The sequence below is a fragment of the Sphingomonas sp. HITSZ_GF genome, from assembly GCF_029543155.1.
GTDB lineage: Bacteria > Pseudomonadota > Alphaproteobacteria > Sphingomonadales > Sphingomonadaceae > Sphingomonas.
Genome location: NZ_JARQXA010000001.1, coordinates 788,916 through 1,013,850 on the forward strand (window position 1 = coordinate 788,916; position 224,935 = coordinate 1,013,850).

The following is a 224,935-nucleotide window of genomic DNA, read 5'->3' on the forward strand; positions in this document are numbered from 1 at the left end:
GCTCGTGATGGTCTGCATCGGGCTGGGCGCGGTGATGATGACCATCTCCACGGTATCCTTCTGGCCGGCGCATGTCGCTTTCCATGGTCCGTTGCTGCTGGGCGCGGCATTCGGCTTCGCGACGAGCGGGCGGCCTGGTCATCTGTATCTCGGTGCCTCGGCGGTATTGCTGTTCGGTGCGATGGTGATCACGGGCCGCAGGCTTGGCCGCCAGGTGGTGCGGGCCATGCGGCTTTCCGCCGAGAACGCGGTGCTGGCGGAGCGGCTCGAGGAGCAGGCTTCCGCGCTGCAGCAGGCCAACCACGCACTGGAGCAGCTCAGCCGCACCGACGCCCTGACCGGCCTGGCCAATCGCCGCTGGTTCATGGAGCGACTCGACGCGCATTGGGCCCGCGGCCTGGTGGCAGCTGAACCGATCGCGCTCATCGCGATCGATGTCGACCGGTTCAAGCACTATAACGACACCTATGGTCACGCCGCTGGCGATGGTTGCTTGAAGGTTGTGGCGGCGGCGCTGGCTAGCGGCGCGCGCGACGCCACCGATCTCGCGGCGCGGCCGGGCGGCGAGGAGTTCGCGCTGCTGCTGCCTGGCGCCGACCTCGATGCGGCGATGCAGGTGGCGGAGCGGGTGCGGTTGCTGGTCGAAGAGTCGACCCGCTCGGAAGCGGCGATGCTGCCTGCACCTGCGACGATCAGCCTGGGGGTCGCCAGTTTCCGGCCGATCGCGAGCATTGCGCCGCGCGATCTGCTGGAAGCGGCCGACCGCGCACTCTATCGCGCCAAGCAGGCCGGGCGGAACCGCGTGGCTGTCGATGATACCGCATCCATCGTGGCGCCGATCCAGCGGAGCGTTGCGCGGCGATAATGCGGCACAAGTTGCGCCGCCGAAATCCGGCAAATTATTGCGAGTGATTCTCAAGGGTTTCCGCCCTTGTCGCAGCGTTATCACCGTCCTAAAGCCACCCTCAGATTCCGCATCCGCGAGAAGAGAAGTCGCTTGGTCGATCTGTCACAATATCTGCCGATCCTGTTGTTCCTCGGGGTCGCCCTCGCGCTCTCCAGCGCGTTCGTCTTTTTGCCCATGGCGGTGAGCCGGCTTACCGGCTCGCACAAGCCAACCGAGGCAAAGCTCAGCGAATATGAGTGCGGTTTCCCCGCATTCGAAGATTCGCGCAGCCAGTTCGACGTGCGTTTCTACCTCGTCGCCATCCTGTTCATCGTCTTCGATCTCGAAGCGGCGTTCCTCTACCCCTGGGCCGTCTCGGTCTTCTCGCTGGGTTGGACCGCCTGGATCTCGATGATGATCTTCATCGCCGAGCTGGCGCTTGGCCTTGTCTATGCCTGGAAGAAGGGAGCCCTCGAATGGGAGTAGAACTCACCCAGTCGTCGCCCTTGCCGGGCAGCGGCCTGATCGGCGCGCCGCCGCCGGGAACGCTCCCGGACGTCGGCTTCCTCAACGACATCAATGCCGAACTCGGCGACAAGGGCTTCCTGGTCACCTCGACCGAGGAGCTGTTCCAGTGGGCCCGCACCGGCTCGCTGTGGTGGATGACCTTCGGCCTCGCCTGCTGCGCGGTCGAGATGATCCACGTCAACATGCCGCGCTATGACATGGAGCGCTTCGGTGCCGCGCCGCGCGCCTCGCCGCGCCAGTCGGACGTTATGATCGTCGCCGGGACGCTGTGCAACAAGATGGCTCCCGCGCTCCGCAAGGTCTATGACCAGATGTCGGAGCCCAAGTACGTCATCTCGATGGGCAGCTGCGCCAATGGCGGCGGCTATTACCACTATAGCTACAGCGTCGTGCGCGGCTGCGACCGGATCGTGCCGGTGGACATCTATGTCCCGGGCTGCCCGCCGACCGCGGAGGCGCTGCTCTACGGCATCATGCAGCTCCAACGTAAGATCCGCCGCGTCGGGACGATCGAACGATGAGCGCAGTGAAGACTTCTGCTCCCCGGTTCGCGTCGAACGAGGGCGTTATCGAGGCGGCCAAGGCCGCGCTTGGCGATATCCTGGTCTTCTCGGAAGACAGCGTTGGCGAAGTGAACCTGGTGCTCGATCGCGCGCGCACCGTCGAGGGTATGACGCTGCTCCGCGACACGCCGGGCCTCGAATATCAGCAGCTGATGGAAATCGCCGGCGTCGACTATCTCGATCGCGAGGAGCGGTTCGAGGTGGTCTATTGCCTGCTCAGCCTGACGCGGAACCACCGTATCAAGGTGAAGGTGACCACCGACGAGGAAAAGCCGGTGCCATCCGTCACGGGCATCTGGCCGGTCGCCGGCTGGCTCGAGCGCGAAGTGTACGACATGTACGGCGTGCTGTTCGAGGGCAATACCGACCTGCGCCGCATCCTGACCGACTATGGCTTTGTCGGCCATCCGCAGCGCAAGGACTTCCCGCTCACCGGGTTCGTCGAGCTGCGCTACTCGGAAGAGGCGAAGCGCGTGGTCTATGAGCCGGTCACGCTGGCCCAGGACTTCCGCAACTTCGACTTCATGAGCCCGTGGGAGGGTGCCGAGTACATCCTGCCGGGCGACGAGAAGTACGTCGCACCGACACCGCCGGCCCCGCCGCCCGCTCCGGCGGCCAAGCCCGCGCCGGCTCCGGCTCCTGCGGCCGTACCGCAGCCCCAGGCCAAGGGCGCACCGACTCCGCTGACCGCGGACGAGATCGCCAAGCCGGTCCCGGCTGCCAAGCCGACCAAGGCGAAGGTGACCAAGCCCAAGACCAGCGGCAGCACCGCCGAGACCGGCGCCGGCAAGCCCGGCCCCGAGGCCGGCCCGGCGCCTGCCGAGAAGAAACCCCGCAAGCCGCGCGTCAAGAAGACGCCGGAGGGTGAAGCGTAATGGCTGAATATCTCGACGAGATCGAAGGCGTCATCGACGGCGGCAAGCCGGAGAAGGGCGACACGGAGATCGCGAACTACACGATCAACTTCGGCCCGCAGCACCCGGCGGCCCACGGCGTGCTGCGCCTGGTGACCGAGCTGGACGGCGAGATCATCGAGCGTGTCGATCCGCATGTGGGCCTGCTCCACCGCGGCACCGAGAAGCTGATCGAGTACAAGACGTACACCCAGGCGCTGCCCTATTTCGACCGGCTCGACTATTGCTCGCCGCTGGGCATGGAATACAGCTTCGTGCTGGCGGTGGAGAAGCTGCTCGACCTCGAGGTTCCGCTGCGCGGCCAGTATCTGCGCGTGTTCTTCGCCGAGCTGACTCGCATCTGCAACCACATGCTGAACCTCGGTTCGCACGTGATGGACGTCGGCGCGATGACGCCGAACCTGTGGATGTTCGAGCTGCGCGAAGACTGCCTGAACTTCTTCGAGCGTGCCTCGGGCGCGCGTATGCACTCGAACTACTACCGTGTCGGCGGCGTCCGCCAGGACGTGCCGCTCAAGCTGCTGACCGACATCGCGGAATGGCTCGACACGCGCCTGCCGCGCCTGTTCGGCGACGCGATCAGCCTGGTCGCGGAGAATCGCATCTTCCTGCAGCGCAACGTCGACATCGCGGTGGTGAGCCGCGAGGACGCCGTCGCCTGGGGCTTCTCGGGCCCGATGATCCGCGGCGCCGGCATCCCCTGGGACATCCGCCGCTCGCAGCCCTATGACGTGTACGACCGCATGGAGTTCGACATCCCCGTCGGCACCCGCGGCGACTGCTATGACCGGTTCATGGTCCGCGTTCAGGAAGTCTATCAGTCCGCGCGCATCATGAAGCAGTGCCTCCAGCAGATGCCGGAAGGCCCCGTGCTGACGCTCGACCGCAAGGTGGCTCCGCCCCGCCGCGGCGAGATGAAGCAGTCGATGGAAGCGCTGATCCACCACTTCAAGCTCTTTACAGAAGGCTATCACGTGCCCGCGGGCGACGTGTATGTCGCGACCGAGAGCCCGAAGGGCGAGTTCGGCGTCTATCTGGTCTCTGACGGCACCAACAAGCCGTATCGCTGCAAGATTCGCCCGACCGCGTTCAGCCACCTCCAGGCGATGGACTTCATGTCGAGGGGGCACATGCTCGCCGACATCACCGCCATCCTGGGCGCGCTCGACATCGTGTTCGGGGAGTGCGACCGGTGAGCGCCGACCGCATCGCCATCACGCATCAGATGATCGCGCACTACAATGCGCAGGACGCCGACGCCTATGTCGAGCTGATGACCGACGGTGCCTGCGAAGCAGGCTATCGCGGTGCGGTGCTGCGCGAGGGCAAGGAAGGCGTACGTTCGGGGCTGAAGGCGATGTTCGCCGAGTTCCCGCAGAACCGTGCCGACATCCTGACCAGCTATGCGCTGGGCGATACCGTGGTCCTGCATGAAAAGGTGGCCCGTTCGCCCGAGAGCGAGCCCTTCGAAGTTATGTCGATCTATTCCTTCGCCGACGGCAAGGTCGATCGCGTGGAGTTCATCCGTTAATGGCCGACGCACCCGAACTTCCCAATGATGCGGAGACCCGCGCGCGTTGGGGCAATTTCGCCTGGACGGCGGAGAACGCCGTCAAGGCACAGGAGATCATGGGCCGCTATCCGGCGGGCCGGCAGCTCTCCTGCAGCATCCCCTATCTCGACCTGGCCCAGCGCCAGGTGGGTGCGGAGACCAACACGCAGGGCTGGCTGCCGATTCCGGTGATCGAGTTCGTCGCACGCGAGCTCGGCGTGCCGTACATCCGCATCTTCGAGGTCGCGACCTTCTACACCATGTTCAACCTGGTGCCGGTCGGCCGCTATCACGTGCAGGTCTGCGGCACGACGCCGTGCATGCTGCGCGGTTCGGACGACGTGATGGCCGCGTGCAAGGCGCGCGGCCTGAAGAAGGGCCACACCACCGAGGACGGCCTGTTCACGCTGACCGAAGTCGAGTGCATGGGCAATTGCTCGTCGGCGCCGATGGTGCAGATCAACGACGACAATTTCGAGGACCTGGACTTCGACCGGACCCTCGCGATCCTCGACGCGCTGGCCAAGGGCGAGAGCCCCAAGACCGGTACGCAGGAGCCGGGCCGCCACACGGTGGAGCCGGTGGGCGAGCCGACCAACCTGGCCGCGATGGAAACCGAGAACCACGATTATCGGGGGGAATGGTGATGAAGCCGGAGACCAAGAACCTCGTCTTCGTAATCCTCGCGATCATCGGCGGCATCGTCGTGCTCGGCTGGGCGCTCAAGATCGCCTTCAAGCTGATCGGCATCGCGATCGTGCTCGGGGTCTGCGTGCTCGCGTACATTATCATTCAGAACATGGTGGGGAAGGGTCGATAGATGCTCGCGGATAAGGACCGCATCTTCACCAATGTCTATGGCTTCCAGCCGTGGAACCTGCCGGCTGCCCAGAAGCGCGGCGATTGGGACAAGACCAAGGATCTGATGTCGATCGGCCAGGACGCCATCATCGACAAGATCAAGGCATCGGGTCTGCGCGGCCGCGGCGGCGCAGGCTTCCCGACCGGCATGAAGTGGAGCTTCATGCCCAAGGAACCGCGCCCGGATCGCCCGAACTTCCTGGTGATCAACGCCGACGAGTCCGAGCCGGGCTCGTGCAAGGATCGCGAGATCATCCGCCACGATCCGCACAAGCTGATCGAAGGCGCGCTGATCGCCGGCTTCGCGATGCGCGCCCGCGCGGCGTATATCTACATCCGCGGCGAATATATCCGCGAGGCGGAGACGCTCTTTGCCGCCGTGAAGGAGGCGTATGACGCCGGCCTGCTCGGCAAGAACGCCTGCAAGTCGGGTTATGACTTCGACGTGTTCGTCCATCGCGGCGCCGGCGCGTACATCTGCGGCGAAGAGACCGCGATGCTCGAGAGCCTCGAGGGCAAGAAGGGCCAGCCCCGCCTGAAGCCGCCGTTCCCGGCGGGCGCAGGCCTCTATGGCTGCCCGACCACGGTGAACAACGTCGAGTCGATCGCAGTCGTCCCGACGATCCTGCGGCGCGGGCCGGAATGGTTCTCGAGCTTCGGCAACGAGAACAACAAGGGCACCAAGCTCTTCCAGATCTCGGGCCATGTGAACAAGCCGTGCGTGGTCGAAGAGGCCATGTCGATCCCGTTCCGCGAGCTGATCGAGAAGCATTGCGGCGGCATTCGCGGCGGCTGGGACAACCTGCTTGCGGTGATCCCGGGCGGCTCCTCGGTGCCGCTGGTGCCGGCGGCGCAGATCATGGACTGCCCGATGGATTTCGACGGGTTGCGCGCGCTGGGCTCGGGCCTGGGCACCGCGGCCGTGATCGTGATGGACAAGTCGACCGACGTCGTCCGGGCGATCTCGCGTCTCAGTTACTTCTACAAGCATGAGAGCTGCGGCCAGTGCACGCCGTGCCGCGAAGGCACCGGCTGGATGTGGCGCGTGATGGAGCGGCTGCGCACCGGCGACGCCGATATCAGCGAGATCGACACGCTGCAGCAGGTCACCAAGCAGGTGGAAGGCCACACGATCTGCGCGCTCGGCGATGCCGCCGCGTGGCCGATCCAGGGCCTGATCCGCCACTTCCGCCCCGAGCTGGAGCGCCGCATCAACGAGCGCCAGGCGGGCGCAGGCATGCAGGAGGCCGCGGAATGAAGGCTGCACTGGCACTCCTGATCGCTACCGGCACCAGCTTCGGCATCGCCGCGCCCGCGTTCGCCCAGAACAGCGGTGAGGCAGCCGGCATCCGCGTCGCGGAGAAGAACGCAATCGAGCTGATGAGCTGCTTCACCCGCAGCGAGCAACGCAAGGCCGCGGCGGTGATCGCGCTCGAGCCGGGCAGCGAGCCCGAGGCCAAGGCGTTCATGGGCCTGTTCGACAGCGCCCGCCTGTGCGTGCCGCGCGGCAAGAAGGTGCAGACCCAGGGAGTATCGCTGCGCGGCGTGCTCGCCGAGCAGCTCTATCTGAAGGCCTATCGTGCGGCAGGGCCGGCGACGGGGGGCAAGGATCCGGCCTGGCTCAGTCAGCCGGTGCACAAGCCCTACGCCGTCGTCCAGTGCGCCGCAGCGCGCGATCCGGCCGCGGCCGACGCGCTGGTTCGCACCAAGTGGCATTCGCCGGAGGAAGCCGCTGCGGTGAGCGCGGTGCTGCCGGCGATCACGGCGTGCGCCGATGGCCGCACGGTCAATTTCGATAGCACCATCCTGCGCGGACTGCTCGCGGAAGGATTGTTCAGGGCGCGCGGCGGCATGTCCGCGTCCGAGGGAAGTAACTGAGATGCCCAAGCTGACCGTCGACGGAATCGAAGTGGAGGTGCCGGCAGGCGCCACCGTGCTCCAGGCCTGCGAGGCCGCGGGCAAGGAGATTCCGCGCTTCTGCTATCACGAGCGCCTGTCGATCGCGGGCAATTGCCGCATGTGCCTCGTCGAGGTGAAGCCCGGGCCGCCCAAGCCCCAGGCTTCGTGCGCGCTGCCTGCCGCCGACAACCAGGAAATCCGTACCGATAGCGCGATGGTGAAGGCCGCGCGCGAAGGCGTGATGGAATTCCTGCTGATCAACCACCCGCTCGATTGCCCGATCTGCGATCAGGGCGGCGAGTGCGACCTGCAGGACCAGTCGGTTGCCTATGGTCGCGGCCATTCGCGCTACACCGAGAACAAGCGTGCGGTGACCGAGAAGTACATGGGTCCGATCATCAAGACGATCATGACCCGCTGCATCCAGTGCACCCGCTGCGTTCGTTTCGGCGAAGAGGTTGCGGGCGTGGAGGATATCGGCGCGATCTATCGCGGCGAGAACATGCAGATCACGACCTATCTGGAAAAGGCGTTCAAGAGCGAGCTTTCGGGCAACGCCGTCGACCTTTGCCCGGTGGGCGCGCTGACCCACAAGCCGGTCGCCTTCGAGTATCGCTCGTGGGAGCTGAAGAAGAACCTGTCGATCGACGTGATGGACGCCGTCGGCACCAATATCCGTCTCGACAGCCGCGGCCGCCAGGTGATGCGCGTGCTTCCGCGGATCAACGAGGACGTCAACGAGGAGTGGGCGCACGACAAGACGCGCTATCACGTTGATGCGCTGGTCCGCCGTCGTCTCGACAAGCCTTATGTCCGCAAGGGCGGCAAGCTGGTCGAAGCGAGCTGGGACGAAGCGTTCGACGCGATCGCGGCGGCTGCCAAGAAGGCAGGCTCGAGTGTCGCGGCGATCGCCGGCGACCTGGTCGATTGCGAGACGATGTACGCGGCCAAGGCGCTGGTGAAGGCGCTCGGCTCGGACCTGCTCGAGGGCCGCCAGACCGGCCTGGCCTATGACGTGTCGAACCTCGGCTCGGTGGCGTTCAACACCACGATCGCCGGCGTCGAGGATGCCGATGCGATCCTGCTGGTCGGCTCGAACCTCCGCTTCGAGGCGCCACTGATCAACACCCGCGTCCGCAAGGCGATCAAGAAGGGCGCCAAGGTCTTCGCGATCGGGCCCGAGACCGACCTGACCTACAAGGTCGAGTGGCTTGGCAACGACCTGTCGATCCTCGGCAAGCTGCCGGATCGTGCGGCAGAGGCGATCGACGCGGCGAAGAAGCCGGTGCTGATCGTCGGCCCGGGCGCACTCAAGGAAGGGCAGGGCGCCACGCTCGCCATGGCCTCCGCCTTCCAGCGCGACGGGTGGAACGGCTTCAACGTCGTCCACACCGCCGCTGCGCGCATGGGCGGGCTGATGCTCGGCTATGCCCAGAAGGGCGGCATTGCCGACATCGTCGCGGCCGCGCCGAAGCTGACCTTCTTCCTGGGCGCCGATGAAGTCGACTTCGACAGCTTCAAGGGCAGCTTCAAGGTCTATATCGGCCATCACGGCGACAATGGCGCGCATCATGCCGACGTCATCCTGCCGGGTGCGACCTATGCCGAGAAGCCGGGCACCTATGTGAACCTCGAAGGCCGCGTGCAGCGTGCCGACCGCGCGGTGTTCGCTCCCGGCGACGCCCGCGAGGACTGGACGATCCTGCGCGCGCTCTCCGATCGCCTCGGCCACACGCTGCCGTTCGACAGCTTCGAGCAGCTGCGTGCCGAGATGGCGAACGCCGTGCCGGCGCTGGGCCGCGAGGGCCTGGCCGGCTACGAGTTCGCGCCGCCCAAGCTGGCCGCCAAGGCCAAGGGCGAACTGGGTTATCCGATCGCCGACTTCTATCTCACCAACGCCATCTGCCGTGCGTCGCCCACCATGCAGCGCTGCTCGGCCGAACTGATCCACGGCGAAGACTTCGCAGAGGCCGCAGAATGACCGCGTTTTTCCAATGGCTCGGCCTGCCTTTCGAAGCGGCCTGGCTGATCTCGACGATCGTCGGCATCCTGCTGATCGCGCTGCCGCTGATGCTCGCCGTGGCGATGATCATCTATGTCGATCGCAAGATCTGGGCGGCGATGGCGCTGCGCCGCGGCCCGAACGTGGTCGGCCCGCTCGGCCTGCTCCAGTCGTTCGCGGACGGCCTGAAGGTGTTCCTGCAGGAAACCATCATCCCGTCTGCCGCCAACAAGGTGCTGTTCCTGCTCGCGCCGATCATCACCTTCACGGTGGCGCTGATCGTGTGGGCGGTGGTGCCGTTCGGCACGCTGGGCGACATGCATGTCGTGCTGTCCGACATCAATGTCGGCCTGCTCTACGTGCTCGCGGCTTCGTCGCTAGGCGTGTACGGCGTGATCCTCGCCGGCTGGGCTTCGAACTCGAAATATCCGTTCTACTCGGCAATCCGCGCCGCGGCGCAGATGGTGAGCTATGAAGTCTCGATCGGCTTCGTGCTGATCTCGGTGGTGCTGTGGGCGCAGAGCTTCAACCTGGGCGTGATCGTCGAGGCGCAGAAGGGCCTGTACGGCTTCATCAACGGCTTCGCGTTCAACCCGCTGCTCTTCCCGATGGCGGTCGTGTTCTTCATCTCGTCGCTCGCCGAGACGCAGCGCGCGCCGTTCGACCTTGCCGAGGCCGAGAGCGAACTCGTCGCGGGCTATCAGACCGAATATTCGTCGATGGCCTTCGCGCTCTACTGGCTGGGCGAATATGCCAATGTCATCCTGATGTGTGCGCTGAACGCGACTTTGTTCTGGGGTGGCTATCTCCCGCCGTTCGACTGGGCGCCGCTCTACATGGTGCCGGGCATCGTCTGGCTGCTCGCCAAGATGGCGTTCTTCTTCTTCTGCTTCAGCTGGGTGAAGGCCACGGTGCCCAGGTACCGCTACGACCAGCTGATGCGCCTGGGCTGGAAGATCTTCCTGCCGCTGTCGCTTCTCTTCGTCTTCCTCGTTTCCGGGTTCCTCATGCTGACCCGGGTTGGAGTGCCCGCATGAGCACCGTCGCCCATTTCATCAAAACCTGGACCCTCTGGGAGTTCGTCAAGGCGCATGCCCTGACCTTGAAGTATTTCTTCAAGCCCAAGGCGACGATCAACTATCCATACGAGAAGAACCCGCTCTCGCCCCGCTTCCGCGGCGAGCATGCGCTGCGCCGCTATCCCAATGGCGAAGAGCGCTGCATCGCATGCAAGCTGTGCGAGGCGGTGTGCCCGGCGCTGGCGATCACGATCGAGGCCGAACCGCGCGAGGACGGCAGCCGCCGCACCACGCGCTACGACATCGACATGACCAAGTGCATCTATTGCGGCCTGTGCCAGGAAGCCTGCCCGGTCGACGCGATCGTGGAAGGCCCGAACTTCGAGTTCGCGACCGAGAGCCGCGAGGAGCTGATCTACCAGAAGGACAAGCTGCTCGCGAACGGTGACCGCTGGGAACGCGCCATCGCCGCGAACCTTGCCGCCGATGCACCGTACCGTTAAGCGCACGCCAACCTACAGGGGCCATCCGATTCCGTGATCCAGCTTCTCGCCTTTTACCTGTTTGCGGCAGTGGTGTGCGTCTCCGGCGCCTTCACCATCCTGTCCCGCAACCCGGTCCATTCCGTCCTGTGGCTCATCCTGGCGTTCTTCAACGCTGCGGGTCTGATGGTGCTCGCCAATGCCGAGTTCATCGCGATGCTGCTCGTCATCGTCTATGTCGGCGCCGTCGCCGTGCTGTTCCTGTTCGTGGTCATGATGCTCAACATCGACTTCGCGGAGCTGCGCGCCGGCGTGATGAAATATGCGGCGGTTGGCTTCGCGCTTGCCGTCGCGCTGGTCGCCGAGATCCTGATCGCGGTGGGCGCCTATAGCGCCGGCACGTTGCAGCTGGGCCGTCGCATCGCCCCGATCGACGCCAAGGTGAACAACATCGAGGCGGTCGGCCAGCTTCTCTATTCCCGCTACCTGTTCGTGTTCGAAGGTGCCGGCCTGGTGCTGCTCGTCGCGATGATCGGCGCGATCGTGCTGACGCTGCGTCCACGCACCGACGTCAAGCCGCAGAAGATCAGCCGTCAGGTCCAACGCCGCGCCAAGGACGCGACCCGCAACGTGAACCATCCCGTGGGGCAGGGGGTCGAGCTGTGATCACCCTTACGCACTATCTCGTCGTCTCGGCGATCCTGTTCACGCTCGGCGTGCTCGGCATCTTCATGAACCGCAAGAACCTCATCGTCATCCTGATGGCGATCGAGCTGATCCTGCTGGGCGTGAACCTGAACCTCGTCGCGTTCTCGAACGCGCTGGGCGATCTGGTCGGCCAGGTGTTCGCGATGTTCGTGCTCACCGTCGCTGCCGGTGAGGCTGCGATCGGCCTCGCCATTCTCGTTATCTACTTCCGCGGCCGCGGCACGATCTCGGTCGAAGACGTCAATCGGATGAAGGGGTGATGCGCGTGCCCAATTCCGTCATCCCGGCGAAAGCCGGGATCTCGTGCGGCTCCTGTCCCGCGCATTCGCCTGAGACCCCGGCTCGCGCCGGGGTGACGAGGTTCATCTGATGTCGCCGATCTATTTCATCGTATTCCTGCCGCTGCTCGCGGCAGCCGTTGCCGGGCTTTCCAACAAGGCCTTCGGCAAGACCTTCCCGAAGGTCGTCACCACGGGTTCGCTGTTCATCGCCTGCGCGCTGAGCTGGCCGATCTTCATCAGCTATCTCGGCGGCCATGCCGAGCCGACGATCTCGCCGGTGTTCACCTGGATGCTGAGCGGGTCGATGCAGGTCGACTGGGCGCTGCGCGTCGACAGCCTGACCGCGGTGATGCTCGTGGTGGTGACCAGCGTCTCGGCGCTCGTCCACCTCTATAGCTGGGGCTATATGAGCGACGAGCCCGATCAGCCGCGCTTCTTCGCCTATCTGTCGCTCTTCACCTTCGCGATGCTGATGCTCGTGACCGCGAACAACTTGGTCCAGATGTTCTTCGGCTGGGAAGGTGTGGGTCTCGCATCCTATCTGCTGATCGGCTTCTGGTTCCGCAAGCCGAGCGCCAATGCCGCTGCGATCAAGGCCTTTGTGGTCAACCGCGTGGGCGACCTTGGCTTCATGCTCGGTATCTTCGGCACCTTCCTGGTGTTCGGCACGATCGACATCCCGACCATCCTCGCCGCCGCGCCGAACATGCACGGCTCGACCATCGGCTTCCTCGGCTACCGCTTCGACACGATGACGGTGCTCTGCCTGCTGCTGTTCGTCGGCGCGATGGGCAAGTCGGCGCAGCTCGGCCTGCACACCTGGCTTCCGGACGCGATGGAAGGCCCGACCCCGGTGTCGGCGCTGATCCACGCCGCGACCATGGTGACCGCCGGCGTGTTCATGGTCTGCCGCATGTCGCCGATGTTCGAGCAGAGCGCCGTCGCGCTCGGCGTGGTGACTTTCGTCGGCGCCGCGACCTGCTTCTTCGCCGCCACCGTCGGCACGACGCAGACCGACATCAAGCGCGTGATCGCCTATTCGACCTGCTCGCAGCTCGGCTACATGTTCTTCGCCGCCGGCGTCGGCGCCTATGGCGCGGCAATGTTCCACCTGTTCACGCACGCCTTCTTCAAGGCGCTGCTGTTCCTGGGTGCCGGCTCGGTGATCCATGCGATGCACCATGAGCAGGACATGCGCTATTATGGCGGCCTGCGTAAGCACATCCCGATCACCTTCTGGACGATGATGTTCGGCACCCTCGCCATCACCGGCGTCGGTATCCCGGCACTGTTCGGCAACCCGTTGGCGTTCGGCTTCGCCGGCTTCCATTCGAAGGACGCGATCATCGAGGCGAGCTATGCCGCGGGCCAGACCAGCGCCTTCTGGGTTGGTGTGTTCGTTGCGCTGCTCACCAGCTTCTACAGCTGGCGCCTGGTGTTCCTTACCTTCTACGGCAAGCCGCGCTGGGCCGCTTCGGAGCATATCCAGCACGCAGTGCATGATGCGCACGGCCATGGCCATGACGATCATGGGCATGACGCGCACGCCGCGCACGGCCATGACGATCATCACCACGATCACGCCCATGAGGGCGACGGCACGGCGGGCTATCATCCGCACGAAAGCCCGATCGTGATGCTGATCCCGCTGGTGGTGCTCACCATGGGCGCGATCTTTGCCGGCTTCGTCTTCCACGGCTTCTTCATCGAGCCGAGCGCGGGCGAGACCTATTGGCACGGCGCCGTCGCCTTCAACGAGCATCTGATGCATGCAATGCACGAGGTGCCGGTGTGGGTGAAGCTCAGCGCGACGATTGCGATGCTGAGCGGCCTGGCCATCGCCTGGGGTGCCTATATCAAGGCGCCGGACTTCCCCGCGAAGTTCGCCGATGCGTTCCGCCCGCTTTACCTCTTCTCGCTCAACAAGTGGTATTTCGACGAACTCTACAACTTCCTGTTCGTGCGCCCGGCCTTCTGGATCGGTCGTCAGTTCTGGAAGAAGGGTGACGAAGCCACGATCGACCGTTTCGGCCCGAACGGTGCCGCTAAGGTCGTCCAGCTCGGCGGTGGTGTCACTGCCAAGCTGCAATCCGGATATGTTTACGCCTATGCCTTCATCATGCTGATCGGCCTCACTGCCGCGCTGACCTGGGTGATCGCGCGATGAGCGGCTTCCCGATCCTCACCGTCATGCTGGCGGTGCCCGCTATTGCCGCGGTCGCCTGCCTGTTCCTCAACGCGCAGGGTGCGCGCTGGCTGGCGCTTGCCGCCACCTTCGTGGACCTGGCGCTGGGCATGCTGCTCTGGGCGCAGTTCCAGACCGGCGACGGCGCTGCCCAGTGGCAGTTCGTCGAGCATGTCCGCCTGTTCGGCATCGGCCAGGCCGAGTTCGCCTGGGCGCTGGGCATCGACGGCTTTGCGCTGCTGCTGATCGTGCTGTCGGTCTTCCTGATGCCGATCTGCATCGGGGCGAGCTGGCTTTCGATCACCAAGCGCGTGCCCGAATATATGGCGGCGTTCCTCGCCACCGAAGTGCTGATGATCGGCACCTTCGCGGCGCAGGACCTGATGCTGTTCTACGTCTTCTTCGAAGGCGGCCTGATCCCGATGTTCCTGATCATCGGCATCTGGGGCGGGGCCAACCGCATCTACGCGTCGTACAAGTTCTTCCTGTACACGCTGCTCGGCTCGCTGCTGATGCTGATCGCGATCATCTACATGATCCTGACCACCGGCACGACCTCGATCCCGGCGCTGATGCAGCATGACTTCCCGGCGCATGTGCAGACATGGCTATGGTTGGCCTTCTTCGCCTCGTTCGCAGTGAAGATGCCGATGTGGCCGGTCCACACCTGGCTTCCCGACGCGCACGTGCAGGCGCCGACCGCCGGTTCGGTCATCCTGGCAGGCGTGCTGCTGAAGCTCGGCGGTTACGGCTTCCTGCGCTTCTCGCTGCCGATGTTCCCGGAGGCCTCGGCCCAGTTCCTGTGGCTGGTGTTCGCGCTTTCGGCGATCGCGGTGGTCTATACCTCGCTCGTCGCGCTCGTTCAGAACGACATGAAGAAGCTGATCGCCTATTCGTCGGTCGCGCACATGGCGATCGTCACCTTCGGCCTGTTTGCGCTCAACGCGCAGGGCATCGAGGGCGCGATGATGGTGATGCTTGGCCACGGTGTGGTCTCGGGCGCGCTCTTCCTCTGCGTCGGCGTGATCTATGATCGCCTGCACACCCGCGAGATCGATCGCTACGGCGGCCTCGCGATCAACATGCCGCGCTATGCCGTGCTGTTCCTGCTGTTCACCATGGCCTCGGTCGGCCTGCCGGGCACCAGCAACTTCATCGGCGAGTTCCTGAGCCTTGCCGGCCTGTACCAGGTCTCGACGCTCTACGCGCTGCTCGGCACCACGGGCATCATCCTGGGTGCGGCATACATGCTGTACCTGTACCGCCGGGTGGCCTTTGGCGACCTGACCAAGGACGATGTGAAGGCGATGCCCGATCTCGACGTTCGCGAGTTCGTCATGCTCGGCGCACTGGCAGCGGTCACGCTGTGGATGGGCGTCTATCCGGAGAGCTTCATGAAGCCGATGCGCGGCGACGTGGAGAAGCTGGTCGCTCGCCTGGAGCGCGCTGCGCCTGCCGGTGACTCGCTGCCGACGCCCGGCAAGGCGGCGCCTGCTGCCCATCACGAAGCTGCCCCTGCTGCGCACGGGGAGGCGCACTGATGAACTATTCGCTGCAATTGATGATGGCCCTGCCTGAGCTGGTGCTCAGCCTGGGTGCCATCGCCCTGATGCTCGTCGCCGCATGGGGCGGCGCCCAGTCGACCAAGCTGGTCAGCTGGACCGCGATCGCCGTGCTGATTGGCGCGGGCATCGCGCTCGCCGGCCCGGCTTCGGCCGGGGGCGAGGCGTTTGGCGGGCTCTATCGCCCGGACATGTTCGCCGCTTTTTCCAAGGGGCTGATCTTCCTTGCCGCCGCGGTCTCGATCCTGATCGCGCCGCGCTTCTTCGGCGAGACCTCGGGCGACGACCTGCGCCCGGAATATCCCGTGCTGATCCTGCTCTCGGCAGCCGGCATGGGCATGATGGTCTCGGCGGGCGACCTGATGAGCCTCTATGTCGGCCTCGAGCTGCAGAGCCTCTCGGCCTATATCCTCGCCAGCTTCATGCGCCGTGACACGCGCTCGGCCGAAGCGGGCCTGAAGTATTTTGTCCTCGGTGCGCTGGCCTCGGGCATCCTGCTCTACGGCATCAGCCTGGTGTACGGCTTCTCGGGCACGACGCTGTTCTCGGGTATCGCCGACGCCTATGCCTCGGGCGACCAGAAGACCGGGCTGTTGTTCGGCCTGGTGTTCGTCTTCTCGGGCCTCGCCTTCAAGATGTCGGCCGTGCCGTTCCACATGTGGACGCCGGACGTGTACGAAGGCGCGCCGACCCCGGTCACGGCCTTCTTCGCCTCGGCTCCCAAGGTCGCTGCGATTGCGCTCGCCACGCGCGTCGCGATCGACGCGATGGGCCCGGCGATCGCCGACTGGCGCCAGATCGTGATCTTCGCCTCGCTGGCATCGATCATCTTCGGCTCGGTCGCCGCGATCCGTCAGGACAACATCAAGCGCCTGCTCGCCTATTCGTCGATCGCCAATGTCGGCTTCGCGCTGGTCGGCCTCGCCGCCGGTGGCGAGGCGGGCGTGTCGAGCGTGCTCTACTATGTCGCCATCTACGTCGTGATGACGCTGGGCAGCTTCCTCGTCGTCCTGCAGATGCGCGACCATGAGGGTCGCCCGGTCGAGACGATCGCGAGCCTGGCTGGCATGTCGCGCACGCGCCCGGGCCTCGCAGTGGCGATGGCGATTTTCATGTTCAGCCTCGCCGGCATTCCGCCGCTGCTCGGCTTCTTCTCGAAGCTGCAGGTGTTCCTGGCGGCGGTGCATGCGGGCCTGTACGTCTTCGCCGCGGTGGCCGCAGCGGCCTCGACGATCGGTGCCTATTACTATCTCAAGATCGTCAAGGTCATGTACTTCGACGAGCCGGCGCCGGCGTTCGGCGGCCGTACCGACCGGGTCGAGGGCGTGCTGCTGGTGATCGCCGCAGTCGTGATCTCGCCGCTGGGCTGGCCGCTGCTGGGCTATCTCGAGATCTGGACCGGCGCCGCCGCGAAGGCGCTGTTCTGACCGTCACCGTCCGAACCGTCGCCGAGACGGGATCGACCAATGCCGACATGGCCGAGCTCGCCCGAAACGGGGCGAGCGAAGGCCTGTGGCTGAGAGCCGAGCGGCAGACCGCGGGCAAGGGCCGACAAGGCCGCGCCTGGCAGTCGCCGCTCGGCAATCTCTATGTCTCCACGCTGGTGCGGACGCGGGCAGGCGAGCCGTCCCCCGCCACGCTGGCGCTGGTCGCCGCGGTCGCGCTCGACGAGACGGCGCGGGTGTTCGGGCTGGAGCCGATGCTCAAATGGCCCAACGACCTGCTGGTGGACGGCGCCAAGCTTTCCGGCATCCTGCTCGAACGGGTGGGGGACGCCGTCATCCTCGGCTTTGGCGTCAACCTGGCGCATCATCCGGAAGACCTGGACCGCAAGGCGACCAGCTTCGCCGCGCACGGCCCGGCGCCCGATCCCCAGCTCTTCGCCGAGACGCTGGCCGAAAGCTTCGCCCGCTGGGTCAGCCGCTGGCGTGACGGCATCGCGCCGGTTCGCGAGCGCTGGCTCGCCCGGGCCCACCCGATCGGCACCGCGCTGACGGCCCGGCTTGCCGACGGATCGAGCATCGACGGGCTGTTCGGCGGGCTCGACAGCGAAGGCGCGCTCATCCTGCGCTTGGCCGACGGCACCAGCCATGTCATTCACGCCGCAGACGTGTTCCTGCTCTGAGAGGCCCGGAAATGCTGCTCGCCATCGATGCCGGCAACACCAATGTCGTCTTCGCCCTGCTCGAAGGGCAGGAAGTCCGCGCGCGCTGGCGCATCGCCACCGATCCGCGGCGCACGGCGGACGAATATGCGGTGTGGCTGAGTCAGCTGCTCAGCCTCGAGGGCTATGACCGTTCGGACGTCACCGGCGTGATCATCGGCACCGTCGTCCCGCGCGCGCTGCACAACCTCCAGGTGCTGAGCAGCAAGTATTTCAAGACCGACGCGGTGATCGCCGGGCAGGGCAAGGCCGAATGGGGCTTCCCGCTCGACGTCGAGGAGCCGCAAGGGCTGGGCGCCGACCGGGCGCTCAACATGATCGCCGGCCACGCCCGCCATCCGGGCGACCTGATCATCATCGATTTCGGTACCGCTACCACCTTCGAGGTGGTCGACTATCGCGGCGCCTATAAGGGCGGGATCATCGCCCCGGGCATCAACCTCTCCCTCGACGCGCTCGTCACCGCTGCCGCCAAGCTGCCGCGCATCGCGATCACCGCGCCGGCGAGCACCAGCGTGATTGGCCGCAACACCGTCGATCAGATGCATATCGGCATCTATTGGGGCTATGTCGCAATGATCGAGGGCCTGGTCGCACGGTTGAAGGCCGAGATCGGCCGCCCGATCAAAGTGATCGCGACCGGCGGCCTGGCCGTGCTTTTCGAGAAGCACACCCCCATATTCGACGTGATCGAACCCGATTTGACCATTCAAGGGTTGGCGATGCTGTGGGAGCGCAGCCGTTGACCAAGGAAACCAAGTGACCCCTGAAAAAGAACTCCTGTTCCTCGCGCTCGGCGGCTCGGGCGAGATCGGCATGAACGTCAATCTCTATGGCTGCCAGGGCAAGTGGCTGATGGTCGATTGCGGCATCACCTTCGGCAGCCCCGAATATCCGGGGATCGACGTGATCCTGCCCGACCTGCAGTTCATCGAGGAGCGGATCGACGATCTGCTCGGCATCGTCCTCACGCACGGCCATGAAGACCATATCGGCGCGCTGCCCTATCTGGCGGGCGACCTTGGCGTGCCGCTCTATGCCACCCCGTTCACCGCCGGCCTGATCCGCGGCAAGCTCGAGGAAGAGGGCATCGAGGAGAAGGTCGAGCTCAACGTCGTCGACGAGGAAGGGCCGTTCAACCTCGGGCCGTTCCGCATCACCTACACGCCGCTGGCCCACTCGATCCCCGAGGGCAATGCCGTGCTGATCGACACGCCCTATGGCAGCGTGTTCCACACCGGCGACTGGAAGCTCGACGACTCCCCCTCGCTGGGCGGCGCCTCCACCGCCGAGGAACTGACCGCGATCGGCGACAAGGGCGTGCTGGCGCTCGTCTGCGACAGCACCAACGTCTTCAATCCCCAGGCCTCGGGTTCCGAAGGCGATGTTCGCAAGGGGCTGGACGAAGTGATCGGCGGCGCCAAGGGGCGCGTGCTGGTCACCACCTTCGCCTCGAACGCCGCACGGCTCCAGACGCTGGGCGAAGTGGCGCAAGACACGGGCAGGGCGCTCTGCGTCGCCGGGCGGTCGCTCGATCGCATCCTGCGCGTCGCCAAGCAGACCGGCTATCTGCGCGACTTCCCCGAGACGGTCGATTTCGACACGGCGATGACGATGCCGCGCGACAAGGTGCTGATCGTCGCCACGGGTGGGCAGGGCGAGCCGCGCGCCGCGCTCAACCGCATTGCCGAGGGCACGCACCCGCTCAAGCTCACCAGCGGCGACCTGGTTGTCTTTTCCTCGCGCCAGATCCCGGGCAACGAGATCGCGATCGGCCGCATCATGAACACGCTGGCCGCTGCGAATGTCGACATCATCACCGATCGCCAGGCCTTCATCCACGTCTCGGGCCATCCGGGCCGCCCCGAGCTGGCCGAGATGTACAAGTGGATCCGCCCGGAGATCATCCTGCCGGTGCACGGCGAGGTTCGCCACATGCACGAGCAGTCACGCTTCGCGCTGTCACTGGGCGTGCCCAAGGCGATCAACCAGGTGAACGGCGAGATCTGGCGCCTGGCGCCCGGCGATCCCGAGCAGCTCGGCCACGCGCCGGCGGGGCGCCTGGTGCTCGACGGCGACATCATCCTGCCGGCGGACGGCACGACGATCAACGAACGCCGCCGCATCTCCTTCCACGGCCAGATCAGCGTGGCAGTGGCGATCCGCAACGGCAAGCTCGCCGGCGAGCCGCAGATCCGGCTCCAGGGCGTGCCGGTGGAAGAGGATCGCGAGGATTTCATCGCCGAGGCTGTCGATGCCGCGCGCGAAGCGGTGCGGAAGGACGGCAAGGGTGATGTCGAGAAGCTGCGCGAAAGCCTTCGCCTGGCGGTTCGCCGCGCCGCGGTGCGCTACACCGGCAAGAAGCCGATCGTCGATGTGCTGATCATCGAGCAATAGCCGCTGCGCTACTTTCGTCATCCCGGCGAAGGTCGGGATTGCGTGCGGTAGACTTGATCCGTTCCCCGGCGAAAGCCGGGGCCCAGTCTCAGCGCATCTGGTTGGCGCAGCCTAACCTCTCGAAAGACGTTGCAACTGGGCCCCGGCCTTCGCCGGGGAACAAGAAGCTTTCGTTCCCGGGCAACCATCCCTACGAGATACGCATGCCCTGGAAGTCCGCGCTCGCAATCTATTTCCTGTTCTGGGCCTTCTCTGTCTTCCTCGTCCTGCCGTTCGGCGTGAAGACCAGCGAGGAGGCGGGCGTGGAGCTCGTTCCCGGCCAGGCGCCGAGCGCGCCGCACGAGTTCGACGCGAAGAAGATCGCCAAGCGCACCACGATCGTCGCGACGATCCTGTTCGCGATCTTCTACCTGAACTACGTCAATGGCTGGGTGACCACCGAGATGCTCGACTGGTGGGCGCATCTGAACCCGGCGAACAGATCGTAGGCGCGTCCAACCGCGCGGGGCGGGGCGACTCGCCAAAGGACACGAAGGACACGCCAAAACCCCGTTTTCGCGGCGCTCAAGTTGACACGGTTCCCGCAAGCGCGCCGCATCTCGCAACATCCTTGCGCGCGGGGAATCCTATATTTCCTACAGGGCAAAGAGCGGCCGGGCAGTTGCCGGACCGCGAAAGCCAAGCAGGCGAAATCCTACATTGCAACCCAGCCGTCAGGTCCGTAGCCGCTCGATCGCCTGGGCCAGCGCCACGTACAGCTTGCCCATGTCCGACGAGAGCAAAGTCACGCCCAGCGGCGAGCCGTCGCGCAGCGCCAGGATCTGGCGGAGCATCGCCTCGAAATCATGGATGTAGCGGTTGACGTTGTCGCGGAAGGTCTCGTCGTCTTCGTAGAGCCGGTGGATCTCGCGGGTGTCCGAGGGATCGAGCAGGCGCACGGCGCGGCGCGTGAACACGCCGCGATCGCCCTTCAGATAGGCCGACCAGGCGCTGTCGGTGACATCGGCCGAGAAGGCCTTGGTGATGTCGATCGAGGCCGAGTTGAGCGCTTCGATCAGCAGCGAGACGCGGCGAGCGAAATTGTCGCTGTCGGACTCCTCGCGCTCCTTGCGCCCTTCCGCAATCCGGCTTTCGACCTGGGCGGTGGTGTCGGCGAGCGTCACCATCTGCTGGGTGAGGCGCTCGGAGGCGCGGGTGGCGGCGTTGACCGCGGCTTCGGTGGTTTCCGCGAGCTCGGAGAGCTGGCGGCGGATCGAGGCGTCGACGGCGCGGCGCAGCGCGTCGCCCGCGGCTTCCTCGATCGCCCGCTCGGCATGCGGCACGATGGCCGAAAGCGTCTCGCGGGCATGGTTGGCAGCGGCACTCGACGTTTCGCGCACGCTGAGCAGCGCATCGACGAGCTGCGGCGCCGCGCTCTCGGCGAAGCGGCGGGTGGTGGCGATGGTCTCGTCGACGATCGTGCTGAGCTGCGTCGCCTGGTCGCCGCCGGTCGCCAGCGTCTCGAGCAGCGAGGCCTGGGTCTTGGCGAGCGTGTCGCGCTGCTGGCTGACCACGTCGGCGATCGCCTCGATCGCGTCATGCGTGCTCTCGGCGGCGGTGACCAGGGCGAGCAGCTCGGGCTTGGCGCCGGCAACCACCTGGCGGCTCTGGACGATGCGCGCGTCGAGCCGCTCCAGCGCCTCGGGCAGCGTCTCGTCGATCTCGCGGGCCGAGGCGTCGAGCGCGGTCAGCAGCTCCTCCGAGGTGCCGATTACCTTGCGCGCGGTCTCGTCGCCGGTGTTCAGTGCAACGGTCATAGCATCGACCGAGCCGTGCAGCGCGCTCACCGAAGCGGCGAGGGTCTGGGTGCGTTCCAGGCCATGGTCGTGAACCGCGTTGAGCTGCCGGTCGAACCGGCCGACCCCATCGGTCAGTCCGGTGAACAGCGCGTCGCCGCGCCCCTGTTCCTCGGTAATGCGGGTGCCGATGCGATCGATCGCTTCCTCGATCGTCGACATCCGCTCGCCCAGCGCCTCGGCGCTGTCGCGACCGGCGCGATCGAGTGCGGCCTGGTTGGCCGAGAGCATGGCGAGGATCGCCTCGCCCTGGGTGGCGATGCCCTTGCGCGCCTCGTCCACTGCGTTGGCGGCGCGATCGAGCACGGCGTCGACCTGGGTCGACATCTCGCCGGTGACTCGCTCCAGCCGGGCGCTGGCGGTCTCGCTGGTCGCTTCCATGCGCGCGATGTGCGCGGCGAGCCGGTCGGCGGCGCCGCCGGCGATCTGGTCGGCCTCGCGCCCGCGCTCCGAAAGCGCCGAGAGCTGGGTATCGAGCGCGGCGGCGCGCTCGCTGGCGAGCAGCCCGGCGGCATCGACCCGGTCGGACAGCCCGCGCATCTCCTCATGCGCCTTGGGCAGCGAGGCGAGGATCACTTCGACGCGGCGCTCGGCATCGGCGGCGCTCTCGCCGAGATGACGGGTGCTGGCGTCGATCGAGCGCGCCTGGGCGGCGGCGCTGGTCGAAGCGCTCTCGAGCTTCTCGCTGGCGCGCTCGCCCATCGCGATGAGGATGTTGGTCTGCTCGGCCAGCGCCGCGCGGTTCTCCTCGATCTTGCGCGAGAGCGTCGCGACGACGCGCTCGAGGCTTGCCGCCTCGGCGCGCATCGCCCGGGCGCTGGCGCCGAAGCGCTGCGCCTCGGCCCGGCTCGTGCGGAGCAGCAGCAGATAGAGGATGCCGACCAGGGCAGGGGGCACGCAGAGCGCTGCGATCAGCTGGACGAGGCGGGCAGGGTCCACCGGCGGGGCGAAGCTGGCACGCACTAGCCAGCCCATCGCGCCGAACCAGCCCAGCACGAGCAGGATGGCGAGGGTGGGGAGCATCCAGCCCAGCCCGCGGCGGGGCGCGTCGTCTTCATCCTCGTCCGCGTCATAGGTGGCAGGCATGTCCGCGACCGCTTCCGCGGCCTCGGCGTCGGACAGGACCAGCTCTTCCGCGTCTTCGTTCGCGGCCAGCGGCTCGGCAGGTTTTCCCCCAATCATGACGCGCATTTACCACATTTCGCCCCTGTACCAACACTCCCCGGATCGGGGCCTTGGAAACGCGGCGTTAACGGTGTCCGCGCTAGGATCGGTGCATGGCGTATGATCCGGGTGCAATCGATGCGACGCTGGCGGCGGCGGTGGGTGACGAGCCCGCGCTGATCGCGGAGCTGCGCGAGGCGTTTCTCGACGGGGTGCAGCGGTGCCTCGAGACGATGAAGTCCGCCGACAGCCCCGATGCCTGGGCCTCGGCCGCGCTGCGGCTGAAGGGCCTGGCTGCCAGCTTCGGCGCGGTTCGCCTGATGGCGCTGGCCACCGAGGCGGCCAATGGACAGGCGCATGACGGTGCGATACTCCGTCGTTTACATCGGGCTGTCGACCGACTCTGAAGAAGCCGGCGCATGCGGAGATCCCGACGAACGAGAGGATCGAACGTTATGCGCAATGCCCGTTGCCTGGTTTCGTTGTGCCTGCTCTCCTTTGCCGCGGTGCCGCTCGCGCATGCGCAGGAGGCCCCCAAGCCGCAGCCCCAGCCTGACAACAACATCGTCGTCACCGGGCAGGGCCCCAAGCCGATCAAGCGCGCCCAGCGCTATATCCGCCAGGTGCTCGATGTGGACGACGGCCAGCTTGCCCGCTTCGTCGATCCGGTCTGCCCGCTCGTCATCGGCCTGCCGCCGCGCTTCAACAGCTCGATCCAGGACCGCATCCGCATCGTCGGCACCGCCGCCACCGTTCGCATGGCGAAGGAGAAGTGCGAGCCGAACCTGATGATCGTGTTCGCCGACAATTCGGACGCGCTGATCCAGATGATGCGCAAGCGGCGCAACGCCGCCTTCACCAACCTCGACGACGGCGCGCTGCGGGATGCGTTCCAGTCCGGCCCGATCCACGCCTGGCGACTGGTGGTGACGCGGGACGAGGTGGGCAACATCTCCACCGGCAACGACGATCCCGACTATCCGCCGATGATGGAAGGCGACACCCAGGCGGTCACGATCAACGCAGTGGTGGTGATGGACCGCAAGACCGCGCTCGGCAAATCGGTGCGCCAGCTTGGCGACTATGTGGTGATGCGCACGCTGGTAGGCGCCAAGCCGCCCGCCAAGGGCTCGATCGCCTCGGCCTCGATCCTGTCGCTGTTCGATCCCAATGTCGCGCCGCCGCCCACCGAGATCACCGATATGGACCTGGGCCTGCTCGCCAATCTCTACCGGCTGCGCAATCCGAACGAACAGGCTTCGGACCAGGCCTGGCGAATCTCCAAGGCCATGGTCTCCGGAAAGCAGCCCTGATGCGCATCGCCCTTGCTCCCGCCATTCTCGCGCTGGCGCTGGTCGCCGCGCCGGCCTTCGCCCAGCAGGCAAAGCCGCAGGACAAGCAGGAGCAGGACGAGAACAACATCGTCGTCGTCGGCGCGCGCGAAGTGCCGCCCAAGGAGGCCCGGCGCTTCGTCCGCCAGATCGGCTACAGCGTCGACGGGCAGCTCGCGCGCTTCGCCGAGCCGGTCTGCCCGCTGGTCGCCGGGCTTGGCCCCGATGCCGCCAAGGCGATCGAGTCCCGGTTCCGCGCGGTGGCGCTCGATGCCGGCGCCAAGGTCGGCGAGGCCGGCTGCCGGCCCAATGTCGCGCTGATGGTCGCGCATGACGCCGATGATTTCGTGGTGGCGCTGCAGAAGCGCTTTCCCGGCTTTTTCGGCAGCCTCTCCATGATCAATCTGCGCAAAGCGCTGCGCGAGGGCCCGGTGCATGCCTGGAGCACGATCGAAGTGCGCGACGAGCTGGGCAACGCTGCCGACAGCGACGAAGACGGCGTCAAATATGTCACGATGAGCCAGGCCTCGCGCATCACCCTGCCGACGCGGCAGGTGACGGTGAAGTCGATCGTGGTGATCGATGACCAGGCGGTGGTCGGCAAGTCTGTGGTCCAGATCGCCGACTATCTCGCGATGCGCACGCTTGCCGGCGCCCGCCCGCCCAGGGACGGCGGCAATGTCGATTCGATCATCACGCTGTTCGACAAGGATACGAGCTTCACCGATCCCGAGCTGACCGCGCTCGACCAGGGCTTTCTGCGCGGGCTCTACGCCACGCGCGACGACGTCAGCTCGATCAAGCAATCGGGCGAGATCGTAAGGCGGATCGTCAAGACGGCGAAGGACGAAGTGAAGGCCGAGAAGCCCTAGCGCTTGCGGCTGAGCTCGCGCATCGCCTCGTCGAGCCCGGCCAGGCTGAGCGGGTACATCCGCTCGTTCATCAGCTCGCGCAGGATTCGCACCGACTGGGTATAGCCCCATTGCTCGCGCGGGATCGGGTTGAGCCACACCGCGGCGGGATAGGTGTTCAGCGTGCGCTGCATCCACACCGCGCCCGGCTCCTCGTTGAAATGCTCGACCGAGCCGCCGGGATGGGTGATCTCGTACGCGCTCATCGAGGCATCGCCGACGAACACCAGCTTATAGTCGTGCCCGTATTTGTGGAGGATGTCCCAGGTGGGCGTGCGCTCCTGGAAACGGCGGCGATTGTCCTTCCACACGCCTTCGTAGAGGCAGTTGTGGAAATAGAAGAACTCGAGGTTCTTGAACTCGCTGGTCGCGGCCGAGAACAGTTCCTCGCAGACCTTGATGAACGGGTCCATCGATCCGCCGACGTCGAGGAAGAGCAGCAGTTTCACGGCGTTGTGCCGCTCGGGGCGCATATGGACGTCGAGCCAGCCCTGGCGCGCGGTGCCGTCGATCGTCGCGTCGATGTCGAGCTCGTCGGCAGCGCCCTCGCGGGCGAAGCGGCGCAGGCGGCGCAGCGCCACCTTGATGTTGCGGGTGCCGAGCTCCTTGGTGCTGTCGAGGTTGCGGAACTCGCGCCCCTCCCACACCTTCAGCGCGCGCTTGTGCTTGCTCTCGCCGCCGATGCGGACGCCTTCGGGATTATAGCCCGAGTTGCCATAGGGAGAGGTGCCGCCGGTGCCGACCCACTTGTTGCCGCCCTGGTGGCGCGCGTGCTGCTCCTCGAGCCGCTTCTTCAGCGTCTCCATGATCTCGTCCCACGACCCGAGCGACTGGACCTTGGCCATTTCCTCGGCGGACAGATATTTCTCGGCGATCGCGCGCAGCCAGTCCTCAGGGATCTCGGCGGGGGCGACGCCATAGCTGGTGGCGATGCCCTTGAAGACCTTGGCGAAGACCTGGTCGAACCGGTCGAGCAGCCCCTCATCCTTCACGAAGGTGGCGCGGGCGAGATAGTAGAAGGCCTCGGGCGTATGTTCGATCACGTCGCGGTCGAGCGCCTCGAGCAGGAGCAGATGCTCCTTCAGGCTGGCGGGGATGCCCGCAGCGCGCAGCTCGTCGAGGAAGGAAAGGAACATGGCGCCTGTCTTAGGATCAGGGCCGGCGCTCGTACAGGTTCCAGTTGGTGCCTGACAGGCTGCGCATCCGGTGCTGCGCGATCAGCGCGAAATGCATGCCGCAGCGATCGACCTTCTGCGGGAAGGGCTCGCCCAGGAAGCGATCGACCAGCAGGAAGCGCGCCTGCGGATCGCAGCGGCCCAGGATGATGTCGAGCTTGTAGCGGCGGCGCGCGGCGGCGACGTCGGTGGCGGCTTCTCCGGTATCGCGGTCGAGCAGCATCCGGGTGCCTTCGGGCGCACGCGCCATCATCTCGCGCACCGGGCCGCCCGGATCGCCGCGCTGGTCGGTGGCGAGCACATCGTCGCACCACAGGCTGCCGGCGAGCATCACCGCCAGGCCGATGCCGGCGACGATCCGCCGCCAGTCGGCCTTTTCCAGCCCGAAGCCGATCATCTCGCCGAGCATCAGCAGCAGCGGCAGCAGCGCGGGCATATAGTAGCGGGCATGGCCGACATTGCCGGCGTGCAGCACCGCGAGCATGAAGGGGAAGCCGAAGATGGCGAGCCGGTAGAGCGCCATGCGCGACGCGCCGGCGCGCGGGGCGAGGACGAGCAGCACCAGCACCAGCACGATCGGCCAGATGTCCTTCCACGGCACCCCGATCGTGTAGCCGATCGCAGTGGTGGTGCCGTTCAGATACATCATCAGGTCGAACGGATCGTAGCGGCCGAAGCGGAAGCCGGTGCCGGCGAGCTGGCCGGCCAGCAGCACGAAGCCGAGCACGCCGGCGATCACCAGCACCGGCACGATGAAGGTCCGGAAGGTCTCGATCACCGCCGCCTGGAAACCGTTCCGCTTCCACAGCACGAAGAAGGGCCAGCCGACCAGCGCGACGGCGGCGAAGATCATGGTGAGCTGCGAGAAGGCGCCGAGGAAGAAGCACAGCGCGAAGGTGGTCGGGCGGCGCCAGGCGAGGTCACCGGCGAGCCAGCGGTCGATGAACAGGATCGCCACCAGCATCGCCAGCGACATGCCGGCATAGCCGCGCGCTTCCGATCCCATCGTCACCAGCATTGGCGAGAAGGCGAAGAGCAGGGCGGTGACCACCATCGTGATCCGCCCGCGCGGCTCGGCGATCTTCGCGGCGACCAGGATCGCCGCGGTGCTGCACAAGATCGAGAGCAGGCGGACCAGCGGCGGCCAGGCGCCATAGCCGACCAGCTGCATCCACAGCGAATTGATATGGTGGTTGTTGTCGTGGTTGATCCCGGTGAACACGCCGATCGGCGTCAGCGCGTCGCGTGCCTGCGCCGCGGACCAGGCCTCGTCGAACCAGAGATCGCCCAGCGAACAGACGAAGCGCAGCGCCAGCCCTGCCAGGGCGATCGCATAGACCGCCCACCACCAGCGCCGATTCGCGCCCAGATCCTCCCCAGACATGCGATGCTTGATGCCTTGCCGTCACTGCGGCGGCAAGCTCAACTCACCGCGTTACATAGGCATCGATCAGCGAGCCGACATAATCGGGCTGGCGCGCGGTCAGCTCGGCGGAAGGACGGGCCTTGCGGACGGTGGCCGGGGCATCGCGATCGGGCGTGCCGTAGATGAAGCCGTGCGCCGGGTAGATCGAGCTGCCCAGGCCCTTGCGGTCGCGGTACCAGACCTTGACCAGGCTCCAGTCGCCGCGCTCGGAGACGTCGAACAGCGTCACGTCCTGCTCGGCATGGCCACGTTCGCCGTTGAAGCGCGACCAGTTGGCATGGGTGATCATCAGCACGCGCTTCTCGACGATCCGGCTGACCACCGCGACATGGCCGAGGCGCAACTGCGAGCTCTTGGAGAAGGCGAGGACGGCGCCGACCCTGGGCACCTGACCGCGCTGGTAGCGGCCCTTGGCCTGGTCCCACCAGGTCCAGGCGTCGCCATAGATCTGGATGCCCGAGGCCTGGCGCGCGAAAGGAACGCACTGGCCGACATATTCGAGGAGCGATTGTGCGCCGGCAGGCGCTGCGGCGAAGAGCGCAGCGGCAAGCAGCACAGGGAACGCAACACGGGAACGCATACTCGGAGACCCTTACAAGGTCCCCCCCGAGCGAAGAGTATCCCGGACTGGTTTAAGAGTGGTTAACCCTGTTCCGAGCGATCAGGTCTTGGGCGCAGGTGCCGGAGGCTGGCGCGGGTGCGTCTCCATCGCCGGATCGAACTGCGCCCAGGCCGGTGCTTCGTCGGTCCAGATCGCCACCGTTGGCCTCAGGCCGCCGGCATTGTCGAGGAAACCGATGCGCAGCGTGCGGAACTGCGGGCGGGCCGAGCTTTCGCCCATGACCGGGGTGCCGCAGGCCGCGCAGAAGCTCTGGGTGAGCGTGTTGCCGCTCGCTGCGACATAGCTGTTGCGCGCGAGCGTGCCGGCCAAGCTCACGTCGCTGGTCGCGAACATCGCATTGGTGGTCGGCGAGCCTGCTGCGAGGCGCTGGCACTGGCGGCACCAGCATTGGCGCACCGCGACCGGCTCTCCGCTGACTTGGGCGGTGACTGCCCCGCAGGCGCAGCTGCCGGTGTATGGCATCAGCCCTTGCCCTGCCGCCGCCGGGCCATGAAGGCGAGCCGCTCGAACAGCATCACGTCCTGCTCGTTCTTGAGCAGCGCGCCGTGGAGCGGCGGGATCGCCTTGGTCGGGTCCTTGTTCTGCAGCACTTCGAGCGGCATGTCCTCGTGGAGCAGCAGCTTGAGCCAGTCGAGCAGCTCGGAGGTGCTGGGCTTCTTCTTCAGGCCGGGGACCTCGCGGATCTCGTAGAAGATATCCATCGCCTTCGAAACCAGCAGCTTCTGGATGCCGGGGAAGTGGACATCGACGATCGCCTGCATCGTCTCGCGATCCGGGAACTTGATATAGTGGAAGAAGCAGCGGCGCAGGAATGCGTCGGGAAGATCCTTCTCGTTGTTCGACGTGATCACCACGATCGGGCGCTCGGCGGCACGGACGGTTTCCTGCGTCTCATAGACATGGAATTCCATCCGATCGAGCTCCTGGAGCAGATCGTTGGGGAACTCGATATCGGCCTTGTCGATCTCGTCGATCAGCAGCACCGGCAGCCTGGGCGCAGTGAACGCCTCCCACAGCTTGCCCTTGCGGATATAGTTGGCGATGTCGTGGACGCGCTCGTCGCCGAGCTGGCCGTCGCGGAGACGGGCGACAGCGTCATATTCGTACAGGCCCTGATGCGCCTTGGTGGTCGACTTGACGTTCCACTCGATCAGCGGCGCGTCGACTGCCTTGGCGATCTCATAGGCGAGCACGGTCTTGCCCGTGCCCGGTTCGCCCTTGACGAGCAGGGGGCGCCGCAGCGTGACGGCGGCGTTGACCGCGACCTTCAGGTCGTCGGTGGCGACATAGCTTTGGGTGCCTTCGAAGCGCATGGCCACGGCTTAGAGGGCTGCGGCGGTGCGATGCAAGCCTAGTGCTTGTCGCGGGCCGAGGCGCGGGCCTCGAGCAGGTCCCACAGGCCGCGATGCTGGGCGAAGAGCTGCTGCGCGCCGAACAGCATCGCGCGCTCGAGCATGCCCTCGCGAACCAGCGTGTCGACCACGGTCACCGTCTCCTCGGCCAGCGGCAGCTGCGAGGAGGGGGCGGCGAGGTTCAGGCGCTCGGCGGCGGCGTCTAGCGCGCCGCGGATCACTACCCAGTCCATCGCCAGCGCTATCGCGGCGCCGGTCGCGCAGCCGGCGCGATCGGATTGGGCGAGCATGTCGATGGCATGGCGCTGCGCCGCGGTGGCGGCCTCGGTCTCGGCATGGCCCGGCGTGCTCGGCAGCGGGCCGGCAGCGGCGACGATGCGGACCAGGAAGGCGCGCTCGATCACGAAGGCGTCGGCGGCGGCCTCAAGCCAGTCGCGCTCGATGCCGAGCCGGGCATGGCCCAGCGCGAAGTCGATCACGCCGGGATGGCGGCCGTGGAGCAGGCAGAGATGGTGGGCCGCGTCGGATAGATCGCGCAGCGGCTCGTCGTTGCGGGCGAGCCGCTGGAGATAGGGATGGTTGGCGCTGCCATCGGACGCGATGAGCGCCCCCATCGAGCCCCAGGCACCGCCCAATCGCGCAACTTGTACGGAATCAAACGGCATAAGCCCCCACATCTCCTGCTGACCCCGTGTCAGCGGGCAGAGTTTGCAACCCCGGGATATACCGAAGCACGTAAAGACTAGGTAAATCGCGAATTTACTGTGGATAAACCCTGCGTTCCGGTGCCGTTCCGACCAAAATATGAAAATGCACCCGAAGCAAGTCCGCTGGCCTTGCAGCAGTATCCGTAACTATCCGGATAGTCCCTGACGAACGCCGGAACGGGTTTCGTTTGGCGGAAATGCCGTTTCGAAGCGGCGATTCCCCTGCATTCTGGCGCCGCTTGTCGCGTGGTCAGGCGATCGACTGACACCGCGAGACAAGACTGGTTGGTTGCCATTGTTACTATTTGGCACCGACCGCCAAATGAAAAGGCGGCGGAGCAGGGCCGCGAACGCCTCCTTCTTTGCGACCAGTGCCGCGCTCGCCTTTCTTCGCGCTGTTGAAGATACAGTGGGGCTCGATGCGCGCCGCGCCCGTCGACGGGGTACTTGGCATCGAGGTGGGGTTTCGGGCACTAACCAGGTCATGACCGTCGAGATCAGAGAAGCGAAATATTTGCGGTTAAAGCTGGGCCGGGAAGATAATTCACGACAACCGGTGAGTTTTCTTCTGGGCGCGCCGTTTTCATTGGATCGAGGTGCTGGCGTTCCGGGAATCGACGGTTTCGTAGGTATCGCGCGTGCGCGCGTTGAGGAAAGCGGAACCGCGCTTCTGCGAGAATTCGACGAGCAGGTGACGTCCATTGCCGGCCCCGATCAATACCAGGCCGCGATGAGCTTTCTCTACGACCTGCTCGACGCTCGGGCAGCGACGGACGTCGTTCAGGAGGCTGTTCTTCGTGCACGCAAGCCATCCGCGCCGCCCTTCGACGAATGCAACCTGATCCCCGATGAGTGGGAGATCACGCGCGCGCAGCATGGTCTGGCCCGGGTGATGCAGCTCGCTCCGCACCGTTTTCCGGGCCCGATATTCACCACCAATTTCGACCCGATGATTTCGCTCGCGCTCGAAAATCGCGGATTCAAGGTCAATACCGTGGGGATCCCCCTGGAAGGATCGATCTCGATTCCCGTCAAGATGCGCACCAGCGAGATCGATGTATTCCATCTGCATGGCTATTGGCGCGATTCGGCGACATTGCACCGGCCACAGCAATTGCTGGCGAAGCGTCCACAGCTTCAACAATCGCTGCAGCGGCATCTGGACAACGTCCATTTGGTCGTGATGGCGTATAGCGGCTGGGACGATATTTTCACGACCGCGATCGCGAATTGCTTGAGCGACCCGGCTTTCAACGGCACCGTTTCCTGGTGCTTCTACGAACAGGATGAGGCGCGGGCCGTCGCGCAAAATCAACGCCTGTTCGAGAAGTTCGCAGCGGGGATCGCCCAGGGCAAGATTGCGTTTTTCCGAGGCGTCGATTGCCACAGCTTCTTCGACGAACTGGGAGGCGACGCACTTGAGGACGTGGCGGCGGGCGTTGTCGAATCGCCGATGCCCGGATGGCAAATCGTAACGCGGAAGACACTCGAAACCGAGACGCCCTTGCGCACGGCGGAAGCATTGCGGTTTTTCGACGGAGCGCTGCCGACGCTGCGGCATGCGGCGAGCCCGCTTATCCCTCGGCTCAGCAAGGCAGAAACGCTCTTGTCGCGCCTGAAGGGCAGCCTGAACGGGGGGTGCGCGCTGCAGCTTGTTCGTGCTGCGAGTGGCGAAGGAAAATCGACGACGTTGTTGCAGGCCGCCGTGGCTGCGGTATCGGCCGGCGATTGGTCGGCGCTATATTGCCCGGCATCGGATGCCGGATTGAACGCCGAAATCCTTGTGCAACTCGACCCAGCCAAAAACTGGCTGATCGTCCTCGATGATGCGGAGGAATATCTTGACGACCTATGGCAGGCCGTCGGCAAGCTCCATGCACAGGGGCGGAGCAACATCTTCTTCCTGCTTGCTGCGCGCGACACCGATTGGCGCCTGAAGGGCGGCGAGAGCAAGCCTTGGTCGACCCGGGTCAATCGGCTGGACGATCTGACATTATCTTCGCTTGGCGAGAAGGATATCGGCCTGATCGTCGACGCTTGGGCGGCGCAAGGCGAGGATGGATTGCGCGCGCTGAGCGGCATCGGAACGCGCGATGCCCGCATCCGCAGGTTCATGGACGCGATTGGCGCGCAAAGCGGGCAGGCGGAGCAGGGGTCATTCTTCGGCGGGCTTCTGGACACGCGCTTTGGCGCGACGGGACTTGTCGATCACCTCATGCCGCTGCTCGAGTTTCTCAAGGGGAGGTCGATCGAAGGCGGCACAGGCACGCTGCTCGATGCGTTGCTGTATATCGCTTGCTGCCACGCAACGGGGATGATCGGGCTGAACGTTCGCGTGCTGGCCTTGTTGTGCGGCGTACCGCCCTATCGCGTCTCCGGAGCGGTCATGGCGCCGCTGGGCCGAGAGTTGGGAGCCGCTGAGATACGGGGCCATGCGCGGACCCGGCACAAACATGTCGCCGATGCGATCATGGTCGCGGCGAACCGTCTCGGCGCGGATTTGCGGGCGATATGGCCGCAACTGATCGATGCGACGGTCAGGTCTGCGGAGGACGAGAAGATCGGAGACACCTTCTCGCAGATCATTCTCGCCGGCTCGCGCCTGAAGCGGGATTTGCCGCAGGGGCTCTCCGCCGACCTGCGCGACGAGATCGCGATTGCCGCTGCCGAGGCGGCCGTCGTCGCAATGCCGAAATGGACGGGAGTCATCAGTGCCCTGGCCCATGCCTTGCGCTCTGCCGGGTACTCGCAAGAGGCGTTCGACCTCCTCAAGAAAAAGCTGCCGACCCTGAAGAACACCGTCGACAAGGAGATGGTCGTCCGCGGCTATTTCTACGAATGGAGCGCGTGCGCAGGCAATCTGGGGGGTAGGCAGGGATCGGTGATGGATGCCTGGCTTGCCGCGATCTCGCTCTCGGACCTGTTGCCGGTCGAGCTGACGTTCGAACAGGCGAAGATGTCATGTGCCGGCCTGGGGAGTGTGTTCAAGCGCCTGGCCGGCGACGCGAGCGGAACCTATGCGAAAGGGCGTCGCGCAGTCATCGACCTAGGTTGGCGGGCGAAGCCCGATCAGCGCGCCACGGGCATTTTGTCCGGACATCAGCGCGAACTCGATGCTGCGGACATTCCCAAGCCGGCGGATATCGATCAAGCCATAAGCTGGCTGACGGAGGCGGCCTTCGCCGCGCAGGAAGAGCTGCAGGACCCCCTCCTTCGCGGATTGAAGGAGGGGCGCCTGGCTTTCACGCGACTAAGGACGCTCTTACTGGTCCAAAAATGACCGCATCTTGCGGCTGCGGCTCGGGTGCTTGAGCTTGCGCAGCGCCTTGGCCTCGATCTGACGGATGCGCTCGCGGGTGACCGAGAACTGCTGGCCGACTTCCTCGAGCGTGTGATCGGTGTTCATGCCGATACCGAAGCGCATGCGCAGCACGCGCTCCTCGCGCGGGGTGAGCGAGGCGAGGACGCGGGTGACCGTTTCCTTCAGGTTCGCCTGGATCGCGGCGTCGACCGGGATCACGGCGTTCTTGTCCTCGATGAAGTCGCCCAGGTGGCTGTCTTCCTCGTCGCCGATCGGCGTTTCGAGCGAGATCGGCTCCTTGGCGATCTTCATCACCTTGCGCACCTTCTCGAGCGGCATGCTCAGGCGCTCGGCCATTTCCTCGGGCGTGGGCTCGCGACCCTGCTCGTGGAGGAACTGGCGGCTGGTGCGCACCAGCTTGTTGATCGTCTCGATCATGTGGACCGGGATGCGGATCGTGCGCGCCTGATCGGCGATCGAGCGCGTGATCGCCTGGCGGATCCACCAGGTGGCGTAGGTCGAGAACTTGTAGCCACGGCGATATTCGAACTTATCGACCGCCTTCATCAGGCCGATATTGCCTTCTTGGATGAGGTCCAGGAACTGCAGGCCGCGATTGGTGTATTTCTTGGCGATCGAGATCACGAGGCGGAGATTGGCCTCGACCATCTCCTTCTTCGCGATACGCGCCTCGCGCTCGCCCTTCTGCACCATGTTGACGATGCGGCGGAACTCGCCGAGCGCCATGCCGGTCGACTGGGCGATCTCGGCGATCTCGACGCGGATGCGATCCACCGCCGAAGCTTCGTTGGCCGCGAACGCCGCCCACTTCTTGTCGAGGCCCTGCACCGACTGCAGCCACTGCTCGTCGAGCTCGTGATCGACATAGCGATCGAGGAAGTCTTTGCGGCTGACCTTGTGGCGCTCTGCAAGGCGCAGCATCTGGCCGCCCAGCGCGGTGAGGCGCCGGTTGAAGCTGTAGAGCTGGTCGACGAGATATTCGATCTTCTGCTGGTGGAACTGGACCGACTCGACTTCGGCGGTCAGCTCCTCGCGCAGCTTCTGGTACTTCTTCTCTTCCGAAGCGGCGAGCTCGCCGCCGGCAGCCATCGCATCGAGGCGCTGGAGCTGCATCTTCGAGAATTTCTTGTAGATCGAAGTGATGTTGGCGAACTTCTCGAGCGCCTGCGGCTTGAGCGTCTCCTCCATCTGGGCGAGGCTGAGGGTATTGTCCTCTTCCTCATCGTCCGACTGCCGCGGCGTGCGGCGCTCGGTCATCGAGTCCTCGTCCTCTTCCTCCTGGACTTCCTCGACTTCCTCTTCCTCCTTGTAGGAGGGGCCGGCGGCAGCCTCGCTGATCTCGCCATTATCGTCCTCGGCGCCTTCGACTTGCTCGGCCGACGGACCCTTGGAAAGCATGGCATCGAGATCGAGGATCTCGCGCAGCTGCATCGTGCCTTCGTTGAGCGCGTTCGACCAGCCGATGATCGCGTTGAAGGTGATCGGCGATTCGCACAGGCCGAGGATCATCGTGTCGCGGCCAGCCTCTATGCGCTTCGCGATCGCGATCTCGCCTTCGCGCGACAGGAGCTCGACGGCGCCCATCTCGCGCAGGTACATGCGCACCGGATCGTCGGTCCGGTCGACGGTTTCCTTCTTCTTGGTCTCGAAGGCCGGCGCCGAATCGTCGCCGCTCTCGTTCGAATCAGCCTCGTCCTGGCTGTCGTCCTCGGGCTCGGCGTCCTCGCCGGCTTCCTCGTTCTCGACGACGTTGACGCCCATGTCGTTGAGCGCCGCCATCACGTCCTCGATCTGCTCCGAGGACATCTGGTCCTGCGGCAGCATCTCGTTGAGCTGATCGACGGTGATGTAGCCGCGCTTCTTCGCCCGCGCGACGAGCTTCTTGATCGAACCTTCGTTCAGATCGATCAGCGGCGCGTCACCCGCCTCATTGCCCTCGGTGACGTCCGCCATGTTCGCCTTGGCCATTCAAATCCTCGAAACTTGGATGGCGGCAATTATACGCCGCCCTAATCTTCTAAATTCTCGTCGTCTGCAAGCATCAGATTCGCGAGACGTGTTTCCAGCTCTTGTCTCTGCCGGAGCAGAGCCGTTTGCCGGGCGAACGCCGCATCGTCGAAACGCTCGAGCATCGCAGCCGTTGCCTCTGCCAATGCCGCGTCCACCGCGGGCCGCGCCACCATCACTGCGATCGCCTCGTTCAGGTCTTCGCGTGCCTTCTTTTCCTCGGCCTGAGGCCGGGTGAAGGAGAAGGGCAGGGTATCGGCCCGGAGCAGCTCGCTCGCCATCTGATCGAAACCGGACCGCGCCAATATGGTGAGGACTTTGCCCTGATCAAGCTGGCGATCCTCCAGCGCGACATCGACCACTGCTTCGAACAGCTTGCCGAGCGCACCCGAGGCGCCGCGCAGGCTGCCGAGCACCTCCATATGGCGGGCGATCTCCGCCGGATGGCGGATCAGGCCGGCCAGCACCGCCTTGGCGAGGATCGGATCGAGCCCGCCGGCCTGGAGCGAACGGGTCTGCTGGGTGAGCGGCGGCTCGGGCGGGAGCCAGTTGCCACGCTTGTCGCGCTTGCCGCGGGCGATCGGCGCGGCGCCACCGCGCTGGGGGGGGCTCTCGAAATTGCGCTGGCCGCGGCCGAAATGCGTGTCGGTGCGCGCGCGGAACTCGGCGAGATATTCGTGCTTCACATTGGCATCGCCGATCGCGCCGGCGAGCTCGCCCAGGCGGCGCTTGAGGCCAGCACGTTGCTCCGGCGTGTCGAGCGGTTCTGCGGCGACTTCACTGTCCCAGAGCAGATCGACCAGTGGCCGCGCCTTGCCGAGCAGCGCCTCGAACGCCTGGGGTCCCTGCGCGCGGACGAGATCGTCGGGATCGAGCCCGTCGGGCAGGGTGACGAAGGCGAGGCTGCGACCCGGTTCGAGCATCGGCATGGCACGGTGCGCGGCACGCAGCGCGGCCTTCTGACCCGCCGAATCGCCGTCGAAGCAGAGCAAGGGGATGTCGGCGATCCGCCACAGCCGCTCGAGCTGATGCTCGGTCATCGCAGTGCCGAGCGGCGCTACCGCCTCGCTAAAGCCGGCCTGGGCGAGCGCGATCACGTCCATATAGCCTTCGACCGCGATGATCCGCCCGGTCTTGCGCGCGGCGGCCTGGGCGCGATCTAGATTGTAGAGCGTGCGGCCCTTGTCGAAGAGCGGCGTCTCGGGGGAGTTGAGATATTTGGGCTCGCCCTCGCCGATGATGCGCCCGCCGAACGCGATCGTGCGGCCGCGGACGTCGCGGATCGGGATCATCAGGCGGCCGCGGAAGCGGTCGTACGGGTCCTTCTTCTCGACCGAGATCAGCAGCCCGGCCTCGACCAGCATCGGATCGCCGTAGCTCTTGAGCGCTTCCTTGAGCTTGCCGCGCGAATCGGGGGAGAAGCCCATTCCGAAGGCCCGGGCGGTCTCGTCGCTGATCCCGCGCTTCTTGAGCACCGCGCGCGCTTCTGCGCCTTCGATGCCGTTCAGCTTGTCGATGAAGAACTTTGCGGCATCCTCCATCGCCTCGTGCAGGCCCTTGGCGCGCTCGGCCTTCTCGGCGCTGCGCCTGTCCTGCTCGGGCATCTCCATGCCGGCGGCCTGGACCAGCTCCTTCACCGCATCGATGAAGGGCAGGCCGCGCTGGTCGGTCATCCAGCGGATCGCATCGCCATGCGCGCCGCAGCCGAAGCAGTGATAGAAGCCCTTGTCGTCGTTGACGTAGAAGCTCGGGGTCTTCTCGTTATGGAAGGGGCAGCAGGCGCGGAATTCCCGCCCGGCCTTTTGCAGCTTGGTCGTCTTGGCGATCAGCCCGGACAGCAGCGTGCGCGCGCGGAGTTCGTCGAGAAAGGCGGGGGTGAGGGACACCTACTCCCCCTCCCTTCCAAGGGAGGGGGTTGGGGGGAGGGTGAGCCCTCGATTCCACTGTCGCATCGACAGTCCTCGCGCCCGAGAAGCTATCGTCTCCAGCACGCCGTCGATGTTGGTCGCGACCTCATGATTGGTGAAGCGGAGCACTGTGTAGCCGAGTTGTCCCAAGCCGATATCGCGATCCCGATCGGCATCCGGGTTGTGGGTATCGCCGTCGATCTCGACCACCAAACCGATGGTCGCGCAGCAGAAATCTACGATGCACGGTTCGATCACATGCTGGAAGCGGAACTTGATGCCTTCCAGCTGAGAGGCTCTGAGCCGTTGCCAGAGCTTTTCTTCCATGGGCGTGGGGTTCTGGCGAAGTTCCTTCGCTCGTGCCTGCATCCACAGCTTGCTTTGCGTGAACACTCACCCACCCCCCAACCCCCTCCCTTGGAAGGGAGGGGGAGTTTAGCGCAGCCCCTTACGACAGCGCCGCCTTCACCAGCCCGCTTGCCTTGCTCATGTCGAGCGTCGTCGCGTGGCGTGCCTTCAGCTCCGCCATCACGCGACCCATGTCCTTCATGCCGCTCGCGCCGAGCTCCGCCTTGATCGCCTCGATCGCGGCGCTGGTCTCGGCGTCGCTCATCTGGGCGGGGAGGAAGCGTTCGATCACCGCGACTTCGGCCTTCTCGGCGTCGGCCAGCTCCTGGCGTCCGCCCTTTTCGAACATCTCGATCGATTCGCGGCGCTGCTTGACCATCTTCTGGAGCACTTCGATCACCAGCGCGTCGTCGTCCATCTGGACCGACCTGGTGCGCTCCTCGATGTCGCGGTTCTTGATCGCGCTCTGGATCAGGCTGATCGCGCCGCGCGCTTCCTTGTCGCCGGCCTTCATGGCGGTGATCTGGGCGGCCTTGATATCGTCTCGGATCATTTCATCTCTCGTGAATCGGAATTTGACCCCGCATAGACCCGCGAACCGGTTGACGCGAGGGGGGTAGGGGTCTAGCGGGCGGCACTTAGCGACATTGCTGCACCTCAAATGGAGAGCCACCCCTCAATGGCCGACGCCACGCCTACGCCCATGCCTGCCGGAGCTACCGGTGTTCTGGTTTTGGCGTCGGGGGACGTGATCTGGGGCCGTGGCTTTGGCGCCGAGGGCCAGGCGGTCGGCGAAGTGTGCTTCCACACCGCGATGACCGGCTATCAGGAGATCATGACCGACCCGAGCTTTGCCGGTCAGATCATCAACTTCACCTTCCCGCATATCGGCAATGTGGGTGCGAACCCCGACGATATCGAGGCGGACGATCCCCATGCGCTGGGCATGATCGTGCGCGAGGACGTCACCGAGCCGAGCAACTTCCGCTCTACCGAGCATCTCGATGCCTGGATGAAGAAGCATGCCCGCATCGGCCTGTCGGGCATCGACACCCGCGCGCTGACTCGCCGCATCCGCCTGGCCGGCGCGCCCAACGGCGTGATCGCGCATTCGGCCGAGGGCAAGTTCGACATTCCCCTGCTGCTCGAGATGGCGCGCGCCTGGCCGGGCCTGGAGGGCATGGACCTGGCGATCAATGTCACGGTCGAGACGCATTATGGCTGGGAAGGCGGCGTCTGGCGGCTGGGCTTCGGCTATGATCCTTCGACAAGCTCAGGACAGGCTGGGGAGTCCCCCGTGCATGCTGAGCCTGTCGAAGCACCGCATGTCGTCGCGATCGATTACGGCTCGAAGCGCAACATCTTCCGCAACCTGGTCGCCGCCGGCGCCAAGGTGACGGTGCTGCCGGCTGCGGCGACCTATGAACAGATCATGGCGTTCAACCCGGACGGCTTCTTCCTGTCGAACGGCCCGGGCGATCCCGCCGCAACCGGCGAATATGCCGTGCCGGTGATCCGCCAGCTGCTCGAGACGGGCAAGCCGCTGTTCGGCATCTGCCTTGGCCACCAGCTGCTGGGCCTCGCCGTGGGTGCCGAGACCACCAAGATGTTCCAGGGCCATCGCGGCGCCAACCACCCGGTCAAGCGGCTGGAAGACGGCGCGGTGGAGATCACCAGCATGAACCACGGCTTCGCGGTCGAGCGCGAGACGCTCCCGGAGAATGCCCGCGAGACGCATGTGTCGCTGTTCGACGGCTCGAACGCGGGCATCGAGTTGACCGATCGCCCGGCGTTCAGCGTGCAATATCACCCCGAGGCCAGCCCGGGGCCGCAGGACAGCCTGTATCTGTTCGAGCGGTTCGTGGGGATGATGGTATGAGAATCGATCGTTCGACAGGCGATTATCCGCGGAAAAATATCCTTACACCACTGCTCTGGCTCAATGCCATTACCTTTCCGAGCGCTGCGGCGTCATTCATGTACAACTGGCCGTTAGGGACAGTGTTGCTGATCATAGCACTTGTGCCGCTAGGAATGACGTTGCGCTACTATGCCCACTGGACCGAGCGCGACCCGGATCGTCTCCAGACGGAAGATTATCGGATTCAGCGAGCTTATCTAGCGCAGCTACCCCAAAATCAAGGATACACGCCAGATCAAATCCCGGCGGCGGGATCTAAGTTAATCGAGGCCTCCATTGGGGGTAATAGAGAAAATGAGTAAGCAATTCTTAGTCTGCTACCAAGCGTTTGAAAATCAAAACGAAGAAGATAGATTCACAGCGTTTGTCAACAATGCTCGAGGTATCGAATCTTGGACGCACCCGTTTGTTGGGCTTTTTATAATTTACTCCGATTTGGGGGTGAGTGAACTTGGTGCTTTATTCAAGGAATTCTTGCTTGGTAGGCACCGGTTTCTGATCACGGAAACGACCAGCCGCCATTTTCATGCCACTCTCCCGCAGCCAACTTGGGATTTTCTAGTCGAGAACGGGTCGGTGCTTAAATCTCAGACGGATCAGAATTAATGCCCAAGCGCACCGACATCTCCTCCATCCTCGTCATCGGCGCTGGTCCGATCGTGATCGGCCAGGCTTGCGAGTTCGATTATTCGGGCACGCAGGCGATCAAGGCGCTCAAGGAAGAGGGCTATCGCATCGTCCTGGTCAATTCGAACCCGGCGACGATCATGACCGATCCCGAGCTGGCCGACGCGACCTATGTCGAGCCGATCACGCCGGCGATCGTCGCCAAGATCATCGAGAAGGAGCGCCCCGATGCGGTGCTGCCGACGATGGGCGGCCAGACCGCGCTCAACACCGCGCTGGCGCTCGCCAATGACGGCACGCTGGAGAAGTTCGGCTGCATCATGATCGGTGCCGATGCCGAGGCGATCGACAAGGCCGAGGACCGGCTGAAGTTCAAGGACGCGATGACCAAGATCGGGCTCGAAAGCGCCCGCTCGGCGATCGCGCATAGCGAGGCCGAGGCGCTGGCCGGGCTCGAGCATGTCGGCCTGCCGGCGATCATCCGCCCCAGCTTCACCATGGGCGGCTCGGGCGGCGGCATCGCCTATAATCGCGAGGAATTCCTCGCGATCGTGCGGACGGGCCTCGACCTGTCGCCGACGACCGAGGTGCTGATCGAGGAGTCGCTCCTTGGTTGGAAGGAATATGAGATGGAGGTTGTCCGCGATCGCAAGGACAACGCCATCATCGTGTGCAGCATCGAGAATGTCGATGCGATGGGCACGCACACCGGTGACTCGATCACCGTCGCGCCGGCGCTGACGCTGACCGACAAGGAATACCAGATCATGCGCAATGCATCGATCGCGGTGCTCCGGGAAATCGGCGTGGAAACCGGCGGTTCTAACGTGCAGTTCGCAGTGAATCCGAAGGACGGCCGCCTGATCGTCATCGAGATGAACCCGCGCGTGTCGCGTTCGTCGGCGCTGGCTTCCAAGGCCACCGGCTTCCCGATCGCCAAGGTCGCGGCCAAGCTTGCGGTGGGCTATACGCTTGACGAGATCGACAACGACATCACCGGCGCGACGCCGGCGAGCTTTGAGCCGACGATCGACTACGTCGTCACCAAGATCCCGCGCTTCGCCTTCGAGAAGTTCAAGGGCGCCGAGGCGACGCTCGGCACCGCGATGAAGTCGGTCGGCGAAGTGATGGCGATCGGCCGCAACATCCACGAATCGATGCAGAAGGCACTGCGCGGGCTCGAAACCGGGCTGAGCGGCTTCAACAATGTCGACAAGCTGGCCGGCGCGCCGCGCGACGAGATCGAAGCGGCGCTGGCCGTGCGCTCGCCCGACCGGCTGCTGATCGCAGCGCAGGCGCTGCGTGAGGGCTTCACCGTGCGCGAGGTCTGCGCGATCGGCCAGTACGACCCGTGGTTCGTGGAGCGCCTGGCCGAGATCATCGCGGCGGAGGCCGAAGTGATGGAAAAGGGCCTGCCGCAGGACGCGCAGGGCATGCGTCGCCTGAAGGCGATGGGCTTCAGCGACAAGCGCCTGGCCTTCCTCGCGCTCAAGTCGGCGAACCTGCGCGAAGGCAGCGATGCCATGGCGAAGAGCTCGGGTCTGATCGGCGAAGTCGTCAAGGCGATGACCGGCGGCGTGACCGAGAATGACGTGCGCGCGCACCGCCACAAGCTGGGCGTGCGCCCGGTGTTCAAGCGGATCGACACCTGCGCGGCCGAGTTCGAGGCGAAGACGCCGTACATGTACTCGACCTATGAGGCACCGAGCTTCGGCGAGCCCGAGAACGAGGCAGCGCCGAGCGACCGCAGGAAGGTCGTGATCCTCGGCGGCGGCCCGAACCGCATCGGCCAGGGCATCGAGTTCGACTATTGCTGCTGCCATGCCTGCTTCGCGCTGGCGGACGCGGGCTATGAGACGATCATGGTCAACTGCAACCCGGAGACGGTGAGCACCGACTATGATACGTCCGACCGCCTCTATTTCGAGCCGCTGACCGCCGAGGACGTGCTGGAGATCCTGCACATCGAGCAGTCGAAGGGCGAGCTGATGGGCGTGATTGTCCAGTTCGGCGGCCAGACCCCGCTCAACCTTGCCAAGGCGCTGGAAGATGCCGGCATCCCGATCCTCGGCACCTCGCCCGACGCGATCGACCTGGCCGAGGACCGCGAGCGCTTCGCCGACCTGGTCGAGAAGCTGGGCCTCAAGCAGCCGGCCAATGGCCTGGCCCGCACCCGCGACGAAGCGGTGAAGATCGCCGAGCGGATCGGCTATCCGGTGCTGATGCGCCCCAGCTATGTGCTCGGCGGCCGCGCGATGGAGATCGTCGACTCCACCCAGCAGCTCGATGATTACATCCAGACCGCGGTGCAGGTGTCTGGCGACAGCCCGGTGCTGATCGACCAGTATCTGCGCGACGCGGTCGAGGTGGACGTGGACGCGATCGCCGACGGCACCGATGTCGTCGTCGCGGGTGTGCTCCAGCATATCGAGGAAGCCGGTGTCCATTCGGGCGACAGCGCCTGCTCGATCCCGCCGTACAGCCTGCCGGCCGAGATCATCGCCGAGATCGAGCGCCAGACCGAGGCGCTGGCGCGCGCGCTCAAGGTCAAGGGCCTGATGAACATCCAGTTCGCGGTGAAGGACGGCCAGGTCTATCTGATCGAGGTGAACCCGCGTGCCTCGCGCACCGTGCCATTCGTCGCCAAGGCGATCGGCATTCCGGTCGCCAAGATCGCCAGCCGCGTGATGGCGGGCGAGAAGCTGGCCGATCTGCCGAAGATCGATCGCGACATCGATTATATCGCGGTCAAGGAAGCGGTGTTCCCGTTCAACAAGTTCCCGGGCGTCGATCCGGTGCTGAGCCCGGAAATGAAGTCGACCGGCGAAGTGATGGGCATCGACCAGGATTTCGCGACCGGCTTCGCCAAGGCGCAGCTGGGGGCGGGGACGGTGCTACCCAGCTCGGGCCGGCTGTTCGTCAGCGTCAAGGATACCGACAAGCCGGTGATCCTGCCGGGCGTGCAGCTGATGGCATCGCTGGGCTTCACGATCGTCGCGACGGGCGGCACCGCCGATTATCTGGAATCCCACGGCATCGCGGTGGAGCGAGTAAACAAGGTGGCGCAGGGCCGCCCGCATATCGTCGATCGCATCCTCGACGGCGATATCGCGATCATCTTCAACACCACCGAAGGTTGGCAGTCGCTCAAGGACTCGTCGGACATCCGCCGTTCGGCGCTCAACCTCAAGATCCCGAACTTCACCACCGCCCAGGCTGGCGTGGCGGCGGCGCGGGCGATCGAGGCGCTGTCGAAGCACAGCCTCACGGTGAAGCCGCTGCAGGACTTCTACGCCTCGCGCGGATAGCCAAATCCGTCGCGCCCGCGAAAGCGGGCCCCACCTCCAGAGCGTGCACCGCATCGCACCTATGCGTTTTGTGGATCTCGCAGGAGATGGGTCCCCGCTTTCGCGAGGATGACGATAAGAGCTGATTTACCGGCCGCGTAACTTTCCTAGCCTTGCAGTGCGGCATTGGCAGGCTTATTATTCGCGTTCGCACAATTGATCTCCCCCAATCAGTATCCATGTGCGGGCGTCTCCATCCTGGGGCGCTTGTGGAACGGGGCGTTTTGAAGGACTTGGTGGATGGCGACGGTCGATAAGATGCCGATGCTTCAGGAAGGCTATGAGAAGCTGACCGCGGAGCTGAAGCGCCTGAAAATCGAGCGCCCGCTGATCGTGGATGCGATCGAGGAGGCGCGCGCACATGGCGATCTCTCGGAAAACGCCGAATATCATGCCGCCAAGGAGCAGCAGGGCCAGAACGAGGCCACCATTGCCGATATCGAAGGCAAGCTGAGCCGCGCCCAGATCATCGATCCGAAGGAGCTTTCGGGCGACAAGGTGGTGTTCGGCGCGACGGTGACGCTGCTCGACGAGGACGACAAGCCGCTCAAGTACCAGATCGTGGGCGAGACCGAGGCGGATGCCAGCCGTGGCCGCATCTCGTACAACTCGCCGATCGGCCGCGCGCTGATCGGGCGCAAGGTGGACGAGGAAGTCGAGGTCTCGGTGCCCGCCGGCGACCGCTATTATCTGGTGTCCAAAATCGAATTCATCTGAGCGTGACGTTTCGCGAATCCCCCGCGACCATCACGATCGCCGCGGTCACGGCGCTTGTCAGCGCCTTGATCCTGATCAGCGGCTATCTGCCTGAAGCAGCTGTGCTCGGCGGGTTCATACCTGCACGCCTGCAGACCGAGTTGTTCGCACCGGGCGTCTGGGCAGTGCCGGCATTGCTGACTCCGTTCTCGACGCTGTTCGTGCACGGCAGCGCGTTGCAGATTTTTTTCAACGCCCTGATGCTGGTCATCACTGGACAAAAGACCGAGCAGGCAATCGGCTGGCCGCAATTCCTGCTGCTCTATGTGATCGGCGCGACGGCGTCGGCGGCGACCTATTTCCTGGTCGCGCCCGGCGCGATCATGCCGCTGCTGGGGATGAGTGGCGCGCTCTCGGCGGTGATCGGAGCCTACTCGCTGCTTTACGGGAAACCGCGCAACCCGCCGATTGGACCGTTCTCCGCCCGAACCGTTCACGTCGCATGGCTCGCTGTCGCCTGGGCGGCGATCAGCGTGATCGGCGCATTGCTGGTGCCGACATCGGCGCAGCGAACGATCTGGGATGTACTGGCATGGGGCGCTGCGGCGCCGATCGGCGGGTTTCTGGCTGGGCTGGCGGCAGCCAGGCCGCTTTTGATGTGGCACTGGCGCAAGGCCTGAGCCCTGCGCCAGTGACGATCAGTTCGGCTTGTTGAGGAAAGTTGCCGGCAGGCTGCCACCCTTTTCGGCGCCACCATATTCCTGGAACTTGTAGCGCACCGGCGTGACATTGGCCGATTGCGGGATCCAAAGCCGGATATACTGGGTCTTGCCGGGCGCGAGGCGCAACGTATCCGGAATGCCGCGGCGCGGCGTGTTGCGTGCCTGGAAGAAGCTGCGGGCGGCATAGCGCGTGCTGTTGTCGCCGGCGAAGATCGTGAAGTTCATGTCTCCCGCCGACAGGGTGATCTCCTTGCCGCTGGTATTGGTGAAGCTGACCTCGGCTTCCCAATTGCCATAGGCGTCGCGCATGAGCTGGTGGAGCGTAGCGTCGTAATGTTCGAGCTTCACGGCAGTGCCGGGCAGGGTGCCGCTCAAGTCTCCGGTCGGCGCAGCATTCGGATCAGGTCGTTCAACCGGCAGCCCGGCGAGGTTGAACTCGCCCAGCAGATCGCCGCTCATCATGTCGCGAACCCGCATTTTCTGCGGCATCACGCCCTTGGGTACAGCGGGGAAGGCGAAGGTGACGGCCGCCTGCTCGCCATTCTCCATCCAGACAGTATGCTCGAGCTTGTCGTCGCCCGACTGGCCATAGAAGTTCTTGACCCACTTATATTCTATGCCGGTCGATCCGACGGCGTAATATTCGATGTCGAAGTGCTGCAGCGCCAGGCGGGCGCCCTTGTTGCGTGCGGTCATGGCGATTTCGTACTGGCCGGTGGGACTGCGCCGGCCGGCGGCGTCCATGCGCAACTCGAAGGGGCCGGCCTTTTTGAAGACGCCTGATGCGCCGCCCACGCCTGCAACGGGCTGCGCCCCTCCGCCCGAAGGCTGCTGCGGCTGCGGATCGGGCACGCGCTTGCCGGTGTAGGAGACCTGTCCGTCAGTCGCGAGCTTGTTGCGCAGGAACGCGGAGAAGGTGTCTCCGGCAGCAAGGGAAAAGGTCATCGAGACCTCCTTCCATTCGACCTTGCCGGCCTTTTCCTCGCGCCAGTTGCCAGTGGTGTCCACATAATGGCTGTGGCGGCCGATATAGGTCAGTTCGAGCTGTTCCCGCGCCTGTCGGCCGGCATCGTTGCTGACCGCCTTGCCGGTGATCTTCGCGCCGTCGATGCTGACCGTCAGCAGCGTGCCGCTGTTGGTGAGATAGGTGCCAGCGATCTTCCTGGCATATTCCAGATCGGCCGGATTGGTGACCGCCTTGACGACGGGCTCGCTCCGCCCCCTTGGCGGCACGGCAAGTTCCTGTTTCGGCGCGTCGATCTTGGTCTTGGAAAGCGGGACGGGGACTCGTTCGATGAGCGCGATCGACTTGACTTGTCCTTGCGCGCCCAGGCCGACCTGGAACTTGAAGGTCATTTGCTGGCTGTTGCCGGGCGCAACATAGCCGCCCTGGGAACCGCTCACGCCCGGAGTATCGAATTTCTGGCCAGCGCTTGTTAGCAACTCCGCCTTGAAATCGAGCGGGATGATAATCGGTGCCTTGGTGACGTTGCGAAAGGATATGGTGACGGACACATATCCGCTGTCGGTATAGGCTGCGCTCTCTACGCGTGCGGCCCAGTTGCGAAGCGTGACATAGCCGATCGTGGACGGGCTGACATATTTCTCCGTGCCGGCGACGTCCGGCTGATCCTTGCCCTGGGTCTTTGCCGTCTGTGCCGCTACAGGCACCGCAAAGGTGCAAGCCACCGCGATCGCTGCGAGCGAAACCCTGGCGCCGCGCGCCACGTTCTTCCTGAAGGCCATCCCGAAAACCCCTTGCTCGATTGAAACGGAATCGAGGCGAGCAGGTACGCGCGCGGAAGGGAGGGCGAGATTTTTGAGATGAAGCCGGTCTTGCCGGCGACCTGGGCGGACGGAGGCGGGGCAGGATGCCCGTCGCCTCCGTCACCATTTGCTGTCAGCCTTCCAGATCGGGCTCGAGCAGGCGGTGCAGGTGCACCACCACGTAGCGCATCTCGGCATCGTCAACGGTGCGCTGCGCGGCGCTGCGCCAGGCATTCTCCGCCGCGGCATAGTCGGGGAAGATGCCGACGACGTCGAGCTTGGACGGATCGACGAAATCGAGCGTCATCGGATCGGTCACGCGACCGCCGAAGACGAGATGCAATTTGCTCATTGGGCCTCCGAAAACACGTTCTGGTTTTATAGAGGCCCTAGACGGGGCAGGCGGCTCGCCTCAAGCCTTTTGCGACGCACCCTTGGCTGCATCGACGAGATTGCCGAACAAAGCACTCACCCGTTCCTTGGCATCGTCGCGGCTGGGCAGCAGCGCATCGATCTCCGCCTTGCCGGCGTCCTTCACTGCCTGGACGGTGCCGGTCACCTTGTCGGCGAGCTGGCGGCCCGTGCCCTGGAGCAGCTCGCGCTCCTTGCTGCTGCGCGGAACCAGCATGCCGATCAGCACCCCCAGCGCCACGCCGCCGGCGACCAGCACATAGGGGTTCTCGGTCAGGCTCTCGCTCTGCTCTTTTGCGGGGTTGGTGCTCATCACGAGGATCCTTTCTTGCCTTTACGCTTCAAACCCGTGGCCGGGTCGCGAGTTTCATGCCGCCTGGCGATGATGTCGCCGATCCAGCCCCGCGCCATGACGAGGCCGATGGTGGCGACCACCCCGGCGGCGGCGAGGGGACGGCTGCGCACCGCTTCGGCGCCCTTGCGCGCAACGGTGGCAACGCCCTGCGCCGCGCTTTCCACCGCGTCCTGCGCCAGGTTGGACGGGCTCAGCCGCTCCTGGACCTGGCCGAGCGTGCCGAACAGCTGCGCCCGGGCCGCCGCGATCCGCGCTTTCGCGGCCTCGACGTCGTGCGGGTTCTCGCTCACGGCTTTTCCTTGAAGATGCGCTTCACGTGCGTCCAGGCGAGCCAGCCCAGCAAGCCGGCGATCGCGAGGAACACGCTGACGACGATCAGCGTGGCGAAACCGGGGCCGACAATCGGCGCGAGAGTGAGCACCAGGCCGACGACCAGCGCCACCGCCGCCGCGAGCGCCAGGGCCATCGCCACCGCGCCCATCCACAGCATCGCCCGCGCATCGCGCAGCTTGGAGCGGAACAGTGTGCGGTAATAGCCGATCTCGGCATCCGCATAGGCGCGGCCATTCTCGACGAGCTGCTGGAGCAGCTCGCCGATGCTCTTCTCGTCCGGCTGATCGGGCTGCTGCGGTTCGTCCACCCCCCGTTTCGCTCCTTACGCCTTGTCGGTGTCCGCCGCGTCGGCCGCGGCATCCACGCCCGACTTGATCAGCCGCGCCAGCACGAAGCCCAGGCCCGCCGCCACGCCGACGGCGACCGCCGGGCTCTTGCGGACGAACTTGGTGACGTCGTCAATCAGATCGTCGACATCCTTGCCGCGCAGGCTCTCGGCGAAGTTCGAGATGCCGTCCGCCGCGGTGCGTGCGTACTTGCCGTACTGCTCGCCCAGCCGCGCATCGACGTCGAGCGCCGCCGACTGCATCATCTTGGCGACCTCGTCGAGCGCGCCGGTGGCCTTTTCCTTGCCGTCGGCGGCGAAGGCGCGCGCGCGATCCGCTGCCTCGGTGCCGATTTCGCCTGCCTTTTCGCGGATCGTATCGGCCGCCGAGCGCTTGGCGCTCTCAGCCGTGGTCTCCGCAACCCCTTCGATCGTTTCGTCAGCCATGCTCAAAACCCTCCATGCCTTTTGCGAAACAACCACGGCCACGTTTGCGAGTTCCATCGGTTGCCGTTAGAGGCCGCGTCGCGCCCTCCATACCCCATAATTAGGGAGACCGTTTCGTGACCGCAATCATCGACGTCCATGCTCGCCAAATTCTCGACAGCCGGGGTAACCCCACTGTTGAGGTTGATGTGATGCTCGAGGACGGCAGCTTCGGCCGCGCCGCGGTGCCCTCGGGCGCTTCGACGGGCGCGCACGAGGCGGTCGAGAAGCGCGACGGCGACAAGTCGCGCTGGCTCGGCAAGGGCGTCGACGGCGCGGTCGAAGCCGTGAACGGCGAGATCTTCGAGGAAGTCGTCGGCATGGAGGCCGAGGACCAGGCCGATCTCGACGCCGCGATGATCGAGCTGGACGGCACCGAGAACAAGGGCCGCCTGGGTGCCAATGCCATCCTCGGCGTGAGCCTTGCCGCCGCCAAGGCCGCCGCGGACGCGCGCGGCCTGCCGCTGTATCGCTATGTCGGCGGCGTCAACGCGCATGTGCTGCCGGTGCCGATGATGAACATCATCAATGGCGGCGAGCATGCCGACAACCCGATCGACTTCCAGGAATTCATGATCGTGCCGGTGGGCGCCGAGAACATCGTCGAGGCGGTGCGCTGCGGTTCGGAGATCTTCCACACGCTCAAGAAGAAGCTGCACGAGAAGGGCCTGGCCACCGGCGTGGGCGACGAGGGCGGCTTCGCGCCGAACATCGCCAGCACCACCGAGGCGCTGGACTTCATCATGCGCTCGATCGAAGCCGCCGGCTACAAGCCGGGCGACGACGTGATGCTCGCGCTCGACTGCGCCGCCACCGAATATTTCAAGGACGGCGCCTACAAGATGGTGGGCGAGGGCAAGACCTTCTCGAGCCAGGAGAATGCCGACTTCCTTGCCGGGCTGGTGGCGAAGTACCCGATCTTCTCGATCGAGGACGGCATGGCCGAGGACGATTGGGAAGGCTGGAAGGCGCTGACCGAGAAGCTGGGTGGCAAGGTCCAGCTGGTGGGCGACGACCTGTTCGTGACCAATCCGAAGCGCCTCGCGCGCGGCATCGAGGGCGGCTATGCCAACTCGCTGCTGGTGAAGGTCAACCAGATCGGCACGCTGACCGAGACGCTGGAAGCCGTGAGCCTGGCGCAGCGCTCGTCCTACACCGCGGTGATGTCGCACCGCTCGGGCGAGACCGAGGACGCCACGATCGCGGATCTCGCGGTCGCCACCAACTGCGGCCAGATCAAGACCGGCTCGCTGGCCCGCTCGGACCGGCTCGCCAAGTACAACCAGCTGATCCGCATCGAGGAAGAGCTGGGCGACGCCGCGGTCTATGCCGGGCGCTCGGTGCTCAAGAAGTAAGGCGTTGCTCCCCTCCCGTCAGCGGGAGGGGAGCTTACGCACCAATACGGGCCTTGCGCGATGCGCATGGTTAAGCGAGAATCACCGCCATGCGATCGCGTACCGCCTCTCCGTTCCAGATGCTGCTTCGCCGTGCGGGGCTGCCGGCGCTGACGCTGATCGCGGTCGGCTTCTTCGTCTATAACGCCGTGCTGGGGCCTACCGGGGTGATGGCGACCAAGCAGATCAAGGCGGATTACGAGCAGAAGAGCACCGAATATACCGCGCTCGACAAGAAGCGGGCCGCGCTCAAGAATCGCGTCGAGCTGCTTGATCAGAAGCGCGGCGTCGATCCCGATCTGGCCGATGAGCTGGCGCGCAAGCAGCTCAATGTCGTTCGCCCCGACGAAGTGGTGATCCCGCTCGACAAGCACGCACCGGCTCCCACCGGGCGCTGATTGCGTTTGCTGCAACGCAGCGTGTAAAAACTACATTTCTGATTGCATAGACTGCAATTGCCGTAGCGGCACGCGAACGGCACGCGCTATCCGCGCGTTAGTTGCGCGGCGGGCAAAAACGCGCTTATAGGCACCCGCCTTTCTCCCTCCCCGGACGAGGATTTCCTGTGGCCAAAGCACCGGCACGCAAAACGACTGAACCCGCAAAGACCAACCGCGAGCGGCCCGACGAGCCGAAGCGCTATGACGCTTCGAAGGAAGAGCTGCTTGAATTCTACAAGCAGATGCTGCTGATCCGCCGCTTCGAGGAGAAGGCCGGCCAGCTCTATGGCCTCGGCTTCATCGGCGGCTTCTGCCATCTCTATATCGGCCAGGAAGCGGTCGCCGTGGGCCTGCAGTCTGCGCTCGACGGCGGCAAGGATTCGGTGATCACCGGCTACCGCGACCATGGCCACATGCTCGCGTACGGCATCGATCCCAAGGTGATCATGGCCGAGCTGACCGGTCGCGCGGCGGGCATCAGCCGCGGCAAGGGCGGCTCGATGCACATGTTCTCGACCGAGAAGAAGTTCTACGGCGGCCACGGCATCGTCGGCGCGCAGGTCGCGCTCGGCACCGGCCTGGCGTTCGCGCACAAGTATAACGAGGATGGCGGCGTCGCCATGGCCTATTTCGGCGACGGCGCCGCGAACCAGGGCCAGGTGTACGAGTCGTTCAACATGGCCGAGCTGTGGAAGCTCCCGATCATCTATGTGATCGAGAACAACCAGTATGCCATGGGCACCTCGGTCAACCGCTCCTCGGCCGAAGACCAGCTCTACAAGCGCGGCGAGAGCTTCCGCATCCCGGGCATCCAGGTGGACGGCATGGACGTGCTCGCCTGCCGCGGTGCCGCCGAGGAAGCGCTGGCCTGGGTCCGTGCGGGCAAGGGCCCGATCATCCTCGAGATGAAGACCTATCGCTATCGCGGCCACTCGATGTCCGATCCCGCCAAGTATCGCAGCCGCGAGGAGGTCCAGTCGGTCCGCGACAAGTCGGACCCGATCGAGCAGGTGAAGCGCGAGCTCGAGGACATGAAGGTCAAGGAAGACGAGCTGAAGGCGATCGAGCAGGAGATCCGCAAGATCGTCAACGAGTCGGCCGATTTCGCCGAGCAGACCCCCGAACCCGATCCTTCCGAACTTTATACCGATGTGCTGGTGGAGTCCTACTGAGATGGCGATCGAACTTAAGATGCCGGCGCTGTCGCCCACCATGGAAGAGGGCACGCTCGCCAAGTGGCTCGTCAAGGAAGGCGACACGGTGAAGTCGGGCGACATTCTCGCCGAGATCGAGACCGACAAGGCCACGATGGAGTTCGAAGCGGTCGACGAAGGCACGATCGCGAAGATCCTGGTCGCCGAGGGCACCGATAACGTGAAGGTCGGCACCGTGATCGCCACGATCGCGGGCGAGGGTGAGGACGCTTCGGCGCCGGCACCCGCCGCCGCACCGGCTCCGACCCCCGCGCCTGCTGCAGCCGAGCCGGCTGCCGGCGAGGATGGCGGCCCGAAAAAGGCCGACAGCGGCACCAAGCAGCTCGCCAGCGAAAAGGCCGCCACCGTCAAGGATCCGGCGATCCCCGAGGGTACCGAGATGGTCAAGACGACCGTCCGCGAAGCGCTGCGCGACGCGATGGCCGAGGAAATGCGCGCCGATCCGCGCGTCTTCGTGATGGGCGAGGAAGTCGCCGAGTATCAGGGCGCCTACAAGGTGACCCAGGGCCTTCTCGAGGAGTTCGGCCCGAAGCGCGTGATCGACACGCCGATCACCGAATACGGCTTTGCCGGTCTCGGCTCGGGCGCGGCGATGGGCGGCCTCAAGCCGATCGTCGAGTTCATGACCTTCAACTTCGCGATGCAGGCGATCGACCACATCGTGAACTCGGCGGCCAAGACCAATTACATGTCCGGCGGCCAGATGCGCTGCCCGATCGTGTTCCGCGGGCCGAACGGCGCGGCTTCGCGCGTCGGCGCGCAGCACTCGCAGAACTATGGTCCCTGGTACGCCAGCGTCCCCGGCCTGATCGTGATCGCGCCCTATGATGCGCAGGACGCCAAGGGCCTGCTCAAGGCCGCGATCCGCTCGGAAGACCCGGTCGTGTTCCTCGAGAACGAGCTGATGTACGGCCGCAGCTTCGAAGTGCCGAAGCTCGACGATTATGTGCTGCCGATCGGCAAGGCGCGCATCGTCCGCGAGGGCAAGGACGTGACGATCGTGAGCTATTCGATCGGCGTCGGCGTCGCACTCGAAGCAGCCGAGAAGCTGGCGGCCGAGGGCATCGATGCCGAGATCGTCGATCTTCGCACGCTGCGCCCGCTCGACACCGCGACGGTGCTCGAGAGCCTGAAGAAGACCAATCGCATGGTCGTGGTCGAGGAAGGCTGGCCGGCCTGCTCGATCGCGTCGGAAATCGCCGCCGTGGTGATGGAGCAGGGCTTCGACGACCTCGATGCCCCGGTGCTGCGCGTCGCCAACGAGGACGTGCCGCTGCCTTACGCCGCCAACCTCGAGAAGCTGGCGCTGATCACTGCCGACAAGGTGGTCGCGGCGGTGAAGAAGGTCACCTACAAGGGCTGATATTCCTGCTCGACGCTGAAAACGGAAAAGGCCGGGGGCGACCCCGGCCTTTTCTTTTCCCGGCCGATCGAGGGAGAACGATCAGCAGGTCGAAGCGGTGACGCCGGTGACCTTATAGACGCCGAGCGGGTGCTGGGCGTTGGTGTTGGTCGTGCCGTTGGCGTTCTTGCTGTCGTCGCTGGTGTCGCGACGGTCGCGAACCATCATCGAGGCGATCTCGTCGAACTCGGTGGTCGGCGAGAGCGAGGTCTTGATCAGCGGCTTATAGACGTAGCGTACCTCGACGAACATGGTCACGCCGTCAGTTGCCGCGGCAACCTGGCGGCCCGTCGGCCCGACGCCGACGAGGTTGGTCGCGCCGGCCACACCATATTTTGAGGTGAGGCTGGTCTGGTTGCCCTTGCAGCGCTGCCAGCGGATCTGCGACTTGCCGGTGTTCGTGGTGTCCGGCTCGATGCTGGAGATGATCACGCGGCCATTGGTGAACAGGCCGAGCTCGCCCGACTGCATGTCGGCGCCGATCAGCAGGTCGTTGATATCCGCCTCACTGATCGTCTTGGCCTGGAGCTGGGTGCCCGAGCCGATACGCGCGGCATTGTCCGCCAAGTGCAGCGCGATCTGGCTGACCCGCATCTTGGTGATGATGTAGTTGGTCAGCTCGGCGCCGCCCAGGCAGAGCGTCGCGAAGATCGGCAGGGTGAAGGCGAATTCGAGCATCGCCAGGCCGCTCTGGTCGCCGCGCAGGCGGCGCAGCAGGCGGGGAAGGGGAAGCGCGCGCATCACGGGCAATTCCTCACGGTTGCGGAGCCCTGGTCGCCATAGGGCTGGTTGCGCAGCACGGTGGAGGCCGTCACCGTCTTGGTGGTGGGGCCGCCGATGAACCGGTAGAGCGGGAACATGCTCGGATAGGTGACCGACACGGTATAGACCATCGCGTCCTTCGCGCCGCCCGAACCGGTATTCCCGCCGGTCGAATCCCAGCGGCCGTTGCCGTTATTGTCCTCATACGGCTCGCCCGGAGTCGATCCCTGGGGACCGTCGCAGGTGCCGTTGCCGTTGGTATCGGTAAACGGCTCGAACTGCGCTGCTGCGGCGTTGGTGAAGGTGCGATACCATTTGCGGGTGATCGTCACCGTCGCGTTGTTCGACAGCGCCTTGGCCTGGCCGCTCACCTTGGCGTCGAGCGTCGCCTGGGTTGCGGCGTCGAGGCCGGTCTCCAGCGACGAGTCGCGGCCGACCTTCTGGACGATGCCCTGCAGCACCGCGCGCAGATAGAGCGTATGGGCTATGTCGAACGCGCCGAGCAGCAGCACGCCCATCACCGGCGCGATCATCGCGAACTCGACGATCGTCGTGCCGCGCTCGTCCTCGCGGAGCCTCCGAAGGCGCAGGCGCCCGATCACTTGGTGAGCCTCAGCTGCGAGATCTGGTCCGCGATCTTCTTGAAGGTGGTCTGCAGCTCGGTCGAGTTGCGTGCGGTGAAGTAGCGATCGGTGGTGGCGCAGGTCTTCAGCCGGTTCTCCGTCGTGGTGTTCGAGCCGGTGCCGAACGAGATCACCCACAAGGTGATGTTCTTGTTCTTCACCACCGTGCACAGCGCGGCGAAGCGAGCGTTGACCTCGTCGTTCATGTCGGTGGCGCCGGGACTGTTGCCGACATCGCCCGAGGCGACGTTGCGCAGATCGTACCAGGGCAGGCCATAGGCCGCGTAGTTCGAGGTGCTGGTCTGCGTGTCGCCATCGGTCATGAAGATCAGGTGGCGCTCGATGTCGCCGCCCTGGGGGGTGTACTGGTTCTCCGACTTGAAGATGCCGGTCGGCGACATCAGGCGGGCGCCCCAGAGCAGGCCGATGTCGTGATAGGTGTTGCCCACCGGAGTGAGGCTGTCGACATAGGTGTCGAACGCGTTCGCATCGGGCCAGGCCTGGAGCTTGCGGCTCTCGGTCGGGCAATAGTCGTCGGGCTGCGAGTAGTTCGACGTCGTGTTGGTGACTTCGTCGCGCGTGTAGCTGTTGCCCGATTTGCGCATATATTCGATGTCGCCCAACGCCGGCTTCCACTGCGTCTTCGTGTCATAGGGCACCGTGTCGACGTCGAGGTCGTACGCGCCCGAGGGGATCGGGCTGAAGCTGGTGCCGCTGACTGTCTCGCGCTCCTCGATGCAGCCGTTCCAGTTGACGGTCACGTTCGAGCCGTTGCTGCCGATCGGCCACTGGAACGAAGTGTTCCAGTCCGTGCCGTTCTTCAGCAGGCTGATGTTAACGTCATACTTGCCGTACTTCCACTTCACCACGGCCGTGTCCGTGCGGGTGTAGTTGGTGGTCGTCGTGCCGGTGGTGTCGCGATAGTCGAAGTAGCAGGTCTTCCCCGAATAGCTGTTGTACTGATATTCGCGCTTCGTCACCTGGGTCTCGGTCTTGTAGGTGACGGTGCGGCCACCTGGATAGGTGGTGTTGCTCAGCTCGGTGCTGGTCGAGTTGCCATTGGTCGTGCTGGTGGACGGCGCATTGTTCTTGCACCAGTTCTCGCTGGCGTTGTTGCTGCCGCTGCGCGAGAAGGTGTAGCCCTTGACGACCCAGTTGCCCGTGCTGTTCCAGTTCGTGTCGCTCGAGGTCTGGCTCGGCGAGCCATTGCTGTAGGTGAGCGAGTCGACCGCGCGGGTCTGATATTGCCAGGTGCTCGGGAAATAGGTCGTCGGCAGCAGGCGGCCGACATTGACGTTCACCGAATAGGGCACGAACCCGAAGCGGATCTGCACCTGGTCGCCGGTGCCGCCGCTGGGTGTGCCGGTGGTGCAGTTCGCATCGGTGTCGAGGCGCGCCACGATCTCGTAGAAGCACTTCACCGCGGTCTTGAGCGAATCGATCTTGGTATCGGTGTCGCTGCTCACTGCCTTGCTCGCCATCGAGCCGGTGGTGTCGAGCACGAACATCACGTCGGTGTTCGGCAGCCGCATTTCGGCGTCGCAGGTGACGCTGAGCGTCTCGGTGGTTTTGCCGAAGATGCGCATCAGCGTCATCGGCAGCACCGCCGATGCGGTGCCGCTGACCTTGCCGGCATTCTCGGTGAAGGTCTTGGAGACGTTGCTCGCGCCATAGGCAGCGCTGTTGTAGTTCGCGTCGAAGAACTGGCCGGCGGTTACCTGGGGATAATTGGCCACGCTGCCGACGGTCTGGTTCCAGGTGCCGCCGCCCATCGACTTGCGTCCGGCGAGCGCGCCGGCGTCGCAGGCATGTTGCAGCCGCGTCTTGACGATGTACATGCGGCTGATGTCGATCCCGCCGCCGACCATGCCCGCAAGCGGAACCAGCGCCGCAGCCATGATGGCCAGCGTGTTCGCACGCGTATCCCGCGAGAGCTTGCCCATAAAGGCGCGCATATTCGCCACGTTCAGCCGTCCTTCTTGCATGGAAGGGCTCCCCATCCCCGACAGACAGGGCACCTTGGATCAATTGTCGCTAAATACGTATAAATCCGGGTGGTTAACGGCTTCCTTATGCTCGGGGAGGAGCAAGTGACCGGGGTCGTGGAGGATCCGGAACGAAATCTGATACTTGCCTATGCGCCGGCACAGGGGCGGGCGGGGCTGGCGGCACTGCTCGCGCTCGACGATGCGCTGGCCAAGCTGCTGCGCACCACGCGCGAGCCGGCGCTCGGCCAGATGCGGCTCGCCTGGTGGCGCGAGGCGCTGGAGAAGCTCGACCACGCGCCAGCCCCGGCCGAGCCGGTGCTGAAGGGGCTGGAGGCGGAAGTGCTGCGTCATGGCGTCACCGGCGCATCGCTGGTGCAGATCGTCCATGGCTGGGAAGTAATGGTCGAGGAGGAAGAGCTGAACCCGGAGGCGATGCGCCGCTTTGGCGAGGGGCGCGGGCAGCTGTTCGCCGCTGCCGGCGTGCTGCTGGGCAGCACGGGCGATCCGCTGGCGGCAGCGGGGCAGGGCTGGGCACTCGCCGACCTGGCCGGGAATCTGGAGGCGGATGCCGAGCGCGCGATGGCCCGCGATCTCGCGAGCCCCTTGCTCGGAGTGGCCCTCGCCGCACGCTGGAGCCGCGGCGGGCGGGCGCTTGGCGCGCTGGCGCACCTGGCCCGATTGGACCTGTCGGACGATGCCAAGAGCGCCGGTGCGCCGTCACGCGTAGGCCGGTTGCTGTGGCACCGCCTCACTGGACGCTGACCGGCAGCTCGGGTTAGCCTTCCCCGGCTCAGAGGGGAGAGAGGCGATGTGGCGCTATTTGGTGGGCGCGGGCGGTGCGATGCTGCTGGTGGTGGCCGGGCTGTTCCTGTTTCGCGGGAGCGCGAGCACCGAAAAGCGCCTCCTGCCTGCCCCTTCGGCGGCAGTTGCGTCCGAAACGGAGCAGGATCTTCCCGCCGAGCCGCCCAGCGCCGCCGCGAAGACGCGCGAGCAGAAGCGCTTCGACAGGATCGACAAGGACAAGAACGACACGATCACCAAGGACGAATTCTTCGCCTTGCGCCGCAAGCTGTTCGCCCGGCTCGACACCGATCATGACGGCAGGCTGAGCTTCGAGGAATGGTCGGTGAAGGCCGTGGAGCGCTTCGCCGGGGCGGACAAGGACAAGTCCGGCACGCTCAGCCGGCCCGAATTCGCCACTACCGCGGTCAAGCGCACCGCCAAGCCGCGCTGCGCCTGCGCCCCGGCCAAGGCCGCCGCCAAGCCCGCCGATCAGGAACCGGCGGAAGACAGCGACGGCTGAGCCATCCAGCCCCGCATCGCCTCGCGGGCACGGCCGGTGTACATCTGCTTGCGGTCGGCCTTCTTGGTCTTGCCGGGGATCGGCGGGAACAGCCCGAAATTGACGTTCATCGGCTGATAGGTCTCGGCCTCCGCCTCGCCGGTGATGTGCGAGAGCAGGGCGCCCAGCGCCATTTCGCGGGGCGGGGACTCCAGCGTTTCGCCGGCCAGTTCGGCCGCGGCGAAGCGACCTGCCAAAAGGCCGATCGCCGAGCTTTCGACATAGCCTTCGCAGCCGGTGATCTGGCCGGCGAAGCGGATATGCGGCGCGTTCCGCAAGCGGAGCTGCGCATCGAGCAGTTCGGGCGATTTGATGAAGGTGTTGCGGTGCAGGCCGCCGAGTCGGGCGAACTCGGCATTCTCCAGCCCGGGAATCGTCCGGAAAAGAGCGACTTGCTCAGCATATTTGAGCTTGGTCTGGAAGCCGACCATGTTCCACAGCGTCGCCGAGGCATTGTCCTGGCGAAGCTGGACCACGGCATAGGGCCAGCGCCCGGTCTTCGGATCGTCCAGGCCGACGCCCTTCATCGGCCCGAAGCGCAGCGTGTCGACGCCGCGCTCCGCCATCACTTCGATCGGCATGCAGCCTTCGAAATAGGGGACGTTCTCCCATTCGCGGAACTCGGTCTTCTCGCCGGCTAGCAACGCAGCGTGGAAGGCGAGATACTGATCCTTGGTCATCGGGCAGTTGATGTAATCCTTGCCCGTGCCGCCCGGCCCCACCTTGTTCCAGCGCGACTGGAACCAGGCCACCTCCATGTCGATGCTGTCGCGGTGCACGATCGGGGCGATAGCGTCGAAAAAGGCGAGCTGGTCCTCGCCCGTGGCAGTGCCGATGCTCTCGGCGAGGCCGGGCGCGGTCAGCGGGCCGGTGGCGACGATCGTCATGCCGCTTTCGGGTAGCGCGTCGATCCGCTCGCGCACGATCTCGATATTCGGATGCGCCGCCAGCGCCGCGGTGACGCCTTCGGAAAAGCGGTCGCGGTCGACCGCTAGCGCCGAGCCGGCGGGCACCTTGTGGATGTCGCCCTGCGCCATGATCAGCGAGCCCAGGTCGCGCATTTCCTGGTGGAGCAGGCCGACGGCATTGTTCTGCGCGTCGTCCGAGCGGAAGCTGTTCGAGCAGACCAGCTCGGCCAGGCCTTCGCCCTGGTGCGCCGGCGTCATCGTGCCGCTGCCGCGCATTTCCGAGAGGCGGACCTTGAAACCCTTGTTGGCGAGCTGCCACGCGGCTTCCGAGCCGGCCAGGCCGCCGCCGATGATATGAATGTCGTGCATGCGCCCCGATAGACCCAAGCTTGGCAGAGCGCCAGCCACGCGGCATCAAGGGCAAATGAACCGCACCCGTATCGAACCGTCCTTCGTCGCCGCGCTGCTCGTTGGCGCCAGCTACTACGCCAATGTCTGGCTCGACATTCAGGGCACGCCGGCGGTGGTGTGGAAGGGGGCAGGGGTGGCGCTGCTCGCGCTATGGGCGCGCGGCAAGGCAGTGAACTCCGACGGGCGGATGGTCGGCGCGGTGTTGGCGCTGGGCGCGCTCGGTGACGTGCTGCTCGAGCTCCAGGGCATGGCCGCCGGCGCGGTTGCCTTCCTCGCCGGCCATTTCCTCGCCAGCTATCTCTATCTGCGCAACCGGCGGGTGCCCGCGGCGCATTGGATCGCACCGGCAGTCGCCGCCGGCATGGCGCTGCTCGGCTGGTGGATGTTCAAGGGCGACGCGCAGGTTGGCATGCTCGCCTTCTACCTGTTCGGCCTGTCGCTGATGACCGCGTCTGCGATGCTCAGCCGCCTGGGCACGCTTGTGGCGCTCGGGGCGCTGCTGTTCTTCGTCTCCGACTGGCTGATCTTCCTTAACGAGGGCCGGATGATCGCGCCGCTGATCGCGAAGCTGCTGGTGTGGCCGACCTATTTCATCGGCCAGGCGCTGATCGCCTGGGGCGCGGTCCATATGCTGCGCGGAGACAAGGCGGCGGCATGAAGACCCTGCTGCTCCCCGCGGAAGCGGTGGTCGCTGACCTGCGTCCGTGACCCCAGGGTAAGGAAAGGCCGGGGCGGCCGGAATAGTAGGGGAATTCGGCCGCCCCGTAGTTCAGGGGTGCCGGCGTACAGAGGGGCAGACGCCGACCCGGATCGCTCTGGAGCCCGGGCCTTGCGGCGGTATTTCAGTTTGTTGCGCTCTGGGTCAGACCGTCTCGGCGGTTGCCGCCAGGGTGGGCAGCGTGAAGCTGAACACCGCCCCTCCATCGGCGCCATTCTCTGCCCAGAGCCGCCCGCCATGCGCCTCGACAATCGTGCGGCAGATCGGCAGGCCCAGCCCGGTGCCGCTCTCCTTGGTGGTGCGGAACGGCTCGAACAGGTTGGCGAGCATCGTCTCGTCCAGTCCGGGGCCGGTATCCGCCACGTCGATGCGCACTTCCTCCGCATCGACATGGCTGCGCACGACAACCTCGCGGCGCGCGCGCCCCGCAGTCGCTTCGACGCCGTTGCGGATCAGGTTGCCGATCACCTGCTCGATCTGGAGCGAATCGCCGATCAGATCGGCGGGAAGCGGATCGAAGTCGCAATCGATCTGCGTGCCCGAGGCGATCTTGAGCTGGCGTACCGATGCGCAGGCCGCGCGGACCACGGCGTTCAGGTCCAGCCGCGCCTTGGCCACGTCGCCGGTCACGGTGAAGGAACGGATCTTGCGGATGATGTCGCCGGCGCGGAGCGCCTGCACCCGGGCGCGGTCGAGCGCGTCCAGGATCGCGTGGTCGGGCTCGCCGCGCGAACGGGTGAGGTAGCGGCAGGCCTCGAGATAGTTGGTGATCGCGGCGAGCGGCTGGTTGAGTTCGTGCGCCAGCGTCGACGCCATCGCGCCCATCGCGTTGAGCCGGGCGAGGCGCAGCAGCTTCTCGTGCACTTCGCGCAACTGGGCGTCCGCCTCCATGTCGCGCGTGTTGTCGATCGCCAGCCCGATCAGCCGGGGATGACCGTCATCGGGATCATAATGCCCCTGCAAGGTCACCCAGCGCGCCTCGCCGCCAGGCAGGGTGAGCTCCAGCGTCATATCGAGCGGGCCCTCGGCCAGGCGCGCCCTGCCGATCGCCTTGCGCATTTCCAGCACCTGCGCATCGCCCATCTGCGTGGCGACTGCGGCCATGCGATATTCGCCCTCCCACCATTCCAGGCCGAACATCCGCGCCGTTACCGGCGAGAGGTGCGCGCCACCGTCGATCAGGTCGATCTCCCACACGCCGACGCCTGCCGCCTCCTGGGCGAGGCGCAGCATCTTCTCGCTCCCTTCCAAGGCGCGCTGGGCTTCGATCCGCGGGGTAATGTCCTGCAGAACGATCGCGATATAGTCGCCAGCCTCGTCGCCGGTACGGACGATGTTGGCGGTGCAATTGACCGCACGCAGCTCGCCATCGCGCCGGCGCAGCATCCGGTCGGCCGAATGGAAGGGCGTGGTGCCCTCCGCCAGCGCAGCGACCGCCACCATCGTCGCAGGCGTTTCGCCCGGCGGGCTGAAGTCTTGCAGGCTCCGCCCGATCAGTTCCTCACGCGGATAGCCGCTGAGCTCGCAGATTCGGTCGTTCACCTCGAGAATCTCGCCCTGGAGCGAAAGTCGGCCGACGCCGACGCCGGCCTGCTCGAACACCGCGCGGTAGCGCCGCTCGGCCTCCTCGAGCTTGCGGCGCGCTTCCAGCTCGGCGGTGACGATCTCGCTCGACAGCACGATGCCGGCAATGCGATCGTCCTCGTCATACCAGGGGCGATGGTTCCATCGGATATAGTCCACCTCGCCATCGGCATGGCGAACCACCTGGCCGTTGCCGGAGAGCTGCTCGCCGTCGAGGACGCGCCGATAGACTTCGTGCCGCTCGGGCAGGATGGTCGGGAACAGCTCGAAATGGCTGCAGCCCTCGATCTGGAATCCCTCCGGCAGACGGAAGTCGGCGAGGTAGCGCTTGGAGGCGGCGATGTAGCGCATGTCGCGGTCGAGAATGGCGATGGCGGTCGATGAATCACGGGCCATGTTGGTGAGGTGGCGGCGCGATATCTCCAGCCGCTTGGCGGCGAGGTGCAGCTTGTCCTCGGCGTGGCGCTCATCGGCATAGGAGGCAAGCAGGATGATCGTCGCACAGGCAACCGCGACAAAGGCCTGCGCCGCCAGCACAGGATAGTCGCCCGGATGCAGCGCGAAGGGACCCGCACCAATCTCGACGCCCCAGAGCGCGATCACCGCACAGATCGCCGACGCGGTGGTGGCGCCACGCAGGTGCCAGCCCAGCGCTGCGAGCACCATCGGCGGGAACACCGCCCAGCCGAACGGCATCACGCTTTTGGTCAGGAATACCATCGCCGCGACCGCCGCGCAGAGCACCATCACCGCGACGAAGCCCGCCCAGCGCAGCGCAGTCCAGCGCAGGCGCGGCGGCGTTGCCCAGACGAGCACCAGCGGCGCCGCGAGCATCATGCCGAGCCATTGCTGCGCAAACTTGTCGAGAAGCGAGAAGGATCGCCCGATCAGCATCACGGTGACCGCAACCATGCCCGCCGACACCAGCGATCCGGCGACCGCCGCGGCGAACACCCAGAGCAGCGAACCGGGGCTGAGCATTTCGTCCGGGCGGATGCCACGGCGACCGATCATCGAAGCGGTGAGCAAAGCCCCCAGCGACAGCCCCGCGGCGCTCGCCACTTGCCCGATCAGCGGATAATTGGCGTTGAACAGCCAGAAGGTGACGAGAGGGGCGAGGGCGACCAGCGGCCATAGTCGGTTGCCGAACAGGATCAGGCAGCCGACCGAGAGACCGATCGCGACGCCGATCGGTGGATTGACCCCGGTAGCCCGGAACCAGACCGCCGAGATCAGGCAGCCGACAAAGGCGCCGAGAAAGACGAACAACGCCGGACGCGCCGACGCAAATCGCCCCACTGGCCAGCGCTCCTCCACTGTCGCCACCTTAACTCCGCGTAAAGCGAAGGCCTTGGTAAAAGATGGCGACGATGTAAATCCGCAAATTTACGCAATTTGAGCGCAAGATTGCATCAAGCGGCGGCCTTGCGACGCTCCGCCATTTCCTCGTTGAGCATCTCCGCCAGCAGGAAGGCGAGTTCGAGGCTCTGCCCCGCATTGAGGCGCGGGTCGCAATGCGTGTGATAGCGATCGGCCAGGCCCTGCTCGGTGATGTCGATCGCGCCGCCGGTGCATTCGGTGACGTTCTGGCCGGTCATCTCGGCATGGATGCCGCCCGCGAAGGTGCCCTCGGCACGATGCACCGCGAAGAAGCCGCGCACTTCGGCCAGGATCCGGTCGAACGGGCGGGTCTTGTAGCCATTGGCCGCCTTGATGACGTTGCCGTGCATCGGATCGCAGCTCCACACCACCGGATGTCCCTCGCGCTTCACTGCGCGGACAAGCTTGGGCAGGCCGGCCTCGATCTTGTCATGGCCATAGCGGGTGATCAGCGTCATCCGGCCCGGCGTGCGGCTGGGGTTGAGCGTGTCGAGCAGGCGCAGCAGCGCGTCCGGCTCGAGGCTGGGGCCGCACTTCATCCCGATCGGATTGCCGATGCCGCGCAGGAACTCGACATGTGCCGAGCCGTCGAAGCGCGTACGGTCGCCGATCCACAGGAAGTGCGCCGAAGTGTCGTACCAGTCGCCGGTCAGCGAATCCTGGCGCGTCATCGCCTCCTCATAGGGGAGCAGCAGCGCTTCGTGGCTGGTGTAGAAGCTGGTCGCCTTGAGCTGCGGCACGCTGTCCGCATCGATGCCGCAGGCGGCCATGAAGTCGAGCGCCTCGCCGATCCGGTCGGCAACGTCGGCATATTTCTTCGCCCAGGGGCTGCGGCCCATGAAGTCGTGCGTCCATTTGTGGACCTGGTGCAGATTGGCATAGCCGCCCTGCGCGAAGGCTCGGAGCAGATTGAGCGTCGCCGCCGATTGCGAATAGCCCTGGAGCATGCGCTGCGGATCGGGGATGCGCGCCTCGGGCGTGAAGGCGATGTCGTTGACATTGTCGCCCCGGTACGACGGCAGCTCGACGCCATCGATCGTCTCGGTGTCGGCCGAGCGCGGCTTGGCGAACTGGCCAGCCATGCGGCCAAGCTTCACCGTCGGCAGCTTGGAGGCGAAGGTGAGCACCACCGCCATCTGGAGCAGCACGCGGAAGGTGTCGCGGATATTGTTCGGGTGGAATTCGGCGAAGCTTTCGGCGCAGTCGCCGCCCTGGAGCAGGAAGGCCTCGCCCCGCGCCACCTTGGCCAGCTCGCTGGTCAGCTCGCGCGCCTCGCCGGCGAAGACGAGGGGCGGGAAGGAGGTCAGCTGGCTGGTCGCTGCATCGAGCGCACCCTGATCGGGATATTGCGGCAGCTGGCGCGCCTCGGCCGCCTTCCAGCTCGACGGGCTCCAGCTCGCATGCATGTCGTTCTCCGCATCGCGCACGGTGACGTTCCAGTCGGCGGCGCCGGCAATGCCATGCGCGGCGATCAGGTTCATGACCTTCGCGTTCGCGCGCTTTCCGTCCTTCTCCCAGCCCTGGACGGTCGAGCCCGGAATATCGAACCAGGCGCCGAATGCGGCGCGGGTGAGGGAGCGCTCCTCGCGGAAGCGGCGGATCTTGGTGCCTGCCAGAGTCGTCATAGTGGCGGCGACTTACCCTTGCGGGGTAAAATCATGCAAGCAAAAAATTTCCCCGCTTGGGTAATTCCTCTTATCCCCGGCGGAACGTCCAGTTGACGCCCCCCGGGCCGCTCAGCCGCAGGGCGCCGCCCGACAGGCTGTAGCTATAGGTTTCGCTGCGTGCCGAGATCGCGCCGGCACCGGTCTTGCCGCAACTGCTCCAGCCTTCGCGGCCGCTCTTGATCGCAAAGGTCATCTTCCCGCCCGAGGTGAGCACCTGGCCGCGCTTCTCCTGGGTGACTGCCTTGGTGCACTTGCCCTCGGTGTGCTGCTTGCTGATCTTCCACAGGAAGCTGCCGTCGCGCTGGATCGCCAGGCTCATCTGGCGCTGCACGCTCACCGGCGTCGATTCGGTCACGATCGTCGTGTTGGTCGCCGATCCGGGACCGAAGGTGCCGCCCAGATTGGTGCCATAGCCCGTGGCCATGCTCGGCTGGAGCTTGATCTTAGAAGCAAGCACCAGTTCCTTGCTCGTCGAGGATTGCGACCAGGTGCCGGCTAGCGCCGGCACGTCGCCATTCGATGCGCTGGCCGCGCTCTGGTCGCCCTCGACCTTCTTGACCGAGATCCGCACCGCATTGGCGGGCGCCTCGATCTCGCCACCGTCACGCGCGACGCCGAGATAGTCGCCCGCGGAGGCGTCGTCATTGCCATCGGCGTCCTTCCAGGCGACGATCTGCCACGGCCCCTTGTTCGGCAATTTCAGCTCGAAAGCCCAGCTCGGTCCACCGACATGGCGCAGCGGCGCCTCGATCTTGGTCTTGCACGCCTGATAGGGCGAGGAGCAGGCAATCACCTTTGCATCCTCCAGCGGCGCTCCCGCGGGCGCGAGGACCATGCCGGTGATCGTCATGCTCTGCGCCGCTGGTTCGGTCCCGCCTTCCGAACCATTGGCCACGGCCTTGTCCGGCGCGCCGGCGAAACAGGCAGTGGCCGCAAGCAGCAATGCTGGCGCGAGTTGGGTCGGGCGGGCAATCGAGCGCATCTTGGTCCTCCTGGCCCCTTGGGCAGGGACAAGAAGGTCTGGCTGACGCGCGCGCGACGCCGGACACAGTATTTTGCGACGAGAACCTCCGCTCGCGCAACGAAAGCGGTCAGCCGGGCAGCGTCTCGTCCAGCTTGTCATATTGCAGGCTGATGCCGTGGAAGCGGGAGCCCTTGTCCTCATAGCCGTCGAGATAGATGCCGTGCTCGGTATGGAGCAGGCGCGTGCCCTCGCCATCGGCCAGCAGCTCGATCGAGCAGAGGCTCACCGAGATCGGCTTGCCGTTCAGCTGCATCCGATAGGCATAGACGATGCGGCTGTCGGCTACGATGTCGTGATAGGAAGCATCGAAGCGCGTCACCGTGCCGCTCTTCCATTGGCCTTCGAGATGCTCGGTGCCGCCGACGCGGAAGTCGAAACGCCGGTCGACCAGATCCCACAGCTCGTTCGGGCCGGAAAACCAGCGCGCCTTGCCCTCCTCCGTCGCGAAGGCGGCGAAGACTTTGGCCGGACTCTGCCGGAAGCGGCGCTCGATGACGAACTTGTCGTGGACGGCTTCGGCCATGTTCAATTGTCCTGCTCCTGAGCGTCGAGGAACCTGGCGAGGCGGTCGTAGCGCGCATCGGTCGCACGGCGGCGCTCGATGATCCATTGCTCGACCGCGGCGAGCGCAAGCGGCTCGAGCGTGCAGGTGCGCACCCGGCCCTGCTTCTCGGTGCGCACCAGACCGGCGCCCTCGAGCACGCGGACATGCTGGAGGAAGCTCGGCATCGCCATGGTGAAGCCGGTGGCGAGGTCGCTGACGCTGGCGGGCCCGTCGCCGAGCCGCTCGACCACCGCCCGACGCGTGGGATCGGCGAGCGCGGCGAAGGCGGCGTCGATTTTGTTAGGCATGAAGCTAAGTAATGGAAGAGGGCATTCGCGGGCAAGCGACAATTGGACCTGCCCATACTCCCTCAGTTCCCCGGCGAAAGCCGGGGCCCAGTCTCGGCGCGGTTGGTGAGGTGCGCCAGCCTCTCGAACGACATTGCAACTGGGCCCCGGCTTTCGCCGGGGAACGGGGATAGAGCCGCTTAATAGCCGGCAGCGAGATCGACTTCGTTGCGGAGCGGCCGCCCCTCCACGAAGGCGTTGACGTTCTCGACGAACAGCGCCGCCGCGCGCAGGAACATCCGCGTCTGGCTGCGCCCCGACAGGTGCATCGAATGGATCACATTGGGCGTGGTCCACAGCGGATGCTCGGGCGGCAGCGGTTCGGGGGTGACGGTGTCGAGGAACGCGCCGGCGATGCGGCGTTTGGTGCAGGCCTCGATCAGCGCGTCCTGGTCGATCAGCTCGCCGCGGCCGACGTTCACGATCCAGGCACTCGGCTTCATCGCCGCCAGTTCCTCGGCACCGATCATCGCCCGGCTCTGATCGGTGGCAGGTGCGGCGAGGAATACCCAGTCGGTCTCGGGCAGCAGCGCGCGCCAGGCGTCGGGGCCGACTGTGCCTTCGGCGCCCGAACGGGTGACGCCGGTCACCTCGACACCGAAACCCTTCAGCCGCTCGCCGATCAGCCTGCCGATCGTGCCATAGCCGATCACCAGCGCCCTGCTTTCGAATAGCTCGAGCTTGCCCGGGGCATCGACCGGCCATTCGTGGCGATCGGCGGCGCGGACGACCTGGTCGAAGCGCTTGGCGGCGACGAGCGCACCCATCACTGCGTATTCGGCGACGGTGTGCGCATTGACGCCGCTGCCATTGGTCACTCGCGTGCCGCGCGTCCGCAGCAGGCCGGTGTCAAGCGCATCGAGCCCGGCATAGATGGTCGAGAGCCATTGCAACTTGCCCGCCGCCGCCACGGCGCGCGCCCATTCACGCGGATTGTTGTTGTCGAGCCAGGCGATGTCGGCATCGGCAGCCAGCGCGACCGCTTCGTCGGTGCTGGTGAACCAGTGGACGTCGAGCCCGGCGGGAAGTTGCGGCTCCACCAGCGGGCGAGCGAGGGCAGGGAGAACGGCCTTCATGGCCCGAGGCTAGCGTTGCGCTGGCTTGGTTTCAAATCGCAACTTGGTGGAGGTGCCGGAACGTCATCGCCATTCCTGTTCCCCGGCGAAAGCCGGGGCCCAGAGTTACAGGCGAGACGGAAGAGAAATCCTGTCCCCCGGTTTTCGCCGGGGAACAGGGATTATTCGCCAGGCTCTCTCAATGGCGGTCGTGATCTCCGCCACGGTCGCGGCCGTGTTCGTCGGGTGTAGGCGATGGCGTAGGCGAGGGCTTCCCGCCCGGGCCACGCTCGCCACGTGGATTGTCACGTGCCTTTTCCGCCTCTTCGCGACGGTCATGCGCCTTCTCGGCCGCCTCGTTCGCCTCGCGGGCGCGACCGACGTCGGGCGCCTTGGCCTTGCCGTCATCGTCGAACTGGCGCACCGGCTTGCCGCCCTGGAAGGCATAGCTGCGCTCACCGCGTTGGACGAAGAAGGGCTTGCTTTCGCCGGCGCGGAAATACGCGACTTCCTTGCCGTCGCGGTCCGCGGTGCGGACGATCTTGCCGCCGCGTGTCCAGGCCCAGCCATCACCGTAGCGGATGCGCTGGACGTTGCGACCGTCGCGGATTTCGTCCTCGATCGTCCCGGCATCGTGGAGCGGTGCGGCATCCTCGGCGCTGATCCCTGCGGCAGCCTTGGGCACCGCCGCTACCGTCACCGCAGTCGCGTCATCGGCATCCTCGACCACCGGCGTGTCGTTGAGCGTCGAATCGTCGGGCGCCACGGCGTTCTCGACGGTGACTGCCTCGTTGTCGGTGGTCTTGTCCGCCTGGTTGCACGCGCCGAGCGCCAGCGCAGCGACCAGTGCGGTGAAGGGAAGGGACTTCAGCATACGCATCTTACTCCGTTGCCGCCCATCTTCCCGACGGGCGCAGCACGGGGTGCAACGCGCATGGCGTTCGGATTTATCCGCCCAGCGCCGGCTTCCAGTCCCAGCCCAGCGGATCGCCGTCCATTACCTCGACGCCCGCCGCAGCGAGTTCATCGCGGATCGTGTCCGAGCGCTGGAAGTCCTTCACCAGCCGGGCTTCCTTGCGCTCGACCAGCCGGTCCTCGATCGCCTCGGCGGTGATCGTCGCACCTGCCGGGCGCATGCGCAGTTCCTCGCGGGTCAGTTCGAGCAGCCGCAGCCCAAGCACCGCGTCGAACGCGGCGAGCCCGGCGAGCCGGTCGGCAGGCGACAGTTTCTTCTCGGCGAGCATCTCGTCGAGCGCGGGCAACGCCCTGGGGGTGTTGAGATCGTCGGACACCGCCTCGTCGAGCCGCACCAGCCAGGCCGCCGGCGCAGTGCCTTCGCTCTCGGCGCGTGCCTTGAGCGCGGTCACCGTCATCACCAGCCGCTTGAGCCGGGTGAGCGCCGCCGCCAAGTTCTCGGCCGAGAATTCCAGCTCGCTGCGATACTGCGCCTGGAGGCAGAGCAGCCGATAGGCGAGGGGGTGCACGCCCGCGTCGATCAGCGACTGGAGCGTGGTGAAGCCGCCCTTCGACTTGCTCATCTTGCCCTGGCGATCGACCAGGAAGTTGTTGTGCATCCAGAAATGCGAGCCGGTGTCGGCGCAGCCGCAGAACGCCTGGTTCTGCGCGATCTCGTTGGGGTGGTGGATCTCGCGGTGGTCGATGCCGCCGGTATGGATGTCGAACGGCGCGCCAAGATATTTGATGCTCATCACCGAGCATTCGAGGTGCCAGCCCGGCGCGCCCTTGCCCCAGGGGCTGTCCCATTCCATCTGGCGCTGCTCGCCCTCGGGCGACTTGCGCCAGATCGCGAAGTCCTGCGGATGGCGCTTGCCCGCCACCGGATCGATCCGCCCCTCGGCCGCATCGTCCTGGCTGCCCGCCAGGCGGCCATAGTCAGGCACGCTGGTCGTGTCGAAATACAGGCCCGAATCGAGTTCGTAGCAATGCTCGGGCGCGATCTTCTCGGCGAAGTCGATCATCTCGGCGATGTGATCGGTCGCGACCGACCAGCGCGTGGGCTGGCGGATGTTGAGATCGGCGATGTTCGCCTTGAACGCCGCAGTGTAATGCGCGGCGATGTCCCAGATGCTCTTCGCCTGGGCCCTGGCGGCCGCCTCCATCTTGTCGTCGCCGGCATCGGCGTCGCTGGTCAGATGGCCGACATCGGTGATGTTGATGACATGGGTGAGCGCATAGCCTTTCCAGCTCAACACCCGGCTCAGCGTGTCGGTGAAGACATAGGCGCGCAGATTGCCGAGATGGGCGTAGTTATAGACCGTCGGCCCGCACGAATAGACACGCACGCCCTTTTCGGGGTCGAGCGGCTGGAAGGCTTCCAGGCTGCGGGTGAGCGAATTGTAGAGCGTGAGTTGGGCGCCGGTCATCCCAGCGGCATTAGCGGCTGATGGGCCGGCTGCAACCCTCAGGCGGGCTCGACCTCGCGCGCGACCGACTGCTCCAGCGCCGCGCGGACCATCGCGTTCCAGATCAGCGCAGGATCGTCGCCTGCCTGGCGCCCGGCCTCGACCATCTCGCGAGTCGGCTCGCGCAGCGTGTGCAGGATCGCGACCGCGCGCTCCACCTCGGCGCGCCAGATGCGCTCGACGACGACGCTTACCGGCTCGTCGGGACCCTCTGCAGCCTCGCCATTGGGACTGACCATCTCGGCGGCAATCACGCGTGCAATCCGCTCGATCGGCGAGGTCACGGAAACATCGGTCATAAGCGCTCCTGGGATTCCCCCCGCGAAACGCATGCCCCGTGCGAAAAGGTTCAGGCGGCGAGCGCCACCCCGGTCTGGCGGATCAGTCCGTTGCCGGTCGCACCCGCAGCGACGAGCGGCAGCGCCGTCGCGCAAAAGGCGCATTCCGCGGTCAGCCGGCCAACAACCCAATGGGTCCCGCCGCAACCAGGGCAATAATTCTGCTGCTCCGGACGGTACGCAACGCGATAACCGGTAAGAGCGTGTCGGATGCCGAAATCGTACATGCCTCGTCTCCCGTAATCGGGGACTCAACGGCGATGAATCGCGATTTGTTCCGCTGACGGCTCGATACCGACCCGACGATCCGTGCCAATTCGTAGATAAGTGGCTAGAAAGACACACAAGATCGCAGAAAATGGCCGGGACGGCGGGCCGTCCTGGCACGCGCGAAGGTCAATCGCAGCCGAAATAGAGTTCTTCGGTGTAGAGCGTGGGGGTGCCCGTGCGGATGAAGGTGCCGTCGCAAAAGCGCACCTCGGCACCAACCTGGGTGGTATGCTCTTCGTCGCTGTAGAACAGCGTCGCGCTCTCCTGCTGCTTCGGCATGTAGCTCGACGACGCAGTGGTCGCCGTGCCGGCGAGAAGCGCGGCCAGGCCCGCGAGCTTCAGCAACTTCCTCATCTCTTCGTCTCCCTCTTTGTGGAGCGCGGATGAGGCGTTGGGACGCGGTTCGCAGTCAATCGCAACCGCCACCGATCCGGTGCGAGTGGCGATTTCACGAAGTAGGGAAGGAAGTGGAGGCCCGAGCCGGAATCGAACCGGCGTGCAAGGATTTGCAGTCCTCTGCGTCACCACTCCGCCATCGGGCCTCGGAGCGAGGGGCGCCAATGCGCAGGTGCTTGCAGTCCTGTCAACATTGCAGTGCAAAAATAGCTGCCCGCATTGCTTGGCGGGGGGTTGCGGAAGGGATACAAGCCGCCCTACATAATCAGTGTATTGCGCAACTAATACGGTTGTGACAGATAGCCGGAGTGATGATGGCTCTTACGGTCGATTTTGAAGCGATGCGCCATTCGATGGTCGCCAGCCAGCTGCGCACCAACGCAGTCAACGACGTGCGCGTGGTGGAAGCCATGGCAGTACTGCCGCGCGAGGACTTCCTTCCGGAGGCGCATCGCGCGATCGCCTATCGCGACACGCTGCTGCCGCTCGCGGGCGGCCGTCGGCACAATTCGCCGCTGGCGACCGGCCGGCTGCTCACCGTCGCCGATCTGCGCCCCACCGACAAGGTGCTGCTGATCGGCACCGCCGGCGGCTATACCGCGGCGCTGGTCGCCGGCCTGGTCACCTCGGTGGTAGCGGTGGAAGAGGAGCCGGCGCTTGCCGCGCTCGCCCGCACCGCGCTCGCCGCCTATGCCAATGTCGAGCCGATCGAAGGTCCGCTCGCTGCCGGCCATGCTGCCGAAGGTCCCTATGACGTGCTGATCGTCGATGGCGCGGTGGAGAAGCTTCCCGACGCGCTGCTCGCCCAGCTCGCGCCCGGCGCCCGCGTGGTGACCGGCATGGTCGATCGCGGCGTCACGCGTCTCGCGACGGGCCGCGTCACCGACGGCGGCTTCGGCCTTACCGACTTTGCCGATATCGAGTGTGCAGTTCTTCCTGGTTTCGAGCGCCTACGAACCTTTCAATTCTGATTCTGAAAGAGGCTCATGCGAATTTCCTCTCTGTTCCTGGGTGCCAGCCTTGCTGCGATCGCCATGCCGGCGGCCGCGCAGACCACCACGACTCGCGACGGCACCCAGGCGCCGGTACGCGTCGAAGTGGGCAGTGCCGCGCCGGCCCAGACCGCGCAGCCGACCACCACGCTGCGCGATGCGCTGGTGCTCGCCTACAACACCAATCCCGGCCTCCAGTCGGATCGCGCCGATCAGCGCGCGAACGACGAGAACGTGCCGATTGCAAAGGCGGCGGGCCGCCCGGGCCTGAGCGGTACCGGTTCGGCCAGCACCAGCCCCTATGACAGCGACGCCACGATCGGCCCGACCCGGACCGGCACCGTCGGCCTCAACCTGTCGGTGCCGATCTACACCGGCGGCGCGGTGCGCAATTCGGTGCGCGGCGCCGAGACGCGTGTCGAGGCCGGCCTTGCCAGCCTGCGCGGCGCCGAGGCGCAGCTCTTCACCGACGCGGTGACTGCCTATGTCGACGTGCTGCGCTTCGAGGCGATCGTTCGCCTCAACCAGCAGAATGTCCATGTGCTCGAGGTCAACCTCCAGGCGACGCGCGATCGGTTCGAAGTGGGCGACCTGACCCGCACCGACGTCGCCCAGTCGGAAGCGCGCCTCGCGCTCGCCCAGAGCCAGCTGCGCACTGCCGAAGCGGCGCTGATCGGCGCCCGCGAGAATTATATCCGCGTGATCGGCGCGCCTCCGGGCGTGCTCGCCCAGCCGCCGGCGCTGCCGGGCATCCCCACCGACGTGCAGGATGCCGAGCAGGCCGCGCTCGCCAACAATCCGAACCTGGAAGCCGCGCAGAAGCAGCGCGACGCCACCCGCTTCGACGTGAGCGCTGCCAAGGCCTCGCGCATGCCGACGGTCAGCGTCGGCGTCGGCACCAACTATTACAACTATCTCGGCTCGCTCTCGAGCCAGGCGCGCTCGGTCACCGGCCTCAGCCCGGACGGCGTGTCGACCACGGTCGGCGCGCAGGTGAACCTGCCGCTGTTCCAGGGCGGCCGCCCGGCGGCGCAGATCCGCCAGGCCCAGGCGCGCGAGGCTTCGGCGATGGAGACCGTCACGCTCACAGAGCGCGGCGTGATCGCCCAGGTCCGCTCGGCCTATGCCAACTACTCGTCGGCGCTACGCGTGATCGAATCGACGCGCGTCGCGGTGGAAGCCAACCGCCTGTCGCTGGAAGGCGTCCGCGCCGAGAACAGCGTCGGCACGCGCACCATCCTCGACATCCTGAACGCCGAGCAGGAATTGCTGAACAGCCAGGTCAACTATGTCACCGCCGAGCGCGATGCCTATGTGGCCGGCTTCCAGCTGCTCGCCGCGATGGGCCGGGCCGAGGCCAATGATCTTAACCTTGATGGCGGCCCGCTCTACGATCCGGGCGTCAACTACAAGCGGGTGAAGAATCGCTGGTCCGACTGGAGCAACGATCCCGCTCCCGAGGCGGTGGGCACCAGCACCAAGGCAACCCCGGCGCAGAACCCGGACGTGACGAACACCGCGCTCGATCCGGTGCTTCAGCGCGGTGATGCCACGGCGCCTGTTGACATTAACCGTAAAAAGCCCTGATTACCCGCTCCCGGGGCTTATTGGAGTAGCCGGTTGATGGGGGACATCAGTAGCGAGCCGTCGATGGAGGAGATCCTTTCCTCCATCAAGCGCATCATCGCCGAGGAAGGCGATGCTGCCATCGCGACGCGTACGCGCCGCGGCGGACGCGCGACGACGACGGCAGCGGAGAAATCCGCTGCAGTCGACGAAGTGCTCGAACTGAGCCAGCCGGTCGAGGAAGACAGACTGGAGACGCCGACCCCGATGTCGATGGGTTCCCCCACGCCGCCCAAGCCCGCCGCCGAGAAGCCGGCGCGCACCATGCCCGTCGAAGCCGAGGCTGCACCTGCCGAGCCGATCGTCTCGGACAGCGCCGCCCAGGCGACCCGCGGGCCGCTCGAGGCGCTGTCGCGGATGGTGGTGAAGCCCGAAGTCACCGGCTCGGACACGCTCGAAGGCATGGTCCGCTCGATGCTCAAGCCGATGCTCAGCGAATGGCTCGACGCCAATCTGCCGCGCCTTGTCGAAGACATGGTCGCGAAGGAAATCTCGCGGATCACCGGGCGGCAGTAATTTCACGTCATCCCGGCGAAAGCCGGGATCTCAGGCCGCATTCAAGCATGAGCCGTGCGAGACCCCGACTTTCGTCGGGGTGACGGTTTGGTCACCGTTGTAACGACCCCGCGCTTCTGCTGTATTCCGCCCCATGAAGCACATCCTGCTCGCGAGCGTTGCACTCGCCGCCACCACTGCGCCCGCGCTGGCGCGTGATCTCACCATTCAGGACGTCGCCACCCTGTCGCGCGTCGGTTCGCCCGCCGTGTCGCCCGACGGCCATTGGCTCGTCTGGCAGCAGCGCGAGACCGATCTCGCTGCCAACAAGGGCCGCTACGATCTGTGGCGCCTCGACCTGACGGTAAAGGGCGCCAAGCCCGAGAAGCTGGTCGCCGAAGCCGAGGTCAACGAAACCAGCCCGGTGTTCGCTCCGGACAGCAAGACCGTGTTCTTCCAGTCCGACAAGGGCGGAGACGACAGCATCCAGTCGGTGGACATCGCCGGCGGCGCGACGCGGGTATGGTTCACGCCGAAAGGTGGATTCAGCGGCTTCAAGCTCTCGCCCGACGGCAGCAAGGCTCTGGTCTGGGCCGATCGCAAGCCGGGCGCGCCTGGCCTCGATCCGGCGATGGTTAAGAAGGATTCGAACGCGGGATCGGGGCGCACCTATGACCAGCTCTTCGTCCGCCACTGGGATAGCTGGAGCAATGGCGATCGCTCGCAGCTGTTCGTCGTGCCGCTGCGCCAGGAAGCGGTGACCGCGGTGCCGATCGTCGGCACGCTCGTCGGCGACACACCCTCCAAGCCGTTCGGCGGGGGCGAGGAACTGGCCTGGAGCGCCGATGGCAAGACCGTCTATTTCGCGCTGCGCGAAGCGGGCCGGATCGAGTCCAAGTCGACCAATCTCGACATCTTCGCTGCGCCTGCGGACGGTTCCTCGGCGCCGGTCAACCTCACCAAGGCGAACGAGGGGATGGACAATCTCCCGACCGTCTCGCCCGACGGCAAGTGGCTCGCCTATTTCTCGATGGCGCGCGCCACCTATGAGGCGGATCGCCAGGTCCTCCAGCTGCGCAACCTCGCCACCGGCGAAGTGAAGGCGCTCACCCAGGCCTGGGACCGTTCGGTCGGCTCGATCGCCTGGTCGCCCGATTCGAAGACGATCTACGTGACTGCCGAGGATACCCAGGAGAACCCGATCTGGTCAGTCGATCCGAAGAGCGGCAAGGTCACCCGGCTCACCCAGCTCGACAACGTCTCGGCGATCGTGCCGGTGAAGGGTGGGGTGGTCTATTCGATGAACAGCCTGACCGCGCCGGACGATTTCTATGCGCTGAAGGGCAAGACCAGCACCCGGCTGACCGCAGTCAACGCCGAGAAGCTCGCCGGCATTCCGATGCCCAAGGTCGAGCGGTTCAGCTTCACCGGGGCCAACAACGACACCGTCTGGGGCTATGCGGTGCAGCCCGCGGGCCTGGCCGACGGCAAGAAGGCGCCGATCGCCTTCATCGTCCATGGCGGACCGCAGGGTTCGAGCAACAACAGCTGGTCCTATCGCTGGAACCCGGCGGTGTTCGCCGGCGCCGGCTATGCGGTGGTCTCGGTCGATTTCCACGGCTCGACCGGCTATGGCCAGGCCTTCACCGATGCGATCCGCAACAATTGGGGCGGCTGGCCGCTCGAGGACCTGCAAAAGGGCCTGGCAGCAGCGACGGGCAAGTTCGCCTGGCTCGATGCAGACAATGCCTGTGCGCTCGGCGCCTCCTATGGCGGCTACATGATGAACTGGATCGAAGGGCAGTGGCCCGATCGGTTCAAGTGCATCGTCCAGCATGACGGCGTGTTCGACGCCCGCGCCATGGCCTATGAGACCGAGGAGCTGTGGTTCGACGAGTGGGAGCATGGCGGCAAGGCCTATTACGAGGACCCCGCCGCGTTCGAGAAGTGGAACCCGGTCAATCACGTCGACAAATGGAAGACTCCGCAGCTGGTGATCACCAGCGAGAAGGACTTCCGCATTCCCTACACGCAGGGGCTGGCCGCCTTCACTGCGCTCCAGCGCAAGGAGATCCCGTCCAAGCTCCTGGTCTTCCCGGACGAGAACCACTGGGTGCTCAAGCCGAAGAACTCGATGCAATGGTATGGCACGGTTCTGGGCTGGCTCGACAAATATACCGGCAAGCCGGCACAATAACTTCGCTCGGAAATGGGGTTAAGCCCAATGGCTAGCGGGCTGCGTCTCGGCTAGTCTTCGCCCTTGTCTTTGGGGGAGGACGCCCGATGCGCAGCCTGTTCGCCGCACTATTCCTGCTTTCCGCCAGCGTTGCGCCGGCGGTGCCCGCGCTGGCGCAGGACAATACGACCATTGTCAACGAAGCGGATACGCCGGCCCTCACGCCGACGCCACAGCCCGCCGCGACGCCGCAGGCGCAGACCGGAACCATCGCGGACGATCCGGCAGCGTCGCAGGTAATCGCCGAATCGGGTAAGGCGCTGATCGTCCTGTTCGTGCTCGCGGCGATCCTCGAATCCGCGCTGGCCTGGTTCTTTAACCTTCCGGTCGTCGCCGGCCTGTTCAACGGGCGGAACTTCAAGCCGATCATATCCTGCGGCCTGGCGCTTGCGGTGACCTATGGCTTCCAGTCGGTGCTGCTGATCGGCCTGTTCGCCAATTACGGGTATGACACTGCCGGCGCGGACGCGCAGTTCCTCTGCCGCCTGATCGAATCGCTGGTGCTGGCCGGGGGCAGCGCGGGGGTGAACCGACTGCTGCGCAACCTGGGCATCCGCCCGATCGATCCGATTGCCGAGAGCAACCCGACGCCGCAGCCGCTCGATGCCTGGATTTCGGTCACGCATCGCCGCAGCGGGACGAAGGGGCCGGTCGATGTCGAGATCGGCACCACCGCCGCCGACGGCACCGTCGTCTGGGCGATCGCCGGCCAGGTCCGCGGCGGCTCGCCGCTCTCGGGCTTTGCAAGCTGGCTACTACGCGATCGCAGCCGCTTTCCCGGCAGCGGTGGCTATGTCGTCACGCCCGGCGTACCGATCCAGGTGCGCCTGGCCTGGACCAAGTCGGACGGCACCGTCCTGCTCTCGCCGGCCTGGGGCCCCTATGCGCTGGCAGACCGCGCGATCGTGGATATCGACCTGACGCTCTAGTTTCTGGTTCCCCGGCAACCTTCCGCTCCCCGGCGAAGGCCGGGGCCCAGGGTTTCTCTGCCGAGTCGCTTCGTGACCCTGGGCCCCGGCTTTCGCCGGGGATCCAAGAAGAAGCGGATCGAAAGTCGTACGGCCTTACGCCCCGGCTTGGATTTTCCGGTGGTGCGGCTAAGGGCAGGGCATGAGCGAACTGCCCAAGACCTTCGACCCCGCCGAACTGGAAGCCCGCTGGTACCAGCATTGGGAAAATAACGGCCTGTTCCGCCCCGCGCGTGACGGCGCCGATCCCTGGACGCTGGTCAACCCGCCGCCCAACGTGACGGGCAGCCTGCATATCGGCCATGCGCTCGACAACACGCTGCAGGACATCCTCGTCCGCCACGCCCGACTGAAGGGCAAGGACGCGCGCTGGGTGGTCGGCACCGATCATGCGGGCATCGCCACGCAGATGGTCGTCGAGCGCCAGCTCAACGCGAAGCAGCAGAAGCGCACCGACTTCACGCGCGAGGAGTTCGTGGCGAAGGTCTGGGAGTGGAAGGAAGAGAGCGGCGGCGAGATCACGCAGCAGCTCCGCCGCCTCGGCTGCTCGATGGACTGGTCGGACGAGCGCTTCACCATGGACCCGGGCTTCTCCAAGGCCGTGCTCAAGGTGTTCGTCGAGCTGCACAAGCAGAAGCTGCTCTATCGCGACAAGCGGCTGGTGAACTGGGATCCGGGCCTCGGCACCGCGATCAGCGACCTCGAGGTCGAGACCAAGGACGTCAAGGGCAGCTTCTGGCACCTGAAATACCCGCTCGCCGACGGATCGGGCTTCATCGAGGTCGCGACCACGCGTCCCGAGACGATGCTGGCCGACATGGCAGTGGCGGTGCACCCGACCGACGAGCGCTACACTGCTTTGGTCGGCAAGCAGGTCAAGCTGCCGATCACCGGCCGCCTGATCCCGATCGTCACCGACGAGCATGCCGATCCCGAGCTCGGTTCGGGCGCGGTGAAGATCACCCCGGGGCATGACTTCAACGACTTCGAAGTCGGCCGCCGCGCCGGGATCGAAGCGCGCGACATGCTCAACATGCTCGACGCCAAGGCCCGCATCACCCAGACCAGCGACGGGCTGATCCCCGAGGAACTGCTCGGCATCGACCGGTTCGAGGCGCGCAAGCTGGTGGTCGCGCGGCTGAAGGAAGAAGGCTTCCTGATCCCGCATGTCGACAAGGACGGCGAGGAACATGACGCCGAGCCGCGCACGATCGCGACGCCGTTCGGCGATCGCTCGGGCGAGGTGATCGAGCCCTGGCTGACCGATCAATGGTATGTCGATGCCGCGACGCTCGCCAAGCCGGCGATCGAGGCAGTGCGCTCTGGCGCGACCAAGATCGTGCCGAAGAGCTGGGAAAAGACCTATTTCAACTGGATGGAGAACATCCAGCCCTGGTGCGTCTCGCGCCAGCTCTGGTGGGGCCACCGGATTCCGGCATGGTTTGGCGTCCCGAAGGAAACCTATCTCCAGAATGAGGTGCGGGGTATCGAAACCAGTCCCGCAGCAGCGTTCACAAATGGTCACATCGTAGTTGCTGATAACGACGACGATATTCGCAAACAGTTTGCTGCATATTACGGCGTCAGCACGGAAAAGATCACGCTCGTTCGGGAACGGCCTTCGGGTGACTATGCTTGGACGCTTAAGGAGGGTCAGCATCCGGTTTTCCAAGATTTGGACGTCCTCGACACCTGGTTCTCCTCGGCGCTCTGGCCCTTCGCGACGATGGGCTGGCCGGAGAACCCCGATCCCACGCTCGGCGGGCGCTATCCCAACGACGTGCTGATCTCGGGCTTCGACATCCTGTTCTTCTGGGACGCCCGCATGATGATGCAGGGCCTGCAGTTCATGAAGGCGGTGCCCTTCAAGACGCTGTATCTTCATGGTCTCGTCCGCGCGGCGGACGGGCAGAAAATGTCCAAGTCCAAGGGCAATGTCGTCAATCCGCTCGGGCTGATCGACAATTACGGCGCCGATGCGCTGCGCTTCTTCATGGCGGCGATGGAAAGCCAGGGCCGCGACATCAAGATGGATGAGCGCCGGATCGAGGGCTATCGCAACTTCGGCACCAAGCTGTGGAACGCCGCGCGCTTCGCCCAGTCGAACGGCATTGCGGCCTCGACCAGCATCGAGGCGCCCGAGGCGCAGCTGGCAGTCAATCGCTGGATCATCGCCGAGACCATCGCCACCGTGCAGGCGCTCGACCTGGCGCTGGCCGATCTGCGCTTCGACGAGGCGGCGAACACGATCTACCAGTTCACCTGGAGCCGCTTCTGCGACTGGTATCTCGAGCTGATCAAGCCGGTCCTCCAGAGCGAAGGTGGCGAGGGCGCCGAAGAGACCCGCGCGGTTGCCGGCTGGGTGCTCGATCAGATCCTGGTCATGCTCCACCCGTTCATGCCCTTCATCACCGAAGAGCTGTGGTCGAAGATGGGTCCGCGCGATCATGAGCTGATCGTCGCCAAATGGCCGATGGCCGATGCCCGCGCGCTCGATCCCACCGCGCAAGGCGACGTGGATTGGGTAATCGCACTAGTTCAGCAAATTCGTACTTCGCGAACCGAACTGAACATCCCACCTTCAGTGAAGCTGGAACTAATCATCACTCGGATGGATGATTTGTCGGCTCGCCGACTTCAACAGAATGTTGAGGCGATTAAACGCCTCGCTCGAATCGATCGAGTTATTTGGCGACGTATTGGCGCGGCTCGGGTCGAGCAGGACCCGACGGGAGCCGCAATCGACCATCATTGGATGGAACAAGAACTTGCCGAGAAAAATTCGATGCAGGTGACGCTCGATGGCCTTCTCGGTTTCGCGAAGCTTGAAGGGATCGTCGACCTCGAAGCCGAGAAGACCCGTCTCGCCAAGGCGATCGCCGCGGCCGAGAAGGAGCGCGACGGGCTCGCGGGCCGGCTGAACAACGCCAGCTTCGTCGAGAAAGCAAAGCCCGAGGCGGTCGAGAAGGCGCGTGCCGATCATGCCGAGAAGGCCGCCGAGGCCGAGCGGCTGTCGGCGGCGCTGTCGCGGCTCGGCTAAAACCACATCGTTCCCCGGCGGAAGCCGGGGCCCAGGGTCGAGAGCGCTGAACTGCTTGGCTCTGGGCCCCGGCTTTCGCCGGGGAACAGCCTAATTTGAGGGGAGTAGGGCAGGGATGGCACCACCGGCAAAGCGCCACGACCTGACCCAGGGCCCGATCGGCAGAACCCTCCTCCTGTTCGCGCTGCCCACGCTCGGCTCGAACATCCTCCAGTCGCTCAACGGCTCGATCAACTCGATCTGGGTCGGCCGCTTCCTGGGCGAACAGGCGCTGGCCGCCACCAGCAACGCCAACATCATCATGTTCCTGATGTTCTCGGCGGTGTTCGGCTTCGGCATGGCCGCGACCATCCTGATCGGCCAGTCGATGGGTCGCCACGATGTCGAGGCGGCGCGGCGCGCCTTCGGTTCCGCCATCGGACTGGTGATGACCGGCGCGGTGCTGATCGCGATCCTCGGCTGGGCCTTCGCCCCGCAGATCCTCCACCTGCTGGCCACGCCGGGCGAGGCGCAGGCGATGGCGCTCGCCTATCTGCGCGTGATCTTCTTCGGGCTGCCCTTCTCGATGCTCGGCGTGCTCATCCAGATGAGCCTGCGCGGCACCGGCGATTCGATCACGCCCCTATGGTTCATGCTGCTCAGCGTGATCATCGATGCCGGGCTCAATCCGCTGCTGATCGAAGGGATCGGCCCGTTTCCGCGCATGGGCATCGCCGGATCGGCCACCGCGACGCTGATCGCCGGCCTGGTCTCGAGCTTCGGCCTGCTGATCTATGTCTATGCGCGCGACCTGCCGGTCCGCCTGCGCGGCCAGGAGCTGCGCTACCTGATCCCCGAAGGCGCGCTGATCCGCACGATCGTCGCCAAGGGCCTGCCGATGGGCGCGCAGATGCTGGTGATGTCCACCGCCGGCCTGTCGATGGTCGGCCTGGTCAACCGGCTGGGAGTCGATACCGCCGCGGCCTATGCCGTGTCGCAGCAGCTCTGGACCTATATCCAGATGCCGGCGATGGCGATCGGCGTCGCCGTCTCCAGCATGGCAGCCCAGAATATCGGCGCGGGCAAATGGGAGCGGGTCAACGCGATTACGCGCTCGGGCCTGATCTACAACACCGCGATCACGCTGGTGGTGATCGGCGCGATCATCCTGTTCGATCGCCCGGTGATGGCACTGTTCGTCGGCAGCGACAGCCCCGCCATTCCGATCGCCCGCCATATCCAGCTGCTCGCGAGCTGGACCTTCCTGATGTTCGGCGCGACGATGGTGCTGTTCTCCACCGTCCGCGCCAATGGCGCAACCGTGCCGCCGCTGATCATCCTGGCGATCACGCTCTTCCCGATCCGCTTCGGCTTCGCGCTGCTCGGCCAGCGCTGGATTGGGCATGACGCGCTGTGGCTGGCCTTCCCGATCGGCTCCGCCTGCTCGCTGACGCTGGCCGCGCTCTACTATCGCTATGGCCGCTGGCGCAGCGAGGTGCTGGTCGTCCCGCCCTTGCCGGAGGAGGCCGAGGAGCATGCCCATGCCACCAGCGAACCCGCGGGGCGCTTGCAACCCAATGGCTGAGGGCGCACAGGCACGCCCATGAGTCACTATCCCGCGCTCCGCCTCCGCCGCACCCGTGCTTCCGAGTGGAGCCGCCGGATGCACGCCGAGACCGTCCTCACCCCGGCGAACCTGATCTGGCCGCTGTTCGTGACCGAGGGCGATACGGAGGAGCCGATCGCCTCGCTTCCGGGCGTGTCGCGCTGGGGGCTGAACGGCATCGTCGAGCGTGCCCGCGAGGCCCGCGACCTGGGCATCCCCTGCCTGGCACTGTTCCCCAACACCCCGCGCGAGCTGCGCACCGATGACGGGCGCGAGGCGCTCAATCCCGACAATCTGATGTGTCGCGCGATCCGTGCGATCAAGGACGCGGTGCCCGATATCGGCATCCTGACCGACGTCGCGCTCGATCCCTACACCGCGCACGGCCATGACGGCATCGTCGACGCCCAGGGCTATGTCCTCAACGACGAGACCAGCGCGGTGCTGGTCGATCAGGCGCTCGTCCAGGCCGAGGCGGGGGCGGATATCGTCGCGCCGTCGGACATGATGGACGGCCGCGTCGGCGCGATCCGCGCGGCGCTGGAGGCGAACGGGCATGTCAACGTCCAGATCATGGCCTATGCCGCCAAATATGCCTCCGCCTTCTATGGCCCGTTCCGCGACGCGGTCGGCTCGCGCGGGCTGCTCAAGGGCGACAAGAAGACCTATCAGATGGACCCGGCCAATGCCGAGGAAGCGCTCCGCGAAGTCGCGCTCGACATCGCCGAGGGCGCGGACAGCGTGATGGTCAAGCCGGGGCTGCCCTATCTCGACATCATCCTGCGGGTGAAGAGCGAGTTCCAGGTGCCGGTGTTCGCCTATCAGGTCAGTGGCGAGTATGCGATGATCGAGGCCGCCGCAGCCGCCGGGGCGGGAGAGCGCGAGGCGCTGGTGCTCGAGACGCTGATGGCCTTCCGCCGTGCAGGCTGCTCGGGCGTGCTCACCTATCACGCGCCGCTGGCGGCACGCCTTCTAGGCAAATGAGCCCCCGCTTCTTCCTCGTCATCCCCGCGAAGGCGGGGATCCAGAGTCATGTAGGGCGTCGCTATGTTACCCTGGATCCCCGCCTTCGCGGGGATGACGGAGTAGTGGGATGATCACTACGCCGCGCCTGCTGCTCCGCCCCTGGCGCGAGGCGGACAAGCCCGTTTTCCATGGGCTGGCCAACACGCCGGCGATGATGGAGCATTTCGGCGGCCCGGTGCCCCAGGCGAAGCACGACATGATCATCGACCGGATGATCGATCAGCAGGCGCGCTTCGGCCATTGCATGTGGGCCGTCGAGTTGCGCGAGACCGGCGAGATGGCCGGCGTCTGCGGCGTCCGCATCGGCGGCCATGCCGGCACGCCGGTGCCCGAGGAGCTGGAGATCGGCTGGCGTATCGGCGAGAAATTCTGGGGGCAGGGCATCGCCCGCGAGGCGGCGGAGGCGAGCCTGGCCTGGGGCTGGGCCAATACCGACAGGCCCCGCATCGCCGCCTGGACGGTGATCGGTAACACCCGCAGCTGGGGCCTGATGGAGCGGCTCGGCATGCGCCGCCGCACCGATCTCGATTTCCGGCATCCCGACTTTGCCGCCAGCGACCCTTTCGGGGCGATGATCGTTTACGCGATCGATCGCCCGGCATGATCCAGACCGCGCGCCTCCGCCTCCGCCCATGGACGGCGGCGGATCGCCCGGTCTTCGACACGCTGGTCAATACCGAACCGATGATGCGGCACTTGGGCGGCATCCGTTCGCCTGGGAAGATGGACGCCATGTTCGAGCGGCGCCTCACCGATCAGGCGCGCTTCGGCCATTGCTACTGGGCGGCGGAGCTGCGCGGGACCGGCGAGCTGGTCGGCAGCATCGGCATCCGCATCGCATCCGACTATGGCCCGGAAGCGCCGGTGGCCGGCATGCCCGAGATCGGTTGGCGCATCGCCGAGCCGCATTGGGGCAGGGGCTATGCCCGCGAGGGCGCGGCGGCGAGCATCGCCTGGGGCTGGGCGAACCTCGACGCGCCGGCGATCGGCGCCTGGACGACCCAGCCCAACGCGCAGAGCTGGGGCCTGATGGAACGGCTCGGCATGACCCGGCGCCGCGACCTCGATTTCCATCACCATGGCTATCCTGCGGACGACCCGGTAGGCGCGATGATCGTCTATCTGCTGGAGCGCCCACGATGATCGAGACCGAACGCCTGATCCTGCGCCGCTGGCAGGATGGTGACCGCCCGGCCTGGCATGCGATGGGCCGCGATCCGGCGGTGATGGAGTTCCTCGGCGTCCCGCTCACGCCCGAGGCCGCCGATGCCGCGATGGCGCGCCAGAATGCGATCCTCGACGCCCATGGACACTGCTTCTGGGCGGTGGAGCGCAAGGAAGACGGCGCCTTTCTCGGCTTTTGCGGACTCAAGCCGGGGCCCGAGGGCACGCCGCTGTTCGGCGAGCTCGAGATCGGCTGGCGGCTCGCACCCGCCTATTGGGGCAAGGGCTATGCCCGCGAGGCGGCGCAGGCGAGCCTCGACTGGGCCTGGGCGAACCTCGACGTGCCCGGCGTCGCTGCGATGACCGTGCTCGGCAACACGCGCAGCTGGGGGCTGATGGAGCGCCTGGGCATGCTGCGCGTTCCCGCCGACGACTTCATCCATCCCCAGGCGCCCGAATGGCTCAACCCGCACATCACCTACCGGATCGCACGGCCTGCCGTTCATCCCGGCGAAAGCACCGCCGGCTAAGCCGATCCTGGGGAGGCCTTTGATGGACGAAGCTACCGACGACGAACTGGCTGCTGCGCGCGCGCCGCGCTGGCTGTTCGTCGCGGCGATCCTTGCTGGCTCCTTCCTGCTATTCCTCGTCCAGCCGATGGTCGCGCGCATGGCGCTACCCCAACTCGGCGGCGCGCCGGCGGTGTGGAACAGCGCGATGCTGGTCTATCAGGCGCTGCTGCTCGGCGGCTATGCCTATGCCCATTGGCTCGGCCGGGTGCCGCCGCGGATGCAGGCGACGATCCACCTTGCCGTGCTGCTCGGCGCGGCGCTGTGGCTGCCGATCGGCGTGATCGCGATGGAGCTGCCCGCCGAAGCCGAGCCGGCCTTGTGGGTGCCCTGGCTGCTCGTCGCCTCGATCGGCCCGCTGTTCTTCGCCATCTCGGCGCAGGCGCCGTTGCTCCAGCGCTGGTACAGCATCGCCAGCCACGGCCGCGATCCCTATGCGCTCTACGCCGCCTCGAACATCGGCAGCTTCGGCGGGCTGCTCGCCTATCCGCTGATCGTGGAGCCCAATCTGGCACTCAAGGGGCAGAGCTGGCTGTGGACCGCCGGCTATGTCCTCGTGCTGCTGCTCGTCGCCGGCTGCGCCTCGCGCCTGCCGCGCAAGGCCGATGACGAGCCGCATATCGCGCACCACAGCCCGGCACCGTCCTTGCCCCGCGTGCTCCACTGGATCGTGCTGGCGCTGGTGCCCTCGGGGCTGATGCTGGCGACCACCACCTTCCTCACCACCGATATCGTCGCCGTGCCGATGCTCTGGGTGCTGCCGCTCGGCCTCTATCTGCTCAGCTTCTCGGTCGCCTTTCGCGACGGCGCAGTGCTCCCGGAAATCCTGACCAGGTTCGCGCCGGTGATCATCCTGCTGTTCGGCGCCACGCTGATCGCCGGGCACCAGAAGCTCGCCTATCTCAACGCCATCATCGGGCTGCTGCTGCTCTTCGCCATCGCCGTGACGCTGCATACCCGCATGTACGCGCTGCGCCCGGCGCCCGACCGGCTGACCGGCTTCTATCTCGCCATGTCGGTGGGCGGCGCGCTGGGCGGGGTGTTCGCCGGCCTCCTCGCGCCGCTGATGTTCGACTGGACCTATGAATATCCCTTGCTCGTCTTTGCCGCCGGCGCGCTCTGTCCGCAGATCTTCCTGGTGCCCGCGAGCGGGGCGCTATGGCGTCATAGTGCCGGCCTGAAGACGCTGGGCCTGGCGCTGGCGGTCGCCGGGCTGGTCTGGCTCGGTATCGCCAATCCCGGCGGACTGCTCGGCGAGATGCACGAGCAGATCGCCTTCGTGCTGGTGGCGGCGCTCGGGCTGGTCGCGATCGGCCGGCGCCCGGCATTCCTCGCGGCGCTGGCAGGCGGGCTGATCCTGTTCGGCGGCTATCACGCGATCCAACTCTCGCTCACCGATGCGCGGACCCGCAGCTATTTCGGCGTCTATACGGTCACCGACTATGCCGAGGAGCGCCAGCTCGCCCATGGCACCACGCTGCACGGCGTCCAGCTCAAGGGTGCGCTCTCGCGCGAGCCGACGACCTATTACGTCCCCGGATCCGGGGTGGGGCAGGCGATGCAGGCACTGCCCGATCTCTATGGCCCGGTGGCACGCGTCGGCGTGGTCGGGCTCGGTACCGGCACGCTCGCCTGCTACGCCCGACCCGGCCAGAGCTGGCGCTTCTTCGAGATCGATCCGGCGATCGTCCAGCTCGCCCGCGATTCTGGCAAGTTCAGCTTCCTCAGCCAATGCGCCCCGCAGACCCGCATCTCGATCGGCGACGCGCGCGTGCGCCTCACCGAATCGCCAAGCGCCAGCCTCGATCTGCTCGCGCTCGATGCCTTTTCTTCGGACACGGTGCCGATGCACCTGCTCACGCGCCAGGCCTTCGCCACCTATGGACGGGTGCTGGCGCCGAACGGCCTGCTGCTGGTCCATATCTCCAACCGCTTCATGGCGCTGGCCCCGGTGGTTTCGGCAGCGGCGCATGACGGCGGCTGGCAGGCGGTGCGACTGTCCTATGAGCCCGGCCCCAATTTCGTCGCCACGCCGGGCACCGGCGGCGGCACGCGCGTCGAGCAGATCGAGCGCGATGCCGAATCGGCTTCGGAATGGATCGCGCTCAGCCATGATCCCGCGGTGCTGAACCGGCTGGTGGCGCGCGGCGGCGGCTGGCGGCCGCTCGGCGCATGGCCGGGCTTCGCGCCCTGGACCGACGACTATGCCTCGGTGATCCCGGTCCTCCGCCTGCTCCACCCGGAGCTGGCCGACGACTAAGGCCTAGCCGCCGGTGCCGCCCAGCGCGGCCTCGAGCGAATCGATGCGGGCCTGCTGCGAATCGGCGGCGGTGCCGGCATCGGCCACCGCGGCATCGAGCGCGGGGTAGGGCGGAAGCCCGTCCACACCGCGCTGCGTCGCGATTTCCTCCAGATCGGCGAGCGCAGCCACCGCCGGGCGCCGCAGCTCGGCGAGCCCGCCCATCGCCACCTGCGCCTGCAGCCAGGGCTCGGAGCCCGGGGCAGTGCCGCGCGCGACGGCGATCTTGGCCTCGGCATCCTGCGCGCCGGCGGTGAACGTCTTGATGCCGTCGTCCAGCCCAGCGCGAATCTCGGCGATTCGCTTGTCGAGCGCCGCGTCGGGCGTCGCCACCGGCGCGGGGCGATCGGGCTCGGCGAGGCTGGTCTTCTCGATCTCGCGGGGGAGCAGCGAGGGGTAACGCGCCGTCGACTGGGTGCATCCGGTGAGGGCGACAAGGCTGAGCAGCAGGATAAAACGCATGAAAGCGCCTTATGCTTGTGGAAAACTGCACGCAACGGCTTGCGCGATCTGAAAACCGCTTCTAAAGGCACCCCTCCACAGCGCGCCCGTAGCTCAGCTGGATAGAGCATCAGACTACGAATCTGAGGGTCGGACGTTCGAATCGTTCCGGGCGCGCCATTAAAAACCCCGCTAGGCCAACGGCTTAGCGGGGTTTTTATGTTCTGGAGCTCAAGACATCGGCCCAGCCGATCCGCCTTGAAGGACCGGCGCACGAAAAACCCCGCCCGGCGCGGTCGCCAGGCGGGGCTTCGATCTCCCAGGTCTAGAGGCGCCCTCAGGCCGTCGGCGGGTTGCCCGGCAGGATCACCGTCACGCGCAGGCCGCCGATCGGCGAGCGGCTCGCCTCGATCCGCCCGTGATGCGCCTCGACGATCGCCCGCGCCGTCGCCAGGCCCAGGCCCGAGGCGGCGGATTCGTCCGAACGATCCGAGCTGCGATAAAAGGGCTCGAACAGCCGCTGGGCGAGCATCACGTCCACGCCGGGGGCATTGTCGTCGATGATCAGGCGCCAGGCATCCCGCGAGCTCTCTAGGCCCAGCACGATCCGCCCATTGCGCGGGGTGTAGCGCAGCGAATTGTCGATCAGCGCGCTGAACAGCTGCTCGATCCGTGCGCCGTCCCATTTCACGATCACCGTGTATTCGGGCAGCGTGCTGGTCTCGAGCCGGACGCCCTGCGCCTCGGCGCGCTTCTTGTCGGCATAGATCGCGTTGTGGATCAGCGCGCGCGGGTCGACCGAGGCGAAGGTCACCGGCAGGCGGCCGAGATCGGCCAGCGCGACGGCGTTGAGGTCTTCGGCCATATGGATCAGCCGGCGGGTATCCTCCTCGATCGCGCCGATCAGCGCGGGCTCGAGCGGGGGCTGCACTTCGCAGAGCTTGATGAAATGCTCGCCCATATTCTCTGTCGGGCCCTTGAGCTCGCCCGAGATCGAGACCAGCCAGGTCCGCCGCGCCGTCTCGAGCCGGCTGAACTGGCTGGCGATGCGGCGCAGGTTGCGCATCGTCGCCACCACCTCGGCGGGGCCGTCCTCGTCGAAATAGAGGTCGAGATCGCCGTTCACCACGTCGCGGCTGAGCCCGTAGAGCTGGAGCTGCGGCTTCGCCCAGCGCCGGGCGAAGACATAGGCCATCACCAGCAGCAGCACGAACAGCACGACGACGATCGCCGCCACGCCGATATACTGGGTGGCGAGCACGCGCCGGTCCTGGTCCGAAAGCTCGGGCGGGCGGACGATCTTGGCGGTCGCCACGGTGCGGCCGTCGACTTGGACCGGGCGCTCGACGCGCGGAGTCACGCTGGTGGTCGGTCCCGCGATCGCCTGGCCCTGGGCATCGACGAGCAGCACGCGACCGGCAAGCGGCCCCGATTGCTGCATCGCCTGATCGAGCGGCCGCCCCGCGCGCGCCATTTCGGCCGCCGTCTGGACGAATGCATCGAGCCGTTCGCCCTCGCGCTGCGCCAGTTCGGCCTGTTGCCCTTCGTGCATGACGAAGACCATCAGCCCGCCGGGCACGACCGCCGCGAGCAATGCCTGCGCCGCTAGACTTGAAAAGATACCTGGAAACAAACGCACGCGCTTTATGACCTCCCCAAAGGTCGCTCCGTTTCGGAGTTAGCCGCCGACCGTCACAGACGCAATTCCCCGCTCAGTCCGGAACATCGAAGCTGTCCAATATCTTGGCGCCCGCCATGAACACGGCGATCGGGCATGCACCGAACAGCAGCCAGCCTCCCCAGCCGGGGAAGGTACCAAGATAATGAACCCCGCGCTCGGTCGCGCCGCAGGCAAGGCCATAGATCACGAGGAACGCCTCGAACTTGGTCTTGATCACGAACAGGCGGCCGAGGCGATGGAACATGCCGGATGTTAAGCAAGCGCCGGGCCAACCGCAAAAATACGTAGTTTCGCGTTAAATTTGCTGGTTACCTGTAAGTAAATCCGACAGGTCGAGCGCCTCCAGCAGCGTCCGCCGCGCACCCTCCACCTGCTCGATCAGCGCCGGGTCTCCGATCGAATCGAACGGTATCGCCTCGGGCCAATGCGCCTCGATGACGCCGGCGATACGGCTCAGCTTCGCCGCATCGACCAGGAAGCGCGGATCGACGGTTTTCGGATCGCAAACCACGCGCAGCCGCAGACAGGCCGGGCCGCCGCCATTGGCCATGGACTGGCGGACATCGACCACCTCGAGACGCCGGATCGGGCCATTGCCGGCGACATGCGCCTGCAGCCAGTTCCACACGCCCGGCGTCTCGCGCGCCTCGCCGGGGAGCACCAGCGCCATCTCGCCCGACGGCAGCGTCACCAGCTGGGCGTTGAACAGATAGGATTTGATCGCATCGGCCAGGCTGACCTGGTCGGCAGGCACCTCGACGATCTCGACCTCGGGCAGCATCGCACGCAGATCGGCGTAGAAGCGGTCCTTGTCGGCAAAAGCCTGCTCATGCGCGAACAGCACCCGGCCATTGGCCACCGCCACCACGTCGTTGTGGAACGCCCCCGCTGCGATCGCTTCCTCGGATTGCTGGACGAACAGCACGCGCTCGAGCCGGTGCCTGCGCGCCACTGCGGCGCTGGCGTCCGGGTGCTGGCGGGCGGGGAAGGGGCCGCCGGAGATGCCATAGACGAACACCTCGACACCCGGCGCGTCATGCCCGGGCGCGAGGCGCATATGGTTGGCCGCCCCCTCGTCGCCGAACGGCGCCGGCACCGGCCCGTGCACCGTGAAGGCAGGATCGGCAAAGGCGAGGCGGAGCTGCGCCAGTGTCTCGGGCCATTCATGGCTACGATGCGGCATCGTCACCAGGTTGGCGACGCTCAGATGGCATTTGCCGTCGCCGGTATCGGGCGCGGGCGAGACCGTCGCGGCATTGGCCGCCCACATCGGCGAGGCGGAGAGCGCCTGCGCCCGGGTGTGCGGCGGCGCATCCTCGAAGCGGGTGCCCAGGCTCGCCAGCCAGCGATGATCGGGCCGGGCATGGGGCAGGAGGATGCCCTGGGGCAGCCCGAGCGCCAGGTTCGCCCGCATCTTGGCGATGCCCTGCAGCGCCGCGGCGCGGGGATGGGAAGTCTCGCCCCGGTTGCGGGTCGCGGCGAGATTGCCATTGCTTAGCCCGGCATAATTGTGGCTCGGGCCGATGATCCCGTCGAAGTTGATCTCGGTAAGCATGGCTTAGCCCCTCCCCTTCAGGGGAGGGGTTGGGGTGGGGCATATCAGCGGGCGATGGGCTCGGTGAGACGGACAGGCCCCACCCCAAACCCCTCCCCTGAAGGGGAGGGGCTCTTGATCAACGCCCCACATGCAGCACCTCATCCCCGATCCCGATGCCGAGCAGTTCGGCCGTGCGCTCGTCGATCGCCACGCCGCCGTCGCGCACCGCCACGCGCCCCTGGGTCACGCGGAATTCCTTGAGCGTGCCGGTCGCGACCAGCGCCGCCTCGCCGCCGGCTTCCACCGCCACCACCTGCGCGGTACGGGCATCGCGCACCGTATTCACCTGATCGGTGCGCGCGGTCATGGTCGGGCCGCCGTCGAAGATGTCGACATAGCGTTCCCAGGCAAAGCCCTCGCCCTCGAGCATCCGCATCGCCGCCCGGCCCGAGGGGTGGGGCAGGCCGATCACCCCGCGCGCGCTGTCGGAGAGCATCGCGGTGTAGATCGGGTGCTTGGGCATCAGATCGGCGATGAACTGGTTGCCGTTCACCGCATTGAAGCTGTCCGCCTCCTGGAAGTTCATCCCGAAGAAGCGCCCGGCGATGCCGTCCCAGAAGGGCGATCCGCCCGCCTCGTCGATCACCCCGCGCAGCTCGGCGAGGATCCGCTCGGCAAAACGGTGGCGGTGGCGGGCGATGAACAGGTAGCGGCTGCGCGCGAGCAGCATGCCCAGCCCGCCGGCGCGCTCGCCCGGATGCAGGAACAACCCGCCTACTTCGGAGCAGCCCTCCAGGTCGTTGACCAGGCTCAGCGTCTCGGCGCGGAAGGTGCGGCCCAGCTCCTCGCTGTGCTTGGTCTCGGTGGCGAGGCGATAGGAATAGAAGGGCCAGCGCTGCCCCACCGCAGTGAAGATCTGGCAGGTGCCGCGCACCTCGCCGGTATCTGCATTCTCGAGCACCAGCACGAACACATCGTCGCCGGCCTCGCCTTCGCCGCGCTCGAACGCGGTATGGCTGCGGGCGAGCTTGGCGCGCAGCACGTCCTTTTCGGGCTGCAAATTGGTGAAGCCGCCGCCGGTGAGCTTCGCCATCTCGTAGAGCGCCTGCAGATCCTCGTCGCGGGCGGCCCTGATCACGAAACTCATAACTTCCCCTTCTCGGCGATACGCAACATGGTGACGGCGGAGAGCGCAGCGCGTTCAGCGAGGCTCTCCGGGATAAGGAATTCATCGGCGCTGTGGATCAGGCCGCCGCGCGCGCCCATCGTATCGACTACCGGCACGCCGCAGGCCGCGATGTTGTTGCCGTCGCACACGCCGCCCGAGAATTTCCACGCAACCGGGATGCCCAGATCGGCGCCCGAGCGCTTCACGAGTTCGAACAATTTCTCAGCACCGGCGTCCAGCGGCTTGGGCGGGCGATTGAAGCTGCCATGCACGTGCACGTGCACATCGTGCTTGACCGTGACGATCGCCACGGCCTGGTCGATCGCGATGCGGGCGCGGGTGATCGCCTCGGCGTCCTTCGGCCGGAAATTGACGCGCAGGATCGCGAGATCGGGCACGACGTTGTTCGGCCCGCCGCCGTCGATCTTCGCCGGGTTCACCGCGAGCCCGGGGGTCTTGGCGTCATTGAGCCGCATCGCCAGGTCCGCGGCGGCGACCAGCGCATTGCGCCCTTCTTCGGGATTGCGCCCGGCATGCGCGGACTTGCCGTGCACGACGATCGAGAAATTGCCCGTGCCCCCGCGCGCGCCCGCCAGCGTGCCGTCGGGCAGGGCAGGCTCATAGGTGAGCGCCGCCACCTTGCCCCTGGCAACGCCCGCGATCAGGCCGGCGGAGGAGAAGGAACCGGTCTCTTCGTCCGAATTGATCAGCACCTCATAGCCGAGATGCGCGGCGAGCGGGCTCTCCTCCACCGCTTCCAGCGCGGCGAGCATCAGCGCGAGCCCGCCCTTCATGTCGGCCGCGCCCGGCGCATTCAGGTTGCCGTCGGGTAGCCAGCGATTGACCTGGAAGGGATGATCGGCACCGAAGACGGTGTCCATGTGCCCGGTGAGCAGGATCTGCACCGGCGCCTCGGGGCGGACGGCCAGGTGCAGGTGCCGGCCATGCGCCAGCGGCAACACCTGCCCGTCTGCGGTCACGCTATCGGCTGCCTCGGGCTCGACCAGCGCGAGAGGGCCGGGCAGGGCAGCGAAGGCGTCGGCCAGGGCATCGGCCATGCGGGCAAGTCCCGCCAGATTGCGGGTGCCGCTGTTGATCGCCGTCCAGGCCTCGGTCCGCGCCAGCATCGGCGAGGCCGCAGCTCTCTCCACAGCCGCGCATTCGATCTTGGAAAGCTCGGTCATCCCGCGGGACTAGCGCGAAATATTATTGCGGTCACCCCAGCGAACGCCGGGAAGCGCATGCGTTTTGATTATGGCCGGTCAGAAATCGACGACGAGGGCCGCGCGGCTGGTCGAGTCCGTGCTCTTGCGGCCCACCGCTGGCGTGCTTTCATATTGCAGCGAATAGCTGAACTGCGCCGAGAGCGGGCCGAACAGCCGAGTGAGCAGCGCCGACTTGGAAGAGATGGTGCTGTTCGCGTCCTGCACATAGGCAGAGGCGTTCTGCGTCACCGAGATGCCCTTGGTGATCTTCCAGCCGAAATCCAGGCTGCCGCGCGCCGCCGCGTTGCTCTCTTCGGGCTGGGCGATGAAGCGGGTGTAGCGAAAGGCCGGGCCCACTTCGAGATCGAGCTTCACCGAAGGCGACTTGATCGCGCTGTAGCCGATCCCGCTCGACACCGAGACGCGGTCGCTGAAGCCCGAGAAGCGATCGCTCTCATATTGCGCCGCGCCGTAGAGATAGGCGCGGTCGTCGAACTTCCAGTTGGGCTCGTATGCGGCGAGATAGCGTTCGCGCGTCGTGATCCCCAGGCTCTCCTGGTAATCGCCCTGGATGCGCAGCTTGTGGCGCCATTCCAGGCCTTCGCGCTTCAATTCCATCGACGCGGCGATGCCGACATTCTCGGTATTGCCCTCGGTAACATAGCCGCCCAGCTCGGCATGGCCCTTCACCAGCGCGAAGAAGTCGGCGCTGCGGATCTTGGCCTGCGCCTTTTTCAGCCGGGAATCTCGCCAGTCGGCGGCGATCTTCACCAGCTGGTCGGCGCTGTCGGGGGCGGCCGAGCGCGCATATTTCACAATGACGGCGACGTCGTTCTCGTTGCCCGATTCCATCGCCGCCTCGAGCATCAGCTTGAGCGCGGGCGGCACGTTCGCGGTCGCCAGCGCGGCGGCGACGGTGTCGTCCTCGTCGTCCATCGGCACGGCAAATGCCGGTGCGGCGGCGAGCAGCAACGGCAGGGCAAGGAGCGAGGCGCGCATGTGCAGGTCCGTATCGCCGTTATGGGAGCGAAACTAGGGCAGGATCAGACGAGATGTTGTCCAAAGACGGTCAACAGTTCCTTATAGAGCGCTCTTTTGAACGGCACGATGATCTCAGGGAGATCTTTCGGCTCCGCCCAGCGCCAGGCGCGGAATTCGGGCTCGGCGGTCTCGATGTTGACGTCGCTGTCCTCGCCGAGGAAGCGGAACAGGAACCAGCGCTGGCGCTGCCCGCGCCACTTGCCCTTCCAGATGCGGCCGACCAGGTCCTCGGGCAGGTCGTAGAACAGCTCGTCGGGCGCGACCGCGACCAGCTCGGCCAGCTCGCGCTGCACGCCGGTCTCCTCCCACAGCTCGCGCCATGCCGCCTCGATCGGGTCCTCGCCCGGATCGATCCCGCCCTGCGGCATCTGCCAGGCCTCGACGACCGAATCGAGCCGCTGGCCGACGAACACCTGGCCGTGGCGATTGAGCAGCATCACGCCCGCGCAGGGGCGATAGGGAAGGGAGGCGATGTCGGTCATGGCGCGCGCATTACCTCTAACGTCATCCCGGCGAAAGCCGGGATCTCAGGCGATGGCGCGGGAAGGAGCGCACGAGATCCCGGCTTTCGCCAGGATGACGGGATACCTACGTTCGGGAAGTGATCCATCTCGTCCACCACCCCGATTACGTCGCGCCGGCTCCGGCGCGCAGCCAGTATCAGTGGAACAAGAACGGCCTGGTCCGCGACCTGCTGCGCGCGGAAGGCGACATCTTCACCTGGCACCAGCCCGAGCCGATGCCGCGCATCTGGCTCGAGGCGGTGCACGATCCCGATTATGTCGAGCAGGTGCTCAGCACCGCGGTGCCGCCCGAGAAGGAGCGGCGCATCGGCTTTCCGGTCACCCCCGAAGTCGCCCGCCGCGCCCAGGCCGTGCCCGGCGGCACCTATCTGGCCGCCCGGCTCGCGCTCGAGCATGGCTTCGCGGCCAACACCGCCGGCGGCAGCCACCATGCGCTCTTCGATACCGGCGCCGGCTTCTGCGTGTTCAACGATCTCGCCCTCGCCGCCGTCCGGCTGGCGGAGGAGGGGCACCGCGTGCTGATCATCGATTGCGACGTGCACCAGGGCGACGGCACCGCCGCGCTCACCGCGGGCCGGCCCGAGATCGCCACCTATTCGATCCATGCCGAGAAGAACTTCCCGGTCCGCAAGGCGCGCTCGACGCTCGACGTCCCGCTGGCCGACGGCGTGGGCGACGCGGAATATCTCGAAACGCTCGAGCGCACCCTGGTCCCGCTGCTCGAGGGCTTCGCGCCCGATCTCGTCCTCTACCAGGCCGGCGTCGATCCGCTTGCCGGCGACCGACTCGGCCGCCTCGCGCTCAGCTATGACGGGTTGATCGCGCGCGATCGCTGGGTTTCCGGCGTCATGACGTCGCACGGCATCCCCTTCGCCAGCGCGCTGGGCGGCGGCTATGGCGAGGACGCGCTCGAAGTCTCGCGCCGGCACGTCGCCTCGATCCTCGCGCTGGGACAGGCAGTTGCGGGCCGGGCTTTGCAGCGTTGAATTTGGGGCGTACACACCTGCACAACGATATAAAATTGCAGGAGAGAGGCTGTGGCGACTGCCGCGCATACGCTCACGCCCGAAGAGGCGTCGGCGCATCCCGCACCTGAAGCGATCGTCGTTCGTTTCGCCGGCGACTCCGGCGACGGAATGCAGCTCACCGGCGGCCAGTTCACGCTTTCCACCGCGCTGGCCGGCAACGACCTTGCCACCTTCCCCGATTTCCCCGCCGAGATCCGCGCGCCGCAGGGCACGCTGTTCGGCGTCTCCGCCTTCCAGATCAACTTCGGCTCGGCCCGGATCGACACCGCCGGCGACCAGCCCGACGTGCTTGTCGCGATGAACCCGGCGGCACTCAAGACCAATGTCGAGGCCCTGAAGCCCGGCGGATTGATCATCGCCGACGAGGGCGAGTTCGGCCAGCGCAACCTCGACAAGGCCAGATACGCCGCCAATCCGCTCGACGACGGCAGCCTTGCCCGGTGGCAGCTGCTCCGCCTCGACATCTCGCAGCTCACCCTCGACGCAGTGAAGCCCTTCGGCCTCGGCAACAAGGAGGCGCTGCGCTGCAAGAACATGTGGACGCTGGGGCTCGCGCTCTGGATGTTCGATCGCGATCGCCAGCCCCTCGTCGACTGGCTCAAGGCCAAGTTCGCCAAGGCGCCCGAGCTGGCCGAAGCGAACATCGCCGCGCTCAACGCCGGCCACGCCTATGGCGAGACCGCAGAGCTGGGCGCGATGGGGATCAGCCAGCGCCAGGTTGCCGCCGCGCCCGCCGAGCCGGGGCTCTACCGCACCGTCACCGGGGCGGAATCGATCTCGCTCGGGCTCGTCGCCGGGGCCCAGCTCGCCAATCTGCCTATGTTCTTCGGCGGCTATCCGATCACTCCGGCCAGCGCGATCCTGCACACGCTGTCGCGCTACAAGGAGTACAACGTCACCACCTTCCAGGCCGAGGACGAGATCGCCGCGGTGGCTTCCGCCCTGGGCAGCGCCTATGCTGGAAGCCTTGGCGTCACCTGCTCGTCGGGCCCGGGCATCGCGCTCAAGACCGAGGCGATTGGCCTGGCGATCATGACCGAGCTGCCGCTGGTGATCGTCAACGCCCAGCGCGGCGGCCCCTCGACCGGACTTCCCACGAAAACTGAGCAGTCCGACCTTTACCAGGCGGTCTATGGCCGCAACGGCGATGCGCCCGTGCCGGTGCTTGCCGCGCGCTCGGCCGCGGATTGCTTCGATGTCGCGATCGAGGCGGTGCGGATCGCCACCCAATACATGACCCCGGTGATGCTGCTCACCGACGGCTATCTCCAGAATGCCGCCGAGCCCTGGAAGGTGCCGGACATGTCGGCCTATGAACCCTTCCCGGTGCAGTTCCACACCGAGGCCCCGCCCGAAGGCGAGAAATTCCAGCCCTATGCCCGCAACGACCGGCGCGCGCGGCCCTGGGTAAAACCGGGCACACCGGGCCTGCTCCACCGCATCGGCGGCATCGAGAAGGCGCAGGGGACCGGCAATATCGACTATTCCCCCGCCAACCATCAGGCGATGACCGACACCCGCCGCGACAAGGTCGCCGGGATCGAAGTGCCCGATCAGGCGGTCGAGCAGGGCGGGCAGGGCGGCAAGCTGGTCGTGGTCGGCTGGGGCTCCACCTATGGCCCGATCGCCCAGGCGGTGCGCCGGGCGCGGTCAAAGGGGCATGACGTCGCCCATGTCCATATCCGCCACATCTGGCCGCTTCCCAGAAATCTTGGCGTTCTGCTACAGAGTTACGAGCATATCCTCGTACCGGAAATGAACACAGGCCAGCTCAAGACGCTGCTGCGCGACCAGTATCTCGTCGATGCCCGGTCGCTTACCAAGGTCTCGGGCCAGCCCTTCCGGATCGCCGAGATCGAGGCTGCGATCGCCCAGCATCTCGGCGCCGACTTCGATCAGGAACTGCCGCCCGATAACAGCCAGCTTCCCAGCCCGGAGGCAGTGAATCCCTAGCAATCGTCACCCCGGCGAAAGCCGGGGTCTCAGGCCGCAAGCCCACGCCTGAGGCACGAGATCCCGGCTCTCGCCGGGATGACGAAGGAGAAACAGATGAACGAGATCACCACGATCCGCCCGAGCACCCCCAAGGACTGGGAGACCGATCAGGAGGTCCGCTGGTGCCCCGGCTGCGGCGACTATGCGATCCTCAAGGCGGTGCAGCGGACGATGCCCGAGCTGGGCGTCGCGCCGGAGAACACCGTGTTCGTCAGCGGCATCGGCTGCTCGTCGCGCTTCCCCTATTACATGGAGACATACGGCTTCCACACCATCCATGGCCGTGCGCCGGCGGTGGCGACGGGGGTCAAGCTCGCCAATCCCGATCTCGATGTGTGGATCATCACCGGCGACGGCGATGCGCTGTCGATCGGCGGCAACCACACGATGCACCTCCTCAGGCGCAACCTGAATTGCCAGTTCCTGCTGTTCAACAACGAGATATACGGCCTCACCAAGGGCCAATATTCGCCGACGAGCCGCGAAGGCACGCGCAGCCCGTCCACGCCGTTCGGCTCGGTCGACCATCCCGCCAAGCCCTGCGCCTTCGCGCTGGGGGCGGGGGCGCGCTTCGTCGCGCGCGGGATCGACGTCCACAAGAACCTGCCCGGCGTCCTCAAGGCCGCACACGCGCACCAGGGCGCGGCGTTCGTCGAGATCTTCCAGAACTGCATCGTCTATAACGACGAGGTCTTCGAGCCCTTCACCGCCAAGCCGAATGCTGCCGCCAACCAGCTCTGGGCCGAGCATGGCCAGCCGCTGCTCTTCGCGGGCGGCACCCGCGGCCTGGCGCTCGATCCCGAGCGGCTGGTGCTCAAGGTTGTCGATGTGATCGAGGGCGACTGGCAGGGGGCGGGGGTGATCGTCCACAACGTCACCAACCGCGCCGTCGCGCACATGCTCGTCGAAATGCCCTTCGGCGCCTTCCCGATGGCACTGGGCGTGCTCTACGACGATCCCGCGCCCACCTTCGAGAGCGCCGTGGCCGCGCAGAACCGGGCGGCGAGCGAAGGCAAGGCCGCCGATCTCCAGAAGCTGGTGTCGAAGGGGCAGACCTGGATGGTCGACAAGGAGCCGCACAAACTCTGATACACTTGTCAGCTTGCATTGGCGGGGGACTAGCCTATCGCCTCGTTCATGTTGACCCGCGCGCCCGCTGGCCTCTCTTCGCGTGAACTTGCGCCGGCCCGAAGCGTCTATCCCCGATGAACCCTGCCGACGGCACTTTCCGTACCCCCGCCGAGCGCGCCCGGCGGCATGATCTCGATGCGCTTCGGGCGGTGTTCCTGCTGTTCGGCATCCCGTACCACGCCTCGCTGACGGCGCGGCCGGGCCCGTGGATCGCCAATTTCCACGATCGCTCGCGGGACTTCATCCAGCTCGCCGACTATCTTCACCTGTTCCGCATGCCAGGCTTCTACATGATCGCCGGCTATTTCGCCGCGATGCTGCTCCAGAAGCGCCCGGTGGCGAGCTATCTGCCGTCCCGCCTCCACCGGCTCGTCCCGCCCTTCCTGGCGGGCACCTTCCTGCTGGTGCCGGCGATGCACATCCTGCTGTTGCTCGAGACCGGCCATCCCGATCCGATCGCCCGCTGGTGGGAAATCATGACGATGGCGGATCGCAACCCGTTCGAGCATCTCTGGTTCGTCCAGGTGCTGCTCTACTACACGGCCGCGCTCGCCGGCCTGGCCTGGCTGTTCCCCCGGCTCGCCCATGCCGAGCTCAGGGGCGAGCAGCGCGCGCTGGTCCGCTGGTTCATTCCGCTTACTCTCGCCACCGGGCTGGTCCTCGGCCTGTGCGGCCTCGGCTCGCTCCAGCTCGAGCGCTATCGCTATCTCGACAATTTCGCGGTCAATTTCCTCTCGGCCCGCTACGCGCTCGATTACCTGCCCTGGTTCCTGCTCGGCGCGCTCCTCCAGCGCATTCCCGCGCTCGACCGGCGCTTTGCCCGCTTCTCCTGGATCCTCTTCCTGACAGGGCTCGCGGCGAGCATCGCGGTGGTCTTCTATCCGCGCGCGATCCCGTTTCTCTGGCGGCCGGTGATCACCGGCGTCGCCGCGATCTGCCTGACGCAAGCCTCGCTCGGCGCGCTGGCGCATTTCATCCATGGCGAGCGCCGCTGGGTGAAGGCGCTCGTCTCGGCTTCCTTCGTCATCTACCTGTTCCACGAGCCGCTGATCGTTCTGGCCACGCCGTTGCTCGATCTGCTGCCGATTCCGCTCTGGCCGCGCTTCATCCTGCTCTGCCTGATCGCCTTTTTCTGTTCCTACGGCATCTGGAAGCTGATCAAGCTGAGCCCGGCGCTGCGGTATGTCTTCAACGGCGAGCGGCCAAAGAAGCGCGCCAAGACTTAGGCTTGCCCGACTCACCGGCGCGTGCATTGTGCGCCCCGAAATGCATGCGCCGTTGAGCCAGTCCGATCCCAATCTGCCGCGCCGCCCGGGCTGGTTCGCCCGCGCGCTGGCACCTTTCTTCCGCCGCCAGCTCGACAGGATCGATGCCGGCATCGCCCAGGGCAGCCTGTCGCTCAGCCTGCCCGACGGCAGCGCGCGGCTGCTCGGCGGCCGCGCGGAAGGGCCCGCGGCGATCGTCGACCTGCGCAGCTGGCGCGCGCTGCTCCGCCTGGCCATCGGCGGCTCGATCGGCTGGTACCAGGCCTGGGCGCTTGGCGAATGGTCTAGCCCCGATCCGGTCGCGCTGTTTGCGCTGTTCGGGCTCAACCGCGCCGAGCTGGCGCGCCAGGCCCGCGCCACCGGCCTGTCCCGGGGCTTCAAGCGGCTGCTCCACTGGCGCAATCGCAACCATCGCGGCGGCTCACGGCGGAACATCCAGTTCCACTATGATCTGGGCAACGACTTCTACCGGCTGTGGCTCGACCCGGGCATGACCTATTCGAGCGCGCTGTTCACCGCCTCAGGGCAGACCCTCGAACAGGCCCAACACGAGAAGCTCGCCGCGATCCTGGCCCGCACCGATACCCGTCCAGGCGACGAGATCCTCGAGATCGGCTGCGGCTGGGGCAGCTTCGCCGAGCTGGCGGTGGCGGAGGGGCGCAAGGTTCACGGCATCACTCTCTCGACCGAGCAGAAGGCCTGGGCCGAGGCGCGCGTGCCCGAGCATGCCCGCTTCACCCTCACCGACTATCGCGACGTGCAGGGCCGCTATGACGCCGTCGCCAGCATCGAAATGGCCGAGGCGGTAGGCGAGCCCTATTGGCCCGCCTATCTCGATGCCATTGCCGGCGCGCTCAAGCCCGGTGGCCGCGCTGCGCTGCAGGTGATCACCTTCGACGACGCCTTCTTCGCCGACTATGCCGCGAACGTCGATTTCATCCAGGCCTATGTCTTCCCCGGCGGACTGTTGCTCTCCGAAGCGCGCTTCCGGGCGCTGGCCGAGGCGCGAGGCCTGCGCTGGCAGGATCGCACCGGCTTCGGCCTCGACTATGCCGAGACGCTGCGCATCTGGCGCGAGCGCTTCGACGCGGCGGTGGCGGCGGGCACGCTTCCGGAACAATTCGATAGCAAGTTCATAGACTTGTGGCGCTATTATCTGATGTATTGCGAGGGCGGGTTCAGAGGGGGCGGTATCGACGTCATCCAGCTCACCCTGGTGAAGGAGGAGGGATGATGCGGAAATTGCTGCTGGCGAGCATGCTCGCGCTCGGAAGTGTCTCGGGGCAGGCCGCACAGGCCCAGGCGGTCCAGTCGTCGGATGTGAAGCTGCAGTCCGGCGACAATAGCGGCCTGCGCAAGGTCGGCGCCGAAGTGCTGTTCTGGAGCCAGGCCCAGCGCGACGCCAATTTCCCGCATATGGAGCGTCTCTTCCCCGGCCATATCGTCAAGGCCGGCGGCAAGGTCCGTCCGCTTCCCGCCGGCACGCCGCTCGCCTTCCCGGATGCCGATCTCGACGCCTTCATCGCGGCGCAGAACATCGCCGGGCTGATCGTCCTCAAGGACGGCAAGATCGTGCTCGAGCGCTATGCCCGCGGCTATTCGCGGGAAGGGCGCTGGACCAGCTTCTCGGTCGCCAAGTCCTTCACCTCCTCGCTGGTCGGCGCCGCGATCCAGGACGGATATATCAAGTCGGTCGACGAGCCGGTGACCAGGTACATCCCGGAACTGGCCGGCAGCGGCTATGACGGGGTGACGATCGCCCAGCTGCTCACCATGACCTCGGGCGTGAAGTGGAACGAGGATTATACCGATCCCAAGTCCGACGTCGCCCGCATGTTCCTGGAAGCGGTGCCGGCGGCGGAGGACCCCACCGTCTTCTACATGAAGAAGCTCCCGCGCGAGTTCGCACCGGGGGCGAAGTGGGTTTACAAGACCGGCGAGACCAATCTGATCGGCGTGCTGGTGATGCGCGCGACCGGGAAGCCGCTCGCCACCTATCTCAGCGAGAAGATCTGGCAGCCCTATGGCATGGAGCAGGACGCCTTCTGGATGGTCGATCCGTCCGGGCACGAGGTGAGCGGCTGCTGCCTGTCGGTGTCGTTGCGCGACTATGCCCGGCTGGGCCAGTTCGCGCTCGAAGGCGGCAAGGGCGTCGTCCCCGCCGACTGGTATCGCCAGTCGACCACCGCGCATGCCGACATCGGCGTGCCGGGCTATGGCTATGGCTATCAGTGGTGGACCTATCCCGAGGGCCGCTTCGGCGCGCAGGGCATCTTCGGCCAGGCGATCCGCGTCGATCCCAAGTCGAAAGTGGTGATTGCCGTCTCCGCCGCCGCGCCCAAGGCAAGCGACGGCGACTATGGCAAGGCGCGAACCGCGTTCCTCAACCGGTTGTTCGAAGCCGCGGCGAAGTAGCCCATCAATCCCCCTCCCGCTTGCGGGAGGGGTTAGGGGAGGGTGCGACGGAGAGGTTAACGCGGCGTACGCGCCACAAGCCTCCCACAAGCGGGAGGGGAGAGGGTTTACTCCACCCGCTCGAAATGCCCGGTCTCGAACCCCGACACTGCCAGTGCCGCGATCCGCTCGGCGACAACCTCGGGCGCCTTCACCGTCTCGGGATCCTCGCCTGGGAAAGCGCGCGCGCGCATCTTGGTGCGGGTCGCGCCCGGATCGACGATCGCCACGCGCACCTGGCTGATATGCGCGACTTCCTCGCCATAGGTGAGAAGCAGGTTGTCGAAGGCAGCCTTGGACGAGCCATAGACGCCCCAATAGGCCCGGGCATTGCGGCCCACGCCCGAGGTCACGCCGATCACCCGCGCGCCGCTCGAAGCCTTGAGCATCGGGTCGAACGCCGCCAGGATCGCCGCCTGCGCAGTGACGTTGAGCGTCAGGACCTTCGCATATTCCTTGAAGTCGATCGCCGGCACCGCGCTCAGCGTGCCGAGCTGCGCGGCGTTGAGCACCAGCACGTCGAGCGCCGCCCAGCGCCCGGAGATCGCTTCGGCGAGGCGCGCGATGCTGTCATTCTCGGTCAGGTCGAGCGGCGCGATCGTCGCCGAACCGCCCGCGGCGAAGATCGCTTCCTCGACTTCCTCGAGCCCGCCCGCAGTGCGCGCGGTCAGGATCACATGCGCGCCCTGCCTGGCCAGTTCCAGCGCTGTCGCCGCGCCGATCCCGCGGCTCGCGCCGGTGACGAGCGCGGTCTTACCTTCCAGTGCCTTGTCGGTCATTCCCATCCCCGTTCGCCCTGAGCTTGTCGAAGGGCAGTGCTTCTCGCCCGCGTCCTCAGAAAGAACGGTGCTTCGACAAGCTCAGCACGAACGGGAAGTGAATGTCAGCCCACGCGCTCGTGGAGCAGCGCGAACTGGTCGGTCGGCGGGCCGTTCTCGTCCTGGTCGGTCAGCGTCGTCGGATATTCGCCGGTGAAGCAGGCATCGCAATATTTCGGATGGATATCCGCGCGGTGCGCCTCGCCGAGCGCCTTGTACAGGCCGTCGATCGTCACGAAGGCCAGGCTGTCGGCATGAATGAAGTCGGTCATCCCGCCCACATCCATCTTGGCGGCGAGCAGCTTGGCGCGCTCGGGCGTGTCGACGCCGTAGAAGCAGCTGTGCCGCGTCGGCGGCGAGGCAATGCGCATGTGCACCTCGGCGGCGCCGGCCTCGCGCATCATCTGCACGATCTTGAGGCTGGTGGTGCCGCGCACGATCGAATCGTCGATCAGCACCACGCGCTTGCCCTTGATCAGCTCGCGATTGGCATTGTGCTTCAGCTTCACGCCCAGGTGGCGAATCTGGTCGCCCGGCTGGATGAAGGTGCGGCCAACATAGTGCGAGCGGATGATGCCCAGCTCGAACGGAATCCCGCTCTGCTGGGCATAGCCGATCGCCGCCGGCACGCCCGAATCGGGCACGGGCACGACGAGATCGGCCTCGACCGGCGCCTCGATCGCCAGCTGCGCGCCGATCGCCTTGCGCACCGAATAGACCGAGCGGCCTTCGCTGATCGAATCGGGGCGCGAGAAATAGACATGCTCGAAGATGCAGGGCCGCGGCCCCACGGGCGCGAACGGCTTGTGCGAGCTGATCTCGCCGCCCTTGACGATCACCAGTTCGCCCGGCTCGACATCGCGGACATAGTCGGCGCCGACCACGTCGAGCGCCACCGTCTCGGAAGCGAAGACGATCGTGTCGTCGAGCTTGCCCATCACCAGCGGGCGGATGCCCAGCGGATCGCGGCAGGCGATCATGCCCTCGGGCGTCATCACGATCAGCGAATAGGCGCCCTCGACCTGCTTGAGCGCGTCGATGAAGCGATCGATCAGCGTGCGGAACTGCGAAGTGGCGACGAGGTGGATGATCACCTCGGTGTCGCTGGTCGACTGGAAGATCGCGCCGCGGCGGATCAGGTCGCGGCGCAGGCGCATCGCGTTCGAGATGTTGCCGTTATGCGCCACCGCAAAGCCGCCGCTCGCCAGCTCGGCATAGAGCGGCTGGACGTTGCGCAGCGAGGTCTCGCCGGTGGTCGAATAGCGGACATGCCCGCAGGCAGTGTCGCCGTGCAGCGCACGGATCACCTCGTCGCGGTCGAAATTGCCCGCCACATGGCCCATCGCCCGGTGGATGTGGAACTGGTGGCCGTCGAAGCTGGTGATACCCGCCGCCTCCTGTCCACGATGCTGGAGTGCATGCAGGCCAAGCGCAACGGCGGCGGCGGCGCCGTCCATGCCGGATACGCCGAAAATGCCACACTCTTCGCGCAGCTTGTCGTCGTCGAACGGGTTCGTGGTAAGCATCAGCCCTCGATGGGGTTGGGAACTGTCGGGCGGGCATATAGGCGCTTCGGCGCGGTTTGTCGCCGGTCTGTCACAAAGAAATGAACTGACAGGGTTTTTCGGTGGTTTTTCAGGGGCGAAAGGAGCTTTTCCCATGCCCGGCCACAACCACGGACCCCAGATCAGGAACGGCGAACTCTACGAGAAACTCCGTGCCGAGGGGAATTCGAAGGAGAAATCCGCCCGAATCGCCAATGCCGAGGCGGCAGGCACGCTCGACCATCCCGGCGGCACGCTCGAAAGCCGCTCGAAGGAGCAGCTGTACGACGAGGCGAAGGAGATCGGCATCGAGGGGCGCTCGAAGATGGACAAGGACGCGCTGATCGACGCGATCCGCGAGCATTGAACCATCGTCATCCCGGCGAAAGCCGGGATCTCAGGCCGCATGCGCCCTTGCATGAGACCCCGGCTTTCGCCGGGGTGACGGCTGGGGTAGAGCCGGTTCGTGGATACCGATCGCGAAACGGGCAGCACGCTCGACCCGAAATATGACGCCGCCGGCCTGATCACGGCGGTCTGCACCGATCCCCAGGGCACGGTGCTGATGCTGGCGCACATGAACGCCGAGGCGCTCCAGGCAACGCTCGACACCGGCGAGGCGACCTTCTGGTCGCGCAGCCGCGGCCGCTTGTGGAAGAAGGGCGAGACGTCGGGCCATGTCCTCAAGGTGATCGAGGCGCGGATCGATTGCGATCAGGACGCGGTCTGGCTCAAGGTCGAGCCGCACGGCCCCGCCTGCCACACCGGTGCGCCGAGCTGCTTCTACCGGGTGATCGAAGGCGGAAAGCTGGTCCGGAAGTGAAGCGCGCGCGCTATAATCCTGAGCCGTTCCCCGGCGAAAGCCGGGGCCCAGGGTTTCTCTGCCGCGTCGCTTATGACCCTGGGCCCCGGCTTTCGCTGGGGAACAAATCAGTCCTTGGAGCCATGCTCCTTCTCGCCGCCTGCTCCTCCGGCAGCGCCCCTACCGACAAACCCCAGCCGCCCCAGGACCTCGAAAAGGCCGCGATCGAACGCGGCCTCGTCCGCAATCCGGCGGACACCGACATTGCCGGCCTCTATGCCCGCGATACCGATCGCGTCTGCATCGTGCCCGACGAGGAGCTCGGCTACCGGGTCGGCGCATTCGTCGACTATGGCGACCGCATCACCTGCAGCGGCACTGGCCGGGCGAGTCGGGTGGGGGAGGCGCTGCATATCGAGTTCGGCGAGGACGGCAGTTGCTCGTTCGACGCCAGATATGACGGCGACAAGATCGCCTTCCCGGGCGCGCTGCCCGATGGTTGCACCAAGTTCTGCGCGAAGCGTGCCTCCTATGCCGGCCTCGAAGTCTCCCGCCTCAGCGAGTCGGCCGCCGAAGCCGCCGCAATGCGCGACGCCAACGGCAAGCGGCTCTGCGGCGCTGACAAATAGCCGTCGCCCGCCAGAATCGTCATCCCGGCGAAAGCCGGGATCTCAGGCGGAGGTGCAGGGAAGGAGCCGCACGAGATCCCGGCTTTCGCCGGGATGACGGAATGGATCAAAGACGGACATAACGAGTTGACGTTCACGTAAGGGGAAAGTATTTTCCATGGCCATGAACGCACCCGCCTTTCCGCTCGAAGCCCTGGCGCCGATCGAGCCGCGCCCGGATCGCGACGCCTTCACCATCTCGGACTTGTGCGCCGAATTCTCGGTCACGCCGCGCGCGCTGCGCTTCTACGAGGACGAAGGGCTGATCGCCCCCGAGCGCCGCGGCACGTCGCGTGTCTATTCGCACCGCGATCGTGCGCGGCTTGCCTGGATCCTGCGCGGCAAGCGCGTCGGCTTCAGCCTCGCCGAGATCCGCGAGATGATCGATCTCTACGATGTCGGCGACGATCGCAGCACCCAGAAGCAGGTCACGCTCGAGCGCTGTCTCGAACGGATCGAACTGCTCGAAAACCAGAAGCGCGACATCGACGCGCACATCGCCGAGCTCCAGCAATTCGTCGACCTGCTCAAAAGCAGCGACTAACCTCCGAGGACCCTGAAATGCCCCAATATACCCCGCCGGTGCGCGACACGCGCTTCATCCTCGAGCAGGTGATCGGCCTTGATCGCTACACCAACCTGCCCGGTTTCGAGAACGCGACCCCCGACACGGTCGACGCGGTGCTCGAGCAGGGCGGCCAGTTCGTCGCCGAAGTGCTGTTCCCGCTCAACCATTCGGGCGACCAGGAAGGCTGCAAGCGGCATGACGACGGCAGCGTCACCACTCCGGCGGGCTACAAGGAAGCCTACACCCAGTTCGTCGAGAGCGGCTGGGGCACGCTGAGCTTCCCCGAGACCTTTGGCGGCCAGGGCATGCCGCACGTCATCTCCACCGCCTTCCAGGAGTTCATGATCTCCTCGAACATGGCCTTCGCCATGTATCCGGGCCTCACGCACGGCGCGATCGCCGCGCTCCTCGCCAAGGGGTCGCCCGAGCAGCAGGAGAAGTATGTCCCCAAGATGGTCGCGGGCATCTGGGGCGGTACGATGAACCTCACCGAACCGCAGTGCGGCACCGATCTCGGCCTGATCAAGACCAAGGCCGAGCCCAATGCCGACGGCTCGTACAGCATCACCGGCACCAAGATCTTCATCTCGTCGGGCGAGCACGACCTGACCGAGAACATCATCCATCTCGTCCTCGCCAAGACCCCGGGCGCGCCGGACAGCACCAAGGGCATCTCGCTGTTCGTGGTGCCCAAGTTCCTGGTCAACGACGACGACAGCCTGGGCGCGCGCAACGCGGTCAGCTGCGGCTCGATCGAGCACAAGATGGGCATCCACGCCAACTCGACCTGCGTGATGAACTATGACGGCGCCACCGGCTGGCTCGTCGGCGAGGAGATGAAGGGCCTCGCCGCGATGTTCATCATGATGAACGCCGCGCGTCTCGGCGTCGGCCTCCAGGGCCTCGGCGTCGGCGAAGTCGCGCTCCAGAACGCCGTCCAGTACGCGCATGACCGCCGCCAGGGCCGCGCGCTCACCGGCCCGCAGGAACCGGCGGAAAAGGCCGACACGCTGTTCGTCCACCCGGACGTCCGCCGCATGCTGATGGAAGCCAAGGCGCAGACCGAGGGCATGCGCGCGCTCTGCCTGTGGGGCGCGCTCCAGGTCGATCTCGAGCATGCCGCCGCCACCGAGGAGGAGCGGCAGCTCGCCGCCGATCTGGTCGGCCTGCTCACGCCCGTCATCAAGGGCGTCGGCACCGATATCGGCTACAAGGTCGCGACCGACAGCCAGCAGGTCTATGGCGGCCATGGCTACATCGCCGAATGGGGCATGGAGCAGTACGTCCGCGATGCCCGCATCTCGATGATCTATGAAGGCACCAACGGCGTCCAGGCGATGGACCTGGTCGGCCGCAAGCTCGCCATGAACGGCGGCCGTGCGGTTCAGGCCTTCTTCAAGCTGGTCGCCGAGGAAGCCGCCGCGGCCAAGGGCGACGAAAAGCTCGCCACGCTGGCCGAAGGGCTGGAGAAGACCCTCGGCCATCTCCAGGGCGCGACGATGTGGCTCGCCCAGAACGGCTTCAAGAACCCCAACGATGTCGGCGCCGGCGCCTATCCGTACATGCAGCTCACCGGCACGGTGGCGCTCGGCCTGATGTGGCTCCGCATGGCCAAGGCGGCGCTTGCCGCGCTGGCCACGGGCGAGGGCGATGCCAGGTTCTACGAAGCCAAGCTGGTCACCGCCCGCTTCTTCGCCGAGCGCTTCTTCCCCGACGCGAGCGGCCTGCGCCGCAAGATCGAGGCGGGCAGCGAGAGCGTGATGGCGCTCGATCCGGAGCTGTTCCGCGCGGCGTAAGGCTGCCGGGAGCCTCTAACCAGTTCCCCGGCGAAAGCCGGGGCCCAGGGCCGCGGAGTACGACCTATCGAGGGCGTCGCAGCTACCCAGCTGCGGCGCCCTTGCAATGTTGGAATGTTCTATATATGTTCCAACGCCTCCTCGTTGGAGGGCGGGCGATGGAGAAGCAGGGCTTCGTCTACATCATGGCCAGCGGTCGCAACGGCACGCTGTACATCGGCGTCACCAGCGATTTGCCGAAGCGCGCATGGGAACATCGGACAGGTGCGGTCGAGGGTTTCACGCGCGAACATGGTTGCAAGCTGCTCGTGTGGTACCAAGCGTCCGAGGATTTGGATGCAGCACGCCTGCGCGAGCTTCAGATGAAGAGGTGGAAGCGCGCCTGGAAGATCGAGCTGATCGAGACGATGAATCCTCGATGGAAGGATCTCGCCGCTGATCTAAGCCCTTCATAACCCTGGGCCCCGGCTTTCGCCGGGGAACAGATTGCCCTGTACGGCTCCCCGGCGAAAGCCGGGGCCCAGGGTACCGGAAGACCGCTCTTTGAGATTGCCGGATAGAACCCGCCTCTAGGCGTGTACTTCGTGTACTTTGACCGCCTCAGCGCGCCGGCTCGGTAGGCCGCGGCGTCGGCGAAGGCTTCGGCACAGGCAGGGTGAAGCTCACCGCGCCCTTGCCCTGCGCCGGCACATTGGTCGGCGCGGCGACCGGCGGGGCCACGACGTCCACCTTGCGGCGCACGCCGGTCAGCGGCGTCGGGCCGGGCAGGGGCGTTGCCCCGGGCACCGGCGTAGCGGCAGCCACCGGCTCCGTCACCTGCACGCGCATGCACTGCACCGGGCTCGGCCGGCGGAACTGGCCGCAATTCCACAGCGCCTTGGCGAAGCCCTGGGTCTCGTCGCGCAGATAGGAGAAGGACATGGTCGAAACCTGCGCACTCGACAGCGGCAGCTTGGCGGGCGTCTGCTTCGCATCGGCCCAGGCCATGAACTTGCAATAGGGCCGCTCGCCGCAGGTCCGGATCGCCAGCGCGGCAAAGGCATCGGGGTTCATGCCCTTGGGCAGGGTGAGCATGAAGTTGTTCTGGTCGCCACCCTCGCTCGCCATCGGCGCCGGCACCGCGCTCTGCGGGATCGAGGCGGGATCGATGAACGCGCCGTCGGTGCCCACCGCGCCCGGCAGCAGCGCGTCGAGCGTGGCGTCTCCGGTGAAGTTGGGCGAGAGCCGGGCCATCAGCGCGACGTTCGGCTCGACCCCGGTATAGGCGCGGTTGAACGCGGGCGGCGTGCCCCACCAGCCTGCCCAGCGGAAGAACAGGTGCGTATGCACCTCGGTGATCTTCTCCAGGCTGGCGCTCCAATAGGGCACCACCCAATCGGTATGGTAGTGCGTCGCATGGCCGACCGCGGCATAGACCGAGCCGGTCAGCGCGGTGCGAGCGATGTAGCGCGCGCGCTCCCAGGCCGCGGCGGTCGGCGTATAGCGCAGCATCGCACCGTCGCAGGTGAAGGTGAACTGGCAGCCGGTCGAGCGCTCCGATCCCTGGAAGACGACGCCGCAGATCGACTTGGGGAAGGCCGGGTGGCGGGCGCGGTTGATGATCACCTGCGCCACCGCGCGCTCGCCAACCGCATCGTCGCCCGCCTCGTAATAAACCGCGGCGGCCAGGCAATCGACGGCGCGGGCCCGGCTCAGCTCCTCGCCGAAGATGCGGAACGGGCGCGCGGCGGGATTGGGCAGGGTCGAGAAGGGGATGGTGGCGTTATAGGCACGCGCATCGTCCGGGTTGACGACCTGCAGCTCGACCGGCTCGACCGGCGGCAGCTCGGTCTTCGGCACCACGCGGTGCGACACCACCACAGGACCGCGCTTGTGCACCACTGTCCGCGGCGTGTGCGCGACCAGCCATAGCGGCAGGGCGATGGCGGCGAGCATGACGAGCGCAAGCACGGCCGCCAGCAGCGGCGAGACGCGCAGCGAAGGTGCTCCGGGCGTAGCAAGGGAAGGGAGGGTCGGCATGGGGTCGCGCCCCATAACGCAGAACTATGCAGGTTGGAACCATCACGGCATCGCAATGCCGCGAGGCCTGGCTCAACCTGGCACGCGGCTCATTCCGGCCAGAAGCCGGTCGCCTCGCACATGTCCCAATGGTCCGCAGCGCCCAGCTTGCAGGCTGCGCCGGTGGTCTCGCCGCTGCACTGCTTCACTTCGCGCTGGTAGCGCTTGTAGCAACTCTCCGGCCGGGCCGACGCAGGAGTCGACACCGCGGCCCGCGACGCCGGCTTGACAGCTTTGGTGGAAACTGGGGCGGCCGCCACGCTGCGCGCCTCGGCCGGTGTCTCCAGCCCGCGCTGCTTCCCCCCGAAAGCCAGCGGCCACCCCAGATAAATGGCGAGCATCACACTCACCAGGATCATCGCATTACGCACTGGATTCCCCCCGGAACACCGCGTTTCTTCCCCGACTCGGAAAAGCTAGCGTTAATCCGGCGTTAATTCCAGTGGACTCAGCTCTCCGGAAGGAAGTCCGGAACGCTCAAATAGCGCTCACCTGTATCATAATTGAACCCCAGGACGCGGACGCCCTCGGGAAGGTCGGGCAGCTTCTGCAGAATCGCCGCCAGAGTCGCGCCCGAAGAGATGCCCACCAGCATGCCTTCCTCGCGGGCGGCACGGCGCGCCATGTCCTTGGCGACGCCCGCATCGACCTTGATCACGCCATCGATCGCGTCGGTATGCAGGTTGCGCGGCACGAAGCCCGCGCCGATGCCCTGGATCGGGTGCGGGCCGGGCTGGCCGCCCGAAATCACCGGCGAGAGCTCGGGCTCGACGGCATAGACCTTCACATTGGGCCAGCTCTTCTTCAGCGTCTCCGCAACACCGGTGATGTGGCCGCCAGTGCCGACGCCGGTGACCACCACGTCGATCGGCGTATCGGCGAAGTCGTTCAGGATCTCCTGCGCCGTGGTGCGGTGATGCACGTCGATGTTCGCGGGGTTCTCGAACTGCTGCGGCATCCAGGCGCCGGGCGTGGTCTCGACGATCTCCATCGCCCGCTCGATCGCGCCCTTCATGCCCTTTTCGCGCGGCGTCAGGTCGAAGGTCGCGCCATAGGCGAGCATCAGGCGACGGCGCTCGACCGACATGCTCTCGGGCATGACCAGCACGAGCTTGTAGCCCTTCACCGCGGCGACCATCGCCAGGCCGACGCCGGTGTTGCCGCTGGTCGGCTCGACGATCGTGCCGCCGGGCTTCAGGCTGCCGTCCTTCTCGGCCGCCTCGATCATGGCGAGCGCGATTCGGTCCTTGATCGAGCCGCCGGGATTGGTCCGCTCCGACTTGATCCACACTTCCGCATCGGGGAACAGCTTGCTCACCCGGATATGCGGCGTGTTGCCGATCGTCTCGAGGATGGTGTTGGCCTTCATGTCGTCATCTCCTTGGGAGGAATCTCGAGATTGGCCGGAGGATCGAAGGTGCGAGCCTGCCTGAGCTCCGGAAATAGCTTGGCCCATGCCAGCGTGACAAGCACGGCGCCGATGCCGCCGCCCACCACTGCGGCGACCGGCCCGATCAGCGCGGCGAGGAAGCCCGATTCGGCCTCGCCCAGCTCGTTCGAGCCCGATACGAACAGCGTTGAGACCGCACCGACGCGGCCGCGCATCTCGTCAGGCGTATAGAGCTGGATCAGCGACTGGCGGACATAGACCGAGACCATGTCGGCCGCGCCGACCACGAACAGCGCGACAAGCGCGAGCAGCACGGCCGGGGAAAGGTCATGCCCCACCGCGGAGGGGCCGAGCACCGGCACCAGCAGCGGCGCCGACAGGCCGAAGGCGACCGTGGCCAGGCCGAACAATCCGACTGCGACCAGCATCTTCACCCCGACGTCGTATTTGAGCGGTCGCCAGGAGAACCAGAGCGCCGTCACCACAGCCCCGACCGCAGGCGCCGCGCGCAGGTGCCCCAGGCCCGCCGAACCGACCTGGAGGATGTCGCGGGCATAGACCGGCAGCATCGCCGTCGCGCCGCCGAGCAGCACGGCGAACAGGTCGAGCGAGATGGCGCCGAGCACGAGCCGGTTGCGCCGGACATAATGGAGCCCGTCGACCATCTGCGCCCAGGGGCTGCCGCTGAACTTGGCGGCGCTACGTGGCACCTGGCCGATCAGCATCAGCAGCACGAAGGCGAGCAGGAACAGGCCGCCGGCCACCGCATAGGGCAGCCAGTCGGCGCCGGCATAGAGATAGCCGCCCATCGCCGGTCCGATCACCGTGCCGGCCTGCCAGGAAAGCGAGCTGAGCGCGATCGCGGTGGGCAGGATCTCCTTGGGCACCAGATTGGGTGAGAGCGCGCTCAGCGCCGGGCTGGCAAAGGCGCGCGCCACGCCCAGCAGCGCGGCAATGCCGAACAGCGCGGGCAGGCTGATCCTGTCCGTATAGGTCAGCACGCCCAATGCGATCGCGCAGCCGGCTTCCAGCGCGACGGCGGCGCGGGCCAGCCAGCGCCGGTCGAGCCGGTCGGCCACCCAGCCTGCGAAGAGCGAGAGAAACAGCAGCGGCAGGAACTGGGCGACGCCGATCAGGCCGAGCTGGAACGCCGCTTCCTTCACCGACATCGTCCGGCGGGCGATGTCGTACACCTGCCAGCCGATCACGATCACCATCGCCATTTGCCCGAGCGTGGTCGAAAGCCGGGCGAGGAAATAATAGCGAAAATTGGGGAAGGCGAACGGGTGCTTGGTTTCAACCATGTCCAAGCCTCTAGGCGCTTGTGCGACGCTATCGCAACGAGCGATTGCTCCCGGCACCGACAAGCTGCGCCATCATCGGCACCTTCAGCTCCGATCGTCGGGAACCAGCGCGGCCGAGAACGGTTCTTTCGCTATCGAAACCAACCACTTGGAGAGGGAAAGATGGGTAAGGGAATCCTGTTGTGGCTGATCGGCGTTCCTATCCCGATCATCCTGCTTATTCTGCTCTTCTGGCACTGAGCCGCCGTTACGCCGCCTCGGGCTCGTCCCGGGCGGCGTTGTTCTGGGCGACGAACGCCGAACCCGCGAAGATCAATTCGCGGATCTCCCACGCATCGGCGACATAGCGATGGTCCGGCTTGCCCAGGCAGGCGCCGTCGTCGTTGGTGGGCAGGTGGGACAGCAGCGGCACGATTTCCGCCGCTTCGCCTTCGATTCGCTCGCGGATGCGAGCGAGCAGCCAGTGGATCGAGCGCGCATAGGTGCTCCACTGTGCTTCGCTCGGCAGGCCGTGCCAGCGCGTTACATGCTCCCGGAAATCGGCGACCAGCGCGGCGGTCTCGGCACTTGCCCGGCTGGCGATCCCTGCAGCATCGCCGCCGATATCGTCCATCAGCGGGCCATAGACCTGACCCTCCATCCTGGCGAAGTGGAGCATCAGGTCGCGCGTGAACATCCAGCGCCGGAAGCCCAGTCCATCGATCCGCGCAGGCCAGGGACCCGAGACCATCGCCTCGAGCGCGTCGGCATTGGCAAGAATGTGGCCGTGCTGCTTCAGCACGCGCTCCACGGGCATTTCGCGACTCCTCATATGCCCCGATCTGGCGCCATTATGCCTGCATGGGGGTGAAGTCGCGGCTCCGGAGCTATCCCCATTGGGGAAGGTACGGAGGCCCCCGCTGCGCAAGCGGGCGGGGGCCTTTATTGCCTCAGCGGCAGCGAACCTGGTCGCGATCCACCGAGCTGCCGAGCGCACCGCCAGCGATCGCGCCGAGCAGCGTGCCGACGGTCTTGGAACGGCCCCCGGCGATGATGTTGCCGAACAGGCCGCCCGCCGCGGCACCGACGATCAGGCCGGTCGTGCCGTCCGAGCGCTTGCAGTAATATTTGCCGTCATTGCCGCGATAGATGCGGTCGTCCTGGGTGAGCACCCGGTCCTGATAGCCCGGCGGCGGGGCACGATAATCGCGGGCCGCATCATAATATTCGTCGTCGCGCGGGTCATAGCCGCCCGAATAGCCTCCACGCGGCGGGGGCGGGGGCGCGATCGGGCGAGACTTGTACGAACGGTAGCGATCCACCGCCTGCTGATAGGCCTGATATTCGCGGTCGAAGCGCTCCTGCGCGGCGTCGAAGCGGGCCTCCTCGTCGGACGAACTGCTATAGACCGGCGCGCGCTGCGCCGAGGCTGGCGCGGCCACTGCGATGGTCGCTGCCGCGGCTGCCGCCGCCAAGGTAACCAGATGCTTCATTATGCTCTCTCCTTCCCAGAAGCCCATACGGCCGGGAACCTCGAAACGTTCCGGAAATGTGGGTGAAGCCGGGCTGAACGAACGAACCGATCGCGACGAACCCGTAACGAGGTACGACGAAGCGACGCGGGTTGCGTGGAAGCCGCCCCGTTTTCACAAAACCTAAAGAGTCGCCCCCGTAGGAAGCCGGCTGGATTGATACGGGCGGGTTTGAATGGTCGGCAGAGCGGGAGCGGCGGCGAAGGCGGGCGGTGTTGGCGTGCCCTTCGTGCGCAAGAGCGGCTCCGATCCGCTCGCTGCCGAGCATCTCCGCCTGTTCCGAAACTATGAAGCGATGGACCTGGGCTGGTTCTGGGCGACCGACGCCGAGGGCCACATCACCTATATCAGCGAAGGCGCCGCACGTTCGCTGGGAACGACCGGCGACGCGCTGATCGGCCGCGACCTGATCTCGCTGTTCCGCAATCCCAATGACGAGGCCGATGCCGAACGCCGGCGGACCATGCCCTTCCAGATGGCGCGCCAGGCACGCTTCGATGCGATCCCGCTGATGGTCGAAATGGTCGGCGAGGAGCGCTGGTGGGCGCTCTCCGGCCAGCCGACACGCGACGCCCGCGGCGCCTTTGCCGGGTTCCTCGGCCACGGCGTCGACGTGACCAGGGAGCAGCGGGCCGCACATGAGAGCAACCGGCTCGCCATGTACGATCCGCTCACCGGCCTGCCCAACCGGCGGCGGATGAGCGCCATGCTCGACAGCACGATCGCCGCCTTCAAGGGCAAGGAGCGCGCCTGCGCGCTGATGCTGATCGACCTCGATCGCTTCAAGGCGATCAACGACAGCCTGGGCCATCCGGTGGGCGACGCGCTGCTCAAGCAGGTGGCCGAGCGACTGACCTCGATCGTCGGCAATGTCGAGCAGATCGCCCGGATGGGCGGCGACGAGTTCCAGGTGATCCTGCCCGACGCCCACAACCGCGTCGGCCTTTCCGATCTCGCCAACCGGATCATCGAATCGCTCTCGCATCCCTACAGCATCAACGGCAGCCGCTGCCTGATCGGCGCCTCGATCGGCATCGCCGTCAGCCCGTGGGACGGGGTGACCAGCGACGAGCTGGTTCGCAACGCCGACCTGGCGCTCTATGCCGCCAAGGGAGCGGGCAGGGGCCGGGCGCGCTTCTTCTCGGCCGATCTGCTCCAGGCCGCCGCCGACCGCCGCCTGCTCGAGCACGACCTGCTCGACGCGCTCGCCAAGGGCGAGATGGCGGTGCACTACCAGCCGATCGTCAGCGCCAGGACCGAGCAGGTCACCGGCTTCGAGGCGCTGCTGCGCTGGAACCACCCCAAGCGCGGCCGGATCTCGCCGTCGATCTTCATCCCGATCGCCGAGGACGCCAACCTGATCCCGCAGCTCGGCGAATGGACGCTGCGCCAGGCTTGTACCGATGCCGCCACCTGGCCCGGCGACCTGCGCGTCTCGGTCAACGTCTCGCCGATCCAGTTCGACAGCGACGCGCTGCCCGCCATCGTGATGAGCGCGCTCGCCAATTCCGGGCTCAAGCCCGAACGGCTCGAGCTCGAGATCACCGAAAGCGTCTTCCTCGGCGAAACCAGCGAGACCGATGCCCGCTTCGCCGCGCTCAAGCGGCTCGGGGTGCGGCTGGCGCTCGACGATTTCGGCACCGGCTATTCCTCGCTCGGCTATCTGCGCACCGCCCCGTTCGACAAGATCAAGATCGACCAGAGCTTCGTCCGCGGCACCACCGAGGAAGGCGCCCGCAACCAGGCGATCATCGCCGCGATCGTCGCCCTGGCCAACGCCCTTGGCATGGAGACCACCGCCGAGGGCATCGAGAGCTTCGACCAGCTCGAGACGATGCGCCGCCTCAATGTCAGCCACATCCAGGGCTTCCTCTACAGCCGCGCCGTGGCGGGCGGCGAACTTGCCGGCCACCTCAAGGACGGCAAGTGGGTGATCACCCCGCAAGGCCCCGAACGCCAGCGCCACATCCGCCACACCACCTTCCGCAAGGTCGGCGTGATCCACGACAATCATTACTACCAGGCCGTGCTCAAGAATGTCTCGGCCTCCGGCGCGCTGATCGACGGGATCGTCGACGTGCCCGAGGGCACGCAATTCGTGGTGGATCTCGGCGAGGGCCAGATGGCCGTCGCCACCGTCCGGCGCTCGATGCGCCAACAACAGGGCATCGAGTTCGAGCAGCCGCTGGTCGAGGATTCCAACGGCGTGCTCACCACCCGCCACCGCGTCTCGCCGCGCTTCCTCAGCGAGGCCGGTCTCCAGAACCAGGGCAGCAACCTGGTCGCCAAGACCGCCGACGGCAGCCTGTCGATGCCCGCCTTCCACACGATCACCGAGTGGAACGGGATCGAGGTCTAGCCCTCCTTTCCGGCGCCGGGTGCGCCGCGGAAGTTTACGAAACATACGCTACTGAGGACGCGTTTTCCGGGGCCTGTCGTGATATGCTGGCGGCAGAGTGGCTTGCTGCGATGCAGCATGGTCGCCATAGGGAGAGGATGAAGTTGAGTACCGAAGCCGACCCGACGCCCGCGCCCGCGGCGATGCTGCCCATGCTGTTCGAGGCGATCGTGCGCCACAAATGCGTGTCGATCACCTATAACCGCACGCGGATGATCCTGGCGCCGCACATCCTCTTCACCCGGCACGACGCGGTGTATGTCGACGGCGTGGTGATCTCCAAGGAAGGCTTCCTGCCGCGCGAGGAGAAGGTGGGCACCTTCAAGCTCGACGGGCTGAAGGACCTGACGCTGCTCGAGCGCGACTTCACCCCCAGCGCGCTGTTCGATCCGTCGCTGGAAAAGTATCAGGGCGTGACGCTGATCCAGATCGAGGCGGCTGCGGGGGCTTAATTTCCCTATTTTCCCGGAAACGCGCTTCATCTCGTAATATTCTTGCGCAGCTGGGGCGGGGCGGGCGGCGTGCCATTGAGCGCCGCCATCGCCAGGCGCCAGTCGAACCGGTGGCGCGTGCCGACCTGCTTGCCCTTGTAGTAGCGCGGCGTGACGATCCCGATCGTGAGGCGCTCCAGCGCGCGTTCATAGGCATCGGCATAGCCGATCGCGAGCGCGCTATCCCAGGCTTCGCAGAAGCTCTCCGCGCCGGGGCGGCTGCGGAGCTGATAGGCCGAACGCTTGGTCATCCCGACGGCGCGGGCGGCGTGAAGGACGGAGCCCAGCGTGGCGAGCGCCGCGATGAAGTCGCGCTGGCGCGGTGCGGTCCAGCCATCGGGGCGGACGCGCTCGAAGGGAACAGGGATGAAGTCGAGGGCGCCGGGCGCCTCGGCTTCGGGCGGATCGGGGAGGGATGAGTCGTCCATCTATCAGGGTAGATCAGACGATTTCCTACATTGGTAGCGGAATTAGATCCGTTCCACGGGTACGCCGAGCTGGAGCGCGGCGTCGGCCATGCGCTGGTCGAGCGTTACCAACGCGAAGCCTCCGTCCTTTGCCACAGCGAGATGCAAGGCATCGCCGGCGCGCAAACCCAACTCATGCTGCGCGGCGAAGTGGGCGGCGACCTCGAAATGCTCTTCTGCGACAGCCAGAGTCGGCAAGCTGCTCGTTGCCATGCCGGCAAAAGCCCCCAGGGCCTCAGCCCTGGTTTCGAGCGTAATTTCCCCGGTCCGCAGCTTGAGCGCCAGCGCGCTCGAGATTTCGGTGTGGGTCCAGTCGCTGATGAAGGCCGTCCCAGGCTCCACGCTTTCCAGCCAGCCTAGAAGTACAGGCGAATGCTGCTCTACAACGAGCGCTGCGACCACCGCCGAAGTGTCGAGATAATAGCTCAATAGCGTGCGTCGTCACGCATCCGGCGGATGAATTCCCCAGCGGATTCCTTTTGAACCGGCGTCCGCGCGTGCAGCTTGCGCAGCGCTTCGACGTCAACCGGCTTCCACTCGCGCTCGACCTCAGCGGGCACAAGCCGCGCAGCAGGCTTGCCGCGCCGGACGATCTCGATGCTCTCGCCCGCCTCGACCCGATCGACGATCTCGCTGAGGCGCGCCTTGGCGTCGGCTAGGTTGATGCGTTCCATGGTAACGGCGGGCTCCTGACTAGGTTGGTGACTATATCAGGGATGAGATTGGTCAGGAAGTCCAATGGCCGTTTTTAGGGATTGATTCCCGCTTGCATCGGCCGCCGGCATCGCTGCGAAGATATCGGATTCTGGAAATCCGGACTGAATATCGAGGTGCAACGTCACCAGAGAAAAGTCGTTCATCCGCTTTTGGACACGGACAGCCCTGAGCCATTGCCCATCGACCTCCCGCATTCGTAGCTCTTGGATCCAAGAACCATTCAATGCCGAAAAGAATATATTATAGTCAGCCTTCTCCGATATTTTTGGCGCGCGCCACTCGAAATTCATCGTCGCCATTTCCGGTGTCATTGTTCCAATTTCAATATGCTGATCTTGCGATAAAATTTCATACAGCGACATCGGAGTTTCGATTTTGTGAGATATGTCTGCGATCCTCGCAGTCACTTCGCGCAAGGGAAACTCATCGCCTTCTTGATGGAACACCCACAACGAGCCCGATGTGCCGGGCTCTGTCATTCCGGCGATAGCAAAAGATTCTCCGCCAGTGGCAGCCCCTATAAGGCGTTTCGTCTGTCGTTCGATTGAGGCAAGCAAATCTCTGAGCCGGCTCTCCACGCTATCAAAACTATCTTCCGTACGAGTTTGCTTGGAAACGCGATTGAAATTCCCAGAAAGCCAAGCAAAAAAGAAGAATGATGCACCATACGTGCTGACAATCTTTGTGGCACCGATCGGGTATGCCCAATAGGTGTATATGGATGCACAGATCAATGGGAATATCATTTCCCGCAATAAGCGACTACTAATTCTAGCTAATCGCCTTGCGCCCACCCGATTGATCTTGAGCATCCTTACCCCACCGTAACAAAACTATCCATCACCCGCTTCCGCCCCGCCTGCTCGAAGTCGATCTCGAGCTTGTTGCCTTCGATCTCGGCGATCACGCCGTAGCCGAACTTCTGGTGGAACACGCGCAGGCCCAGCGACAGGTCGCCGCGGGGCTTGGCGCCGAAGCTTACCGCGCTCGCGCGGCTTTCCACCACGCGTGTCGGTTCACGCGAAAACGTGCGCGAGGTGAAGCCGCCGCCGGGGTTCTTCATGTCGACGCCCGCGGCGCGCTGCCAGCCGGGTCCACGGCCCGTGCCGCGCGAGACGTCGGCGAAGGGGTCGCTGCGCTCGCTCCAGTTGGCCTGCCATAAAGAGGCACCCCCGGTCATCGTGCTTTCGCTCTCGATATGCGCCTCGGGCAGTTCGGCGACGAAGCGGCTGGGGATCGACGAGTTCCACTGGCCATAGATGCGGCGATTGGCGGCGTGGAGGATGAAGGCCTTTCGCCGGGCGCGGGTGATCGCGACGTATGCCAGCCGGCGTTCCTCCTCGAGCGAGGCGAGGCCGCCTTCGTCCAAAGCGCGCTGCGAGGGGAAGATGCCTTCTTCCCAGCCCGCCAGGAACACGGTGTCGAACTCGAGCCCCTTGGCGGCGTGGATCGTCATGATCGTCACCTTGGGCTCCTCGGCATTGGCCTCATTGTCCATGACGAGACTGACATGCTCGAGGAAGGCGCCGAGCGTCTCATACTCCTCCATCGCGCGGACGAGCTCGTTGAGGTTCTCGAGGCGGCCGGCGGCCTCGGCGGTGCGATCGGCCTGCCACATCGCGGTGTAGCCGCTCTCGTCGAGGATGATGCGGGCGAGGTCCGGGTGCTGGAGGTCGTTGCCCATGCTGCGCCAGCGCGCCATGTCGCCGACGAGGTTGCCGAGCGCACGGCGGGCCTGTGGCGTCAGCTCGTCGGTATCGAGGATGCGCGCGGCGGCGGTGGTAAGAGGGATGCCGGCGGCGCGGGCATATTGGTGGACCTTCGCCAGCGCCTTGTCGCCCAGGCCGCGCTTGGGGACGTTGACGATGCGCTCGAAGGCGAGGTCGTCCGCAGGCTGGGCGACGACGCGGAGATAGGCGAGCGCGTCGCGGATTTCCTGGCGCTCGTAGAAGCGGAAGCCGCCGATGATGCGATAGGGCAGGCCGATCGCGATGAAGCGGTCTTCGAACTCGCGGGTCTGGTGCTGGGCGCGGACGAGGATCGCCATGTCGTCGAGCGACTTGCCGCCACGCTGGAGGCTCTCCATCTCCTCGCCGACGCGGCGCGCCTCCTCTGGGCCGTCCCACACGCCGAGCACCTTGACCTTCTCGCCCTCGTCCTTGTCGGTCCACAGCGTCTTGCCGAGGCGGCCGCTATTGTTGGCGATCACGCCCGATGCGGCGGCGAGGATGTGCGGGGTCGAGCGGTAATTCTGCTCGAGCTTGATCACCTTGGCGCCGGGGAAGTCCTTCTCGAACTTCAGGATGTTCTCGACGAGGGCGCCGCGCCAGCTATAGATCGACTGGTCGTCGTCGCCGACGCAGCAGATGTTCTTGCGCTCCTGCGCGAGCAGGCGCAGCCAGAGATACTGGACGGCGTTGGTGTCCTGATATTCGTCAACCAGGATGTAGCGGAAGCGCTGCTGATACTGCTCGAGCACGTCGCGGTGGGTCTTGAGGATCACCAGCATGTGGAGGAGCAGGTCGCCGAAGTCGCAGGCGTTGAGTGCCTTCAGCCGCTCCTGGTAGAGATGGTAGAGCGCGGCGCCGCGGCCATTGCCGTAGCGCTCGGACTCGCCCGCGCCGATCTCGGATGGCGTCAGGCCCTTGTTCTTCCACTCGTCGATCAGCCCGGCGAGCTGGCGCGCGGGCCAGCGCTTCTCGTCGAGGTCGGCGGCGAGGATCAGCTGCTTGATCAGGCGGAGCTGGTCGTCGGTGTCGAGGATGGTGAAGTTCGACTGGAGGCCGACCAGCTCGGCATGGCGGCGCAGCATCTTGGCACCGATCGCGTGGAAGGTACCGAGCCAGGGCATGCCCTCCACCGCCGCGCCGACGAGGCGGCCGACGCGCTCCTTCATCTCGCGCGCCGCCTTGTTGGTGAAGGTGACCGCGAGGATCTCGGACGGATAGGCGCGGCGGGTCCAGAGGAGATGGGCGAGGCGGGCAGTGAGCGCCGCGGTCTTGCCCGTGCCGGCACCGGCGAGGACGAGCACCGGCCCCTCGGCCGTGAGCACCGCCTCGCGCTGGGGCGTGTTGAGGCCGCTCAGATAGGGGGCGTTGGCGTCGGTCTCTACGGGCAGGGTCATGGTGAACAACTAGGGAACGCGCCGCGCGCTCGCAAGCTCCGCGCGCATGCGCAGCCCGGCCGCGGCGGTGGAAATATTTTTGCAACAAAGCGCTAGCGTCGGACACAAACCCGCAATAATACCTAATTGCCGTCAACCATCAGTTGGCGGCCAAATCCTGCAGCTGGGGGGCCGGGATAATGACGAGTCGGGGAGCAGGTCTGGTAGCAGCGGCGGCAGGGGCGATCCTTGCCCAGGCACCTGCACAGGCACAGGCGATCGCAGCGGCGCAGACCGCCTATCTGGTGGTGCGGCCGGAAGTACGCGTGAAGAACGAAGAACATGTCGAGGGGCTGTGGCTGCGCACCACCGCCACGGTGCGCCAGCCGAGCGAGACGTGGCGCGCCGACGAGACCAGCGCGGGCTATGCCGTGTCGCTGCAGAAGGAAGTGCTCGGCCATACCTGGCTGGGGGTGAGCGCCTATGCCCAGGCGCCGCGCTTCGACATGGACCGCGGCATGATCCGCGATGCGCGCCATTATGCCGGCGCGCGGCTGAGCTTCGAGGCATCGGGCAACGTCGAGATGGGATTTGCCTGGCTGCGCCGGCTGCGCGGGCGCGGCTTCATGAGCACGCCGGGCAGCAATCGCGGCATCAAGCCCGGCCCCAAGGCCTATATGCAGGTGCGCTTCTGAGCTTCGGGGAAGACGCCCCGCGCTGAAGTTTACCCAGGTGCTGCACTGATCCCCATATCTCCACGGCAGCACCGAAGGCGCCCCATCCTCGACCCCCGAGGGTGGGGCGTTTCCTTTGCGCATCGAGTTGCGCCGACCCGACTGTCTGTCACGCCCTTGTCATATGGCTGTCACACCCTCCGGCCAGAGGCGCGCACATCATGGCATCACTCGCTCTGGACCAAGCCCCGCCGGTCGACCAACCGCAGCCGGGACCCCGATTCCACTACAAGACCCATCCCCTGGCCAAATTGCTGTTCGCGGCGATCCTGGTCGGCGGACTGGCCTTTGCCGGCTGGAGCGTGCTGACCGACACGCGCGGCGTGGGGGAGGAGCTGGCCACCGGCGTGTTCCTGTTCCTGGCGCTGGCGCTGCTGATCGCGCTCGGCTTCGAGTTCGTGAACGGCTTCCACGACACCGCCAACGCCGTCGCCACGGTGATCTACACCAACTCGATGCCCGCGCATTTCGCCGTGGTGTGGTCGGGCTTCTTCAACTTCCTCGGCGTGATGTTCTCGAGCGGCGCGGTCGCCTATTCGATCATCACGCTGTTGCCGGTGGAGCTGATCCTCAACGTCGGCTCGGCAGGCGGATTCGCGATGATCTTCGCGCTGCTGCTCGCCGCGGTGCTGTGGAACCTCGGCACCTGGTATATCGGCCTGCCCAACTCGTCGTCGCATACGCTGATCGGCTCGGTGCTGGGCGTCGGCTTCGCCAACCAGCTGATCAACGCCGGATCACGCGGCGGCACCGCCGGCGTCGACTGGAGCCAGGCGACCAAGGTGCTCACCGGGCTGTGGATGGCGCCGCTGATCGGCTTCATCGCGGCGCTCGCGCTGCTGCTGGTGATGCGCGTCTTCCTGCGCAACCAGAAGCTCTACACCTCGCCGATGCCGCACACCGCGCCGCCGATCGGCATCCGCAGCGCGCTGATCTTCACCTGCACCGCAGTCTCGTTCAGCCATGGCTCGAACGACGGCCAGAAGGGCATGGGCCTGATCATGCTGATCCTGATCGGCTGCGCGCCGACGGCCTATGCGCTCAACCGCACCCAGTCGGCGAGCGCGACGCCCGCCTATGTCCAGACCGCGAATGTCGCCGCGGCCGTGTTCGACGCGCGCAGCAACGCCCTGCCGGACATGGCGCCGGTCGACGCGCGCAAGGTGCTCACCACCGCGCTCCAGCAGCGCAAGGCGGACAGCCCGCAGGTGTTCGCCGCGCTCGAGGGTCTGTCGAAGGACCTGACCGCGCGCGTGCAGGGCTATGGCTCGCTGAGCAAGGTGCCCGCGGAGGCGACGGGCAATGTCCGCAACGACATGTATCTGGTGCTCGACACCACCAAGCTCGCCACCAAGAAGCCCGAGGGCTACAAGCCCGCGGAGCTGAAGGCGCTGGGCGACTATCAGAAGAACCTGGAGGCCGGCACCCGCTTCATCCCGCTCTGGGTGAAGATCGTGGTGGCGCTGGCGCTCGGCCTGGGCACGATGATCGGCTGGAAGCGGATCGTGGTCACCGTCGGCGAGAAGATCGGCAAGCAGCACATGACCTATGCGATGGGCGCCTCGGCCGAGCTGGTTGCTGCAGGCACGATCCTGGCGGCGGATCGCTTCGGCCTGCCGGTTTCGACCACGCACATCCTGTCCTCGGGCGTCGCCGGTGCCTCGGTTGCGAGCGGCGCCGGCCTGCAGGCGCGCACCGTGCGCAACCTGGCGCTGGCCTGGCTGCTCACCCTGCCGGCAGCGATGCTGCTTTCGGGCGCGCTCTACTGGGCGATGCTCAACGGCGTGAAGCTGCTGGGGCTCTGATCTGAACCGTCATCCCGGCGAAAGCCGGGATCTCAGGCGATGGCGGGTATGGAGCCGCACGAGATCCCGGCTTTCGCCGGGATGACGGCTGGGGCGAGCGCCTAGACTCGCTTCACGCCTTCCTTCAGCAGCTGTGTCGCCAGCTCGATGCTGAACTTGAAGCCTTGGCCGTCGGCGCGCAGGTCTGCCTTGAAATGGTCGACGGGGTTCCAGAAGGCCACGACGAGCCCGGCGAGCACTGCGAACAGCACGGCATAAGCCAGCCGCCTGCCTGCCGATTCGCGCATCGCTCGTCTCCCTGATTGCGGTCGCTGAGGGCTGCACCGGTACGCAGCCGAAACTGTCGCAGCGATGAACGGGCTTCCCCTTTGCGGCGGATCGATCCAAGGAGGGGGCGAAAAGGGGAGAGGGCATGACCAAAGCCGCCGCATCGCACCGCCGCATCCTGTTCGCGAGCCTCGTCGGCACGTCGGTCGAGTTCTACGATTTCTACATCTATGCCACCGCGGCGGCGCTGGTGTTTCCCGACCTGTTCTTCCCGGCGAGCGAGCCCGGCATCCGCCAGATCGCCAGCTATGCCAGCTTCTCGGTCGCCTTTTTCGCGCGGCCGCTGGGCGGGCTGGTGTTCGGACATTTCGGCGACCGGCTGGGGCGCAAGTCGACGCTCGTCGCCTCGCTGATGCTGATGGGCGTCTCCACCGTGCTGATCGGCTTCCTGCCCGGCTATGCGCTGATCGGCATCACCGCACCGATCCTGCTCTGCCTTCTACGCTTCGGCCAGGGCCTGGGCTTGGGCGGCGAATGGGGCGGGGCGAGCCTGCTCGCCGTGGAGAATGCCCCACCGGGCTGGGCGAACCGCTATGGCAGCTTCCCGCCGATGGGTGCCCCGGTGGGCTTCATCTTCGCCAACGGCTTCTTCCTGCTGCTCGGCGCGGTGATGGACGAGGCGACCTTCCGCGAATGGGGCTGGCGCCTGCCGTTCATCCTCAGCTCGGTGCTGGTGTTCCTGGGCCTGTGGGTGCGGCTGAAGATCAGCGAGACGCCCGAATTCGTCGCCGCCAGCCAGAAGGAAGCGCCACCCGCGGTGCCGATCGGCGAGCTGTTCCGCACCAGCGCGCTCGCCACCTTCGCCGGCACCGTCGGCACCGTCGCCTGCTTCGCGCTGTTCTACATCTCCACCGTGTTCATCATCGGCTACGGCACCAAGGCGCTGGGCTATGACCGCGAGACCTTCCTGGCGGTGGAGCTGATCGCGATCCTGTTCATGGCGGCGGGAATCGTCACCGCCGGCGTCACCGCCGACAAGCGCAGCGCCAATGGCGTGCTGATGTTCGGCTGCATCTTCACCATCCCGGTGGGCATGACGATGTCGCTGCTGCTCGGCCCGGATTCGCTGCCCAGCGTCGCGGCCTGGCTGGCCTTTGCGCTGTTCGTGATGGGCTTCGTCTATGGCCCGCTCGGCGCCTGGCTGCCCAGCCTGTTCCCGGCGCGGGTGCGCTATACCGGCGTGTCGGTGACCTTCAACCTGGGCGGCATCCTCGGCGGCGGCCTCACGCCGCTGATCGCCGAGGCCCTGGTCAAGCAGGGCGGGCTGACGCTGGTGGGCTACTATCTCGCCGGGGCCGGGCTGCTCAGCCTGGTGGGGCTGGTGCTGGTGCGCGGCAGGCAAGGCTGATCCCGGATACTTCTGTTCCCCGGCGGAAGCCGGGGCCCAGGATCACAAGCGATCCGGCAGAGAAACCCTGGGCCCCAGCTTTCGCCGGGGAACAGTCAGGTAGCGATCAGCCCGCCATCCGCAGCAGCGTAAGCCGCGCCTTGCCGTGGACGCGGGTGACGTCGACGGTGAAGCCGGCGACTTCGGGCGTCTCATCCTTCGCGGTCTCGATGCTGATCCAGGTCGCCGGCCCGGCCCAGCCGAGGCGGCCGAGCTTGTCGAGCGCGACGCTGCCGGCGCCGGTGCCATAGGGCGGATCCATCAGGATCAGGTCGAGCGGGGCGCGTGCCGGGCCCAGAGCCATCACCGAGCCGGGGCGGACCTCGGCGCCCTTTGCACCCAGCTTGGCGATGTTTGCGCGCAACGCGTCGAGCGCCGCCTTGTCCTGCTCGACGAACAGGCAGGAGGCGGCGCCGCGCGACAGCGCCTCGAGTCCGAGGGCGCCCGAGCCTGCGAAGAGATCGGCGACCGCCAGCTTCTCGAAGCTGCCGATGCGGCTGGCGAGCATCGAGAACAGCGCCTCTCGCGTGCGATCGGCGGTGGGGCGGGTGGTGTCGCCCTTGGGCGCGGCGAGCGGGCGGCCGCGCCATTCTCCGGCGATGATGCGCATTACTTGCGGGTCCTTGGCGGGCGGGCCGGCTTGCCGCGGCCGGCGGCGGGACCGCGATCGGGGCGGCGCGGGCCCTTGGGCCGATCGACGAAATCACCCGGCTGCGGCTCGCGCGCTTCGCGGTGGGCACGCGCACGGGCGGCACGCGCAGGGTTGGCCGGACCTTCCTCGCGCGGCTTGCGCGGCGCGAACTTGCCGGGGCTGCGGGGACGCTCTTCCTGGCGCTCGCCGCGGGCGGGACGCTCGCCCCGCGGCGCGAAGCCGGGCTTGCCGGGGCCGCGAGGCCGCTCCTCCGAACGCTCGTTCCGCACCGGACGTTCGCCGCGCGGCGCGAAGCCAGGCTTGGCGGAGGAACGCGGGCGCTCCTCTTCGTCGCGGGCGCGCGGCGTCTGGCGCGCAGTGAACACCGGTTTCTTGGGCGCGGGTGCCGGCTTGGCGAGCTTGCGGCGGCTGTCGGGCTCGCGCCCGTCGGTCGGCACCGGCTTGGGCCGGGGTGCCGGCTCGACCACGCGCGAGCGCACCGAGAATTGCAGGTTCGAGGCCGCCTTGCCGCCGCCCGGCTTGGACAGGACGGTGCGGAAGGTGACCAGATCGACCTTGCGGATCTCGTCGACGTCGCCCGCGGGCATGTCGCCGAGGTAGAAGGGGCCGTAGCGCGTGCGGATCAGGCGGTTCACCTCGAGCCCGAGATATTCGAGCACGCGGCGGACTTCGCGGTTCTTGCCCTCGGTAAGGGTCAGCTCGATCCAGACGTTCGCGCCGGTGCGCCGCTCGATATTGGCATTGATCGAGCCATAGCGCACGCCCTCGATCTCGACGCCGAGCATCAGCGCCTCGAGCTGCGCCTGGGTGACATTGCCATAGGCACGGGCGCGGTAGCTGCGCTCGACGCCCGTCGCGGGCAGCTCGAGCTCGCGCTTCAGCTCGCCATCGGTGGTGAGCAGCAGCAGCCCTTCGGTGCTCAGATCGAGCCGGCCCACCGGCATCACCCGCGGCAACCCCTCGGGAAGGCTGTCATAGATGGTCGGGCGCCCGGCAGGGTCGCGCTCGGTGGTGAGCAGGCCGGCGGGCTTGTGATAGCGGAACAGCCGGGCAGGCGCAGGCTCGGCGACGGGCTTGCCGTCGACGGTGACGCCGCGGAGCGAAGTGAGCAGGGTCGCGGGCGTATCGAGCACCTTGCCATCGAGCGCGATGCGCCCATCGGCGATCATGCGCTCGATATCACGACGTGACGCGATTCCAGCACGGGCTAGCAGCTTCGCAATGCGCTGCGATTCTTTGGGATTGGACGGAGACACAGGGGCGATATAGCGATTGTCGCGGTCGCTTCAAAAATTATTGCGCCCACGAAAGGGCTTTGCGCGTTAGCGCGTTGGATATCAGATGCTTGGCGGGCGTGAGGCGGCATGTTGTTCGGGCGAAAAAAGCGTAGGATCGAGCGGCTCCTGGTGGTCGAGGACGAGCCGCTGGTCGCGTTCGACACCGAGCATTTCCTGACGAGCGAAGGCTTCGCGATCGCCGCGACGGTGGATACGCTGGCCGATGCGCTGCGGGTGATCGGCGCCGATGGCGATCTCGACCTCGTGCTGGCGGACATCAACCTGGCGGACGGCAGCGGCGTCGATGTGGCGCGGGCGGCGCAGACGCGCGGGCTGCCGGTGCTGTTCGTGACGGGGAGCTTTCCCGAGGAAGCGCGAGCGCTGGCTGCCGGCTGCCTGGCCAAACCCTATCCGCAGCGCGACCTGCTGGCGGCGATCGACGCGATCGAAGCGGTGCTGGAGGGAGAGAAGGCGCCGAAGCGGCTGCCGGGGAGCTTCAGCCTGTTCCTGAGCGTGGCCCAGTAATCGAGCTGGTGGTATAAGCGACCTAGTAGCGCAGCAGGATCAGCGCGGCGGCGACGACGATCGCCCAGCTGACCAGCCCGATGCCGAAGGCGATCGCCATGCCCGCGCCGCGCGGCAGGCGCGTGTCGTCCTGGAGGTCGAGCAGTTCGCGGGGCGGCAGGGGCAGCGGCATGGTACGATCCTCTCAGATTGTACTTTTAGCTACGCCCGGCGCGCGCCCGGCGAAATTGCGATGAATTCCGTTCCGGGCTCTACCGGAGCCGGGCGTTAACCGCGTCGTGGAAATGGCGGATGCCGAGCTCGAGCGTACCCAGGGTCACGCGCTCGACCGCACCCGATGCGAGGCCTTGCTGGCCAAGCTCGCAGGCCCGGAAATCCTCGGCGGCGAACACCCCGCCGTCGAGCAGCTCCCAGCTCTTCTCCCAATGCGCCTGCGCCTTTTCGGTGGCGGGCGGCTCGGGGATCAGCATGAAATCCTCGACCAGCACCCGGCCTTCGCTCTGCGGCATCAGCACCATCAGGTTGATATAGTCGGGGCTGACCACCAGCACCGTGCCGGGAAACATCTGATAGGTGTAGGTGATCGCCGCACGCAGCGTCTCCCAGTCGGCGGAAGAGAGCGCGGCGAGCGCCGCCTCGCGCCCCACGGCCGAGCGCTGGTGCGGGCCGATCGCGTCGGCAGTGGAGACGCCGTCCTTGAAGAAGGGGGCGATCGTCGCGGCATGGAGGCGCTGGACGTGATAGGCCTCGAGAAAGGCGTCCATGATCAGCTTCCAGTTCGCCTGCACGTCGTGCGTGCGGCGCCGGAAAAGATATTGGCCGGCAAGGTCGAACGCCTCGAAGTCGCGCGCCAGCGTGTCGGCCTCGGTGAAATCGGCATTTTCGGCGAAGGAGAACCAGATCAGCCCGCCTGCCTCGCGCGTGGGCAGGCGCTTCAGGCCATAGTCGCCCTTGTCGAGGCCCGGGAAGGTCTCGGGGCGGGGCAGGCCGACCAGCCTGCCGTCGAGCGCATAGGTCCAGGCGTGATAGGGGCAGACCAGGCGGCCGCCCTTCACGGCGTCGCAGCCCTCGACCAGCCTGGTCCCGCGATGCCGGCAGACGTTGAGGAAGACATGCGCCACGCCCGCCTTGTCGCGCGCCACCAATAACGGCTTTCCGAACCCGTCATGCGGGATCGCCATGTTGGGCTCGGGCAGCAACGCGGAGGGCGCGATCACCAGCGGCACGCAGGCGAAGACGCTGTCGCGCTCCGCCGCGAAGCGCTCCGGGCTGGTATAGACCGAGGCCGCGACATGCGCGATCTCGCCTTCCCCGCGCGATCCGCCGCGCGCCAGGGCTCCGGCCAGCGCCAATTGCCCCTCGGTCGGTGCGTTCATGGCTATCCTTCCCAGTATTTTTGGCTAGTTTCTGCGCGAAAGTTGATGGGGGCAAGACGGAATGGAGCAGGTGACGCGGCCGCAATGGGCCTATCCGGCGGCGCAGCTGGCATTGGCGGCGGCGCTGGCGCTGCTCGCCTTGCCCTGGCTCACCGTGGCCGCCCCGGCGGGTGCACCTGTGGGCGTGCACGGCTATGACTTCATCACCGGCACCGGCGCCTTCAAGCCTTCGATGACCTTCCTGCTCGGCCAGCTAGTGATCGCCGCCAGCCTGGTGCTCAGCTTCGTCTGGCGGCAGCGCGGCGGGGCGAGCCTGATGGTGGGCGCCGCCGCGGTCGGCGGCGTGCTGCTGATCCTCGCTGTGCTGTTCGCCGCCTTCTCGCCGCCCAAGGACCTGGCGACGAGCACGATCCGCCCCGCGATCGGATACTGGCTGGGGCTGGCCGCGCTGGCCGGCGCCTTCTTCGCCGGTCGCAAGGCAGCGCCGGCGGACTGGCGCGCCGACCTGCCCGACGGCGTGCGCCCCTATTTCGAGAACGCCCCGCTCGCCGCCTTCGCGCTCGGCCTCTCCTCCGGCTTTCCCTTCGCGATGATCGGCGCGACGCTGACCAGCCGGCTGAAGCAGGACGGGATCGACAAGGCGACGATCACCGCCTTCACGCTCGCCATCCTGGTTTACAACTTCAAGTTCCTCTGGGCGTGGATCATCGACGGCGTGAAGCTGCCGATCATCGGGCGGCTGGGCCTGCGCGTCTCCTGGCTGATCATCGCCGGCATCCTGGTGATGGCCGCGGTGGCGAACATGGCGATGACCCCGGCAGACCCGAACAACATCTGGCCGATGGTCACCGCCGCGATCCTGGTCGGCCTGGCCGGCGCCACCTATGACATCGTCATCGATGGCTACCGGATCGAGATCCTCGAGCCGCGCCAGCTCGGCTATGGCTCGGGCATGTCGCAATATGGCTGGCGGATCGGATCCGCCGGCGCCGGCGCGGTGGCGCTGGTCGTTGCGGCACGCTTCGGCTGGGAGGCGGCCTATCTGATCTGCGCGCTGTTCGCGCTGCCCGCGATCGTCGCCGGCCTGGTGATCGGCGAACCCGAGCGGCACCGCGCACCCGCCGAGCGCCGCAGCATCGCCACCGTCGCCCGGTCGATCTGGGGGCCGTTCGTCGAGTTCTTCCAGCGCCAGGGCGCGCTGATCGTGCTGGTCTTCATCCTGGTCCACAAGATCGGCGACACGCTGGCGAACCTCACCTTCCGCCTGCTGTTCGACGATCTCGGCTTCACCAATGACGAGATCGCCTTCTACGACGTGGCGCTGGGCTTCCTGGCGTATATGATCGGCGTGTTCATCGGCGGCGTGCTCTATGCGCGGATGGGGATGAAGCGATCGGTGATGCTCAGCCTGATCCTGATGGCAGTCTCCAACCTCAGCTTCGCCGGGCTGGCCGCGGCGGGGCACAGCAATATCGGCATGGCCGCGGCGATCGGCTTCGAGAACATCGCCAGCGGCTTCGGCGGCGTCGTCGTCATCGCCTATTTCTCGGCGCTCACCGATCTGCGCTTCACCGCCGCGCAATATGCGCTGATCTCGGCAGGCGCGAGCATCCTCGGCCGTTTCCTGACTGGCACCACCGCCGGCACGCTGATCGAGAAGATGGGCTATGTGAACTTCTACCTGCTCACCACGCTGATCGCGCTGCCCGGCGTGCTCATCTACTGGTGGATGATGCGCACCGGCCTGGTCGACCGCTCGATCGGCACGGCAGGCACCGAAGGCGAGGGCGGCGAAGCGGCTGCGGCAGCAGGCAAGGGCGCCTGATGCCCTATCTGCTGATCATCGGGCTGCAGGTGGCGTGCATCGTCCATCTGATGCGGCGCGGCGGCAACCCGATGTGGGTCACGGCGTTGATCTTCCTGCCCGTGGTCAGCGCAATCGCCTATTTCTTCGTCGAGATCCTGCCCGGCCTGGGGCAGAACCGGCATGTCCGCACCGCCCGGGCCAAGGCGGTGGCGGCGATCGATCCCGAGCGTGAGCTGCGTGCCGCCCGCGAGGCGCTCGACCTAGCCGATACCGCCGCCAACCGGCTGCGCGTGGCCGATGCGATGGCCGATCTCGGCCGGCACAGCGAAGCGGTACCCTTCTACCGCGAGTCGATCCGGATGACCGCGGGCGATCCCGATGTCCGCACCCAGGGCAAGCTCGCCGCCGCGCTCTACGAGACCGGACAGGGCGTCGAGGCGCTGGCGCTGCTCGATGCGATTCCCGATCCGCTCGGCCAGAGCGAGAAGGACCGCCAGCAACTGCTCCGCGCCAAGATCCTCGAGCATCTCGGCCGCACCGACGAAGCGCTCGCGCTCTATGGCGACGTCGTTACCCGCATGCCCGGCGAGGAAGCCCGCTGCCGCTATGCCGCGCTGCTGATCGCCCAGGGCTGGGACCGCAAGGCGCTGATCGTGCTCGAAGAAGTCGAGAAGCGGATGAAGCGGATGGACCGCCAGCAGCGCGCGGCCGAGGCGGACATGTATCGCTGGGCCGGCGAGGCGCTGGCGGCGCTGCGGGCCAAGGGGATCGCCGCGTGAAGCGCTGGCTGATAGCGCTGCTGGTGATCGCCCTGCTCGCGGCGGGCGGCTGGGCCTGGGGCTCGCCCAAATACACGCTGTGGCAGATGAAACGGGCCGCCGAGGCGCGCGATGTCGACGCGCTCGCCAGCCATGTCGATTTCCCGGCGGTGCGCGCCAGCGTGAAGGACCAGCTTTCCTCCCGGATGCAGGGCAATGGCGAGGGCGGCGTATTGGGGGCGTTGGTCCGCTCCGGGATCGCCGATACCGTGGTGGATGCCGCCGTCTCACCCGAGGGCATGCGCTTCATCTTCGCCGCCGCGCCGCTGACCGAAAGCGAGGAGCGCCCCGGCACGATCCGCGTGAAGGCAAGCGAGATGCGCTATCGCCGTACGGCGTTCGACCGGTTCGAACTGGCGCGCGGCGACGGCGCCATCCTGGTGTTCCGCCTGCGGGGGCTGGAATGGAAGCTCACCGACATCCGGCTGCCGCCGGACGCGCTTCGCTGATCGCCGGCCTTACTGAGCGCCAATCCTACTGATCGAGCGCCAGCCCCATATCGGCGAAGGCATTGGCCAGCGCGTGCGCGGTGATCAGCACGCCGGTAGCGTCGCGCACCCCGAGCATATCCGCCAGCAGCACCGCCGAGGTTTGCGGCTGCGTGCGCACGCGGGCGAGTATCTGGAGCAGCGCCGCCTCCGCGCCGGTCATCCGCGCGCAACACCAGGGCGCGATCTGGATCGGCCCGGCGGAGAGCGCCGACATCTCCTGCATCATCGCGCGCAGCAGCACGAGCGGGCGCTGGAAGCCCTTGCCGAACGCCGTGACGAAGGCATGCGCGGTGCAGGCGTCATGGATGCCGTGCGCGCCCATCTGGCGTACCCCGAACAAGAGCAGACGCGCGCCGGGATCCTCGGGCTGGAGTTCGGGCAGGGCAGTAAGCGTGGCACTGACGGTCATGAGGACTCCGATCGCTGTGATCGGAAATCTTGCGCATCCGCTATTGATAGTCAATCGCAATAGCAAAGAATGCCGGATGCGATTGGTCGCGTTTGTGGAACCGTTCCCCGGCGAAAGCCGGGGCCCAGGGTCACAAGCGATACCTTAGCAAGCGATACCTTAGAGAAACCCTGGACCCCGGCTTTCGCCGGGGAACTGCAGGGGTTTAGACGGGAACTTCCTCGTTCGCCTCGAGCACCGTGCCCGCCAGATAGAGCGAGCCCAGCACCAGCACCACCGGCGCACCGCCCGGGCGGGCGATGGCGGTGAGCGCGCGGGGCACATCGGGCGCCACCGCGGCATGCGGGATGCCGAGCATCTGGGCGACTTCGGCGAGTCGCGACGGCGCATGATGCTCGTGCCCCGGCACCGGCACCGCGTGCAGCCCCGCGGCAAGCCTGGCGAACGGCGCGAGCAGGCCCTGCGCGTCCTTGTTCGACAGCATGCCGAGCACCAGCTGCACCGGGCGGCCCTGCGCCACCTGGGCGAGCGTGGTGCTCACCGCGGCGGCAGCGGCTTCGTTGTGCCCGCCGTCGAGCCACAATTCGCTGTCCGGGGGCAGGAGGTGGAGGAGGGGGCCGTCGCCAAGCTTCTGCATGCGCGCCGGCCAGCGCGTGTTCGCCGCCGCGCCGGCAAAGGCCGTATCGGGCACCGCGAGCGCCTGCTGATGCCGCAGCATCGCGATCGCGAGCGAGAGGTTCGCAGGCTGGTGCGGCCCGGCCATGGCAGGCAAAGGCGTCTCCACTTCGCCGCGCGCATCGCCATATTGGAGCCGGTCGCCTTGCACGGCAAAGTCCCAGGCAGTGCCTTGCGCGAACACCGGTGCACCGGCAGCGGCGACGATCTCGGCGATGTGCGGGGCGTAGCGCATCGTCACCAGCGGCACGCCGGGCTTGGCGATGCCGGCCTTCTCCGCCGCGATCTTCTCCAGCGTGTCGCCGAGAAAGCTCTGGTGGTCGATACCGAGTTGCGCGATGCCGGTCACCGCCGGCTGGGCGACAACATTGGTCGCATCAAGCCTGCCGCCCAGACCAACCTCAAGGATCAGTGCATCCGCCGGCACCCGCGCAAAGGCGAGGAAGGCGGCGGCGGTAGTGACTTCGAAGAAGCTCGCGCCGATATCGCCGCCGGCATCGAGCACTTCCTCGAGCAACGGCGCCAGGATCGCATCGGCGATCAGCTCGCCCGACAGGCGGATACGCTCGTTGAAGCGGACGAGATGCGGACTCGAATAGACATGAACGCGCATGTCCGAGGCCTCGATCGCGCTGCGCAGGAACGCGCAGGTCGATCCCTTGCCGTTGGTGCCGGCGACATGGAGCACCGGCGGCAGCGCAAGCTGCGGGCTGCCGACACGCTCGAGCAGGCGAGTGATCCGCTCGAGCCCGAGGATATCGGCGCCGGGCGAGAGCGCGGTCAGCCGGTCAAGCTGGCGCTGGACATGGGGATCGGAGGAGGTTGCGTGGTCGGCCATGGCTTCTCAATCCCCCTCCCTTCCAAGGGAGGGGTTAGGGGAGGGTGCGTGCCGCGAGCATGCAGGCCAGAGCCTCCACCCCCCGGCCCCCTCCTCTGGAGAGGAGGGGGAGAAGAAATTACGCCGCCCGCTTCCCCTCGCAGAGCAGCCCGATCAGCTGGCCCAGCGTCTCGCGCAGCTCCTTGCGGTGGGTGACCATGTCGATCAGCCCGTGCTCGCGATAATATTCCGAGGTCTGGAAATCGTCGGGCAGCTTCTCGCGGATCGTGTTCTCGATCACGCGGCGGCCGGTGAAGGCCAAAGTAGCGCGCGGCTCGGCGATCTGGACGTCGCCGAGCATCGCATAGGCCGCCATCACACCGCCCGAGGTCGGATCGGTCAGCACGACGATATAGGGCAGCCCCGCATCGTGGAGCATTTCGATCGCCACGGTGGTGCGCGGCATCTGCATCAGGCTGAGGATGCCTTCCTGCATGCGCGCGCCGCCCGAAGCGGTGAAGGCGATGAACGGCGCGCGGGCCGCGATCGCCGCTTCGACGCCCTGGATGAACGCCTCACCCACGGCCTGGCCCATCGATCCGCCCATGAAGGCGAAGTCCTGCACGCCGATCACAGCCTTGCGGCCGAGGATCGTGCCCGATGCGTTGATGAAGGCGTCCTGCTCGCCGGTGCTGGTCCGCGCGGCCTTGAGGCGCGCCGGATAGGGCTTCTGGTCGCGGAACTTGAGAGGATCCTCGGCGACCTTCGGCACGGCGAGCACGGTGTAGCTGCCTTCGTCGAACAGATACTGGAAGCGCTCGGCTGGGCCGATGCGATCGTGATGATCGCAATGCGGGCAGACATGCTGGTTCGCCTCCAGCTCCTTCATGAAGGTCATCTGCCCACAACCCTTGCACTTGTGCCAGAGATTGTCGGGGGTTTCCTTCTTGGGCGTGAAGGCGAGGACGTTGCGGACGCGATCGATCCAGCTCATGCGACTTCTTTCCTTGCGGCCTCCACGGCCGTCTTGAGGGAACGGATATAGGCGCGGACCTGCTCCGGCGCATCCTTCCCGTGTTTTCCGACGAGTTCAACGATTGCCGAGCCGACGACCACACCGTCCGCCACGCGGGCGATCGCCTCGGCCTGTTCCGGCGTGCGGACGCCGAAGCCGACGGCGACGGGCAGGTCGGTGGCCGCCTTGAGCCGCGCCACGGCATCCTCGATCGAGCCCTGGGCGGCCTGTTGCAGCCCGGTGATCCCGGCGACCGAGACATAATAGAGGAAGCCCGATGCGCCCTTGAGCACCGCCGGCAGGCGCGCGGCATCGGTGGTGGGGGTGGCGAGGCGGATGACGTCGATGCCGCTCGCGGTGAAGGGCGCGACTTCGGGCGCTTCCTCGGGCGGGATATCGACGATGATCACGCCGTCCGCGCCGGCCTCGGCAGCCTTGGCGGCAAAGGCCTCGGGCGTCGGCCGGGTCATCGTGTTGGCATAGCCCATCAGCACCAGCGGCACGTTCGGGTGGCGTGCGCGGAAGCCGCTGGCGATGGCAAGCACATCGACGGTGCGCGTGCCGGCACCGAGCGCGCGCAGGTTCGCCGCCTGGATCGCCGGGCCGTCGGCCATCGGATCCGTGAAGGGCATGCCCAGTTCGATCACATCGGCACCGCCCGCGACGAGCGCGTCGAGATTGGCGGCGGTATCGCCGTCGCCCGCGGTGATGAAGGTGACCAGCGCAGCGCGGTTGGCCGGGAAGGCGTCACTCAATCTGCTCATTCTTCGTCACCCCGGCCTTGTGCCGGGGTCCACCGGGCGGCACGCAATGCGATCAGAGCCTCTTGTCCAGCACGGACGGCACCGTGGACCCCGGCACAAGGCCGGGGTGACGGGGTGTGGTTGGGCGAGCTCACAGCTCTACCCCCAGATGCCCGGCCACCGTGAAGATATCCTTGTCGCCGCGGCCCGAGACGTTGACCACGATGATCTGGTCCGGCCCCATTTCCCGCGCCTTGGTCTCCAAAGCTGCAAGCGCATGCGAAGATTCAAGCGCCGGGATGATCCCTTCGAGCTTGCAGCAGAGCTGGAAGGCGTCGAGCGCCTGCTGGTCGGTGATCGGCAGATAGTCCACCCGGCCGCTCTCGTGCAGCCAGCTATGCTCGGGGCCGATGCCCGGATAGTCCAGGCCCGCCGAGATCGAGTGCGCCTCGGTGATCTGGCCGTCCTCGTCCTGAAGCAGATAGGTGCGGTTGCCGTGGAGGATGCCCGGGGAGCCGCCCTTGAGCGACGCAGCGTGCTGGCCGGTCTCGATGCCGTGGCCGGCGGCTTCCACGCCGATCATCGCGACGTCCTTGTCGTCAAGGAAGGGGTGGAACAGCCCGATCGCGTTCGATCCGCCGCCGACGGCGGCGATCAGCAGGTCGGGCAGGCGGCCCTCAGCCTTCTGGATCTGCTCGCGCGCCTCGATGCCGATCACGCTCTGGAAGTCGCGAACCAGCTCCGGATAAGGGTGCGGGCCCGCGGCGGTGCCGATGATGTAGAAAGTGTCGTGGACGTTCGCGACCCAATCGCGCAGCGCCTCGTTCATCGCGTCCTTGAGCGTTTCGGCGCCCGAGGTGACGGGATGTACTTCGGCACCGAGCAGCTTCATCCGGAAGACGTTGGGCTTCTGCCGCTCGACATCCTTGGCGCCCATGAAGATCACGCAGGGCAGGCCGAAGCGCGCCGCCACGGTGGCGGTGGCAACGCCGTGCTGGCCTGCACCGGTCTCGGCGATGATCCGGGTCTTGCCCATCCGCCTCGCGAGCAGGATCTGGCCGATGCAGTTGTTGATCTTGTGCGCGCCGGTGTGGTTCAGCTCCTCGCGCTTGAAATAGATCTTGGCGCCGCCGTAATGCTCGGTAAGCCGCTCGGCGAAGTAGAGCGGGCTAGGGCGACCGACATAATGCTCGAGCAGATCGTCGAACTCGGCCTTGAACGCCGGATCGGCCTTGGCCGCGCGATACTCGCGCTCCAGATCGAGGATCAGCGGCATCAGCGTCTCGGCGACGAAGCGGCCGCCGAACTGGCCGAAATGGCCGTTCTCGTCGGGCAGGTTGCGCAGGCTGTTCGGCAAAATGGCAGTATCGGTCATTGCGTCTCTCTGGTTTTCGGATGGCGGGCGCTGGCGTGGGAGCGAGCGATCAACGCCATCGAAATCCGATGCGGACGGGGGCGAACGGCCTCAACATTGCGCCACCGCTTTAAGGAATGCGGCGATCTTGGCAACATCCTTGACGCCCGGCGCGCTTTCCACGCCCGAGGAGACATCGACAAGCTTCGCGCCGGTCACGCCCGCCGCTTCGCGGACATTGCCGGCATCGAGCCCGCCCGACAGCGCCCAGGGCAGGGGCTGGGGCAGGTTCTCGAGCAGCTTCCAGTCGAAGCGCAGGCCCATGCCCCCCGGCAGCGCGGCGCCCTCGGGAGTCTTGGCGTCATAGAGGATACGATCGGCCGCGCCGCGATAGGCCGCCGCGTGATCGACATCGGCGCGCGTCTTCACCGCCACCGCCGCCCAGACAGGCACGCGCATGCGGATTGCCGCAGCGCGCTCCGGAGCGGTCTTGTGGAGCTGCACTGCCTTGATCCCCGTCGCCAGCGCCGCGCTGAGCAGCGCCTCGTCCGGATCGACGAACACCCCCACCGTGCCGACATGCGCCGGCACCCGCGCGATCAGCGCGCGCGCCGGCTCGAACGAGACGTTGCGCGGGGAGGGCGGGAAGAATACGAAGCCGACATGGCTCGCCCCGCCGGCGATCGCCGCATCGAGCGTATCGGGCGTGGACAGGCCGCAGATCTTGGCGGTGACGGGCATGCGAGCCTAGTCGGGCAATTCCGGGCGTTGTACAAGCCGCAGGAAATTTGGGGTGGGGGATATGTTGACGCTGCGCAGCCTTCTGTTCTTCGGCACTGCCGCGCTCGCGGTTCTCGCGCATCCCGCGGCCGCACAAAGCTTTGCCAGCAGCCCGGCCCAGTGGATCAGCACGCAGGACTATCCCGCAGAAGCACTCGCGAAACGCGAGGAGGGCGTGGTCAACCTCGCCTTCAAGATCGGGGCCGACGGCGCTGTGCAGGATTGCAAGGTGCTGTATTCCGACGCGTCGGCGCGCCTGCGTAACTTGAGCTGCGCGCTGATTGTCGCGCGCGGCGCATATCGCCCGGCGCATGACGAAACCGGCACGGCCGTCGCCGGCGAGGACCAGCTGCTCGTGCGTTGGCGCGCGCAGCCGGCGATGGTGATGGTCGAATCGCAGTTCGGCGGCGCGCTTCCGCGTTCATCGCCGCCGCAATGGATGACGGACAGGGATTATTCCCTGGTCACCCAGGGCCGCGGCGATGTCGAAGTCGATATGCGCTTCACGATCGGAACCGACGGGCGGATCGCCAGCTGTACGGCGTCGCAAGGCGCCACCGGCCAGCGCACCTGCGCGCTGCTCAAGGCGCGCGCACGCTTCGCACAACCCCGCGGAGAGCGCGGCGAACCGTTACCGACCGAGGGGCATCTCGTCATGCACTGGCGGCGGGGCTGAGCGGCTTCACCAGCACGTCCATGAACAGCGGCGGATCGAGCAGTATCGAATAGTCGCGCTTCTCGCCTGCACGACGATAGCCTCGCCGCTCATAGAAGGCGATCAGCTCCGTCCGCTGCTCGAACACCGTCATTTCCATCATCTGTGAGCCGAACAACTGGCGCGCGCAGGCCTCCGCTGCGGCGACGAGTTGCTTGCCCAGCCCCCCAGCCTGGAGCATCGGATCAACGCACAACAGCCCCAGATAGGCGCGCCCGCCGCCAATGTCGTTGACGTGCACGCAACCGATCGGACCGGCACCCCAGCATGCGACCAGCAGCCGCTGACTGGGATCGACGACAATCGCTTCGAGTGTCGCGAGATCGGTGCGGGCACCCTGCTTGATCAGGTCCGCCTCATGCGTCCAGCCCGCTCGGGCGCTCTCGCCGCGATAGGCGCGCTCGATCACCGGATGGAGCGCGGGAAGGTCTTCGCGGGTCGCGGGACGGATCGTTACGGGTTCCGGCATGGCGCGCTCTGTCGGACTGCGCGGCGGCTTTGGCAAGCGTCGCCGTCCCAAGCAAAGCTGTTCCCCTGCGAAAGCAGGGGCCCAGAGTAACGGAGCGACACGGCAGAGAAGCCCTGGGCCCCGGCTTTCGCCGGGGAACGGGTAGAGGGAAACTACTCCGTCCCCCGCGCATCAAACTCGGCCCGCGACGCCTCGATCCGCTCCAGGTTGCGCGCCGCCCATACCCACACCCCGCAGAACGCCTCAGCCAGGCTGCCGCCCAGCGGGGTGAGGCGATACTCGACGCGCGGCGGGATCACCGGGTGGACGGTGCGGATCAGCAGCCCGTCGCGTTCCATCGCGCGCACCGTCTGGGTGAGCATCTTCTGGCTGATCCCGGCGCATTCGGCGCGCAGCTTGGAGAAGCGCAGCTCGCCATGCTCGGTCAGCGCCTCGAGCACGATCATCGTCCATTTGTCGGCGACGCGACCGATGATCTCGGTGACCAGCGCCTCCACGCGCGGATCGAGATCGGGATAGTCGTGATGGGGATGGGTCGCCATGGTTTCCAAAAGGTATGTATAAATATTTTGGGTGCCTACTCCCCAATGGGTACCACAACACGATATCCGGCGTCCAGACAGTCGAAAGGACCCCGAACATGGACATGACCGGCAACACCATCCTCATCACCGGCGGCGGATCGGGCATCGGCCGCGCACTTGCCGAGGCGCTGCATGCGCGCGGCAACAAGGTGATCCTCTCCGGCCGCCGCGCTGGGGCGCTCGAAGCGGTCGCCGCCGCCAATCCGGGCATGGTCACCGCGACGCTCGACGTGAGCGACCCGGCCGACATCGCCCGCTTCGCCGCCGAGATCGTCGCCGCGCACCCGGACCTGAACGTGGTGATCCACAATGCCGGGATCATGCAGGCCGAGACGCTCGCCGCGCCGGGATCGGATCTCGCCATCGCCGAGGCGACGATCGCCACCAACCTGCTCGGGCCGCTCCGCCTCAACGCCGCGCTGCTGCCGCACCTGCTCGCCCGCCCCAGCGCGACGGTGATCACCGTCAGCTCGGGCCTGGCCTTCGTCCCGCTCACGCTCACGCCGACCTATGGCGCGACCAAGGCGGCGATCCACAGCTGGAGCCAGTCGCTGCGCTACCAGCTGCGCGATACCAACGTGGAGGTGATCGAGATCGTCCCGCCGGCCGTGGCGACCGACCTGATGCCCGGCCATGCCGAGGATCCCAACTCGATGCCGCTCGCCGACTATATCGCCGAGACCATGGCCCAGCTCGAAGCCGGCGCGCCCGAGAACCTGACCGAGCGGGTCAAGTTCCTTCGCTTCGCCGAGGCGCGCGGGGACTATGAGAAGGTGTTCGCAGTGCTGAACGGCGGCGCGCATTGACCGGACCGCTCCCCGGTGAAAGCCGGGGAGCATGCGCCGTTCAGGCCATGCCGTTGAAGGCGAGATGGTCGATCGCGTCGCTCTCGACATCATATTCGGCGCCGAAATTGGTCGGGCCGCCGTCGCAGATATCGATCGGCTGGGTGCGCCAATAGCTGCGGTGACCCGGCGTATCGGGCGCGTAGCTGCCGTAGATGTAGCGTTTCCCGCCCCGGATGATCCCGACATATTGGCGGAGCCAGCCCCGGGGCACTGCCTCCAATTCCTTCCGCAGGAACGGATCGGGGCGCATCAGCCGGAGCGCGGCAGGCAGCTTCGCCTCCATGCGCGCAATATCGCCCATGCCGGGCGTCCAGCCGCTCTCTCCCGCCTTCGGCGTGGCACGCGAGCATTGGACCAGCATCGCCGCGGTCTTGTCGGGCGCAAAGATCACGACGCCGTCGTCCTGCGACACCGCCGGCACGGCCAGCAGCGCCAGCAGCAGCGCGGCGACGGGCATCAGAGCGTCGCTTCGATCTCGCGCGCGGCGAGGTCGGGGTCCGCGGCCTGAGTGATCGGGCGGCCGACCACCAGGATCGAGGCGCCGGCATCGAGCGCGGCGCGCGGGGTGACCACGCGCTTCTGGTCGCCGATCACGCCGTTCGCCGGGCGCACGCCGGGGATGACGAAGAAGCCGTCATGCCAGAGCTTCTTGGCGGCTGCAACTTCGTTGCCCGAGCAGACGATGCCGTCGACGCCTGCCGACCTCGCCAGCTCGGTCAGCCGCATCACCTGCTCGTGCGGATCGGGCTTGAGGCCGATCGAGGTCAGGTCGCTGTCGTCGAGGCTGGTGAGCATCGTCACCGCGACAACCTTTGTGCCGGTCGGCGCCGCGGCCTTGGCATCCTCCAACATCGCGCGGCCGCCGGCGGCATGCACGGTCAGGATCGCCGGTTCGAGCGGGCGCAGCGCCTGGATTGCCTTGGCGACGGTGTTGGGGATGTCGTGGAACTTGAGATCGAGGAAGATCGGCAGGCCGATATCGTGCATCTCGTGCACGCCGTGGCGGCCGTTCGCCATGAAGAATTCCAGGCCGAGCTTGATCCCGCCGACATGCGCCTTCACGCGCGTGGCAATGGCCTTGGCCCGCTCCAGATCGGGCGTGTCGATCGCGACGTAGATCGGGCTCATTGCGCGTCTCCCAGCGGCAGGCCGGGCTGCGGGGTGGCAGGGGCCGGCGTGGCGGCTGTGGCAGGCGCGGGCGTCGGCTCGGACGCGGCGGCCACCGGCTCGGGCAGGGTGTTGATCGCGCGCAGATCGGCAAGCGCGCGCTCGAGCCCGGTGATCCGCTGGCGCATCCGCCAGCGCAGCGCATGATAGGCGAGCAGGGCAGGCAGCAGCCCGGCGAGGAAGACGAGGATCAGCAGCAGCGGCAGGCTGAAATCGGCGATCAGGCCGCTCCACAGGTGCACGTTCACGCGCTCGTCGCCATTGTAGATCACGAAGCCCGCGACGAGGCCGCCCAGCAACAGCCAGAACAGCACCTTCAGAAACCGCATCCGTCTCCCTTCCCGTTTGAGGCGAAGGTGGTTTTAGGGCGGGCAGGGCGGTTTGGCCAGACGCCCATTCTCCCTCTCCCCGCCGGGGAGAGGGAAGGAGCCGACGCAGTCGGCGGAAGGGAGAGGGGCAAGGCGATGAACATGCCCCTCTCCCGACCTCGCTACGCTCGGCCACCCTCTTCCCGGTGGGGAGGGGGATTGTCGATCTCCGCACGCAGCTCTGCGAACAGCCCCGGGATCGTGGTGAGCCGCTTCTCCTCTTCGTCGAGGATCGCATGGAAGGCGCGCCGCTTGATCGCCGTCACCCGCTCTTCCGGAAGGCGCGCCGCGAGGTCGAGTGTCGAGAGCACGATGTCGATCAGCCGGTCGGCGCCGTGCAGGCGGCCCCAGAGATAGTCGTTCTCGCGATAGGCGCGGCTGAAGAAGGCGCCGAAGCTGTTGAACTGGATGCCCTTGAGCGTCGCCTCCGCGCCGCCGGTACGGATCGCAGTGGCGTCGTCGGGCGCGATGCGGTCGACCCGGATGGGATCGAACTCGTCAACGCCTTCGCCCTGGAGCAGCGGCACCGTGGCGATGTCGTAGAAGGGGAAGCCGAGATGCGCGAGCAGGAGCGGGCGGCGCAGCTCCTTGGAGAGCGTGCTCAGCCCCGCCGCCAGCCGCGCATCGGTCTCTGCATCGAGCTTCTTGAGCTGCATCCGCTCGGCCAGCCGATCGAGGACCGGACCGGCATCGTCGGTCATCATCCGGATTTCATCGCGCAGGTCGGCATAGGTGTCGGCGCGCTTGAGCTCGAGATAGGCAGCGAGCGAATCATAGATCGCCTCGCGCATCGGCTTCAGCTCGCCATGGCTGGTCGGCAGGTCGATCTCGGTGAGGCGCCGCGCGAGCAGCCGCAGCCGCCGGATGCGGAAGCCCAGGTCGTGGGCGCGCAGGAATTCGAGCGTCTCGGGCGAGGCGCCGTTCGAGAGCGTCGCCCCGAACTGGTCCGCCCCGCGCGACTGGACCGTGGCGGCCAGCGCCTCGCGGATCTCGTGCAGCCGCTCGGGGCCGTGCCGTTCGCCCACGGTGTAGAGCAGCCGCGCGGTGCGCTCGATCGCACCTTCCACCTTGAGCAGGCCATAGGCGGTATGGCCGTATCCCGCCTTGGCCGCGGCAGCGACCTGGGCGCGGCGGCGCCAGGCGGCAAGGCGCTTGGGCGTCGGCCAGTCGAGCCACAGCGTGTAGCCGAACAGCGCCTCGACCTGCGTCTCCACTTCGGCGCGGATCTCGGCGACGATCGCCAGCATCCGCTCGATCCGGTGCGAACGCCGGGCGATTTCATCGAGGTTATCGCGGATCGGCTGCTCGCGCGGCAGCTCGGAAAGCGCGCCGATGATCGTCGCGAAGAAGCCCGGCTTCTCGTCATTCGATCCGTAGAAATCGAAGCGGAAATTGGGGAAGGGATCGACGAACACGAAGCGCCGGTCGACCTGGCGGCGGGCCGGGCGCTCCTTCAGCGCCTCCATCGCCGGGCGGAAGGGCGCGTTGGCGAGCACCGATCCGTCGATCAGCACTGCCTTTTCAGCACGATTGGCTTCCCATTGCCGCGGCAGCATCCGCTCGAGGAACGCGTCGCGCTCGGGCCAGGCCTGTTTCCGCTCGGCGAGCAGCTCGTCCATCTCGCCTACCGTCATCGGCGGGAAGGCGCCCGGGAAGCTCGAGGTGGCGCGCGCCGCGAAGGTCAGGCTCGCCGCATCGGCGAAATGCTCGCCGGGCCAGCCATGATCGGTGAAGGAAAAGACCAGCCGGTGCTCGTTCTCGATCACGCTCGCGGGCGAATTGAGCCGCAGCGCCTCGGGATGCCCCCGGAAATCGGTGACGGTGACGAACAGGTCGAGCGGCTGGCCGTCGGGCAGCAGGCGCTTGTCCTTCGGCCCCTTGGCCATCGCCTCGAAGGCATTGAGAATCGTGTTGGCCAGCCTCTTGCCCCCGAAGGGCGGCTCGAACCAGCGCGAGCGGACGAAATGCTCGAGCTTGGTGCGCACTTCGTCGCGCGCGCCGGCCTCCACCGTCTCGTCCACCGTCTTGGAGCGGTTGGCGACCAGCCAGGCGATCGGCACCGCCCAGAGCTTGGCGAAGCGGTGCGAGGGGCGCTGGCGCGGTTCGAGCAGCGCCTCGACATCGGCATTGTCCATCCACAGGTCGGTCAGCGGGTCGAGCGACTGGCCGGTGGCGATCGCCTGGGCGAGGAACACCGTGTTGATCCCGCCCGCGCTGGCGCCCGCGAGAATGTCGACTAACACGCGCAGGTTCACCCCCGAAGTCTCGCGAATCTCCTCGATCAGCTCGCGATAGACGTCGGGACTGGCATCGCTGCCGTCGCGCTCGGCGCAGCTCGCCCGGGCGAGGCGCCAGATCTCCTTGGTGATGCCGTGCATGTACACGGCAAGGCTGATCCCGCCATAGCAGACCAGTGCGAGCCGCAGTTCCTTGTCGCGCGTTTCGGCCATTAAAGCTTTATAGTCGCCCAGATCGGCAGGTGGTCGGACGCGGTGCGCGCCTGCAGGCTGTCGTGCACCCCGGCACCGGTGATCGTCAACTCGCGGCTCGCCATGATCCGGTCGAGCCGTGCCATCGGGCGGCGGGCGTGAAAGCTCTTGCCGGTGGGCGCGAAGGCGAAATGGCTGGAGAAATCGCGCAGGCAGCCCGAGCCGGCGCTCCATTCGTTGAGATCGCCCATCAGGATCGTCGGATGCTGGTGCGTGCTCGCCTGAAGATGGGTGATGATCGCATGCGCCTGGCGCCGGCGCCACAGCCCCGAAAGATCGAGATGCATGCCCACCACGCGCACCACCTTGCCGCTGGCGAGGCGGACATCGGCCATCACCGCGCCGCGCGGCTCCAGCGCGGGCAGGTGGATCGCTTCGCAATCGAGGATCGTCGCGTCCTTGCGCACCAGCAGCGCATTGCCGTGCCAGCCCATCGAACGCGCCTTGGTGCCGAAGGGGACCGGCTTGTAGTCGCTATGCTCGGCGAGCAGGTGCTGGGTGAGCACCGCCGCACGCTCGCCGAAGCGGCGATCGGCTTCCTGCAGCGCGACGATGTCGGCGCCGATCTCGCACAGCACTTTCAGCGTGCGCTCGGGCATGCGCCGCCGGTCGGTGCCGATCGACTTGCGCATGTTGTAGCTGGCGACCTTGATCATCGGCGCCCCTTATCGCGGGGCCAGGGGAGCTTGCGCAAGGCTCTCAGCTCGGATGCGCCTGCGCGCTGGTCTGGCTTGCCGCTTCCTGCGCCGCCGCGACGAGCCGGCGCCCGGTTTCCTCCGCGGCCTGCGGCGTCATCGCGATGGCCACGCCATTGGGCCCGTCGAGCAGCACCACGCCCTGCTCGGCAGTAGCGACACCCGGATATCCTTCGGGTTCGGAGATCTTCTGTCCCATGTTTTCGTCCCAATGCACTTGGCGCCCTTTGCGCGGCGCGCGTTGGGGAACCAACAAAGATGAACGGGAAAATATCCGAAGCACGCCGCGAAAAACCGCGAGATTTCAGCGCCCACCGGCTTCGAGCAGCCGGCGCGGGGCGGCAAGTTCCCAGCTCCGCGCGATCCGGTCGCCGATGAAATCCCAGTCGGTGTCGGGCCCGGCCAGCGACAGCCCGACCCAGCCGACGCCGAAATAAGCGACCTTCGAATAGGTCTCGGGCGCGATCGCGATCAGGTTCAGCCCTTCCTCGTCATCGGCAGTCTTCACCGCGACGATCGTGCGGCCGTCGCCATGATGATCGTGGCGGAACTGGGCAAACTGCTTGCCCGCGACGAAGAAGGTCGGCTGGCCATGGCTCGGTCGCTCCGCGCTTTCGGGAAGCTCGAGCGTGATCGCCCGGACCTGGGCGAGGGCGGAATCGGGATCAGGGCTCAGCGTGCCAGCCATTGCGCGACAACCCGGGGATAGAGGCGATGTTCCTCCGCCAGCACACGCTCCGCAAGGCTTTCCGGCGTATCGCGCGCCGCGATCCGCACCTCGGCCTGGCCGAGCACTTCGCCCGCGTCGAGCTCCTCGGTGACGACATGCACCGAGCAGCCCGCGACCATGTCGCCCGCCACCAGCGCGCGGCGGTGCGTGTCGAGCCCCTTGTACTTGGGCAGCAGCGAGGGGTGGATATTGACGATGCGGCCACGCCAGCGCGCGACGAAATCGTCGGAGAGCAACCGCATATAGCCGGCCAGTGCGATCGCCTCGACGCCCGCCGCGCGCAGCGCCGCGTCGATCATCGCCTCATAGTCGGCTTTGGGCATGCCCTTGGGGCTCTGCGCGAAGGTGGCCACGCCCTGCGCCGCCGCCCAGGCGAGCCCTTCGGCCTCGGGCTTGTCGCTCGCGACGAGCGCGACTTCATAGGGGCAGTCGGGCGCCTTGGCGGCCTCGACGAGCGCGGCCATGTTCGAACCGCGCCCGGAGATCAAAATGCCGAGCTTGCGACGGTTCATTGCGAACCTGCTCGCCAATCAACCGTCATCCCCGCGCAGGCGGGGATCCATTCGATACCGCCAGTGATGATGGATCCCCGCCTGCGCGGGGATGACCGGAAAGAGGCGATACGCCTCGCGTCAAGCATTGTGCGTTGCGCTCCAGTCGCCCCGCGCGCTCCAGGTTTCGCCCGAGCCGAACACGGTGCAACCACGCTCGCCCGCTTCGACGCTGCCGATCACGAACACTTCTTCGCCTGCATCGTAGAGGTCGGCCTTCACCGCTTCCGCAACGTCGGGCGAAACCACCGCGACCATGCCGACACCGCAGTTGAAGGTGCGCGCCATTTCCTCCGGCTCGATGTTCCCCTGCGCCTGCAGGAAGGCCATCAGCCGCGGCAGCGGCCAGGCGCCGGCATCGATCCTGGCATGGCAGCCCGCGGGCAGCACGCGCGGGACATTCTCGAGCAGGCCGCCGCCGGTGATGTGTGCCAGGCCGCGGATCGCGCCCTTGCGAAGTTGCGGAAGCAGGCTTTGCACATAGATGCGCGTCGGCGCCATCAGAGCGTCGAGCAGGATCACCTCCTGGTCGAACAGGGCAGGGCGGTCCATCTTCCAGCCCTTGTCCGCGGCAAGGCGGCGGACCAGCGAGAAGCCGTTCGAGTGGACGCCCGTAGAGCCCAGGCCGAGCAGCACGTCGCCCGGCTGGATCTTGCTGCCGTCGAGCAGCTGGTCGCGCTCGACCGCGCCCACGCAGAAGCCGGCGAGGTCATAGTCGCCCTCGGCATACATGCCCGGCATCTCGGCGGTCTCGCCGCCGATCAGCGCGCAGCCGGCCTGGCGGCAGCCTTCGGCGATGCTGGCGATCACGCGCTCGGCGGTCTCGGGCACCAGCTTGCCGCTGGCATAATAGTCGAGGAAGAACAGCGGCTCGGCGCCCTGAACGATCAGGTCGTTGGCGCACATCGCGACCAGGTCGACGCCGACGCCGTCGTGCGCGTTATGGTCGATCGCGAGCTTGAGCTTGGTGCCCACGCCGTCGTTCGCCGCGACCAGCAGCGGATCGGTGAACCCGGCCGCCTTCAGGTCGAACACCCCACCGAACCCGCCGAGATCGGCATCGGCACCGGTGCGCCGCGTGGACTTGGCGAGCGGGCCGATCGCCCGGACCAGCGCGTTGCCGGCCGCGATCGAGACGCCCGCCTGGGCATAGGTATAGTTCTGCTGGTCGCTCATGCGGCGCGCATAGCGCCGTCTTTCTCCGCCGTCACCCCGCAACGGCAACCTCGCCGAACCCTGGCATATGCCCGTACCGGACCGGAGTGTCGGTTGACTTGCTACAATTTCCTTGAAACTGTCGATCTATTGTCGCTGGGAGGGGGCCCATTGGATCCGGCAAATAATAGCGTCTTCGTTGTGTACTCGCACGAGAACAAAGCCGTACGTAATGCAATGACAAATTTCCTCCAGTCGCTCGATTTAAAGGTCGACGGCTGGGACGACGCCCGCGCGTCAACGGAAAGTGCCACGGAATCTACTCTCAGCATCGTTCAGGCTGGAATAGATAAATGTCACTGCGTCATCGTTCTTTGGACAGGCGACGATTTGGCACGGATACGACCGGAACTTGGCGACGAGGATTTCGGATACCAGCCCCGCGGCAACGTATTGTTCGAAACCGGCTATGCGATCGCCAGGAAGGGGCTGAAAGGCACGATCCTCGTGCGAGTGAAAGGTGAGGAGCTTCGCGGAATTTCGGATCTGCACGGCTACAACTACGTCGAAATCGACGATTCACCGGAATCGCGCAACCGGCTCGTCGACGCGCTCCGTGACGCAGGATGCAGCCCGGTAACCCGCGGCAGTGGCTATCTGAACAAGGGACCTGGGCATAGCTTCAGGGATCCGCTTGCTGACGACGCCTGCGTGGTGAACCCTGACGATCCCCTGTTCCGCCGACTCCTGAACCTTGTTGCAACGCAGAATCCCGCACCCGCGAAAATAAACGGAAAAGGGAAGAAGTTCTCCTCCCCGCGCGGGCACTTCACGGAGTTCCTGGTGGATTCGTCGATGACGCACGGGACAAACAGCCTCATGCTCTACAAGGAGGCGGAAGACCGGATGCTCGGCGGCGGCACGCCGGAGTTGAAATTCAACTATTTGGGCATGCACGGGGCGCAGAATTGGCTGAATATCAGCGGAGATTCCAACTTTGCGCACAACCGTCTCTTCGGATTCTATTCCGAGGTGGCGGAGGAAGTCGTCAAGCAGGCCAAGCTGGTCGGCGAGAATGTCGATTTTATCAGCCTGGGGCCCGGCGATGGCAGCATCGATGTTTCGTTGCTGCGCGCACTTATGGCGAACTGCAACCTGCTCCATTACTACCCCTTCGATTTATCGGTGGAACTGCTCCAGACGGCAACCGCTCGGGTTATCCGAGACAAGCAAATTGCAAATAACCTCAAGAATATCAAAGCGATACTTGGAGACTTCAGCGGCCTTTCTCGCTATAAGAGCGTCTTCGGACATGACCCTTCAAGAAATTTCTTCTCGCTGCTGGGGTTTACTCTGCAGAACTCGCCCGAGGACGAACTACTACGCGATATCCGCGACGCCATGAATGTGGGCGACCATCTGCTGATCGATATCCGCCTTCATCGCCTCGGCGGGGGCGCACGCGGCGATCAGGTCTCTGCCGAGAACTTTGCCAAGCTGACTGCCGAATATAACAAGGACGGGCATAATCGCTTCGCGTTCGGCATGATCGAAGCGCTCACCGACATGCCCTTCAGCAAGGCCGAGTTCGAGTTCGACCTGAAGACGACGACGACCAGCGTCCCTGCAGGAATCAACATCAACATCTATCTCAAGCGCCTTGAGGGCCATCTGCGGAGCAATGGCACGGAGGTGGAAGAGACGCGCGTGCCACTTGCGGTGACCACCGTGTACAACGCCCAGAAGTTCGAGGAATGGGTGGTCCAGAGAGGGTTCGATATCGACTGGAAGCGCGCCGACGACGACACCAACACAATGGCGTTCCTGCTCAGAAAGATCGCCTGAAGTTACCCTCAGAAAAGCATTGTACCGGGGGGTCTGATGCCAATGACGAATTCCATGGTCACCGCGCATTCAGCCGCGCAGGCGCCTGTTCAGGGAGAACAGGATGCAAGCTTGAGTCCCGAAGCCGCCCTCGCCTGGATCATCGCCGCGCCCGTGGCCGCGCTGCTGCTGACCCAGGCAATCCTCGCCCTGATTTCCCGCGTGCGGAACCACACCTATCGAAGCGCGGAACAGGCCAGCAAGCCGGCGCTCGAGCCGGAAGGCCCCGCACCCAAGCCAGCGGACCCGGCGCATGCCCTGTTCCTCGAAGATCACGCCAGTGCGATCGCGCTCCAGAATGACGTCGTCAACCACCTCTACGGCGCAGGGATCATGCTGTGCCTGTCCTTCGCGATTGCTGCCTGGGAGCTAGCCATCGGCCATGCCAGTCCCGGTTTCCGCCTTGGCGCACTGTCTCTGGATGTGGCGGCCATCGGCTTCGCCCTGATTTCGGTCGTCCGCTCGCATCGGCGCCGACGGAAATGGATGATCTATCGCGCACGCGCCGAATTGCTGCGTCAGTGGATCACCACCGATCGGGTATTTCTGCCGCCGGAAGATGAGGCCACCGCCTATCGCGCACGTCGCGCCGAAGTGGCGCAGGAGATTCCCGAAGGCGCCGGCGAGATCGAGGAGCAGGTGATGGCCGCCTGGAATGCGCGCCAGGCGCTGCTTGCATCCAGGATCGGAGCGCTGCCCTCGGTTCCCGAGGAAGCCCGCCAGCGCTATCTGCAGAAGCGTGTGCTGCGCCAGGTTCGCTGGTTCAACGATGCATCGTCACGGATCGGCGCCATCGGCAAGCGCCGCGGCGCCTGGCTGCTGTGGTTCTTCGTGCTGGCAGCGATCAGCGCTTTGATCCGTTTCGGCGGCAACCTTGGTCAATGGGCGCCGGCCGAGGCAGCAGAACATCCACTGACCTTCACCTGGCTGATCGCCATTGCTGTTTCTACATTAATTATCAGTACTTATGCGGCACAGAACACGCGTAGTCTCGGGCACCGCTATGGGACGCAGAAGCGGGCGATCGCAAGATGGCGCACCTTGCACGAACCTGCATTTGCGATCATTGCCAAGTCTCAGGCGACTCGTACGCCTCAAGAAATCGCAGCAGCTGTCGTAGAATTTGAAGAACTCATGGGGGAGGAGCTTCTCGACTGGCTACATATAACGGAGGCGGATGCTTTGGAGGTCTCCGTAGTGTAAACAGGAGAGCGCTCGTACAGCGCACTCCGACTGGCTCGGGTATGCGATGCATGGAATTCACGGTCTGCTCCAGGGACGATAGCTATGTGTCCACGCCTCCAGAGGCGTTCGGGGACCCGGCGGACGTCGTCTATGCCTGGGTCTCGCGCTATCTATGCGGCCGCCGCCACGGAGGGACGACCGAACGCGTGGTATGCCCGGCCAGTGCCAAGTCGCTGGACAGCGAGCAGATCTGGGTCTCCGTATTCCGCGATCGCCCGGGCGACGATGCCATGGATCGAAGCGTCACCACCGCCGAGGCCTTCTTCTTGGCAAAGGTCGATTTTTCCGATCCGCGCGATATCTACAAGTCGGTGATCGTCGCCTATCCCGCGCTCGACGATCCCGAGGGGCACGCCGAGCTTGAGCGCGCCCATAAGCGGCTCAAGCCATCGTTCGTGCGCAAGGGGCTGATGCTCGGACAGTTCTACAGCAGCTGCCAGGAAGCCAGCGTCATCGACACTCGCCTGAAACCGCTGCAATCCCCGATCCCGATGCTGGCCATCCGTCGGATGGTGAAGGAAGACCGCGCCTTCCTGACGCGCACCCCGGAACTGCTGCCCCATTATTTCGATCGTTTCCCGGACGAAGCGCACTAACTTCCCTGGCAAGCGGCCTCCGCTGACCTTGCTTTTGTTACATCTGCGCTTGGATTTCCCCGCGCCCTTCGCCAAAAGGGCCGCTGCATGACCCTTGCCCGCAAATCCCTCACCATCGGCATCGCCTCCGCGCTCGCGCTTGCGGGGCTGGGCGCCGTGTGGGCGGAAGGCGAGGGCAAGAGCGGCGGCAGCGCCGTGCCGATCGACGCTTCGGGCAGCTTCGAGGTCTCGGGTGTCGACGTCGATGTGAAGGGCAAGGATGCCGATGCCGCCCGCTATGGCGGCTGGCGCCTCGCCCAGCGCCGGGGCTGGGAGATGCTGTCGCGCAAGCTGACCGGCAAGGCGTCGAGCATGTCCGATTCGGCGCTCGATTCGATCGTTACCGGCATCGTCGTCGAGCAGGAGCAGATCGGCCCGACCCGCTACATCGCCAAGCTCAGCGTGCTGTTCGACCGCAACAAGGCCGGCGGCATCCTCGGCGTGTCGGTCGCGGTCAACCAGTCGCCGCCGATGCTGATCGTGCCGCTGATGTATTCGGGCGGCAGCGGGCTGGTGTTCGAGCGCGACACCGCCTGGGCGCGTGCCTGGAACCGCTTCAAGAGCGGCGGCAGCACGCTCGACTATGTCCGCGTCCAGGGCAACGGCCCCGATTCGATGCTGCTCAACGCCGGCCAGACGCTGCGCCGCGGCCGCAACTGGTGGCGCTCGGTGCTCGATCAATATGGCGCCGCCGACGTGCTGATCGCCGAGGTGCAGCTGCGCCGCGAATATCCCGGCGGGCCGATCATCGGCATCTTCTCCGCCAGCCACGGCCCCGATCGCCAGAAGATCGCCGATTTCGCCCTGCGGGTCGACAATGGCGATTCGCTCGACACGCTGATGGACGCCGGCGTCCAGCGGCTCGACAAGGCCTATCAGCAGGCGCTCGCGCTCGGCCTGCTTCATACCGACCGGCTGCTCGCCACCCGTCCGCCCGCGGCCAAGACCGAGGAGGAGAAGCCGGAGGACGCGTCGACCGACGCCGCCACGCCGACGCCGGAGGCCAGCGCGGCCGCCACCGGCAATTCGGTCAACATCCAGTTCGACACGCCCAATGTCGGCTCGGTCAATGCCGGAGAGGCCGCGCTGCGCGGCATTCCGGGCGTGCGCTCGGCGATCACTTCCAGCCTGGCACTGGGCGGCATCTCGGTGATGCGCGTCACTTATGACGGCGCGATTCCGGGGCTGCGCGCCCAGCTCGAGGCGCGCGGCTGGTCCGTGCAGGAGGGGGCAGGGGTGCTGCGCATCCGCCGGCCGTCCAGCACCGGCCCGGCGCAACCGATACCGGCGCCGACCGGCACCGCCACGGCGACCCCGAACGGCGGATGACGCAGCTTCGCCTGCCGCTGGGCCTTCCCGAAGCGCGCGAGACGGAATTCCTGGTCAGCGACTCCAACGCCCGCGCCGTCCACCAGCTCGAACATTGGGGTACCTGGCCGGTGATGTCTGCGCTGCTCACCGGGCCGCGCAAGTCCGGCCGCAGCCTGCTCGGCCGCATCTTCGCAGCGAAGACCGGCGCGCGCATCCTCGACGATGCCGATCTCGGCAAGGAGACCGAGGTGTTCCACGCCTGGAACCAGGCCCAGGCCGAGCACAAGCCGCTGCTGATCATCGCCCAGGCCGCGCCGCCGAGCTGGGCAGTGAAGCTGCCCGATCTGCGCTCGCGCCTGGCCGCCTCGCCCTTGCTCGAGATCGGCCCGCCCGACGATACGCTCATCCCCCAGCTGCTCGCCCGCGCCTTCGAGCGGCATCTGCTCCACGCCAAGCCCGAAGTGATCGCCTGGATCGCGAAGCGGATCGAGCGCAGCCATATCGCGATCCTGCGCGTTGCCGATGCACTGGAGCTCGAGGCGGGGAAACGCTTGTCGATCCCGGCGGTGCGCGCCACATTGGCTGCGGCTGGCCTCATAACTGAAACGGATGGCGACTAACGGCATGGTCAAGGCAGCGAAGAAGCGCGCCGATGAAGGGGCCATGATGACCGAATTGCCGGAAGATTCCGTACGTTACTTCAATCGTGAGCTGAGCTGGCTCGCCTTCAACCGCCGCGTGATGGAAGAGGCGACCAATCCCGCCCACCCGCTGCTCGAGCGGCTGCGCTTCCTCTCGATCTCCGGCTCGAACTTCGACGAGTTCTTCATGGTCCGCGTCGCCGGCCTTATGGGGCAGCAGCTCCAGAAGGTGGAGACGCGCTCGGTCGATGGGCTGACCCCCGGCCAGCAGCTCGCCGCGATCTCGGCCGAGGCGGAGGCGCTGGCCGACAACCAGCAGACGGTGTGGACGCAAATCCGCGCCGATCTGGTCGAGACCGATATCCATGTCCTCGACGCCAACGCGATCGCGGGCGAAACCGAGGCGTGGCTGCAAACCCATTTCCGCGACCAGATCTTCCCGATCCTCACGCCGCAGGCGCTCGATCCCGCGCACCCGTTCCCGTTCATCCCCAACCAGGGATCGAGTGTGATCTTCGATCTGGTCCGCCGCTCGGACCGCGAGCCGGTGCGCGAACTGGTGCTGCTGCCCACCGCGATCAAGCGCTTCGTGCGGCTGCCGGGCAACCTGGCGCGCTATGTCGCGGTCGAGGCGGTGCTCAAGCATTTCTCGCACCTGCTCTTCCCCGGCTATGACGTGCTCGGCGCCGCGGCTTTCCGCGTGCTGCGCGACAGCGACATCGAGATCGAGGAAGAGGCCGAAGACCTTGTCATGACCTTCCGCTCGGCGATCAAGCGCCGCCGCCGCGGCCGGGTGATCCGCCTTGAGATGGAGGAGAGCATCTCCCCCGAGCTGGAGGCGGTGCTCAAGGAAGAGCTGGGCGGCAGCGAGGCGCTGCTCACCGAGACCGGCGGTTTCCTCGGCATCGGCGATCTGGCGATGCTGGTCGACGAGGATCGGCCCGATCTCAAGTTCACCCCCTTCTCGGCGCGCTTCCCCGAGCGCATACGCGAATATGGCGGCGATTGCTTCGCGGCGATCAAGGCCAAGGACATCGTCGTCCACCACCCCTATGAGAGCTTCGACGTAGTGCTCTCCTTCCTCGGCCAGGCCGCGGCCGATCCCGACGTGGTGGCGATCAAGCAGACGCTCTACCGCGCCGGCAAGCAGCCCGCCGTGATCAACGCGCTGATCGCCGCGGCAGAGGCCGGCAAGTCGGTCACCGCGGTGGTCGAGCTCAAGGCCCGGTTCGACGAGGAGCAGAACCTCTATTGGGCGACCGCGCTGGAGCGGGCGGGCGTCCAGGTGGTCTATGGCTTCATCGACTGGAAGACCCATGCCAAGGTCTCGATGGTCGTCCGGCGCGAGGGCAATGGCTATCGCACCTATTGCCACTTCGGCACCGGCAACTACCACCCGGTCACCGCGCGCATCTACACCGACATCAGCTTCTTCACCGCCGATCCGCGCGTGGGCCGCGATGCTGCGCAGATCTTCAACTACGTCACCGGCTATGTCGAACCGCAGGAGCTGGAGCTGATCGGCATTAGCCCACGCGACCTGCGCAACCGGCTGGTCGGCATGATCGACGACGAGATCGCGCACGCCCGCGCCGGCCGCCCGGGCCAGCTCTGGGCCAAGATGAACTCGCTGGTCGATCCCGCGGTGATCGAGAAACTCTACGAGGCGAGCAATGCCGGGGTGGAGATCGAGCTGGTCATCCGCGGCATCTGCTGCCTGCGCCCCGGCGTGCCGGGCATGAGCGAGAACATCAAGGTCAAGTCGATCGTCGGCCGCTTCCTCGAGCACAGCCGCATCTGGGCGTTCGGCAACGGCAAGGCATTGCCCAATGACGGCGCCAGGGTGTTCATCTCCTCCGCAGACTGGATGCAGCGCAACTTCGATCGCCGCGTCGAGTTCATGCTGCCGATCCTCAACAAGACGGTGCACGATCAGGTTCTCGATCAGGTGATGGTGGCGAACCTGCTCGACAATGAGCAGAGCTGGGTGCTGCAGAGCGATGGCCATTACCTCCGCATCGCGCCGGGCGAGGATGGCGCGTTCAACCTGCACCGCTATTTCATGACCAACCCGTCGCTTTCGGGCCGCGGCGGCGCTGCGCTTGATGCGCGCAAGCCGGTGCCGAAGCTCCAGTTGAAGCGCAAGGCGAGGAGCCGGGCCAAGACATGAACACGCTGCCGTTCCGCAAGGAGCGCCCCAAGGCGCAGACGATCGCGGATCGCACCGCGATCATCGACATCGGCTCCAATTCGGTGCGCCTGGTGGTTTATCAGGGCTCGGCCCGGCTGCCCGCGACGCTGTTCAACGAGAAGGTGATGGCGGGTCTCGGCCGCGGCCTGGCCCAGACCGGCGCGATCGACGCGTCGAGCCTCGCCATGGCCCGCGCGGCGCTGGCCCGTTTCGCAACGCTGGCGCGCGAGATGCAGGTCGGCGAGCTGCGCACCGTCGCCACGGCAGCGGTGCGCGATGCCTCGAACGGTCGCGAGCTGATCGATGCGGCGCGCAGCCTCGGCCTCGAGGTCGAGACTCTGTCGGGCGAGGAGGAAGCCACCGCATCGGGCCTGGGCGTGCTTTCGGGCATCCCCGAAGCGGACGGGATCGTCGGCGATCTCGGTGGCGGCTCACTCGAGCTCGTCCGCGTCGTCGCCGGCACGGTCACCGATCGGGTATCCTTTCCGCTCGGCGTGCTCCGCCTCGCCGCGATCCGCGCGGGCGGCAAGGGGTCGCTCGAGCGCAAGGTGGCCAAGCTCCTCGACGAAGCCGGCTGGAAGGGGCGGGGCAAGGGGCTGCCCTTCTATCTGGTCGGCGGCTCGTGGCGCAGCCTGGCGCGGCTCGATATGCACCTGAAGCATTATCCGCTGCCGATCGCGCACCAATATCCGATGGCGGTGGCCCGCATCGCCGAGCTGGCCAGCTCGATCGCGGTGATGCCCAAGTCCGATCTCAAGGCGATCCCCAACCTGTCCAGCGCCCGCGCCGGCTCGCTGGAGGATGCCGCCGTGCTGCTCGGCCACGTCCTCAAGACGCTGGGCAGCAGCGGCACGATCGTCTCTGCCTATGGCCTGCGCGAAGGGCTGCTCTACCAGCGCCTGGCGCCCGAGGTGCGCCAGCAGGACCCGCTGATCGCCGCCACCCGCGACGAGGGCGAGCGCCTCGGCCGCTTCGCCGAGCATGGCGACCTGCTCGACCAGTGGATCGCGCCGCTCTTCGCCGGCGAGCCGCCCGAGCTGGCGCGCCTGCGCCACGCCGCCTGCCAGCTCGTCGATGTCGGCTGGCACGCCAATCCCGAATTCCGCGCCGAACGCGGCCTCGACGCCGCGCTGCACGGCAATTGGGTGGCGATCGATTCCAGCGGCCGCGCCGCGCTCGGCCAGGCGCTCTACACCGCGCTCGGGGGCGGGCTCGACACGCCGGCGCCGCTGCCCCAGCTCGCCGATGACGACACGCTGTGGCGCGCCAAGCTCTGGGGCCTCGCCATCCGCCTCGGCCAGCGCCTGTCGGGCGGCGTCGCCGCGCCGATCAGGCGCTCTGAGCTGCACATGGACGCGGAGGCGCTCGCCCTGGTTCTCGATCCGGCGGACGAGGCGCTGTACGGCGAAGCGGTCGAGAAGCGCCACCGGGCCCTGGCCGCGGCGTTGGGACGCGAGCCGGTGCTCGAAGTCTAGCAATCTGCGGTTCATGTCGCTCCCGCAATGAAGCCGCCTCCGTGTGGCGTAGGGAAGGGGGACCGGAATGATCGATCGACGCATGGTGCTGCAGGGCGGGCTCGCCACGGGCATCGCCGCGCTGGCGCCGCTGCCGGGCTGGGCCAAGGGCCATCCTGACGACGCCAAGATCGATGCGTTCGTGAAGGCCAATGGCTTTGCCGGCACGATCCTGCGGGCCAAGGCCGGAAAGCCGGTCTATGCGCGCAATTTCGGGCTGGCGAACATCGCGGCGAAGACGCCGGTGACCACCGATACGGTGTACGGTATCGCCTCGATCTCCAAGTTCCTCACCACGGTGACCGTGCTCAAGCTGGTCGAGGCCGGCAAGCTGGCGCTGGACGCCCCGATTGCTACGCTGCTGCCCGGCTACCGCGCCGATACCGGGGCGAAGGTGCAACTCGCGCACCTGCTGTCGAACACCAGCGGCATCCCCAACGACTTCATGCCCGCGCTCAAGCTCGAGCCCGATCTGGTCAGCCGCGATCTCGGCACTGCGGAATCGGTGCGCCGCTTCGCCTCGGGCGATCTCGCCTTCGAGCCGGGCAGCAAGTTCGATTACGTTCCGACCAACTGGTACATCGTCATCGCCATCGTCGAGGCGGCGACGGGCAAGCCCTTCCAGCAGGCGATGCGCACGATCACCCTCGATCCGCTCGGCCTGGCGCACACCAGCGCGGTGGAAGCGCCGGGCATCGCCGCCTCCTATCGCACGGTCGAGCCGCCGGTGCTCTGGTACAACCCGCGCGTGCCGGTGATGGCAGCCTCGGGCGGCTATTACAGCACGGCGCCGGACCTGCTCCGCGCCGGGCATGCGGTGTTCGACAAGGGTTTCGTCTCGCCCGCCTCGCTCAAGGCGCTGCGCACTGTGCGTGTGGTGGAGCAGGACTATTCGCTCGGTGGCCGGGTGCGGACGATGACGATCGCCGGCAAGCCGGTCGAGGCGGCATGGGAAACCGGCCGCACCGACGGCTTCCGCAGCCTGCTCGCGCATCGCTACGACACGCAGGAGAGCATCGTGCTGCTCAACAACACCGGCATCTCGCAAAAGGCGATCGACCTGTTCGCCGACAGCCTGTTCGGGGCGGAAGCGAGAGCGTAATTTCCGTCATCCCGGCGAAAGCCGGGATCTCAGGCAATGGCGCTTGCGGCACGAGATTCCGGCTTTCGCCGGGATGACGGCTAGCCGCAGCGCGCCGAGCCGATCTTGCCGTCGGTGCCCAGGTGCAGGTTCAGCCGGTCCGCGCGGAATTCCATCGTGACCATCATCCCCGGCGTCAGCCAGCGCACGACATTGGCTCCCGAAAGCCGCCGGGCTTCCGCCTCGACCTCGGGGCTGCGCGCCTTGCCGACCAGCTCGCCGAGCTTCTCGGCGCTGCATTCCACGCCGGGGATCGCCGCGGCGGGCGTCTTCGGCGCACAGGCACCCACGAGAAGCAGCGCGGCAACGGGCAGGGCGATGCGGATCATGCGGCGGGCTCCTCGGTTCGCGTCATCTTGAGCTTACCATTTTTCACGGTGAACCCCAGCTGACCCTCGACCAGGTTGAGCGCGTCGCGCCCGAACTGCTCGTAGCGCCAGCCCTCGAGGATCGGCAGCCCGTCGCGCACGCCGGCCGCCAGCGATTCGAGGTCGTCCGAGCGCGCGAGCAGCCGCGGCGCCACGTTGATCTCCTTGGCGCGGATCTTGAGCAGCAGCTTGAGCAGGTCGGCCACCAGCGCGCCGTCCTTGCCGAGCGAGGGCTTGCGGTCGTCGCGCGGCGGCAGCTCGGCGGTGGACATCGGCTCGGCATTGTCGAGCGCCGCCATCAGCCGCCCGCCGATATCGTTGCCCGCCCAGGCGGCCGAGAGCCCGCGCACCTTGCCCAGGTCGCTCTGCTTGCGCGGCGGGTTGCCGGCGAGGTCGGCGAGCGTCTCGTCCTTGACGATGCGGCCGCGCGGCAGGTCCTTGCCCTGCGCCTCGAGCTCGCGCCAGCGGGCCAGCGCCTTCAACCGCCCCAGCACCTCGGGCTTGCGGCTCGACACGCGGACGCGCTGCCAGGCCTCGTCCGGGTCGTTATGATAGTTCTCGGGATCGGCGAGCCGCTCCATTTCCTGGTCGAGCCAGGCACCGCGGCCGGTTTTCTTAAGCTTCTCCAGCATCTTGGGGAAGATCTTGGAGAGGTGCGTCACGTCCGCGATCGCATAGTCGATCTGGCGCTTGTCGAGCGGGCGGCGGCTCCAGTCGGTGAAGCGGGCGCCCTTGTCGATCGTGAAGCCCAGATAGGTATCGACCAGGTTCGAATAGCCGATCTGCTCGCCCAGCCCGAGCGCCATCGCGGCGACCTGGGTGTCGAACAGCGGGTGCGGCGTCTTGCCGGTGAGGTTATAGACGATCTCGATGTCCTGGCCGCCGGCATGGAAGACCTTCAGCACCTCCTCATTGTCGACCATCAGGTCGAGCAAGGGGGTGAGGTCGATCCCGGGCGCCATCGGATCGATCGCCGCCGCCTCTTCGTCGTCGGCGATCTGGATCAGGCAGAGCTCGGGCCAATAGCTGTTTTCGCGCATGAACTCGGTGTCCACGCAGACGTACGGCTTGTTGGCGAGGCGGGCGCAGAGATTGGCGAGAGTCGCGCTGTCTTCAATCAGACCATGGATATGCATCCGCAGCCCATAGACCGGTCTTCGGGTTGACAAAAGAGGGTGGGAGGGGAAAGCGCTCCACCACATAATTTCCATCGTCATTCCCGCGCAGGCGGGAATCCATTCTCACTGTCGGCGGCAATGGATCCCCGCCTTCGCGGGGATGACGAACTTAGAGAGCGAAGAAACGACCATGCACGCCTATCGCACGCACACCTGCGCCCAGCTTCGCGCCGCCGATGTCGGCCAGGAAGTCCGCCTGTCGGGCTGGGTCCACCGCAAGCGCGACCATGGCGATCTGGTCTTCATCGACCTGCGCGACCATTACGGCATCACCCAGATCGTCACCGAAGTCGACGGCCCGGCCTTCCAGGTGATCGAGTCGCTGCGCAGCGAATCGGTGGTGACGATGACCGGCAAGGTCGTCGCCCGCTCGGCCGAAGCCGTGAACCCGAACCTCCCCACCGGCGAAGTCGAGATCCGCGTTACTGAGGCGAAGATCCAGAGCCAGGCGCAGGAACTGCCGCTGCCGGTGTTCGGCGATGCCGAGTACCCCGAGGAAATCCGCCTCAGGAACCGCTTCCTCGATCTGCGCCGCGAGAAGGTCCACAAGAACATCATGCTGCGCTCGAGCGTCATCGCGTCGCTGCGCCGCCGGATGATCGACCAGGGCTTCACCGAGTTCCAGACGCCGATCCTCACCGCGTCGTCGCCGGAAGGCGCCCGCGACTATCTGGTCCCGTCGCGCGTCCACCCGGGCAAGTTCTACGCGCTCCCGCAGGCGCCGCAGATGTTCAAGCAGCTGCTGATGGTCGCCGGCTTCGACAAGTATTTCCAGATCGCCCCCTGCTTCCGCGACGAGGACGCGCGCGCCGATCGCTCGCCGGGCGAATTCTACCAGCTCGATTTCGAGATGAGCTACGTCACCCAGGACGACGTCTTCGCCGCGATCGAGCCGGTGCTGCACGGCGTGTTCGAGGAATTCGCCGACTGGGAAGGCATGGGCCGCAGCGTCTCGGCGCTCCCTTTCAAGCGCATCCCGTACCGCGAATCGATGCTCAAGTACGGCAACGACAAGCCCGACCTGCGCAACCCGCTGCTGATCACCGACGTCTCGGACTTCTTCAAGGGCTCGGGCTTCGGCCGCTTCGCCTCGATCGTCGAAGGCGGCGATGTCGTCCGCGCGATCCCGGCACCGAACACGCATGAGAAGAGCCGCAAGTTCTTCGACGACATGAACAGCTGGGCGCAGTCGGAAGGCTTTCCGGGCCTCGGCTATGCCACCCAGAAGGACGGCGTGTTCGGCGGCCCGATCGCCAACAATCATGGCCAGGAAGGCATGCAGGCCATTGCGAACGCGATGGGCCTCGGCCCGAACGACGGCATCTTCTTCGCCGCGGGCAAGGAAGCCCAGGCCGCCAAGCTCGCCGGCCTCGCGCGTACCCGCGCCGCCGAGCAGCTCGAGCTGATCGACAAGAAGCGCTTCGAATTCTGCTGGATCGTCGACTTCCCGATGTTCGAATATGACGAGGACGCCAAGAAGGTCGACTTCAGCCACAACCCGTTCTCGATGCCGCAGGGCGAGCTGGAAGCGCTGGAGACCAAGGACCCGCTCGACATCCTCGCCTACCAGTACGACATCGTCTGCAACGGCATCGAGCTGTCGTCGGGCGCGATCCGGAACCACCGTCCGGAGATCATGTACAAGGCGTTCGAGATCGCCGGCTATACCCAGGCGGACGTCGACACGAACTTCGCGGGCATGATCAACGCCTTCAAGTTCGGCGCCCCGCCGCACGGCGGCTCGGCCCCGGGCGTGGACCGCATCGTGATGCTGCTCGCCGACGAGCCGAACATCCGCGAAGTCATCGTCTTCCCGATGACGCAAAAGGCCGAGGACCTGATGATGCAGGCTCCGTCCTATGTCAGCGAGAAGCAGCTCAAGGAGCTCAACATCCGCCTCGCCCCGCAGGTCGCGGCGGACCTCGCCAAAAAGGGCACCGACGGCATCGTCGATCCTTCGGCGGGGTGAGCTAAATCCTCCCCCGGAGGGGGAGGGGAACCGCCGCGAAGCGGTGGTGGAGGGGGAATGCCGCGAGCGATCCGCCCGCGGCCAGCCCCCTCCGTCAGCCCTTCGGGCTGCCACCTCCCCCTCCGGGGGAGGATCGAAATGGGACGCAATCCGGCCACCAGAGCCGGAAGCAGGAGCGACGATGTTGGACGATACCAGCGCCCGGGCCCGCACCCAGGCCGAAGCGACGATCGGGCTCGCCGACCTGTTCACCATCGGCATCGGCCCGTCGAGCTCGCACACCGTCGGCCCGATGCGCGCCGCGGCATCCTTTGCCGAAGCCGCGCTCGATCGCGGTACGCCGGTTTCGGTCTCCTGCGAGCTGTTCGGATCGCTCGCGCTCACCGGCCGCGGCCACGCCACCGATATCGCCACGATCCTGGGCCTTGCCGGCTACCAGCCCGAAAGCGTCGATCCCGATGCAGTGAACATGATCGTCGCCACGATCCGCGCCGAGCAGCAGCTCGCGCTCGGCCGCCATGCACCGGTGCCATTCGTCGAGGGCCGCCATCTCGTCTTCCGCGACGACCGCTTCCTGCCCGCGCATCCCAACGGCATGCGCTTCGTCGCGCATTATGCCGAGGGCGAGCCCTGGGAGACCTTCTACTATTCGATCGGCGGCGGCGCGATCGTCGAGGGCGGCTGCGAGGCGCCGCAGACCAACGTCATCCTGCCCTTCGCCTTCACCTCGGGTGCCGAGCTGCTCGCCGTCGCCGAGGCGCAAGGGGCCAGCATCGCCGATATCGTCCGCGCCAACGAAGCCGCCTGGCGCGACGATGCCGAGACCGACGCGTTCGTCGACAGCCTGCGCGCCGCGATGTCCGCCTGCATCGACCGCGGCATGCGCGGGGAGGGGGAGCTGCCTGGCGGGCTCAAGGTCAAGCGCCGCGCCCGTGATCTCCACCAGCGCCTGCTCGCCCGCGGCCCGCGCAGCGATCCTTCGCTCGTCTTCGACTGGGTCAGCCTCTGGGCGCTCGCGGTGAACGAGGAAAATGCCGCGGGCGGCCGCGTCGTCACCGCGCCGACCAACGGGGCGGCGGGCGTGATCCCCGCCGTGCTGCGCTATTACGAGACCTTCTGCGCCAACCCGACGCCGGCAGGTTCGCGCACCTTCCTGCTCACCACCGCCGCGATCGGCTTCCTCTACAAGAAGCGCGCCTCGATCTCAGCCGCCGAGATGGGCTGCCAGGGCGAAGTCGGCGTCGCCTGCTCGATGGCGGCGGCGGGGCTCGCCGCGGCGCTGGGCGCCACCAACGCGCAGATCGAGAATGCCGCCGAGATCGGCATGGAGCACAATCTCGGCCTCACCTGCGACCCCATTGGCGGCCTCGTCCAGATCCCCTGCATCGAGCGCAACACGATGGGCGCGATCAAGGCGATCAACGCCGCCTATCTCGCAATGCACGGCGACGGCAGCCACATCGTCAGCCTCGACGCCGTGATCGAGACGATGCGCCAGACCGGCGAGGACATGCGCTCCAAGTACAAGGAGACGGCGCAGGGCGGGCTCGCGGTGAACGTGGTGGCGTGCTGAACGCACCGCCGTCCACCGTCACGCTTTCCGTAATCCCGGCGAAAGCCGGGATCTCTTGCGGCTCTATTCCCGCCATTGCCTAAGATCCCGGCTTTCGCCGGGATGACGATCGAGGCGCTTTTGTACGGGCTTATTTCCGCCCAACCCCCGGTACCACCGCACCCACCTTGCGCTGATACGCCGCATAGTCCTCCCCGAAGAAGTCGCCCAGGTCGCGCTCCTCGTAATGGACGCCGATCAGGATGTAGGCCGTCATCCCCAGCGTGAAGAGCAAATGCCCCACCGTCATCGCCGGTGTCGCCCAGAAGGCGAGCAGGAAGCCGCTGTAGAGCGGATGGCGCACCAGCTTGTAGAGGAGCGGGGTGCGCAGCTTGAGCGCCGCCGGCTGCTTGCCACGTAGGTGCAGCCAGGTCTGCTGCAGCCCGAACAGCTCGAAATGGTTGATCAAATAGGTGCTCGTCAGCACGATCCCCCAGCCGAGCAATGAAAGCCCGGTAAGCAGCCAGAAGCCGGCCGGCGCGGTCACGTTCCAGATCGGTGCGGGGATCGGCAGCCACAGCCAGAAGACCAGCGCCAGCACCGCGCTCGTCGCCACCAGATACATGCTGCGCTCGATCGGGGCGGGGACGATCCGCGTCCATTCCTGCTTGAAGCCCTGGCGCGCCATCACGCTGTGCTGGATGCCGAACAGCGCGATCAGCCCGATATCGACAAGCAGCGCGAACACCCAGGGATGGATCGGTCCCCGGTCGATCGTGTGCGGCAGCGGCGCGAAGTTGGCGACGAAGCCTACCAGGTAGAGAAAGATCGCCAGGAAGATCGCATAGGCGACCAGGCTGAACAGCACGAAGAAAACACGCGGCAACTGCCCCTCCACATCTGCCAATTAGTGAAGGTTATCATCCGTCGGCGGTGCAAGGCCATAACAAGGCGTTCGGGCTTGATGCGCCGACGGAATTGGTCTGTCCTGAAACGGGAGAAATGCATGCGCATCGCCGTGTTCAATACCAAGCCCTATGACCGCCGCTTCCTGGATCAGGCCAACGCGGCGTTCGGGCACGACCTGCATTTCCTCGAGCCGCGGCTGGAGCCGGGCACCGTGTCGCTGGCGGCGGGGCACGGCGCGGTGTGCGTCTTCGTCAACGACATCGTCGATGCCGCGGTGCTGGAGACGCTGGCGGCGGGCGGCACGCGGCTGGTGGCACTGCGCTGCGCGGGCTTCAACAATGTCGATCTCGCCGCCGCCCTGCGGCTCGGGATCGATGTCGTCCGCGTGCCTGCCTATTCGCCCCATGCCGTCGCCGAGTTCACGATCGGGCTGCTGCTCGCGGTCGATCGCCACATCCCGCGCGCCTGGGCGCGGGTACGCGACAATAATTTCGCGCTCGACGGGCTGATCGGCCGCAACCTGCACGGCCGCACCGTCGGCGTGGTCGGCACCGGCAAGATCGGCGCGCTGGTCGCCCGCAGCCTGCGCGCCGGCTTCGGCTGCGAGGTGCTGGCCAGCGATCTCTATCCCGATCCCGCGCTCGAGGCGCTCGGCGTGCGCTACGTGCCGCGCGACACGCTGCTGCGCGAGGCCGAGATCGTCACCCTCCATTGCCCGCTCACCCCCGATACCCGCCACCTGATCGACACAGCGGCAATCGCGGCCGCGCGCGACGGGCTGGTGGTCGTCAACACCAGCCGCGGCGCGCTGATCGACACCGCCGCGCTGATCGAGGGGCTCAAGTCGCGCAAGATCGGCGCGGTAGCGCTCGACGTCTATGAGCAGGAGGCGGACCTGTTCTTCGAGGACCTGTCGAACGAGATCGTCTCGGACGACCAGTTCCAGCGCCTGCTCACCTTCCCCAACGTGCTGGTGACCGGCCACCAGGCGTTCCTCACCGAGGAAGCGCTGGCCGCCATCGCCCAGACCACGCTGCGCAGCGTCGCCGATGCCGAGGCCGGGCGGATGCTCGCCAACCGGGTCGATTCCGGCTGGATCGCGCCTTCGAAGTGAAAAGGGCGGCCTTGGTCGCACATCGGTTCCGGCGGCAGGCCCGGCGCCGCTAGCCGCGCGAGGATGATCCGCCATTCGCTTGCCCTCTCGACCGCCGCGCTGCTGCTCCTCCACGCAGGCGCCGCCGCGCAGAACGTCCCCGCACCCGCCCAGGATGCGACCTGCACCGCGCTGCGCGCCGAAGTCGCGCAGATCGAGCGCGACATGCGCACCGAGAGCACGGCCATGACCAGATCGGCCGAGGACATGCGCAAGAAGATGATGGGCCGGGCGAAGAAGGCGCGCGGCATGGGCCTGCTCTCCAGCGTCGCCGGGATGATCCCCGGCGTCGGCATGGCCGCCTCGATGGGCACCTCGCTGCTGTCGAGCGCCGCCTCGGCAGGCGGCGGCGGCGGCATGGGCATGCCCAAGGAGATGGAGGAGGCGATGGCCCGCCAGAACGCGCTGAGCGACCGCATGGTCGCCGCCTCCGCCGCGCTCTCGGAGAAGTGCGGCGAGCACTACGCCACCCCGCCGATGTCGCCCGAGGAACTCAAGGCGCTGCAGGCCGCCACGCCCAACTGAGCCGGTTGGCGCATCTTCTGCGCGGTTCTATCGTTGCATCCAGGCACGAAAGGACCGGTATGGCGATCGATCTGGGCGACTATGAGAAGGGCGAGAAGCTCGACGACGACTATGACAAGGCGCTGGCCAAGCTGCAGAAGCGGCTGAGCCACATCCAATACGCCCATATCGTCCACCGCCGCCGCGCGATCGTGCTGTTCGAGGGATGGGACGCGGCGGGGAAGGGCGGCATCATCCAGCGCCTCACCGCCGAATGGGACCCGCGCTACTACGAGGTCTGGCCGATCTCGGCGCCCACGCCCGAGGAGCTGGCGCACCATTTCCTCTGGCGCTTCTGGCAGCGGCTGCCTGCCCAGCACAATATCGCGGTGTTCGATCGCAGCTGGTACGGCCGCGTGCTGGTCGAGCGCGTCGAGGGATTCGCAACCGAAGCCGAATGGCGCCGCGGCTATGACGAGATCAACGATTTCGAGGCGCAGCACACCCAGATCGGCACCACGCTGGTCAAGGTCTTCGTCCATGTCACCCAGAAGACCCAGGACAAGCGCCTCAAGGACCGGCTCGAGCATCCCTGGAAGCGCTGGAAGACCGGGCTCGAGGATTATCGCAACCGGGCCAAGCGCGACGAGTATCTCGACGCGATGCACGACATGTTCGCGCATACCGACACCAAGAACGCGCCCTGGATCGTCATCGACGGCAACGACAAGAAGCCCGCCCGCATCGCTGCGCTCACCGCGATCGCCGATGCGCTGGAAAAGCACGTGCCGATGGAGCCGCCCGAGCTCGATCCCGAGGTCGAGAAGGCCGCGAAGAAGGCGCTCGGGCTGTAACACCCCAAAACCGTCATCCCGGCGAAAGCCGGGATCTCAGGCGAAGGCGCGGGAAAGGAACCGCACGAGATCCCGACTTTCGTCGGGATGACGATTAATGATCCTCACGCCGCCGCGAACTCCCCATCGTCGCGCATCACGTGCAGCACGCCGTCGGCGATCGCAAAATAGGCGCCGTGGAGCTTGAGCCTGCCCTCGGCCAGCCGCTTGCTGACAAACGGGAAGGTGGTGAGGTTGGTGAGCGACACGCGCACCGTCTCCAGCTCGAGCGCACGCACTGCCTCGGCGCCTGTGCCGTGCTTGGCGACGATCTGCTCGCGCGCCGCATCGAGCATGTCGACCCAATGGGCAATGAACCCGCCTTCGCCGTTGGGGGCGCCCTTGAAGCGCTGCGACAGCGCCGCGCCGACGCCGCCGCACGCGCCGTGCCCCAGCACCAGGATCTCGGGCACTTCGAGCTGGTTCACTGCGAATTCCAGCGCGGCCGACACGCCGTGGCGGCTGGCATCGTCCTCGAACGGCGGCACGAGGTTGGCGACATTGCGCACCACGAAGATCTCGCCGGGCACGGTATCGAAGATCTGCGCCGGATCGACTCGGCTGTCCGAACAGGCGATCACCATCACCCGCGGGCTCTGGCCCTCGGTGAGCTCCGACCAACGGTCGCGGTGTCGCCGATATTCGCTGGTCCGGAAGCGCTGATAGCCGTCGAGCAGGTCTGAGAAATCGGTCATGACGCGTGCCGTAACGTCCGCTTTCCCGACTGCCAAGTTTGTATCGAAGTGTTTCCCACTGCCGTCATCCCGGCGAAAGCCGGGATCTCAGGCGATGGCGGGAACAGAGCCGCACGAGATCCCGGCTTTCGCCGGGATGACGGTGGTTGTTGAAACGCCCACGCCTCGCTATCTGCCGCTCCATGAACGATCTCTCCGCAGCACCGCGCCCCGAGCGTCAACGCAAGCCCGACTGGATCCGCGTCAAGGCGCCGACGTCCGAGGGCTTCGCGAAAACGCGCGCGCTGATGCGCTCGAAGAACCTCGTCACCGTCTGCGAGGAAGCCGCCTGCCCGAATATCGGCGAGTGCTGGACCAAGAAGCACGCCACGGTGATGATCCTGGGTGACGTCTGCACCCGCGCCTGCCGCTTCTGCAACGTCAAGACCGGCATGCCGCGCAAGGTCGATCCGCTCGAGCCGCAGCACGTCGCCGAGGCTGCCGCGCAGATGGGCCTCGAGCATATCGTCATCACCTCGGTCGATCGCGACGATCTTCCCGACGGCGGCGCCAGCCAGTTCGTCAAGGTGATCCACGCGATCCGCGAGGCCAATCCGACCACCACGATCGAGATCCTGACGCCGGACTTCCGCAACAAGCACGAAGCCGCCGTCGAGGCGATCGTCGCGGCGCGCCCGGACGTGTACAACCACAATCTCGAGACCGTCCCCAGGCTCTATCCGAACATCCGCCCGGGCGCGCGCTACTATGCGTCGCTGCGCCTGCTGGAGACGGTGAAGCGGCTCGATCCGACGATCTTCACCAAGTCGGGCATCATGCTCGGTCTTGGCGAGCAGCGCCTGGAGGTCCACCAGGTGATGGACGACATGCGCTCGGCCGACATCGATTTCCTGACGATGGGCCAGTATCTCCAGCCGACCCCGCGCCACGCCAAGGTCGAGGAGTTCGTCACGCCCCAGGCCTTCCAGGCCTATGGCGCGATCGGCCGCGCCAAGGGATTCCTCCAGGTCGCCTCGTCGCCGCTGACCCGCTCCAGCTACCACGCCGGCGAGGACTTCGCCGAGATGAAAGCCGCACGCGAGGCGAAGCTGGCCAAGGGGGCGAAGTGAAAATCCTCCCCGAAACGGGGAAGCTATTCCACCATCGTCATCCCCGCGAAGGCGGGGATCCATTCATCCTGAAATCGGGATAGAAGCGCGCCGGCACCGCCAATGGATTCCCGCCTTCGCGGGAATGACGGCCACAGGGAGCGTTTCGAACCAGAAGAGACAATGCCCAAGCATTCCGAAACCCGCCCGCTTCCCTACACCCCGGAGCAGATGTTCGACCTCGTCGCCGACGTCGCGCGTTATCCGGAGTTCCTGCCCTGGGTCAGCGCGATCCGCGTCCGCTCGAACAGCGATACGCAGATGGTCGCGGACATGATCGTCGGCTTCAAGGGCCTGCGCGAGACCTTCACCTCGAAGGTGGACAAGGCGCGCCCCGCCAGCCTGCACATCGAATATGTCGACGGCCCGCTCAAGCATCTCGCCAATGACTGGGGCTTCCGCAGCGACGGGCAGGGCGGTTGCCTCGTCGACTTCACCGTCGACTTCGCCTTCAAGAACCGGGTGTTCGAGATGCTCGCCGGCCAGATGTTCGACCGGGCGCTGCGCAAGATGATCAACGCGTTCGAGGAACGCGCCGCCCGGCTCTACGGCGATTCGACGTCGGCTTCGTCGGCCTCGGGTGCCGAAGCGCCCGGCATCAGCAGCTCGAGCGCGCACAACGCCGCCTGAAGGCGGATGCCGCCGCGGCCGTTATTCTCGAAATGGCGGGCGTCCGCCACGACATGCTCGGGATCGGCGTCGCGCACGGCCTGGGCGAACACCACGGTGCCCACCGGCTTCTTCTCGCTGCCGCCATCGGGGCCGGCGATCCCGGTGATCGCCACCGCGACATCGGCATGGGTCCGCGCCAGCGCGCCCTGCGCCATGCTCCAGGCCACGGCGATCGAGACCGATCCGAACGTCTCCAGCACATCGCTGCCGACCTTCAGCACGTCGTGCTTGGCCTCGTTCGAATAAGTGACGAAGCCGGCGTCGAAGACGTCGGACGAGCCGGGGACCTCGGTGAGCGCGGCAGAGACGAGGCCGCCGGTGCAGCTCTCGGAGACGGCGATGCGGCGGCCTGCAGCGCGATTGGCTTCAAGCACCTTGCGTGCTGCGGCGACCAGCTCCGGCGGGAGAATCGTGTCCATAGGGCGGGCCATGTGCCACCGGAATGTTGCCGATGCGAGTCAGTTCGTTCGCGGAGGAGTTGTGCGTTGGGCAATGTCCCTCCCAATTCCTCCCCCAGCTTGCTGGGGGAGGGGGACCGCCGCCGAAGGCGGTGGTGGAGGGGGGCGCCGGGCAGCGGCGCGTTGCGCCGACCGCAAAACCAATCGTCGCCCTGGCCTTGTGCCGGGGTCCACCGGGAGACAGGCATCGGACAGGAGGTTCGAACACTGGAGGCGCGGCATGGTGGATCCCGGCACAAGGCCGGGATGACGGAGGATATTTGCGGCGCCTTCGCCAAGGCATTGCAACTGGGCCCCGGCCTTCGCCGGGGAGCCGGAGTCGTTCTCAGGCGCCCACAGGCACCCGCACCGTCGCCACTGCCTGCGCGGCCATGCCCTCGCCACGCCCGGTGAAGCCCAGCCGCTCGGTGGTGGTCGCCTTCACGCTCACTTCGGAGAGCTTCAGCCCCAATATCCCCGCGATGCTCGCCCGGATCGCCTCGCGGTGCGGCCCCACCTTGGGCGCCTCGCAGATGATCGTCAGGTCGATGAAGTCGATCACCCCGCCCTCGGCCGCCACCAGCGAAGCGGCATGCTCGAGGAACTTCGCCGATCGCTGGCCCCGCCACTGCGGGTCGCTCGGCGGGAAGTGCATGCCGATGTCGCCGGCGCCGATCGTGCCGAGCAGCGCGTCGGTGATCGCATGCAGCGCCACATCGGCGTCGCTATGCCCCGAAAGCCCCTTGCTGTGCGGCACCAGCACGCCGCCCAGCCACAATTCCTCGCCCTCGGCGAAGCGGTGGACGTCGTACCCCGTCGCCGTCCGCACCCGCATCGACGCTCCGAAGCGCGCCTCGGCGGCGGCGAAATCGGCAGGATGGGTCACCTTTTCGAGCATCGCGCTCCCTTCCACGACTGCAACTGCCTTGCCGATCGCGCGCAGCATCTGCGCATCGTCGGTCGCTTCCCGGTCGGCCGGCCATGCCGCATGCGCCGCGGCGATGTCGGCCCCGCGGAACGCCTGGGGCGTCTGCACCCGCATCAGCCCGTCACGCGGAACGGATTCTCCGGACGCGGAAAGCAGCGTGTCCGCCACCGGCAGCCCCGGGATTGCGCCCGCATCATGCTCCAGCGCCGCCAGCAGCCGGTCGATCACCGCATGCGGCAGGAAGGGGCGGGCGGCATCATGGATCAGCACGCGGTCCGCGTCGCCGGCCAGCGCCAGGCCATTGGCCACGCTCTCGCGCCGGCTCGCCCCGCCGATCGCAAAGGGCACATCCCCCAGCGCCGCGCGCAGCGCGTCTTCCTGGCCGGCGCCAACCACCACGACCACGGCGTCCACTTGCGGGTGCGACGTCAAGGCGTCGAAACTGTGCTTCAGCATCGGCTTGCCGGCGAGCGGCGCGAACTGCTTGGGCACGCTCCCTCCGGCCCGGGTACCGCTTCCGGCAGCGACGAGGATGGCGACGGTCTTCATGGCCGCGGGCCTAGAGCAAGTGGGGGCGGGGTGCCACCCAATCCCTCGCCGCATCCCCGATCCCTCTCCCGCAGGCGGTAGAGGGATTACGCCCTTCCAATGTAGGAAATCCTCTGAAATCCTCGAAGCTCAGCCGGCCCCGCCGGCCGCTCTTTGAACCGTCCATACGCCAGGATGCGCACGCGATTTCGCGCGTCCGTTCAACGCCTTGCCGCATATCGGCGGATGCGCGGCGCCAACATTCGCGCCGGGATCGTCCGCGCCGCGACCTTCGACTCAGCGGAAACCCGCGCATTTCGGCCCTTTCCGCCGAAACGAAGCGCCCCGCCAACCCTGCGGTGCCCCGAACTTCGCCAACTTCCGCGTCCACAAGTGTCCGTTCGGGCCCGTACTTGCCAATCTCTGCTTGTACCTGTAGGCGCCACTGCCTATTTTTCAGGCACAATCATGAGCGAACTCGCACCCATCCAGATCGGCCCGGTTGTGGTCGAAGCGCCGGTGATCCTCGCGCCGATGACCGGCGTGACCGATCTGCCGTTCCGCCGTGCGGTTCGCCGCTACGGCTCGGGGCTCAACGTCACCGAGATGATCGCCAGCGCCGCTGCGATCCGCGACACGCGCCAGTCGATCCAGAAGGCCGCCTGGGATCCCATCGAGGAACCGGTGTCGATGCAACTCGTCGGCTGCTCGCCCGCCGAAATGGCCGAGGCCGCCAAGCTCAACGAGGATCGCGGCGCCGCGATCATCGACATCAACATGGGCTGCCCGGTTCGCAAGGTCACCAATGGCGATGCCGGCTCGGCGCTGATGCGTGACCTCAAGCACGCCGCCTCGCTGATCGATGCCTGCGTCAAGGCGGTCGCGGTGCCGGTCACGCTCAAGATGCGCATGGGCTGGTGCCACGACAGCCTCAATGCGCCCGAACTGGCGCGCATCGCCGAGGATCTCGGGGTGAAGCTGGTCACGGTGCATGGTCGCACCCGCAACCAGATGTATCGCGGCTCGGCCGACTGGGCGTTCGTCCGCACGGTCAAGGACGCGGTGTCGATCCCGGTGATCGTCAATGGCGACATCTGCTCGGTCGAGGATGCCCGCGAGGCGCTGCGCCAGTCGGGCGCGGACGGGGTGATGATCGGCCGCGGTGCCTATGGCAAGCCGTGGATCCTGCGCCAGGTGATGGATGCGCTGACCGGCAAGGGCGAGCGCGCCGAACCCGGCATCGAAGAACAATATCGTGTAATCATAGAGCATTACGTCGATAGTCTCGAACATTATGGTGAGATGACCGGCGTCAACATGATGCGCAAGCACCTCGGCTGGTACACCAAGGGCCTCACCGGCTCGGCGGAATTCCGCAACAAGGTCAACCAGATACCCGACGCCAAGACGGTGCTGGCGATGCTCGACGAATTCTACGCGCCGTGGCGTTCCCGCGCGGCGGCCTGAGGCGGCTGCGGCCTGCGCCGCCCGCCACCGGCCCTGGCTTCGCGGAGATGTTCGCCGCGCTGCCGGTCGCGGTCCTGGTCATCGACCCCGACGGGCGCATCGCCCATGCCAATGCTGCGTGCGAGGCGATGCTCAATCACGCCGAGACCACGATGATCGGCCAGCCCTATGACGCGGTGCTGAGCCCGCCCGACGGCTATGTCGATCGCCGCGACGGGCATGGCTTCGCTGCCTTCGATACCGAGATCGAGGCGATCCGCGGCCCGCGCATCCGGGTGGACTTCGTCGAGACGATGGTCGCCGATCATCCCGGCTGGCGCATCGTCACGCTCCACCACGCCCCCCAGTCGCGCCGGGTCGCCCAGGGCGCCGACCGCACCGCCGGCGCCCGCGCCGCGGTGGGCGCCGCCGCGATGCTGGCGCACGAGATCAAGAACCCGCTCTCGGGCATCCGCGGCGCCGCCCAGCTGCTCGCCAGCTCGGGCGAGGACCGCGAGCTCACCGGGCTGATCACCACGGAGGTCGACCGCATCGCCGCACTGATCGACCGGATGCAGGACTTCACCGACACGCGCCCGCTCAAGCTCGAGCCGACCAACGTCTATCCGCTGCTCGATCATGCCCGCCGCCTGGCGCTGGCCGGCTTCGCACGCGGCATGGTGATCGAGGAGCGCTTCGATCCCTCGCTGCCGCCGGTGCTGATCGATCCCGACGCGTTCCAGCAGGTGATGATGAACCTGGTCAAGAACGCCGCCGAGGCGCTGACCGGCCTCGCCCAGCCACGCATCGTGCTCACCACCGCCTATCGCCACGGCATGTCGGTCAGCACGGGCGCCGGCCGGCCGCGCCAGCCGCTGCCGATCGAGATCTGCGTGATGGACAACGGCCCCGGCGCGCCGGAGGACATTGCCGAGCATCTCTTCGAGCCCTTCGTCTCAGGCAAGCCGGAGGGGAAGGGGCTCGGCCTTCCGCTCGTCGAGAAGCTGGTCCGCGACATGGGCGGGATCATCCAATATGCCCGTGAGCGCGCGCCTGAAATGACCGTATTCCGCATCCTGCTGCCAAGGGCCAAGGCATGACCGGCTCCGTCCTGGTCGTCGACGACGACAGCGCCATCCGCACCGTGGTCGCGGCAGCCCTGCGCCGGGCGGGCCATGCCGTCACGACGGCAGCCAGCCTCGCCGAGCTGCGCCGCGCGATCGGCGCCGCGCTCCCCGACGTGCTGGTGACGGACGTGGTCCTGCCCGACGGCAACGGCCTCGACGAAGTCGCCCGGCTCACCGCCGAGCATCCCGCGCTGCCGGTGATCGTCTTCTCCGCGCAGAACACGCTGGCGACGGCGGTGCGCGCCACCGAAGTCGGCGCCTTCGACTATCTGCCCAAGCCCTTCGACCTCGACGTGCTGGGCCAGGCAGTGCGCAGCGCCATCGCCCGCGGCCGCCATCTCCCGGCCGAGCTGCCCGGCGACGAGCTGGGCGGCGGCTCCTCGCTGATCGGCCGCTCGCCGGCGATGCAGGAGGTTTACCGCGTCATCGCCCGCGTCGTCTCGAACGACCTCACTGTGCTGATCTCGGGCGAGTCGGGCACCGGAAAGGAGCTGGTCGCCAAGGCGATCCACGACCTCGGCCCGCGCCGCCGCGCGCCCTTCGTCGCGCTCAACATGGCCGCGATCCCGCGCGAGCTGATCGAGGCCGAGCTGTTCGGCCATGAGCGCGGCGCCTTCACCGGCGCCCAGGCACGCGTCGCCGGCAAGTTCGAGCAGGCGGCAGGCGGCACGCTGTTCCTCGACGAGATCGGCGACATGCCGATGGACGCGCAGACCCGCCTGCTCCGCGTGCTCCAGCAGGGCGAGTTCACCACCGTCGGCGGCGCCCGCGCGATCAAGGCCGATGTCCGCATCGTCGCCGCGACCAACAAGGATCTCGCCGCGCTCGTCCAGGCCGGGCAGTTCCGCGAGGACCTGTTCTACCGCCTAAACGTCGTCCCCATCGCGTTGCCCTCGCTCCGGGAGCGCCGCGACGACGTGCCTTTGCTCGCCCGCCATTTCCTCGACCGCGCCGCCGAGGATGGCCTGCCGCGCAAGAGCCTGGCCGTCGATGCGGTGGCGGTGCTCGAGGGCTATGACTGGCCCGGCAATGTCCGCCAGCTCGAGAATCTGATGCGCCGCATCGCCGCGCTCAGCCGCGACGAAGTGATCGACGGCGACGCGCTGCGCCGCGCGCTGGGCGAGGCAAGCGCGATGCCGGTCCAGGCGACTCGCGACGAAGGCATCGAGGCCGCGGTCCGCGCCCGGCTCGAGCGCATCGCGATCGAGGAGCCGCGCACGCTCGACGACGGCACGCTCTACGACCGGATCATCGGCGAAGTGGAGCGCCCGCTGATCGAGGCGATGCTCGGGCGTCATGGCGGCAACCAGCTTCGCGCCGCCCGCGCGCTGGGGATCAACCGCAACACCTTGCGCAAGCGCCTCGACACGCTGGGCATTGATGTCGGCCCCAATCGCCCGGATGGTGCCGAATAGCGACAGAACGAGCCATATTATGTGTTCTTTTTGCCACAATCCCGGTCTAGCTTGGCCGCGATGGATGCCGTCACCGCCGAGCCCCTGAATGTGGCCTCCGCCCAGAAGCGGGGGTTCTCGGCCATCCAGATCCTCGAGATCGTGGTCGTCGCGATGGCCGTGGCCACGCCGGTGGCGACCTTCCTGTTCGTCCGCAATTTCTCGCACCAGGTGTTCAATCCCGGTGTCGCGGCATCGCTGCTGCTCGCGAACCTGCTGCCCTATGTTGCGCTGATCGTGCTGATCGGCCGCCGCATCGCCATCCACCGCGCCGCCAAGTCGGCGCTGGCCGGCGGCGGGCGCCTCCATGTCCGCCTCGTCGCGGTGTTCACGCTGATGGCGAGCATCCCGATCGTGCTGACCGTGATCGCGGCATCGGTGATGTTCCAGTCCGGCGTACAGCTCTGGGGCTCGGAACGCGCTCGCGGCGCGTTTGAGGCCACCACCAACCTCGCCAAGGAAGGGCGGGGCCTTGTCGCCGATCGCTGGGCCGGTGAAGCCCGCACCATGGTCGGCGATCTGCTCGAATTCTTCCCGACGGTGCCGAAGGATTCGCCCGCCTTCCAGCGCAAGTTCCTCGAACAGGTCTATTACCGCTCGTTCGACGAGGCAGTGGTGTTCCGCGTCGTCGACGGCAAGCAGGTCGAATCGATGTACACTTGGGAGCCGCCGGCGGCGAACGTCTTCGCCGCACGGGTTTCCGGGCAGGTCCTCAACCTGTTGCGCGACGAGCAGAGCTACACGAATTTCGACGCCCAGAAGCAATGGGTCGTCACCCCGATCGACCGCTCGCGCAACATCTTCCTCTACGTCGCCAACTCGGTGAACGTCGGTTTCATGAACCGCCAGGTCTCGGGCACCGATCGGATCCTGTCCGAATTCAACGCCCTCCAGGCGCGATCGCGCGCACTCCAGCTTCAGTTCAACGCGGTGCTGTTCGGCGTCGCGCTGCTGATCGTCAGCATCGCCACCTGGATCGCGCTGGCCGTGGCCGATCGCCTGGTGAAGCCGGTCGAGGAACTGGTTACCGCAGCCCGTCGCGTCGCTGGCGGCGACCTCACCGCGCGGGTCGACATCCCGCAGACCGGCGACGAGATCAGCACCCTCAGCGGTGCCTTCAACGGCATGACTGAGCGGCTCGAGCAGCAGACCGGTGCACTACGTACCGCCAACGCCCAGCTCGAAAGTCGCCGCGTGCTGATCGAAGCGGTGATGTCAGGCGTCTCGGCCGGCGTCATCTCGATCGATTCGCAGCGCAACGTCCGCCTGATCAACGAGTCGGCGATCGCGCTGCTCCACCAGGGTGAGCAAGAGCTGGTCGGCCATCCGCTCGCCGAACTGGCGCCGGAGCTCAACGACCTGCTCGACACCGGCGATCGCGAGGCCGTGATCCAGCTCGGCACCGGCGGCGATGCACGCACGCTCGCCGTGAAGGTCACCAGCGACGAGGCGGGCCAGGTGCTCACCTTCGACGACATCACGCAGCAGCTCAACGACCAGCGCCGCGCCGCTTGGTCCGATGTCGCCCGCCGCATCGCCCACGAGATCAAGAATCCGCTAACGCCGATCCAGCTCGCCGCGGAGCGCCTCAAGCGCCGCTACGGCAAGAAGATCGAGCCCGAGGACGGCACCTTCGCCCAGCTGACCGACACGATTGTCCGCCAGGTCGGCGATCTACGCCGGATGGTCGACGAATTCTCGTCCTTCGCGCGCATGCCCAAGCCGATGTTCCGCCAGGAATCGCTGCTCGACATCGCGCGCCAGGCGATGTTCCTCCACGAAGTCGCACATCCCACGGTCCGCTTCGAGATGGACGCACCCGATCCCGCGCCGGGCCTGATCTGCGATCGCCGTCAGATCGGCCAGGCCTTCACAAATATTGTGAAGAACGCGGTTGAGGCGATTGAAGCACGCGGGGAGGGGGAGGCCCTTCCACGGGGCGAGATCGTCATGACGATCCATCCCGAAACCGAAGGCAGGATTACCCTGACACTGGCCGATAACGGCATCGGCCTGCCGGTCGAGCGCGACCGGATCGTCGAGCCCTATATGACGACGCGCAGCCGCGGCACCGGCCTTGGCCTCGCGATCGTGAAGAAGATCGTCGAGGAGCATTTCGGCACCATCAACTTCTCCGACCGCCCCGGCGGCGGGACGCTGGTGACGATCTGCTTCGACACCGATCAGCTCGCCGAAATGGTGAGCTCCCCCGAAGGCGAGAGCGGCGACGAGCCGCGCCCCGCCGTGCTTACCCGTACTGGAAGTTCCAAGTCATGAGCCTCGATATCCTGGTCGTCGACGATGAGCGCGACATCCGTGAACTGGTCGCCGGCGTCCTGGAGGACGAAGGCTATTCGACGCGCGGCGCCGCCAACAGCGACGAGGCGCTGGAGGCCATCGCGGAACGGCGCCCCAGCCTGGTGCTGCTCGACGTTTGGCTGCACGGCTCGAAGCTCGACGGGCTCGAGATCCTCGACGAGATCAAGCGCCGCGATCCCTCGATCCCGGTTCTGGTGATCTCGGGGCACGGCAATCTCGATACCGCGGTCGCCGCGATCCGCCGCGGCGCCTCGGACTTCATCGAGAAGCCGTTCGAGGCAGAACGCCTGTTGTTCCTCGTCGAGCGCGCGACCGAGACCGAGCGGCTGCGCCGCGAAGTCGCGTCGTTGCGGGCCTCGATCGGCCGCGAGGAAGACCTGACCGGCCAGTCCGGTGCGATCAACACGGTGCGCGCCACGCTCAAGCGGGTCGCCTCTACAGGCAGCCGCGTGCTGATCACCGGCAGCGCCGGCACCGGCAAGGAAGTCGCCGCCCGGCTGCTCCATGGCTGGAGCCAACGCGCCGCCGCGCCCTTCGTCATCGTCAGCGCCGCGCGGATGCAGCCCGAGCGCGTCGAGGAAGAGCTGTTCGGCGTCGAGGAGGGCGGGGACCTGGTCCGCACCGGCCTGCTCGAACAGGCGCATGGCGGCACGCTGTTCCTCGACGAGATCGCCGATATGCCGGTCGCCACCCAGGCGCGCATCCTGCGCGTGCTGACCGACCAGAGCTTCACCCGCGTCGGCGGCACCCGCGTGGTCAAGGTCGATGTCCGGGTGGTCTCGGCCACCGCGCGCGACCTGATGGGCGAGATCGCCGAGGGCCGCTTCCGCGAGGACCTCTATTACCGGCTCAACGTGGTGCCGGTAACAATCCCGCCGCTCACCGATCGCCGCGAGGACATTCCGGTGCTCGTCGAGCACTTCGTCGCCCACTACGCCAATGAGCGCCGCGTGCCGACGCCCGAGATCGCGCCCGACGCGATGGTGGCGCTGCAGAGCTATGAATGGCCGGGCAATGTCCGCCAGCTCCGCAACGTGGTCGAGCGCACCGTGATCCTGGCGCCGGGTGACCGGATCGGCCGGATCGACCTCGACCTGCTGCCCCCCGAGGTGCTCGGCCGGCCGACGGAGACCGGCGGCAATGTCGGTGCCAGCGCGATCATGGGCGCCCCGCTCAAGGAAGCGCGCGAGAGCTTCGAGCGCGAATATCTCCGCGTCCAGATCCGCCGTTTCTCGGGTAACATCTCGCGCACCGCGAGCTTCATCGGCATGGAGCGCTCGGCGCTGCACCGGAAGCTGAAGCTGCTCGGCATCACCGACAGCCGGGAGGAATAGAGAGGCCCGCCTTTGCGCCCTGATCGTCATCGCGGCGAAAGCCGGGATCTCAGGCGATGGCGGGAGGAGCCGCACGAGATCGCGGCTTTCGCCGCGATGACGGCGATACTGCAATTCCCGGCAATTGTTGGAAACAAACCCCCGCTGGACGATTCGGCGCTCAGAGCATAAAAGGGCGCGCTGCGTGCCGGACGGGCTCGCGCATCCGACGCCAGAGAACGGCGCCAAAGCGGGGAAACTCCCGCCAACAAAGAGAGTCACGAACGATGGCCGAAAAGCAGACCTCGCTTCAGGATCTGTTCCTCAACTCGCTGCGCCGGTCGAAGACCCCGGTCACGATGTTCCTCGTCAAGGGCGTCAAGCTCCAGGGCATCGTAACCTGGTTCGACAATTTTTCGGTGCTGCTCCGCCGCGACGGCCAGTCGCAGCTCATCTACAAGCACGCGATCTCCACGATCATGCCATCGGGCCCGGTAGATCTCGCTCCGCTCCTAGAAGCGGTGGGAGAATATCAGTCCAAGAACCCGGTATTGCAGGAGATTTTCCTCAACGCGGTTCGCCGCCAGCAGGAAAATGTCACGATGTTCCTGGTCAATGGTGTGATGCTCCAGGGCCAGATCGCGGCCTTCGACCTGTTCTGCATGCTGCTCCAGCGCGAGGGCATGGCCCAGCTGGTCTATAAGCATGCTGTCTCGACGATCCAGCCGGCGCACCCGCTGAACCTCGCCGAGGAACAGAATAGCGACGACTGAGTGACTGCATGAGCACCGGTTTCGAGCGCGATCCCGACGAGTTCACCCGGGGCGCGCGAGCGGTCGTGGTCTATCCGGACCTTGGCGGCAGCTCGCGCGATGCCGAGGCGCGTCTGGAGGAGACGGCGGGCCTTGCCGCCGCGATCGGCGTCGACGTGGTCGAGCGGGTACCGCTACGCATCCGCGCGCCCAAGCCCGGCACGCTGATCGGCTCGGGCCAGGTCGAAGCGCTCGCCGAGACCGTGCGCGACAAGGAACTGACGCTCGCCGTGTTCGATGCGAGCCTCACGCCGGTCCAGCAGCGCAACCTCGAGACCGGGCTCGGCTGCAAGGTGATCGATCGCACCGGCCTGATCCTCGAGATTTTCGGCGAGCGCGCCCGCACCGCCGAGGGCCGGCTTCAGGTCGAACTGGCGCATCTCGATTACCAGGCAGGCCGCCTGGTACGCAGCTGGACCCACCTCGAGCGCCAGCGCGGCGGCTTCGGCTTCCTAGGCGGCCCGGGCGAAACCCAGATCGAGGCCGACCGCCGGCTGATCCGCGACCGCATGGCACGCCTGCGCCGCGAACTCGATTCGGTCAGCCGCACGCGTACGCTCCACCGCGACCGCCGCCAGCGCGCGCCCTGGCCAATCATCGCGCTGGTCGGCTATACTAACGCCGGAAAGTCCACGCTTTTCAATCGGCTGACCGGAAGTGACGTCATGGCGGAGAATCTACTCTTCGCCACGCTCGATCCTACGCTGCGCCAGATTTCGCTCCCCGGCATCGACAAGGCGATCCTGTCCGACACGGTGGGCTTCGTCTCCGAACTGCCCACCCAGCTCGTCGCCGCCTTCAAGGCGACGCTGGAAGAGGTCGTCTCGGCCGACCTGCTGATCCATGTCCGCGATGTCGCCCATCCGGACAGCGAGGCGCAGAAGGACGATGTCGAGAAGGTGCTGGCCGAGATCGGCGTGGCGGAAAGCACGCCGCGCTTCGAAGCCTGGAACAAGATCGACCTGCTCGACGACGAGCGCCGTGACGACTTGCTTGCGGAAGCCGCCAAGCGCGAGGACGTCATGCCGGTGTCAGCAGTGACGGGGGAAGGGGTGGGGGCACTCATCGCAGCTGTCGCTGCGCGCCTCACCGAAGGGCATCGCCGCTACACGCTCCACCTCGACCCTGCCGACGGCGCCGCAGCAGCCTGGCTCCACCAGCATGGCGAAGTGCTCGAGCAGGGCCTGGACGGCGAGCGGGCGGTCTATGAAGTGCGGATGGCGCCGCGGGACTACGAGCGGTTCCTGACGCGGGGCTGAGGCTGGATTCTAGAGCGGCAGCTCCTGCCAGGCATTTTCGAACGGCAACGCGTCGCCCCAATTGAAGCCGGAGAAGCGCTCGTCATATTTGACGCCGCTATTCTGGTATCGCTCCATCAGGCCAAGCAGCGTTGCCTGACTCATGGGGAACAGCCGGTTGCATTTCGCATCGCCGACATAGGCAAGGACGTAATATAGGTCGTCGCGTTGGACTTTTGCTTTGATCCGCCAAAAGTTGCGTGTTGATTGTCCCTTCACGTCGATAAGGAACTTGGCACCGTTCGGCGCCATCACCATCAAGTCTGCCAACGGTGTGCAATTGCCCATTGTGAACGCTACTTCGCACCCGAGCTTGCATAGCTCGGAGGCCACGGCGAACTGTGCCGTCCACTGCGTGCCCTGCGGCGTGAGCTTGATTTTCTCTCTCACAACGACTTCGCCTTTACCCAGAGCGCTTCCTTGGCATCCAGGTCCAGCGCTTCGAACATGTCACCAGCTTCGGCTTCCATCGCCTTGAAACGCTTCTCGAATTTTCCGTTTGCGGCCCGCAGCGCAGCTTCGGGATCCACCCCAAGCTTGCGAGCCCAGTTGACCACCGCGAACAGCAGGTCGCCGACTTCCTCCTCGATCTCCGCCGGTAACGCCGCCGCTTCGACCTCGGCCAGTTCCTCGTCGATCTTGGCGCGGGCGCCGCTGGGGTCGGGCCAGTCGAAGCCGGTACGGGCGGCGCGCTTCTGGAGCTTTTCGGCGCGGAGCAGGGCGGGGAGGCCCACCGCCACGCCATCCAGTGCGCTTTCATGTCCCTTGGCGCCCCGCTCCGCGGCCTTGATTTGTTCCCATAGGTGATGGCCGCCCTCGCTGGCCCCCAGGAAGATGTGCGGGTGGCGGCGCTCCATCTTGTCGCTGATCGCGTTGGCGACATCCGCCAGCACGAAGTCGCCGGCTTCCTCGGCCATGCGGCTGTGGAACACCACCTGGAGCAGCAGGTCGCCGAGTTCGTCCTTCAGGTCATCCATGTCGCCGCGCTCGATCGCGTCGGCCACCTCATAGGCTTCCTCGATCGTATAGGGTGCGATCGTCGCGAAGGTCTGGGCCGTATCCCATTCGCAGCCGGTCTTGGGATCGCGCAGCCGCGCCATGATGGCGACGAGGCGGTCGATGGCGGGAGCAGGGTCGGTCACAGGAGCCTCCAGGAATGCGCGGCGACCCTAGGCAGGCCGCCGCGCGAAGGAAAGGCTCTCAGGCGGTGGCGTCGAGCCCGCCATCGACCGTGTGGAACGAGCCGTTGATATAGGTTGCGTCGTCGGAGGCGAGGAAAGCGACCAGGCCGGCGACTTCCTCGGGCTTGCCGTAACGACCGGCGGGCACGCCCTTGCCGCGCGCTTCCTCGGTCGCGCCGGCGCCTTCGTCTAGCGAATCCATCATCCGGCTGTGGATCGGGCCCGGGTTCACGCAATTGACCCGCACGCCCTTGGCGGCAACTTCCACGGCGGCGACGCGCGTCAGCCCGATGACCGCATGCTTGCTCGAATTATAGCCGGCCATGCCCGGCGCACCCGAAAGCCCGGCGACGCTCGACGAGTTGATCACCGAGCCCGAACCCTGGGCGATCATCACCGGCAGCACATATTTCAGGCCGAGGAACACGCCGTCGACGTTCACGGCGAACACCTTGTGAAAGTCCTCGAGCGGATAGTCCTGAATCGGCTTCACCGGGCCTTCGATGCCGGCATTGTTGAAGAAGATGTCGATCCGGCCATGCTTCCACATTGCCTTGTCGACATAGGCGCGGACGCTTTCCTCGCTGGTCACATCGGCTTCGATCGTCAGGATCTCGGCGCCAATACGCGCCTCGAGCGGTCCGAAATCGGTCCCCGGGCGATCGACAGCGACGATCGTCGCGCCGCGCTGCGCCATCAGCGCCGCGGTCTCGGTGCCGATCGCGCCGGCAGCGCCAGTGATGAGCGCGACCTTGCCGGCGAGGGAGATACCGTCCGTCATTGCAATTCCTTTCTGGGTCCGGCCGCAAGGAACGCGCGACCGTCACCAGATCAATGGCGGAACGGCAGGCGCCGTTCCGTGCAATATCGGCAAAGCTGGGTTTCCGATCAGCCGCTCAAAAACCGCAGAAAACTGCGGCAGGGGGCCCGGGGGGACACCTTCGAGGGGGCGCTTCCGATAGATCGATAATATACATTATGTAAAATCTAGTCGCGATCGCCGGAGGTCGGCAGCAGCACCCTCTCTTCCCGCCGCTTGGCCGGCTCGAGGATCAGCGTGCGGTTCTCGACGCGCCAGGATTTGAGCCGCGACAGGAAGTTCATGCCAAGCACGTCGAGGTCGCCGAAGCTGTCACCCACCACGAGCGGCAGGTCCTGCGTCGCCAGCGGCCCGATCGCGACATCATCGGCACGCGCGGGCTTGGCTTGCACCGTGCCGTTGGCGGTCTCGATCATCACCGGCGGCGCCAGCGAAAGCTGCACGCCTGCGGCTGCGGCGGTATCGGCGGAGATCGCCGTGACCGTGGCGCCGCTATCGACCAGCATCCGCCGTTCGACGCCGTTGATCTTCACGCGCGCCCAGAAATGCCCGTCCGGGCTCATCTTGATGCGCACGGTTTCGCCCTGGACGCTCTGCTGCTCATAGCCGAGCTTCTCGGACGCGGTGGCAAGCAACCCGCCTAGTTCCTGGCGGTGGTTCATCACGATCAGCATCGTCACGCCGACAATGCCCCACAGCACCAGCGTCTGCACCAGGCCGCGGATTGTGATCCGGTGCGAGGACAAGGCCTTCAGTGCGAGCATCAGCGCACCGAGCAGAAGCAGCAGCTGGATCAGACGGTCATCGGTCATGCCGAAACCTCCATGCCGTCGAAGCCCGGCTCGACTCCGGCGGGAAGCGTGGCCATCAGCGTCGCATAGTCCATCGAATTGTCCATATGCGCGAGCAAGGTGCGGCGCGGTGCCAACTCCCCTACCCAGCCCAGCACGGCCCCGAGATCGGCATGGGTCGGGTGCGGCGCCTCACGCAGGCAATCGACCACCCAGACGTCCAAATCCTTATACAAACTCCGCATATCATGCGTCATCTCATTGAAATCTATAGAATAAGCTATGGATTTTCCGTTACTTTCGAAACGCAGGCCCGCCGACGTGATGCCGCCATGCGGCTGGTCCGTCACCCGGATATGGATATCGCCGATCGTGATTGCATCGGGCAGCGGCTCGATCGCCACGGTCGGACGGTAGAGCGCGCGGCCGTTGAACACATAGTCGAAGCGCCTGCCCAGCCGTTCGAGCGTCAGGGGCCGGGCGAGGCCGCGCACCGGCTCGCCTTCCCGCGCATGCATGATCTGCCGCAGGTCATCGATGCCGTGGCAGTGATCGGCATGTTCATGCGTCCAGATCACCGCATCGAGATCGGTGAAGCCCGCGGCCAATGCCTGCTCGCGGAAATCAGGGCTGGTATCGATGAGGATTCGCGTAGTCTCGGTCGACACCAGCGCCGAGGCCCGGGTGCGGCGATTCCTGGGCTCGGCGGGATCGCAGCTGCCCCAGTCATTCCCGATCCGCGGCACGCCGGACGAGGTGCCGGAGCCGAGGATGCGGATCCTCATGCGCGAGTCTTGGCGAACAGCGTGTGGAAGTTCGCCCGTGTCGCCTCGGCAAGCACTTCCGGATCCTCGCCGCGCAGCTGCGCCAGGAAGCGACAGGTATCGGCGACGAACGCCGGCTCGCCGGTCTTGCCCCGGTGCGGCACCGGCGCGAGGAAGGGCGCATCGGTCTCGATCAGCAGGCGGTCGAGCGGCAATTGCGCCGCGGTTTCCTGCAAATCTTTCGCGTTCTTGAAGGTCACGATGCCCGAGATCGAGATGTAGAAGCCCAGTTCCAGCGCGATCTCGGAGAATTCCCGGCTCGCGGTGAAGCAATGGATGACGCCGGGAAAGGCCCCCTTCCACATCTCGTCGCGCAGGATTTCCGCGGTGTCCGCCTCGGCATCGCGGGTGTGGACGATCAGCGGCAGCTGCGTCTCGCGGCACGCCGCGATATGCGAGCGGAAGCTCGCCCGCTGGCGATCCCGGTCGCTATGGTCGTAATAATAATCGAGCCCGGTCTCGCCGATGCCGACCACGCGCGGATGCCGCGCCTTCTCGATCAGCTTGGCCGCATCGATGTCAGGATGCTCGTCCGCCTCATGCGGATGGATGCCCACCGAGGCCCAGACGTCCGCTTCGCGCTCGGCGACCGCGATCACCTCGTCCCATTCGCGCTCGCGCGTCGAGATGTTGAGCATCGCCACCACGCCGGCTTCGCGCGCACGTGCCAGCACCTCGGGCTGCTGCTCGCCCAGGCCCTTGTAGATCAGATGGCAGTGACTGTCGGCGAGGTTCACGCTTCTTCCTTAAGCTCCAGCCGGGGGAAGATGGGGGTCGGCGGCGCGATACGGAAGTCCGCATCGCCTTCCGGCCCGAGCTGCGCGAGCAACTTCTCGGCCGAACCCGGCACCACCGGCGCGATCGTGACGGCAAGACGTCGGATCGCGCGCAGCAACGTCTTCAGCACCGCGTGCATCCGCTCGGGATCGGTCTTGCGCAGTCCCCAGGGCGCCTGGGCGTCGATATAGGCGTTGCAGGCGAACACCCCGGCCATCCACAGCTCTACACCCTGGCTGAGCGCGAGGTCCTCGAACGCGCGGATGAAGCCGCCACAGGCATTCTCCACTTCGGCGATCAGCACGCCGTCGGCTTCCTCGACCCGGCCGGTCTCGACATGCCCCTCGCAATTCTTGGCGATGAAGGCGAGCGTGCGCTGGGCGAGGTTGCCGAAGCTGTTCGACAGGTCGGCATTCGCCCGGGTGACGATCGCCTCATCGCTGAACGTGCCGTCATTGCCGAAGCTCACGTCGCGCATCAGGAAATAGCGCAGCGCATCGACGCCGTAGAGCTCGGCGAGCGCCATCGGATCGACGACGTTGCCGACTGACTTGGACATCTTCTCCCCGCGATTGAGCAGGAAGCCGTGGCCGAAGACCTGCTTGGGCAGCGCGATCTTCGCCGACATCAGGAAGGCCGGCCAATAGACGGTGTGGAAGCGAACAATGTCCTTGCCGATCAGATGGATGTCCGCCGGCCAATATTTCGCCAGCCGTGCCTGGTCGTCGGGATAGCCCACGCCGGTGAGGTAATTGGTCAGCGCGTCCACCCAGACATACATCACATGCCCGGGCGAACCGGGCACCGGCACGCCCCAATCGAAGCTGGTGCGCGAGACCGACAGATCGGCGAGCCCGCCCTCGACGAAGCGCAGGATCTCGTTGCGGCGCGATTCGGGGCGGATGAAGTCCGGGTTCGCCGCGTAGAATTCGAGCAGCGGCTTCTCGTACTTCGAGAGCTTGAAGAACCAGGTCTCCTCGGCGGTCCACTCGACCGGCGTGCCCTGGGGCGAGAGCTTCACGCCCCCTTCCCCTTCGACCAGTTCCTTCTCTTCGTAAAAGGCTTCGTCGCGCACCGAATACCAGCCCTCGTAGCGATCGAGGTACAGGTCGCCGGCATCGGCCATCGCCTGCCAGATCGCCTGGCTGGCCTTGTAGTGATCGGCTTCGGAGGTGCGGATGAAACGATCGCACGAAATATCGAGCTTCTCGGCCATCTCGCTGAAATAGCCGGACATCTCGTCCGCCAGCTCGCGTGCGGTCATGTCGCGGTCGCGCGCCGTCTTGACCATCTTGAGGCCATGCTCGTCGGTGCCGGTCTGGAAGAATACGTCGCGGCCCTGCTGGCGCTGGAAACGGGCGATCGCGTCGGCGGCGATCATCTCATAGGCATGCCCGATATGCGGGCGGCCATTGGGATAGTGGATCGCGGTGGTGATGTAGAAGGGGTCGGCCATGCCGGGCATCTAGAGGCTGGGCGCGACAGCGGCAACGCCCGCGTGGCAATATGCATGCTCGGCCGGGCGTGATAATTTCCGTCATCCCGGCGGAAGCCGGGATCTCAGGCGACAGATACGCGCCACTGCACGAGATCCCGGCTTTCGCCGGGATGACGATTTGGGAGAGAACCGGAATGCGAATCTGGGCACTCACAGCACTGCTGATCGCCACCCCGGCAGCGGCACAAACCAAATCTCCGATCAATGACGACGCGATCAAGACCTTCCTCGAAAAGGGCGAGGAAGTGGAGAGCCGCACCGACGGAGACCTCAACGGCGACGGTCAGATCGATACCGTGCTGGTGGGCCGCGGCGAGGAGACGCGGACGGTGAAGGTCCTGCTCCAGACCCGGAGCCCGGTCGATATCGACCTGACGCCGGTGGGCACGCTCAAGCTCGACAGCTATCCGCTTGGCCCGGCCGATGTCGTGATCGCCAAGGGCGTGCTCAAGATCACCGACTTGGTCGGCGGCACCACTGCGGTGAACAGCGTCTATCGCTATCGGCTGGTCCCTGGCGCCAAGCCCCGCATGCGGCTGATCGGCCTCGACGCCACGCTTTACAGCCGCACCTATGCGCATGACGGCTCCGAGATCAGCTGGAACCTGCTCACCGGCGACTACATCACACGCGAGATGAAGCTCAACAAGAAGGGCGGCGAGGCCGCCTACGACCCGATCATCGAGAAGAAGAGCAAGAAGCCGAGCAAGCCGCTCTACATGGAGGACTCGCCCGATCCCAACGAACTGCTGGGCTGGGGGGAGAAGTAAGGCTTAGCCGAACAGCTTCTCCGTCGGCACCGGCGCATCGCCGATCGCCACGCCGGTCTTGCGCTCGTGCACCTTGCGCACCGCCTCGGCGATCTCCTTGTCGATCGCTTCCTTCTCCTTGGGTGGGAGCTTCTTGTAGTCCTCCTCGGATAGATCGTGCTTCTTGAGCACCGCGTCGCGGGCGCGCTCCTCGGGCGTCTCGCTGGCGGCCTTCTTGAACGCCTCCAGGATGGCGTCGAAGTTCAGGTCGCTCGATCCGTTGCTGGCCGCTGCGCCCGAAGTCGGGGTGCCGCTGGTATCGATGCCGGTAATGCCGGTGATTGCGCTCATGTCCGATCCCCTGTTTCGGGGCCGGAATAACCCAGCTTGCCTAAGGCGGCGTTAAGCGCGCCCGAGCCGGGCGAGGATGCCGCCCATCTCGAACACCGTCGCCGAGGCATCGAGCGAGAGCCCGGTCGCGGCCCCGCCCAGCTCGCGCGCGGCGGCATAGGCATCGAGCGCGATCTTCAGGGCGTCGCCCGACAATGGCCGGGCTCGCTCGGCGATGAAGCTCGGCGCCCGCTCCAGGAACGCTTCGTAGCGTGGCTGCGCGGCCTTGGCGCCGAGCAGCTTTGCCAGCCGGCTGCGGATCATGTTGGACGGGTCGCCGGTCTCGGCCAGCGCGACCATCTCGCTTTCGAGCGCGGCGATGTCGAGCCCTGCAAAGCCGAGCGCGCGGCCGGGCGAACCCTCCCCGGCCTTCACCAGCGCCGCGATCTCGTCGCTGTTGGCCTCGGGAATATGGCTGCGCAGGATATGCGCGACATCGGCATCGGGCAGCGCCTCGAAGCGCAACAGCCGGCAGCGCGAGCGGATCGTCGGCAGCAGCCGCCCCGGCGCATGGCTCACCAGCAGGAAGATCGTGCCCGCAGGCGGCTCCTCTAGGTTCTTGAGCAGCGCATTGGCGCCGCCGCGCTCGAGATCGTCGATCGCGTCGATCACGATGACGCGGCGCGACGAGAAGCTCGGCTTGGTCGCGAACAGCGCCTGGAGCGAGCGGACCTGCGCGATGGTGATCGAACGGGCCAGCGCCTCGTCGGGCTTGTCCGGATCCTTGGGCAGGCGGACCAGCTCGCGATAATCGGGGTGCGCGCCCGCCTCGACCAGATGGACCGTCTGGCTTTCGGCCGGAACTTCCCAGCCCGGGGCGAGGTGGTCGCGCCCCGCCGCCTCGGCGAGCAGGCGCAGCGCCGCCTGCCGGGCGAAACTCCCCTTCCCCACGCCTTCGGGCCCGGCGATCAGCCAGGCATGGTGCAGGTTGCCGTTCCGCATGGCGGCGGCGAGTGCCTCACGGGCAGGTTCGTTGCCGATCAGGGGCATGGCGTCACCTTAGCCATAACCCTCACCCCGGCGAAAGCCGGGGTCTCGGGCGAAGGCGGGAAAAGAGCGGCACCCAATCCCGGCCTTCGCCGGGATGACGGGTCTTACGCTCCGAACAGCGACCAGAAGCCGCGCCAGGCGCGCCCGAAGAAGCCGGCCTCGGCGACGTCCTTCTCGGCGACCAGCGGCACGGTCTGAGACGGCAGGCCCGGCGAATCAATGACGAGGTCGGCGATATGATCGCCTGCCTTGAAGCCCGCCTGGACCGGACCGTTATAGACGATGCGGCCCTGCATCTCGGGCGCAGTGCCCGAAGGCACGGTGGCAGTCAGATCGCGCGGCGCGACGACGCCGACGCTACCGGCGGTCCCGCCCTGCACCTGCACCTCGCCGACCTTGCGGCCCTTCTTGACCAGCGCCTTGGCCTGCCAGGCGCGGAAGCCCCAGTTCATGAACTTCACCGATTCATCGGCGCGGCCGTTGTAGGTGGTGAGGCCGGCAACGACCATGACGAGGCGGCGGCCATTCTGCTCTGCCGAGCCGGTGAAGCCATAGCCGGCCTCCTCGGTGTGCCCGGTCTTGAGGCCGTCGGCGCCCTGCACGCGCCCGAGCAGCGGGTCGCGGTTCGCCTGACTGATGTCGGCGCCGGCGCCCAGCGTCTTGCCCCAGGTGAAGCTGGGGAGCGAATAGAACTGCTTGTAGAGGTCCGGATGATCCTTGATCGTCGCGGCGGCGAGATGCGCCAGGTCGCGCGCGGTCACATAGGTGCGGCCCTCGTCGGGCCAGCCGTTCGACGTGCCGAAATGGCTGTTGGTCAGGCCTAGGCGCTTGCCCTGCTCGTTCATCCGCTGGACAAAGGCTTCCTCGGTGCCCGAAATGCCCTCGGCCAGCACGACGCAGGCATCGTTGCCGGACAGCGTGACGATGCCCTTGAGCAGGTCCGAGACAGTCGGCTTCTCGCCCACTGCCAGGAACATGGTCGAGCCCTGCGAGTGCCACTTCTTCCAGGTCTCGGGCTGAACCTCGATCTGCTGGTCGAGCTTGAGCTGGCCCTTCTTGATCAGGTCGAAGGCGACATAGACGGTCATCATCTTCGCCATCGACGCCGGCGGCATGCGCCGGTCGGCATCCTTGGCGTAGAGCACCGCGCCCGAGGACAGGTCCTCCATATAGGCGACCGGCGCTATCGTATCGAAAGGCGGCGGGCCTGCGGCATTCGTGGCTTGGGCAGCGGCTAGCGCCAGGAACGATGCGGCAAGCAGCAACTTCTTCATGTGATTCGTCCGGCCTTTCAGTTGGCTTGGACGCGTGCATCTCCATAGCCCGCGCCCGCGGCGCGCCGTCGTGCCGCTTCGGCCTCGCCCGCCGTGGCGAAGGGACCGAGCTGGACGCGATAGAGCCCGCTACCCGGCTTTACGAAGCCGCCTAGGCTTTGGGCAAGCGCTTGTGCGCGACCAGCGTTAGAAAGTGCGGCAACCTGCACGACAAATCTGCCGTTCGCAGCCGGACGTGCCGCGGGAGGCGCGGTTCGCACGGGGGCCGGGCGCGGCGCAGTGGTGCGCGGCGCGGTATAGGCGGGCGGCGTATAGCTGGGTGCAGACGCGTAGCTCGGGCGGTTCGGCAGGTGCTTGCGGAGCGCGGTGAGCAGCACCTGCGGCGCATCGGCACGGTCGCCCGCCGGCCGGCCGGCCTGGAGCGCGCTCTTGTCCATTGCGGGCGGGTTCACGCTGCGGATGCGCACGCCGACCGTATCGCCGCTCGCACCGAGCAGGCGGGCGGCACCGGCCGACAGGTCGATCGGGTGGTTGGCGCCCGGATCGGTGCCGGTCACCAGCACCAGGATCGTCCGCCCGGTATCGAGCGAAGTCACCTCGACATAGCTGTTGGCCGGCAGCGAGCGGTGCACCGCCACCACCGCCTGGTCCATCGCGCCGCCACCGCTCACCGGACGCACCCCGGCATAGCCGATCTCGTCATAGCGCGGCGTCTCGCCCGGTGCCGGCTGCGACGAGCCGCTCGGCCCGGCCGCACCCGCGGCGGGGTCGGCATAGTCCTGCGGCACCTGCTGCTGCACTTGCGGCTGGGGCTGGGGCTGCCACTGCTGCTGCGCCGGCGCGCTCCGCTGCTGGCGCACGGGCGCGCTGCTACCCGGCACGGCATAGGAAGCACCGGGGGCACTCGCCTGGGGCGGCACCGGCGCGGGATCGGTCCATTGCGGCTGCGGCTCGGGCTGCTGCGGCGCAGGCTGGTATTGCGGCTGGGGCTGCTGGCGCGCGGGGCGCGTGCGCAGCGTGCCATCGGCGGCGCGCCAGGTTTCGCTCGATTGGGCGTCCTGGCTGCCACCATAGGCCTGCGCGCCTACGGAGCCCAGGTTCTGGGCATAGCTCGGGGCTCCGCCGCCAAGGGCAGCCAGGAGCGTGAGCGCGGAAATGCTAGCGTTCGACCTCATCGGCGAGCAGGCCTACCGACAAAGCGTAAAAATTCGAGCAATTATAGTCGAGGATCACGCGATAATTTCCGGTGAGCAGGTAGCCGGTCTTGCCCGGGCCATCGGGCTCGAGCAGCGTCGCTTGGACATTGTCGGCCGGCCAGGCGCGGGTCTGCGGCACGATTCCCAGCGCACGCCACTCCGCCATCGTCTTCCAGCGGCTGTGCCGGTCGAACACGCGCGGGCAGCGCGGCGCCGTGCTCCGGTTGACCAGCGCGGCGCGGTCGAGATTGGCCGGCACGCTGACCGCAAAGCCCCAGGGCTGGCCTTTCCGCCACCCGGCATTGACGAAATAATTGGCGATCGAGGCAAGCGTGTCGGGCTCGCTGGTCCAGATATCGGCCATGCCGTCGCCATCGCCATCCTCCGCAAGGCGAAGATAGACCGAAGGCAGGAATTGCGGCCCGCCGAACGCCCCTGCCCAGCTTCCCACCAGCTTCTCGCGCGGCACGCCGCGGTCGATCATCTTGAGCGTCGCGATGAACTCGCTGGCGAACAGGTCGCGCCGCCGCCCTTCATAGGCCAGGCTGGCGAGCGCGCGCGGCAGGTCGAATCCGCCCATCACCCGCCCGTAATTGGTCTCGTGCCCCCAGATCGCGACCATGATCGATTCGGGCACGCCGGTCTCGTTCTCGATCTTCTGCAACCGGAAGCGCTGGCGCTGGTAGGCCGCCCGCCCCTGGCTGATCCGCGCGGCATCGACATGCTTCACGCGATAGGGCTCGAAATTGGAGATCGGCGCGTTGGGCGCGGTTTCGGGCTGCTGTCGGTCGAGCGCCACCACACGGGCATTGTAGGTCAGCGTCGGGATCACCGCGTCGATCGTCCGCCGGGTTACACCCTGCGCCGCCGCCTGGCGCGAAAGCTCGCCCAGATAGGTCTGGAATCCGCTCTCGTCCTGCGCGATCGCAGGCGCACCCACCGGCGCCGCCGCGATCACGGCCACGCCCAAGGCCAACAGGCCACGCACTACGCCACTTCGTCCCCGCATGCGCTTTTTGTGCCACAGGGCGGCGCGATGCAGAACCCCTGCCGGCCGACTTTCGTCAACAAATTGTGGCGGATCGCCGCAGTTCGCGATAGCGCGGGTTCCGACGCGGAGAGGTGGCCGAGTGGTTTAAGGCAGCGGTCTTGAAAACCGCCGTGCGTGCAAGCGTACCGTGGGTTCGAATCCCACCCTCTCCGCCACTCGATTTCAGGGGGTTAAGCCAATGTCCGGACACTGGATCGCAGCCATCGCCGCCCTTGCGGCGCTCGCCCCTTCGGCGGCGCAGGCCGGCTCCTGCGAGGACAAGGCAGCCTGGGCTGCCGCCGCCCAGCCGGAGATCGACAAGGCCTTCGGCCTGATGAAGGCGCAGGACAAGACGGGGTTCGCCGCGATGCTGCCGGCGCTGCAGAAGCGCTATGCCACCCTCCCCGCCGCGATGCCCGCGGCCGAGCGCTGCGGCAACGAAGTGCGCGTCTATGACGAACACCAGTTCCTCGCCTATTCCGAAGCCAAGAAGGCCGGCAAGGCGATCGACGGCTTTCCGGCCAGCTCCAACTTCGTGCTGGTCAACCTCCATCATACCGAACTCGCCTATGCGGTCGGCTGGATCCAGTACGAGATGGAGGATTATGCCGGCGCCAAGGCCAGCTATTACAAGGGTCTCGCGATCGCCCCGAACCAGCACGACCTGACCAAGGAATATGTCGCGACGCTGCTCAGCCTCTCGGCCTATCTCGAGATACCGCGCTTCGTCGAGCGCTTCCTGGCGGCCGACAAGGACCTCGCCGGCCCCGAGCGCGCCAACCTCATCGCCGCCAAGGGAATCGCCCTGATGGGCTTGAAAGACCGGATTGGCGCCGACAAGGCTGCCAAAGAGGCGCTCGCGATCGATCCCGCGAATGAATATGCGCAGTTGGTCCTGAAGATGATCGCCCAGGCCAACACAGCCAAGCCCGCGCAGTAGGATCGCCGCCGGGCCCGGGATCAATCCCCCGGCATCGCCTTCCACATCGCGGCAGCGACACCGCCGCCGCCCACACTGATCGGCGACGTGTCTTCCTGGCCGTCGATCTTGAGCACCAGCATCGTGCTCAGCGCCGAACGGCGGAAGCGCGGCTTCCGATGGTCGGAAAGGATGTCGTACACCGCCCAGCTGCTGCCGCGCACGCTGGTGGTGTTCTTGCCGATGTCCAGCTTCGGCAGATGCCAGGCGGCCTGGGTGCGCAGCTGCTCGATCGAGAAGCTGGACTGGAGCACCACCGGCTCCCGAGGCATCGACCGAACCGGCAACAGGAAGCCCGAGCCGCGCTCGACGCCGCGATAGGCGATCGGCAGGAAGGCTGGATGCTGCACCGCCACGCTACGACCGGGCGGCGCCACGCGCTTGGCGATATTGGCCGCCAGCAGCGACTTCAGATTCGGAACGACCGGCAAGTCTTTCTCGCCCGCCATGGCCATATTGGGCGCGGCACATGCCGCCGCGCAAAGCAGCAGACCCTTGAGCATCACCAGTTTCCCCAGCAGGTGAAAGCTTGATCAGGATGTCCTAAACTGCGGACAAGTGCAATCGGCCGTGCAACCTTTCGGCGCACGGACGTGTCATTATGCCGTAAGTGTCTCGAAAGCTTCGGGTGTGAGCGCGGTCTGGAACTCCAGACCCGCCTCGAAATCGCTCGACCAGACGACGCGTGCGGCAACATGCCCGATCTTGGGCAGCGCCAGCCAGATCATCGAATTGGCCTTGATCAGCGAATAGGTGTGGATACGCGCGCCGTGGAGCGAGACGTCCACCACCTTGCACAATGCGCGATCCAGGCCGCCGCGGCCGATCTTCGCATCGAGCGACACGGGCGCGCGCATAGAGCGTCGCCGGCCCAGTTCCTCGGCCGGTTCGAACTCTGCTGCGAATGCTCGTGCTGCGCTTGCCATACGGGGCAAGCTAGCCTTGGGTGGCTAACGGCGCGTTAACGAGAACGCGCCGTTTCACCCACCCGGCTTACTTCTTGCCGAGGTTCAGGCCGCCGAAGCGCTTGTTGAAGCGCGCAACCTGGCCACCCTGATCAAGCATCTGGCCGCGACCGCCGGTCCAGGCCGGGTGCGCCAGCGGATCGATCTCGAGCTGCATGAGATCGCCTTCCTTGCCCCAGGTCGAACGGGTCTCGTAGGTCGTCCCGTCGGTCATCTGGACCTTGATCATGTGGTAATCGGGGTGGGTATCTTTCTTCACGCCAAATTCCTTGAAAAGCCGCCGGTTTCCGACCGGCAGAGCGCGCGCGCCTAGCAGAGACGCGAGCGCCGCGCAACCTGAAGGCTACGCGGCGCCGGGAATTGCACGCCAGGGTCGCCCCCGGCACCGATGGCTCAAGCCGAAGGCGGGTCCGCGATCATGGCGGTGAACTCGCACTCGGTGGCGACTTCGCCGTTCAGCATCGCGCGGCCGGCGAACTTGCAGACGCGCGTGCGCTTCTGGATGAACTCGACCTCGAGGCGGAGCAGCACACCGGGCTCGACCGGCTTGCGGAACTTCACACCGTCGATCGACATGAAATAGACGAGCTTGCCCGAGCCGGCGAGGCCAAGGCTCTCCACCGCGAGCACGCCCGCCGCCTGCGCCAGCGCCTCCACCTGGAGGACGCCGGGCATGATCGGCCTTCCGGGGAAATGCCCCTGGAAGAATTCCTCGTTCATCGACACCGCCTTGATCGCAGCGATTCGCTGGTCGGGGACCAGCTCCTCGACGCGATCGACGAGCAGCATCGGGTAACGATGCGGCAGCGCCGCCATCACCCGCTTGATATCAAGCGGGCCGATGTCGGCGCCGGCCGTTGCTTCCTCGCTCACCGCGGCTCGGCGGGCTTCTTGGCGCCACCGGCTGCTGCGGGCGCCGGCGCTGCCGGAGCCGGAGCGGCGCCGGCCGGGCGCTGCTGCTGCTGGGCAGCGGCCTGATAGGCGCGGATCTGCTCGAGCTGGGCGAGCTGCTGCTGGATGGCGAGCGTCTCGCGGGCAGGCTGCCACTCGGCCGGCGGCTGGATGCTCACGGTCGGCACCGACTTGTCGAGCTCGGCGGTGATCGCGTCGCTGATGTCGGCCGAATCCGGCGCGTACATGAAGGCTTCCGGGGTCAGCACGACGCCGATCTTGCGGGCAGTGACGACACGCAGCTGGGCGGCGTCATACTGGCGCAGGATCGATTCGATCGCGAACAGCTCGGCCCGGGCGGCCGGGTTGCTCAGCTTGCCGACATCGGTGTTGGCAGCGGTCTGCAGCGCGGCGATCTTGTCGAGCACCGGGTTCTTCGCGGCCTTGGCAGCGTTGATCTCGGCGTCGTCGACCTTCTTGTCCTTGTTGGTGTCGAGCTGCGCGAGAAGCGGCTCGGCTTCCTTCTGGGCGGCCTGGCGGCGCGCGTTGATCTGATCGAAGGCGGCCTTGAAGGTCGTCTGGATCTGCTGCTGCGCGGCCGAGAAGGCCTTGGACGAGTCGATGACACGCACCGGGCTGGCGGTGGCGATGCCGTTCACCTGCGCATGCGCGGGAGCCGCGATGGCAAGCGCCGCGGGTGCCGCGAGCAGCGCGGCAAGAATGCGCTTCTTGATAATCATCAGAATTGAGTCCCTACATTGAAGGTTACAAGCTTGGTGTCGTCGCCCTTGGCGTGGAGCAACGTCTTGGCCACGTCGATGCGCAGCGGTCCGAAGGGCGAATTCCAGTTGACGCCGAAGCCGATCGACACGCGCGGCATCGCGGAATCGCCGACATAGCGCTCGTAGAAGGGCGAGATCTGGCTGTTGTAGATCGCGTTGATCGAGGTGCCGACGCAAGGCGTGCTGGCGCTCGCCGAATAGCCGACGGCGCAGGTGGTGGTCAGGCCCGAGTTCGTCGCGTCCGAAGCGCTCACGATGTAGAGCTGGTTACCCGCCGAATCCTTGATGTAATTGTCCTTGGGCAGCAGCGAGGGCGAGCCGTCGGAATTGTAGAGGAGCGCGCCGTTGCTGTCCTTGGCCTGCTCGAACTCGATCGTCTTGCCCGGGCGGGTGATGTTGAACAGGCTGCCCGCCATGATGAAGATCGACGGACGCAGGCCCATTTCGGCAGCGCCGGCACCCAGCGGGATCTCCAGCTCGGCCTTGGTCAGGTAATAGGCCTTGCCGCCGATCGCGTCGTCGGTGACCTGGTCCTTGTCGGTGATCAGCAGCTGGTCGCCGCCGGCTACCGAGCCCGAATAGCTGTAGCGCTGGACGCGCGGACCGACGCCGCGGATGTCGAAGCCGCGGAACTGCGGCTCGCCCAGGTAGAAGCGATCGGTGATGCGCACCGGATCGCTGCCCGCCGCGCTCGCCTTCTCCAGGCTGTGGATATAGCCGCCCTCGACCGACAGCGAGGCGATGAAGCCCTTGCCGACGTTCCAGTATTTGTCGCCGTCGACACGGGCGCGCAGATAGCGCACGTCGCCGCCGACGCCGGCAAAGTCGCCGCTGACCGACAGGCGCTGGCCGCGCGACGGGCGCAGGCGGCTGTTCAGGCTGTCATAGGTCAGCGTGACGCCCACCAGCGAGGTCAGGCGGTTGCCCACCGCCTCGCAATAATAGCGGCCCGCCTTGAGCGGATCGCAGGTGTCGAGGATGCCGTCGCCATTGGTGTCCGAATAGAAGCTCGACTTGTCGAGCGTCACGTCGTCCTTGGCGAGATAGTAGCGACCCGACAGCGTCCAATACTCGGTCAGCGGCACGCCGGCGACGAGCTGGAAGCCGGTCGAGATCTGGCTGTAGGTGGTCGAGCGGTCCGAGCCGATATAGTTGAACGCGTTATAGTCGCGGCGGAAGATCGTGCCGCCGAGCGCGACGTTGGTGTCGAACAGATAGGGCTCGGTAAAGCCCAGCTCGACCGACTTCGAGTAGCTCGAATAGTCGACCGAGGCCGACACGGTCTGGCCCATGCCGCGGAAGTTGCGCTGGCGGATCGAGGCCTGGAGGATGAACTGCTCGAGGCTCGAGAAGCCCGCCGACAGCGTCAGTTCGCCGTTCGCGCGCTCTTCGACGTTCGCCTTGAGCACGATGCGGTCGGGCGCCGAGCCCTCGACACGCTCGATCTCGAACTTGTCCTGGAAATAGCCCAGCGAGTTGATGCGGTCCTGCGAGCGCTTGACCAGGAAGGTGTTGAAGGCGTCGCCCTCGGCCACGCGGAACTCGCGGCGGATCACCTTGTCCTGGGTCTGGCGGTTGCCGGTGATGTCGATGCGCTCTATGTACGTGCGATTGGCTTCCGCGATGTGGAAGTTCATCGCCATGGTCAGCGAGTCCTTGTCTCGCTGGAACTCGGGGCGCACGTCGGCAAAGGCGTAGCCGGCGATGCCGGCGGTCTCGCTCAGCTGCTCGACCGTGTCTTCCACTGCCTTGGCGTTATACCACTGGCCTTCCTTGATGCTCAGCGCGGCGGCGAGCTTCTTGTCGTCGAAGTCGCGGATCGCGCTGTCGACGGTGACCGGGCCGAACTTATAGCGCGGGCCTTCCTCCACCACATAGGTGATGATGAAGTCCTTCTTGTCCGGCGTCAGCTCGGCCACGGCGGAGATCACGCGGAAATCGGCATAGCCTTCGGTCAGGTAGAACTGGCGCAGCTTCTGCTGGTCATAGGCCAGGCGATCCTGGTCGTAGCTCGTGTTCGAGCTCATCAGGTGCATGATGCTGGCGGTCTTGGTCGCCATCTCGCCGCGCAGCTTGCCGTCGGAGAACACCTCGTTGCCGATGATGTTGATCTGGCGGACCTTCGACTTCGGGCCCTCATGCACCTCGAAGATCACGTCGACGCGGTTCTGGTCGAGGCTGACCATCTTCGGCTCGACCACAGCGGCGAAGCGGCCCTGGCGACGATAGAGCTCGATGATGCGGGCCACGTCGGCGCGGACGGCGGTGCGGGTGAAGATCTGGCGCGGCGCCAGCTTCACTTCCTTCTTGATCTTGTCTTCCTTGAGCCGCTTGTTGCCCTCGTAGATCACGCGGTTGATCACCGGGTTCTCGCGGATGCGGATGATCAGGTCGCCGGTCTCGACGCCTTCGATCGTCACGTCGGCGAGCAGCTCGGAGGCGAGCAGGTCCTTGATCGCCTGGTCGATCGTCTCGTTGGTATAGGCATCGCCCACGCGGAGGCGCGTGTAGCTCATCACCGTTTCCGGCTCGATGCGCTGCGAGCCCTGTACGCGGATCGACTTGATCGTGCGCGTCACCTGCGGCGCTACCGGCGCCGGAGCAGCCTGGGCTGCTGCGGGCGGGGTCGCCGGGGCGGTCTGGGGCGCGGTCTGCGCAACCGCTGCGCCCGAGAGCATCGTGCCCGCGAGGAGGGTCGCCGTGGCGCGCGCGCCGATTTTCTTTGCCTTGATCGCAGTCACCATCCCACCCCAGTCGGAATCAAAATACCGGCCGTCAGCCACGCGGCTTGCACCGCCCTGCACGAACCACATCAGCCGATCAACCCGGCCAGACTTCTCCACACGCCGAACGCGCCGAGATCGTTGAACGTAACGAACAGCATGAGCGCGAGAATTGCGATCAAACCGCCACGATAAGCCCATTCCATAACCTGCGGCTCCACCGGGCGGCGGCGAACGGCTTCCACTGCGTAGAACAGAAGATGGCCGCCATCCAGCACCGGGACTGGCAACAGGTTGATGAATCCCAGATTAATCGAAATGAGCGCGATCAGGAACACCAGCTCGAGCGGTCCCATCGCGAGACTCTGGCCCGAAACCTGGGCGATCTTGAGCGGGCCGCCCAGTTCGCTCACCGGGATTCGGCCGAGAATGATGCGCTTCAGCCCCTCGATCGTGGTGCGCACGATATCGGCGGTCTGCGCGATGCCGACGATCGGGGCCTCCCAGATCGCCACCGGCTGCACCACCGGCGGCACCGCGTAGAAGCCCAGCACCCCGCGGGTGGAGAGATTGCCGAACCGGTCCTTCTCGGTGAGCGTGCCGATCGTCGCCTGCGCCTCGCGCGCCTCGCCGCCACGATCATAGCCGATCGTCACGGTCTCGCCGGCGCGGATCACGGTGAAGGTCATGACGTCGCGGAAGCGCTCGACCGAGCGCCCGTCGAGCGCGGTGATGCGATCGCCTGCCTGCAGCCCTGCCCTGGCGGCGGCGCCGGCGGGATCGATCTTGCCGATCACCGGCGGCGTGACATTCTGGCCGAAGGCAAGCGCGAAGGCGGCGAGGATCGCGATCGCCACCAGGAAATTCATGATCGGGCCCGCGGCGACGATGATCGCGCGCTGCCACAGCGGCTTGGCCTGGAAGGTCTGCGCGCGCTCCTTGGCGGGCAGCGAGAGCCATTCGGGCGAAGGCTGGCTGGCCGGGTTCATGTCGCCGGCGAAGCGGACATAGCCGCCCAGCGGCAGCCAGCCGAACTTCCAGCGGGTGCCGCGCTTGTCGGTGAAGCCGGCGACCTCGCGGCCGAAGCCGATCGAGAACTCGTCGGCCTTCACGCCGAACCAGCGCCCGGCGAGGTAGTGGCCCAGCTCGTGCAGGAAGACGAGCGGCCCCAGCACCAGCACAAAGGCGAGGATGGTGACCAGGATGCCGGGGTTTTGAATCAAGCGACGCAGTCCTTCACACGCTCGCCCGCGATCCGCCTAGCCTCGGCGTCGATTGCCCAAACGGCTTCGAGGCTTTCCGGAGCGACCGGGTCATAGCTGGCAAGCGTATCCGCAGAGATTGCGGCAATTTCAAGAAAGTTGAGACGGCCGGCAAGGAAGGCTGCGACGGCCACTTCATTGGCGGCGTTCAGGATAGCCGGGCGAGCGCCGCCTGCCTCCAGCGCCTCTCGCGCCAGCCGCAATGCCGGGAAGCGGACCGTGTCGGGCGCCTCGAAGTCGAGCCTTGCCAGTGCCACAAAGTCGAGCGGCGGCATCGGCGTCGCCATCCGGTCAGGCCAGGCCAGCGTGTGCGCGATCGGCACGCGCATGTCCGAAGGGCCCATCTGGGCCAGCACCGATCCGTCGACATATTCCACCATCGAGTGGATAACCGATTGACGATGCACCAATATTTCAAGTGCGTCATTTGCGACCGGGAACAGCCGTGCCGCCTCGATCAGCTCGAGGCCCTTGTTCATCATCGTCGCCGAATCGACCGAGATCTTGGCGCCCATCGACCAGTTGGGATGTGCGCAGGCCTGGGCCGGCGTCACGCCGCGCATCGATTCCAGGCTCCAGTCGCGGAAAGGCCCGCCGCTGGCGGTCAGGATGATCCGCCGCACGCGCTCGGGTCGATCGAAATCGAAGCATTGGAAGATCGCATTATGCTCCGAATCGGCCGGCAGGATCGTGGCGCCGTGGCGTCGTGCCGCCGCGGTCACCAGGTCGCCGGCCGATACCAGCGGCTCCTTGTTGGCGAGCACCACCGTGCCGCCCTGCTCGATCGCCGCCATGGCCGAGCCGAGTCCGGCCAGCCCGACGATCGCCGCCATCGTCCAGTCGGCGCCCATCCGCGCCGCCTCGCATACCGCCTCCGCGCCGCCTGCCGCGGTGATCGCGGTCCCCGCCAGCTTGTCGCGCAGCGCCGGCAGGCAGCGCTCGTCCGCGACCACGGCATGCTTCGCGCCGGTGCGAATCGCTGCCGCGGCGAGCTTCTCGACGTCGCAATTGGCCGTGAGCGCGATCACCTCGAATCGCTCGGTTTCGCGCTCGATCAGGTCGAGCGTCGAGCTGCCCACCGATCCGGTGGCGCCCAGGATCGTGACGCGGCGCTTCATCGGACCAGCCAGAGCACCAGCAGCGCCGCCACCGGGGCAGTCGCGACCAGCCCGTCGAGCCGGTCCATCACGCCGCCATGGCCGGGCAGCAGGTTGCCTGAGTCCTTCACCCCCGCCACCCGCTTCAGATGGCTTTCGAACAGGTCGCCGAGCTGGGCGAGCACGGCGAGCAGCGGCGTTGCCCAGGCCAGCGCCTCGGGCAGGCCGAACAGCCAGACCAGCGCGAAGGCGAACAGCGTCGCGCCGGCCACGCCGCCCAGAAAGCCCGCCCAGGTCTTGTTCGGGCTGATCGCCGGGGCGAGCCGGGGCCCGCCGATCGCACGGCCGGCGAAATAGGCGGCGCTGTCGCACGCCCAGACCAGCGCCATCGTCCAGAAGGTCAACAGCAGCCCCTGCACCGGCTGCTCGCGGATCAGCACCAGCGCCAGCACGGTGAAGCCGACGTAAAAGGCACCGAGCGCCAGTTGCAGGCTGCGCGTGATGATCATCAGGAAGAAGAACACCCCGATGACGAAGCCCAGCGCGAGGAAGCCCGGCCCGGCAGCCAGCCCCGGCGCCATGATCGCCAGCGGCACGCTCATCGCATATTGGGCCAGCCGTCGGCCGCGCGCATTGGCGCCCGCGAGCATCGCCCATTCGCCCATCATCAGCACCGCGGCGAAGCTCACCACCAGCCAGAAGCCCAAGCCTCCCGAATAGAGCGCGGCAAAAGCCAGTCCGATCAGCGCGAAGGCGACGATCAGCCGTTTGGGAAGATCGGCGTTCTTGCTCACAGGCCTCCGAAGCGCCGCTGGCGCCGGCCAAACTCGCCAAGCGCATCCGCCAGCGCCTTCTCGTCGAAGTCGGGCCAAAGCGTGTCGACGAACAGGAACTCGGCATAGGCCGCCTGCCACAGCAGGAAGTTGGAGAGCCGCTGCTCGCCCGAGGTGCGGATTAGCAGGTCGAGCGGCGGCAGGTCGCCGGTGTCGAGCGCAGCCTCGAACGCCTTCTCGTCGATCGTCGCCGGATCGACCTCCCCTGCCCGCGCCCGCTCGGCGAGCGTGCGGGCGGCATCGGCCAGCTCGGCCTGCGCGCCATAGTTGAGCGCGATCACCAGCGTCGGTCCGGGATTGCTCGCGGTCCGCGCGATGGCGCCGTCGATCAGCGCGACCAGGTCCGGCGACAGCTTGCGCCAAGCCCCGATCACTCGCAGCTTCACGCCTTCGGAGACCAGCTCATCCAGCTCGCTCGCCAGGAAGTGGCGGAGCAGGCCCATCAGGTCCCGCACCTCCTCTTCCGGCCGCCGCCAATTCTCCGAGGAGAAGGCGTAGAGCGTCAGCACCTCGATGCCGAGCTTGCGCGCCGCGCGGCTGATCCGCCGCACCGCCTCGACGCCCTGCTTGTGCCCGGCGATCCGCGGCAGCAGGCGCTTCTTCGCCCAGCGGCCATTGCCGTCCATGATGATGGCGACATGGCGCGGGGGAGCGGCACCCTCCGACGCGGGGGCGGGCTTAGCGGCCACCGATCGAACTACCACCGTCATCCCCGCGAAAGCGGGGACCCATCTCCCGCCCGCGCCACGTCACACAACGGCTGTTGCATGGCAGGCGCGTCCGGGAGCTGGGCCCCCGCTTTCGCGGGGGTGACGGAAAATAGGGAAGAAAAGGCGGAATCCAGGTTCACTTGCCGAGGATTTCCTTTTCCTTGGCCGCCGCCGCCGCGTCGATGTCGGCGATCGTGCTGTCGGTGAGCTTCTGCACCTCGGTCTCGTGGCGCTTGCGCTCGTCTTCCGAGTACACGCCCTTCTTCTCGTCGGTCTTCAGGCTGTCATTGCCGTCACGGCGCACGTTGCGCACGGCGATGCGCGCCTTCTCGGCATATTGGCTGGCGAGCTTGGCGAGCTCCTTGCGACGCTCCTCGGTCAGGTCCGGGATCGGCAGGCGCAACGTCTGGCCGTCGGTGATCGGGTTGAGGCCGAGCCCGGCCGAGCGGATCGCCTTCTCGACGGGACCGACATTGCTCTTGTCCCAGACGGTGACCGAGAGCAGGCGCGGCTCGGGCGCGGCAACGGTCGCGACCTGGGTGATCGGCATGTGGGCGCCATAGACCTCGACCGTCACCGGATCGAGCAGCGTCGTGCTCGCGCGGCCGGTGCGCAGGCCCTGCAGGTCGTGCTTCAGCGACTCAAGCGCGCCGTTCATCCGGCGCTCGAGGTCGGCCTTGTCGTAAGCGGCCATTTTCGGCTCCTCTTATGCGTATTGGGTTTCGTTCTGGACGATCGTCGAAGTGCCCTCGCCGCGCAGCACGCGGGTGAGGTTGCCTTCGTCACGGATGTTGAACACCACGATCGGGATGTTGTTGTCGCGGCACAGCGCCACGGCAGAGGCGTCCATCACCTTCAGATTGTCTGCGAGGACGCGGTCATAAGTCAGCGTATCGTAACGCTTCGCGGTCGACACCTTCTTCGGGTCGGCATCATAGACGCCGTCGACCGAAGTGCCCTTGAACAGCGCGTCGCACTGCATCTCGGCCGCGCGCAGCGCCGCGGTGGTGTCGGTGGTGAAGAACGGCAGGCCGGTGCCCGCAGCGAACAGGACGACGCGGCCCTTCTCCATGTGCCGCTCGGCGCGGCGGCGGATATAGGGCTCGCACACCGACGCCATCGGGATGGCGGACTGGACGCGCGTGTCGACGCCCACCTTCTCCAGCGCATTCTGCATCGCCAGCGCGTTCATCACCGTGGCGAGCATGCCCATGTAATCGGCGCTGGCGCGGTCAAAGCCCTGCGCCGCGCCGGCCAGCCCGCGGAAGATGTTGCCGCCGCCCACGACCATGCAGATCTCGAGCCCGCTTTCCTTGGCCGTCTTCACTTCGAGCGCGACGCGCTCGCAGGTCGCCGGATCGATGCCGAACTGCCCCTGCCCCATCAGGACCTCGCCCGAGAGCTTGAGGAGGATGCGTTTGAATCGGGGAGCGGTCATCGGTACCTTTGGTTACTACGGATACTGGGAAGCGGCGCGGACCCTAGAGGAGCCCGCCCGTGGTAACAAGCGCCGAGATGCCCGATTCTGCGCCGCTTTGGCGGTCAGTCGGCAGCGACGACGGCGGGCGCGCGAGACTCCGCGACCGCTGCCGGGCGCGGCAATAGCCTGGGACCGACGAACAGGCCGAACAGGAAGCCGCCAAGGTGCGCCTCCCATGCCAATCCTCCCGGAGCGCCCTGCAGCCACGCCATCGTCGCAAGCAGCGCGAACAGGAACACGTTCTGCTTTATCAGGTCCCAGCCGACGCGCCGTATCCGCCGGGAATTGACGGGCAATGCGCCTTCGCCGGCTTCGGGTGCCCGGATCAGCAGCGCGAACATTCCATACAACGCCCCCGATGCGCCGACCATCGGCACCGTTCCCGTCGGGTGGATCGCCAGATACAGCGCCGCCCCTGCCAGGCCGCAGAGCAGGTACAGCGCCAGGAAGCGCAGCCAGCTGAGCGGCGGCGATCCCAGTCGCGCGGTCAGCGCGCCACCGATCGCCGCCAGCATCGTCATGTTCATCGCCAGGTGCATCGCGCCGCTGTGCGCGAACATGTGGAGGAATAGCGTTTCGAATCGTCCCTGCGCGAGCGCCGCGCCCGAGACCCCCCAATCGAGCATTCCGCCCATTTCATGCGTGGCGATGTACCAGATCGCGGCCAGGACACAGGCGATGCCCAGCCCCCAGCCCGGCACCTGCACATGCCAGGGCAGCGGCTCCGGCTCTCCCGCCGTGAAGACGAACGGCTGGTCACCGTCGGGGAACAGTATCTCGTGTTCATCCAGCAGTTCGAGGCTGGCGCGAATCGATTCCATCGAATCGCGCGGCGCGATCACCGTCACCCGCTCTCCGGGCACGAACCCGACGAAGAGATGCGAAGACCAATGCCACCATTGGCGCTCGGACAGGCGCCAGCGGCCATCGGCCTCGGAGCGTTCGTAATAGCCCTGCTCGTCGAGCACCTCTTCCAGCCACGCCGCCTGCTCCGGCGTCACGGTCATCGCGGAAGGCCGGGAGACGTACTGGAAGACCCAGCCCAGCATCAGGAAGGGCAGCAAGCCCGTGGGGAAATGCCCGATCGCGAGGCTCAGCCAGAGGACAAGGCCGAGCGCGACCAGATTGGGAACCAGCTGCCGGAAACCGTAGATCGGGATCAGGTCGCGCAGCAGGCCATGCTGCGATCGAATTGTCAGCTCGGTCTCGTCGCCTGCCATGCCCCCTTGGTTTGTCGCGCCAGGAGCGGCTTTGCAATCGTCCGGCGAGGCGCACGGCGGCGTGCCCTCCCCAAAAGCAAACGGGCGCCGCCACCCGAAGGTGACAGCGCCCGCGCTTTCAGGTCCGGGAAGACCCTAACGACTTAGCGGCTCACGCCCGAAGCAGCGGCGACTTCAGCGGCGAAGTCGCTCTCTTCCTTCTCGATGCCTTCGCCGAGCTGGAAGCGGACATAGTCCTTCAGCACGATCGACGCGCCGGCGTCCTTGGCCGCCTTGGCGATCACGTCCTGGACCGGGGTCTTGCCGTCCATCACGAAGAGCTGCGTCAGGAGAGCATTCTCCTTCTTGAACTTCTCGATCGGGCCGTTGAGAATCTTCTCGGCGACTTCCGGCGACTTGCCGACGATCTTCTCGGCGTTCTTCTCGCGCAGGATCGCAGCCTCACGCTCGACGACTTCCGGATCGAGGTCGTCGATCGACAGCGCCAGCGGGAAGGCAGCGGCGACGTGCATCGCGATCTGCTTGCCGAGCGGCTCGAGCACATCGACGCCGGCATCGCTCTCGAGCGCGACGAGCACGCCGATCTTCCCCAGGCCTGGGGCCTGCGCATTGTGGACGTACGGGATCACCGCGCCCTGCGAGACCTGCACCATCTTGGCGCGGCGCAGGACCTGGTTCTCGCCGATGGTCGAGATGTTGTTGGTCAGCACTTCCTCGACGGTGCCGGTCGGCAGCGGCGCGGCCTTGATCGCGTCGATGTCGTCGCCCAGCTCGATCGCGACCGAAGTCACGTCGCGCACGAAGGTCTGGAAGATCTCGTTCTTGGCGACGAAGTCGGTCTGCGAGTTCACCTCGACGGCCACGCCCTTGGTGCCGGCGACGGCGACGCCGACCAGGCCCTCAGCGGCGGTGCGGCTCGACTTCTTGGCAGCGGCGGCCAGGCCCTTCGAACGCAGCCAGTCGGTGGCCGCCTCGATGTCGCCATTGGTCTCGGTCAGCGCCTTCTTGCAGTCCATCATGCCGGCACCGCTCTTCTCGCGGAGTTCCTTCACGGCTGCTGCAGTGATCTCGGCCATGTTTATTTCCTCAATGCTGGTCGCGACAGGCGCGACGCCCAACTTCAAAATCCGTTCGCCCTGAGCTTGTCGAAAGGCGCATCGCCGCAAGCACATCGCTTGGAGGATGGCCGCCCTTCGACAGGCTCAGGGCGAACGGGGAAGGATGCGGTGGCCGCTACCCTTCCCACATTACACTTCCGCGACGCTCTTACGCGTCGATCTGACGCTCGGCTTCGACAGCGGCCTCGGCCGGCGCTTCGAGGGCCGGCTCGACCGGTGCCTCTTCCTGCGCGCCCAGATCGACGCCGTAGCTCGCCTGGCGGTCCTGGTTGCCGCGGGTCGCCGCGATGGCGATCGCTTCGCAGTACAGGCGGATGGCGCGCGACGCGTCGTCGTTCGCCGGAACCGGGAAGGCGATGCCGTCCGGGCTCACGTTCGAGTCGAGGATCGCGACGACGGGGATGCCAAGCGTGTTGGCTTCCTTGATCGCCAGCTCTTCCTTGTTCGCGTCGATCACGAACATCACGTCGGGCAGGCCGCCCATGTCGCGGATGCCGCCGAGCGAAAGCTCGAGCTTGTCGCGCTCGCGGGTGAGCTGCAGCACTTCCTTCTTGGTGAGGCCGTGCGTGTCGCCCGACAGCTGCTCCTCGAGCGTCTTGAGACGCTTGATCGAGTTGCTGATGGTCTTCCAGTTGGTGAGCATGCCGCCCAGCCAGCGATGGTTGACGAAGTGCTGGTTCGCACGACGCGCGGCGTCGGCGATCGGCTCCTGCGCCTGGCGCTTGGTGCCGACGAACAGCACCTTGCCGCCGGCGGCGACGGTCGAGTTCACGAACTCGAGCGCGCGCGCGAAGAGCGGCACGGTCTGCGAGAGGTCGATGATGTGGACGCCGTTGCGGTCGCCGAAGATGTAGGGCTTCATCTTCGGGTTCCAGCGGTGGGTCTGGTGACCGAAGTGTGCGCCCGATTCGAGCAGCTGCTGCATGGTGACGACAGGTGCCGCCATAGGGATAACTCCTTCCGGTTGTGCCTCTGGGAAGCGAGTGACCGAACGGCGTTCGGCACCGGTGTATGTTGCTTCCCATGCGGGTTGAGAGCGGCGCCCCTAATCGAAAGCGCCATGGAGTGCAAGTGGGGTGTTCCCTGCCTCTGCGCAACCGCCGTTCCGGAAAAATGGAACATGCGAAGAACGTATGCTTGACGCCGGAACGTTAATGGAACATAAAGGGTTCACAACGCGGACAGGGAACGTCAGCGGGCGCCAAGGGGTTGGAATCGCAAGGTTCTCGCCAGGTAAGGCGCGTTTTGGGAGCCAAGTGATGACTGCACTGCTTACCGTTCTGCTGTTCGGCACCGCCTTCGCCGTTGCCGCCTGGACGATCGTCACGTCGATCGCCACCGCGCTTCCCCGCATCCGTGAACTGACCGGCCGCAACCTCGCCCAGCCGCTGCCCGAGTTGGTGCCGACCCGGATTACGGTTCGCTATGCGGCCCCGGTGCGTCGTCCCGCGGCGTTCCCGCTGCGCGCTGCCGCCTGACCCGGCGATAGCTGCGCACGCTGAACGGGATCGAGACCAGATAGAGGATCGCGATCCCCGCCAGCGTTGGCCATGGCGCGGCGACCAGCGCCGCGACGAGCACCACCAGCACCGCGATCGCCTCGAAGCGCACCCGCTGCTTCAGCCGCACATGCGGCGCGAAGGTCGCGACGCTCGAGATCATCAGCACCGCGATGAACGCCGTCCAGGGCGCGATCACCACCGGCGAGCGCAGATGCGGCTCATCGGTGAACAGCCACAGATAAAGCGGCAACAGCGCCAGCACCGCGCCGGCCGGCGCCGGCACCCCGGTCAGGAAGCCGGCCGACTTGTGCGGCTGTTCCTCGGAATCGATCTGCGCGTTGAACCGGGCGAGGCGCAGCGCGCAGAACAGCGCATGGACCAGCGCGATCATCCAGCCGAACCGGCCGAGCGTCTGCAGCGACCATAGATAGAGGATCAGCGCGGGAGCGACGCCGAACGAGATCGCGTCGGACAGGCTGTCCAGCTCGGCACCGAACCGGCTCTCGCCGCGCACCATCCGCGCGATCTTGCCGTCGATACCGTCGAGCATGCCGGCGATCAGCACCATCAGGACCGCCAGTTCCCATTTGCCGTCGATCGCGAACCGGATCGCGGTCAGTCCCGAGCACAGCGCCAGCGCGGTCACCGCATTGGGCGCGATCGCGCGCAATGGGATCCCGCGCACCGGCCGCATCCGCCGCATGCGGCGGGGCCGGAGCGTGCGCGGAAACCGTGCGTCGCCGCGGTGGTCGCTCACTGCGAGATGCCGGTGACGGCCGCCCCGCCCTTCCGCGCGATGATCGTCTCGCCCGCGATCGTGCGCTGGCCGAGCGTGACCTGCGCCACGTAATCCTCGGGCAGGAACACGTCGACGCGGCTGCCGAAGCGGATCAGGCCCACGCGCTGACCGGCGACGATCATGTCGCCCGGCTTGGTGAAGCTCACGATGCGCCGCGCGACCAGGCCGGCAATCTGGGTGAAGCCGATGCGAAGGCCGTGCCTGTCCTCGACGATGAAGTGCTGGCGCTCATTCTCTTCGCTCGCCTTGTCGAGATCGGCGTTGAGGAAGCGGCCGGAGATATAAATGACGTGGCGGATCGTGCCGGTGATCGGCGTGCGGTTCACATGGACGTCGAACACGCTCATGAAGATCGACACGCGCACCATCGGCTTGTCGCCCAGCGCCTGCGGGCCGCGCAGCTCGGGCGGCAGTTCCACCGGCTGGATCATCGTGACCAGCCCGTCCGCCGGCGCGATCAGCATGCCGTCGCCCTGCGGCGTCACGCGCACCGGATCGCGGAAAAAGGCCGCGACGCCGAAGGTGAGGAACACCAAGGGCCAGGTGATGAAGTCCCAGATGAACAGGCTGGCCAGCGCGATCGCGCCGGCGATCGCCACATATTTGCGGCCCTCGGGGTGAATGTCGGGGAAGCGCCACTTCACCGTGGGAGTGCCGAGCGGGGGCTTGTCCATGGATGCCATGCTCGGGCTCTAGCTCCGTGTTGGTATCAATACAACGCATCGGCGCCCGCCTCTTTCCCAATGTCGTGGACAAGCGTAGGGCGTGGCCAGCGACAGGGGGCAAGGCGATGCTGACGGGCGACACGATCCAGGCCTTTGCCGGGGAGCCCGGTGGAGCACCGCAGCCATTCCGCCCGCCCCATCCCGAACCGCTCGACCGTGTGACGCCCTGGCACGCGCTCACCAAAGCGGTGCGCAACCCCATCGAAGCATGGCCCCGCGCGCTGTTTGAGGGCACAAGCTGGCGTCCGCCCTTTCCCGGCGCACCCGTCTTCCTCACCGATCCCACGGCCGTCCGCGCTGTAATGGTCGATCATGCCGAGGATTTTCCACACGGCCATCTCTGGCGCCGGGTGATGCATCCTGCCTGGGGCGACGGACTGGTCGCCGTGGACGGCGCGGACTGGCGCCGGCAGCGCCGTGCCGCGGCCCCTGCCTTTCGCGCCGCCGAGATGGCCGCGCTCGCGCCCCGCATGCGCACCGCCGCCGAAGCCGCACTCACCCGCTGGCGCAGCGCGGATCAGCCGATCGACATCGCTGCCGAGACCGGCCGCATCGCCTTCGACGTGATCCTCGATACCGTGCTTTCGGGCGGCGAGGACTTCGCCCGCGCCGATACGGAGACGCGCGTCCATGCCTTCCTGAACCAGCTCGAGTTGCGTCGCCTGAGCTATCTCTTCCTTCCGGATCGCGCGCACCGCGGCAAGCTGAACAGGCCCGCGCCCGAAGGCGCGGCATTGCGGGCCGATGTCGATCGGATGATCGCCCACCGTCGCCGTACAATGCCGCGCGGCGACCTTGTCGACCTGCTACTTGGCGCCATCGATCCGGACACCGGCCGGCCGATGGAAGACCCGCTGCTGCGCGACAATCTGCTCGGCTTCATCATGGCCGGGCACGAGACCAGCGCCGTCACGCTCGGCTGGGCGCTCTGGCTCGCAGCCGCGCATGCGCCGAGCGCCGCGCGGATGCGCGCCGAGACGGAGGCAGTCACGGGCGGTGCGCCGATCGGCCCCGAGCATGTCGAGCGCCTCGTCTTTACCCGCCAGCTGATCCAGGAGACGCTTCGCCTCTATCCACCGGGCTATCAGCTTACGCGCGTCTGCACGCGCGATGCCGTGATCGACAGCCGCCGGATCCGCGCCGGCACGCGCATCCTGATCCCGGTCTATGCGCTGCACCGGCACCGGCAATATTGGCGCGCCCCCGACGCGTTTGATCCCGATCGCTTCGCCCCCGGCATGCCCACGCCCGACCGGCATCTCTACCTGCCCTTCGGCGCCGGCCCGCGCATCTGCTTGGGCGCTGCCTTCGCGATGACCGAGCTGGTGGTTGTGCTCGCCACGCTGGTCCGAGCGGCGCGGTTTACGCCGCTTTCGGTTCCGCGACCCGTCGCCAGCACCAGCATCCGCCCCCAGCATGGCCTGCCGATGCGGGTCGATTTCGACTGAGGTACAGCGCCGGCTTGCCCACAAGTTAAATGGCTTAACCACGTCAGATGCGGTGAAATGCATCCGTCGCGCTTGCATGTTCGTTCGAATTGCCCAAATGCGGACGACTTGTCCCGAATTTGAAACAAGGTCGCCCATGCCCGCTTCCACTGCCGCCAAGGCCCGTACGCGTAATCGCCGCCCCGCCGGCACGCCTTCGCCCTGGGGCATGTTCTTCCGCGGTTTCCTGAAGCGACCGGTGATGGTGGGCGCGGTTGCGCCCTCGTCGCGCTTCACGATCAACAAGATGCTCAAGCCGGTCGACTGGGAGAACACCAAGCTTTTCGTCGAGTATGGCCCCGGCGTCGGCACCTTTACCCGTCCGATCCTCGACAAGCTGTCGGCAGACGGCAAGCTGATCGTGATCGACACCAATCCGGATTTCATCCGCTACCTGAAGCAGAGCATCAACGATCCGCGACTGATCGCCGTGCAGGGCTCGGCGGCCGATGTGAAGCAGATCATCGCCGAGCATGGCTTCGAGCATGCCGACTATATCGCCTCGGGCCTGCCCTTCTCCACCCTGCCGCCGGGCGTGGGCGATGCGATCGCCAAGGCGACGCGCGAAGTGATCCGCAAGGGCGGCGCGTTCCTGGTCTATCAGTACAATCCGCGCGTGAAGAACTTCCTCACCCCGCACTGGTCGCACATCGATCATGCGATGGAGTGGATCAACATCCCGCCCGCCCAGCTCTGGTGGGCCTGGAACGACTGATACCGGTTGCACGGGGCGGGCTTGATCCCCCCGCCCCATCCTCCTAGACGCTCGCCCAAACCTCCCTCAAAAGGAACAGCGAGCAATGGCGAAGATCAAGGTTGTCACCCCCGTCGTGGAGATCGACGGCGACGAAATGACGCGGATCATCTGGCAGTGGATCCGCGAGCGCCTGATCAAGCCGTATCTCGACATCGATCTGAAGTACTACGATCTCTCGGTCGAGAATCGCGACGCGACCGACGACCAGGTGACGATCGATTCCGCCAAGGCGATCCAGCAGTATGGCGTCGGCGTGAAGTGCGCGACGATCACCCCGGACGAGGCCCGCGTCGAAGAGTTCAGCCTCAAGAAGATGTGGAAGTCGCCGAACGGCACGATCCGCAACATCCTGGGCGGCGTCGTGTTCCGCGAGCCGATCGTGATCAAGAACGTTCCCCGCCTGGTTCCGGGCTGGACCGACCCGATCGTCGTCGGACGCCATGCCTTTGGCGATCAGTATCGCGCGACCGATTTCAAGGTGCCCGGCGCCGGCAAGCTCACGATGAAGTGGGTCGGCACCAATGGCGACGAGCTCGAGTACGAAGTGTTCGACTTCCCGAGCGCCGGCGTTGCCATGGGCATGTACAACCTCGACGAGTCGATCCGCGACTTCGCCAAGGCGAGCATGAACTACGCGCTCGATCGCGGCTGGCCGCTCTATCTCTCGACCAAGAACACGATCCTCAAGGCCTATGACGGCCGCTTCAAGGACCTGTTCCAGGAGACCTTCGACGCCGAGTTCGCGCAGAAGTTCAAGGATGCCGGCATCGTCTATGAGCACCGCCTGATCGACGACATGGTCGCCTCGGCGCTCAAGTGGTCGGGCAAGTTCGTCTGGGCCTGCAAGAACTATGACGGCGACGTCCAGTCGGACACCGTCGCGCAGGGCTTCGGCTCGCTCGGCCTGATGACCTCGGTGCTGATGTCGCCGGACGGCAAGACGATCGAGGCGGAAGCCGCCCACGGCACCGTCACCCGCCACTATCGCATGCACCAGCAGGGCAAGGCGACTTCGACCAACCCGATCGCGTCGATCTTCGCCTGGACGCAGGGCCTGTCGTTCCGCGGCAAGTTCGACAACACGCCGGACGTCACCAAGTTCGCCGAGACGCTCGAGCAGGTCTGCATCGAGACCGTCGAGAGCGGCAAGATGACCAAGGATCTCGCGATCCTGATCGGTCCGGACCAGCCCTGGATGACCACCGAGCAGTTCTTCGAGGCGATCCGCGAGAACCTCGAAGCCAAGATGGCCGCCTGGGCCTGACGACCAAGATCTGGCGGGCCCCGGTCGGGCCCGCCAGATCCTCTCGGCGCTAGCCGGCGTCGTGGCCGGCGCCCGATGCGGCGATCCGCACCTCCCTCACCGGAAGCTGGTTGCGCAGTTCCGCACGGCAGGCGCCGGTATAGTCCCGCGCCCCATCCGCCCCGCATGTCTGCGCCACCGCAAGCGCCAGCCGCTTGCCGAACACGCGCCGGTCGCCGAGGCGGCCGAGATCGAGATCGGCGATCGGAACCCGCGCCCCGCGCATGCCGGCAGCCTCGCCCGCAGCGACATCGCGCTGCCCGCGCACGACCTTGGAAATCCGGATTTCCATCCGCCGCGCAGTCTCCTTGCGGCAGCGCGCCGAGAAGCCATGCATATGCAGACTGGCCGGCGCATAGTCGCCGCACACTGCGATGATCGCGTTGCTGACGCGCCGGTGCAGCGTCGCCACGTCATGCGCCTGGGTCAGGTCGAGATCGCCATAGGAGACGATTCTGGTCTTCGGCCCGTCCTGGTCGGCACGGGCGGGATTGGCTGCGGCCAGGCCGAGCAGCGCGATCGGGAAGATAACGAACTTCATTGTCTTGCATCCTTTCGTTTCCGGGTTGCGACCCGGATCGCCATGCGCTGCGACAAGGCGCAGCATCCCCGACCGCGCCGAAGGGGCGCGGGGCTGGTGTCGTCCCGGCGGGGAGGATCACGACGGCTCGGAGGCGTTTTCCCGATTTTCGAGGCTCCGGGCCAGTTCAGGAACTGAACTATCCCGGTACAGAAACTGAAGCCGCACTCAGTCGCCAGCTGCCTCGTCGGTCGACCACCCGCCCTGATCCGAGCTGGAAGCTGGCTGACGTAGATTTCGGCACATTGCCCTTTTCATTCGCGCGCGCAGCATGTGGCGAAGGCGACTCGCCGGTGGGCGCGCCGAACGGCGCGGATTTCGGGAAACCCCACGGAAATTTCCCGGAAAAGCGCGGGCGCCAGCAATTGCGCCGTCGAAACGGTTCATCGTCCGCGGGGGCAGCTTGGGCTGGGAAATGACGCGGGCTTCATCTGGGGTTCATGTTTCGTCCCGCCAACCGGTGAAATCCCGTTGCAACGCACAACGCCGGATCGCCAGGAGTAGCCTTTGCCGTTTCTTGCCAGCCCGTTGCGTTTCCTTCTTCACTATGTCGCGGTTCGCCCGCTTGGCTTCCTGCTGCTCGCGCTGCTCGTGATCGCCCAGGCATCGAGTTCCGTCGGTGTCCAATATGCGATGAAGCTGCTGATCGACGCGATGACCGTGCCGGGAAGCGTGCTTGCCCAGGTCCAGGTCGCGCTGCTGGCATTTATCGGCCTGGTCGCGCTCGAAAGCTTGTTGCTGCGCGGCGCCGCGGCGCTGCTCTGCCGCCTTTCGGTGGCATCGGGCGTACGCATCCGGCTCGACATGTTCGATTACCTCACCGGCCACCAGCTCTCCTTCTTCCAGAACCAGCGCGCGGGTTCGCTCGGGCACCGCGTCGGCGCGCTCACCGGCTCGTTCAACGCGCTGATCCACCGCTTCCTCATGGAAATCGCGCCGCCGCTGATCGCCTTCGGCGGCGCGCTGATCATCTTCCTGACGATAGACGTCGCCATGTCCGCGCTGCTCGCGATCGTCTTCGTACTGACAAGCGTCGTGCTGGTCGCGCTCGGCCTGCGTGGCGATTCGCATCACAAGGAATTCGCCCGCCAGGCCGGCAATTCGGGCGGCGAGCTGGTCGACGTGATCGGTAATATCTGGGCGGTGAAGGCCTTTGCGGCGCGCCGGCAGGAAAGCGATCGCCTGCGCGCCCTGTTCGAGATCGAGGCGACCGCCCAGCGGCGCGGCTGGTTCTTCGTCGAACGGATCCGTGCGTTCCACGATATCGCGCTGGTCGTGCTCGTCGGCGGCACCTTGTTCTGGGCGATCAGCCGCTGGGCGGCGGGCGCGATCACCGTCGGCGACGTGGTGGTGGTGAGCGCGATGACCTTCCGCATGCTCAACGGCTCGCGCGACATGGCGATGGCGCTGATCGATACCAGCCAGCAGTTCAGCTACCTCGGCGAGACGCTGGAAGTGATCGGCGTGCCGCACACGCTGCGCGACGCGCCCGGCGCCGGCGCGCTTCAGGTGGATCGCGGGACGCTGCGGCTCGAGGAAGTCACCTTCGGCTATGATCCGCACCGCCCGGTGCTCCACGACGTCTCGATCGACATCCCTGCCGGGCAGAAGGTCGGCATCGTCGGCCCCTCCGGCGCGGGCAAGTCGACCATTCTCCAGCTCGTTCAGCGGCTCTACGATGCCCAGGCCGGGCGGCTGCTGATCGATGGCCAGGCGATCGACGGCGTGACGCAGGAAAGCCTGCACGCGGCGCTGGCGGTGGTGCCGCAGGAAGTGCTGCTGTTCCATCGCTCGATCCTCGAGAATATCCGCTTCGCCCGCCCCGATGCCAGCGATGCCGAAGTGCTCCGCGCGGCGACCGCGGCACGGTGCGACGAGTTCATCCGCGAGATGCCGCAGGGCTATCTCAGCATCGTCGGCGAGCGCGGTACGAATCTCTCCGGCGGCCAACGCCAACGCATCGGCATCGCGCGGGCGTTCCTGAAGGATTCGAAAATCGTCCTGCTCGACGAGGCGACCTCGGCGCTCGACACCGGATCGGAGCTGGCGGTTCAGGAAGGGCTCGACGCGCTGATGGCCGATCGCACCGTGCTGGCAGTAGCGCATCGCCTGTCGACGGTGGTGACCTTCGATCGCATCCTGGTGGTCGAGGATGGCCGGATCGTCGAGGACGGCGCCCCGCACCAGTTGCTGCGCGACGGCGGCGCCTTCCGCCGGCTCTGGGCGCTCCAGGCCGAAGGCATGGAGCAGTCGCTCGCCGGTGCGCTGCGCCCCGCCAAGCCAACATTGGTGCGCGCCGCGCGCTAAATCGCCGATTTCCTGTCCAATCGTGGCCCCCTGGCCTTGCAATGTCGGATTGCACCTGCATTTCTGGTGCAAACCACCCCCGGTCGCACCGAAATGCGCTTCGGGGGCAATCAGGGGGATTTGAAATTCACTTCGCACCCGTTCGCGGCGAACCAAAATCATGCTGAACCTGGGCAATAGCGGCCTCAGCGATACGCTGGTCATCCTTGGCGCCGCCGGACTGGTGATCCCGGCGTTCGCGCGCTTCCGGATCAGCCCGGTCATCGGGTTCATCCTCGTCGGCGCGCTGGTCGGCCCGTTCGGGCTCGGCAGCCTGGTGCCGCGCAATCCCTGGCTCTACCACGTCACCATCTCCGACGCGCACGCGATCGAGCCCTTCGCCGAATTCGGCATCATCCTGCTGCTGTTCTCGATCGGGCTGGAGCTTTCGTTCAAGCGCCTGTGGACGATGCGCACGCTCGTCTTCGGCGTCGGCGCGGCGGAACTGCTCGGCTCGGGCCTGATCCTCGGTGCCGTGCTCTACCTCACCGGGCTCAGCACCGGCGGCGCGATCGGGCTCGGCCTCGCGCTGGCGCTGTCTTCCACCGCAATCGTGCTGCCGATCGCCGGCACCACCAGCGCAGTCGGCCGCTCGGCCTTCGCGATGCTGCTGTTCGAGGACCTCGCGCTCGTCCCGATCATCTTCCTGCTCGGCGCGCTCGCGCCGGCAGCGGGCGGCGAAGCGGGCTGGATCAAGCTCGCCCAGACGCTCGGTTTCGGCATCGTCACCGTCGGCATCCTGTTCGTCGGCGGCCGCATCCTGCTGCCGCGCATGTTCGCCCAGGCCGCGCGCACCAAGAGCCCCGAGCTGTTCCTCGCCGCCAGCCTGCTCGTGGTGATCGTCGCCAGCCTCGCCACCACCGCGGCCGGCCTGTCGCCGATCGTCGGCGCGCTGATCGCCGGCCTGCTCATCGCCGAGACCGAGTATCACGGCGAAGTCGAAGCGATCACCGCGCCGTTCAAGGGCCTGGCGCTCGGTGTGTTCCTGATCACCGTCGGCATGCGGCTCGACCTCAACTTCATCGTCCACAACTGGGCGCCGCTGCTCGGCGCCTCGCTGCTGGTGATGCTCGTGAAGGCAGCGGTGACCACCGGGCTGCTCAAGCTGTCGGGCGCGCGCACCGGCACGGCGGCAGAGGCCGGCGTGCTGATGGCCAGCCCTTCGGAGACCACGCTGATCGTGCTCGGGGTCGCGGGCGCGGCGGGGCTGATCAGCCCGAGCACCTCGGCCTTCTGGACCACGGTCACCGCGATCGGCCTCACCGCCACGCCGTTGCTCGCCAAGGCCGGCAGCGCCGCCGCCAAGCTGATCGAGCGCGCCAAGGCCGAGGACGCGCCCGATCCCGCGCTCGACGAGGTGCAGAACGGCACGGTGGTGATCGGCTTCGGCCGCGTCGGCCGCACCGTGGCGGACATGCTCCGCCGCCACAACCTGCCCTATATCGGCGTCGACGCCGATATCGACAACGTCAACGCCGCCCGCCGTGGCGGCTACAACGTGCTGTTCGGCGACGTCACCCGCTCCGAGCTGGTCGACAAGCTCAACCTCGGCCACGCCAAGGCGCTGGTGCTGACGATGGACGATCCCGTCCTCACCGTGCGGCTCACCAAGCGCGTGCGCGGCTGGGTGCCGCACCTCCCGATCATCGCCCGCGCCCGCGATACCGCTCATGCCGCCGAACTCTACCGTGCCGGCGCCAGCGAGGCGGTGCCCGAGGCGCTCGAGAGCTCGCTCCAGCTCTCCGAAGTGGTGCTGGTCGACCTCGGCCTGGCGGTAGGCCCGGTGATCGCCTCGATCCACGAGAAGCGCGACGAGATGCGCAAGAAGATCAAGGACGTCGCCGGCATGGAGCGCGAGCCGCGCTTCCGCCGCGTGCGCATCGACAAGGGCGGGGTCGAGGAGATCGAGGATGCACCGGCCTGACGCCGATTGCGCTTGCCCGCGCCTCGGCCACGGCGCATCTCTTGGCCAGGAGTTTTCGGGAGTAATGCCATGTTGTTGAGCCTGCTGATCCTGGCCGCCGCCACGCCCGCGCCGCAGAGCGCCGATCCGCTCGCCCCGGCGCGCAGCGGCCAATATCAGTGCGTGGTGCCCAACCAGGAGAAGAAGACCTGCCTCGGCACCACCAGCTACAAGGTCAGCGGCGACAGCTATGAATCGACCACGCAGCTGTTCCTCGCGCCCACGCCGCTGGTGACGATGGAGATCCACACCACGGGCGTGGTGAAGAACGGCCAGGTCTGCGAGACGGTGAAGCTCTCCGATTTCCAGGCGGGCACCGTCTTCCTCAACGGCCAGCCCGCCGACGCGGCAACCTCCGAAGCCGTGAAGAGCCAGATGACCGCCGCGGTCAGCGCGCTCGACGGCAAGGCCGCCTGCTCTGCGATCAAGCCCGATGCGGACGGGCTGCTGCTCAACGAAGTGTCGATCGACGGCACCGTGCGCGCCGATCTCAGCCAGAAGTTCGTCTGGGTGAGCGCGAAGGACGGCTACAAGCTCGGAATGTGATGATGATCGCCACGCTGCTCCTGCTCGCCGCCCCCGCCCTTCCCGGCGCGCCGCTGCCCGCCGATGCGCTCGATCCCGCGCGCGCCGGCAAGATCCGCTGCGTCACGCCCGACACCCAGGCGCGCACCTGCGCCACGATGGTCCGCTATTCGGTGCATGCCGATGGCCGGTTCGACGCGGTGGTGACCGGCGTCGTCGCCACCGAGCCGACGATCCTGCTCGAATATCAGACCATGGGGCAGATCGAGGACGGCGCCGTCTGCTCGACGATCCGCCCGGTCGACTTCACCTCGGGCAAGCTCACCAAGGACGGTGCCGCGCTCGCGCCCGCAGTGGAGACCGCCGTGCGCCAGCGGCTGATGCTCGCGCTCCAGCCACTCGCCGGGCGCAAGCGCTGCTACCGCGACCGCCCCGATGGCGACGGCCTCGTGTCCGACATCATCATCGACGGCCAGGTGCGCGGCGACCTGAACCAGCGCGCGATCTGGGTCTCGCCCGAGGACGGCTGGGCACCGGGGATGTGATCGCCGCGCGGAAGACGCGGCCGGCACGTTAGAGAGCATCTCTGAAACCGCTGTTCCCCGGCGAAAGCCGGTGCCCAGGGTTTCTCTGACGTCTTGCTCTGTTACCCTGGGCCCCGGCTTTCGCCGGGGAACAGGAAGGACCTGGAGAAACGGAAAAGCTCTCCCTCCCCCCGGCAAGCCGGGGAGGAATATCATTCAGGCCGTCACCTTCGCCAGCTCGGCCTTGACCGCGTCGAGCGCAGCCGCGCCCTTGTCGCCGTCCGGGCCGCCGCCCTGGGCCATGTCGGGGCGGCCACCGCCGCCCTGGCCGCCCAGTACTGCCACCGCGACCTTGACTAGGTCCACCGCGTTGGCCGGCACGCCGTCGGTCACGCCCACGGCTACCGAAGCACGCCCCTCGTTGACCGCGACCAGCGCGACCACGCCGCTGCCGACGCGCTGCTTGGCCTCGTCGACCGCGCCGCGCAGTTCCTTGGGCTCGAGCCCGTCGATCACCTGGCCGATGAAGTTGATCCCCGCGACCTGCTCCGGCCCGGCCGCCTGTGCGGCACCGCCGCCGCCCAGCGCCAGCGCCTTCCGGGCCTCGGCCAGCTCGCGCTCGAGCTTGCGCCGTTCCTCGACCAGCGCACCGACGCGCGCCACGACATCGTCGGGCGAGGTCTTGAGCGCCGCCGCCGCCTCGCGCAGCTGCGCGTCGCGGCCATTGAGCCACAGCCGCGCGCCTTCGCCGGTCAGCGCCTCGATCCGGCGCACGCCGCTCGACACGGCGCTTTCCGAGACGATCTTGAAGATCGCAATGTCGCCCGTGGCGTTCACATGGGTGCCGCCGCACAGCTCGACCGAGTAGGACGCATCGTCGCCCAGCCCCATCGAGAGCACGCGCACTTCGTCGCCATACTTCTCGCCGAACAGCGCCATCGCGCCCGCTGCGATTGCGTCGTCCGGAGTCATCAGCCGCGTCTCGACCGCGCCGTTATGGCGGATCTGCGCGTTCACATCGGCTTCGATGTCCGCCATCTCCTCCGCCGACAGCGCCGAGGGGTGCGAGAAGTCGAAGCGCAGCCGATCGGGCGCCACCAGGCTGCCCTTCTGCGTCACATGCCCGCCCAGCCGCTTGCGCAGCGCCGCATGCAGCAGGTGCGTCGCCGAGTGGTTGGCGCGAACCCGATCGCGATGATCGGCATCGACGGTGAGCTGCACTGCGTCGCCCACGGCGATCTCGCCGGTCTCGATCCTGGCATGATGCGCATGCAGGCGGCCGAGCGGCTTGGAGGTGTCGGTCACCGCCGCGCTCACCTTGTCGCTCGAAATCACGCCGACATCGCCCATCTGGCCGCCGCTCTCGGCGTAGAAGGGCGTCTGGTTGGTCAGGATCGTCACGCTGTCGCCGGCACTGGCCTTCTCGACCTTGGCGCCGTCCTTGACGATCGCGACCACCTGGCCCTCGCCGACCGTGCCGGCATAGCCGGTGAACTCGGTGCCGCCCAGCTCGTCGGCCAGGTCGTACCACAGCTCTTCCGAGGCCTTCTCGCCCGAGCCCTTCCAGGCGGCGCGCGCGGCGGCCTTCTGCGCGGCCATCGCGGTGTCGAAGCCGGCGCGGTCCACCGTCATGCCCTGGCCGCGCAGCGCATCCTCGGTCAGGTCATAGGGGAAGCCGAACGTGTCATAGAGCTTGAACGCGGTCTCACCGGCCAGCACGCCGCCCTCGGCCATGCCCGCGGTCGCTTCGTCGAGCAGGCGCAGGCCGTTCGACAGCGTCTGGCGGAAGCGGGTCTCTTCCTGCAGCAGCGTCGCCTCGATCAGCGGCTGGGCGCGGACCAGCTCCGGATAGGCAGCGCCCATCTCGGCGACCAGCGCGGGCACCATCCGGTGCATCAGCGGATCCTTGGCGCCGAGCAGGTGCGCATGGCGCATCGCGCGGCGCATGATGCGGCGAAGCACATAGCCGCGCCCCTCATTGGCCGGCAGCACGCCGTCCGCGACGAGGAAGCCCGACGAGCGCAGGTGATCGGCGATCACGCGGTGGCTCGCCTGGTTCTCGCCGGTAGTCGCGGCACCGGTCAGCGCGCCCGAGGCGGCGATCAGTGCCTTGAACGTGTCGGTATCGTAATTGTCGTGGACGCCCTGGAGAACGGCGGCAACGCGCTCCAGGCCCATGCCGGTATCGATCGAGGGGCGCGGCAGGTCGCCGATGATCTCGTCATTCTCCTGCACGTGCTGCATGAAGACGAGGTTCCAGATCTCGACGAACCGGTCGCCATCCTCTTCGGGCGATCCCGGCGGGCCGCCCCAGATATGGTCGCCATGATCGTAGAAGATTTCCGAGCAAGGGCCGCACGGACCGTCCGAGCCCATCGCCCAGAAATTGTCCTTGGTCGGGATGCGGATGATCCGCTCCTCGGGCAGCCCGGCAATCTTCTTCCACAGATCGAACGCCTGATCGTCGGTATGATAGACGGTGGCGGTCAGCCTGTCCGCCGGGATGCCCCATTCCTTGGTCAGCAACGTCCAGGCGTGGGTGATCGCCTGTTCCTTGAAATAGTCGCCGAACGAGAAGTTGCCGAGCATCTCGAAGAAGGTGTGGTGACGCGCGGTATAGCCGACATTGTCCAGATCGTTGTGCTTGCCGCCGGCGCGGACGCACTTCTGCGAGCTGGTCGCGGTCGAATAGGGGCGGCTCTCAAGCCCGGTGAACACGTTCTTGAACGGCACCATGCCCGCGTTGACGAACATCAGGGTCGGGTCGTTGTGCGGCACCAGCGGGGCGCTCGGAACACGGGCATGACCCTGGCCCTCGAAATAGTCGAGGAAGGAACGGCGGATATCGTTGGTGGACGTCATAGGCGCGACTTAGTTGCGGACCGCGCTTTGCTCAAGCGAAACACTTCGATCAGGGTGATTGGCGAAACAGGTGTGGCGTGCGCGCCATCCTCGCGTACCCAGCAGCACCATTTCGGAAGCATCCTATGTTGATGCGTTCACAACCGTCGCCGATGCACGATCAATTCGGAGGGGGATAACCGCCACATGGAAATATCAAGCTCGGCCTTTAGCGGCCGCACCAGCGCCGTGCCGCCGCTCGCTGCTTCATTTCATATCGAAGCGTGCCCTCCGGAGCCACAGGACGAAACCGATCCCATGGCTGTCGAGCCACTGGAATCCATAGCTGGCCTCACCTGTGTTATCGAATATGCGGGAGCTCATCGCCTGATTTCTTGTCGCCGCTTCAAGACCCGCGGCGAATTCAGCTATGTCGGCGCGATCTGCCTCGCGGCTTCAGGCTATCGCGAGTTCAGAACTGACCGCATAGGCTATGTATTTGATCCGCAATCAGGCGAAGTCCTTGGTGAGCAGGGCTATTTCAGCCGCTTCTCTGTCGATGAAAGCCATGAAGCACGCCCCACCTGGGGATTGGCACCCAGCCGGCGCGTGACACTCGTCGCGGGCCTAAATATCCTCGCCTTCATGGCGCGCTGCGATGGCCAATGGCATCCATTGGAAACGAAACCTGTCGAGGACTTCATATGCTCGCTGTGGCTTCGCCGGGAATGGGAAGGCGAACCTCCACTGGAAGAAATCCTCGCACACGCACAGCGCCTGTCACCAGACTCCGGCACCTTCTTCAAGGGCGTTGAGAATTACGCTCGTAGCCGGACCCGCTCGAAAATACTCCGCAAAGCGGTTTCAGATCTGATCGCAGCCGATGGCGTCGTCTGCGATGAAGAGTTTGATTGGGGCCGCCAGTTCTCTGAATATCTTACCGAACGCGCCCGTCACGAAGGCGTCGACCTCGATCCCATCTTCTGACGCCCGTAGTAAAGACGTTGCAATGTAGGATTTCACCTGCTTGGCCCATCCGGCTGGCACGACTCAGGCCGCTCTTTGACCCTGTAGGAAAGATAGGATCGCATCCGCGCAAGGATGTTGCGAGATGCGGCCCGTTTGCGAGAACAGTGTCAACTTAAGCAGCCGCAAAACCGAGCTTTGGCGTGTACTTCATGTCCTTTGCCCCACCCGGCACTCTCGCCGCGTAGGAAGCTCACCCCATCGGCGCGTCGATCGACTTGGGCGGCTCGCTGAACCATTTCGGCCCGCTCTCGGTCATGTGGAAACAGTCCTCGAGCCGTACGCCGAAGCTGCCGGGGATGTAGATGCCCGGCTCGTTCGAGAAGCACATGCCCGGCGCCAGCTTGGTCGCCTCGCCGCGCACCAGATTGACCGGCTCGTGGCCGTCGAGACCGATGCCGTGCCCGGTGCGGTGCGACAGGCCGGGCAGCTTGTAGTCCGGCCCCCAGCCGACCGAGGCGTAGTAGCGGCGCACCGCATCGTCGACGCTGCCCGCAGTCGCGCCGAGCTTCGC

Annotated in this window: 219 protein-coding genes and 3 tRNA genes (2 of these 222 only partly in view); 108 read left to right on the forward strand and 114 right to left on the reverse strand. The window is 66.4% G+C overall.

All coding sequences use genetic code 11. The annotated features are described in order from the left end of the window. From P6144_RS03875 to P6144_RS03980, 22 genes are all read left to right on the forward strand, one after another. Nucleotides 1–865: the 3' portion of a diguanylate cyclase gene (locus P6144_RS03875; RefSeq protein ID WP_277766388.1), read on the forward strand. The gene continues 338 nt to the left of window position 1, outside the view; the window shows 865 of its 1,203 coding nt (coding positions 339–1,203); its start codon lies off the left edge, out of view; it ends in the stop codon at nt 863–865. 132 nt (nt 866–997) lie between these two features. After that, complete coding sequence (ndhC, locus tag P6144_RS03880; protein WP_277766389.1) at nt 998–1,372, forward strand: NADH-quinone oxidoreductase subunit A; 375 nt, start codon at nt 998–1,000, stop codon at nt 1,370–1,372. Further along, nucleotides 1,363–1,935, forward strand: coding sequence for an NADH-quinone oxidoreductase subunit B (locus tag P6144_RS03885; RefSeq protein WP_277766390.1), 573 nt, complete (start codon nt 1,363–1,365; stop codon nt 1,933–1,935). Before ndhC ends, P6144_RS03885 begins: the two co-directional genes overlap by 10 nt. Before the next feature lie 5 nt (nt 1,936–1,940). Next, nucleotides 1,941–2,852 (forward strand): NADH-quinone oxidoreductase subunit C, encoded by a 912-nt coding sequence (locus tag P6144_RS03890; RefSeq protein ID WP_277766391.1) that lies wholly within the window; start codon nt 1,941–1,943, stop codon nt 2,850–2,852. Further along, complete coding sequence (locus P6144_RS03895; RefSeq protein ID WP_277766392.1) at nt 2,852–4,087, forward strand: NADH-quinone oxidoreductase subunit D; 1,236 nt, start codon at nt 2,852–2,854, stop codon at nt 4,085–4,087. The genes P6144_RS03890 and P6144_RS03895 overlap by 1 nt, the downstream gene beginning before the upstream one ends. Next, a complete protein-coding gene (locus P6144_RS03900; protein ID WP_277766393.1) occupies nt 4,084–4,422 on the forward strand; it encodes a nuclear transport factor 2 family protein in 339 nt (112 codons plus the stop codon). Before P6144_RS03895 ends, P6144_RS03900 begins: the two co-directional genes overlap by 4 nt. Further along, on the forward strand, nt 4,422–5,090 hold the full coding sequence (locus P6144_RS03905) for an NAD(P)H-dependent oxidoreductase subunit E (RefSeq protein WP_277766394.1): 669 nt from the start codon (nt 4,422–4,424) through the stop codon (nt 5,088–5,090). The genes P6144_RS03900 and P6144_RS03905 overlap by 1 nt, the downstream gene beginning before the upstream one ends. Further along, nucleotides 5,090–5,263: a hypothetical protein gene (locus P6144_RS03910; protein ID WP_277766395.1), complete on the forward strand. Its 174-nt coding sequence runs from the start codon at nt 5,090–5,092 to the stop codon at nt 5,261–5,263. The genes P6144_RS03905 and P6144_RS03910 overlap by 1 nt, the downstream gene beginning before the upstream one ends. After that, a complete protein-coding gene (nuoF, locus tag P6144_RS03915) occupies nt 5,264–6,562 on the forward strand; it encodes an NADH-quinone oxidoreductase subunit NuoF (RefSeq protein ID WP_277766396.1) in 1,299 nt (432 codons plus the stop codon). Further along, the gene (locus P6144_RS03920) at nt 6,559–7,182 is read left to right on the forward strand and encodes a hypothetical protein (protein WP_277766397.1); all 624 of its coding nucleotides are present in this window, start codon (nt 6,559–6,561) and stop codon (nt 7,180–7,182) included. Before nuoF ends, P6144_RS03920 begins: the two co-directional genes overlap by 4 nt. A gap of 1 nt (nt 7,183) precedes the next feature. Then, a complete protein-coding gene (gene nuoG, locus P6144_RS03925) occupies nt 7,184–9,184 on the forward strand; it encodes an NADH-quinone oxidoreductase subunit NuoG (protein ID WP_277766398.1) in 2,001 nt (666 codons plus the stop codon). Then, a complete protein-coding gene (gene nuoH, locus P6144_RS03930; RefSeq protein ID WP_277766399.1) occupies nt 9,181–10,242 on the forward strand; it encodes an NADH-quinone oxidoreductase subunit NuoH in 1,062 nt (353 codons plus the stop codon). Before nuoG ends, nuoH begins: the two co-directional genes overlap by 4 nt. Beyond that, a complete protein-coding gene (nuoI, locus tag P6144_RS03935; RefSeq protein WP_277766400.1) occupies nt 10,239–10,727 on the forward strand; it encodes an NADH-quinone oxidoreductase subunit NuoI in 489 nt (162 codons plus the stop codon). The genes nuoH and nuoI overlap by 4 nt, the downstream gene beginning before the upstream one ends. A 33-nt stretch (nt 10,728–10,760) precedes the next feature. Then, entirely contained in the window at nt 10,761–11,372 is a 612-nt protein-coding gene (locus tag P6144_RS03940; RefSeq protein ID WP_277766401.1) for an NADH-quinone oxidoreductase subunit J, read from the forward strand. Continuing rightward, nucleotides 11,369–11,674 (forward strand): NADH-quinone oxidoreductase subunit NuoK, encoded by a 306-nt coding sequence (gene nuoK, locus P6144_RS03945; protein ID WP_277766402.1) that lies wholly within the window; start codon nt 11,369–11,371, stop codon nt 11,672–11,674. Before P6144_RS03940 ends, nuoK begins: the two co-directional genes overlap by 4 nt. A 109-nt stretch (nt 11,675–11,783) precedes the next feature. Beyond that, nucleotides 11,784–13,862 carry an NADH-quinone oxidoreductase subunit L gene (gene nuoL / locus P6144_RS03950; protein ID WP_277766403.1) on the forward strand — a complete coding sequence of 693 codons (2,079 nt, stop codon included), beginning with the start codon at nt 11,784–11,786 and terminating at the stop codon, nt 13,860–13,862. Further along, a complete protein-coding gene (locus tag P6144_RS03955) occupies nt 13,859–15,421 on the forward strand; it encodes an NADH-quinone oxidoreductase subunit M (RefSeq protein WP_277766404.1) in 1,563 nt (520 codons plus the stop codon). Before nuoL ends, P6144_RS03955 begins: the two co-directional genes overlap by 4 nt. Continuing rightward, the gene (nuoN, locus tag P6144_RS03960; protein WP_277766405.1) at nt 15,421–16,869 is read left to right on the forward strand and encodes an NADH-quinone oxidoreductase subunit NuoN; all 1,449 of its coding nucleotides are present in this window, start codon (nt 15,421–15,423) and stop codon (nt 16,867–16,869) included. Before P6144_RS03955 ends, nuoN begins: the two co-directional genes overlap by 1 nt. Beyond that, complete coding sequence (locus P6144_RS03965) at nt 16,866–17,567, forward strand: biotin--[acetyl-CoA-carboxylase] ligase (protein WP_277766773.1); 702 nt, start codon at nt 16,866–16,868, stop codon at nt 17,565–17,567. Before nuoN ends, P6144_RS03965 begins: the two co-directional genes overlap by 4 nt. An 11-nt stretch (nt 17,568–17,578) precedes the next feature. Then, nucleotides 17,579–18,352 carry a type III pantothenate kinase gene (locus tag P6144_RS03970; protein WP_277766406.1) on the forward strand — a complete coding sequence of 258 codons (774 nt, stop codon included), beginning with the start codon at nt 17,579–17,581 and terminating at the stop codon, nt 18,350–18,352. Nucleotides 18,353–18,365: 13 nt separating this feature from the next. Beyond that, on the forward strand, nt 18,366–20,003 hold the full coding sequence (locus tag P6144_RS03975) for a ribonuclease J (RefSeq protein ID WP_277766407.1): 1,638 nt from the start codon (nt 18,366–18,368) through the stop codon (nt 20,001–20,003). A gap of 203 nt (nt 20,004–20,206) precedes the next feature. Then, a complete protein-coding gene (locus P6144_RS03980) occupies nt 20,207–20,491 on the forward strand; it encodes a DUF1467 family protein (protein WP_277766408.1) in 285 nt (94 codons plus the stop codon). A 225-nt stretch (nt 20,492–20,716) separates the two neighbouring features. Here P6144_RS03980 and P6144_RS03985 read toward each other — a convergent pair whose 3' ends face one another. Then, nucleotides 20,717–23,029 (reverse strand): hypothetical protein, encoded by a 2,313-nt coding sequence (locus P6144_RS03985; RefSeq protein WP_277766409.1) that lies wholly within the window; start codon nt 23,027–23,029, stop codon nt 20,717–20,719. 86 nt (nt 23,030–23,115) lie between these two features. Between P6144_RS03985 and P6144_RS03990 the strand changes: the two genes are divergently transcribed. From P6144_RS03990 to P6144_RS04000, 3 genes are read left to right on the forward strand one after another with little or no spacing between them, the layout of a single operon-like run. After that, a complete protein-coding gene (locus tag P6144_RS03990) occupies nt 23,116–23,409 on the forward strand; it encodes an Hpt domain-containing protein (protein ID WP_277766410.1) in 294 nt (97 codons plus the stop codon). A 48-nt stretch (nt 23,410–23,457) separates the two neighbouring features. Continuing rightward, a complete protein-coding gene (locus tag P6144_RS03995; RefSeq protein ID WP_277766411.1) occupies nt 23,458–24,315 on the forward strand; it encodes a hypothetical protein in 858 nt (285 codons plus the stop codon). Beyond that, nucleotides 24,315–25,205 (forward strand): hypothetical protein, encoded by an 891-nt coding sequence (locus P6144_RS04000; RefSeq protein WP_277766412.1) that lies wholly within the window; start codon nt 24,315–24,317, stop codon nt 25,203–25,205. Before P6144_RS03995 ends, P6144_RS04000 begins: the two co-directional genes overlap by 1 nt. Here P6144_RS04000 and P6144_RS04005 read toward each other — a convergent pair. The 6 genes from P6144_RS04005 to P6144_RS04030 all read right to left on the reverse strand — a co-directional run bounded on the left by P6144_RS04005 (nt 25,202) and on the right by P6144_RS04030 (nt 30,433). Next, nucleotides 25,202–26,380: a VWA domain-containing protein gene (locus P6144_RS04005; protein ID WP_277766413.1), complete on the reverse strand. Its 1,179-nt coding sequence runs from the start codon at nt 26,378–26,380 to the stop codon at nt 25,202–25,204. The genes P6144_RS04000 and P6144_RS04005 overlap by 4 nt on opposite strands. Before the next feature lie 16 nt (nt 26,381–26,396). Continuing rightward, nucleotides 26,397–27,803 (reverse strand): hypothetical protein, encoded by a 1,407-nt coding sequence (locus tag P6144_RS04010; RefSeq protein ID WP_277766414.1) that lies wholly within the window; start codon nt 27,801–27,803, stop codon nt 26,397–26,399. A 43-nt stretch (nt 27,804–27,846) separates the two neighbouring features. After that, entirely contained in the window at nt 27,847–28,425 is a 579-nt protein-coding gene (locus P6144_RS04015) for a CHAP domain-containing protein (RefSeq protein WP_277766415.1), read from the reverse strand. Between the two features lie 81 nt (nt 28,426–28,506). Then, a complete protein-coding gene (locus P6144_RS04020; RefSeq protein WP_277766416.1) occupies nt 28,507–28,929 on the reverse strand; it encodes a GFA family protein in 423 nt (140 codons plus the stop codon). Continuing rightward, nucleotides 28,929–29,780, reverse strand: a complete 852-nt coding sequence (locus P6144_RS04025) for a MoxR family ATPase (protein ID WP_277766417.1) — start codon at nt 29,778–29,780, stop codon at nt 28,929–28,931. Before P6144_RS04025 ends, P6144_RS04020 begins: the two co-directional genes overlap by 1 nt. Nucleotides 29,781–29,818: 38 nt before the next feature. Next, nucleotides 29,819–30,433 carry a hypothetical protein gene (locus P6144_RS04030; protein ID WP_277766418.1) on the reverse strand — a complete coding sequence of 205 codons (615 nt, stop codon included), beginning with the start codon at nt 30,431–30,433 and terminating at the stop codon, nt 29,819–29,821. 577 nt (nt 30,434–31,010) lie between these two features. Here P6144_RS04030 and P6144_RS04035 point away from each other — a divergent pair. Continuing rightward, nucleotides 31,011–33,806 carry an SIR2 family protein gene (locus P6144_RS04035; RefSeq protein WP_277766419.1) on the forward strand — a complete coding sequence of 932 codons (2,796 nt, stop codon included), beginning with the start codon at nt 31,011–31,013 and terminating at the stop codon, nt 33,804–33,806. On the opposite strand, the gene rpoD is transcribed toward P6144_RS04035, so the two are convergent. The 4 genes from rpoD to P6144_RS04055 are packed head-to-tail and all read right to left on the reverse strand — an operon-like array spanning nt 33,789 to nt 38,663. Then, the gene (rpoD, locus tag P6144_RS04040; RefSeq protein ID WP_277766420.1) at nt 33,789–35,816 is read right to left on the reverse strand and encodes an RNA polymerase sigma factor RpoD; all 2,028 of its coding nucleotides are present in this window, start codon (nt 35,814–35,816) and stop codon (nt 33,789–33,791) included. The genes P6144_RS04035 and rpoD overlap by 18 nt on opposite strands. A 41-nt stretch (nt 35,817–35,857) precedes the next feature. Further along, entirely contained in the window at nt 35,858–37,741 is a 1,884-nt protein-coding gene (gene dnaG / locus P6144_RS04045) for a DNA primase (protein ID WP_277766421.1), read from the reverse strand. Beyond that, nucleotides 37,742–38,155, reverse strand: coding sequence for a DUF559 domain-containing protein (locus P6144_RS04050; RefSeq protein ID WP_277766422.1), 414 nt, complete (start codon nt 38,153–38,155; stop codon nt 37,742–37,744). Nucleotides 38,156–38,210: 55 nt separating this feature from the next. After that, entirely contained in the window at nt 38,211–38,663 is a 453-nt protein-coding gene (locus P6144_RS04055) for a GatB/YqeY domain-containing protein (RefSeq protein ID WP_277766423.1), read from the reverse strand. Between the two features lie 126 nt (nt 38,664–38,789). Here P6144_RS04055 and carA point away from each other — a divergent pair, with 126 nt between their 5' ends. From carA to P6144_RS04080, 5 genes are all read left to right on the forward strand, one after another. Next, the gene (gene carA / locus P6144_RS04060; protein WP_277766424.1) at nt 38,790–39,989 is read left to right on the forward strand and encodes a glutamine-hydrolyzing carbamoyl-phosphate synthase small subunit; all 1,200 of its coding nucleotides are present in this window, start codon (nt 38,790–38,792) and stop codon (nt 39,987–39,989) included. Next, the gene (locus tag P6144_RS04065; protein ID WP_277766425.1) at nt 39,986–40,333 is read left to right on the forward strand and encodes a hypothetical protein; all 348 of its coding nucleotides are present in this window, start codon (nt 39,986–39,988) and stop codon (nt 40,331–40,333) included. Before carA ends, P6144_RS04065 begins: the two co-directional genes overlap by 4 nt. 303 nt (nt 40,334–40,636) lie before the next feature. Continuing rightward, nucleotides 40,637–43,966, forward strand: a complete 3,330-nt coding sequence (gene carB, locus P6144_RS04070) for a carbamoyl-phosphate synthase large subunit (RefSeq protein ID WP_277766426.1) — start codon at nt 40,637–40,639, stop codon at nt 43,964–43,966. Nucleotides 43,967–44,245: 279 nt separating this feature from the next. Continuing rightward, entirely contained in the window at nt 44,246–44,722 is a 477-nt protein-coding gene (greA, locus tag P6144_RS04075) for a transcription elongation factor GreA (protein ID WP_277766427.1), read from the forward strand. Nucleotides 44,723–44,724: 2 nt separating this feature from the next. Then, nucleotides 44,725–45,381: a rhomboid family intramembrane serine protease gene (locus P6144_RS04080; protein WP_277766428.1), complete on the forward strand. Its 657-nt coding sequence runs from the start codon at nt 44,725–44,727 to the stop codon at nt 45,379–45,381. An 18-nt stretch (nt 45,382–45,399) separates the two neighbouring features. Here P6144_RS04080 and P6144_RS04085 read toward each other — a convergent pair whose 3' ends face one another. The 6 genes from P6144_RS04085 to P6144_RS04110 all read right to left on the reverse strand — a co-directional run bounded on the left by P6144_RS04085 (nt 45,400) and on the right by P6144_RS04110 (nt 49,061). After that, the gene (locus P6144_RS04085) at nt 45,400–47,169 is read right to left on the reverse strand and encodes a hypothetical protein (RefSeq protein ID WP_277766429.1); all 1,770 of its coding nucleotides are present in this window, start codon (nt 47,167–47,169) and stop codon (nt 45,400–45,402) included. A gap of 154 nt (nt 47,170–47,323) precedes the next feature. Next, nucleotides 47,324–47,542, reverse strand: coding sequence for a DUF4170 domain-containing protein (locus P6144_RS04090; protein WP_277766430.1), 219 nt, complete (start codon nt 47,540–47,542; stop codon nt 47,324–47,326). 60 nt (nt 47,543–47,602) lie between these two features. Next, the gene (locus P6144_RS04095; RefSeq protein WP_277766431.1) at nt 47,603–47,914 is read right to left on the reverse strand and encodes a hypothetical protein; all 312 of its coding nucleotides are present in this window, start codon (nt 47,912–47,914) and stop codon (nt 47,603–47,605) included. Next, nucleotides 47,914–48,246 (reverse strand): DUF3618 domain-containing protein, encoded by a 333-nt coding sequence (locus P6144_RS04100; protein WP_277766432.1) that lies wholly within the window; start codon nt 48,244–48,246, stop codon nt 47,914–47,916. The genes P6144_RS04095 and P6144_RS04100 overlap by 1 nt, the downstream gene beginning before the upstream one ends. After that, the gene (locus P6144_RS04105) at nt 48,243–48,596 is read right to left on the reverse strand and encodes a phage holin family protein (protein ID WP_277766433.1); all 354 of its coding nucleotides are present in this window, start codon (nt 48,594–48,596) and stop codon (nt 48,243–48,245) included. Before P6144_RS04105 ends, P6144_RS04100 begins: the two co-directional genes overlap by 4 nt. 15 nt (nt 48,597–48,611) lie before the next feature. Beyond that, the gene (locus P6144_RS04110; protein ID WP_277766434.1) at nt 48,612–49,061 is read right to left on the reverse strand and encodes a hypothetical protein; all 450 of its coding nucleotides are present in this window, start codon (nt 49,059–49,061) and stop codon (nt 48,612–48,614) included. Nucleotides 49,062–49,177: 116 nt separating this feature from the next. Between P6144_RS04110 and eno the strand changes: the two genes are divergently transcribed. The 4 genes from eno to P6144_RS04130 all read left to right on the forward strand — a co-directional run bounded on the left by eno (nt 49,178) and on the right by P6144_RS04130 (nt 53,511). After that, nucleotides 49,178–50,455 (forward strand): phosphopyruvate hydratase, encoded by a 1,278-nt coding sequence (gene eno, locus P6144_RS04115; RefSeq protein WP_277766435.1) that lies wholly within the window; start codon nt 49,178–49,180, stop codon nt 50,453–50,455. Between the two features lie 89 nt (nt 50,456–50,544). Further along, entirely contained in the window at nt 50,545–50,892 is a 348-nt protein-coding gene (locus P6144_RS04120; RefSeq protein WP_277766436.1) for a septum formation initiator family protein, read from the forward strand. A gap of 167 nt (nt 50,893–51,059) precedes the next feature. Further along, nucleotides 51,060–52,106 carry a pyruvate dehydrogenase (acetyl-transferring) E1 component subunit alpha gene (gene pdhA, locus P6144_RS04125; RefSeq protein ID WP_277766437.1) on the forward strand — a complete coding sequence of 349 codons (1,047 nt, stop codon included), beginning with the start codon at nt 51,060–51,062 and terminating at the stop codon, nt 52,104–52,106. A gap of 1 nt (nt 52,107) precedes the next feature. Continuing rightward, nucleotides 52,108–53,511 carry a pyruvate dehydrogenase complex E1 component subunit beta gene (locus tag P6144_RS04130; protein WP_277766438.1) on the forward strand — a complete coding sequence of 468 codons (1,404 nt, stop codon included), beginning with the start codon at nt 52,108–52,110 and terminating at the stop codon, nt 53,509–53,511. A gap of 81 nt (nt 53,512–53,592) precedes the next feature. Here the strand turns inward: P6144_RS04130 and P6144_RS04135 are convergent, their stop codons facing one another. The 3 genes from P6144_RS04135 to P6144_RS04145 are packed head-to-tail and all read right to left on the reverse strand — an operon-like array spanning nt 53,593 to nt 56,920. Continuing rightward, the gene (locus P6144_RS04135; RefSeq protein ID WP_277766439.1) at nt 53,593–54,291 is read right to left on the reverse strand and encodes a TadE/TadG family type IV pilus assembly protein; all 699 of its coding nucleotides are present in this window, start codon (nt 54,289–54,291) and stop codon (nt 53,593–53,595) included. Then, nucleotides 54,291–54,914: a TadE/TadG family type IV pilus assembly protein gene (locus P6144_RS04140; RefSeq protein WP_277766440.1), complete on the reverse strand. Its 624-nt coding sequence runs from the start codon at nt 54,912–54,914 to the stop codon at nt 54,291–54,293. The genes P6144_RS04135 and P6144_RS04140 overlap by 1 nt, the downstream gene beginning before the upstream one ends. Beyond that, nucleotides 54,911–56,920 (reverse strand): TadE/TadG family type IV pilus assembly protein, encoded by a 2,010-nt coding sequence (locus P6144_RS04145; protein WP_277766441.1) that lies wholly within the window; start codon nt 56,918–56,920, stop codon nt 54,911–54,913. Before P6144_RS04145 ends, P6144_RS04140 begins: the two co-directional genes overlap by 4 nt. A gap of 105 nt (nt 56,921–57,025) precedes the next feature. On the opposite strand from P6144_RS04145, the gene P6144_RS04150 reads away from it, so the two are divergent. Further along, nucleotides 57,026–57,685: a squalene/phytoene synthase family protein gene (locus P6144_RS04150; RefSeq protein ID WP_277766442.1), complete on the forward strand. Its 660-nt coding sequence runs from the start codon at nt 57,026–57,028 to the stop codon at nt 57,683–57,685. Nucleotides 57,686–57,731: 46 nt separating this feature from the next. Next, the gene (locus P6144_RS04155) at nt 57,732–58,226 is read left to right on the forward strand and encodes an EF-hand domain-containing protein (RefSeq protein WP_277766443.1); all 495 of its coding nucleotides are present in this window, start codon (nt 57,732–57,734) and stop codon (nt 58,224–58,226) included. On the opposite strand, the gene trmFO is transcribed toward P6144_RS04155, so the two are convergent. Next, complete coding sequence (trmFO, locus tag P6144_RS04160) at nt 58,196–59,542, reverse strand: methylenetetrahydrofolate--tRNA-(uracil(54)-C(5))-methyltransferase (FADH(2)-oxidizing) TrmFO (protein ID WP_277766444.1); 1,347 nt, start codon at nt 59,540–59,542, stop codon at nt 58,196–58,198. The genes P6144_RS04155 and trmFO overlap by 31 nt on opposite strands. A 55-nt stretch (nt 59,543–59,597) precedes the next feature. Between trmFO and P6144_RS04165 the strand changes: the two genes are divergently transcribed. Further along, a complete protein-coding gene (locus tag P6144_RS04165; protein WP_277766445.1) occupies nt 59,598–60,242 on the forward strand; it encodes a lysoplasmalogenase family protein in 645 nt (214 codons plus the stop codon). A 204-nt stretch (nt 60,243–60,446) separates the two neighbouring features. On the opposite strand, the gene P6144_RS04170 is transcribed toward P6144_RS04165, so the two are convergent. The 12 genes from P6144_RS04170 to P6144_RS04225 form a co-directional block, all read right to left on the reverse strand. Beyond that, entirely contained in the window at nt 60,447–63,185 is a 2,739-nt protein-coding gene (locus P6144_RS04170) for a PAS domain S-box protein (protein WP_277766446.1), read from the reverse strand. A gap of 113 nt (nt 63,186–63,298) precedes the next feature. After that, nucleotides 63,299–64,672 carry a 3-deoxy-7-phosphoheptulonate synthase class II gene (locus P6144_RS04175; protein WP_277766774.1) on the reverse strand — a complete coding sequence of 458 codons (1,374 nt, stop codon included), beginning with the start codon at nt 64,670–64,672 and terminating at the stop codon, nt 63,299–63,301. Between the two features lie 289 nt (nt 64,673–64,961). After that, nucleotides 64,962–65,915: a hypothetical protein gene (locus P6144_RS04180; RefSeq protein WP_277766447.1), complete on the reverse strand. Its 954-nt coding sequence runs from the start codon at nt 65,913–65,915 to the stop codon at nt 64,962–64,964. A gap of 109 nt (nt 65,916–66,024) precedes the next feature. Beyond that, complete coding sequence (locus tag P6144_RS04185; RefSeq protein WP_277766448.1) at nt 66,025–66,480, reverse strand: SRPBCC family protein; 456 nt, start codon at nt 66,478–66,480, stop codon at nt 66,025–66,027. A 2-nt stretch (nt 66,481–66,482) separates the two neighbouring features. After that, on the reverse strand, nt 66,483–66,809 hold the full coding sequence (locus P6144_RS04190; protein WP_277766449.1) for a metalloregulator ArsR/SmtB family transcription factor: 327 nt from the start codon (nt 66,807–66,809) through the stop codon (nt 66,483–66,485). Nucleotides 66,810–66,988: 179 nt separating this feature from the next. After that, nucleotides 66,989–67,924 carry an NAD(P)-dependent oxidoreductase gene (locus tag P6144_RS04195; RefSeq protein WP_277766450.1) on the reverse strand — a complete coding sequence of 312 codons (936 nt, stop codon included), beginning with the start codon at nt 67,922–67,924 and terminating at the stop codon, nt 66,989–66,991. Nucleotides 67,925–68,102: 178 nt separating this feature from the next. Next, entirely contained in the window at nt 68,103–68,783 is a 681-nt protein-coding gene (locus P6144_RS04200) for a hypothetical protein (protein WP_277766451.1), read from the reverse strand. A 67-nt stretch (nt 68,784–68,850) separates the two neighbouring features. Continuing rightward, entirely contained in the window at nt 68,851–70,287 is a 1,437-nt protein-coding gene (gene cysS / locus P6144_RS04205) for a cysteine--tRNA ligase (protein ID WP_277766452.1), read from the reverse strand. A 38-nt stretch (nt 70,288–70,325) separates the two neighbouring features. Continuing rightward, entirely contained in the window at nt 70,326–70,625 is a 300-nt protein-coding gene (locus P6144_RS04210; protein ID WP_277766453.1) for a hypothetical protein, read from the reverse strand. 50 nt (nt 70,626–70,675) lie between these two features. Beyond that, nucleotides 70,676–70,891 (reverse strand): hypothetical protein, encoded by a 216-nt coding sequence (locus P6144_RS04215; RefSeq protein WP_277766454.1) that lies wholly within the window; start codon nt 70,889–70,891, stop codon nt 70,676–70,678. Between the two features lie 169 nt (nt 70,892–71,060). Then, on the reverse strand, nt 71,061–71,288 hold the full coding sequence (locus P6144_RS04220; protein WP_277766455.1) for a DUF6289 family protein: 228 nt from the start codon (nt 71,286–71,288) through the stop codon (nt 71,061–71,063). A 114-nt stretch (nt 71,289–71,402) separates the two neighbouring features. After that, nucleotides 71,403–71,476, reverse strand: a tRNA-Cys gene (locus P6144_RS04225). Between the two features lie 168 nt (nt 71,477–71,644). Here P6144_RS04225 and P6144_RS04230 point away from each other — a divergent pair. The 12 genes from P6144_RS04230 (at nt 71,645) to P6144_RS04285 (ending at nt 87,291) form a co-directional block, all read left to right on the forward strand. After that, the gene (locus P6144_RS04230) at nt 71,645–72,301 is read left to right on the forward strand and encodes a protein-L-isoaspartate O-methyltransferase (protein WP_277766775.1); all 657 of its coding nucleotides are present in this window, start codon (nt 71,645–71,647) and stop codon (nt 72,299–72,301) included. Nucleotides 72,302–72,316: 15 nt separating this feature from the next. Further along, nucleotides 72,317–73,909, forward strand: a complete 1,593-nt coding sequence (locus tag P6144_RS04235; RefSeq protein WP_277766456.1) for a TolC family outer membrane protein — start codon at nt 72,317–72,319, stop codon at nt 73,907–73,909. A 36-nt stretch (nt 73,910–73,945) separates the two neighbouring features. Beyond that, the gene (locus tag P6144_RS04240) at nt 73,946–74,464 is read left to right on the forward strand and encodes a DUF2497 domain-containing protein (RefSeq protein ID WP_277766457.1); all 519 of its coding nucleotides are present in this window, start codon (nt 73,946–73,948) and stop codon (nt 74,462–74,464) included. Between the two features lie 133 nt (nt 74,465–74,597). Then, nucleotides 74,598–76,640 carry a S9 family peptidase gene (locus P6144_RS04245; protein ID WP_277766458.1) on the forward strand — a complete coding sequence of 681 codons (2,043 nt, stop codon included), beginning with the start codon at nt 74,598–74,600 and terminating at the stop codon, nt 76,638–76,640. Between the two features lie 86 nt (nt 76,641–76,726). Continuing rightward, a complete protein-coding gene (locus tag P6144_RS04250; protein WP_277766459.1) occupies nt 76,727–77,608 on the forward strand; it encodes a hypothetical protein in 882 nt (293 codons plus the stop codon). 181 nt (nt 77,609–77,789) lie between these two features. After that, the gene (locus tag P6144_RS04255; RefSeq protein ID WP_277766460.1) at nt 77,790–80,687 is read left to right on the forward strand and encodes a valine--tRNA ligase; all 2,898 of its coding nucleotides are present in this window, start codon (nt 77,790–77,792) and stop codon (nt 80,685–80,687) included. Nucleotides 80,688–80,802: 115 nt separating this feature from the next. Further along, nucleotides 80,803–82,251, forward strand: coding sequence for an MATE family efflux transporter (locus P6144_RS04260; protein ID WP_277766461.1), 1,449 nt, complete (start codon nt 80,803–80,805; stop codon nt 82,249–82,251). A gap of 18 nt (nt 82,252–82,269) precedes the next feature. Next, nucleotides 82,270–83,256, forward strand: coding sequence for a porphobilinogen synthase (gene hemB / locus P6144_RS04265; protein WP_277766462.1), 987 nt, complete (start codon nt 82,270–82,272; stop codon nt 83,254–83,256). A 109-nt stretch (nt 83,257–83,365) separates the two neighbouring features. Next, a complete protein-coding gene (locus P6144_RS04270; protein ID WP_277766463.1) occupies nt 83,366–83,902 on the forward strand; it encodes a GNAT family N-acetyltransferase in 537 nt (178 codons plus the stop codon). Then, nucleotides 83,899–84,441 carry a GNAT family N-acetyltransferase gene (locus P6144_RS04275; RefSeq protein ID WP_277766464.1) on the forward strand — a complete coding sequence of 181 codons (543 nt, stop codon included), beginning with the start codon at nt 83,899–83,901 and terminating at the stop codon, nt 84,439–84,441. The genes P6144_RS04270 and P6144_RS04275 overlap by 4 nt, the downstream gene beginning before the upstream one ends. After that, nucleotides 84,438–84,992, forward strand: coding sequence for a GNAT family N-acetyltransferase (locus P6144_RS04280; protein WP_277766465.1), 555 nt, complete (start codon nt 84,438–84,440; stop codon nt 84,990–84,992). Before P6144_RS04275 ends, P6144_RS04280 begins: the two co-directional genes overlap by 4 nt. A gap of 22 nt (nt 84,993–85,014) precedes the next feature. Then, nucleotides 85,015–87,291 carry a fused MFS/spermidine synthase gene (locus P6144_RS04285; RefSeq protein WP_277766466.1) on the forward strand — a complete coding sequence of 759 codons (2,277 nt, stop codon included), beginning with the start codon at nt 85,015–85,017 and terminating at the stop codon, nt 87,289–87,291. A 3-nt stretch (nt 87,292–87,294) separates the two neighbouring features. On the opposite strand, the gene P6144_RS04290 is transcribed toward P6144_RS04285, so the two are convergent. Next, entirely contained in the window at nt 87,295–87,792 is a 498-nt protein-coding gene (locus P6144_RS04290; RefSeq protein ID WP_277766467.1) for a hypothetical protein, read from the reverse strand. 82 nt (nt 87,793–87,874) lie between these two features. On the opposite strand from P6144_RS04290, the gene P6144_RS04295 reads away from it, so the two are divergent. Further along, nucleotides 87,875–87,951, forward strand: a tRNA-Arg gene (locus P6144_RS04295). Between the two features lie 157 nt (nt 87,952–88,108). On the opposite strand, the gene P6144_RS04300 is transcribed toward P6144_RS04295, so the two are convergent. The 7 genes from P6144_RS04300 to P6144_RS04330 form a co-directional block, all read right to left on the reverse strand. Beyond that, nucleotides 88,109–89,365 (reverse strand): ATP-binding protein, encoded by a 1,257-nt coding sequence (locus tag P6144_RS04300; RefSeq protein WP_277766468.1) that lies wholly within the window; start codon nt 89,363–89,365, stop codon nt 88,109–88,111. A 118-nt stretch (nt 89,366–89,483) separates the two neighbouring features. Then, nucleotides 89,484–89,696 (reverse strand): hypothetical protein, encoded by a 213-nt coding sequence (locus P6144_RS04305; RefSeq protein WP_277766469.1) that lies wholly within the window; start codon nt 89,694–89,696, stop codon nt 89,484–89,486. Nucleotides 89,697–89,747: 51 nt separating this feature from the next. Further along, nucleotides 89,748–91,007: an N-succinylarginine dihydrolase gene (locus P6144_RS04310; protein ID WP_277766470.1), complete on the reverse strand. Its 1,260-nt coding sequence runs from the start codon at nt 91,005–91,007 to the stop codon at nt 89,748–89,750. Nucleotides 91,008–91,125: 118 nt separating this feature from the next. After that, nucleotides 91,126–92,136: an arginine N-succinyltransferase gene (locus P6144_RS04315; protein ID WP_277766471.1), complete on the reverse strand. Its 1,011-nt coding sequence runs from the start codon at nt 92,134–92,136 to the stop codon at nt 91,126–91,128. After that, complete coding sequence (locus tag P6144_RS04320; RefSeq protein ID WP_277766472.1) at nt 92,133–93,341, reverse strand: hydrolase; 1,209 nt, start codon at nt 93,339–93,341, stop codon at nt 92,133–92,135. The genes P6144_RS04315 and P6144_RS04320 overlap by 4 nt, the downstream gene beginning before the upstream one ends. Before the next feature lie 78 nt (nt 93,342–93,419). Beyond that, complete coding sequence (locus tag P6144_RS04325) at nt 93,420–94,361, reverse strand: DUF481 domain-containing protein (protein WP_277766473.1); 942 nt, start codon at nt 94,359–94,361, stop codon at nt 93,420–93,422. Nucleotides 94,362–94,405: 44 nt separating this feature from the next. Continuing rightward, nucleotides 94,406–94,885 carry an RNA pyrophosphohydrolase gene (locus P6144_RS04330; protein ID WP_277766474.1) on the reverse strand — a complete coding sequence of 160 codons (480 nt, stop codon included), beginning with the start codon at nt 94,883–94,885 and terminating at the stop codon, nt 94,406–94,408. A gap of 119 nt (nt 94,886–95,004) precedes the next feature. On the opposite strand from P6144_RS04330, the gene P6144_RS04335 reads away from it, so the two are divergent. The 6 genes from P6144_RS04335 (at nt 95,005) to P6144_RS04360 (ending at nt 102,761) form a co-directional block, all read left to right on the forward strand. Then, nucleotides 95,005–95,913, forward strand: a complete 909-nt coding sequence (locus tag P6144_RS04335) for a histone deacetylase (protein WP_277766475.1) — start codon at nt 95,005–95,007, stop codon at nt 95,911–95,913. Between the two features lie 51 nt (nt 95,914–95,964). Beyond that, nucleotides 95,965–97,908 carry a 2-oxoacid:acceptor oxidoreductase subunit alpha gene (locus P6144_RS04340; protein WP_277766476.1) on the forward strand — a complete coding sequence of 648 codons (1,944 nt, stop codon included), beginning with the start codon at nt 95,965–95,967 and terminating at the stop codon, nt 97,906–97,908. 96 nt (nt 97,909–98,004) lie between these two features. After that, on the forward strand, nt 98,005–99,039 hold the full coding sequence (locus P6144_RS04345; RefSeq protein ID WP_277766477.1) for a 2-oxoacid:ferredoxin oxidoreductase subunit beta: 1,035 nt from the start codon (nt 98,005–98,007) through the stop codon (nt 99,037–99,039). Nucleotides 99,040–99,155: 116 nt separating this feature from the next. Continuing rightward, nucleotides 99,156–100,307 (forward strand): acyltransferase family protein, encoded by a 1,152-nt coding sequence (locus P6144_RS04350; protein ID WP_277766478.1) that lies wholly within the window; start codon nt 99,156–99,158, stop codon nt 100,305–100,307. A gap of 40 nt (nt 100,308–100,347) precedes the next feature. Next, complete coding sequence (locus tag P6144_RS04355; protein ID WP_277766479.1) at nt 100,348–101,580, forward strand: cyclopropane-fatty-acyl-phospholipid synthase family protein; 1,233 nt, start codon at nt 100,348–100,350, stop codon at nt 101,578–101,580. Beyond that, complete coding sequence (locus P6144_RS04360; protein ID WP_277766480.1) at nt 101,577–102,761, forward strand: serine hydrolase domain-containing protein; 1,185 nt, start codon at nt 101,577–101,579, stop codon at nt 102,759–102,761. Before P6144_RS04355 ends, P6144_RS04360 begins: the two co-directional genes overlap by 4 nt. 107 nt (nt 102,762–102,868) lie before the next feature. Here the strand turns inward: P6144_RS04360 and P6144_RS04365 are convergent, their stop codons facing one another. Beyond that, entirely contained in the window at nt 102,869–103,579 is a 711-nt protein-coding gene (locus P6144_RS04365) for an SDR family NAD(P)-dependent oxidoreductase (protein WP_277766481.1), read from the reverse strand. A gap of 104 nt (nt 103,580–103,683) precedes the next feature. After that, nucleotides 103,684–105,144 (reverse strand): amidophosphoribosyltransferase, encoded by a 1,461-nt coding sequence (gene purF, locus P6144_RS04370; protein ID WP_277766482.1) that lies wholly within the window; start codon nt 105,142–105,144, stop codon nt 103,684–103,686. A 133-nt stretch (nt 105,145–105,277) separates the two neighbouring features. On the opposite strand from purF, the gene P6144_RS04375 reads away from it, so the two are divergent. The 6 genes from P6144_RS04375 to P6144_RS04400 all read left to right on the forward strand — a co-directional run bounded on the left by P6144_RS04375 (nt 105,278) and on the right by P6144_RS04400 (nt 109,451). Next, complete coding sequence (locus P6144_RS04375) at nt 105,278–105,529, forward strand: Rho termination factor N-terminal domain-containing protein (protein WP_277766483.1); 252 nt, start codon at nt 105,278–105,280, stop codon at nt 105,527–105,529. 99 nt (nt 105,530–105,628) lie between these two features. After that, nucleotides 105,629–105,985 (forward strand): phosphoribosyl-AMP cyclohydrolase, encoded by a 357-nt coding sequence (gene hisI / locus P6144_RS04380; protein ID WP_277766484.1) that lies wholly within the window; start codon nt 105,629–105,631, stop codon nt 105,983–105,985. A 122-nt stretch (nt 105,986–106,107) separates the two neighbouring features. After that, complete coding sequence (locus tag P6144_RS04385; RefSeq protein ID WP_277766485.1) at nt 106,108–106,593, forward strand: hypothetical protein; 486 nt, start codon at nt 106,108–106,110, stop codon at nt 106,591–106,593. 163 nt (nt 106,594–106,756) lie between these two features. After that, on the forward strand, nt 106,757–107,176 hold the full coding sequence (locus P6144_RS04390) for a MerR family DNA-binding transcriptional regulator (RefSeq protein WP_277766776.1): 420 nt from the start codon (nt 106,757–106,759) through the stop codon (nt 107,174–107,176). Between the two features lie 17 nt (nt 107,177–107,193). Beyond that, nucleotides 107,194–108,996, forward strand: a complete 1,803-nt coding sequence (locus tag P6144_RS04395; protein ID WP_277766486.1) for an acyl-CoA dehydrogenase C-terminal domain-containing protein — start codon at nt 107,194–107,196, stop codon at nt 108,994–108,996. A 158-nt stretch (nt 108,997–109,154) separates the two neighbouring features. Continuing rightward, nucleotides 109,155–109,451 (forward strand): GIY-YIG nuclease family protein, encoded by a 297-nt coding sequence (locus P6144_RS04400; RefSeq protein WP_277766487.1) that lies wholly within the window; start codon nt 109,155–109,157, stop codon nt 109,449–109,451. A gap of 145 nt (nt 109,452–109,596) precedes the next feature. Here P6144_RS04400 and P6144_RS04405 read toward each other — a convergent pair whose 3' ends face one another. From P6144_RS04405 to P6144_RS04430, 6 genes are all read right to left on the reverse strand, one after another. Then, nucleotides 109,597–111,015 (reverse strand): cell wall hydrolase, encoded by a 1,419-nt coding sequence (locus P6144_RS04405; protein WP_277766488.1) that lies wholly within the window; start codon nt 111,013–111,015, stop codon nt 109,597–109,599. A gap of 89 nt (nt 111,016–111,104) precedes the next feature. Next, nucleotides 111,105–111,413: a hypothetical protein gene (locus P6144_RS04410; protein ID WP_277766489.1), complete on the reverse strand. Its 309-nt coding sequence runs from the start codon at nt 111,411–111,413 to the stop codon at nt 111,105–111,107. A gap of 89 nt (nt 111,414–111,502) precedes the next feature. Continuing rightward, nucleotides 111,503–112,423, reverse strand: a complete 921-nt coding sequence (gene cysK / locus P6144_RS04415) for a cysteine synthase A (RefSeq protein WP_277766490.1) — start codon at nt 112,421–112,423, stop codon at nt 111,503–111,505. Further along, the gene (locus P6144_RS04420) at nt 112,420–113,748 is read right to left on the reverse strand and encodes an MFS transporter (protein ID WP_277766491.1); all 1,329 of its coding nucleotides are present in this window, start codon (nt 113,746–113,748) and stop codon (nt 112,420–112,422) included. Before P6144_RS04420 ends, cysK begins: the two co-directional genes overlap by 4 nt. Nucleotides 113,749–113,995: 247 nt before the next feature. Then, nucleotides 113,996–114,544, reverse strand: coding sequence for a hypothetical protein (locus P6144_RS04425; protein WP_277766492.1), 549 nt, complete (start codon nt 114,542–114,544; stop codon nt 113,996–113,998). Between the two features lie 133 nt (nt 114,545–114,677). Continuing rightward, entirely contained in the window at nt 114,678–115,220 is a 543-nt protein-coding gene (locus P6144_RS04430; RefSeq protein WP_277766493.1) for a glycine zipper 2TM domain-containing protein, read from the reverse strand. 214 nt (nt 115,221–115,434) lie between these two features. On the opposite strand from P6144_RS04430, the gene P6144_RS04435 reads away from it, so the two are divergent. Together P6144_RS04435 and P6144_RS04440 are read left to right on the forward strand one after the other, a co-directional pair. Continuing rightward, a complete protein-coding gene (locus P6144_RS04435) occupies nt 115,435–117,618 on the forward strand; it encodes an EAL domain-containing protein (RefSeq protein ID WP_277766494.1) in 2,184 nt (727 codons plus the stop codon). A gap of 137 nt (nt 117,619–117,755) precedes the next feature. Then, complete coding sequence (locus P6144_RS04440) at nt 117,756–118,109, forward strand: WYL domain-containing protein (protein WP_277766495.1); 354 nt, start codon at nt 117,756–117,758, stop codon at nt 118,107–118,109. 26 nt (nt 118,110–118,135) lie between these two features. Here the strand turns inward: P6144_RS04440 and P6144_RS04445 are convergent, their stop codons facing one another. Genes P6144_RS04445 through P6144_RS04465 form a run of 5 tightly spaced genes read right to left on the reverse strand, consistent with a single transcriptional unit; the run spans nt 118,136 to nt 122,456 of the window. After that, the gene (locus P6144_RS04445; RefSeq protein ID WP_277766496.1) at nt 118,136–118,576 is read right to left on the reverse strand and encodes a hypothetical protein; all 441 of its coding nucleotides are present in this window, start codon (nt 118,574–118,576) and stop codon (nt 118,136–118,138) included. 42 nt (nt 118,577–118,618) lie between these two features. Next, nucleotides 118,619–119,044: a type II toxin-antitoxin system VapC family toxin gene (locus P6144_RS04450; RefSeq protein WP_277766497.1), complete on the reverse strand. Its 426-nt coding sequence runs from the start codon at nt 119,042–119,044 to the stop codon at nt 118,619–118,621. Then, nucleotides 119,041–119,289: a type II toxin-antitoxin system prevent-host-death family antitoxin gene (locus P6144_RS04455; RefSeq protein ID WP_277766498.1), complete on the reverse strand. Its 249-nt coding sequence runs from the start codon at nt 119,287–119,289 to the stop codon at nt 119,041–119,043. Before P6144_RS04455 ends, P6144_RS04450 begins: the two co-directional genes overlap by 4 nt. A 36-nt stretch (nt 119,290–119,325) precedes the next feature. After that, nucleotides 119,326–120,144, reverse strand: a complete 819-nt coding sequence (locus P6144_RS04460; protein ID WP_277766499.1) for a hypothetical protein — start codon at nt 120,142–120,144, stop codon at nt 119,326–119,328. Between the two features lie 2 nt (nt 120,145–120,146). Then, nucleotides 120,147–122,456 carry a UvrD-helicase domain-containing protein gene (locus tag P6144_RS04465; RefSeq protein ID WP_277766500.1) on the reverse strand — a complete coding sequence of 770 codons (2,310 nt, stop codon included), beginning with the start codon at nt 122,454–122,456 and terminating at the stop codon, nt 120,147–120,149. Nucleotides 122,457–122,635: 179 nt separating this feature from the next. Between P6144_RS04465 and P6144_RS04470 the strand changes: the two genes are divergently transcribed. Both P6144_RS04470 and P6144_RS04475 read left to right on the forward strand, forming a co-directional pair. Beyond that, the gene (locus P6144_RS04470; protein ID WP_277766501.1) at nt 122,636–123,130 is read left to right on the forward strand and encodes a hypothetical protein; all 495 of its coding nucleotides are present in this window, start codon (nt 122,636–122,638) and stop codon (nt 123,128–123,130) included. Nucleotides 123,131–123,330: 200 nt separating this feature from the next. Continuing rightward, nucleotides 123,331–124,974: an inorganic phosphate transporter gene (locus P6144_RS04475; protein ID WP_277766502.1), complete on the forward strand. Its 1,644-nt coding sequence runs from the start codon at nt 123,331–123,333 to the stop codon at nt 124,972–124,974. Nucleotides 124,975–125,075: 101 nt separating this feature from the next. On the opposite strand, the gene P6144_RS04480 is transcribed toward P6144_RS04475, so the two are convergent. Continuing rightward, nucleotides 125,076–125,261 carry a hypothetical protein gene (locus P6144_RS04480; RefSeq protein ID WP_277766503.1) on the reverse strand — a complete coding sequence of 62 codons (186 nt, stop codon included), beginning with the start codon at nt 125,259–125,261 and terminating at the stop codon, nt 125,076–125,078. 125 nt (nt 125,262–125,386) lie between these two features. Here P6144_RS04480 and P6144_RS04485 point away from each other — a divergent pair, with 125 nt between their 5' ends. Beyond that, the gene (locus P6144_RS04485) at nt 125,387–126,649 is read left to right on the forward strand and encodes an MFS transporter (protein ID WP_277766504.1); all 1,263 of its coding nucleotides are present in this window, start codon (nt 125,387–125,389) and stop codon (nt 126,647–126,649) included. A gap of 106 nt (nt 126,650–126,755) precedes the next feature. On the opposite strand, the gene rsmD is transcribed toward P6144_RS04485, so the two are convergent. Continuing rightward, complete coding sequence (rsmD, locus tag P6144_RS04490; RefSeq protein WP_277766505.1) at nt 126,756–127,298, reverse strand: 16S rRNA (guanine(966)-N(2))-methyltransferase RsmD; 543 nt, start codon at nt 127,296–127,298, stop codon at nt 126,756–126,758. Next, entirely contained in the window at nt 127,298–128,563 is a 1,266-nt protein-coding gene (locus P6144_RS04495; RefSeq protein ID WP_277766777.1) for a pseudouridine synthase, read from the reverse strand. Before P6144_RS04495 ends, rsmD begins: the two co-directional genes overlap by 1 nt. Before the next feature lie 141 nt (nt 128,564–128,704). Between P6144_RS04495 and P6144_RS04500 the strand changes: the two genes are divergently transcribed. After that, a complete protein-coding gene (locus tag P6144_RS04500; protein WP_277766506.1) occupies nt 128,705–129,142 on the forward strand; it encodes a response regulator in 438 nt (145 codons plus the stop codon). 22 nt (nt 129,143–129,164) lie between these two features. On the opposite strand, the gene P6144_RS04505 is transcribed toward P6144_RS04500, so the two are convergent. After that, on the reverse strand, nt 129,165–129,314 hold the full coding sequence (locus P6144_RS04505) for a hypothetical protein (protein ID WP_277766507.1): 150 nt from the start codon (nt 129,312–129,314) through the stop codon (nt 129,165–129,167). A 79-nt stretch (nt 129,315–129,393) separates the two neighbouring features. Beyond that, nucleotides 129,394–130,518 (reverse strand): aromatic ring-hydroxylating dioxygenase subunit alpha, encoded by a 1,125-nt coding sequence (locus P6144_RS04510; RefSeq protein WP_277766508.1) that lies wholly within the window; start codon nt 130,516–130,518, stop codon nt 129,394–129,396. A 505-nt stretch (nt 130,519–131,023) separates the two neighbouring features. Here P6144_RS04510 and P6144_RS04515 point away from each other — a divergent pair. From P6144_RS04515 to P6144_RS04525, 3 genes are read left to right on the forward strand one after another with little or no spacing between them, the layout of a single operon-like run. Continuing rightward, complete coding sequence (locus P6144_RS04515) at nt 131,024–132,343, forward strand: MFS transporter (protein ID WP_277766778.1); 1,320 nt, start codon at nt 131,024–131,026, stop codon at nt 132,341–132,343. Further along, nucleotides 132,343–133,104 carry a tetratricopeptide repeat protein gene (locus P6144_RS04520; RefSeq protein WP_277766509.1) on the forward strand — a complete coding sequence of 254 codons (762 nt, stop codon included), beginning with the start codon at nt 132,343–132,345 and terminating at the stop codon, nt 133,102–133,104. Before P6144_RS04515 ends, P6144_RS04520 begins: the two co-directional genes overlap by 1 nt. Beyond that, complete coding sequence (locus P6144_RS04525; RefSeq protein WP_277766510.1) at nt 133,101–133,592, forward strand: DUF2939 domain-containing protein; 492 nt, start codon at nt 133,101–133,103, stop codon at nt 133,590–133,592. Before P6144_RS04520 ends, P6144_RS04525 begins: the two co-directional genes overlap by 4 nt. 25 nt (nt 133,593–133,617) lie before the next feature. Here the strand turns inward: P6144_RS04525 and P6144_RS04530 are convergent, their stop codons facing one another. The 6 genes from P6144_RS04530 to P6144_RS04555 all read right to left on the reverse strand — a co-directional run bounded on the left by P6144_RS04530 (nt 133,618) and on the right by P6144_RS04555 (nt 139,388). After that, nucleotides 133,618–134,043 (reverse strand): DUF6628 family protein, encoded by a 426-nt coding sequence (locus P6144_RS04530; protein ID WP_277766511.1) that lies wholly within the window; start codon nt 134,041–134,043, stop codon nt 133,618–133,620. A gap of 205 nt (nt 134,044–134,248) precedes the next feature. Continuing rightward, complete coding sequence (locus P6144_RS04535) at nt 134,249–135,556, reverse strand: folylpolyglutamate synthase/dihydrofolate synthase family protein (RefSeq protein WP_277766512.1); 1,308 nt, start codon at nt 135,554–135,556, stop codon at nt 134,249–134,251. Between the two features lie 118 nt (nt 135,557–135,674). After that, entirely contained in the window at nt 135,675–136,529 is an 855-nt protein-coding gene (gene accD, locus P6144_RS04540) for an acetyl-CoA carboxylase, carboxyltransferase subunit beta (RefSeq protein ID WP_277766513.1), read from the reverse strand. Next, the gene (gene trpA, locus P6144_RS04545) at nt 136,526–137,314 is read right to left on the reverse strand and encodes a tryptophan synthase subunit alpha (RefSeq protein ID WP_277766514.1); all 789 of its coding nucleotides are present in this window, start codon (nt 137,312–137,314) and stop codon (nt 136,526–136,528) included. Before trpA ends, accD begins: the two co-directional genes overlap by 4 nt. Nucleotides 137,315–137,444: 130 nt before the next feature. Continuing rightward, nucleotides 137,445–138,668, reverse strand: a complete 1,224-nt coding sequence (trpB, locus tag P6144_RS04550; RefSeq protein WP_277766515.1) for a tryptophan synthase subunit beta — start codon at nt 138,666–138,668, stop codon at nt 137,445–137,447. 90 nt (nt 138,669–138,758) lie between these two features. Then, a complete protein-coding gene (locus P6144_RS04555; protein ID WP_277766516.1) occupies nt 138,759–139,388 on the reverse strand; it encodes a phosphoribosylanthranilate isomerase in 630 nt (209 codons plus the stop codon). Nucleotides 139,389–139,449: 61 nt separating this feature from the next. Between P6144_RS04555 and P6144_RS04560 the strand changes: the two genes are divergently transcribed. Further along, nucleotides 139,450–140,103 (forward strand): TonB family protein, encoded by a 654-nt coding sequence (locus P6144_RS04560; RefSeq protein ID WP_277766517.1) that lies wholly within the window; start codon nt 139,450–139,452, stop codon nt 140,101–140,103. On the opposite strand, the gene P6144_RS04565 is transcribed toward P6144_RS04560, so the two are convergent. Both P6144_RS04565 and P6144_RS04570 read right to left on the reverse strand, forming a co-directional pair. Next, complete coding sequence (locus P6144_RS04565; RefSeq protein ID WP_277766518.1) at nt 140,081–140,611, reverse strand: GNAT family N-acetyltransferase; 531 nt, start codon at nt 140,609–140,611, stop codon at nt 140,081–140,083. The genes P6144_RS04560 and P6144_RS04565 overlap by 23 nt on opposite strands. A 152-nt stretch (nt 140,612–140,763) precedes the next feature. Then, nucleotides 140,764–141,153 (reverse strand): helix-turn-helix domain-containing protein, encoded by a 390-nt coding sequence (locus P6144_RS04570; protein WP_277766519.1) that lies wholly within the window; start codon nt 141,151–141,153, stop codon nt 140,764–140,766. Nucleotides 141,154–141,251: 98 nt separating this feature from the next. Here P6144_RS04570 and P6144_RS04575 point away from each other — a divergent pair, with 98 nt between their 5' ends. Beyond that, nucleotides 141,252–142,001, forward strand: coding sequence for an SDR family NAD(P)-dependent oxidoreductase (locus P6144_RS04575; protein ID WP_277766520.1), 750 nt, complete (start codon nt 141,252–141,254; stop codon nt 141,999–142,001). A 40-nt stretch (nt 142,002–142,041) separates the two neighbouring features. Here the strand turns inward: P6144_RS04575 and P6144_RS04580 are convergent, their stop codons facing one another. The 9 genes from P6144_RS04580 to purM all read right to left on the reverse strand — a co-directional run bounded on the left by P6144_RS04580 (nt 142,042) and on the right by purM (nt 149,219). Next, the gene (locus P6144_RS04580; RefSeq protein WP_277766521.1) at nt 142,042–142,500 is read right to left on the reverse strand and encodes a hypothetical protein; all 459 of its coding nucleotides are present in this window, start codon (nt 142,498–142,500) and stop codon (nt 142,042–142,044) included. Then, nucleotides 142,500–143,171, reverse strand: coding sequence for an orotidine-5'-phosphate decarboxylase (pyrF, locus tag P6144_RS04585; protein ID WP_277766522.1), 672 nt, complete (start codon nt 143,169–143,171; stop codon nt 142,500–142,502). Before pyrF ends, P6144_RS04580 begins: the two co-directional genes overlap by 1 nt. Then, on the reverse strand, nt 143,168–143,539 hold the full coding sequence (locus P6144_RS04590) for a lipopolysaccharide assembly protein LapA domain-containing protein (protein ID WP_277766523.1): 372 nt from the start codon (nt 143,537–143,539) through the stop codon (nt 143,168–143,170). Before P6144_RS04590 ends, pyrF begins: the two co-directional genes overlap by 4 nt. A gap of 161 nt (nt 143,540–143,700) precedes the next feature. Further along, a complete protein-coding gene (locus tag P6144_RS04595) occupies nt 143,701–146,028 on the reverse strand; it encodes a patatin-like protein (RefSeq protein ID WP_277766524.1) in 2,328 nt (775 codons plus the stop codon). Further along, a complete protein-coding gene (locus P6144_RS04600; protein ID WP_277766525.1) occupies nt 146,028–146,723 on the reverse strand; it encodes an endonuclease/exonuclease/phosphatase family protein in 696 nt (231 codons plus the stop codon). The genes P6144_RS04595 and P6144_RS04600 overlap by 1 nt, the downstream gene beginning before the upstream one ends. 43 nt (nt 146,724–146,766) lie before the next feature. After that, on the reverse strand, nt 146,767–146,961 hold the full coding sequence (locus P6144_RS04605) for a hypothetical protein (protein WP_277766526.1): 195 nt from the start codon (nt 146,959–146,961) through the stop codon (nt 146,767–146,769). 105 nt (nt 146,962–147,066) lie between these two features. Next, entirely contained in the window at nt 147,067–147,450 is a 384-nt protein-coding gene (locus P6144_RS04610) for an MmcQ/YjbR family DNA-binding protein (protein WP_277766527.1), read from the reverse strand. After that, nucleotides 147,435–148,004, reverse strand: a complete 570-nt coding sequence (gene purN, locus P6144_RS04615) for a phosphoribosylglycinamide formyltransferase (RefSeq protein WP_277766528.1) — start codon at nt 148,002–148,004, stop codon at nt 147,435–147,437. Before purN ends, P6144_RS04610 begins: the two co-directional genes overlap by 16 nt. A gap of 120 nt (nt 148,005–148,124) precedes the next feature. Next, a complete protein-coding gene (gene purM, locus P6144_RS04620) occupies nt 148,125–149,219 on the reverse strand; it encodes a phosphoribosylformylglycinamidine cyclo-ligase (RefSeq protein ID WP_277766529.1) in 1,095 nt (364 codons plus the stop codon). 180 nt (nt 149,220–149,399) lie between these two features. On the opposite strand from purM, the gene P6144_RS04625 reads away from it, so the two are divergent. The 8 genes from P6144_RS04625 (at nt 149,400) to P6144_RS04660 (ending at nt 159,721) form a co-directional block, all read left to right on the forward strand. Next, nucleotides 149,400–151,043, forward strand: a complete 1,644-nt coding sequence (locus tag P6144_RS04625) for an L-histidine N(alpha)-methyltransferase (RefSeq protein WP_277766779.1) — start codon at nt 149,400–149,402, stop codon at nt 151,041–151,043. Nucleotides 151,044–151,097: 54 nt separating this feature from the next. After that, nucleotides 151,098–152,285: a hypothetical protein gene (locus P6144_RS04630; RefSeq protein ID WP_277766530.1), complete on the forward strand. Its 1,188-nt coding sequence runs from the start codon at nt 151,098–151,100 to the stop codon at nt 152,283–152,285. A gap of 50 nt (nt 152,286–152,335) precedes the next feature. After that, nucleotides 152,336–152,923, forward strand: a complete 588-nt coding sequence (locus P6144_RS04635) for a DUF6875 domain-containing protein (RefSeq protein ID WP_277766531.1) — start codon at nt 152,336–152,338, stop codon at nt 152,921–152,923. An 87-nt stretch (nt 152,924–153,010) separates the two neighbouring features. Further along, nucleotides 153,011–154,291 (forward strand): heavy-metal-associated domain-containing protein, encoded by a 1,281-nt coding sequence (locus tag P6144_RS04640; protein WP_277766532.1) that lies wholly within the window; start codon nt 153,011–153,013, stop codon nt 154,289–154,291. Next, nucleotides 154,288–154,893, forward strand: a complete 606-nt coding sequence (locus tag P6144_RS04645; protein ID WP_277766533.1) for a DnaA/Hda family protein — start codon at nt 154,288–154,290, stop codon at nt 154,891–154,893. Before P6144_RS04640 ends, P6144_RS04645 begins: the two co-directional genes overlap by 4 nt. Nucleotides 154,894–154,897: 4 nt before the next feature. After that, entirely contained in the window at nt 154,898–157,084 is a 2,187-nt protein-coding gene (locus P6144_RS04650; protein ID WP_277766534.1) for an RNA degradosome polyphosphate kinase, read from the forward strand. After that, nucleotides 157,081–158,580: a Ppx/GppA family phosphatase gene (locus P6144_RS04655; protein WP_277766535.1), complete on the forward strand. Its 1,500-nt coding sequence runs from the start codon at nt 157,081–157,083 to the stop codon at nt 158,578–158,580. The genes P6144_RS04650 and P6144_RS04655 overlap by 4 nt, the downstream gene beginning before the upstream one ends. Before the next feature lie 67 nt (nt 158,581–158,647). Then, nucleotides 158,648–159,721 carry a serine hydrolase domain-containing protein gene (locus tag P6144_RS04660; RefSeq protein WP_277766536.1) on the forward strand — a complete coding sequence of 358 codons (1,074 nt, stop codon included), beginning with the start codon at nt 158,648–158,650 and terminating at the stop codon, nt 159,719–159,721. Nucleotides 159,722–159,801: 80 nt separating this feature from the next. Here P6144_RS04660 and P6144_RS04665 read toward each other — a convergent pair whose 3' ends face one another. Then, nucleotides 159,802–160,089, reverse strand: coding sequence for an I78 family peptidase inhibitor (locus P6144_RS04665; RefSeq protein ID WP_277766537.1), 288 nt, complete (start codon nt 160,087–160,089; stop codon nt 159,802–159,804). Further along, the gene (gene rnd / locus P6144_RS04670; RefSeq protein WP_277766538.1) at nt 160,086–161,264 is read right to left on the reverse strand and encodes a ribonuclease D; all 1,179 of its coding nucleotides are present in this window, start codon (nt 161,262–161,264) and stop codon (nt 160,086–160,088) included. The genes P6144_RS04665 and rnd overlap by 4 nt, the downstream gene beginning before the upstream one ends. Nucleotides 161,265–161,436: 172 nt before the next feature. On the opposite strand from rnd, the gene aspS reads away from it, so the two are divergent. Continuing rightward, complete coding sequence (gene aspS, locus P6144_RS04675) at nt 161,437–163,275, forward strand: aspartate--tRNA ligase (RefSeq protein ID WP_277766539.1); 1,839 nt, start codon at nt 161,437–161,439, stop codon at nt 163,273–163,275. 181 nt (nt 163,276–163,456) lie between these two features. Next, complete coding sequence (locus tag P6144_RS04680) at nt 163,457–164,848, forward strand: L-serine ammonia-lyase (protein WP_277766540.1); 1,392 nt, start codon at nt 163,457–163,459, stop codon at nt 164,846–164,848. Nucleotides 164,849–164,978: 130 nt separating this feature from the next. Here the strand turns inward: P6144_RS04680 and mddA are convergent, their stop codons facing one another. Then, nucleotides 164,979–165,713, reverse strand: a complete 735-nt coding sequence (gene mddA / locus P6144_RS04685) for a methanethiol S-methyltransferase (protein ID WP_277766541.1) — start codon at nt 165,711–165,713, stop codon at nt 164,979–164,981. A 120-nt stretch (nt 165,714–165,833) separates the two neighbouring features. Here mddA and P6144_RS04690 point away from each other — a divergent pair, with 120 nt between their 5' ends. The 3 genes from P6144_RS04690 (at nt 165,834) to P6144_RS04700 (ending at nt 168,247) form a co-directional block, all read left to right on the forward strand. After that, complete coding sequence (locus P6144_RS04690) at nt 165,834–166,850, forward strand: 2-hydroxyacid dehydrogenase (RefSeq protein ID WP_277766542.1); 1,017 nt, start codon at nt 165,834–165,836, stop codon at nt 166,848–166,850. 63 nt (nt 166,851–166,913) lie between these two features. After that, nucleotides 166,914–167,414: a hypothetical protein gene (locus P6144_RS04695; RefSeq protein WP_277766543.1), complete on the forward strand. Its 501-nt coding sequence runs from the start codon at nt 166,914–166,916 to the stop codon at nt 167,412–167,414. 59 nt (nt 167,415–167,473) lie between these two features. Beyond that, nucleotides 167,474–168,247: a polyphosphate kinase gene (locus tag P6144_RS04700; protein ID WP_277766544.1), complete on the forward strand. Its 774-nt coding sequence runs from the start codon at nt 167,474–167,476 to the stop codon at nt 168,245–168,247. 104 nt (nt 168,248–168,351) lie between these two features. On the opposite strand, the gene P6144_RS04705 is transcribed toward P6144_RS04700, so the two are convergent. Further along, a complete protein-coding gene (locus P6144_RS04705) occupies nt 168,352–168,981 on the reverse strand; it encodes a carbonic anhydrase (RefSeq protein ID WP_277766545.1) in 630 nt (209 codons plus the stop codon). Between the two features lie 182 nt (nt 168,982–169,163). On the opposite strand from P6144_RS04705, the gene lipA reads away from it, so the two are divergent. Then, on the forward strand, nt 169,164–170,090 hold the full coding sequence (lipA, locus tag P6144_RS04710) for a lipoyl synthase (RefSeq protein ID WP_277766546.1): 927 nt from the start codon (nt 169,164–169,166) through the stop codon (nt 170,088–170,090). Between the two features lie 162 nt (nt 170,091–170,252). After that, nucleotides 170,253–170,759: a type II toxin-antitoxin system RatA family toxin gene (locus P6144_RS04715; protein WP_277766547.1), complete on the forward strand. Its 507-nt coding sequence runs from the start codon at nt 170,253–170,255 to the stop codon at nt 170,757–170,759. Here P6144_RS04715 and P6144_RS04720 read toward each other — a convergent pair. Together P6144_RS04720 and P6144_RS04725 are read right to left on the reverse strand one after the other, a co-directional pair. After that, nucleotides 170,675–171,220 carry a CinA family protein gene (locus P6144_RS04720; protein WP_277766548.1) on the reverse strand — a complete coding sequence of 182 codons (546 nt, stop codon included), beginning with the start codon at nt 171,218–171,220 and terminating at the stop codon, nt 170,675–170,677. The genes P6144_RS04715 and P6144_RS04720 overlap by 85 nt on opposite strands. Nucleotides 171,221–171,584: 364 nt before the next feature. Further along, complete coding sequence (locus P6144_RS04725) at nt 171,585–172,715, reverse strand: bifunctional 2-C-methyl-D-erythritol 4-phosphate cytidylyltransferase/2-C-methyl-D-erythritol 2,4-cyclodiphosphate synthase (RefSeq protein ID WP_277766549.1); 1,131 nt, start codon at nt 172,713–172,715, stop codon at nt 171,585–171,587. Between the two features lie 447 nt (nt 172,716–173,162). Between P6144_RS04725 and dusB the strand changes: the two genes are divergently transcribed. From dusB to hflX, 7 genes are read left to right on the forward strand one after another with little or no spacing between them, the layout of a single operon-like run. Further along, a complete protein-coding gene (gene dusB, locus P6144_RS04730; RefSeq protein ID WP_277766550.1) occupies nt 173,163–174,161 on the forward strand; it encodes a tRNA dihydrouridine synthase DusB in 999 nt (332 codons plus the stop codon). Beyond that, nucleotides 174,137–175,240, forward strand: a complete 1,104-nt coding sequence (locus P6144_RS04735; protein ID WP_277766551.1) for an ATP-binding protein — start codon at nt 174,137–174,139, stop codon at nt 175,238–175,240. The genes dusB and P6144_RS04735 overlap by 25 nt, the downstream gene beginning before the upstream one ends. After that, entirely contained in the window at nt 175,237–176,682 is a 1,446-nt protein-coding gene (ntrC, locus tag P6144_RS04740; RefSeq protein WP_277766552.1) for a nitrogen regulation protein NR(I), read from the forward strand. Before P6144_RS04735 ends, ntrC begins: the two co-directional genes overlap by 4 nt. Nucleotides 176,683–176,742: 60 nt before the next feature. Further along, nucleotides 176,743–178,998: an ATP-binding protein gene (locus P6144_RS04745; protein ID WP_277766553.1), complete on the forward strand. Its 2,256-nt coding sequence runs from the start codon at nt 176,743–176,745 to the stop codon at nt 178,996–178,998. Next, on the forward strand, nt 178,995–180,374 hold the full coding sequence (locus tag P6144_RS04750; RefSeq protein WP_277766554.1) for a sigma-54 dependent transcriptional regulator: 1,380 nt from the start codon (nt 178,995–178,997) through the stop codon (nt 180,372–180,374). Before P6144_RS04745 ends, P6144_RS04750 begins: the two co-directional genes overlap by 4 nt. Nucleotides 180,375–180,430: 56 nt before the next feature. After that, a complete protein-coding gene (gene hfq, locus P6144_RS04755; RefSeq protein ID WP_277766555.1) occupies nt 180,431–181,126 on the forward strand; it encodes an RNA chaperone Hfq in 696 nt (231 codons plus the stop codon). Nucleotides 181,127–181,134: 8 nt separating this feature from the next. Continuing rightward, nucleotides 181,135–182,424 (forward strand): GTPase HflX, encoded by a 1,290-nt coding sequence (hflX, locus tag P6144_RS04760; RefSeq protein ID WP_277766556.1) that lies wholly within the window; start codon nt 181,135–181,137, stop codon nt 182,422–182,424. A 9-nt stretch (nt 182,425–182,433) separates the two neighbouring features. Here the strand turns inward: hflX and P6144_RS04765 are convergent, their stop codons facing one another. The 7 genes from P6144_RS04765 to metG form a co-directional block, all read right to left on the reverse strand. Beyond that, nucleotides 182,434–182,853, reverse strand: a complete 420-nt coding sequence (locus P6144_RS04765; protein ID WP_277766557.1) for a hypothetical protein — start codon at nt 182,851–182,853, stop codon at nt 182,434–182,436. Beyond that, nucleotides 182,850–183,605 (reverse strand): nucleoside triphosphate pyrophosphohydrolase, encoded by a 756-nt coding sequence (gene mazG, locus P6144_RS04770; RefSeq protein ID WP_277766558.1) that lies wholly within the window; start codon nt 183,603–183,605, stop codon nt 182,850–182,852. The genes P6144_RS04765 and mazG overlap by 4 nt, the downstream gene beginning before the upstream one ends. Before the next feature lie 58 nt (nt 183,606–183,663). Next, on the reverse strand, nt 183,664–184,425 hold the full coding sequence (locus tag P6144_RS04775) for an SDR family oxidoreductase (protein ID WP_277766559.1): 762 nt from the start codon (nt 184,423–184,425) through the stop codon (nt 183,664–183,666). Nucleotides 184,426–184,631: 206 nt separating this feature from the next. Next, nucleotides 184,632–185,276 carry a TIGR02281 family clan AA aspartic protease gene (locus P6144_RS04780; protein WP_277766560.1) on the reverse strand — a complete coding sequence of 215 codons (645 nt, stop codon included), beginning with the start codon at nt 185,274–185,276 and terminating at the stop codon, nt 184,632–184,634. Beyond that, entirely contained in the window at nt 185,273–186,040 is a 768-nt protein-coding gene (locus P6144_RS04785) for an MBL fold metallo-hydrolase (RefSeq protein ID WP_277766561.1), read from the reverse strand. The genes P6144_RS04780 and P6144_RS04785 overlap by 4 nt, the downstream gene beginning before the upstream one ends. After that, entirely contained in the window at nt 186,037–186,816 is a 780-nt protein-coding gene (locus P6144_RS04790; protein ID WP_277766562.1) for a TatD family hydrolase, read from the reverse strand. The genes P6144_RS04785 and P6144_RS04790 overlap by 4 nt, the downstream gene beginning before the upstream one ends. Next, nucleotides 186,813–188,312, reverse strand: a complete 1,500-nt coding sequence (metG, locus tag P6144_RS04795) for a methionine--tRNA ligase (RefSeq protein ID WP_277766563.1) — start codon at nt 188,310–188,312, stop codon at nt 186,813–186,815. The genes P6144_RS04790 and metG overlap by 4 nt, the downstream gene beginning before the upstream one ends. Before the next feature lie 176 nt (nt 188,313–188,488). On the opposite strand from metG, the gene P6144_RS04800 reads away from it, so the two are divergent. Further along, the gene (locus tag P6144_RS04800; RefSeq protein ID WP_277766564.1) at nt 188,489–189,124 is read left to right on the forward strand and encodes a hypothetical protein; all 636 of its coding nucleotides are present in this window, start codon (nt 188,489–188,491) and stop codon (nt 189,122–189,124) included. 3 nt (nt 189,125–189,127) lie between these two features. Here P6144_RS04800 and P6144_RS04805 read toward each other — a convergent pair whose 3' ends face one another. The 5 genes from P6144_RS04805 to P6144_RS04825 form a co-directional block, all read right to left on the reverse strand. Next, nucleotides 189,128–189,454: a hypothetical protein gene (locus P6144_RS04805; RefSeq protein WP_277766565.1), complete on the reverse strand. Its 327-nt coding sequence runs from the start codon at nt 189,452–189,454 to the stop codon at nt 189,128–189,130. Nucleotides 189,455–189,505: 51 nt separating this feature from the next. Then, the gene (locus P6144_RS04810) at nt 189,506–190,483 is read right to left on the reverse strand and encodes a DNA polymerase III subunit delta' (protein WP_277766566.1); all 978 of its coding nucleotides are present in this window, start codon (nt 190,481–190,483) and stop codon (nt 189,506–189,508) included. Nucleotides 190,484–190,587: 104 nt separating this feature from the next. Next, on the reverse strand, nt 190,588–191,757 hold the full coding sequence (locus P6144_RS04815; protein ID WP_277766567.1) for a D-alanyl-D-alanine carboxypeptidase family protein: 1,170 nt from the start codon (nt 191,755–191,757) through the stop codon (nt 190,588–190,590). 17 nt (nt 191,758–191,774) lie between these two features. Beyond that, nucleotides 191,775–192,932 (reverse strand): SPOR domain-containing protein, encoded by a 1,158-nt coding sequence (locus P6144_RS04820; protein WP_277766568.1) that lies wholly within the window; start codon nt 192,930–192,932, stop codon nt 191,775–191,777. After that, nucleotides 192,916–193,962 (reverse strand): lytic murein transglycosylase, encoded by a 1,047-nt coding sequence (locus P6144_RS04825; RefSeq protein ID WP_277766569.1) that lies wholly within the window; start codon nt 193,960–193,962, stop codon nt 192,916–192,918. The genes P6144_RS04820 and P6144_RS04825 overlap by 17 nt, the downstream gene beginning before the upstream one ends. A gap of 107 nt (nt 193,963–194,069) precedes the next feature. Here P6144_RS04825 and P6144_RS04830 point away from each other — a divergent pair. Both P6144_RS04830 and P6144_RS04835 read left to right on the forward strand, forming a co-directional pair. After that, nucleotides 194,070–194,159 (forward strand) — tRNA-Ser (locus tag P6144_RS04830). Nucleotides 194,160–194,182: 23 nt separating this feature from the next. Beyond that, entirely contained in the window at nt 194,183–194,923 is a 741-nt protein-coding gene (locus P6144_RS04835) for a hypothetical protein (protein ID WP_277766570.1), read from the forward strand. A gap of 20 nt (nt 194,924–194,943) precedes the next feature. Here the strand turns inward: P6144_RS04835 and P6144_RS04840 are convergent, their stop codons facing one another. The 15 genes from P6144_RS04840 to rpsB form a co-directional block, all read right to left on the reverse strand. Beyond that, entirely contained in the window at nt 194,944–195,411 is a 468-nt protein-coding gene (locus tag P6144_RS04840) for a hypothetical protein (protein ID WP_277766571.1), read from the reverse strand. A 150-nt stretch (nt 195,412–195,561) separates the two neighbouring features. Continuing rightward, complete coding sequence (locus P6144_RS04845) at nt 195,562–195,819, reverse strand: PilZ domain-containing protein (protein WP_277766572.1); 258 nt, start codon at nt 195,817–195,819, stop codon at nt 195,562–195,564. Between the two features lie 136 nt (nt 195,820–195,955). Next, nucleotides 195,956–196,186 (reverse strand): 50S ribosomal protein L31, encoded by a 231-nt coding sequence (gene rpmE, locus P6144_RS04850; protein WP_277766573.1) that lies wholly within the window; start codon nt 196,184–196,186, stop codon nt 195,956–195,958. 134 nt (nt 196,187–196,320) lie between these two features. Beyond that, nucleotides 196,321–196,800, reverse strand: coding sequence for a 3-hydroxyacyl-ACP dehydratase FabZ (fabZ, locus tag P6144_RS04855; RefSeq protein WP_277766574.1), 480 nt, complete (start codon nt 196,798–196,800; stop codon nt 196,321–196,323). Beyond that, nucleotides 196,797–197,558: an OmpH family outer membrane protein gene (locus tag P6144_RS04860; RefSeq protein ID WP_277766575.1), complete on the reverse strand. Its 762-nt coding sequence runs from the start codon at nt 197,556–197,558 to the stop codon at nt 196,797–196,799. Before P6144_RS04860 ends, fabZ begins: the two co-directional genes overlap by 4 nt. Further along, nucleotides 197,558–200,344, reverse strand: a complete 2,787-nt coding sequence (gene bamA / locus P6144_RS04865) for an outer membrane protein assembly factor BamA (RefSeq protein ID WP_277766576.1) — start codon at nt 200,342–200,344, stop codon at nt 197,558–197,560. The genes P6144_RS04860 and bamA overlap by 1 nt, the downstream gene beginning before the upstream one ends. 68 nt (nt 200,345–200,412) lie before the next feature. Continuing rightward, nucleotides 200,413–201,546 (reverse strand): M50 family metallopeptidase, encoded by a 1,134-nt coding sequence (locus P6144_RS04870; protein WP_277766577.1) that lies wholly within the window; start codon nt 201,544–201,546, stop codon nt 200,413–200,415. Further along, nucleotides 201,543–202,703 carry a 1-deoxy-D-xylulose-5-phosphate reductoisomerase gene (gene dxr / locus P6144_RS04875; protein WP_277766578.1) on the reverse strand — a complete coding sequence of 387 codons (1,161 nt, stop codon included), beginning with the start codon at nt 202,701–202,703 and terminating at the stop codon, nt 201,543–201,545. Before dxr ends, P6144_RS04870 begins: the two co-directional genes overlap by 4 nt. After that, the gene (locus tag P6144_RS04880) at nt 202,700–203,476 is read right to left on the reverse strand and encodes a phosphatidate cytidylyltransferase (RefSeq protein WP_277766579.1); all 777 of its coding nucleotides are present in this window, start codon (nt 203,474–203,476) and stop codon (nt 202,700–202,702) included. Before P6144_RS04880 ends, dxr begins: the two co-directional genes overlap by 4 nt. Beyond that, nucleotides 203,473–204,225, reverse strand: a complete 753-nt coding sequence (locus P6144_RS04885; protein ID WP_277766580.1) for an isoprenyl transferase — start codon at nt 204,223–204,225, stop codon at nt 203,473–203,475. The genes P6144_RS04880 and P6144_RS04885 overlap by 4 nt, the downstream gene beginning before the upstream one ends. Nucleotides 204,226–204,361: 136 nt before the next feature. Then, nucleotides 204,362–204,919: a ribosome recycling factor gene (frr, locus tag P6144_RS04890; RefSeq protein WP_277766581.1), complete on the reverse strand. Its 558-nt coding sequence runs from the start codon at nt 204,917–204,919 to the stop codon at nt 204,362–204,364. A gap of 12 nt (nt 204,920–204,931) precedes the next feature. Next, nucleotides 204,932–205,663: a UMP kinase gene (pyrH, locus tag P6144_RS04895; protein ID WP_277766582.1), complete on the reverse strand. Its 732-nt coding sequence runs from the start codon at nt 205,661–205,663 to the stop codon at nt 204,932–204,934. Between the two features lie 104 nt (nt 205,664–205,767). Then, complete coding sequence (locus tag P6144_RS04900) at nt 205,768–206,925, reverse strand: rhomboid family intramembrane serine protease (RefSeq protein ID WP_277766583.1); 1,158 nt, start codon at nt 206,923–206,925, stop codon at nt 205,768–205,770. A gap of 143 nt (nt 206,926–207,068) precedes the next feature. Beyond that, nucleotides 207,069–208,001: a translation elongation factor Ts gene (tsf, locus tag P6144_RS04905; RefSeq protein WP_277766584.1), complete on the reverse strand. Its 933-nt coding sequence runs from the start codon at nt 207,999–208,001 to the stop codon at nt 207,069–207,071. A 190-nt stretch (nt 208,002–208,191) separates the two neighbouring features. Further along, complete coding sequence (gene rpsB, locus P6144_RS04910) at nt 208,192–208,989, reverse strand: 30S ribosomal protein S2 (RefSeq protein WP_277766585.1); 798 nt, start codon at nt 208,987–208,989, stop codon at nt 208,192–208,194. A 313-nt stretch (nt 208,990–209,302) separates the two neighbouring features. Here rpsB and P6144_RS04915 point away from each other — a divergent pair, with 313 nt between their 5' ends. Continuing rightward, on the forward strand, nt 209,303–209,521 hold the full coding sequence (locus P6144_RS04915; RefSeq protein WP_277766586.1) for a hypothetical protein: 219 nt from the start codon (nt 209,303–209,305) through the stop codon (nt 209,519–209,521). On the opposite strand, the gene P6144_RS04920 is transcribed toward P6144_RS04915, so the two are convergent. Both P6144_RS04920 and P6144_RS04925 read right to left on the reverse strand, forming a co-directional pair. Next, nucleotides 209,457–210,248, reverse strand: a complete 792-nt coding sequence (locus P6144_RS04920; RefSeq protein WP_277766587.1) for a phosphatidylcholine/phosphatidylserine synthase — start codon at nt 210,246–210,248, stop codon at nt 209,457–209,459. The two genes, P6144_RS04915 and P6144_RS04920, sit on opposite strands and share 65 nt — an antisense overlap. 50 nt (nt 210,249–210,298) lie before the next feature. Next, nucleotides 210,299–211,027 (reverse strand): phosphatidylserine decarboxylase, encoded by a 729-nt coding sequence (locus P6144_RS04925; RefSeq protein ID WP_277766588.1) that lies wholly within the window; start codon nt 211,025–211,027, stop codon nt 210,299–210,301. A gap of 107 nt (nt 211,028–211,134) precedes the next feature. On the opposite strand from P6144_RS04925, the gene P6144_RS04930 reads away from it, so the two are divergent. The 3 genes from P6144_RS04930 (at nt 211,135) to P6144_RS04940 (ending at nt 214,577) form a co-directional block, all read left to right on the forward strand. After that, a complete protein-coding gene (locus tag P6144_RS04930; protein WP_277766589.1) occupies nt 211,135–212,517 on the forward strand; it encodes a cytochrome P450 in 1,383 nt (460 codons plus the stop codon). A gap of 136 nt (nt 212,518–212,653) precedes the next feature. Then, nucleotides 212,654–213,271, forward strand: a complete 618-nt coding sequence (locus tag P6144_RS04935; protein ID WP_277766590.1) for an NAD-binding protein — start codon at nt 212,654–212,656, stop codon at nt 213,269–213,271. 85 nt (nt 213,272–213,356) lie between these two features. Continuing rightward, nucleotides 213,357–214,577, forward strand: coding sequence for an NADP-dependent isocitrate dehydrogenase (locus tag P6144_RS04940; RefSeq protein ID WP_277766591.1), 1,221 nt, complete (start codon nt 213,357–213,359; stop codon nt 214,575–214,577). A gap of 49 nt (nt 214,578–214,626) precedes the next feature. Here the strand turns inward: P6144_RS04940 and P6144_RS04945 are convergent, their stop codons facing one another. Beyond that, nucleotides 214,627–215,157 carry a UrcA family protein gene (locus tag P6144_RS04945; protein ID WP_277766592.1) on the reverse strand — a complete coding sequence of 177 codons (531 nt, stop codon included), beginning with the start codon at nt 215,155–215,157 and terminating at the stop codon, nt 214,627–214,629. 567 nt (nt 215,158–215,724) lie between these two features. On the opposite strand from P6144_RS04945, the gene P6144_RS04950 reads away from it, so the two are divergent. The 4 genes from P6144_RS04950 (at nt 215,725) to P6144_RS04965 (ending at nt 220,575) form a co-directional block, all read left to right on the forward strand. Next, complete coding sequence (locus P6144_RS04950; RefSeq protein WP_277766593.1) at nt 215,725–217,503, forward strand: ABC transporter ATP-binding protein; 1,779 nt, start codon at nt 215,725–215,727, stop codon at nt 217,501–217,503. Between the two features lie 160 nt (nt 217,504–217,663). After that, on the forward strand, nt 217,664–219,466 hold the full coding sequence (locus P6144_RS04955) for a cation:proton antiporter (protein ID WP_277766594.1): 1,803 nt from the start codon (nt 217,664–217,666) through the stop codon (nt 219,464–219,466). Nucleotides 219,467–219,535: 69 nt separating this feature from the next. Then, nucleotides 219,536–220,051 carry a hypothetical protein gene (locus tag P6144_RS04960; RefSeq protein ID WP_277766595.1) on the forward strand — a complete coding sequence of 172 codons (516 nt, stop codon included), beginning with the start codon at nt 219,536–219,538 and terminating at the stop codon, nt 220,049–220,051. After that, nucleotides 220,051–220,575, forward strand: a complete 525-nt coding sequence (locus P6144_RS04965) for a hypothetical protein (RefSeq protein WP_277766596.1) — start codon at nt 220,051–220,053, stop codon at nt 220,573–220,575. The genes P6144_RS04960 and P6144_RS04965 overlap by 1 nt, the downstream gene beginning before the upstream one ends. A 195-nt stretch (nt 220,576–220,770) precedes the next feature. Here P6144_RS04965 and alaS read toward each other — a convergent pair whose 3' ends face one another. Further along, nucleotides 220,771–223,416 (reverse strand): alanine--tRNA ligase, encoded by a 2,646-nt coding sequence (gene alaS / locus P6144_RS04970; protein WP_277766597.1) that lies wholly within the window; start codon nt 223,414–223,416, stop codon nt 220,771–220,773. Nucleotides 223,417–223,602: 186 nt separating this feature from the next. Between alaS and P6144_RS04975 the strand changes: the two genes are divergently transcribed. After that, nucleotides 223,603–224,382, forward strand: coding sequence for a hypothetical protein (locus P6144_RS04975; protein WP_277766598.1), 780 nt, complete (start codon nt 223,603–223,605; stop codon nt 224,380–224,382). Between the two features lie 232 nt (nt 224,383–224,614). On the opposite strand, the gene P6144_RS04980 is transcribed toward P6144_RS04975, so the two are convergent. After that, nucleotides 224,615–224,935, reverse strand: partial view of a Xaa-Pro peptidase family protein gene (locus P6144_RS04980; protein ID WP_277766780.1) — the end only. The gene runs 930 nt beyond the window's last position; only the last 321 of its 1,251 coding nucleotides appear in the window; the start codon falls outside the window, past its right edge; the stop codon is at nt 224,615–224,617.

Excerpts from the sequence above, each read along its gene's own strand:
- P6144_RS04240 (WP_277766457.1), top strand. The coding sequence starts at position 73,946 with ATGGGGGACATCAGTAGCGAGCCGTCGATGGAGGAGATCCTTTCCTCC.
- P6144_RS04555 (WP_277766516.1), bottom strand. The coding sequence starts at position 139,388 with ATGCCCGTCACCGCCAAGATCTGCGGCCTGTCCACGCCCGATACGCTC.
- P6144_RS04935 (WP_277766590.1), top strand. The coding sequence starts at position 212,654 with ATGCCCGCTTCCACTGCCGCCAAGGCCCGTACGCGTAATCGCCGCCCC.
- P6144_RS04600 (WP_277766525.1), bottom strand. The coding sequence starts at position 146,723 with ATGATCAAGGTCGCCAGCTACAACATGCGCAAGTCGATCGGCACCGAC.
- P6144_RS04590 (WP_277766523.1), bottom strand. The coding sequence starts at position 143,539 with ATGCGGTTTCTGAAGGTGCTGTTCTGGCTGTTGCTGGGCGGCCTCGTC.
- P6144_RS04220 (WP_277766455.1), bottom strand. The coding sequence starts at position 71,288 with ATGAGGAAGTTGCTGAAGCTCGCGGGCCTGGCCGCGCTTCTCGCCGGC.
- P6144_RS04785 (WP_277766561.1), bottom strand. The coding sequence starts at position 186,040 with ATGAGGATCCGCATCCTCGGCTCCGGCACCTCGTCCGGCGTGCCGCGG.
- P6144_RS04440 (WP_277766495.1), top strand. The coding sequence starts at position 117,756 with ATGAAGTTGAGTACCGAAGCCGACCCGACGCCCGCGCCCGCGGCGATG.
- purN (WP_277766528.1), bottom strand. The coding sequence starts at position 148,004 with ATGAACCGTCGCAAGCTCGGCATTTTGATCTCCGGGCGCGGTTCGAAC.
- purM (WP_277766529.1), bottom strand. The coding sequence starts at position 149,219 with ATGAGCGACCAGCAGAACTATACCTATGCCCAGGCGGGCGTCTCGATC.
- P6144_RS04650 (WP_277766534.1), top strand. The coding sequence starts at position 154,898 with ATGGTCAAGGCAGCGAAGAAGCGCGCCGATGAAGGGGCCATGATGACC.
- dusB (WP_277766550.1), top strand. The coding sequence starts at position 173,163 with ATGAGCGAACTCGCACCCATCCAGATCGGCCCGGTTGTGGTCGAAGCG.
- metG (WP_277766563.1), bottom strand. The coding sequence starts at position 188,312 with ATGGCCGACCCCTTCTACATCACCACCGCGATCCACTATCCCAATGGC.
- P6144_RS04270 (WP_277766463.1), top strand. The coding sequence starts at position 83,366 with ATGATCACTACGCCGCGCCTGCTGCTCCGCCCCTGGCGCGAGGCGGAC.
- P6144_RS04260 (WP_277766461.1), top strand. The coding sequence starts at position 80,803 with ATGGCACCACCGGCAAAGCGCCACGACCTGACCCAGGGCCCGATCGGC.
- P6144_RS04280 (WP_277766465.1), top strand. The coding sequence starts at position 84,438 with ATGATCGAGACCGAACGCCTGATCCTGCGCCGCTGGCAGGATGGTGAC.
- P6144_RS04520 (WP_277766509.1), top strand. The coding sequence starts at position 132,343 with ATGCCCTATCTGCTGATCATCGGGCTGCAGGTGGCGTGCATCGTCCAT.
- P6144_RS04250 (WP_277766459.1), top strand. The coding sequence starts at position 76,727 with ATGCGCAGCCTGTTCGCCGCACTATTCCTGCTTTCCGCCAGCGTTGCG.
- P6144_RS04510 (WP_277766508.1), bottom strand. The coding sequence starts at position 130,518 with ATGAACGCACCGACCGAGGGGCAATTGGCGCTGGCCGGAGCCCTGGCG.
- P6144_RS04630 (WP_277766530.1), top strand. The coding sequence starts at position 151,098 with ATGGTCACCGCGCATTCAGCCGCGCAGGCGCCTGTTCAGGGAGAACAG.
- P6144_RS04800 (WP_277766564.1), top strand. The coding sequence starts at position 188,489 with ATGCGAATCTGGGCACTCACAGCACTGCTGATCGCCACCCCGGCAGCG.
- P6144_RS04175 (WP_277766774.1), bottom strand. The coding sequence starts at position 64,672 with ATGCATGCGAGCTGGAGCCCGTCGAGCTGGAAGGCGGCCGAGGCGCGC.
- nuoI (WP_277766400.1), top strand. The coding sequence starts at position 10,239 with ATGAGCACCGTCGCCCATTTCATCAAAACCTGGACCCTCTGGGAGTTC.
- P6144_RS04445 (WP_277766496.1), bottom strand. The coding sequence starts at position 118,576 with ATGGACGACTCATCCCTCCCCGATCCGCCCGAAGCCGAGGCGCCCGGC.
- nuoL (WP_277766403.1), top strand. The coding sequence starts at position 11,784 with ATGTCGCCGATCTATTTCATCGTATTCCTGCCGCTGCTCGCGGCAGCC.
- P6144_RS04725 (WP_277766549.1), bottom strand. The coding sequence starts at position 172,715 with ATGAAGACCGTCGCCATCCTCGTCGCTGCCGGAAGCGGTACCCGGGCC.
- P6144_RS04065 (WP_277766425.1), top strand. The coding sequence starts at position 39,986 with ATGAGAATCGATCGTTCGACAGGCGATTATCCGCGGAAAAATATCCTT.
- P6144_RS04460 (WP_277766499.1), bottom strand. The coding sequence starts at position 120,144 with ATGCTCAAGATCAATCGGGTGGGCGCAAGGCGATTAGCTAGAATTAGT.
- P6144_RS04570 (WP_277766519.1), bottom strand. The coding sequence starts at position 141,153 with ATGGCGACCCATCCCCATCACGACTATCCCGATCTCGATCCGCGCGTG.
- P6144_RS04235 (WP_277766456.1), top strand. The coding sequence starts at position 72,317 with ATGCGAATTTCCTCTCTGTTCCTGGGTGCCAGCCTTGCTGCGATCGCC.
- P6144_RS04530 (WP_277766511.1), bottom strand. The coding sequence starts at position 134,043 with ATGACCGTCAGTGCCACGCTTACTGCCCTGCCCGAACTCCAGCCCGAG.
- P6144_RS04945 (WP_277766592.1), bottom strand. The coding sequence starts at position 215,157 with ATGAAGTTCGTTATCTTCCCGATCGCGCTGCTCGGCCTGGCCGCAGCC.
- dxr (WP_277766578.1), bottom strand. The coding sequence starts at position 202,703 with ATGAAGCGCCGCGTCACGATCCTGGGCGCCACCGGATCGGTGGGCAGC.
- P6144_RS04485 (WP_277766504.1), top strand. The coding sequence starts at position 125,387 with ATGACCAAAGCCGCCGCATCGCACCGCCGCATCCTGTTCGCGAGCCTC.
- trpA (WP_277766514.1), bottom strand. The coding sequence starts at position 137,314 with ATGAGCAGATTGAGTGACGCCTTCCCGGCCAACCGCGCTGCGCTGGTC.
- P6144_RS04210 (WP_277766453.1), bottom strand. The coding sequence starts at position 70,625 with ATGACCGATGTTTCCGTGACCTCGCCGATCGAGCGGATTGCACGCGTG.
- P6144_RS04360 (WP_277766480.1), top strand. The coding sequence starts at position 101,577 with ATGATGCGGAAATTGCTGCTGGCGAGCATGCTCGCGCTCGGAAGTGTC.
- P6144_RS04955 (WP_277766594.1), top strand. The coding sequence starts at position 217,664 with ATGCTGAACCTGGGCAATAGCGGCCTCAGCGATACGCTGGTCATCCTT.
- P6144_RS04320 (WP_277766472.1), bottom strand. The coding sequence starts at position 93,341 with ATGACCGAGCTTTCCAAGATCGAATGCGCGGCTGTGGAGAGAGCTGCG.
- P6144_RS04960 (WP_277766595.1), top strand. The coding sequence starts at position 219,536 with ATGTTGTTGAGCCTGCTGATCCTGGCCGCCGCCACGCCCGCGCCGCAG.
- carB (WP_277766426.1), top strand. The coding sequence starts at position 40,637 with ATGCCCAAGCGCACCGACATCTCCTCCATCCTCGTCATCGGCGCTGGT.
- P6144_RS04475 (WP_277766502.1), top strand. The coding sequence starts at position 123,331 with ATGGCATCACTCGCTCTGGACCAAGCCCCGCCGGTCGACCAACCGCAG.
- frr (WP_277766581.1), bottom strand. The coding sequence starts at position 204,919 with ATGGCCGCTTACGACAAGGCCGACCTCGAGCGCCGGATGAACGGCGCG.
- P6144_RS04310 (WP_277766470.1), bottom strand. The coding sequence starts at position 91,007 with ATGCTTACCGAGATCAACTTCGACGGGATCATCGGCCCGAGCCACAAT.
- P6144_RS04390 (WP_277766776.1), top strand. The coding sequence starts at position 106,757 with ATGAACGCACCCGCCTTTCCGCTCGAAGCCCTGGCGCCGATCGAGCCG.
- P6144_RS03910 (WP_277766395.1), top strand. The coding sequence starts at position 5,090 with ATGAAGCCGGAGACCAAGAACCTCGTCTTCGTAATCCTCGCGATCATC.
- P6144_RS04015 (WP_277766415.1), bottom strand. The coding sequence starts at position 28,425 with ATGCGTTCCCGTGTTGCGTTCCCTGTGCTGCTTGCCGCTGCGCTCTTC.
- P6144_RS04005 (WP_277766413.1), bottom strand. The coding sequence starts at position 26,380 with ATGTTCCTTTCCTTCCTCGACGAGCTGCGCGCTGCGGGCATCCCCGCC.
- P6144_RS04230 (WP_277766775.1), top strand. The coding sequence starts at position 71,645 with ATGGCTCTTACGGTCGATTTTGAAGCGATGCGCCATTCGATGGTCGCC.
- pyrH (WP_277766582.1), bottom strand. The coding sequence starts at position 205,663 with ATGACCGCTCCCCGATTCAAACGCATCCTCCTCAAGCTCTCGGGCGAG.
- P6144_RS03985 (WP_277766409.1), bottom strand. The coding sequence starts at position 23,029 with ATGCGCGTCATGATTGGGGGAAAACCTGCCGAGCCGCTGGCCGCGAAC.
- P6144_RS04645 (WP_277766533.1), top strand. The coding sequence starts at position 154,288 with ATGACGCAGCTTCGCCTGCCGCTGGGCCTTCCCGAAGCGCGCGAGACG.
- P6144_RS04425 (WP_277766492.1), bottom strand. The coding sequence starts at position 114,544 with ATGCCCGTGGAGCGCGTGCTGAAGCAGCACGGCCACATTCTTGCCAAT.
- P6144_RS04275 (WP_277766464.1), top strand. The coding sequence starts at position 83,899 with ATGATCCAGACCGCGCGCCTCCGCCTCCGCCCATGGACGGCGGCGGAT.
- P6144_RS04410 (WP_277766489.1), bottom strand. The coding sequence starts at position 111,413 with ATGATCCTGGTGAGTGTGATGCTCGCCATTTATCTGGGGTGGCCGCTG.
- P6144_RS04815 (WP_277766567.1), bottom strand. The coding sequence starts at position 191,757 with ATGAAGAAGTTGCTGCTTGCCGCATCGTTCCTGGCGCTAGCCGCTGCC.
- P6144_RS04095 (WP_277766431.1), bottom strand. The coding sequence starts at position 47,914 with ATGAGCACCAACCCCGCAAAAGAGCAGAGCGAGAGCCTGACCGAGAAC.
- P6144_RS04640 (WP_277766532.1), top strand. The coding sequence starts at position 153,011 with ATGACCCTTGCCCGCAAATCCCTCACCATCGGCATCGCCTCCGCGCTC.
- P6144_RS04355 (WP_277766479.1), top strand. The coding sequence starts at position 100,348 with ATGCATGCGCCGTTGAGCCAGTCCGATCCCAATCTGCCGCGCCGCCCG.
- P6144_RS04405 (WP_277766488.1), bottom strand. The coding sequence starts at position 111,015 with ATGCCGACCCTCCCTTCCCTTGCTACGCCCGGAGCACCTTCGCTGCGC.
- P6144_RS04195 (WP_277766450.1), bottom strand. The coding sequence starts at position 67,924 with ATGAAGGCCGTTCTCCCTGCCCTCGCTCGCCCGCTGGTGGAGCCGCAA.
- P6144_RS03885 (WP_277766390.1), top strand. The coding sequence starts at position 1,363 with ATGGGAGTAGAACTCACCCAGTCGTCGCCCTTGCCGGGCAGCGGCCTG.
- P6144_RS04700 (WP_277766544.1), top strand. The coding sequence starts at position 167,474 with ATGGCGATCGATCTGGGCGACTATGAGAAGGGCGAGAAGCTCGACGAC.
- P6144_RS04720 (WP_277766548.1), bottom strand. The coding sequence starts at position 171,220 with ATGGACACGATTCTCCCGCCGGAGCTGGTCGCCGCAGCACGCAAGGTG.
- P6144_RS04500 (WP_277766506.1), top strand. The coding sequence starts at position 128,705 with ATGTTGTTCGGGCGAAAAAAGCGTAGGATCGAGCGGCTCCTGGTGGTC.
- P6144_RS04155 (WP_277766443.1), top strand. The coding sequence starts at position 57,732 with ATGTGGCGCTATTTGGTGGGCGCGGGCGGTGCGATGCTGCTGGTGGTG.
- P6144_RS04940 (WP_277766591.1), top strand. The coding sequence starts at position 213,357 with ATGGCGAAGATCAAGGTTGTCACCCCCGTCGTGGAGATCGACGGCGAC.
- P6144_RS04130 (WP_277766438.1), top strand. The coding sequence starts at position 52,108 with ATGGCGATCGAACTTAAGATGCCGGCGCTGTCGCCCACCATGGAAGAG.
- hfq (WP_277766555.1), top strand. The coding sequence starts at position 180,431 with ATGGCGGGAGGAGCCGCACGAGATCGCGGCTTTCGCCGCGATGACGGC.
- P6144_RS04665 (WP_277766537.1), bottom strand. The coding sequence starts at position 160,089 with ATGATCCGCATCGCCCTGCCCGTTGCCGCGCTGCTTCTCGTGGGTGCC.
- P6144_RS04055 (WP_277766423.1), bottom strand. The coding sequence starts at position 38,663 with ATGATCCGAGACGATATCAAGGCCGCCCAGATCACCGCCATGAAGGCC.
- P6144_RS03970 (WP_277766406.1), top strand. The coding sequence starts at position 17,579 with ATGCTGCTCGCCATCGATGCCGGCAACACCAATGTCGTCTTCGCCCTG.
- P6144_RS04810 (WP_277766566.1), bottom strand. The coding sequence starts at position 190,483 with ATGCCCCTGATCGGCAACGAACCTGCCCGTGAGGCACTCGCCGCCGCC.
- P6144_RS04020 (WP_277766416.1), bottom strand. The coding sequence starts at position 28,929 with ATGCCATACACCGGCAGCTGCGCCTGCGGGGCAGTCACCGCCCAAGTC.
- P6144_RS03990 (WP_277766410.1), top strand. The coding sequence starts at position 23,116 with ATGGCGTATGATCCGGGTGCAATCGATGCGACGCTGGCGGCGGCGGTG.
- P6144_RS04325 (WP_277766473.1), bottom strand. The coding sequence starts at position 94,361 with ATGCGCGCCTCGCTCCTTGCCCTGCCGTTGCTGCTCGCCGCCGCACCG.
- P6144_RS04400 (WP_277766487.1), top strand. The coding sequence starts at position 109,155 with ATGGAGAAGCAGGGCTTCGTCTACATCATGGCCAGCGGTCGCAACGGC.
- P6144_RS04820 (WP_277766568.1), bottom strand. The coding sequence starts at position 192,932 with ATGAGGTCGAACGCTAGCATTTCCGCGCTCACGCTCCTGGCTGCCCTT.
- P6144_RS04930 (WP_277766589.1), top strand. The coding sequence starts at position 211,135 with ATGCTGACGGGCGACACGATCCAGGCCTTTGCCGGGGAGCCCGGTGGA.
- P6144_RS04480 (WP_277766503.1), bottom strand. The coding sequence starts at position 125,261 with ATGCGCGAATCGGCAGGCAGGCGGCTGGCTTATGCCGTGCTGTTCGCA.
- aspS (WP_277766539.1), top strand. The coding sequence starts at position 161,437 with ATGCACGCCTATCGCACGCACACCTGCGCCCAGCTTCGCGCCGCCGAT.
- P6144_RS04560 (WP_277766517.1), top strand. The coding sequence starts at position 139,450 with ATGTTGACGCTGCGCAGCCTTCTGTTCTTCGGCACTGCCGCGCTCGCG.
- P6144_RS04165 (WP_277766445.1), top strand. The coding sequence starts at position 59,598 with ATGAACCGCACCCGTATCGAACCGTCCTTCGTCGCCGCGCTGCTCGTT.
- P6144_RS04845 (WP_277766572.1), bottom strand. The coding sequence starts at position 195,819 with ATGCGCGCGCCCGTGTCGCTCGATGCGAAGATCGGCCGCGGCGGCCTG.
- hemB (WP_277766462.1), top strand. The coding sequence starts at position 82,270 with ATGAGTCACTATCCCGCGCTCCGCCTCCGCCGCACCCGTGCTTCCGAG.
- P6144_RS04635 (WP_277766531.1), top strand. The coding sequence starts at position 152,336 with ATGGAATTCACGGTCTGCTCCAGGGACGATAGCTATGTGTCCACGCCT.
- P6144_RS04135 (WP_277766439.1), bottom strand. The coding sequence starts at position 54,291 with ATGCGCGCGCTTCCCCTTCCCCGCCTGCTGCGCCGCCTGCGCGGCGAC.
- nuoN (WP_277766405.1), top strand. The coding sequence starts at position 15,421 with ATGAACTATTCGCTGCAATTGATGATGGCCCTGCCTGAGCTGGTGCTC.
- P6144_RS04805 (WP_277766565.1), bottom strand. The coding sequence starts at position 189,454 with ATGAGCGCAATCACCGGCATTACCGGCATCGATACCAGCGGCACCCCG.
- P6144_RS04330 (WP_277766474.1), bottom strand. The coding sequence starts at position 94,885 with ATGACCGACATCGCCTCCCTTCCCTATCGCCCCTGCGCGGGCGTGATG.
- P6144_RS04860 (WP_277766575.1), bottom strand. The coding sequence starts at position 197,558 with ATGATTATCAAGAAGCGCATTCTTGCCGCGCTGCTCGCGGCACCCGCG.
- P6144_RS04255 (WP_277766460.1), top strand. The coding sequence starts at position 77,790 with ATGAGCGAACTGCCCAAGACCTTCGACCCCGCCGAACTGGAAGCCCGC.
- P6144_RS04010 (WP_277766414.1), bottom strand. The coding sequence starts at position 27,803 with ATGTCTGGGGAGGATCTGGGCGCGAATCGGCGCTGGTGGTGGGCGGTC.
- P6144_RS04965 (WP_277766596.1), top strand. The coding sequence starts at position 220,051 with ATGATGATCGCCACGCTGCTCCTGCTCGCCGCCCCCGCCCTTCCCGGC.
- alaS (WP_277766597.1), bottom strand. The coding sequence starts at position 223,416 with ATGACGTCCACCAACGATATCCGCCGTTCCTTCCTCGACTATTTCGAG.
- carA (WP_277766424.1), top strand. The coding sequence starts at position 38,790 with ATGGCCGACGCCACGCCTACGCCCATGCCTGCCGGAGCTACCGGTGTT.
- P6144_RS04470 (WP_277766501.1), top strand. The coding sequence starts at position 122,636 with ATGACGAGTCGGGGAGCAGGTCTGGTAGCAGCGGCGGCAGGGGCGATC.
- P6144_RS04925 (WP_277766588.1), bottom strand. The coding sequence starts at position 211,027 with ATGGCATCCATGGACAAGCCCCCGCTCGGCACTCCCACGGTGAAGTGG.
- P6144_RS04365 (WP_277766481.1), bottom strand. The coding sequence starts at position 103,579 with ATGACCGACAAGGCACTGGAAGGTAAGACCGCGCTCGTCACCGGCGCG.
- hflX (WP_277766556.1), top strand. The coding sequence starts at position 181,135 with ATGAGCACCGGTTTCGAGCGCGATCCCGACGAGTTCACCCGGGGCGCG.
- P6144_RS04180 (WP_277766447.1), bottom strand. The coding sequence starts at position 65,915 with ATGCGCTCGATTGCCCGCCCGACCCAACTCGCGCCAGCATTGCTGCTT.
- P6144_RS04090 (WP_277766430.1), bottom strand. The coding sequence starts at position 47,542 with ATGAGCAAATTGCATCTCGTCTTCGGCGGTCGCGTGACCGATCCGATG.
- P6144_RS04035 (WP_277766419.1), top strand. The coding sequence starts at position 31,011 with ATGACCGTCGAGATCAGAGAAGCGAAATATTTGCGGTTAAAGCTGGGC.
- rnd (WP_277766538.1), bottom strand. The coding sequence starts at position 161,264 with ATGCATATCCATGGTCTGATTGAAGACAGCGCGACTCTCGCCAATCTC.
- P6144_RS04605 (WP_277766526.1), bottom strand. The coding sequence starts at position 146,961 with ATGGGACAGAAGATCTCCGAACCCGAAGGATATCCGGGTGTCGCTACT.
- P6144_RS04085 (WP_277766429.1), bottom strand. The coding sequence starts at position 47,169 with ATGGCCTTCAGGAAGAACGTGGCGCGCGGCGCCAGGGTTTCGCTCGCA.
- greA (WP_277766427.1), top strand. The coding sequence starts at position 44,246 with ATGGCGACGGTCGATAAGATGCCGATGCTTCAGGAAGGCTATGAGAAG.
- nuoG (WP_277766398.1), top strand. The coding sequence starts at position 7,184 with ATGCCCAAGCTGACCGTCGACGGAATCGAAGTGGAGGTGCCGGCAGGC.
- P6144_RS04715 (WP_277766547.1), top strand. The coding sequence starts at position 170,253 with ATGCCCAAGCATTCCGAAACCCGCCCGCTTCCCTACACCCCGGAGCAG.
- P6144_RS04900 (WP_277766583.1), bottom strand. The coding sequence starts at position 206,925 with ATGGCAGGCGACGAGACCGAGCTGACAATTCGATCGCAGCATGGCCTG.
- P6144_RS04315 (WP_277766471.1), bottom strand. The coding sequence starts at position 92,136 with ATGAGTTTCGTGATCAGGGCCGCCCGCGACGAGGATCTGCAGGCGCTC.
- P6144_RS04185 (WP_277766448.1), bottom strand. The coding sequence starts at position 66,480 with ATGGCCGAAGCCGTCCACGACAAGTTCGTCATCGAGCGCCGCTTCCGG.
- P6144_RS03955 (WP_277766404.1), top strand. The coding sequence starts at position 13,859 with ATGAGCGGCTTCCCGATCCTCACCGTCATGCTGGCGGTGCCCGCTATT.
- rpsB (WP_277766585.1), bottom strand. The coding sequence starts at position 208,989 with ATGGCGGCACCTGTCGTCACCATGCAGCAGCTGCTCGAATCGGGCGCA.
- P6144_RS04610 (WP_277766527.1), bottom strand. The coding sequence starts at position 147,450 with ATGGCTGGCACGCTGAGCCCTGATCCCGATTCCGCCCTCGCCCAGGTC.
- P6144_RS04840 (WP_277766571.1), bottom strand. The coding sequence starts at position 195,411 with ATGGCGGGCGAGAAAGACTTGCCGGTCGTTCCGAATCTGAAGTCGCTG.
- P6144_RS04915 (WP_277766586.1), top strand. The coding sequence starts at position 209,303 with ATGACTGCACTGCTTACCGTTCTGCTGTTCGGCACCGCCTTCGCCGTT.
- P6144_RS04750 (WP_277766554.1), top strand. The coding sequence starts at position 178,995 with ATGAGCCTCGATATCCTGGTCGTCGACGATGAGCGCGACATCCGTGAA.
- purF (WP_277766482.1), bottom strand. The coding sequence starts at position 105,144 with ATGCTTACCACGAACCCGTTCGACGACGACAAGCTGCGCGAAGAGTGT.
- P6144_RS04145 (WP_277766441.1), bottom strand. The coding sequence starts at position 56,920 with ATGCAAGAAGGACGGCTGAACGTGGCGAATATGCGCGCCTTTATGGGC.
- P6144_RS04580 (WP_277766521.1), bottom strand. The coding sequence starts at position 142,500 with ATGCCCGTCGCCGCGCTGCTGCTGGCGCTGCTGGCCGTGCCGGCGGTG.
- rpoD (WP_277766420.1), bottom strand. The coding sequence starts at position 35,816 with ATGGCCAAGGCGAACATGGCGGACGTCACCGAGGGCAATGAGGCGGGT.
- P6144_RS04455 (WP_277766498.1), bottom strand. The coding sequence starts at position 119,289 with ATGGAACGCATCAACCTAGCCGACGCCAAGGCGCGCCTCAGCGAGATC.
- P6144_RS04745 (WP_277766553.1), top strand. The coding sequence starts at position 176,743 with ATGGATGCCGTCACCGCCGAGCCCCTGAATGTGGCCTCCGCCCAGAAG.
- P6144_RS04835 (WP_277766570.1), top strand. The coding sequence starts at position 194,183 with ATGTCCGGACACTGGATCGCAGCCATCGCCGCCCTTGCGGCGCTCGCC.
- P6144_RS04690 (WP_277766542.1), top strand. The coding sequence starts at position 165,834 with ATGCGCATCGCCGTGTTCAATACCAAGCCCTATGACCGCCGCTTCCTG.
- bamA (WP_277766576.1), bottom strand. The coding sequence starts at position 200,344 with ATGGTGACTGCGATCAAGGCAAAGAAAATCGGCGCGCGCGCCACGGCG.
- P6144_RS04565 (WP_277766518.1), bottom strand. The coding sequence starts at position 140,611 with ATGCCGGAACCCGTAACGATCCGTCCCGCGACCCGCGAAGACCTTCCC.
- P6144_RS04430 (WP_277766493.1), bottom strand. The coding sequence starts at position 115,220 with ATGAAGCATCTGGTTACCTTGGCGGCGGCAGCCGCGGCAGCGACCATC.
- P6144_RS04975 (WP_277766598.1), top strand. The coding sequence starts at position 223,603 with ATGGAAATATCAAGCTCGGCCTTTAGCGGCCGCACCAGCGCCGTGCCG.
- P6144_RS04245 (WP_277766458.1), top strand. The coding sequence starts at position 74,598 with ATGAAGCACATCCTGCTCGCGAGCGTTGCACTCGCCGCCACCACTGCG.
- P6144_RS04215 (WP_277766454.1), bottom strand. The coding sequence starts at position 70,891 with ATGTACGATTTCGGCATCCGACACGCTCTTACCGGTTATCGCGTTGCG.
- P6144_RS04345 (WP_277766477.1), top strand. The coding sequence starts at position 98,005 with ATGAACGAGATCACCACGATCCGCCCGAGCACCCCCAAGGACTGGGAG.
- cysK (WP_277766490.1), bottom strand. The coding sequence starts at position 112,423 with ATGAAGGCCAACACCATCCTCGAGACGATCGGCAACACGCCGCATATC.
- P6144_RS04435 (WP_277766494.1), top strand. The coding sequence starts at position 115,435 with ATGGTCGGCAGAGCGGGAGCGGCGGCGAAGGCGGGCGGTGTTGGCGTG.
- P6144_RS04305 (WP_277766469.1), bottom strand. The coding sequence starts at position 89,696 with ATGTTCCATCGCCTCGGCCGCCTGTTCGTGATCAAGACCAAGTTCGAG.
- P6144_RS03920 (WP_277766397.1), top strand. The coding sequence starts at position 6,559 with ATGAAGGCTGCACTGGCACTCCTGATCGCTACCGGCACCAGCTTCGGC.
- P6144_RS04595 (WP_277766524.1), bottom strand. The coding sequence starts at position 146,028 with ATGGCCGAAACGCGCGACAAGGAACTGCGGCTCGCACTGGTCTGCTAT.
- P6144_RS04420 (WP_277766491.1), bottom strand. The coding sequence starts at position 113,748 with ATGGTTGAAACCAAGCACCCGTTCGCCTTCCCCAATTTTCGCTATTAT.
- lipA (WP_277766546.1), top strand. The coding sequence starts at position 169,164 with ATGAACGATCTCTCCGCAGCACCGCGCCCCGAGCGTCAACGCAAGCCC.
- P6144_RS04680 (WP_277766540.1), top strand. The coding sequence starts at position 163,457 with ATGTTGGACGATACCAGCGCCCGGGCCCGCACCCAGGCCGAAGCGACG.
- P6144_RS04000 (WP_277766412.1), top strand. The coding sequence starts at position 24,315 with ATGCGCATCGCCCTTGCTCCCGCCATTCTCGCGCTGGCGCTGGTCGCC.
- trmFO (WP_277766444.1), bottom strand. The coding sequence starts at position 59,542 with ATGCACGACATTCATATCATCGGCGGCGGCCTGGCCGGCTCGGAAGCC.
- P6144_RS04780 (WP_277766560.1), bottom strand. The coding sequence starts at position 185,276 with ATGACCGATGACCGTCTGATCCAGCTGCTGCTTCTGCTCGGTGCGCTG.
- P6144_RS04285 (WP_277766466.1), top strand. The coding sequence starts at position 85,015 with ATGGACGAAGCTACCGACGACGAACTGGCTGCTGCGCGCGCGCCGCGC.
- nuoF (WP_277766396.1), top strand. The coding sequence starts at position 5,264 with ATGCTCGCGGATAAGGACCGCATCTTCACCAATGTCTATGGCTTCCAG.
- P6144_RS04375 (WP_277766483.1), top strand. The coding sequence starts at position 105,278 with ATGCCCGGCCACAACCACGGACCCCAGATCAGGAACGGCGAACTCTAC.
- P6144_RS04290 (WP_277766467.1), bottom strand. The coding sequence starts at position 87,792 with ATGCGTTTTATCCTGCTGCTCAGCCTTGTCGCCCTCACCGGATGCACC.
- P6144_RS04200 (WP_277766451.1), bottom strand. The coding sequence starts at position 68,783 with ATGCGTATGCTGAAGTCCCTTCCCTTCACCGCACTGGTCGCTGCGCTG.
- P6144_RS04695 (WP_277766543.1), top strand. The coding sequence starts at position 166,914 with ATGATCCGCCATTCGCTTGCCCTCTCGACCGCCGCGCTGCTGCTCCTC.
- ntrC (WP_277766552.1), top strand. The coding sequence starts at position 175,237 with ATGACCGGCTCCGTCCTGGTCGTCGACGACGACAGCGCCATCCGCACC.
- P6144_RS04885 (WP_277766580.1), bottom strand. The coding sequence starts at position 204,225 with ATGACGGTGGTAGTTCGATCGGTGGCCGCTAAGCCCGCCCCCGCGTCG.
- P6144_RS04575 (WP_277766520.1), top strand. The coding sequence starts at position 141,252 with ATGGACATGACCGGCAACACCATCCTCATCACCGGCGGCGGATCGGGC.
- P6144_RS04190 (WP_277766449.1), bottom strand. The coding sequence starts at position 66,809 with ATGCCTAACAAAATCGACGCCGCCTTCGCCGCGCTCGCCGATCCCACG.
- P6144_RS04025 (WP_277766417.1), bottom strand. The coding sequence starts at position 29,780 with ATGCGCTTCGAAGGCACCCAAAGCTATGTCGCCACCGACGACCTGAAG.
- P6144_RS04535 (WP_277766512.1), bottom strand. The coding sequence starts at position 135,556 with ATGGCCGACCACGCAACCTCCTCCGATCCCCATGTCCAGCGCCAGCTT.
- P6144_RS04920 (WP_277766587.1), bottom strand. The coding sequence starts at position 210,248 with ATGCGGCGGATGCGGCCGGTGCGCGGGATCCCATTGCGCGCGATCGCG.
- P6144_RS04775 (WP_277766559.1), bottom strand. The coding sequence starts at position 184,425 with ATGACGGACGGTATCTCCCTCGCCGGCAAGGTCGCGCTCATCACTGGC.
- P6144_RS04395 (WP_277766486.1), top strand. The coding sequence starts at position 107,194 with ATGCCCCAATATACCCCGCCGGTGCGCGACACGCGCTTCATCCTCGAG.
- cysS (WP_277766452.1), bottom strand. The coding sequence starts at position 70,287 with ATGACCGGCGCCCAACTCACGCTCTACAATTCGCTCACCCGCAGCCTG.
- P6144_RS04825 (WP_277766569.1), bottom strand. The coding sequence starts at position 193,962 with ATGCGGGGACGAAGTGGCGTAGTGCGTGGCCTGTTGGCCTTGGGCGTG.
- accD (WP_277766513.1), bottom strand. The coding sequence starts at position 136,529 with ATGAGCTGGATCGATCGCGTCCGCAACGTCCTCGCCTTCACGCCCAAG.
- P6144_RS04660 (WP_277766536.1), top strand. The coding sequence starts at position 158,648 with ATGATCGATCGACGCATGGTGCTGCAGGGCGGGCTCGCCACGGGCATC.
- P6144_RS04385 (WP_277766485.1), top strand. The coding sequence starts at position 106,108 with ATGCTCCTTCTCGCCGCCTGCTCCTCCGGCAGCGCCCCTACCGACAAA.
- P6144_RS03980 (WP_277766408.1), top strand. The coding sequence starts at position 20,207 with ATGCCCTGGAAGTCCGCGCTCGCAATCTATTTCCTGTTCTGGGCCTTC.
- P6144_RS03995 (WP_277766411.1), top strand. The coding sequence starts at position 23,458 with ATGCGCAATGCCCGTTGCCTGGTTTCGTTGTGCCTGCTCTCCTTTGCC.
- P6144_RS04110 (WP_277766434.1), bottom strand. The coding sequence starts at position 49,061 with ATGGCTGACGAAACGATCGAAGGGGTTGCGGAGACCACGGCTGAGAGC.
- pyrF (WP_277766522.1), bottom strand. The coding sequence starts at position 143,171 with ATGAGCCCGATCTACGTCGCGATCGACACGCCCGATCTGGAGCGGGCC.
- P6144_RS04350 (WP_277766478.1), top strand. The coding sequence starts at position 99,156 with ATGAACCCTGCCGACGGCACTTTCCGTACCCCCGCCGAGCGCGCCCGG.
- P6144_RS04030 (WP_277766418.1), bottom strand. The coding sequence starts at position 30,433 with ATGGGGGCGCTCATCGCGTCCGATGGCAGCGCCAACCATCCCTATCTC.
- P6144_RS04705 (WP_277766545.1), bottom strand. The coding sequence starts at position 168,981 with ATGACCGATTTCTCAGACCTGCTCGACGGCTATCAGCGCTTCCGGACC.
- P6144_RS04505 (WP_277766507.1), bottom strand. The coding sequence starts at position 129,314 with ATGCCGCTGCCCCTGCCGCCCCGCGAACTGCTCGACCTCCAGGACGAC.
- P6144_RS04465 (WP_277766500.1), bottom strand. The coding sequence starts at position 122,456 with ATGACCCTGCCCGTAGAGACCGACGCCAACGCCCCCTATCTGAGCGGC.
- trpB (WP_277766515.1), bottom strand. The coding sequence starts at position 138,668 with ATGACCGATACTGCCATTTTGCCGAACAGCCTGCGCAACCTGCCCGAC.
- nuoH (WP_277766399.1), top strand. The coding sequence starts at position 9,181 with ATGACCGCGTTTTTCCAATGGCTCGGCCTGCCTTTCGAAGCGGCCTGG.
- P6144_RS04655 (WP_277766535.1), top strand. The coding sequence starts at position 157,081 with ATGAACACGCTGCCGTTCCGCAAGGAGCGCCCCAAGGCGCAGACGATC.
- P6144_RS03905 (WP_277766394.1), top strand. The coding sequence starts at position 4,422 with ATGGCCGACGCACCCGAACTTCCCAATGATGCGGAGACCCGCGCGCGT.
- P6144_RS04120 (WP_277766436.1), top strand. The coding sequence starts at position 50,545 with ATGCGATCGCGTACCGCCTCTCCGTTCCAGATGCTGCTTCGCCGTGCG.
- rsmD (WP_277766505.1), bottom strand. The coding sequence starts at position 127,298 with ATGCGCATCATCGCCGGAGAATGGCGCGGCCGCCCGCTCGCCGCGCCC.
- tsf (WP_277766584.1), bottom strand. The coding sequence starts at position 208,001 with ATGGCCGAGATCACTGCAGCAGCCGTGAAGGAACTCCGCGAGAAGAGC.
- P6144_RS03895 (WP_277766392.1), top strand. The coding sequence starts at position 2,852 with ATGGCTGAATATCTCGACGAGATCGAAGGCGTCATCGACGGCGGCAAG.